220 protein-coding genes, 1 tRNA gene, 6 pseudogenes and 1 riboswitch (2 of these 228 cut by a window edge) are annotated in these 226731 nt (G+C 71.3%); of the genes and pseudogenes, 69 read left to right on the top strand and 158 right to left on the bottom strand.

All coding sequences use genetic code 11. The features are described from left to right. Window positions 1-549 carry the 3' portion of an SDR family NAD(P)-dependent oxidoreductase gene (locus FIV44_RS25815; RefSeq protein ID WP_141006953.1) on the top strand. It extends 213 nt beyond the left edge of the window, so only the last 549 of its 762 coding nucleotides appear in the window; its start codon lies beyond the left edge, outside the window; the stop codon is at window positions 547-549. A 6-nt stretch (window positions 550-555) separates the two neighbouring features. Beyond that, window positions 556-1689 (top strand): chromate efflux transporter, encoded by a 1134-nt coding sequence (gene chrA / locus FIV44_RS25810; RefSeq protein ID WP_141006952.1) that lies wholly within the window; start codon window positions 556-558, stop codon window positions 1687-1689. A gap of 3 nt (window positions 1690-1692) precedes the next feature. Here the strand turns inward: chrA and FIV44_RS25805 are convergent, their stop codons facing one another. The 3 genes from FIV44_RS25805 to FIV44_RS25795 all read right to left on the bottom strand — a co-directional run bounded on the left by FIV44_RS25805 (window position 1693) and on the right by FIV44_RS25795 (window position 4742). Next, complete coding sequence (locus FIV44_RS25805; protein ID WP_141006951.1) at window positions 1693-2001, bottom strand: GNAT family N-acetyltransferase; 309 nt, start codon at window positions 1999-2001, stop codon at window positions 1693-1695. 86 nt (window positions 2002-2087) lie between these two features. Next, complete coding sequence (gene katG / locus FIV44_RS25800; RefSeq protein ID WP_141006950.1) at window positions 2088-4295, bottom strand: catalase/peroxidase HPI; 2208 nt, start codon at window positions 4293-4295, stop codon at window positions 2088-2090. 21 nt (window positions 4296-4316) lie between these two features. Beyond that, entirely contained in the window at window positions 4317-4742 is a 426-nt protein-coding gene (locus tag FIV44_RS25795) for a Fur family transcriptional regulator (RefSeq protein WP_141006949.1), read from the bottom strand. Between the two features lie 134 nt (window positions 4743-4876). On the opposite strand from FIV44_RS25795, the gene FIV44_RS25790 reads away from it, so the two are divergent. Together FIV44_RS25790 and FIV44_RS25785 are read left to right on the top strand one after the other, a co-directional pair. Then, a complete protein-coding gene (locus FIV44_RS25790) occupies window positions 4877-5068 on the top strand; it encodes a hypothetical protein (RefSeq protein ID WP_141006948.1) in 192 nt (63 codons plus the stop codon). Between the two features lie 28 nt (window positions 5069-5096). Continuing rightward, complete coding sequence (locus tag FIV44_RS25785) at window positions 5097-5690, top strand: type 1 glutamine amidotransferase domain-containing protein (RefSeq protein WP_141006947.1); 594 nt, start codon at window positions 5097-5099, stop codon at window positions 5688-5690. A 15-nt stretch (window positions 5691-5705) separates the two neighbouring features. Here FIV44_RS25785 and FIV44_RS30870 read toward each other — a convergent pair whose 3' ends face one another. Then, entirely contained in the window at window positions 5706-5861 is a 156-nt protein-coding gene (locus FIV44_RS30870; RefSeq protein WP_181410836.1) for a hypothetical protein, read from the bottom strand. Window positions 5862-6016: 155 nt separating this feature from the next. On the opposite strand from FIV44_RS30870, the gene FIV44_RS25780 reads away from it, so the two are divergent. From FIV44_RS25780 to FIV44_RS25770, 3 genes are read left to right on the top strand one after another with little or no spacing between them, the layout of a single operon-like run. Next, complete coding sequence (locus tag FIV44_RS25780) at window positions 6017-6943, top strand: ABC transporter substrate-binding protein (protein ID WP_141006946.1); 927 nt, start codon at window positions 6017-6019, stop codon at window positions 6941-6943. A 40-nt stretch (window positions 6944-6983) separates the two neighbouring features. Continuing rightward, window positions 6984-7937: a GGDEF domain-containing protein gene (locus FIV44_RS25775; protein WP_181410835.1), complete on the top strand. Its 954-nt coding sequence runs from the start codon at window positions 6984-6986 to the stop codon at window positions 7935-7937. A gap of 43 nt (window positions 7938-7980) precedes the next feature. Further along, window positions 7981-8769, top strand: a complete 789-nt coding sequence (locus FIV44_RS25770) for a sulfite exporter TauE/SafE family protein (protein WP_141006944.1) — start codon at window positions 7981-7983, stop codon at window positions 8767-8769. 23 nt (window positions 8770-8792) lie between these two features. On the opposite strand, the gene FIV44_RS25765 is transcribed toward FIV44_RS25770, so the two are convergent. The 18 genes and pseudogenes from FIV44_RS25765 to FIV44_RS25680 form a co-directional block, all read right to left on the bottom strand. Then, window positions 8793-9584: a ZIP family metal transporter gene (locus FIV44_RS25765; protein WP_141006943.1), complete on the bottom strand. Its 792-nt coding sequence runs from the start codon at window positions 9582-9584 to the stop codon at window positions 8793-8795. Window positions 9585-9633: 49 nt separating this feature from the next. Further along, complete coding sequence (locus tag FIV44_RS25760; RefSeq protein ID WP_141006942.1) at window positions 9634-9897, bottom strand: superoxide dismutase; 264 nt, start codon at window positions 9895-9897, stop codon at window positions 9634-9636. Further along, complete coding sequence (locus FIV44_RS25755) at window positions 9897-10514, bottom strand: superoxide dismutase (protein WP_141006941.1); 618 nt, start codon at window positions 10512-10514, stop codon at window positions 9897-9899. The genes FIV44_RS25760 and FIV44_RS25755 overlap by 1 nt, the downstream gene beginning before the upstream one ends. A gap of 41 nt (window positions 10515-10555) precedes the next feature. Continuing rightward, window positions 10556-11014: a variant leucine-rich repeat-containing protein gene (locus tag FIV44_RS25750; RefSeq protein ID WP_141006940.1), complete on the bottom strand. Its 459-nt coding sequence runs from the start codon at window positions 11012-11014 to the stop codon at window positions 10556-10558. Window positions 11015-11033: 19 nt separating this feature from the next. After that, the gene (locus FIV44_RS25745; RefSeq protein WP_219996565.1) at window positions 11034-12008 is read right to left on the bottom strand and encodes a ribonucleotide-diphosphate reductase subunit beta; all 975 of its coding nucleotides are present in this window, start codon (window positions 12006-12008) and stop codon (window positions 11034-11036) included. A 23-nt stretch (window positions 12009-12031) separates the two neighbouring features. Continuing rightward, window positions 12032-14593 carry a ribonucleoside-diphosphate reductase subunit alpha gene (locus FIV44_RS25740; RefSeq protein WP_141006938.1) on the bottom strand — a complete coding sequence of 854 codons (2562 nt, stop codon included), beginning with the start codon at window positions 14591-14593 and terminating at the stop codon, window positions 12032-12034. A gap of 130 nt (window positions 14594-14723) precedes the next feature. After that, window positions 14724-14962: riboswitch (cobalamin riboswitch) on the bottom strand. Window positions 14963-14995: 33 nt separating this feature from the next. Further along, on the bottom strand, window positions 14996-15322 hold the full coding sequence (locus FIV44_RS25735; protein ID WP_219996176.1) for a HepT-like ribonuclease domain-containing protein: 327 nt from the start codon (window positions 15320-15322) through the stop codon (window positions 14996-14998). Then, window positions 15319-15639 carry a nucleotidyltransferase family protein gene (locus FIV44_RS25730; RefSeq protein ID WP_141006937.1) on the bottom strand — a complete coding sequence of 107 codons (321 nt, stop codon included), beginning with the start codon at window positions 15637-15639 and terminating at the stop codon, window positions 15319-15321. Before FIV44_RS25730 ends, FIV44_RS25735 begins: the two co-directional genes overlap by 4 nt. 26 nt (window positions 15640-15665) lie before the next feature. Further along, the gene (locus tag FIV44_RS25725) at window positions 15666-16475 is read right to left on the bottom strand and encodes a bifunctional allantoicase/(S)-ureidoglycine aminohydrolase (RefSeq protein WP_141006936.1); all 810 of its coding nucleotides are present in this window, start codon (window positions 16473-16475) and stop codon (window positions 15666-15668) included. After that, the gene (allB, locus tag FIV44_RS25720; protein WP_141006935.1) at window positions 16472-17809 is read right to left on the bottom strand and encodes an allantoinase AllB; all 1338 of its coding nucleotides are present in this window, start codon (window positions 17807-17809) and stop codon (window positions 16472-16474) included. The genes FIV44_RS25725 and allB overlap by 4 nt, the downstream gene beginning before the upstream one ends. Beyond that, complete coding sequence (gene uraH, locus FIV44_RS25715; protein WP_141006934.1) at window positions 17799-18107, bottom strand: hydroxyisourate hydrolase; 309 nt, start codon at window positions 18105-18107, stop codon at window positions 17799-17801. Before uraH ends, allB begins: the two co-directional genes overlap by 11 nt. 63 nt (window positions 18108-18170) lie before the next feature. Continuing rightward, a pseudogene (locus FIV44_RS25710) lies at window positions 18171-18544 on the bottom strand (2-oxo-4-hydroxy-4-carboxy-5-ureidoimidazoline decarboxylase). Between the two features lie 80 nt (window positions 18545-18624). Next, entirely contained in the window at window positions 18625-19509 is an 885-nt protein-coding gene (gene pucL / locus FIV44_RS25705; protein ID WP_141006933.1) for a factor-independent urate hydroxylase, read from the bottom strand. Next, the gene (locus FIV44_RS25700) at window positions 19506-20759 is read right to left on the bottom strand and encodes a DUF6986 family protein (protein WP_141006932.1); all 1254 of its coding nucleotides are present in this window, start codon (window positions 20757-20759) and stop codon (window positions 19506-19508) included. Before FIV44_RS25700 ends, pucL begins: the two co-directional genes overlap by 4 nt. Then, window positions 20759-22912, bottom strand: a complete 2154-nt coding sequence (locus tag FIV44_RS25695) for a malate synthase G (RefSeq protein ID WP_141006931.1) — start codon at window positions 22910-22912, stop codon at window positions 20759-20761. Before FIV44_RS25695 ends, FIV44_RS25700 begins: the two co-directional genes overlap by 1 nt. A 2-nt stretch (window positions 22913-22914) precedes the next feature. Beyond that, window positions 22915-23760 carry a xanthine dehydrogenase accessory protein XdhC gene (xdhC, locus tag FIV44_RS25690; RefSeq protein WP_141006930.1) on the bottom strand — a complete coding sequence of 282 codons (846 nt, stop codon included), beginning with the start codon at window positions 23758-23760 and terminating at the stop codon, window positions 22915-22917. Next, on the bottom strand, window positions 23757-26066 hold the full coding sequence (gene xdhB, locus FIV44_RS25685) for a xanthine dehydrogenase molybdopterin binding subunit (protein ID WP_141006929.1): 2310 nt from the start codon (window positions 26064-26066) through the stop codon (window positions 23757-23759). Before xdhB ends, xdhC begins: the two co-directional genes overlap by 4 nt. Beyond that, window positions 26063-27487: a xanthine dehydrogenase small subunit gene (locus tag FIV44_RS25680; RefSeq protein ID WP_141006928.1), complete on the bottom strand. Its 1425-nt coding sequence runs from the start codon at window positions 27485-27487 to the stop codon at window positions 26063-26065. The genes xdhB and FIV44_RS25680 overlap by 4 nt, the downstream gene beginning before the upstream one ends. A gap of 311 nt (window positions 27488-27798) precedes the next feature. Here FIV44_RS25680 and FIV44_RS25675 point away from each other — a divergent pair, with 311 nt between their 5' ends. Then, window positions 27799-28695 carry a ribokinase gene (locus FIV44_RS25675; protein WP_141006927.1) on the top strand — a complete coding sequence of 299 codons (897 nt, stop codon included), beginning with the start codon at window positions 27799-27801 and terminating at the stop codon, window positions 28693-28695. 196 nt (window positions 28696-28891) lie between these two features. Here FIV44_RS25675 and FIV44_RS25670 read toward each other — a convergent pair whose 3' ends face one another. Continuing rightward, on the bottom strand, window positions 28892-29707 hold the full coding sequence (locus FIV44_RS25670) for an IclR family transcriptional regulator (RefSeq protein WP_246086619.1): 816 nt from the start codon (window positions 29705-29707) through the stop codon (window positions 28892-28894). Between the two features lie 69 nt (window positions 29708-29776). Between FIV44_RS25670 and FIV44_RS25665 the strand changes: the two genes are divergently transcribed. Both FIV44_RS25665 and FIV44_RS25660 read left to right on the top strand, forming a co-directional pair. Next, complete coding sequence (locus FIV44_RS25665) at window positions 29777-31948, top strand: malate synthase G (protein ID WP_141006925.1); 2172 nt, start codon at window positions 29777-29779, stop codon at window positions 31946-31948. Beyond that, window positions 31945-32373 (top strand): GlcG/HbpS family heme-binding protein, encoded by a 429-nt coding sequence (locus tag FIV44_RS25660; protein ID WP_141006924.1) that lies wholly within the window; start codon window positions 31945-31947, stop codon window positions 32371-32373. The genes FIV44_RS25665 and FIV44_RS25660 overlap by 4 nt, the downstream gene beginning before the upstream one ends. A 506-nt stretch (window positions 32374-32879) precedes the next feature. On the opposite strand, the gene FIV44_RS25655 is transcribed toward FIV44_RS25660, so the two are convergent. Continuing rightward, window positions 32880-33947: a zinc-dependent alcohol dehydrogenase gene (locus FIV44_RS25655; RefSeq protein ID WP_219996174.1), complete on the bottom strand. Its 1068-nt coding sequence runs from the start codon at window positions 33945-33947 to the stop codon at window positions 32880-32882. Window positions 33948-34156: 209 nt separating this feature from the next. Between FIV44_RS25655 and FIV44_RS25650 the strand changes: the two genes are divergently transcribed. The 4 genes from FIV44_RS25650 to FIV44_RS25635 all read left to right on the top strand — a co-directional run bounded on the left by FIV44_RS25650 (window position 34157) and on the right by FIV44_RS25635 (window position 37203). Next, window positions 34157-34651 carry a TetR/AcrR family transcriptional regulator gene (locus FIV44_RS25650; RefSeq protein ID WP_141006922.1) on the top strand — a complete coding sequence of 165 codons (495 nt, stop codon included), beginning with the start codon at window positions 34157-34159 and terminating at the stop codon, window positions 34649-34651. Between the two features lie 175 nt (window positions 34652-34826). After that, on the top strand, window positions 34827-35099 hold the full coding sequence (locus FIV44_RS25645) for a hypothetical protein (RefSeq protein ID WP_246086618.1): 273 nt from the start codon (window positions 34827-34829) through the stop codon (window positions 35097-35099). Beyond that, on the top strand, window positions 35096-36268 hold the full coding sequence (locus FIV44_RS25640; RefSeq protein WP_141006920.1) for an acyl-CoA dehydrogenase family protein: 1173 nt from the start codon (window positions 35096-35098) through the stop codon (window positions 36266-36268). Before FIV44_RS25645 ends, FIV44_RS25640 begins: the two co-directional genes overlap by 4 nt. Next, entirely contained in the window at window positions 36265-37203 is a 939-nt protein-coding gene (locus FIV44_RS25635; protein ID WP_219996173.1) for an ornithine cyclodeaminase family protein, read from the top strand. The genes FIV44_RS25640 and FIV44_RS25635 overlap by 4 nt, the downstream gene beginning before the upstream one ends. On the opposite strand, the gene FIV44_RS25630 is transcribed toward FIV44_RS25635, so the two are convergent. Continuing rightward, window positions 37133-38092, bottom strand: coding sequence for a LysR family transcriptional regulator (locus tag FIV44_RS25630; RefSeq protein WP_141006919.1), 960 nt, complete (start codon window positions 38090-38092; stop codon window positions 37133-37135). The two genes, FIV44_RS25635 and FIV44_RS25630, sit on opposite strands and share 71 nt — an antisense overlap. 176 nt (window positions 38093-38268) lie before the next feature. Between FIV44_RS25630 and FIV44_RS25625 the strand changes: the two genes are divergently transcribed. The 4 genes from FIV44_RS25625 (at window position 38269) to FIV44_RS25610 (ending at window position 44392) form a co-directional block, all read left to right on the top strand. After that, window positions 38269-39429, top strand: a complete 1161-nt coding sequence (locus tag FIV44_RS25625) for an NAD(P)/FAD-dependent oxidoreductase (RefSeq protein WP_246086617.1) — start codon at window positions 38269-38271, stop codon at window positions 39427-39429. A 12-nt stretch (window positions 39430-39441) separates the two neighbouring features. Next, entirely contained in the window at window positions 39442-40980 is a 1539-nt protein-coding gene (gene amaB / locus FIV44_RS25620) for an L-piperidine-6-carboxylate dehydrogenase (protein ID WP_141006918.1), read from the top strand. 61 nt (window positions 40981-41041) lie between these two features. Continuing rightward, on the top strand, window positions 41042-42175 hold the full coding sequence (locus tag FIV44_RS25615; protein ID WP_219996171.1) for a Glu/Leu/Phe/Val family dehydrogenase: 1134 nt from the start codon (window positions 41042-41044) through the stop codon (window positions 42173-42175). 33 nt (window positions 42176-42208) lie between these two features. Further along, complete coding sequence (locus tag FIV44_RS25610) at window positions 42209-44392, top strand: thiamine pyrophosphate-dependent enzyme (protein ID WP_246086616.1); 2184 nt, start codon at window positions 42209-42211, stop codon at window positions 44390-44392. Here FIV44_RS25610 and FIV44_RS25605 read toward each other — a convergent pair. Then, window positions 44361-45323 carry an alpha/beta hydrolase gene (locus FIV44_RS25605; protein ID WP_181410834.1) on the bottom strand — a complete coding sequence of 321 codons (963 nt, stop codon included), beginning with the start codon at window positions 45321-45323 and terminating at the stop codon, window positions 44361-44363. The two genes, FIV44_RS25610 and FIV44_RS25605, sit on opposite strands and share 32 nt — an antisense overlap. Before the next feature lie 144 nt (window positions 45324-45467). On the opposite strand from FIV44_RS25605, the gene FIV44_RS25600 reads away from it, so the two are divergent. Next, entirely contained in the window at window positions 45468-46400 is a 933-nt protein-coding gene (locus FIV44_RS25600; protein WP_141006916.1) for an ABC transporter permease, read from the top strand. A 5-nt stretch (window positions 46401-46405) separates the two neighbouring features. Then, entirely contained in the window at window positions 46406-47770 is a 1365-nt protein-coding gene (locus tag FIV44_RS25595; RefSeq protein ID WP_141006915.1) for an MmgE/PrpD family protein, read from the top strand. 207 nt (window positions 47771-47977) lie between these two features. On the opposite strand, the gene FIV44_RS25590 is transcribed toward FIV44_RS25595, so the two are convergent. The 16 genes from FIV44_RS25590 to FIV44_RS25520 all read right to left on the bottom strand — a co-directional run bounded on the left by FIV44_RS25590 (window position 47978) and on the right by FIV44_RS25520 (window position 66511). Then, complete coding sequence (locus FIV44_RS25590) at window positions 47978-49534, bottom strand: ABC transporter substrate-binding protein (RefSeq protein WP_181410833.1); 1557 nt, start codon at window positions 49532-49534, stop codon at window positions 47978-47980. A gap of 371 nt (window positions 49535-49905) precedes the next feature. After that, a complete protein-coding gene (locus FIV44_RS25585) occupies window positions 49906-50931 on the bottom strand; it encodes an ABC transporter ATP-binding protein (RefSeq protein ID WP_281285768.1) in 1026 nt (341 codons plus the stop codon). Continuing rightward, window positions 50928-51983, bottom strand: coding sequence for an ABC transporter ATP-binding protein (locus FIV44_RS25580; RefSeq protein ID WP_141006912.1), 1056 nt, complete (start codon window positions 51981-51983; stop codon window positions 50928-50930). The genes FIV44_RS25585 and FIV44_RS25580 overlap by 4 nt, the downstream gene beginning before the upstream one ends. An 86-nt stretch (window positions 51984-52069) precedes the next feature. After that, complete coding sequence (locus FIV44_RS25575) at window positions 52070-53641, bottom strand: ABC transporter substrate-binding protein (RefSeq protein WP_181410832.1); 1572 nt, start codon at window positions 53639-53641, stop codon at window positions 52070-52072. A gap of 128 nt (window positions 53642-53769) precedes the next feature. Further along, window positions 53770-55038 (bottom strand): amidase, encoded by a 1269-nt coding sequence (locus FIV44_RS25570; protein ID WP_219996170.1) that lies wholly within the window; start codon window positions 55036-55038, stop codon window positions 53770-53772. After that, window positions 55014-55268, bottom strand: a complete 255-nt coding sequence (locus FIV44_RS31580) for a hypothetical protein (RefSeq protein WP_219996169.1) — start codon at window positions 55266-55268, stop codon at window positions 55014-55016. The genes FIV44_RS25570 and FIV44_RS31580 overlap by 25 nt, the downstream gene beginning before the upstream one ends. 18 nt (window positions 55269-55286) lie before the next feature. Then, window positions 55287-55661 carry a RidA family protein gene (locus FIV44_RS25565; RefSeq protein ID WP_141006910.1) on the bottom strand — a complete coding sequence of 125 codons (375 nt, stop codon included), beginning with the start codon at window positions 55659-55661 and terminating at the stop codon, window positions 55287-55289. Window positions 55662-55675: 14 nt separating this feature from the next. After that, complete coding sequence (locus FIV44_RS25560) at window positions 55676-56917, bottom strand: MFS transporter (protein WP_141006909.1); 1242 nt, start codon at window positions 56915-56917, stop codon at window positions 55676-55678. Beyond that, window positions 56917-57603 (bottom strand): RraA family protein, encoded by a 687-nt coding sequence (locus FIV44_RS25555; protein ID WP_141006908.1) that lies wholly within the window; start codon window positions 57601-57603, stop codon window positions 56917-56919. The genes FIV44_RS25560 and FIV44_RS25555 overlap by 1 nt, the downstream gene beginning before the upstream one ends. A 12-nt stretch (window positions 57604-57615) precedes the next feature. Then, window positions 57616-58509 (bottom strand): carbon-nitrogen hydrolase family protein, encoded by an 894-nt coding sequence (locus tag FIV44_RS25550; protein WP_181410830.1) that lies wholly within the window; start codon window positions 58507-58509, stop codon window positions 57616-57618. 13 nt (window positions 58510-58522) lie between these two features. After that, complete coding sequence (locus tag FIV44_RS25545; RefSeq protein WP_281285767.1) at window positions 58523-58939, bottom strand: VOC family protein; 417 nt, start codon at window positions 58937-58939, stop codon at window positions 58523-58525. 95 nt (window positions 58940-59034) lie between these two features. Beyond that, complete coding sequence (locus FIV44_RS25540; protein ID WP_181410828.1) at window positions 59035-59970, bottom strand: LysR family transcriptional regulator; 936 nt, start codon at window positions 59968-59970, stop codon at window positions 59035-59037. 63 nt (window positions 59971-60033) lie between these two features. Further along, window positions 60034-61455, bottom strand: coding sequence for an amidohydrolase family protein (locus FIV44_RS25535; RefSeq protein WP_181410827.1), 1422 nt, complete (start codon window positions 61453-61455; stop codon window positions 60034-60036). Between the two features lie 114 nt (window positions 61456-61569). Next, entirely contained in the window at window positions 61570-62511 is a 942-nt protein-coding gene (locus tag FIV44_RS25530; RefSeq protein WP_141006903.1) for an ABC transporter permease, read from the bottom strand. Window positions 62512-62519: 8 nt separating this feature from the next. Then, window positions 62520-62954 carry a VOC family protein gene (locus FIV44_RS25525; RefSeq protein WP_281285766.1) on the bottom strand — a complete coding sequence of 145 codons (435 nt, stop codon included), beginning with the start codon at window positions 62952-62954 and terminating at the stop codon, window positions 62520-62522. Window positions 62955-63760: 806 nt separating this feature from the next. Further along, window positions 63761-66511, bottom strand: a complete 2751-nt coding sequence (locus tag FIV44_RS25520; RefSeq protein WP_141006901.1) for a DUF4365 domain-containing protein — start codon at window positions 66509-66511, stop codon at window positions 63761-63763. 604 nt (window positions 66512-67115) lie between these two features. On the opposite strand from FIV44_RS25520, the gene FIV44_RS25515 reads away from it, so the two are divergent. Continuing rightward, window positions 67116-68321 carry a HEPN domain-containing protein gene (locus FIV44_RS25515; RefSeq protein ID WP_141006900.1) on the top strand — a complete coding sequence of 402 codons (1206 nt, stop codon included), beginning with the start codon at window positions 67116-67118 and terminating at the stop codon, window positions 68319-68321. An 11-nt stretch (window positions 68322-68332) separates the two neighbouring features. On the opposite strand, the gene FIV44_RS25510 is transcribed toward FIV44_RS25515, so the two are convergent. From FIV44_RS25510 to FIV44_RS25490, 6 genes and pseudogenes are all read right to left on the bottom strand, one after another. Continuing rightward, window positions 68333-69664: an ISL3 family transposase gene (locus FIV44_RS25510; protein WP_141002875.1), complete on the bottom strand. Its 1332-nt coding sequence runs from the start codon at window positions 69662-69664 to the stop codon at window positions 68333-68335. A gap of 305 nt (window positions 69665-69969) precedes the next feature. Next, window positions 69970-70227 (bottom strand): hypothetical protein, encoded by a 258-nt coding sequence (locus tag FIV44_RS32700; RefSeq protein WP_246086615.1) that lies wholly within the window; start codon window positions 70225-70227, stop codon window positions 69970-69972. A 44-nt stretch (window positions 70228-70271) separates the two neighbouring features. Continuing rightward, a pseudogene (locus tag FIV44_RS34220) lies at window positions 70272-70664 on the bottom strand (nucleotidyl transferase AbiEii/AbiGii toxin family protein); the annotation flags it as partial. Window positions 70665-70675: 11 nt separating this feature from the next. Next, window positions 70676-71191 (bottom strand): helix-turn-helix domain-containing protein, encoded by a 516-nt coding sequence (locus tag FIV44_RS25500; protein WP_141006898.1) that lies wholly within the window; start codon window positions 71189-71191, stop codon window positions 70676-70678. After that, window positions 71136-72206 (bottom strand): integrase, encoded by a 1071-nt coding sequence (locus FIV44_RS25495; RefSeq protein WP_141006897.1) that lies wholly within the window; start codon window positions 72204-72206, stop codon window positions 71136-71138. The genes FIV44_RS25500 and FIV44_RS25495 overlap by 56 nt, the downstream gene beginning before the upstream one ends. A gap of 475 nt (window positions 72207-72681) precedes the next feature. Continuing rightward, window positions 72682-74019 (bottom strand): phospholipase D-like domain-containing protein, encoded by a 1338-nt coding sequence (locus FIV44_RS25490; protein ID WP_181410825.1) that lies wholly within the window; start codon window positions 74017-74019, stop codon window positions 72682-72684. A 367-nt stretch (window positions 74020-74386) separates the two neighbouring features. On the opposite strand from FIV44_RS25490, the gene FIV44_RS25485 reads away from it, so the two are divergent. Genes FIV44_RS25485 through FIV44_RS25475 form a run of 3 tightly spaced genes read left to right on the top strand, consistent with a single transcriptional unit; the run spans window position 74387 to window position 77138 of the window. Next, complete coding sequence (locus tag FIV44_RS25485) at window positions 74387-75094, top strand: response regulator transcription factor (RefSeq protein ID WP_141006895.1); 708 nt, start codon at window positions 74387-74389, stop codon at window positions 75092-75094. A gap of 35 nt (window positions 75095-75129) precedes the next feature. Next, window positions 75130-76470, top strand: coding sequence for a HAMP domain-containing sensor histidine kinase (locus tag FIV44_RS25480; RefSeq protein ID WP_181410824.1), 1341 nt, complete (start codon window positions 75130-75132; stop codon window positions 76468-76470). After that, entirely contained in the window at window positions 76467-77138 is a 672-nt protein-coding gene (locus FIV44_RS25475) for a GerMN domain-containing protein (protein WP_181410823.1), read from the top strand. Before FIV44_RS25480 ends, FIV44_RS25475 begins: the two co-directional genes overlap by 4 nt. Here the strand turns inward: FIV44_RS25475 and FIV44_RS25470 are convergent. Further along, window positions 77129-77512 carry an STAS domain-containing protein gene (locus FIV44_RS25470; RefSeq protein ID WP_181410822.1) on the bottom strand — a complete coding sequence of 128 codons (384 nt, stop codon included), beginning with the start codon at window positions 77510-77512 and terminating at the stop codon, window positions 77129-77131. The two genes, FIV44_RS25475 and FIV44_RS25470, sit on opposite strands and share 10 nt — an antisense overlap. A 230-nt stretch (window positions 77513-77742) precedes the next feature. Here FIV44_RS25470 and FIV44_RS25465 point away from each other — a divergent pair, with 230 nt between their 5' ends. Beyond that, window positions 77743-78027: a Fe-S cluster assembly protein HesB gene (locus FIV44_RS25465; RefSeq protein WP_141006891.1), complete on the top strand. Its 285-nt coding sequence runs from the start codon at window positions 77743-77745 to the stop codon at window positions 78025-78027. A gap of 198 nt (window positions 78028-78225) precedes the next feature. On the opposite strand, the gene FIV44_RS25460 is transcribed toward FIV44_RS25465, so the two are convergent. The 7 genes from FIV44_RS25460 to FIV44_RS25430 are packed head-to-tail and all read right to left on the bottom strand — an operon-like array spanning window position 78226 to window position 83537. Beyond that, window positions 78226-79320 carry a sensor histidine kinase gene (locus FIV44_RS25460; protein WP_246086614.1) on the bottom strand — a complete coding sequence of 365 codons (1095 nt, stop codon included), beginning with the start codon at window positions 79318-79320 and terminating at the stop codon, window positions 78226-78228. A gap of 29 nt (window positions 79321-79349) precedes the next feature. Continuing rightward, window positions 79350-80030 carry a response regulator transcription factor gene (locus FIV44_RS25455; protein ID WP_141006889.1) on the bottom strand — a complete coding sequence of 227 codons (681 nt, stop codon included), beginning with the start codon at window positions 80028-80030 and terminating at the stop codon, window positions 79350-79352. Next, a complete protein-coding gene (locus FIV44_RS25450) occupies window positions 80005-80448 on the bottom strand; it encodes a hypothetical protein (RefSeq protein ID WP_141006888.1) in 444 nt (147 codons plus the stop codon). Before FIV44_RS25450 ends, FIV44_RS25455 begins: the two co-directional genes overlap by 26 nt. Continuing rightward, window positions 80445-81599, bottom strand: coding sequence for a molybdopterin-dependent oxidoreductase (locus tag FIV44_RS25445; RefSeq protein WP_141006887.1), 1155 nt, complete (start codon window positions 81597-81599; stop codon window positions 80445-80447). Before FIV44_RS25445 ends, FIV44_RS25450 begins: the two co-directional genes overlap by 4 nt. After that, the gene (locus FIV44_RS25440; protein ID WP_219996168.1) at window positions 81596-82234 is read right to left on the bottom strand and encodes a class I SAM-dependent methyltransferase; all 639 of its coding nucleotides are present in this window, start codon (window positions 82232-82234) and stop codon (window positions 81596-81598) included. The genes FIV44_RS25445 and FIV44_RS25440 overlap by 4 nt, the downstream gene beginning before the upstream one ends. Next, the gene (locus tag FIV44_RS25435; RefSeq protein ID WP_141006886.1) at window positions 82231-82872 is read right to left on the bottom strand and encodes a TIGR04282 family arsenosugar biosynthesis glycosyltransferase; all 642 of its coding nucleotides are present in this window, start codon (window positions 82870-82872) and stop codon (window positions 82231-82233) included. The genes FIV44_RS25440 and FIV44_RS25435 overlap by 4 nt, the downstream gene beginning before the upstream one ends. Beyond that, window positions 82869-83537, bottom strand: coding sequence for a glycosyltransferase family 2 protein (locus FIV44_RS25430; RefSeq protein WP_141006885.1), 669 nt, complete (start codon window positions 83535-83537; stop codon window positions 82869-82871). Before FIV44_RS25430 ends, FIV44_RS25435 begins: the two co-directional genes overlap by 4 nt. A 111-nt stretch (window positions 83538-83648) precedes the next feature. On the opposite strand from FIV44_RS25430, the gene FIV44_RS25425 reads away from it, so the two are divergent. Further along, a complete protein-coding gene (locus FIV44_RS25425) occupies window positions 83649-84980 on the top strand; it encodes a hypothetical protein (protein WP_246086613.1) in 1332 nt (443 codons plus the stop codon). 5 nt (window positions 84981-84985) lie between these two features. Here FIV44_RS25425 and FIV44_RS25420 read toward each other — a convergent pair whose 3' ends face one another. Both FIV44_RS25420 and FIV44_RS25415 read right to left on the bottom strand, forming a co-directional pair. Next, a complete protein-coding gene (locus FIV44_RS25420) occupies window positions 84986-86023 on the bottom strand; it encodes an NAD-dependent epimerase/dehydratase family protein (RefSeq protein WP_141006884.1) in 1038 nt (345 codons plus the stop codon). Then, window positions 86023-86811: an S-methyl-5'-thioadenosine phosphorylase gene (locus FIV44_RS25415; protein ID WP_246086612.1), complete on the bottom strand. Its 789-nt coding sequence runs from the start codon at window positions 86809-86811 to the stop codon at window positions 86023-86025. Before FIV44_RS25415 ends, FIV44_RS25420 begins: the two co-directional genes overlap by 1 nt. On the opposite strand from FIV44_RS25415, the gene FIV44_RS33390 reads away from it, so the two are divergent. Continuing rightward, window positions 86743-89532 carry a helix-turn-helix transcriptional regulator gene (locus FIV44_RS33390; RefSeq protein ID WP_141006882.1) on the top strand — a complete coding sequence of 930 codons (2790 nt, stop codon included), beginning with the start codon at window positions 86743-86745 and terminating at the stop codon, window positions 89530-89532. The genes FIV44_RS25415 and FIV44_RS33390 overlap by 69 nt on opposite strands. A 7-nt stretch (window positions 89533-89539) precedes the next feature. Here the strand turns inward: FIV44_RS33390 and FIV44_RS25405 are convergent, their stop codons facing one another. After that, entirely contained in the window at window positions 89540-90064 is a 525-nt protein-coding gene (locus FIV44_RS25405) for a hypothetical protein (protein WP_141006881.1), read from the bottom strand. Beyond that, the gene (locus FIV44_RS30865; protein WP_181410821.1) at window positions 90064-90240 is read right to left on the bottom strand and encodes a hypothetical protein; all 177 of its coding nucleotides are present in this window, start codon (window positions 90238-90240) and stop codon (window positions 90064-90066) included. The genes FIV44_RS25405 and FIV44_RS30865 overlap by 1 nt, the downstream gene beginning before the upstream one ends. Window positions 90241-90322: 82 nt before the next feature. Here FIV44_RS30865 and FIV44_RS25400 point away from each other — a divergent pair, with 82 nt between their 5' ends. Continuing rightward, complete coding sequence (locus FIV44_RS25400; protein ID WP_141006880.1) at window positions 90323-93133, top strand: LuxR C-terminal-related transcriptional regulator; 2811 nt, start codon at window positions 90323-90325, stop codon at window positions 93131-93133. On the opposite strand, the gene FIV44_RS25395 is transcribed toward FIV44_RS25400, so the two are convergent. Together FIV44_RS25395 and FIV44_RS25390 are read right to left on the bottom strand one after the other, a co-directional pair. After that, entirely contained in the window at window positions 93120-94325 is a 1206-nt protein-coding gene (locus FIV44_RS25395) for an IPT/TIG domain-containing protein (RefSeq protein ID WP_141006879.1), read from the bottom strand. The genes FIV44_RS25400 and FIV44_RS25395 overlap by 14 nt on opposite strands. Window positions 94326-94427: 102 nt before the next feature. Then, entirely contained in the window at window positions 94428-95003 is a 576-nt protein-coding gene (locus tag FIV44_RS25390) for a hypothetical protein (RefSeq protein ID WP_141006878.1), read from the bottom strand. Window positions 95004-95194: 191 nt separating this feature from the next. On the opposite strand from FIV44_RS25390, the gene FIV44_RS25385 reads away from it, so the two are divergent. From FIV44_RS25385 to FIV44_RS25375, 3 genes are all read left to right on the top strand, one after another. Continuing rightward, a complete protein-coding gene (locus FIV44_RS25385) occupies window positions 95195-95890 on the top strand; it encodes a response regulator transcription factor (RefSeq protein ID WP_141006877.1) in 696 nt (231 codons plus the stop codon). Between the two features lie 130 nt (window positions 95891-96020). Then, window positions 96021-97121 carry a sensor histidine kinase gene (locus tag FIV44_RS25380; protein ID WP_181410820.1) on the top strand — a complete coding sequence of 367 codons (1101 nt, stop codon included), beginning with the start codon at window positions 96021-96023 and terminating at the stop codon, window positions 97119-97121. 353 nt (window positions 97122-97474) lie between these two features. Then, window positions 97475-98305, top strand: a complete 831-nt coding sequence (locus FIV44_RS25375; RefSeq protein ID WP_141006875.1) for a hypothetical protein — start codon at window positions 97475-97477, stop codon at window positions 98303-98305. 40 nt (window positions 98306-98345) lie between these two features. On the opposite strand, the gene FIV44_RS25370 is transcribed toward FIV44_RS25375, so the two are convergent. Together FIV44_RS25370 and FIV44_RS25365 are read right to left on the bottom strand one after the other, a co-directional pair. Next, window positions 98346-99290: a hypothetical protein gene (locus FIV44_RS25370; RefSeq protein ID WP_141006874.1), complete on the bottom strand. Its 945-nt coding sequence runs from the start codon at window positions 99288-99290 to the stop codon at window positions 98346-98348. A 177-nt stretch (window positions 99291-99467) separates the two neighbouring features. Continuing rightward, the gene (locus FIV44_RS25365; protein ID WP_219996167.1) at window positions 99468-101129 is read right to left on the bottom strand and encodes a BCCT family transporter; all 1662 of its coding nucleotides are present in this window, start codon (window positions 101127-101129) and stop codon (window positions 99468-99470) included. Window positions 101130-101474: 345 nt separating this feature from the next. Between FIV44_RS25365 and FIV44_RS25360 the strand changes: the two genes are divergently transcribed. Next, window positions 101475-102860, top strand: a complete 1386-nt coding sequence (locus tag FIV44_RS25360; protein WP_141006873.1) for a hypothetical protein — start codon at window positions 101475-101477, stop codon at window positions 102858-102860. Window positions 102861-102897: 37 nt separating this feature from the next. On the opposite strand, the gene FIV44_RS25355 is transcribed toward FIV44_RS25360, so the two are convergent. After that, entirely contained in the window at window positions 102898-105591 is a 2694-nt protein-coding gene (locus tag FIV44_RS25355) for a helix-turn-helix transcriptional regulator (protein ID WP_181410819.1), read from the bottom strand. 287 nt (window positions 105592-105878) lie between these two features. Here FIV44_RS25355 and FIV44_RS25350 point away from each other — a divergent pair, with 287 nt between their 5' ends. The 3 genes from FIV44_RS25350 (at window position 105879) to FIV44_RS25340 (ending at window position 108526) form a co-directional block, all read left to right on the top strand. Further along, a complete protein-coding gene (locus FIV44_RS25350) occupies window positions 105879-107231 on the top strand; it encodes an RCC1 domain-containing protein (RefSeq protein ID WP_141006871.1) in 1353 nt (450 codons plus the stop codon). A gap of 128 nt (window positions 107232-107359) precedes the next feature. Continuing rightward, entirely contained in the window at window positions 107360-107929 is a 570-nt protein-coding gene (locus tag FIV44_RS25345) for a hypothetical protein (protein WP_141006870.1), read from the top strand. 36 nt (window positions 107930-107965) lie between these two features. Next, window positions 107966-108526 carry a TetR/AcrR family transcriptional regulator gene (locus tag FIV44_RS25340; protein WP_141006869.1) on the top strand — a complete coding sequence of 187 codons (561 nt, stop codon included), beginning with the start codon at window positions 107966-107968 and terminating at the stop codon, window positions 108524-108526. Between the two features lie 788 nt (window positions 108527-109314). Here the strand turns inward: FIV44_RS25340 and FIV44_RS25335 are convergent. The 3 genes from FIV44_RS25335 to nhaA all read right to left on the bottom strand — a co-directional run bounded on the left by FIV44_RS25335 (window position 109315) and on the right by nhaA (window position 113885). Continuing rightward, window positions 109315-109707: a hypothetical protein gene (locus tag FIV44_RS25335; RefSeq protein ID WP_141006868.1), complete on the bottom strand. Its 393-nt coding sequence runs from the start codon at window positions 109705-109707 to the stop codon at window positions 109315-109317. A gap of 829 nt (window positions 109708-110536) precedes the next feature. Beyond that, the gene (locus tag FIV44_RS25330; protein ID WP_141006867.1) at window positions 110537-112339 is read right to left on the bottom strand and encodes a hypothetical protein; all 1803 of its coding nucleotides are present in this window, start codon (window positions 112337-112339) and stop codon (window positions 110537-110539) included. Between the two features lie 253 nt (window positions 112340-112592). After that, window positions 112593-113885 (bottom strand): Na+/H+ antiporter NhaA, encoded by a 1293-nt coding sequence (gene nhaA / locus FIV44_RS25325; protein ID WP_141006866.1) that lies wholly within the window; start codon window positions 113883-113885, stop codon window positions 112593-112595. A gap of 474 nt (window positions 113886-114359) precedes the next feature. On the opposite strand from nhaA, the gene FIV44_RS25320 reads away from it, so the two are divergent. Continuing rightward, complete coding sequence (locus FIV44_RS25320; RefSeq protein WP_246086611.1) at window positions 114360-115556, top strand: TrkH family potassium uptake protein; 1197 nt, start codon at window positions 114360-114362, stop codon at window positions 115554-115556. Between the two features lie 404 nt (window positions 115557-115960). Here FIV44_RS25320 and FIV44_RS32685 read toward each other — a convergent pair. The 17 genes and pseudogenes from FIV44_RS32685 to FIV44_RS25235 all read right to left on the bottom strand — a co-directional run. Then, a pseudogene (locus FIV44_RS32685) lies at window positions 115961-116335 on the bottom strand (tyrosine-type recombinase/integrase); the annotation flags it as partial. Further along, window positions 116332-116751: a helix-turn-helix transcriptional regulator gene (locus FIV44_RS25310; RefSeq protein WP_141006863.1), complete on the bottom strand. Its 420-nt coding sequence runs from the start codon at window positions 116749-116751 to the stop codon at window positions 116332-116334. The gene FIV44_RS25310 and the pseudogene FIV44_RS32685, both read right to left, overlap by 4 nt. A gap of 52 nt (window positions 116752-116803) precedes the next feature. After that, a tRNA-Ala gene (locus FIV44_RS25305) sits at window positions 116804-116876 on the bottom strand. 80 nt (window positions 116877-116956) lie between these two features. Further along, entirely contained in the window at window positions 116957-117427 is a 471-nt protein-coding gene (locus FIV44_RS34215) for a histidine phosphatase family protein (RefSeq protein WP_425465181.1), read from the bottom strand. After that, a complete protein-coding gene (locus tag FIV44_RS33385; protein ID WP_141006862.1) occupies window positions 117427-117561 on the bottom strand; it encodes a histidine phosphatase family protein in 135 nt (44 codons plus the stop codon). The genes FIV44_RS34215 and FIV44_RS33385 overlap by 1 nt, the downstream gene beginning before the upstream one ends. After that, complete coding sequence (rsfS, locus tag FIV44_RS25290) at window positions 117558-117935, bottom strand: ribosome silencing factor (protein ID WP_141006861.1); 378 nt, start codon at window positions 117933-117935, stop codon at window positions 117558-117560. Before rsfS ends, FIV44_RS33385 begins: the two co-directional genes overlap by 4 nt. Next, the gene (gene nadD / locus FIV44_RS25285; RefSeq protein WP_281285765.1) at window positions 117932-118561 is read right to left on the bottom strand and encodes a nicotinate-nucleotide adenylyltransferase; all 630 of its coding nucleotides are present in this window, start codon (window positions 118559-118561) and stop codon (window positions 117932-117934) included. Before nadD ends, rsfS begins: the two co-directional genes overlap by 4 nt. A 20-nt stretch (window positions 118562-118581) precedes the next feature. Continuing rightward, window positions 118582-118746 carry a hypothetical protein gene (locus tag FIV44_RS31570; protein WP_219996166.1) on the bottom strand — a complete coding sequence of 55 codons (165 nt, stop codon included), beginning with the start codon at window positions 118744-118746 and terminating at the stop codon, window positions 118582-118584. A gap of 43 nt (window positions 118747-118789) precedes the next feature. Next, on the bottom strand, window positions 118790-119251 hold the full coding sequence (locus tag FIV44_RS25280) for a YqaA family protein (RefSeq protein ID WP_141006859.1): 462 nt from the start codon (window positions 119249-119251) through the stop codon (window positions 118790-118792). Beyond that, the gene (locus tag FIV44_RS25275) at window positions 119248-119895 is read right to left on the bottom strand and encodes a CDP-alcohol phosphatidyltransferase family protein (RefSeq protein ID WP_141006858.1); all 648 of its coding nucleotides are present in this window, start codon (window positions 119893-119895) and stop codon (window positions 119248-119250) included. Before FIV44_RS25275 ends, FIV44_RS25280 begins: the two co-directional genes overlap by 4 nt. 949 nt (window positions 119896-120844) lie before the next feature. Further along, complete coding sequence (locus FIV44_RS25270) at window positions 120845-122095, bottom strand: glutamate-5-semialdehyde dehydrogenase (protein WP_141006857.1); 1251 nt, start codon at window positions 122093-122095, stop codon at window positions 120845-120847. Between the two features lie 28 nt (window positions 122096-122123). Then, window positions 122124-123464: a phospholipase D-like domain-containing protein gene (locus FIV44_RS25265; protein WP_181410818.1), complete on the bottom strand. Its 1341-nt coding sequence runs from the start codon at window positions 123462-123464 to the stop codon at window positions 122124-122126. A gap of 203 nt (window positions 123465-123667) precedes the next feature. After that, window positions 123668-124306 (bottom strand): hypothetical protein, encoded by a 639-nt coding sequence (locus tag FIV44_RS25255; RefSeq protein ID WP_141006854.1) that lies wholly within the window; start codon window positions 124304-124306, stop codon window positions 123668-123670. Window positions 124307-124516: 210 nt separating this feature from the next. Continuing rightward, complete coding sequence (locus FIV44_RS25250; protein ID WP_141006853.1) at window positions 124517-125479, bottom strand: electron transfer flavoprotein subunit alpha/FixB family protein; 963 nt, start codon at window positions 125477-125479, stop codon at window positions 124517-124519. Window positions 125480-125491: 12 nt separating this feature from the next. Beyond that, window positions 125492-126292: an electron transfer flavoprotein subunit beta/FixA family protein gene (locus FIV44_RS25245; protein WP_141006852.1), complete on the bottom strand. Its 801-nt coding sequence runs from the start codon at window positions 126290-126292 to the stop codon at window positions 125492-125494. A gap of 143 nt (window positions 126293-126435) precedes the next feature. Further along, a complete protein-coding gene (locus FIV44_RS25240; RefSeq protein WP_246086610.1) occupies window positions 126436-126813 on the bottom strand; it encodes a hypothetical protein in 378 nt (125 codons plus the stop codon). Between the two features lie 2 nt (window positions 126814-126815). After that, a complete protein-coding gene (locus FIV44_RS25235; protein ID WP_141006851.1) occupies window positions 126816-127601 on the bottom strand; it encodes an enoyl-CoA hydratase/isomerase family protein in 786 nt (261 codons plus the stop codon). Window positions 127602-127714: 113 nt separating this feature from the next. On the opposite strand from FIV44_RS25235, the gene glgX reads away from it, so the two are divergent. Next, entirely contained in the window at window positions 127715-129814 is a 2100-nt protein-coding gene (gene glgX, locus FIV44_RS25230) for a glycogen debranching protein GlgX (protein ID WP_141006850.1), read from the top strand. Window positions 129815-129931: 117 nt separating this feature from the next. On the opposite strand, the gene glgP is transcribed toward glgX, so the two are convergent. Both glgP and FIV44_RS25220 read right to left on the bottom strand, forming a co-directional pair. Beyond that, a complete protein-coding gene (gene glgP, locus FIV44_RS25225) occupies window positions 129932-132517 on the bottom strand; it encodes an alpha-glucan family phosphorylase (protein ID WP_141006849.1) in 2586 nt (861 codons plus the stop codon). 239 nt (window positions 132518-132756) lie between these two features. Next, entirely contained in the window at window positions 132757-133470 is a 714-nt protein-coding gene (locus FIV44_RS25220; RefSeq protein WP_141006848.1) for a putative 2OG-Fe(II) oxygenase, read from the bottom strand. A 71-nt stretch (window positions 133471-133541) separates the two neighbouring features. Between FIV44_RS25220 and FIV44_RS30860 the strand changes: the two genes are divergently transcribed. From FIV44_RS30860 to FIV44_RS25190, 7 genes are all read left to right on the top strand, one after another. Continuing rightward, window positions 133542-134018: a hypothetical protein gene (locus FIV44_RS30860; RefSeq protein WP_181410817.1), complete on the top strand. Its 477-nt coding sequence runs from the start codon at window positions 133542-133544 to the stop codon at window positions 134016-134018. Next, window positions 134015-134479, top strand: coding sequence for an XdhC family protein (locus tag FIV44_RS30855; protein WP_181410816.1), 465 nt, complete (start codon window positions 134015-134017; stop codon window positions 134477-134479). Before FIV44_RS30860 ends, FIV44_RS30855 begins: the two co-directional genes overlap by 4 nt. Window positions 134480-134541: 62 nt before the next feature. Continuing rightward, window positions 134542-134802, top strand: a complete 261-nt coding sequence (locus FIV44_RS25210; RefSeq protein WP_141006846.1) for a hypothetical protein — start codon at window positions 134542-134544, stop codon at window positions 134800-134802. Beyond that, window positions 134799-135665 carry an AAA family ATPase gene (locus tag FIV44_RS25205; RefSeq protein ID WP_141006845.1) on the top strand — a complete coding sequence of 289 codons (867 nt, stop codon included), beginning with the start codon at window positions 134799-134801 and terminating at the stop codon, window positions 135663-135665. The genes FIV44_RS25210 and FIV44_RS25205 overlap by 4 nt, the downstream gene beginning before the upstream one ends. Beyond that, the gene (locus FIV44_RS25200; RefSeq protein WP_141006844.1) at window positions 135658-136812 is read left to right on the top strand and encodes a vWA domain-containing protein; all 1155 of its coding nucleotides are present in this window, start codon (window positions 135658-135660) and stop codon (window positions 136810-136812) included. The genes FIV44_RS25205 and FIV44_RS25200 overlap by 8 nt, the downstream gene beginning before the upstream one ends. A gap of 21 nt (window positions 136813-136833) precedes the next feature. After that, window positions 136834-137157 carry a hypothetical protein gene (locus tag FIV44_RS25195; protein ID WP_141006843.1) on the top strand — a complete coding sequence of 108 codons (324 nt, stop codon included), beginning with the start codon at window positions 136834-136836 and terminating at the stop codon, window positions 137155-137157. A gap of 3 nt (window positions 137158-137160) precedes the next feature. Continuing rightward, window positions 137161-137643, top strand: coding sequence for a hypothetical protein (locus FIV44_RS25190; protein ID WP_141006842.1), 483 nt, complete (start codon window positions 137161-137163; stop codon window positions 137641-137643). Here the strand turns inward: FIV44_RS25190 and FIV44_RS25185 are convergent. The 12 genes from FIV44_RS25185 to FIV44_RS25140 form a co-directional block, all read right to left on the bottom strand. Next, on the bottom strand, window positions 137632-138030 hold the full coding sequence (locus FIV44_RS25185) for a hypothetical protein (RefSeq protein WP_141006841.1): 399 nt from the start codon (window positions 138028-138030) through the stop codon (window positions 137632-137634). The genes FIV44_RS25190 and FIV44_RS25185 overlap by 12 nt on opposite strands. A 3-nt stretch (window positions 138031-138033) precedes the next feature. Continuing rightward, a complete protein-coding gene (locus tag FIV44_RS25180; protein ID WP_141006840.1) occupies window positions 138034-138336 on the bottom strand; it encodes a hypothetical protein in 303 nt (100 codons plus the stop codon). Between the two features lies 1 nt (window position 138337). Then, window positions 138338-138586, bottom strand: coding sequence for a hypothetical protein (locus tag FIV44_RS25175; protein WP_141006839.1), 249 nt, complete (start codon window positions 138584-138586; stop codon window positions 138338-138340). Window positions 138587-138605: 19 nt separating this feature from the next. Continuing rightward, window positions 138606-138833 (bottom strand): hypothetical protein, encoded by a 228-nt coding sequence (locus tag FIV44_RS25170; RefSeq protein WP_141006838.1) that lies wholly within the window; start codon window positions 138831-138833, stop codon window positions 138606-138608. Between the two features lie 13 nt (window positions 138834-138846). After that, window positions 138847-139098 (bottom strand): hypothetical protein, encoded by a 252-nt coding sequence (locus FIV44_RS25165; RefSeq protein ID WP_141006837.1) that lies wholly within the window; start codon window positions 139096-139098, stop codon window positions 138847-138849. Window positions 139099-139136: 38 nt separating this feature from the next. Further along, the gene (locus FIV44_RS25160; RefSeq protein ID WP_141006836.1) at window positions 139137-139718 is read right to left on the bottom strand and encodes an SRPBCC family protein; all 582 of its coding nucleotides are present in this window, start codon (window positions 139716-139718) and stop codon (window positions 139137-139139) included. A gap of 27 nt (window positions 139719-139745) precedes the next feature. Then, entirely contained in the window at window positions 139746-139961 is a 216-nt protein-coding gene (locus FIV44_RS32680; protein WP_246086609.1) for a hypothetical protein, read from the bottom strand. Then, complete coding sequence (locus FIV44_RS33380) at window positions 139955-140995, bottom strand: molybdopterin cofactor-binding domain-containing protein (protein ID WP_281285764.1); 1041 nt, start codon at window positions 140993-140995, stop codon at window positions 139955-139957. The genes FIV44_RS32680 and FIV44_RS33380 overlap by 7 nt, the downstream gene beginning before the upstream one ends. Further along, on the bottom strand, window positions 140974-142158 hold the full coding sequence (locus FIV44_RS33375; RefSeq protein WP_281285763.1) for a molybdopterin cofactor-binding domain-containing protein: 1185 nt from the start codon (window positions 142156-142158) through the stop codon (window positions 140974-140976). The genes FIV44_RS33380 and FIV44_RS33375 overlap by 22 nt, the downstream gene beginning before the upstream one ends. Further along, window positions 142155-142748: a (2Fe-2S)-binding protein gene (locus FIV44_RS25150; protein WP_141006835.1), complete on the bottom strand. Its 594-nt coding sequence runs from the start codon at window positions 142746-142748 to the stop codon at window positions 142155-142157. The genes FIV44_RS33375 and FIV44_RS25150 overlap by 4 nt, the downstream gene beginning before the upstream one ends. Then, complete coding sequence (locus tag FIV44_RS25145; protein WP_141006834.1) at window positions 142748-143623, bottom strand: FAD binding domain-containing protein; 876 nt, start codon at window positions 143621-143623, stop codon at window positions 142748-142750. The genes FIV44_RS25150 and FIV44_RS25145 overlap by 1 nt, the downstream gene beginning before the upstream one ends. A 369-nt stretch (window positions 143624-143992) precedes the next feature. Continuing rightward, window positions 143993-144946, bottom strand: a complete 954-nt coding sequence (locus FIV44_RS25140) for a LysR family transcriptional regulator (RefSeq protein ID WP_141006833.1) — start codon at window positions 144944-144946, stop codon at window positions 143993-143995. Between the two features lie 44 nt (window positions 144947-144990). On the opposite strand from FIV44_RS25140, the gene FIV44_RS25135 reads away from it, so the two are divergent. Next, window positions 144991-145944 (top strand): LysR family transcriptional regulator, encoded by a 954-nt coding sequence (locus FIV44_RS25135; protein ID WP_141006832.1) that lies wholly within the window; start codon window positions 144991-144993, stop codon window positions 145942-145944. Here the strand turns inward: FIV44_RS25135 and FIV44_RS25130 are convergent. The 9 genes and pseudogenes from FIV44_RS25130 to FIV44_RS32670 form a co-directional block, all read right to left on the bottom strand. Beyond that, window positions 145901-147136 carry a VWA domain-containing protein gene (locus tag FIV44_RS25130; protein WP_141006831.1) on the bottom strand — a complete coding sequence of 412 codons (1236 nt, stop codon included), beginning with the start codon at window positions 147134-147136 and terminating at the stop codon, window positions 145901-145903. The two genes, FIV44_RS25135 and FIV44_RS25130, sit on opposite strands and share 44 nt — an antisense overlap. Beyond that, window positions 147133-148017: an AAA family ATPase gene (locus FIV44_RS25125; protein ID WP_141006830.1), complete on the bottom strand. Its 885-nt coding sequence runs from the start codon at window positions 148015-148017 to the stop codon at window positions 147133-147135. The genes FIV44_RS25130 and FIV44_RS25125 overlap by 4 nt, the downstream gene beginning before the upstream one ends. Next, window positions 148014-148625: a nucleotidyltransferase family protein gene (locus FIV44_RS25120; protein ID WP_181410815.1), complete on the bottom strand. Its 612-nt coding sequence runs from the start codon at window positions 148623-148625 to the stop codon at window positions 148014-148016. The genes FIV44_RS25125 and FIV44_RS25120 overlap by 4 nt, the downstream gene beginning before the upstream one ends. After that, window positions 148622-149584, bottom strand: a complete 963-nt coding sequence (locus FIV44_RS25115) for an XdhC family protein (protein WP_141006829.1) — start codon at window positions 149582-149584, stop codon at window positions 148622-148624. Before FIV44_RS25115 ends, FIV44_RS25120 begins: the two co-directional genes overlap by 4 nt. 22 nt (window positions 149585-149606) lie before the next feature. Next, window positions 149607-151991: an aerobic carbon-monoxide dehydrogenase large subunit gene (locus FIV44_RS25110; RefSeq protein ID WP_141006828.1), complete on the bottom strand. Its 2385-nt coding sequence runs from the start codon at window positions 151989-151991 to the stop codon at window positions 149607-149609. Next, window positions 151988-152503 (bottom strand): (2Fe-2S)-binding protein, encoded by a 516-nt coding sequence (locus FIV44_RS25105; RefSeq protein WP_141006827.1) that lies wholly within the window; start codon window positions 152501-152503, stop codon window positions 151988-151990. Before FIV44_RS25105 ends, FIV44_RS25110 begins: the two co-directional genes overlap by 4 nt. Then, window positions 152503-153396, bottom strand: a complete 894-nt coding sequence (locus tag FIV44_RS25100; RefSeq protein ID WP_141006826.1) for an FAD binding domain-containing protein — start codon at window positions 153394-153396, stop codon at window positions 152503-152505. The genes FIV44_RS25105 and FIV44_RS25100 overlap by 1 nt, the downstream gene beginning before the upstream one ends. 15 nt (window positions 153397-153411) lie before the next feature. After that, the gene (locus FIV44_RS32675) at window positions 153412-153966 is read right to left on the bottom strand and encodes an XdhC family protein (RefSeq protein WP_246086608.1); all 555 of its coding nucleotides are present in this window, start codon (window positions 153964-153966) and stop codon (window positions 153412-153414) included. 125 nt (window positions 153967-154091) lie between these two features. Further along, window positions 154092-154574 (bottom strand): annotated as a pseudogene (locus tag FIV44_RS32670) (XdhC family protein); the annotation flags it as partial. A 109-nt stretch (window positions 154575-154683) separates the two neighbouring features. Between FIV44_RS32670 and FIV44_RS25090 the strand changes: the two are divergent. Continuing rightward, a complete protein-coding gene (locus FIV44_RS25090) occupies window positions 154684-155898 on the top strand; it encodes a molybdopterin molybdotransferase MoeA (protein ID WP_219996165.1) in 1215 nt (404 codons plus the stop codon). 281 nt (window positions 155899-156179) lie between these two features. Here the strand turns inward: FIV44_RS25090 and FIV44_RS25085 are convergent, their stop codons facing one another. Further along, window positions 156180-156710, bottom strand: coding sequence for a DUF5134 domain-containing protein (locus FIV44_RS25085; RefSeq protein ID WP_141006825.1), 531 nt, complete (start codon window positions 156708-156710; stop codon window positions 156180-156182). Between the two features lie 119 nt (window positions 156711-156829). Here FIV44_RS25085 and FIV44_RS25080 point away from each other — a divergent pair, with 119 nt between their 5' ends. From FIV44_RS25080 to FIV44_RS25070, 3 genes are read left to right on the top strand one after another with little or no spacing between them, the layout of a single operon-like run. Further along, window positions 156830-158836, top strand: coding sequence for an alpha-1,4-glucan--maltose-1-phosphate maltosyltransferase (locus FIV44_RS25080; RefSeq protein ID WP_141006824.1), 2007 nt, complete (start codon window positions 156830-156832; stop codon window positions 158834-158836). Next, the gene (gene treS, locus FIV44_RS25075; protein ID WP_141006823.1) at window positions 158833-160545 is read left to right on the top strand and encodes a maltose alpha-D-glucosyltransferase; all 1713 of its coding nucleotides are present in this window, start codon (window positions 158833-158835) and stop codon (window positions 160543-160545) included. Before FIV44_RS25080 ends, treS begins: the two co-directional genes overlap by 4 nt. After that, window positions 160542-161867 (top strand): maltokinase N-terminal cap-like domain-containing protein, encoded by a 1326-nt coding sequence (locus FIV44_RS25070; RefSeq protein ID WP_141006822.1) that lies wholly within the window; start codon window positions 160542-160544, stop codon window positions 161865-161867. The genes treS and FIV44_RS25070 overlap by 4 nt, the downstream gene beginning before the upstream one ends. 8 nt (window positions 161868-161875) lie before the next feature. On the opposite strand, the gene FIV44_RS25065 is transcribed toward FIV44_RS25070, so the two are convergent. The 3 genes from FIV44_RS25065 to FIV44_RS25050 all read right to left on the bottom strand — a co-directional run bounded on the left by FIV44_RS25065 (window position 161876) and on the right by FIV44_RS25050 (window position 165212). After that, window positions 161876-162925, bottom strand: coding sequence for a hypothetical protein (locus tag FIV44_RS25065; RefSeq protein WP_141006821.1), 1050 nt, complete (start codon window positions 162923-162925; stop codon window positions 161876-161878). Between the two features lie 28 nt (window positions 162926-162953). Further along, window positions 162954-163775 carry an N-acetylmuramoyl-L-alanine amidase family protein gene (locus tag FIV44_RS25060; RefSeq protein ID WP_219996164.1) on the bottom strand — a complete coding sequence of 274 codons (822 nt, stop codon included), beginning with the start codon at window positions 163773-163775 and terminating at the stop codon, window positions 162954-162956. A gap of 183 nt (window positions 163776-163958) precedes the next feature. Beyond that, a complete protein-coding gene (locus FIV44_RS25050) occupies window positions 163959-165212 on the bottom strand; it encodes a multidrug effflux MFS transporter (protein ID WP_219996163.1) in 1254 nt (417 codons plus the stop codon). 35 nt (window positions 165213-165247) lie between these two features. On the opposite strand from FIV44_RS25050, the gene glgB reads away from it, so the two are divergent. Both glgB and FIV44_RS25040 read left to right on the top strand, forming a co-directional pair. Beyond that, complete coding sequence (glgB, locus tag FIV44_RS25045) at window positions 165248-167176, top strand: 1,4-alpha-glucan branching protein GlgB (protein WP_141006819.1); 1929 nt, start codon at window positions 165248-165250, stop codon at window positions 167174-167176. Between the two features lie 4 nt (window positions 167177-167180). After that, window positions 167181-167972, top strand: coding sequence for an NUDIX domain-containing protein (locus FIV44_RS25040; RefSeq protein WP_141006818.1), 792 nt, complete (start codon window positions 167181-167183; stop codon window positions 167970-167972). Here the strand turns inward: FIV44_RS25040 and FIV44_RS25035 are convergent. Then, on the bottom strand, window positions 167896-168900 hold the full coding sequence (locus FIV44_RS25035; protein ID WP_246086607.1) for an EamA family transporter: 1005 nt from the start codon (window positions 168898-168900) through the stop codon (window positions 167896-167898). The genes FIV44_RS25040 and FIV44_RS25035 overlap by 77 nt on opposite strands. Here FIV44_RS25035 and FIV44_RS25030 point away from each other — a divergent pair. Continuing rightward, window positions 168899-169798, top strand: coding sequence for a LysR family transcriptional regulator (locus tag FIV44_RS25030; RefSeq protein WP_141006817.1), 900 nt, complete (start codon window positions 168899-168901; stop codon window positions 169796-169798). The two genes, FIV44_RS25035 and FIV44_RS25030, sit on opposite strands and share 2 nt — an antisense overlap. Window positions 169799-169840: 42 nt before the next feature. On the opposite strand, the gene FIV44_RS25025 is transcribed toward FIV44_RS25030, so the two are convergent. The 5 genes from FIV44_RS25025 to FIV44_RS25010 form a co-directional block, all read right to left on the bottom strand. Beyond that, the gene (locus FIV44_RS25025; RefSeq protein WP_141006816.1) at window positions 169841-170584 is read right to left on the bottom strand and encodes an EI24 domain-containing protein; all 744 of its coding nucleotides are present in this window, start codon (window positions 170582-170584) and stop codon (window positions 169841-169843) included. A gap of 134 nt (window positions 170585-170718) precedes the next feature. Then, window positions 170719-171687 (bottom strand): co-chaperone YbbN, encoded by a 969-nt coding sequence (locus FIV44_RS25020; RefSeq protein WP_141006815.1) that lies wholly within the window; start codon window positions 171685-171687, stop codon window positions 170719-170721. 22 nt (window positions 171688-171709) lie between these two features. Then, on the bottom strand, window positions 171710-172258 hold the full coding sequence (locus FIV44_RS25015; protein ID WP_141006814.1) for a PH domain-containing protein: 549 nt from the start codon (window positions 172256-172258) through the stop codon (window positions 171710-171712). A 10-nt stretch (window positions 172259-172268) separates the two neighbouring features. Then, window positions 172269-172439 (bottom strand): hypothetical protein, encoded by a 171-nt coding sequence (locus FIV44_RS30850; RefSeq protein WP_181410814.1) that lies wholly within the window; start codon window positions 172437-172439, stop codon window positions 172269-172271. 127 nt (window positions 172440-172566) lie between these two features. Then, window positions 172567-174006, bottom strand: a complete 1440-nt coding sequence (locus FIV44_RS25010) for a M1 family metallopeptidase (protein WP_141006813.1) — start codon at window positions 174004-174006, stop codon at window positions 172567-172569. A 168-nt stretch (window positions 174007-174174) separates the two neighbouring features. Between FIV44_RS25010 and FIV44_RS25005 the strand changes: the two genes are divergently transcribed. Next, the gene (locus FIV44_RS25005; protein ID WP_141006812.1) at window positions 174175-175023 is read left to right on the top strand and encodes a serine protein kinase RIO; all 849 of its coding nucleotides are present in this window, start codon (window positions 174175-174177) and stop codon (window positions 175021-175023) included. Window positions 175024-175182: 159 nt separating this feature from the next. Here the strand turns inward: FIV44_RS25005 and FIV44_RS25000 are convergent, their stop codons facing one another. The 7 genes from FIV44_RS25000 to FIV44_RS24970 form a co-directional block, all read right to left on the bottom strand. Beyond that, window positions 175183-176238 (bottom strand): maleylacetate reductase, encoded by a 1056-nt coding sequence (locus FIV44_RS25000; RefSeq protein ID WP_219996162.1) that lies wholly within the window; start codon window positions 176236-176238, stop codon window positions 175183-175185. Further along, window positions 176235-177101, bottom strand: a complete 867-nt coding sequence (locus FIV44_RS24995) for a dioxygenase family protein (RefSeq protein WP_141006811.1) — start codon at window positions 177099-177101, stop codon at window positions 176235-176237. The genes FIV44_RS25000 and FIV44_RS24995 overlap by 4 nt, the downstream gene beginning before the upstream one ends. A gap of 2 nt (window positions 177102-177103) precedes the next feature. Further along, on the bottom strand, window positions 177104-178171 hold the full coding sequence (locus FIV44_RS24990) for an alpha/beta hydrolase (protein WP_219996161.1): 1068 nt from the start codon (window positions 178169-178171) through the stop codon (window positions 177104-177106). Then, window positions 178168-179724, bottom strand: coding sequence for a bifunctional 3-(3-hydroxy-phenyl)propionate/3-hydroxycinnamic acid hydroxylase MhpA (gene mhpA, locus FIV44_RS24985; RefSeq protein WP_141006810.1), 1557 nt, complete (start codon window positions 179722-179724; stop codon window positions 178168-178170). The genes FIV44_RS24990 and mhpA overlap by 4 nt, the downstream gene beginning before the upstream one ends. Window positions 179725-179810: 86 nt before the next feature. Continuing rightward, window positions 179811-180806: an AraC family transcriptional regulator gene (locus FIV44_RS24980; RefSeq protein ID WP_141006809.1), complete on the bottom strand. Its 996-nt coding sequence runs from the start codon at window positions 180804-180806 to the stop codon at window positions 179811-179813. Between the two features lie 29 nt (window positions 180807-180835). Continuing rightward, entirely contained in the window at window positions 180836-181933 is a 1098-nt protein-coding gene (gene metX, locus FIV44_RS24975) for a homoserine O-acetyltransferase MetX (protein WP_141006808.1), read from the bottom strand. Beyond that, window positions 181930-183216 carry an O-acetylhomoserine aminocarboxypropyltransferase/cysteine synthase family protein gene (locus tag FIV44_RS24970; protein WP_141006807.1) on the bottom strand — a complete coding sequence of 429 codons (1287 nt, stop codon included), beginning with the start codon at window positions 183214-183216 and terminating at the stop codon, window positions 181930-181932. The genes metX and FIV44_RS24970 overlap by 4 nt, the downstream gene beginning before the upstream one ends. Window positions 183217-183367: 151 nt before the next feature. Between FIV44_RS24970 and FIV44_RS24965 the strand changes: the two genes are divergently transcribed. After that, on the top strand, window positions 183368-184324 hold the full coding sequence (locus FIV44_RS24965) for an LOG family protein (RefSeq protein ID WP_181410813.1): 957 nt from the start codon (window positions 183368-183370) through the stop codon (window positions 184322-184324). Here the strand turns inward: FIV44_RS24965 and FIV44_RS24960 are convergent. After that, entirely contained in the window at window positions 184305-185459 is a 1155-nt protein-coding gene (locus FIV44_RS24960) for a glycosyltransferase family 4 protein (protein ID WP_141006806.1), read from the bottom strand. The two genes, FIV44_RS24965 and FIV44_RS24960, sit on opposite strands and share 20 nt — an antisense overlap. 524 nt (window positions 185460-185983) lie before the next feature. Between FIV44_RS24960 and FIV44_RS34210 the strand changes: the two genes are divergently transcribed. Then, entirely contained in the window at window positions 185984-187834 is a 1851-nt protein-coding gene (locus FIV44_RS34210; RefSeq protein ID WP_141006805.1) for a TIGR03767 family metallophosphoesterase, read from the top strand. Between the two features lie 20 nt (window positions 187835-187854). Here FIV44_RS34210 and rlmN read toward each other — a convergent pair whose 3' ends face one another. Both rlmN and FIV44_RS24945 read right to left on the bottom strand, forming a co-directional pair. Next, window positions 187855-188988: a dual-specificity RNA methyltransferase RlmN gene (gene rlmN, locus FIV44_RS24950; protein WP_141006804.1), complete on the bottom strand. Its 1134-nt coding sequence runs from the start codon at window positions 188986-188988 to the stop codon at window positions 187855-187857. Between the two features lie 52 nt (window positions 188989-189040). After that, the gene (locus FIV44_RS24945; protein WP_141006803.1) at window positions 189041-189412 is read right to left on the bottom strand and encodes a hypothetical protein; all 372 of its coding nucleotides are present in this window, start codon (window positions 189410-189412) and stop codon (window positions 189041-189043) included. Between the two features lie 100 nt (window positions 189413-189512). Between FIV44_RS24945 and FIV44_RS24940 the strand changes: the two genes are divergently transcribed. From FIV44_RS24940 to FIV44_RS24910, 7 genes are all read left to right on the top strand, one after another. Continuing rightward, the gene (locus FIV44_RS24940; RefSeq protein ID WP_141006802.1) at window positions 189513-190091 is read left to right on the top strand and encodes an RNA polymerase sigma factor; all 579 of its coding nucleotides are present in this window, start codon (window positions 189513-189515) and stop codon (window positions 190089-190091) included. Then, a complete protein-coding gene (locus FIV44_RS24935; RefSeq protein WP_141006801.1) occupies window positions 190088-190927 on the top strand; it encodes a hypothetical protein in 840 nt (279 codons plus the stop codon). The genes FIV44_RS24940 and FIV44_RS24935 overlap by 4 nt, the downstream gene beginning before the upstream one ends. A 104-nt stretch (window positions 190928-191031) precedes the next feature. Next, window positions 191032-191457: a YciI family protein gene (locus FIV44_RS24930; RefSeq protein ID WP_141006800.1), complete on the top strand. Its 426-nt coding sequence runs from the start codon at window positions 191032-191034 to the stop codon at window positions 191455-191457. After that, the gene (locus tag FIV44_RS24925; RefSeq protein ID WP_219996160.1) at window positions 191454-192728 is read left to right on the top strand and encodes an RNA polymerase sigma factor; all 1275 of its coding nucleotides are present in this window, start codon (window positions 191454-191456) and stop codon (window positions 192726-192728) included. Before FIV44_RS24930 ends, FIV44_RS24925 begins: the two co-directional genes overlap by 4 nt. A 10-nt stretch (window positions 192729-192738) precedes the next feature. Beyond that, window positions 192739-193542 carry a tryptophan 2,3-dioxygenase gene (locus FIV44_RS24920; RefSeq protein WP_219996159.1) on the top strand — a complete coding sequence of 268 codons (804 nt, stop codon included), beginning with the start codon at window positions 192739-192741 and terminating at the stop codon, window positions 193540-193542. Window positions 193543-193589: 47 nt separating this feature from the next. Next, window positions 193590-194072: a GNAT family N-acetyltransferase gene (locus FIV44_RS24915; RefSeq protein ID WP_246086606.1), complete on the top strand. Its 483-nt coding sequence runs from the start codon at window positions 193590-193592 to the stop codon at window positions 194070-194072. Between the two features lie 5 nt (window positions 194073-194077). Further along, window positions 194078-194653, top strand: a complete 576-nt coding sequence (locus FIV44_RS24910) for a TetR/AcrR family transcriptional regulator (RefSeq protein ID WP_141006799.1) — start codon at window positions 194078-194080, stop codon at window positions 194651-194653. Here FIV44_RS24910 and FIV44_RS24905 read toward each other — a convergent pair. From FIV44_RS24905 to rpsB, 8 genes and pseudogenes are all read right to left on the bottom strand, one after another. Beyond that, complete coding sequence (locus FIV44_RS24905; protein WP_141006798.1) at window positions 194650-195531, bottom strand: phosphatidate cytidylyltransferase; 882 nt, start codon at window positions 195529-195531, stop codon at window positions 194650-194652. The two genes, FIV44_RS24910 and FIV44_RS24905, sit on opposite strands and share 4 nt — an antisense overlap. Before the next feature lie 14 nt (window positions 195532-195545). After that, window positions 195546-196100 carry a ribosome recycling factor gene (frr, locus tag FIV44_RS24900; RefSeq protein ID WP_219996558.1) on the bottom strand — a complete coding sequence of 185 codons (555 nt, stop codon included), beginning with the start codon at window positions 196098-196100 and terminating at the stop codon, window positions 195546-195548. A 54-nt stretch (window positions 196101-196154) separates the two neighbouring features. Then, window positions 196155-196868 (bottom strand): UMP kinase, encoded by a 714-nt coding sequence (gene pyrH / locus FIV44_RS24895; RefSeq protein ID WP_141006796.1) that lies wholly within the window; start codon window positions 196866-196868, stop codon window positions 196155-196157. A gap of 59 nt (window positions 196869-196927) precedes the next feature. Then, complete coding sequence (locus FIV44_RS24890) at window positions 196928-197242, bottom strand: hypothetical protein (RefSeq protein ID WP_141006795.1); 315 nt, start codon at window positions 197240-197242, stop codon at window positions 196928-196930. Then, window positions 197239-198495 carry a TFIIB-type zinc ribbon-containing protein gene (locus tag FIV44_RS24885; RefSeq protein ID WP_141006794.1) on the bottom strand — a complete coding sequence of 419 codons (1257 nt, stop codon included), beginning with the start codon at window positions 198493-198495 and terminating at the stop codon, window positions 197239-197241. The genes FIV44_RS24890 and FIV44_RS24885 overlap by 4 nt, the downstream gene beginning before the upstream one ends. Window positions 198496-198509: 14 nt before the next feature. Beyond that, a complete protein-coding gene (locus tag FIV44_RS24880; RefSeq protein ID WP_141006793.1) occupies window positions 198510-199733 on the bottom strand; it encodes an SHOCT domain-containing protein in 1224 nt (407 codons plus the stop codon). A gap of 180 nt (window positions 199734-199913) precedes the next feature. Further along, a pseudogene (tsf, locus tag FIV44_RS24875) lies at window positions 199914-200722 on the bottom strand (translation elongation factor Ts). A 41-nt stretch (window positions 200723-200763) separates the two neighbouring features. Beyond that, window positions 200764-201711 (bottom strand): 30S ribosomal protein S2, encoded by a 948-nt coding sequence (gene rpsB, locus FIV44_RS24870; RefSeq protein WP_141006792.1) that lies wholly within the window; start codon window positions 201709-201711, stop codon window positions 200764-200766. A 309-nt stretch (window positions 201712-202020) separates the two neighbouring features. Between rpsB and FIV44_RS24865 the strand changes: the two genes are divergently transcribed. From FIV44_RS24865 to FIV44_RS24855, 3 genes are read left to right on the top strand one after another with little or no spacing between them, the layout of a single operon-like run. Next, window positions 202021-202578 (top strand): M23 family metallopeptidase, encoded by a 558-nt coding sequence (locus FIV44_RS24865; RefSeq protein ID WP_141006791.1) that lies wholly within the window; start codon window positions 202021-202023, stop codon window positions 202576-202578. Window positions 202579-202595: 17 nt separating this feature from the next. Then, window positions 202596-202856: a type II toxin-antitoxin system Phd/YefM family antitoxin gene (locus FIV44_RS24860; RefSeq protein ID WP_181410812.1), complete on the top strand. Its 261-nt coding sequence runs from the start codon at window positions 202596-202598 to the stop codon at window positions 202854-202856. Beyond that, window positions 202853-203242, top strand: a complete 390-nt coding sequence (locus tag FIV44_RS24855; RefSeq protein WP_141006789.1) for a type II toxin-antitoxin system VapC family toxin — start codon at window positions 202853-202855, stop codon at window positions 203240-203242. The genes FIV44_RS24860 and FIV44_RS24855 overlap by 4 nt, the downstream gene beginning before the upstream one ends. Before the next feature lie 11 nt (window positions 203243-203253). On the opposite strand, the gene FIV44_RS24850 is transcribed toward FIV44_RS24855, so the two are convergent. The 12 genes from FIV44_RS24850 to rplS form a co-directional block, all read right to left on the bottom strand. Further along, the gene (locus FIV44_RS24850) at window positions 203254-204183 is read right to left on the bottom strand and encodes a tyrosine recombinase XerC (RefSeq protein WP_141008053.1); all 930 of its coding nucleotides are present in this window, start codon (window positions 204181-204183) and stop codon (window positions 203254-203256) included. A gap of 50 nt (window positions 204184-204233) precedes the next feature. Continuing rightward, window positions 204234-205382, bottom strand: coding sequence for a DNA-processing protein DprA (dprA, locus tag FIV44_RS24845; protein ID WP_141006788.1), 1149 nt, complete (start codon window positions 205380-205382; stop codon window positions 204234-204236). Continuing rightward, complete coding sequence (locus tag FIV44_RS24840; protein WP_141006787.1) at window positions 205379-207019, bottom strand: YifB family Mg chelatase-like AAA ATPase; 1641 nt, start codon at window positions 207017-207019, stop codon at window positions 205379-205381. The genes dprA and FIV44_RS24840 overlap by 4 nt, the downstream gene beginning before the upstream one ends. Continuing rightward, window positions 207019-207387, bottom strand: a complete 369-nt coding sequence (locus FIV44_RS24835; RefSeq protein WP_141006786.1) for a YraN family protein — start codon at window positions 207385-207387, stop codon at window positions 207019-207021. Before FIV44_RS24835 ends, FIV44_RS24840 begins: the two co-directional genes overlap by 1 nt. A 128-nt stretch (window positions 207388-207515) precedes the next feature. Next, entirely contained in the window at window positions 207516-209162 is a 1647-nt protein-coding gene (locus FIV44_RS24830; RefSeq protein WP_141006785.1) for a Tad domain-containing protein, read from the bottom strand. Window position 209163: 1 nt separating this feature from the next. Further along, a complete protein-coding gene (locus FIV44_RS24825) occupies window positions 209164-209613 on the bottom strand; it encodes a TadE family protein (protein ID WP_181410811.1) in 450 nt (149 codons plus the stop codon). A 148-nt stretch (window positions 209614-209761) separates the two neighbouring features. Next, window positions 209762-211132, bottom strand: a complete 1371-nt coding sequence (locus tag FIV44_RS24820) for a Tad domain-containing protein (RefSeq protein WP_141006783.1) — start codon at window positions 211130-211132, stop codon at window positions 209762-209764. Further along, window positions 211129-211464 carry a hypothetical protein gene (locus FIV44_RS24815; RefSeq protein WP_141006782.1) on the bottom strand — a complete coding sequence of 112 codons (336 nt, stop codon included), beginning with the start codon at window positions 211462-211464 and terminating at the stop codon, window positions 211129-211131. Before FIV44_RS24815 ends, FIV44_RS24820 begins: the two co-directional genes overlap by 4 nt. A 188-nt stretch (window positions 211465-211652) precedes the next feature. Further along, window positions 211653-211961, bottom strand: a complete 309-nt coding sequence (locus FIV44_RS24810) for a DUF2469 domain-containing protein (RefSeq protein WP_141006781.1) — start codon at window positions 211959-211961, stop codon at window positions 211653-211655. A 122-nt stretch (window positions 211962-212083) separates the two neighbouring features. Further along, the gene (locus FIV44_RS24805) at window positions 212084-212761 is read right to left on the bottom strand and encodes a ribonuclease HII (RefSeq protein WP_141006780.1); all 678 of its coding nucleotides are present in this window, start codon (window positions 212759-212761) and stop codon (window positions 212084-212086) included. Window positions 212762-212770: 9 nt separating this feature from the next. Next, window positions 212771-213667: a signal peptidase I gene (gene lepB / locus FIV44_RS24800; protein WP_246086605.1), complete on the bottom strand. Its 897-nt coding sequence runs from the start codon at window positions 213665-213667 to the stop codon at window positions 212771-212773. A gap of 160 nt (window positions 213668-213827) precedes the next feature. Continuing rightward, the gene (gene rplS, locus FIV44_RS24795) at window positions 213828-214190 is read right to left on the bottom strand and encodes a 50S ribosomal protein L19 (RefSeq protein WP_141006779.1); all 363 of its coding nucleotides are present in this window, start codon (window positions 214188-214190) and stop codon (window positions 213828-213830) included. 179 nt (window positions 214191-214369) lie between these two features. On the opposite strand from rplS, the gene FIV44_RS24790 reads away from it, so the two are divergent. Beyond that, window positions 214370-215572, top strand: a complete 1203-nt coding sequence (locus FIV44_RS24790; RefSeq protein ID WP_141006778.1) for a Fic family protein — start codon at window positions 214370-214372, stop codon at window positions 215570-215572. 63 nt (window positions 215573-215635) lie between these two features. On the opposite strand, the gene FIV44_RS24785 is transcribed toward FIV44_RS24790, so the two are convergent. The 9 genes and pseudogenes from FIV44_RS24785 to ffh form a co-directional block, all read right to left on the bottom strand. After that, window positions 215636-216838, bottom strand: coding sequence for an ammonium transporter (locus tag FIV44_RS24785; RefSeq protein WP_246086604.1), 1203 nt, complete (start codon window positions 216836-216838; stop codon window positions 215636-215638). A 733-nt stretch (window positions 216839-217571) separates the two neighbouring features. After that, window positions 217572-218189, bottom strand: a pseudogene (gene trmD, locus FIV44_RS32655) (tRNA (guanosine(37)-N1)-methyltransferase TrmD); the annotation flags it as partial. Next, window positions 218186-218578 carry a ribosome maturation factor RimM gene (gene rimM / locus FIV44_RS24775; RefSeq protein WP_342778854.1) on the bottom strand — a complete coding sequence of 131 codons (393 nt, stop codon included), beginning with the start codon at window positions 218576-218578 and terminating at the stop codon, window positions 218186-218188. The pseudogene trmD and the gene rimM, both read right to left, overlap by 4 nt. Next, the gene (locus tag FIV44_RS33730) at window positions 218575-218745 is read right to left on the bottom strand and encodes a ribosome maturation factor RimM (protein WP_342778853.1); all 171 of its coding nucleotides are present in this window, start codon (window positions 218743-218745) and stop codon (window positions 218575-218577) included. The genes rimM and FIV44_RS33730 overlap by 4 nt, the downstream gene beginning before the upstream one ends. 86 nt (window positions 218746-218831) lie before the next feature. After that, window positions 218832-219071, bottom strand: coding sequence for an RNA-binding protein (locus FIV44_RS24770; RefSeq protein WP_141006776.1), 240 nt, complete (start codon window positions 219069-219071; stop codon window positions 218832-218834). 4 nt (window positions 219072-219075) lie between these two features. Then, a complete protein-coding gene (gene rpsP / locus FIV44_RS24765; protein ID WP_141006775.1) occupies window positions 219076-219606 on the bottom strand; it encodes a 30S ribosomal protein S16 in 531 nt (176 codons plus the stop codon). Window positions 219607-219771: 165 nt separating this feature from the next. Beyond that, window positions 219772-220845 (bottom strand): amidohydrolase family protein, encoded by a 1074-nt coding sequence (locus FIV44_RS24760; protein WP_141006774.1) that lies wholly within the window; start codon window positions 220843-220845, stop codon window positions 219772-219774. Window positions 220846-220864: 19 nt separating this feature from the next. Then, the gene (locus tag FIV44_RS24755) at window positions 220865-221230 is read right to left on the bottom strand and encodes an NYN domain-containing protein (protein ID WP_141006773.1); all 366 of its coding nucleotides are present in this window, start codon (window positions 221228-221230) and stop codon (window positions 220865-220867) included. Then, entirely contained in the window at window positions 221227-222804 is a 1578-nt protein-coding gene (gene ffh / locus FIV44_RS24750; RefSeq protein ID WP_141006772.1) for a signal recognition particle protein, read from the bottom strand. Before ffh ends, FIV44_RS24755 begins: the two co-directional genes overlap by 4 nt. A 184-nt stretch (window positions 222805-222988) precedes the next feature. On the opposite strand from ffh, the gene FIV44_RS24745 reads away from it, so the two are divergent. The 3 genes from FIV44_RS24745 to FIV44_RS24735 all read left to right on the top strand — a co-directional run bounded on the left by FIV44_RS24745 (window position 222989) and on the right by FIV44_RS24735 (window position 226038). After that, the gene (locus FIV44_RS24745) at window positions 222989-225172 is read left to right on the top strand and encodes a carbon starvation CstA family protein (protein WP_141006771.1); all 2184 of its coding nucleotides are present in this window, start codon (window positions 222989-222991) and stop codon (window positions 225170-225172) included. After that, the gene (locus FIV44_RS24740) at window positions 225169-225354 is read left to right on the top strand and encodes a YbdD/YjiX family protein (protein ID WP_141006770.1); all 186 of its coding nucleotides are present in this window, start codon (window positions 225169-225171) and stop codon (window positions 225352-225354) included. The genes FIV44_RS24745 and FIV44_RS24740 overlap by 4 nt, the downstream gene beginning before the upstream one ends. Window positions 225355-225447: 93 nt before the next feature. Continuing rightward, a complete protein-coding gene (locus FIV44_RS24735) occupies window positions 225448-226038 on the top strand; it encodes a class I SAM-dependent methyltransferase (protein ID WP_181410810.1) in 591 nt (196 codons plus the stop codon). Window positions 226039-226089: 51 nt separating this feature from the next. Here FIV44_RS24735 and FIV44_RS24730 read toward each other — a convergent pair whose 3' ends face one another. Further along, window positions 226090-226731: the 3' portion of a class I SAM-dependent methyltransferase gene (locus tag FIV44_RS24730; protein ID WP_141006768.1), read on the bottom strand. 102 nt of this gene lie beyond the right edge of the window; only the last 642 of its 744 coding nucleotides appear in the window; its start codon lies off the right edge, out of view; it ends in the stop codon at window positions 226090-226092.

Genomic DNA, 226731 nt, shown 5'->3' with positions numbered 1-226731 from the left:
CCCGCGTCCTGCCAGGCGCTCGTCGACGCGGCCGTGGCCGAGCTGGGGAGGGTCGACATCCTGGTCAACAACGCCGGCGTCGGCACCGCCGTGCCCGCCACCCGCGAGACTCCGGAGGAGTTCCGCCAGGTGATCGACGTCAACCTCAACGGCAGCTACTGGATGGCCCAGGCCTGCGGCCGGGTGATGGCGCCGGGCTCGAGCATCATCAACATCTCCTCGGTGCTCGGCATCACCACCGCCGGTCTCCCCCAGGCGGCGTACGCCGCGTCCAAGGCCGGGATCATCGGCCTGACCCGCGACCTCGCCCAGCAGTGGACCGGGCGCAAGGGCATCCGGGTCAACGCCATCGCGCCCGGCTTCTTCGACTCGGAGATGACCGACACCTATCCCCCGGGCTACCTCGACGCACAGCAGGCGCGGATCCCCGCCGGCCGCAAGGGCGACGCCCGCGAGCTCGCCGCGACCCTGGTCTTCCTCGCCTCCGACGCCGCGGGCTACGTCACCGGCCAGACGCTGGCGGTCGACGGCGGCATGACCGTCACCTGACGTCCCGTGTCCCCGGCGCCCGCGGGCTCGACGCGGGAGGTGGCCTCGGTCTTCCTCCGACTGGGGCTGATCGCGTTCGGCGGCCCGGTCGCCCACATCGCGCTGATGCGCGAGGAGCTGGTCCGCCGCCGCGGGTGGGTCACCGACCGGCGGTTCGCGGACCTGATGGGCGCGACCAACCTGATCCCCGGCCCCAACTCGACCGAGCTCGCGATCCACCTCGGGCACGACCGGGCACGCGGGCGCGGCCTGGTGCTCGCCGGCGTCTGCTTCATCCTGCCGGCGGCGCTGATGGTGGCCGCGCTGGCCTGGGCCTATGTCGAGTACGGCGACACGCCTGCCGTCGAGTCGCTCCTGTACGGCGTCGTGCCGGTCGTGGTGGCGATCATCGTGTGGGCGCTGGTCGGCCTGGGCCGGACGGTCCTCGCGTCGCGCTGGCTGGCGCTGCTCGCGGCGGCCGCGCTCGCGGCGTACCTGATGGGGGCGCCGGAGCTCGCCGTGCTCTTCGCCGGGGCGGGGGTGGCCGCGGTGGTGCGCGGCGCGCGCTCGCTGGCCCGCCGCGGCGGGCACGCCCTGCTCGGCCTGCCGCTGCTGGTGGCGGCGGGGCCGGCCGAGGGGCGGCTGCCCGAGCTGTTCTGGACGATGCTCAAGATCGGCTCGGTGCTCTACGGCAGCGGATACGTCCTGGTCGCGTTCCTCCAGGGCGACCTGGTCGACCGGCTCGGCTGGGTCACCCGCGAGCAGCTGCTCGACGCGGTGTCGATCGGGCAGGTCACCCCGGGGCCGGTGTTCACGACCGCGACCTTCCTCGGGTACGTCGTCGCGGGGTTCCCCGGCGCGGCCGTGGCGACGGTCGCGATCTTCCTGCCGTCGTTCGTCTTCGTCGGACTGCTGACCCGGCTGACCGACCGGCTGCGCTCGCGGGACTGGACCTCCGCGCTGCTGGACGGGCTCAACGCCACCGCGCTCGCGCTGATGGCGGGCGTCGCGCTGCAGCTGGGCCGCACCGGGCTGGTCGATCCCCCGACCACGGGGCTCGCCGCCCTCACGCTCCTCCTGCTGTGGCGCACCCGCCTCAACAGCGCCTGGCTGATCGGCGGCGGCGCGCTGGCCGGGCTGGCCCACGCGCTGCTCGCGTGAGCGTCAGGGACGGTCGGTGATGTCCTCGTACTCGGGGTGCTGGGTGATCCACTTCGCGACATAGGGGCAGTGCGGGACGATCCGCCTGCCCTGCGCCCGCACGTCGGCCAGCGCGAACTCCACGACGCCGCCGGCGAGTCCGCGGCCGCCGTACGCGTCGTCGACCTCGGTGTGGACGAAGTCGACGTGGACGTCGTCGGGCAGGCGGTACTCCGTGAAGCCCACGAGCGCCTCGCCGTCGCGGATCTCGTAGCGGTGCTCGTCGGGAGCGTGGACGTACCTGATGGTGCTGTTGTCGGGTGCGTCGCTCATGCGCCCATCCTGCCGGGCGCTCGCGGGAAAAGCACGGAGGCCGCCCCCGCAGTGGGGGCGGCCTCCGGTCGGTCAGCGGGCCGCGGTCAGCGCAGGTCCCAGCGGTCGGCGTCCATGACCTTGGTCCAGGCGGCGACGAAGTCGTGGACGAACTTCTCCCGCGCGTCGTCGCTGGCGTAGACCTCGGCGAGCGCGCGGAGCTCGGAGTTGGAGCCGAACACCAGGTCGTTGCGGGTGCCGGTCCAGGTGCGGCCGTCCTCGGTGGTGCCGGAGAAGACCTCCTCGGAGGCGTCGGTGGCGGTCCAGGTCGTGCCGAGCTCGAGCAGGTTGACGAAGAAGTCGTTCGTCAGCACGCCCGGGGTGTCGGTGAAGACGCCCAGGTCCGAGCCGTCCCAGTTGGTGCCGAGCACGCGGAGGCCGCCGATGAGGACGGTGAGCTCCGGCGCGCTGACGCCGAGCAGGTTGGCGCGGTCGACCAGGGTGAACTCCGCGGGGAACCTGCTGGACTTGGCCAGGTAGTTGCGGAACCCGTCGGCCTTCGGCTCCAGGTAGTTGGCCAGCTCGATGTCGGTCTGCTCCTGGGTGGCGTCGCCGCGACCCGTGGTGGTGGTGACCGTGACGTCGACGCCGGCGGCCTTGGCCGCCTGCTCGACGCCCACCGAGCCGGCGATCACGATCGTGTCGGCCAGCGAGGCGCCCTGCGCGGTGGCGATCTCCTGGAGCTTGGCCAGGACGACCGACAGCTCGGCCGGGCGGTTGATCGCCCACGAGCGCTGCGGCTCCAGGGCGATGCGGGCGCCGTTGGCGCCGCCCCGCTTGTCGGAGGAGCGGTACGTCGACGCGGAGGCCCACGCCGTCGAGACCAGCTGGGACACGGTGAGACCGGAGTCGGCGATCGCCTGCTTCAGGGCGGTCACCTGCGCGTCGCCGAGCGGCGTACCGGCGGGGATCGGGTCCTGCCAGATGAACTCCTCCGCCGGGACGTCGGCGCCGAGGTAGCGGGACTTCGGGCCCATGTCGCGGTGGGTCAGCTTGAACCAGGCGCGGGCGTAGGCGTCGGTGAAGGCCGCCTGGTCGTCCTTGAACCGCAGCGAGATCTCGCGGAACTCCGGGTCCTCGCGCAGCGCGATGTCGGAGGTGAGCATCCGCGGCTCGCGCTTGCCGTCGCCGAAGGACTCGGGGACCAGGTCGGCGCCGCCGTTGTCCTTGGGCCGCCACTGGTGGGCGCCGGCCGGGGACTTGAAGAGCTCCCACTCGTAGGAGAACAGGATGTGGAAGAACTCGTTGTCCCAGCGGGTCGGGTGGTAGGTCCAGGTGACCTCGAGCCCGGAGGTGATGGCGTCGATGCCCTTGCCCGAGGCGTGCGAGGACCGCCAGCCCAGGCCCTGCTCCTCGATCGGGGCGGCCTCCGGCTCGGGGCCGACGGCCTCGGCCGGGCCGTTGCCGTGGGTCTTGCCGAAGGTGTGGCCGCCGGCGATGAGCGCGACCGTCTCCGCGTTGGTCATGCCCATCCGGTTGAAGGTGTCCTTGATGTCGACCGCGGACGCCAGCGGGTCGGGGTTGCCGTTGGGGCCCTCCGGGTTGACGTAGATCAGGCCCATCTGGACCGCGGCGAGCGGGTCCTCCAGGTCGCGCTCACCGGAGTAGCGCTCGTCCTCGAGCCACTCCGCCTCCGGACCCCAGTAGATGTCGTCGTCGGCCTCCCAGACGTCGGGACGGCCGCCGGCGAAGCCGAAGATCGGCAGGCCCATGTCCTCCTGCGCGACATTGCCGGCGAGGATGATCAGGTCGCCCCACGACAGCGACTTGCCGTACTTCTTCTTGACCGGCCACAGCAGGCGGCGGGCCTTGTCGAGGTTGCCGTTGTCGGGCCAGGAGTTGGTCGGCGCGAAGCGCTGCTGGCCGTGGCCGCCACCGCCACGGCCGTCCTGGGCGCGGTAGGTGCCCGCGGCGTGCCAGGCCATCCGGACGTACAGCGGGCCGTAGTGGCCGAAGTCGGCCGGCCAGAAGTCCTTGGAGTCGGTCAGCGTCGCCTTGATGTCGGCCTTGACCTCCTCCAGGTCGAGGGCGAGGAAGGCGGCCTTGTAGTCGAACTCCCCGCCGAACGGGTCGGCGACGGCCGGGTTCTTCGCGAGGATCTTGAGGTTGAGCTTGTTCGGCCACCACTGCTGGTTGGCCGAGCCCTGCGTCGGGTGGGTCAGGCCGTGCATGACCGGGCACTTCGCCTGCGGCTGCTCGGCGTCCTGCGGGTCCTCCGTGATGAGAGGCTCCGTGTGCTGGCTGTTCTCGGGCATCGGTGTTCCTTCCGGGAACTACTACAAGGGGCGGGATGTGCAGTCGGGGCAGAGACCCCAATAGATGACCTCGGCCTCGTCGATCACGAAGCCGTGGGAGTCGGAGGCGGTCAGGCACGGCACGTGGCCGACCGCGCAGTCCACGTCGGCGATCTCGCCGCAGGAGCGGCACACGACGTGGTGGTGGTTGTCGCCGGTGCGCGTCTCGTACCGCGCCACCGACCCGGCGGGCTTGATGCTGCGCACCAGCCCCGCCTCGGTCAGCGTGTGCAGCGAGTCGTACACCGCCTGGTGGGACACCTCGGGCAGCAGCGCACGCGCCGCCGCGATCACCGACTCGGTGTCCGCGTGCGGGCGCGCGTGCACCGCCTCGAGGACCGCGAGCCGGGGCCGGGTGACCCGGAGCGCGACGTCCCGCAGCTGCTGCTGGAAGTCGGGCGCCGTCATGTCCCCCAGCATGCCACTTTTCTTGAATCAGTCAAGACTTCGCGTGCGGTGTGTCGGCGACCGCGTGCGGTGTGGCGGCGACTGGCTGCGGTGTGTCGGCGACTGCCGCCGGCCCGGCCGGGTACCGGGGCGGCATGGACATGTCACCCGCTTGGCTGATCCTCGGCGTCGTGGTCGCCGCCTTCATCGTGCTCGGCCTGGTCTGGGCCTTCGTCGCCGACCGGCGGCGCAACGAGGAGGTCGCCCACGACACCGAGCGCTTCGAGCCCGACCCGATGGAGCCGACGGACCCGCTCGACCCGCGCCACCGTCGCGACAACCCCTGACCGCCCCCGCGACTCGCAGGAGGAGCCGATGACCGAGACCGTCACCCCCGACACCGACCCCACCACCCCGCGCAAGGTCGCCTTCCTCGTCGCCCCCGAGGGCATCGAGCGCGTCGAGCTCGACGACCCGTGGCAGGCCGTCGCCGACGCCGGCCACGAGCCCGTGCTGATCAGCACCCAGCCGGGTGAGGCGCAGACCTTCGAGCACCTCGACAAGTCCGAGACGCGGCCGATCGACGTCACCGTCGCCGACGCCGACCCGTCGTCGTACGCCGCCCTGGTGCTGCCCGGCGGCGTCGCCAACCCCGACGCCCTGCGCACCGACGCCGGCGCCGTGGCCTTCGTCCGCGCCTTCATGGAGTCCGCGAAGCCCGTCGCCGCGATCTGCCACGCCCCCTGGACCCTCGCGGAGGCGGACGTCGTCCGCGACCGCACGCTCACGTCGTGGCCGAGCCTGCAGACGGACCTGCGCAATGCCGGCGCCACCTGGGTCGACGAGCGCGTCGTCACCGACGGCAACCTGATCACCAGCCGCAAGCCCGACGACCTGCCGGCCTTCATCGGCGCCCTGCTCGAGGCCGTCGACCACGGCGCCGACTCGGTCCCCGCCTCGCAGGCCTGACGCCGCCCTTCGCGCCTACCGGCCGCTGATCCGGTTCGCCGCCGTGGCGATCCGGGACGTGCGGCGGGTGCCACGCGCCTCGACCCGGTCGGCGAGGGCGTGGGCCCCCGATCTCGGCCCAGAGCGCGGGGGCAGCGGGTCGGTGACGATCATCGAGGAGTTCATCGGCACCCAGGTACGATGCTCGCCCGCGAGGCGTCAGCGCCGGCTTCCGACCGGCTTCCCCTGCGCTGGGCAGCTATGGAGTTGTCGGACGACAGGGTAGCCGCACGACTCCCGGGACGGCGCGGAGCGGCCGGTCCCCCGCGGTTGCCTACCATCGCATCATGCGCGTGGTCTCACTGCTTCCCTCGACGACCGAGATCCTGTTCGGGCTCGGTGCGGGCGAGGACGTCGTCGGGGTGACCTTCGAGTGCGACTTCCCCGCCGAGGCGCGGGAGCGCCGGGTGGTGTCGACCTCGGCGATGCCGGAGGGCCTGTCCCCGCGGGAGATCGACGCGTTCGTCGCCGCGGCGCTGCGTCGCGGGGAGGACCTCTACCACCTGCGGGCCGACGCGCTGGCCGAGCTCGACCCGCACCTCGTGGTCACCCAGGACCTCTGTGCGGTGTGCGCCGTGGACGTCGCCGTGGTCGACGACGCGCTGGCCTACCTGGGCTGCCGCGCCGACGTCCTCACCGTCGACCCGCACACGATCGAGGACGTGCTCGCGTCCGTCGTGCTCCTGGGCGAGCGCACCGGGAGGGCCGCGGCCGCCCACGCCTGGGTCGCGGGTCTGCGCGAGCGCCTGGCCATCGTGGCCGAGGCCGTTGCCGGCGCTCCGCGCCCGCGGGTGCTCGTGCTGGAGTGGACCGATCCGCCGTTCGCGCCCGGGCACTGGATCCCGGAGATGGTGGAGCTCGCCGGCGGCGACCCCGTGCTGGGTACGACGGGCGCGAAGTCGGTCCGCACGACCTGGCCGGCCGCCGTCGCCACCCGCCCCGACGTCGTCGTGTGCGCGCCCTGCGGGTACGACCTCGACGCGAGCGCCGAGCTGGCGGCGGGCGTCGCACACCACTTCCCCGGCGTTCCCGTCTGGGCGGTCGACGCCAACGCCTCCTTCGCCCGGCCCGGCCCCCGCATCGTCGACGGCGTCGAGGCGCTGGCCTCGATCCTCCACCCCGGCCTCGCCGGGATCCCGGCTCCGGATCCCGCCCGAGTCCTGGCGATCCCGCCCACCGCCAGGGCGGTGTCCCTACGCTCGACGGTGCGCTAGTCCGAGAATGGACTCAGGCGGGGTCGGGAGGGACGGGTCGATGAACACGCGCCGCGGTCGCGGGCCGGCGTATCTGCGGGACCTGCCGACCCTCGTCGTCGCCACGACGGCGATGTACCTCGGCGGCGCGCTGATGCTGGGTGTCGCCCTGCTGGCGTGGTCGCCGGGCAACAACCCCCGCTGGCTCCTCGGCACCCTCGCCGTCGCCGCGGCGGCGTGCGCGGTGTTCGCGCTGGTCCGCCGCACGCGGTTCACCCGCAGCCAGGCGCTGGTCATGGTGACCCTCCAAGTCGGGGTGGTGGCGGGTCTGAGCTGGCGGACCGACGTCGACGTGGCCGCGCTGACCAACGGTGCCGTGCTGCCGATCATCGGCGCCTATGCGAGCTGGCTGCTGCACCCCGTCGCGGGCCGCGCGGTGGTCTACACCGGGGCGCTGTGCTGGGCCGCCGTCGTGCTCGGCCGCGGCGAGCAGGCCCTGACCAGCGGCGTGCTGTCCACCCTGCTGCAGACGGTCCTCGCCGCCGAGGCCTTCGGCCTCCTGCACCGGCGCGTCGACCGGCTCACGCACACCGACCCCCTGACCGGCCTGCTCAACCGCCGCGGGATCGTCGAGTCCGCCGAGCAGGAGCTGTCCCGCGCGCGGCGCCGGGGCAGGCCGCTGTGCGTCGCGATGATCGACATCGACGGCCTGCGCGAGGTGAACAACCGGTCGGGTCACGGCGCCGGCGACGACCTCATCCGCGCCGTCACGGCGTCGTGGGCGGAGCTCGCGGACCGGGGCTGGCGGATCGGGCGGGTCGGCGGTGACGAGTTCGTCATGGTGCTGCCCGGCCTCGTGGAGGACCTGGCGCGGGAGCTGCTGGCCGAGGCGGCCGCGCGCTCGCCGTACGACTGGACGGCGGGCGTCGCCCAGGCCGGTCCGGGCGAGACCTTCGAGGAGGTCCTGGACCGCGCCGACCAGGCGATGTACGCCGCCAAGCCGCCGTCGGACTGAGCGGCCGCGAGCCTGACGATCCTGCTCATGCGAGGATCGCTGTGTGGATGGGGCGACGCTCGCGGTCGGACTGGTCGCGGGAGCGCTCATCGCCGCCGTCACGGCGCCGGTGGGCGTGTCCGGCGCCGTGTTCCTGCTCCCGGTGCAGCTCGACGTGCTGCGGGTCCCCAACCCCGCCGTCACGCCGACGAACCTCCTGTTCAACGTCGTCTCCGCGCCGGGCGCGCTGTGGCGCTACCACCGCGCCGGTCAGCATCCCGGGGCGCTCACGACGCCGATGCTGGTGGGCACCGTGCCCGGTGTCGTCCTCGGCGCGGTACTGCGCGTCCAGGTCGTGCCCGACGCACGCTCGTTCCGACTGGTCGCCGCAGCCGTGCTGTTGCCGATCGGAGGCTGGCTCGTCCGCCGCTCGCTGCGGCGCACGACACCGGCGGATCCCGCGCCACGGCCCGTCACGGGCGCGTCGATCGCCGTCGCCGGAGCCGTGGTCGGCGTGGTGGGAGGCGTATACGGCATCGGGGGCGGATCGATCCTGGCGCCGCTCCTCGTCGCCCGCGGGCTGCCGGTCGCCAAGGTCGCGCCGGCGGCGCTCGCATCCACCCTGGTCACCTCGCTCGTCGGCGCCCTCACCTTCGCCGTCCTCGCAACCGGCGGCGACCGCGCCGCCGCACCCGACTGGACGCTCGGCATCGCGTGCGGCCTCGGCGGCCTGGTCGGAGGGTACGTCGGAGCCGGCTGGCACCGACGTCTGGACGAGGCGCGGCTGACCGGTCTGCTGGGCCTCGTCGCGCTGGCTCTCGCCGCGGTCTACCTCGTCCGGGGACTCGGCTGAGTGGACCGGTCGGCTCGGCCCGCTCAGGCGATGCGGAGCAGCGCGAGGCTCAGCGCCATGGTGCCGGCGCCGGCGGCGAACGACGTCGCGACCGCGCGGAGGGTGGCGAGGCGGCGGGCGCTCGGGAGCAGCTCGGTGACGGCGATGTGCAGCATCACGCCGGCGACGAGGCCGAAGATGACGGCGTAGGCGGACGGCGGGAGCAGCGCGATCAGGACGAGATAGCCGAGCACCGCGCCCACGGGCTCGGCGAGCCCCGAGAGCGTCGCCGCCGCGAGTGCCCTGCCCCGGCCGACGCCGGCGCCGTAGAACGGCGCGGCCACCGCGACTCCCTCAGGCACGTTGTGGATCGCGATCGCGATCGCCACCGCGGCGCCGGCGCTGGGATCGTCGACGGTCGCGACGAAGGTCGCGAGGCCCTCCGGCAGGTTGTGGGCGCTCACCGCGACCGCCACGACGAGGCCGCTGCGCAGCAGCCGCCGGCGGTCGGGGTCGGCATCGCTCCGGTCGCCGCGCCGGCGCCTCCGCTCGGCGCCGGCGGCCGCGCGCCACTGGAGCAGCGCGGTGCCGACCGAGCCGAGCGCGACCAGCGCCAGGGTCGCCCCCCACGCCTCGCGCACCCCGAGCGACGGCGCGAGATCGTGCGCCCCCTTCGGGACGATCTCGGCGACCGACACCAGCAGCATGGCCCCCGCCGCGAAGCCGAGCGCCGCCGCCAGGCCGGTGTCACTGCGGACCCAGCGGTGCACCGCGGCCAGTCCGCCCAGCGCCGTCGCCGCGCCCGCCAGCGCGGTGAAGACGAATGCGACCGTCATCCCGTCCTCTCCTCTCGTCCATCGCCGCCCTCCGCCCGAGGCCGGGCCCTCAGCGCAGGGCGGTCTCCATCTCGACGCACAGGTCCCGCACACACGCGTCGAGCGACTCGCCGGTCTCGCGCCGCAGCAGGCCCAGGCTCAGCTCGGCGACGAGCAGCGCACCGCCCGCGAGCTCGCGGTCGTCGTCGAAGCTGAGCAGCAGCTCGCGCGCGCCCTCGGCGTCGCCGCGCCCGCGCGCCGCGACGATGCCGGCGACCCGCTGCGCGGCGGCGACCACGGGCGCCAACTGGGTGCGCCGCTCGTCGCCGCTCATCAGACCAGTCCCGGCGTCTGCGCCCGGGCCTGCTCGAAGCGCTGCTGCACGTCGGCCCAGTTGGCGATGTTCCACCACTGCGCAACGAACGCCGCCTTGTCGTTCCGGTAGTCCAGGTAGTAGGCGTGCTCCCACATGTCGAGCATCAGCAGCGGGACCAGGCAGGCCGGCAGGTTGGCCTGCTGGTCGTAGAGCTGCACGATGTGCAGCCGCTGGCCGAGCGTGTCCCACGCGAGGATCGACCAGCCCGAGCCCTGGATCCCCAGCGCGTTGGCCTGGAACTGCGCGCGGAACCTGTCGAAGCTGCCGAAGTACTCCTCGATCGCCTGCGCCAGCTCGCCGGTGGGCTTGTCGCCGCCGTCGGGCGACATGTTCGGCCAGAAGATCGAGTGGTTGATGTGCCCGCCCAGGTGGAAGGACAGGGTCTTCTCCAGGCCCGTGAGGTGGGTGAAGGAGTCCTGCTCCCGCGCCTCGGCGAGCTGCTCGATCGTGCTGTTGACCCCCTTGACGTACGTCGCGTGGTGCTTGTCGTGGTGCAGCTCCATGATCGCGCCGGAGATGTAGGGCTCCAGGGCGGCGAAGTCGTAGGGCAGGTCGGGCAGCGTGTAGTCGGCCATCGGGTCCTCCAGGGACGTCGGAGACAATTGCGTTCTCCACGCTACTGCAATTGATTTGCAACTAGATCACCCCCTCGCTCCCAGCCCTCCGCCCATGCCACGACCGCCCGGACCGTCGGGTCGGGGTCACTGGCGAGCACCGTCAGCAGCCCGTCCGGCACCGCGGGATGCGCGGCCACCCAGCCGCGGACCGTCGCGTCGGCGTCGGCGGCCAGGCGGACCAGCAGGCCCGCCGGCGTGTGCTCGTTGCGGGCGACGCAGCGTCGTACGCCGACCTGCTGGTCGGCCGCGAGGGCGACCAGCACATCCGGCGGCGCGTGGTAGGACAGCGCGGCGCTCTCCCGGATCACCGGGTCGGCCGAGCCCGCCAGGAGGCGCACCCGCTGCACCTTGCCCTCGCTCGCCGGCGGCGACGCGAACGACGAGAGCGGCGCCCCGCCGGCGTCCTCGCGCGAGGACGCCGCCAGGGCTGCCCGCTGCTGCGGCGACAGGAATCCCATGCAGGACATCGCGCCCGCCTCAGCCCTGCTTCGCGTTCACCTCGTACGAGGTGTTGATCGACTCGAAGAAGTTGACCAGCTGCAGGGTGTCGTTGGCCGTCGCCATCCACTTGGCGGGGTTCGCGACGCCGTAGTGCGCCCCGAACCCGAGCTCGTCGAGGCGCCGGTCGGCGAGGTACTTGACGTACTGGTTGATGTAGTCGGCGTTGAGCCCCAGGATGCCGTTGGGCAGCAGGTCCCGGTTGTAGGCCTCCTCCATCTCCACCGCGTCGAGGATCATCTGCTTGATCTCGGCGGCGAACTCCTCGGTCGCGACCTCGGGGTTCTCCTCCAGCACGGTCAGCACCAGGTTGATGCCGAACTTCAGGTGCAGCGACTCGTCGCGGACGATCCAGTCGACGAGCGAGGAGAAGTTCCGCAGCAGGTTCCGCTGCCGGAAGCTCAGCGCCACCATGAACCCGGAGTAGAACCAGATCCCCTCGAGGATCACGTTGTAGGCGATCAGGTTCCGCACGAAGTCCTGCTTGCCCTCGGTCGTGGTGATGTCGAGGGTCTGCTCGGTCATCCGCTTGATGAACCGGATCTCGAAGGCCTCCTTGGCGGCCATCGACGGGACCGTGACATGGGAGTCGTACGCCGCCGCGCGGTCGATCGGGAAGGTCTCCAGGACGTACTCGAAGGACATGCAGTGGTTGGCCTCCTCCCACATCTGCTTGGCGAGGTAGAGGTGGCACTCCGCCGCGTTGACGTAGGGGTAGACGCCGAACGCCAGCGCCTTGTTGACGAGCAGCTCGTTGGGGTTGAAGTAGCTCATCAGGAAGGTGAGGGCGCGCCGCTCGTCCTCGCTCATCCGCTCGAAGTCGCCGAGGTCCTCCCCCAGCTGGATCTCGTTGGGGAACCAGGTGTTGGCGACCGCCTGGTCGTAGAGCTCCATCGCCCACGGGTAGGTCACCGGCTTGAGGAGGAGGCCCTCCTCGATGCCGGTGCCGAGGATGCCCCGGGTCGTCGTCTGCGCGCTCACTGGCACGACTCGCACTGCAGTCGCTCCATCGGGTCGACGGGGCATTGCACGTCCTCGACCACCTCGGCCTGCGGCAGCTCCTCGACGTCCGGCGGTACGACGGGCGCCGGTGCCGCGGCGACCGCCCCGAAGCCACGCTTCGCCGGAGCCGCCGCACCGAACCCGCGGCGCGGCGCACCGCCACCGCCGGCGGGCGCGACCTGCTCGGCCTTGTTGACCTTCACCGTCGACTGCTCGGCGGTGTGCCGCGGCATCATGTGCAGGTAGTACGTCGTCTTGACGCCCAGCCGCCACGCCTCGGTGTAGAGGTCGACCATGGTGGTCACCGACCGGTCGGCGAGGTAGATGTTGCGGCTGATCGCCTGGTCGATCCACTTCTGCGCCCGCGCGGCCACCTCGAGGTAGGCACGGCCCGGGAGCTGGAAGGAGGTCTGGTAGATCTCGACCAGCTCGGCCGGCACGCCCTCCACCTTGGACAGGTCGCCCTGGTGGCGCAGCAGGTCCTCGCGGACGTCCTCCCAGATGCCCGCCGCGCGCAGGTCCTCGACCAGGTTGCGGTTGACCTCGAGGAACTTGCCCGAGCTGGTGGCCCGGCTGAAGATCTGGCTGAACTGCGGGTCCAGCCCGGGCGTCGTGCCGGCGACCAGGCCGATGGACGCGGTGGGCGCGATGGCGAGCAGGGTGGAGTTGCGGATGCCGCCGGCGACCTTGGCGCGCAGGGCGTCCCAGTCGAGCCGGGTACGACGGTCGACGGTCACCTCGGTGCCGCGGTCGGCGGCGAGCCGGTCGAGGGTGTCGACCGGCACCATCCCGCGCGACCAGCCGGAGCCCTCGCAGTTCGGGTACGCGCCGCGCTCGCGGGCCAGGTCGGCCGAGGCGTCGATGGCGTGCCAGGAGACGAACTCCATGATCTCGTCGATCAGGTCGTAGGACTCCGGCGAGGCGTAGCTCCAGCCGAAGCGCTCGACGATGTCGGTGAAGCCCATGACGCCCAGGCCCAGCGCGCGGTTCTCGGAGTTGGAGTGCTCGGACTCCGGCACCGAGCTGATCGTGATGTCGATCAGGTTGTCGAGCTGGCGCACGGCCGAGCGGGTCGACGCCGCGAGCCGGTCCCAGTCGACCTTCGCCCCCTCTCCACCAGCACTGCGGCGGCGGCCGGTGACGTGGCGGGAGAGGTTGATCGACGCCAGGTTGCAGACGGCCACGTTGTCGCGGTCCTGCGGGAGCGTGATCTCGGTGCACAGGTTCGACAGGTGGATGGTGCCGGTGTTGTCGTTGAGGGCACGGGTGTTGATCGTGTCCTTCCACGTCAGCCACGGGTGCGAGGTCGACTGCAGGGTCGTGAGGATCGCCTTGAACTGCTCGCGCGCGCCGATCCTCTTGTGCCGGAGCTTCCCCGCCTCGGCCATCGCGACGTACTCGGCGTACCGCTCGCTGAACGCGCGCCCGGTGAGCTCGACCAGGTCGGGGACCTCGGCCGGGTCGAAGAGGTACCACTGGTCGTCGCGCTCGACGCGCTTCATGAACTCGTCGCTGATCCAGACCGCCGTGTTGGCGGTGCGGGTACGACGGTAGGGGTCGCCGGAGTTCTGGCGCAGGTCGAGGAACGCCGGGAAGTCGAGGTGCCAGTTCTCCATGTAGAAGCACAGCGCGCCGAACTTCTTGCCGCCGCGGCTGACCGCGCGCAGCGTGGAGTCGATGGTGTGCATGAACGGGATCGGCCCGGTGGAGCTGGTGTTGTTGGACCGGATCGGCGAGCCCTCGGAGCGTAGCTTGGTGACCGACAGGCCGATGCCGCCGGTGCCCTTGGTCAGCCACATGACGTCGCGCACCGACTTGGCGATGTGCTCGATGTCGTCCTCCATCTGCATCACGAAGCAGTTGGAGAGCTGGGCGTACGACGTGCCGGCGTTGACCAGCGTCGAGCCGGCCGCGAGGTACTCCAGGCGCGACATCCGGTCGTAGAAGCCGAGCGCCGCCGAGGTCGGGTCCTCCTCGTTGAGCGAGAGGCCCATCGCCACGCGCATCCAGAAGAACTGCGGCATCTCCATCGGCCGGCCCTCGGGCGCGGCGATCATGTAGCGGGTGCGCATGGTCTGCACGCCGACGTAGCGCAGCAGGTCGTCGCGGTCGGGGTCGAGCGCCGCACCCAGCCGCTGCAGGTCGAACTGCTCGGTCAGGCGGGTGTCCAGCAGCCCGAGCTCGACGCCGCGCACGACGTACGCGACGAAGGCCTCGGCATGGAACGCGTAGACCTCGTCGCGGGTGACGCCCTCGCCGAAGATCGCCTTGTAGAAGCTCTTGACGAGCAGCCGCGCCGCGATCGTGTCGTACGCCGGGTCGTCCTTGACGTTCTGCAGCGCGACCTGCACGACGGCCTCGTCGAGCTGCTCGCTGGTGATGCCGTCGAACAGCGTGATCTCCAGCTCGGACCGCAGCTGGGTCGCCCGCGCGACCTCGTCGTCCAGGCCGGCGGCGGCCTCCTCGATCGACCGGGCGATCTCGTAGCCGTCGTACGGCGCCCTGGTGCCGTCCCGCTTGATGACGGTGATGCTCATGCTGGTCCACCCCTCGTGAATCGCTTCGGCTGTCCGCTTCCGCGGTCTCGAGGAGGGTGAGGGGAGGGCGCGACGCCACGTCGCCTGCCGGTGATCCCCTGACCTTCCCACGAGGTCGCGGACCTCCACCGATGTCGGCGGAGCACTGGCAGGTCTTCAGACTCGTGGGCGGGTGCCCGAGGATCAGGCACGGTCCTACTGTCCGTCGCTTCCCAGGTCCCTGATCGGGGGTCCCAGTGCTTCCTGTCGTTCCAGGAGACGGAGGTCGTTCCCACTCACCGCTGCGGGGCAGTCCCGGACTCTCACCGGGTTCCCTCTTGCGACGACCCGCCTGGATGACGGGCCGAACCAGCTGCGTCGACCACTATATACGGGGAATCACAACGATGTAAGACCCCAGATCTAGTGGCGTGTCTCCGCGACGGCGAGGGCCAGCCGTGCCAGCGGATCCGACAGGATGTCGCGGATCAGGTCGGGATCGACCCGGAAGTACTCATGGACGACCACGTTCCGCAGACCCGCGATCGACGGCCACGGAACGGACGGGTGGGCATCCTTGAATTCGTGCGGCAGCGCCTTGACCGCCTCGCCGATCACTGCCAGGTTCCTGAGCACGGCGTCGTACGCCATCGATCCGAGCTCCGGCGAGTCGAGGTGCTCGCGGTAGGCCAGGCAGCGCTCGATCGCCACCCGGATGTCGTCGAGACGCTCGTCGTCAGAGCGGCTCACACCGCCACCGCGTCGGCCAGCGCCGTCGCCGACACCTCGCGTCGAAGCAGGTCCGCAGCGACGACGTCCACCCGCACGCCGAGAAGCTCCGACAGCTCCTCACCCAGACCGGCCACCCGCAGGAGCTCGTTGCCTCCTGCGGGCAGGAGGTCGACGAGCAGGTCGAGGTCGCTGTCCTCGCGGGCCTCGCCGCGCGCGACGGACCCGAACAGGCGAGCGTTGGTGGCGCCGTACCTGTCGAGGATCTCCGCGACCTGACCACTCCGCTCCGCCAGCGCGGCACGCAGCCGCAGCGTGGCGGGAGTCGGCGTGCTCATGGCTCAAGCCTAACGAGTCGGGCCGTCTACAGGCCCGCGTGCCGGTTGACGTCCTTGTAGAGCAGGTAGCGGAACACCCCGGGCCCGCCGGCATAGCAGGCCTGCGGGCAGAAGGCACGCAGCCACATGAAGTCGCCGGCCTCGACCTCCACCCAGTCCTGGTTGAGCAGGTAGACGGCCTTGCCCTCGAGCACGTAGAGGCCGTGCTCCATGACGTGCGTCTCGGGGAAGGGGATGGCGCCGCCGGGACGGAAGGTCACGATGTTGACGTGCATGTCGTGGCGCAGGTCCGCGATGTCGACGAAGCGGGTCGTGGACCAGGACCCGTCGGTGTCGGGCATCGCGACCGGGTCGACGTCCTGCTCGCGCGTGACGAACGCAGGAGGCACGTCGAGTCCGGGCGCGGGCGCGTAGGCCTTGCGGATCCAGTGGAAGGTGGCGTTCGCGCCCGAGGCGTTGTGCAGGGTCCAGGACGCGCCGGGCGGGAGGAAGGCGTACGACCCGGGCGCGAGCTCGTGGGTCGTGCCGTCGAGGGTCAGTCGCGGCGCGCCGTCGACGACGAACAGCACCGCCTCCGCGGCCGGGTCGGACTCGGGTGCGTCCGACCCGCCGCCGGGCGCGACCTCGACGACGTACTGGCTGAAGGTCTCGGCGAAGCCGGACAGCGGCCGGGCGAGCACCCACATCCGCATCCCCGACCAGCCGGGGAGGTAGGACGCGGTGATGTCGCTCAGCGTCCGCCGCGGGATCACGGCGTAGGCGTCGGTGAACCGCGCGCGGTCGGTGGTCAGCGCCGTCTGGGGCGGCAGGCCGCCCCGGGGCACGTAGTAGGTCATCGCCTTCCCCTCTCCAGCAGTCGTCCCCGTGGGGCGTCGTCGTCGACGGTCGCGCCGCGCAGCCAGGTCTCGCGGACGACGCCGAGCAGGCGGCGGCCGGCGTAGGCCGAGACCGGGTTGCGGTGCCGCAGCCGGGCGACGTCGACGGTGAACGAATCGTCCGGCGCGAACCGGACCAGGTCGGCGTCCGCGCCGACGGCGATCCGGCCCTTGTGGGCGAGCCCGCACCGCTCGGCGGGCGCGCTCGCCATCCAGCCGACGACCTCGGCCAGCGTCCGGCCGCGCCCGCGGGCGCCGGTCCACACCGCGGGCAGGCCCAGCTGGACGGACGCGATCCCGCCCCACGCCGCGCCGAAGTCGCCGGCGCCGCGCTGCTTGAGCTCGGCCGTGCACGGCGAGTGGTCGGAGACGACGAAGTCGATGTCGCCGGCGTCCAGTGCCGCCCAGAGCGCCTCCCGGTTGTCGGCCTCGCGGATCGGCGGGCAGCACTTGAGCTCGGTCGCGCCGTCGCCGATGTGCTCGGCGTCGAAGGTCAGGTAGTGGGGGCAGGTCTCGACGCTCACGTCCACGCCCTCGGCGCGGGCGGCGCGCAGCAGGGGGACGGCGCCCGCGCTGCTCAGGTGGACGATGTGCGCCCGGCCGCCGCTGGTCCGCGCCCGGTCGACGACCAGCCCGATCGCGGTCTCCTCGGCCGCGCGCGGGCGCGACGCCAGGAAGCCGGCGTACCGGACGCCGTCGAGCGCGCCGTCGTCGATCAGCGAGCCGTCCTCGGCGTGCACGATCATCAGCGCCCCGAGCCGCGCCGTCTCCTCCAGGGCGAGGGCGAACGCGCCGGGGTCGAGATGACCGAACTCCTCGACCCCCGAGTCGAGCAGGAAGCACTTGAACCCGAACACACCCGCCCGGTGCAGGGACTCGAGATCGCCGAGGTTGCCGGGCACCGCGCCGCCCCAGAAGCCGACGTCGACCCGCACCTGGCCGCGTGCCGCCTCCTGCTTGACCCGCAGGTGCTCGACGGTCGTGGTGGGCGGGACGGAGTTGAGCGGCATGTCGAGGATCGTGGTGACGCCCCCGGCCGCGGCGGCCGCGGTGGCGCTGGCGAAGCCCTCCCACTCCGTGCGGCCGGGCTCGTTGACGTGCACATGGGTGTCGACCAGGCCGGGCAGCAGCACCTCGTCGTCCTCCAGCGTGACGATGCGGGCAGCGGCGGGCGGCTCCGAGAGGCCCGCCACCACGGCGATCCGCCCGTCCGCGACGCCCACCGACACCGCACGCTCCTCGCCGTCCACGATCGCCCGCCGCGCCCGGACGACCAGGTCGAGCTCAGCTGCCACGGTAGGTCGAGTAGCCGTAGGGACTGAGCAGCAGCGGCACGTGGTGGTGCTGGCCGGCGTCGGCGATCGTGAACACCACGACCACCTCGGGATAGAAGCCGGTGGCGTACGACGCCGTGTCGAACCGCAGCACGTAGTCCCCCTCCCCCAGCTCCGGACCGAGGGCCGCCACCCGGCCGTCGGCGTCGGTGACGCCCTCGCCGAGCGGCTCGCCGGCGCGGGTCTCCAGCCGGACCGGTACGCCGGCGGCCGGGCGGCCGGCCGCGGTGTCGAGGACGTGGGTGGACAGGGTGCTCATCTCGGGGTCCCTGCGGAGTTGTTCGGAGGAGCGAAGCGGGGAGAAGAACTTCGTGGGGTGAGTTCACGAGATGAGCTCCTCGAGCCGGAGCAGGGCGATCTGGCGCAGGTTGTCGACGGTCTCGGCGCGCTCGGCCTCGTCGTCGTTGCGCATCCGGCGCTCGAGCTCGCCGAGGATCGCCTCGGCGTCCCGGCCGGCCGCGCGGATCAGGAAGACCCGGCCGAAGCGCTCCTCGTAGGCGGCGTTCCCGGCCGCCAGCCGGGACGCCGTGTCGCCGGCAGCGGGGTCGACGCCGGACTGCTCCCGTCGCGACTGCGCTCCCCCACGCTCGCCGATCCGGGGTGGCTCGCGAGCGCCTGGTCCAGCTCGGTGCCGCTGAGCGAGCGGGCGGCGGCGGCCGCGGCGGACAGCAGCGCCGGGGCGTCGTCGTACGGCATCCCGGCGAGGACGTCGTCGGCCCACCGCGGGACGGCGAGGCAGGCCAGCAGGCCGGCGCGCGTGACCCTCACGCCGGCCATCAGCAGAACCCCGCGACCGCGAGCCAGGCGTCGCCGGCGGGCGGCGCGTCGTCGCGGAGGACCTGGGCCTCGATCAGGCCGTAGGGCCGGTCCGCGGCGACGAAGACCTCGCCCTCGTTGGTCAGCCCGTCGACGCGGAAGCCGCTGAAGTCGACCAGGAAGTGGTGCTTGTTGGGCGCGGAGAAGCGCACCTCGGCCAGGCCGGGCTGGGCGTCGAGGAGCGCCCCGCCCATCGCGTGGAGGGTCTCCTGCAGGGCGCGCGAGTAGGTGCCGGCGAAGGTCCGCAGGAGCGTGGCGAGCGCGGCGTCGTACGACGCGTTCCAGTCGACGTCGGTCGAGCCGTGCCGCCAGCGGGCGACCAGCGAGGTCGCGAGGATCCGGTCGTCGGCCTCGGGCAGCGTCGTGAGCTCGTCGACGAGGAAGCCCTTGAACTCCGAGTCGGTGGTGTTGAGCAGGACCAGCTCCTGGATCCCGGACAGCACGTGCGCCTCGTCGCGCCCGACGGTCGCCACGGCGGTCCGCACGCCGCCGCCGCGCCGCGCGAACGAGTGGTCGCCGATCCGGTCCCAGGCGTACCGCTCGACCTTGATCTGCGCCTGCTCCGCCGCCGGGCAGGCCTCCAGCAGCCGCCGGCCGAGCGCGAGCGCATAGTCCTCGATCGAGGACACGCCGTGGAGCTTGGCGTAGGCGAACGCGGTGTTCTTCTGGGTGTCGGTCGGCAGCACTCGCGACTGGTCGCCCGTGGTGTGCGCGGCGGCGAAGTCGCCGCGCAGCGCGGTGGAGACGTTGAGATCGTGGATCTCGTGCACCGGTGTGTCGCGGACGATGCGCACCACGCGCGTCTCCGCCTTGCCGTACTGGTTGGCGCCCAGGCGATGGGTCATCCGTCACTCCTCAGCTGCTGGCCGGCGGCCAGCTGTCGCAGGTTGTCCGGGGTGAGCGGCAGCGCCGTTGCCACCTCGGCCGGGTCGACGGCGCCGCAGTCCAGCCCCCGCAGGACGTACGACGCGAGCGCGCGCGCCGTCGCCGGCTCGTCGGCGATCCCGCCCTCGGTCCGCCGGGCGTAGTCGTCGAGGCGGGCCAGCGCCCGCGGCAGCCCGGAGCGGTAGAAGGCGTAGGTGGCGGCGTACCGGGTGGGCAGCTGGCCCGGGTGCAGGTCCCAGCCCTGGTAGAAGCCGTGCTCCAGGGAGCGACGGACCAGCCGGTGGTGGCCGGCCCAGGCGGCGCGCACCTCGGCGGGGCTCCCGACCGGCAGGATGTTGGTCGAGCCGTCGGAGAGCCGGACGCCGGTGCCGGCCGCGGCGGCCTGCATCACGAGCTTGGCGTGGTCGGCCACCGGGTGCGCCAGGGACTGCTGCTCGGCGGCGATGCCGCAGAACGCCGAGTAGTCGTAGGTCCCGTAGTGCAGGCCGGTCAGCCGCGCGCCGGCGGCGTGCACCATCCGCGCGACCAGCGCTGTGCCGTCGGAGCCGAGGATCGACTGCGGTGTCTCGACCTGGATCTCGAAGCGCAGCGCCCCCTCGCCCAGGCCGAGCCGCTGCTCCAGGGTCGCGCAGGCGTGGACCATCGCCTCGACCTGGTCGACGCTGGTCACCTTGGGCAGCGTCGCGACCCAGCCGGCGAGGTCGCCGCCGGCCTCGGCGAAGGCGGCGAGGTACGCCGTGAGGGTGCGCACCGACCGCGTCCGGGTGGCGGGGTCCAGGCTCTTGACCCGGATGCCGCCGAACGGCGCTGCCGCACCGTCGCTCCGGCTGGCCGCGAGCGCGGCCGCGGCCCGGGTCGCGTCGGCGTCCTCGTCCGCGTCGCTCCTCCCGAGATAGCCGTCCTCGAAGTCGACCCGCAGGTCCTCGACCGGCTCGCTCGCGAGCTTGGCCCGCACCCGGGCGACGACGTCGTCGTCGCCGACCAGCTCGGCGAAGGCGTCCGCATGCTCGTCGAGAGCGGCCAGCGCAGCGGCGCCGTGGCGCGGCACCAGGCCGGCGTCGTACCGGTCGGCGGGGACGTAGACGGTGTGCACGGGCTGCCGGCCGGGCCGCTCCCCCGGATAGTCGCGGGCCAGCGCCGCGTCGGCCTCCGCCAGCCGCGCGTCGAGCTCCGCCGTCAGGGCGACGGCGAGCGTGTCGGCGCGGACCACTACGCCTTCACCTCACGGCGGTGCCGGTGCAGGATCGGCTCGGTGTAGCCGGAGGGCTGGGCCAGTCCGTCCAGCACCAGCGCGCGGGCGGCGGCGAACGCGTGGCCGTCGAAGCCCGGTCCCATCGGCCGGTAGCCGTCGGCGGCCTGCTGCTCGTCGACCACGGCCGCCATCCGCCGCAGCGCGGCCTCGACCTCGTCGAGGGTGACCACGCCGTGGCGCAGCCAGTTGGCGACGTGCTGGCTGGAGATCCGGCAGGTGGCGCGGTCCTCCATCAGCGCGACGCCGTGGATGTCGGGGACCTTCGAGCAGCCGATCCCGTCGTCGATCCAGCGTTTGACGTAGCCCAGGACGCCCTGGAGGTTGTTGTCGATCTCCGCGGCCCGCTCCTCCGCCGTCCACGCCGCCACCTCGTCCTCGCCGGCGAGCGGGACGGTGAGGAGCTGCTCGACCGTCGTACGCCGGGTGCCCGCGAGCTCGCGCTGCCGGGCGGCGACATCCACCTCGTGGTAGTGCAGGGCGTGCAGCGTGGCCGCGGTCGGCGAGGGCACCCAGGCGCAGCTCGCGCCGGCCCGCGGGTGGGCGACCTTCTGCTCGACCATCGCGGCCATCGCGTCGGGCATCGCCCACATGCCCTTGCCGATCTGGGCGCGGCCGGCGAGCCCGCAGGCGAGGCCGATGTCGACGTTCTGATCCTCGTAGGCGGCGATCCAGGTGGTCCCCTTCATGTCGGCCTTGCGGATCATCGGCCCGCCGAGCATCGAGGTGTGCAGCTCGTCGCCGGTGCGGTCCAGGAAGCCGGTGTTGATGAACGCCACCCGGCCGCGAGCGGCGTGGATGCAGGCCTTGAGGTTGGCTGACGTGCGCCGCTCCTCGTCCATGATCCCGAGCTTGACGGTGTTGCGTGGCAGCGCGAGCAGGTCCTCGACGGCGGCGAAGAGGTCGTCGGTGAACGCGACCTCCTCGGGGCCGTGCATCTTCGGCTTCACGGCGTACATCGCGCCGGCGCGGGAGTTGGCGAGCTCCGCGCGGCCCTGGAGGTCGGGCAGGCTGCACAGCGCGGTGAGGATCGCGTCCAGGACGCCCTCGGGCACCTCCGCGCCGTCGAGGAGGATCGCGTCGGTGGTCATCAGGTGGCCGACCTGCCGGACGAAGAGCAGCGACCGGCCCGGCAGGGTGACCGGGCCGTCCGCGCCGTCGTAGGCCCGGTCGCGCGCGAGGCCGCGCACGAAGGTGCGCCCGCCCTTGGTCACCTCGGCGGCCAGGGTGCCCTGGTTGAGCAGCAGCCAGTTGCGGTAGCCCGCGACCTTGTCGTCGGCGTCGACCGCGGCGACGGAGTCCTCGAGGTCCATGATCGTGGAGATCGCGGCCTCCAGCAGCAGGTCCTTGACGCCGGCCGGGTCGTCGCGGCCGATCGGGTCCTCACGGTCGAGCTGGATCTCGACGTGCAGCCCGTGGTGCACCAGCAGCACGCCCTCGGGCGCCTCCGGGTCCCCGCGCCACCCGACCAGCTGGGCCGGGTCGGCCAGCGCGGGGACCAGCGTGCCGTCGTCGACGGTGTACCCCGTCGCGTCGGCGTGCGAGCCGCTCTCGAGGGGGAAGTGCGCGTCGAGGAAGGCCTTGGCGCGGCGGATCACCTCGGCGCCGCGCACCGGGTTGTACGACGTCCCGCGCTCGCGGCCGTCGTCCTCGGGGATCACGTCGGTGCCGTAGAGCGCGTCGTACAGCGAGCCCCAGCGGGCGTTGGCGGCGTTGGCGGCGAACCGCGCGTTGAGCACGGGGACGACGAGCTGGGGGCCGGCCTGGAGCGCGACCTCCGCGTCGACCTCCCCGGGGTCGATCCGGAAGTCGGCGGGCTCGTCGACGAGGTAGCCGATCTCGCGCAGCATCGCGACATAGGCGGCCTGGTCCCGCACCGGACCGGGGTGGGCCGTGTGCCAGGCGTCGAGCCGGCGCTGCAGCTCGGCGCGGCGCTCCAGCAGCGCCCGGTTGCGGGGTGCGAAGGCCGCCAGGATCGACTCCACGCCCTCCCAGAAGACGGCCTCGTCCACGCCGCTGCCGGGCAGCGCCTCGTCGCGCACGAAGGCGTGCAGGACGGGGGCCACCCGGAGCGCCCCGAGGGCGATCCGGTCGTCTGCCTGCTGTACTGCCATGCTCAGAGCCTCTCTGCCAGGTGGGCGGGACCGGATGTGCCGCTCGTGGGCTGCGCGGCCGTGAGCAGCGCGGCCGCGACGGAGACCGCGATCGCCGCGGGATCCTTGCTGGCGGTGACGCCGGGCAGGCCGATCGGCGTCTCGACCCGGTCGACGACGTCGTCCGGCAGGCCGGCGGCGGCGAGCTGGACGCGGAACCGCGCCCACTTGGCGCTCGACCCGATCAGCCCGATCGAGCCGAGGTGGTCGGTGCGCAGCGCGGCGTCGATGATGGCGAGGTCCTCGGCGTGGTCGTGGGTCAGCACGAGGACCCGGGTGCCGGGCGGCAGCCCCGCGAGCGCCAGCTCGGGCAGCACCGGCATGTGGTGGGTGTGGACGGCGGCGACCGCGTCGGCGAGGGGCGCGAGCCGGTCCGGGGCGAGCTGGTCCGCGCGCGAGTCGACGAGGTGGAGGTCGAGGTCGTGGCGGGCCAGGATCCGGGCGATCTCGAGGCCGACGTGGCCGAGCCCGAAGACCGCGACCGAGGGTACGACGGGCAGCGGCTCGAGCAGGACGGTGACCTCGCCGCCGCAGCACTGCACGCCGTGCTCGGAGGGTGCCCTGTCGGAGAGGCTGGCGGTGAAGGACTCGGGTGCGACGGCGGGATCGGCCAACAGCTCTCGCGCGCGGCGTACCGCACGCTCCTCGAGGGGACCGCCGCCGATCGAGCCCCAGGTGTCCGCGGCGGCGACGACCATCTTGGCGCCGGCCTCGCGCGGCGCGTGGCCGCGGACCCCGGCGACCGTCACCAGCACGCCCGCCCGGCGGGTCGCGCGCAGCTCGGCCACGGCCTGGAACCACGTGGTCATGACGCCTCCCGTGCGGCCGAGAGGGCCCAGTAGACCGCCTCCGGGGTGGCCGGCGAGGCCAGCTCGACCGGCCGTCCAGGCGGGCCGAACGCCGCGCACGCGTCTCGCAGGGCCTCACGGACGCTGAACGCGAGCATGAGCGGCGGCTCCCCCACGGCCTTGGATCCGTAGACGACGCCGTCCTCGTGGGCCCGCTCGAGCAGGGTGACGTTGAAGACCTCGGGCATCTCCGAGAGGGACGGGATCTTGTACGTCGACGCGGCGTTCGTGGTGAGCCGGCCCCGGCCCGGCCCGGTGGACTCGTCCCAGCGCAGGTCCTCGAGCGTCAGCCAGCCGGCGCCCTGCACGAAGCCGCCCTCGATCTGGCCGACGTCGACGAGCGGCGAGAGGCTGTCGCCGACGTCGTGCACGATGTCGACCCGCCGGGTCGTGGACGCGCCGGTGAAGCCGTCGACCTCGACCTCGGCGACCGCGGCGCCGTACGCGAAGTACTTGAACGGCGACCCGGTCATGGTCGCGGCGTCCCAGGAGAGGCCCTCGGTCTTGTAGAAGCCGGCCGCCCACAGCTGGACCCGCTGGTGGTAGGCCGCGGCGACGAGCTCCTCCCACGACGCGTCCGGCGCTCCGCCGTCGCGCAGGGAGGCGCGGACCGGCGCCAGCCGGCCGAGGATCTGCTCGCAGGCGTCCTTGATGGCCCCGCCGTTGAGGTCGGCGCCCGCGCTCGCCGCGGTCGCGGAGGTGTTGGGCACCTTGTCGGTGCGGGTCGGCGCGAGCCGCACTCGCGCGAGCGGTACGCCGAGGGCGGTCGCGGCGACCTGGAGCATCTTGGTGTGCAGCCCCTGGCCCATCTCGGTGCCGCCGTGGTTGATCAGCACCGAGCCGTCCTTGTAGACGTGCACGAGGGCGCCGGCCTGGTTGAAGGTGGTGAAGTTGAAGGAGATGCCGAACTTCACCGGGGTGATCGCGATCCCGCGCTTGGCCCGGGGATGGGCGGCGTTCCACCGGTCGATCTCGGCGCGCCGCGCGATCAGGCCGGCGGACGCGGAGACCTGGTCCCACACCGCCGCCAGCCGCTCGGCGTGCCGCACCGGCTGGCCGTACGGCGTGGTCTGGCCCTCCCGGTAGAGGTTGCGGCGGCGCAGCTCGGCCGGGTCGAGGCCGAGCAGCGGCGCGCAGCGGCCGAGGATGTCCTCGATGACCAGCATGCCCTGGGGGCCGCCGAAGCCGCGGAAGGCGGTCTGGGAGGTCTTGTTGGTCCTCGCGATCCGGCCGTGGACGGTGAGCGCGGGGATCCAGTAGGCGTTGTCGATGTGGCACAGCGCGCGGGACAGCACCGGCTCGGAGAGGTCGAGGCTCCAGCCTCCGTCGGAGGTCAGCGTCGCCTCGAGGCCGGCGAGCAGGCCGTCGCGGTCGAAGCCGACCCGCCAGGTGGCGTGGAAGCCGTGCCGCTTGCCGGTCATCGACATGTCCTGCGCGCGGGTCAGCCGCACCCGGACCGGGCGCCCGGTCAACGTGGCGCCCAGCGCCGCGACGGCGGCGAGGCCGTGCGGCTGCATCTCCTTGCCCCCGAAGCCGCCTCCCATCCGCAGGCACTGGACGGTCACGGCGTGGCTCGGCACGCCGAGCACGTGGGCGACGATCTCCTGGGTCTCGGTCGGGTGCTGGGTGCTGGCCTGCACGAAGACCTGGCCGCTCTCGTCGACCTGGGCCAGCGAGCAGTGGGTCTCGAGGTAGAAGTGCTCCTGCCCGGCGAACGCCGTGGTGCCGGTGAGGACGTGCTCGGCGTCGGCCAGCGCGTTCGCGGCGTCCCCGCGGCGCAGCGTCGGCCGTGCGCCCTGGAAGGACTCCGCCGCGATCGCCTCCTCGACGGTGACGACGGCCGGCAGCTCGTCGTACTCGACGACGACGGCGGCGGCACCGCGGCGGGCCGCCTCGAGGGTCTCGCCGAGGACCCAGCACACGGCGTGGCCGTGGTACATGATCTCGTCGGGGAACAGCGGCTCGTCGTGCTTGACGCCCGCGTCGTTGACGCCGGGCACGTCGGCCGCGGTGAGCACCCGCACCACGCCGGGCACGTCGTGGGCCGGGCTCACGTCGAGCCGGGCGATCCGCGCGTGCGCGACCTGGGCCTGGACCGGATGGGCGTGCAGGACGGCGGGCAGCCGGCCGACCAGGTCGTCGGTGTAGAGCGCCTGTCCAGTTACGTGCAGGGCGGCCGCCTCGTGATGGAGCGCCGCGCCGACGACCGCGTCGTCGGGCCGCCGCGACAGCGGGGTCGTGGTGGGTGCGGACTCGGTCGTGGTCATGCCGGCACCGCCTCGACGTACAGCTTGCGGAGTGCCTGGCCGAGCATGGCGACGCGGTAGTCGGCGCTGGAGCGCTGGTCGGAGATCGGGGTGCCCTCGCCGGCCATCGCCGCGGCGGCCTCGTCGACCGTGTCCGCGGTCCACGGCCTGCCCTCGAGCGCCGCCTCCGTGGCCAGCGCCCGGATCGGGGTGGCGGCCACCCCGCCCAGGCCGATCCGCGCCCTGCGCACCACGCCGTCGGCGACGTCGATCGCGAAGCCCGCTGCCACCGAGGAGATGTCGTCGAAGGGCCGCTTGGCGATCTTGTGGAAGGCCGTGAGCGGGCTGGCCGGCAGCGGGACGACGACCTCCCGGATCAGCTCGTCGGGACGACGGACCGACGCGCGGTAGCCGGTGAAGTAGCCGGCCAGCGGCACCGTCCGCTCCCCTGCCGCCGAGACCAGGACCAGCGAGGCCTCCAGGGCCAGCAGCACCGGCGCGCTGTCGCCGATCGGCGAGCCGGTGCCGAGGTTGCCGCCGAGGGTCGCGCTGTTGCGGATCAGCCGCGAGGCGAACTGCGGCATCAGCGCCGCCAGCAGCGGCACCCGGCCGGCCAGCCGGCGCTCGATCTCGGTGAGCGTCAGGGCGGCGCCGATCCGCAGCTCGGTCGCCGTGAGGTCGAAGCCGCGCAGCTCGGGCAGCCGGTCCACGGCGACCATCGTCGTCGCCCGGCGGCCGCGGAGGTTGACCTCCACCCCCCAGTCCGTGCTGCCGGCGACGACCACGGCCCCGGGCTCGTCGAGCAGCGCGAGCGCCTCCGCCAGCGTGCCCGGGCGGAGGTACGCCGCCTCGTGGTCGCGCAGCTCGGCGGCCGCGGCCGCGGGCGGCGGAGCGGTGCGTCGCGCGGCCAGCGCGTCGCCCGCGGCGGGCTGGTCCAGCGCGTAGGCGGCGTCGCGGATCGGCCGGTAGCCGGTGCAGCGGCACAGGTTGCCGCCGATGGCGTGCAGGTCGAAGCCGTTCGCGCCGCGGTGCCCGCCCGGCGTACCGGCATCGTCGGCGCGGCCGGCCCGGTAGTACTCCGCGGCCATCGAGCACACGAAGCCCGGTGTGCAGTAGCCGCACTGGGAGCCGCCGCGCACCGCCAGCTCCCGCTGCACGGGGTGCAGCGCGTCGGGCGTGCCGAGACCCTCGGCGGTCACCACCTCCTGGCCGCCGAGGGCCGCCGCGGGAGCCAGGCAGGCGTTGACCGCGGTCCACTCGGTCGTGTCCGAGCCGTCGGGCGCGGGCCGAGCGACGAGCACCGAGCACGCGCCGCACTCGCCCTCGGCACACCCCTCCTTGGCGCCGGTCAGGCCACCGGCGCGCAGGAAGTCGAGCGCGTTCGTGTGGGGCGGCACTCCGGCGAGGGACCGGGCGACGCCGTTGACGACCACACTGTTCATCGGCTCTCCTGGCAGGGATCGGGGTGGGCGACGATGCCGTCGGCCCGGGCCTTCGGTCGGCAGGGTTGATCGCGACGGCCGCCGGCCTCGCTGCCGGCCGCCGTCGGGGCGTGCGCCTAGACGCCGTGCGCCACGCGCCCCCGAGTCCACGCGACCACGTGCACGTGCCGACGCAGGTCGGCCGACGTGCACAGGGGCGTTCTCACGGGGTGGTCCCTTCAGGAGAAGCGGAGACATCGAATGTAGCCGTCGCGCCGAGACAGGGTCAACGGCCGCGACGCGCTCGCGCCGAGCGCCTGGGATCCTGAGACGTGCCTCTTTCCACGGTGACGGTGCTCGGCAGCGCCAACCTCGACCAGATCGTCCACACCACGCGCCTGCCCGCCCCCGGTGAGACCGTCAGCACGACCGCGACCCGCCAGGGCCCCGGCGGCAAGGGCCTCAACCAGGCCGTCGCCGCGGCCCGCGCCGGCGGCACCGTCGCCTTCGTCGGCGCCGTGGGCCGCGACCCCGCCGGCGACGCGCTCCTCGCCCACCTGCGCGGGAACGACGTCCGCACGCAGCACGTCGCGCTCGTGGACGAGCCCACCGGCAGCGCCATCGTCATGGTCGACGACACCGGCGAGAACGCCATCCTCGTCACCGGCGGAGCCAACGGCAGCGTCGCTCCCCTCCCCCACGGCTCGGACGAGTGGCTCGACTGCGCGGTGCTCCTGATGCAGCTCGAGCTGCCCCCGGCGACCGTGCTCCGCTGCGCCCGGGCGGCCCGCGCTCGGGGCGTCCTCGTCGTCCTCAACGCCGCGCCCGCCGGCCCCCTCCCCGACGGCCTGCTCGACGCCGTCGACGTCCTGGTCGTCAACGAGCACGAGTGCCGCGCCCTGGCGGGGAGCGCCTCCCTGGACGACGCCGCCTCCCGGCTGGCCTCCCCCGTCCCCACCCTCGTGGTCACCCAGGGCGCCCGCGGCGCCCGGTGGTACGACCGGGGCCACCTCGCCGGCACCATCCCACCGCCCTCCGTGTCCGCCGTCGACACCACCGGCGCCGGCGACACCTTCTGCGGCGCCCTGGCCGCCTGCCTGGCCGCGGGCTCGCCGCTCGACGAGGTGCTGCGGTTCGCGGTGGTGGCCGGCGCGCTGAGCACGCAGGTGCACGGCGCCGACAGCGCTCCTCGGCTCGATGTCGTCCAGGAGGCGCTGGCTCGTCCGTAGTCACCCGCCGGCCGACCTCACGCGGCGTCCCGCGGGCCGCGGGCCGGCCCGCTCACGACAGCACGACCTGAGGCCGGTCACGGTCTCGAGATCGGTCGGCCTGGATCCGGTCGCACTCGCGCTCGAAGCCGCGGCAGAGTTGCTCGCGGTACCAGGCGTCCTGGTCGGGCGCGAAGAAGACTGGCCCTGCCCGAGTTCAGCCGGGGTGGCGACCGGCCGTGATCGGGCGCCTGTCGACCTCGCCGCGCAGGATCGCGGCGAGCTCCCGGGCCGCCGCCTGGAGCAGCGGGACCGCCCGGCCGACGAGATCGTCGGTCATCCGGGTGACGGGACCGGAGACGGACAGGGCCATCCAGGCGGGCGACGCGCTGTCGAGCGCGACGGCGACGCATCGGACCCCGATCTCCTGCTCCTGCTCGTCGAGGGCGAAGCCCCGCTCGCGGATCTGCCGCAGGTCGGCCATCAGGGCGTCGGGACTCTCGAGGGTGTGGGGCGTGGGCGTCGCCATGCCGGTCCGGTCCACGATCGCGCGAGCCTCGGAGTCGTCGAGCCGGGCCAGGAGCGCCTTGCCGACGCCGGTGCTGTGCAGGTCGACCCGACGGCCCACCTCGGTGAACATCCGCATCGCGAACCGCGACGGAGCCTGGGCGACGTACTCTGCCTGGAGGCCGCTCAGCACCGCGAGATTGGCGGTCTCGCCCAGCTCGGCGACCAGGTCGAGCAGCAGCGGCTCGGCGTCCGCGCCGATCAGGTCGTGCGCCGACTTGCCGAGCGCGACCAGCCGGGTGCCGAGGGCGTAGGTGCGGTCGGGCAGCTGCCGCACGTAGCCGCGCTCGACCAGGGCGCGGCAGAGCCGGTGCGCGGTGGGCGCGGCGAGACCCACCGCGGCCGCGATCTCCGCGAGCGGCATGCCCGCGCTCCGCGCGGCGATGATCTCGAGGATGTCCAGGGCGCGGTGCACGGTCTGGGCGCCCGTGGCCGCCCCGCGCTGCTCGGCCTGCGTTGACACCACCACGGCACCTCCCTAGAGTTTCATAGTCTGGAGCAACTATTCCATATAATGGAGTTTTGAGGAAGTGTCATGCAGCGAGCATCCGTCCACGGCCTGAGCGTCGCCCCCGAGCTCTTCGCCTTCGTGACCGAGGAGGCGCTCCCCGGCACCGGCCTGGACGCCGACCGGTTCTGGCGCGAGGCGGCCTCCCTCGTCGAGGAGCTCGCGCCCAGGATCCGCGCGGCGCTGGCTCGGCGGGAGGAGCTGCAGGCGGACCTCGATCGCTACCACGCCGAGGGCGACGGCGACGCGCCCGAGGCGTACGTCGAGCATCTCCGTGCCATCGGCTACCTCGTGGACGAGCCCGCCGACTTCACGATCTCCACCTCCCAGGTCGACGACGAGATCGCCTCCATCGCCGGCCCCCAGCTCATCGTCCCCGTGCTCAACGCGCGCTACGCGCTCAACGCGGCCAACGCCAGGTGGGGCTCGCTGTACGACGCGCTGTACGGCACCGACGCCATCGATGCCGGGGACCGCGACCACCCCGGGGGCTACGACCCGGTGCGCGGTGCCGCGGTCATCGCGCGCGCCCGGCAGTTCCTCGACGAGGCCGTGCCCCTCGCGTCGGGCAGCCACGCCGAGGCAACGGCGTACACCGTGGTGGACGGCCACCTCGCGGTCGAGACCGCTGCCGGCAGCGCGGCACTGAGCGACCCCGCCGCGTTCGCCGGCTACCAGGGATCCGCCGACTCCCCGACCGCGATCCTGCTCCGCCACCACGGCCTGCACCTCGAGCTGCGCATCGACCGGGAGCACCCCGTCGGCGCCACGGACGGCGCCGGGGTCTGCGACGTGGTGCTGGAGTCGGCGGTGACCACGATCGTCGACCTCGAGGACTCCGTCGCCGCGGTGGACGCGGCGGACAAGGTGTCCGCCTACCGCAACTGGCTCGGCCTGATGCGGGGCACGCTCCGGGAGAGCGTGACCAAGGACGGTCGCACCTTCGTGCGTGCGATGAACGGACCGCGGACCTACACCTCCCCCGACGGGGGCTCCCCCGTGGTCCTGCCCGGCCGCGCCCTCCTGCTGGTGCGCCAGGTGGGTCACCTGATGACGACCGACGCGATCCTCGACGCCCAGGGGCGCCAGGTCCCCGAGGGCATCGTCGATGCGTTGATGACCGGGCTCGGCAGCCTGCACGACCTGCGCGGCGACCGGGCCGGCGGCAACTCGCGCGCCGGCTCGGCGTACGTCGTGAAGCCCAAGCTGCACGGCCCCGACGAGGTGGCCCTCGCGTGCGAGATCCTGGCGCGGACGGAGCAGGCCCTGGACCTCCCGGACCTCACCTTCAAGCTCGGGATCATGGACGAGGAGCGGCGCACGTCGGCCAACCTCGCGGCCTGCATCCACGCGGCCAGGGACCGGGTCGCCTTCATCAACACCGGCTTCCTGGACCGCACCGGCGACGAGATGCACACGTCGATGCTGGCCGGGCCGATGCCCCGCAAGGGCGCGATGAAAGACCAGACCTGGATCAGGGCCTACGAGCAGCGCAACGTCGAGATCGGACTCGCCTGCGGATTCCGGGGCAGGGCCCAGATCGGCAAGGGGATGTGGGCCGCGCCCGACTCCATGGCCGCCATGCTCGAGCAGAAGATCGGTCACCCGCTCGCCGGCGCCAGCTGCGCCTGGGTGCCCTCCCCCACCGCCGCCACGCTCCACGCCCTGCACTACCACGCGGTCGACGTGCACGCCCGCCAGGACGAGCTCGCCGGGCAGCGGACCGCGACCCTGGAGCAGCTCCTCACCATCCCGCTCGGCGACCCCGCCGAGTGGGACGACGCCGCGCGGCGCGCCGAGCTCGACAACAACGTCCAGGGCATCCTGGGCTACGTCGTGCGCTGGGTGGACCAGGGCATCGGCTGCTCCAAGGTGCCGGACCTCTCCGGCACGCCCCTCATGGAGGACCGTGCCACCTGCCGGATCAGCGCCCAGCACGTGGCCAACTGGGTCCACCACAGGGTCGTCACGGTGGCCGAGGTGGACGAGTCGCTGCGACGCATGGCCCGCGTCGTGGACGAGCAGAACGCCGGCGACCCGGCGTACCGGCCGATGGCTCCCACCTACGACGGTGAGGCCTTCAGCGCCGCACGCGAGCTGATCATCGACGGTCGCGGACAGCCGTCCGGCTACACCGAGCCGATCCTGCACCGTCGTCGCCTCGCCCAGAAGACCGACGAGAAGGGAGCCAGTCGATGAGCATCGACCTGGAGACATGCCGCGCGATCATCGCCGCGGTCCGCGCCGAGGGCGAGGCGCGCCGGCTGAAGCCGCTGACGGTGGCCGTGCTCGACGCCGGCGGGCACGTCGTCGCCGTCGAGCGCGAGGACGGCGCCTCGATGAGCCGCTTCGAGATCGCCTTCGGCAAGGCGTACGGCGCCCTCGCCCTCGGCATGGGATCCCGATCGCTGATGGCCCGGGCGGAGCAGCAGGCGTACTTCGTCAGCGCCGTCGGTGCCGCCATCGGCGGTGCCCTGGTGCCCGTGCCGGGCGGAGTGCTCGTGCGGACCGCCGACGGCGAGCTCCTGGGAGCCGTCGGGGTCACCGGCGACAGCTCGGACAACGACGAGGCCGCAGCCGTCGCCGGCGTCGCCGCCGTCGGACTCGTGGCGCAGGCGGAGTGACCCGGGCATGAGCGCCGACCACGACGACGCGGGGCGCGTGCTGCCGCTCGGAGAGCATCGGCCACGCATCGACGAAGAGGCGTTCGTCGCTCCCGGGGCCGTTCGTCGGCCTGCTCGTGGATCAGCACCCACACGCGCAACGCCTGATCGGCGCCCAGGACAGTGAGCGGAAGAACTCATCGTCGGGCGCGCCCTCCCACTTCAACGACGTGGCCGCGAGCTGGGACTGGATCGACGCAGCTCCCTCCTCGGTGAGCGCTCCCGGCTAGTGTCCTGTCAGGTTGAAGCGCTGACATAGTCGGTGGTCATGGTGCGTGCATCGCAAGGCGGCCGTGCGAGGGCATACCGGGTCGTCTGTCGAGCGCGGCCAACGCCGCGAGGTGCGTGCCAGGGCTGCCGGATATGGCGGCGAATCAGCCTGACGGGACACTAGGACGGTGAGCTGGAGCTGAGGCACGAAGGCCGTCCTTCAATGGTGGGAACCGGTCGGTCGAAAGGATGGATGGTCAGAGGGTGAGTGGCTCGCGGTGGAGGACGACCTTGGTGGTGTGCGCCGCGTAGGCCTCGACCGCGTCCTCCCAGTCGGCGAGCAGGCTCGTGACACGTTCGGCCTCGAACCCGGTCTCGGCGATGAAGTCGAGCATCGCCGGCAGGTGAGGGCGGATGTGGGATACACCGACCTGGAGGGTGGCGCTGGTGGCGTACATGTCCATCACCGGAAGAAGGGTTCCGGTCCCGAGGTAGTAACCATTGCCCGTACAGATTCCCCCCGGGCGCAGCGCACGCAGGGCGTCACGCAGGCCCTGTCCGGTCGAGGACGCCTCCACCGCGACGTCGTACCGGTCGGTGATCACAGGCAACAGCGACTTGCTGCGCTTCTTCGACACCTTGTGCACCGTGGCACCGAAGCTCGCAGCGAGGTCCAGGCGGGCGTCGCGGTCATCGAAGTAATCGACCCGCTCCGCGCCGAGGAGTACGGCGAACCCCGCGGCGTACAGACCGATGCTCTGCGCCCCGCCGCCGATGACCAGTACCCGCCCGCCGGGTCGCTGCTCCAGCGCTGGCGCTACACCGCGCCAGGCGTCGGTGAGGTTGTCTCCCGCCGACGCGACCCGGAGCGGGTCCACAGCATCGGGGATGGTGACGAGCATGTGGTCGGCGAACGGGATCCGCAACGTGTCGGCGATGACCCCACCCCACGAGCCCGACATCGGGCCGAACCCGTAACAGGACAGCGTCTGACCGGGACTGGTGGGAACGAACGTCGAGCACTTCGCGGTCAGGCCGAGCTTGCACTCATAGCAGGCTCCACAGGAGACAGCCCACGGCACCACCACGACATCACCCACCCTCAGGTTCGCGACCGCATCTCCGACCGCAGTCACCTGGGCGATGGCCTCGTGACCGATCCCGAACGGACCCTCGAACGGGTTCGTGCCGATGATGTTCGCGACGACCGGGTCGACGACCCCGGACTTCATCGCCGCGTGCATCGCCTTGTGCTTCACACCATGCAGATGCAACGGCAACACGTCCCCGTCGCAACGACTCGCCACGAAGGGCCGCACCAGCACGTCGGTCTCCTCGACCAACACCGGGGCGGGCCGCTCGACCCAGTCGATCCGACCGGGCTTGATCACGTTCAGTTCTCGCATGACCCCTCCTTGATATGCTATTCAGCAGAGCATAATCATTGACCAGAAGGGACGCGAAGGTGGGAGCGACAACCGACACCAGGCAACGTATGGTGACCAGTGCGGCACTTCTGCTACGCGAACGAGGCGTGGCCGGCACCTCGGTGACCGGAGTCCTCCAACACAGCCACGGCCCGCGCGGCTCCGTGGGTCATCACTTCCCTGGCGGACGAAACGAACTGCTCACCGATGCTCTGCGGTGGGTCGGCGATCAGGTCAGCACCCAACTCCGGCAGGGCATCGACGCCGGACTCACCTCCGCGGAGCTGTTCCAGCAGATCTGCTTGCACTACCAACGACAACTCGCCTCGACCGGATACACCGCCGGATGCCCCATCGGCGCCGCCGCACAAGAGGCCTACGCCGACGACGACCTCGGCCCCGTGGTCGCCGACATCATCGACACCTGGACCGCGCTACTCGCCGAGTCGCTCGTCGCACACGGACACGAACCGAGCGAGGCAACCGATCTCGCGCTGCTCTGCGTCAGCACCCTGGAAGGCGCCATCACCATCTCACGAGTCCAACGCTCGGCACGTCCGATCGAACTGGCGCTGAACGCGATGCACCCGCTACTCAGGTGAGGTCACGACCGGGACGCTCACGTCCGGCGGCGGTTGCCGCCCGCCCCGCTGGATCGCACGAAACCCAACAGTCCCGCTGATGCTGAAGGTCGCCGACTTGCGGTCTCCCGCCCTTCTCCCGGACACCTGCAGACTGGAAGCATCTCGCTCACCACGTTCTTGAGAGGTGACCTCTGTGCCCATCGAGCTGACCGGACCGGCCGTCCCCGGAGGGGACGGGATCCTCACGTCGGGAGCCCTCGCCTCCGTCGCCGAGCTCCAGCGGCACTTCGGCCCGACACGCGACGAGCTGCGCGCCTACGCGCAGCTGCTGGTCAGGACCCGTCACCGCCGCGGCGCCATGGCTGTCGGCGGGATGGCGGCGTTCGCCCCGTTGTGCCGGGACAGGTCCCTCGCCGACGACTTCGCGGAGTTCCTGACCGTGCCGGCCTACGCGGTGGTCGCATGAGTGCCGTCGACCGGCGGGACCCCGCCGACCTGACCTCCCTGCTGGACCACGAGGAGCGGGCCGTCGCCGACTCGGTGCGCAAGTTCTGCGCGGACGCGGTCGACCCCTATGTGGCCGACTGGTTCGAGCGCGGCGAGATCCCCGGCGTCCGGGACCTGGCCCGCGAGCTCGGCTCCCTGGGCGTGCTCGGCATGCACCTGGAGGGCTACGGCTGCGCCGGCATGTCGGCCGTGCAGTACGGACTCGCCTGCCTCGAGCTCGAGGCGTCGGACTCCGGGATCCGGTCGCTGGTGTCGGTGCAGGGATCGCTGGCGATGTACGCGATCCACCGCTGGGGCAGCGAGGAGCACCGGCAGGAGTGGCTGCCGCGGATGGCCGCGGGCGAGGCGATCGGCTGCTTCGGGCTGACCGAGCCCGACGCCGGCTCCGACCCGGCCAGCATGCGCACCCGGGCCTGCCGCGACGGAGACGACTGGGTGCTCGATGGCCGCAAGATGTGGATCACCAACGGCTCGGTCGCCGACGTGGCCGTGGTGTGGGCGCAGACCGACGACGGCGTCCGCGGCTTCGTCGTCCCGACCGACACCGCCGGCTTCTCGGCGCCGCTGATCAAGCACAAGATGTCGCTGCGGGCCTCGGTCACCAGCGAGCTCGTGCTCGACGGGGTGCGTCTCCCCGGGGCGGCCGCCTTCCCGGAGGTCCGCGGGCTCAAGGGGCCGCTGTCGTGTCTCAACGAGGCCCGCTACGGCATCGTGTGGGGCGCGATGGGCGCCGCCCGCTCGGCGCTGCAGACGGCCCAGACCTACGCCGGCGAGCGCACCCAGTTCGGCAGGCCGATCGCCGGATTCCAGCTGACCCAGCAGAAGCTGGCCGACATGTACCTGGAGTACGCCAAGGGATTCCTCCTGGCGCTGCACCTGGGCCGGCTCAAGGACGCCGGTGAGCTGCGGTCCGAGCAGGTCAGCCTCGGCAAGCTCAACAACGTGCGCGAGGCCATCGAGATCTGCCGCACCGCCCGCACCATCCTCGGCGCCAACGGCATCTCCCTGGAGTTCCCGGTGATCCGGCACGCCAACAACCTGGAGTCGGTGCTGACCTACGAGGGCACCGTCGAGATGCACACCCTGGTCGTCGGCCAGGCGCTCACCGGCATCGCCGCGTTCCGGTGAGCGGGCCGATGGACGTCGCCTTCCTCTCCGCCGCCGCGCTGGCGGAGCGGACGTCCGTCGACGACGCGATCGAGGCGCTGGAGGGCTTCCTGCTCGGCGGCTTCGACCCGGACGACGACCCGGCCCGCACCGGCGCCGACGTCCCCGCGGGCCAGATCCTGCTGATGCCCGCCGCCTTCGGCGATCTCGCCGGGGTCAAGCTGGTGTCGATCGCGCCGGCCAACCCCGAGTGCGACCTGCCGCTCGTGCAGGCCGTGTACGTCCTGCTGGACGGCGGCACCCTCACACCGCTGGCGACCCTCGACGGGACCTACCTGACCACCTTCCGCACCTCGGCGGTGTCCGCCCTCGCTGCGCGCCGGCTGGCCCGGCCCGACAGCGGCCGGCTGGCGCTCTTCGGCGCCGGCGTGCAGGCCTGGGCGCACGCCCGGAGCCTGAGCGAGGTGCTGCCCCTGCGGCACGTCGACGTGGTGGGCCGCCGACGCGACCGGGTCGACGCGCTGGTGGCGAGGATCCGCGACGAGCTCGGCATCGAGGCGGCGTCCGCCGACGCAGGCGCGGTGGCGCGAGCCGACGTCGTGGCCTGCTGCACGACGGCGCGCGAGCCGCTGTTCGACGGCCGGCTGCTCCGCCCCGGTACGGCGGTCGTCGCCATCGGCGCCTACCAGCCGGACGCGCGGGAGCTGGACGACGCGACGCTCGCCGGCGCGAGCGTCGTGGTCGAGTCGCGGGGCTCGGCGCTGCGGGAGGCGGGCGACGTCATCCAGGCCATCAGGTCCGGCGCGATCACCACCGACGACCTGATCTGCCTGCGCGAGCTGGTGCTGGGCGAAGCCGGTCCGGCCGAGGACGCCGTCCGGGTCTTCAAGGGCACCGGGATGTCGTGGCAGGACCTGGCCGTGGCCGGTCTGCTGCACCGCCGCGCGAGCGGCTGACCACCCCCCGCACCACGCCGACGAGGGCGAGCAGCGTCGCGTCGTGGACGCCGTCGGGCAGCACCAGCACGATGTCGCGGGTGACGGACTCCCGCAACGGCACCCGGCGGATGCCGACGGTCGGGTTCAACCGCAGCATCAGGTCGGTCACCGGCGCGATGCCGACCCCCTCGGCGGCCAGCACCAGCGTCGCGGCGGTGTCGGTCACCTCGTGCACCACCGTCGGCTCGAACCCGTGCCGGCGGCACACCGTCCGCAGCGCCATGCCGTACGCGCTGTGCGCCGTGGGCATCACCCAGTCGGCCGAGTCCAGCTCGTAGAGGCTCGCCTCGCTCCGCGCGGCCAGCGAGTCACGCGGGCTCATCGCCAGCGCGAACGACTCCCGCCGCAGCCGCAGCAGCCGGATCCGCGGGTCGCGCGGCATCGGGGCGTCCGGGTAGTCGAGCCCGAAGGCGACGTCGACGTCGCCGAGTCGGACCGCCCTCGCGGCCTCGTCGACGTCGATCTCGCGGCTGCGTACCCCCAGCCGCGGGTAACGTGCCGCCGCCTCGCCGAGAACCGGCGCGAGAAGCGCGGCGGTGGTGCTCCCCCAGGTGCCCACGACGAGCGTGCCCGCCACCTCGCCGGCCCCGTCGGTGACCGCCCGGACGGCCCGGGACTCGGCGAGCAGCAGCCCCTCCGCGTGCTCGGCGAGCACCCGGCCGGCGTCGGTGAGGACCAGGTGCCGCCCCGCCTTGCGCAGCAGCGGCTTGCCGACCGAGCGCTCGAGCGCACTGATCTGCTGGGACGCCGCCCCCGCGGTATAGCCCAGCGCCTCCGCCGCCGCGGTCAGGCTGCCCCGCCGGACGAACTCGTTCAGCGTGGCGAGCTGGGTCAGGTTGAGCGGCACCCGTCGACTGTAGGCAGCGCGGGCCGCTCCTGTCGCCGGTGCGAGCACGCAGGTCGCCGACCCCGAGGTTCAGCAACGCTAAACCTTGGCCTTCACGATCTGTCGCTGGTCCTGCAGGGTCGGCGGGGCCGAGCATGGCGGAGACCACTCGATCCACCACGGGCAGGAGATCCACCGTGAGCGCCAAGGAGCTGCCGCGCCGGGCCGGCGTGCTGATCATCGGCGGCGGCGTGATGGGGGTCGCCACGGCCTACGAGCTGGCCGCCGCCGGCGTCGAGGACGTCGTCCTCGTCGAGCGCGACCAGCTCGGCGAGGGCTCGACCTGCAAGGCCGCCGGCGGCGTGCGTGCCCAGTTCTCCGACGAGGTCAACATCGCGCTGGGCGCACGCAGCCTGGAGACCTTCGAGCGGTTCGGCGAGCGGTTCGGCCAGGAGATCGACCTGCACCAGGTCGGCTACCTGTTCCTGCTGGACTCCGCCGAGGATGTCGCCGCGTTCGAGCGCAATGTCGCCCTGCAGAACGACCTCGGGGTCCCCAGCAGGATGATCAGCGTCGCCGAGGCCGAGCGGCTCTCGCCGCTGATCAGCACCGAGGGCCTGCTGGCCGCGGCGTACTCCCCCACCGACGGCCACTGCACCCCCGAGTCCGTCGTCCAGGGGTACGCCGTGGCGGCCCGGCGGGCGGGCGCCCGGCTGGTGACCGGCTGCGCCGCCCAGGGGCTCGAGGTCGTCGACGACCGGATCGTCGCGGTCGAGACCAGCCGCGGCCGGATCGAGACCGACACGGTGATCTGCGCCGCCGGCGCCTGGTCGCAGGAGGTCGGTGCCTGGGCGGGCGTGGACCTGCCCGTCGTCCCCCTGCGCCGCCAGATCCTGGTCACCGACCCGACGCCGCAGGTCGCCGACGACACCCCGTTCACCATCGACTTCGGCACCACCTACTACTTCCACCGCGAGGGACGAGGGCTGCTGGTCGGGATGTCGGACCCGGACGAGACGCCCGGCTTCAAGCTCTCCCGGTCCGAGGACTGGCTGCCCCGGCTGGCCGCGTCGCTGGAGCGTCGTACGCCGTCGCTGGTCGACGTCGGGATGGCCGCGGGCTGGGCCGGCCTCTACGAGATGACGCCGGACCACAACGCCCTCATCGGCGAGGCGAAGGATGTCTCGCGCTTCCTGTACGCCACCGGCTTCTCGGGTCACGGCTTCCTCATGGGGCCGGCGGTCGGAGAGGTGATGCGCGACCTCTACCTCGAGCGCGCGCCGTTCGTGGACGTGACCGGCCTGGCCGCGGAGCGGTTCGCGGACAGCACGATCCGACCCGAGCTGAACATCGTCTGAAGGAGCACCGTCATGAGCCCGATCTCGCAGCTGCCCACGTCCGAGGAGCTGGTCCGCCGGGCCGACCAGGCGGCCGGCGCCTGCGGCGTGGATCTCGCCTCCTGGCGCGGCGAGCACGCCGTCGGATCCCCGATCAACGGGGCGACGCTGCACTCCCTGCCCTGGGCCACGGCCGCCGACGTCGACGACGTCGTGGAGCGCGCCCGGACGGCGTTCCGGGTCTGGCGCACGGTGCCGGCGCCCGCGCGAGGAGCCCTCGTCCAGCGGTTCGGCCGGCTGCTCGAGGAGCACGAGGACGACCTGGCCGCCCTGATCAGCCTGGAGGTCGGGAAGATCACCTCGGAGGCGCGGGGCGAGGTCCAGGAGATGATCGACATCTGCGACTTCGCGGTCGGTCTGTCCCGCCAGCTCTACGGCCGCACCATGCCCTCCGAGCGGCCCGGCCACCGGCTGATGGAGACCTGGCACCCGCTCGGCGTGGTCGGCGTGATCAGCGCCTTCAACTTCCCGTCCGCGGTCTGGTCCTGGAACACCGCGATCGCCCTCGTCTGCGGCGACACCGTGGTGTGGAAGCCGTCGGAGCTGGCGCCGCTCACCGCCGCCGCGAGCGCGGCGCTGCTGCAGCGGGCGATCGGAGAGGTCGGCGCGCCGGCCGACGTCAGCCAGCTGCTGATCGGCGCCCCGGACGTCGGCGAGGCACTCGTCGACCACACCGGGGTCGCTCTGGTCAGCGCCACCGGCTCGACCCGGATGGGGCGTGCGGTCGGGCCACGGGTCGCGAACCGCTTCGGCCGCTCGATCCTCGAGCTGGGCGGCAACAACGCGGCCGTGGTGGCGCCGTCCGCCGACCTCGGGCTGGTGGCTCGCGGCGTCGTCTTCGCGGCCGCGGGCACGGCCGGCCAGCGCTGTACGACGCTGCGCCGGGTGATCGCCCACCGCAGCGTCGTCGACGAGGTCGTGGAGAGCCTGAGCGACGCCTACGGGCGGCTCCCGATCGGCGACCCGATGGCGGAGGGCACCCTGGTGGGCCCGCTCATCCACGGCCGGGCGCTCGGGGCGATGACCGCCGCGCTCGACGCCGCGACCGACCAGGGCGGCACGGTCGTCGCGGGCGGAGCGCGCGTGCTCGAGGAGCAGGCGGCCGACGCCTACTACGTCCAGCCGGCCGTCGTCCGCATGGAGCAGCAGACCGAGATCGTCACCCAGGAGACGTTCGCGCCGATCCTCTACGTGCTGCCCTACGACACGCTCGAGGAGGCCATCGCGATCAACAACGCCGTCCCGCAGGGCCTGTCCTCCAGCATCTTCACCGGCGACCAGGCCGAGGCCGAGGTCTTCCTCGGTCCCGAGGGCTCCGACTGCGGCATCGTCAACGTCAACATCGGCACCTCGGGCGCCGAGATCGGCGGGGCCTTCGGCGGCGAGAAGGAGACCGGCGGCGGGCGCGAGTCGGGCTCCGACTCCTGGCACGCCTACATGCGCCGGGCGACCAACACCGTCAACTACTCCGGCGAGCTCCCCCTCGCCCAGGGCGTCGACTTCTCCGTGTGAGCGCGGCCGAGCGAGGAACGAGGAAGACCATGAGCGAGGACCTGCTGAGCCGGATCGACCGGTGGGGCCCGAGAAGGTCGTCTGCGTCTCGGACCGCCGTACCGGCATGCGGGGCGTGCTGGTGCTCGACAACACCGCGCGCGGGATGGGCAAGGGCGGGACCCGGATGAGCCCCACGCTCACCGTCGCCGAGGTCTCCCGGCTGGCCCGGACGATGACCTGGAAGTGGGCGGCCGTCGACCTCTTCCACGGCGGGGCGAAGGCCGGCATCCGGTTCGACCCGGGCTCCCCCGACAAGGAGGCCGCACTGCGGGCCTTCGCCCGCGCGCTGCGCAACGAGGTGCCGGCCGAGTACGTCTTCGGTCTCGACATGGGCCTGGTGGAGGACGACGCGGCGATCATCCTCGACGAGCTGGGCCGCGGCACCGCGGTCGGCCTGCCGCGGGCGCTCGGCGGCCTGCCGTACGACGAGCTCGGCATCACCGGCTTCGGGGTGGCCGAGGCGACCGACGCCGCCGCGTCCGCGCAGGGGCTCTCGCTCGGCTCCGCGCGGGTGGCGATCCAGGGGTACGGCGCCGTGGGCTGGGCCGCCGCCCGGCGGCTCGCCGAGCTCGGCGCCACCGTCGTCGCCGTCTCCAACGCCGAGGGCTGCCTGCACGACCCCGACGGGATCGACGTCGGCCGGCTGGCCGCCCTGCGCGAGCAGTACGGCGACGGCTGCCTGCGCGAGCACGGCGGAGCCGTCCTCGACGCCGAGGCGATCCTCCGGCTCGACGCCGACATCCTGCTGCCGTGCGCCCGCGAGGACCTCGTCGACGAGGACGCGGCCCGGGCGACCACGGTCCGTCTGGTCGTCGAGGGCGCGAACCTCCCCACCACGCCGGCGGCCAAGGAGGTCCTGCACGCGCGGGGCATCCCGTTGGTCCCGGACTTCATCGCCAACGCCGGCGGCATCGTCGCGGCCGCGCACTCGATGGACGCCCGGCTCTCCCCCTTCACCGTCGACCCGGCCGACGTCCTCGCGATGGTGACGGCCAAGCTGCGGGAGAACGCCGTCGCCGTGCTGCACGCGAGCGCGCAGCACGGCGTGACGCCGCACGTCGCCGCCCAGCAGATGGCGGAGGAGAGGGTCGCGGAGGCGATGCGGCTGCGCGGCCAGGTCGCCGTCGATAGGGTCAGTGTCGATGTGGGCTAGGGCGCGTCTCCCTGGCACGCCCGGGAGGCCGTGGTGATCGAGTCCGTCGATGAGCACGTCGTACGCCGGCTCGGGCAGTGGGAGGATCCGGACGACCGGATCCCGGACGAGCGGGTGTCGACCGAGGACCTGCTGGCGCTCTTCGACGCGCAGGCGCAGAGCCGGCACCTCGACCTGGCGGCGCGCTGGCTGCAGTCGCAGGGGCAGGGGTTCTACACGATCGGGTCGGCCGGGCACGAGAGCAATGCCGCCGTGGCGATGGCGCTGCGGCCGACGGACCCGGCACTGCTGCACTACCGCTCCGGCGGCTTCTTCGCCGCCCGGGCCGCGCAGGTGCCCGGGTCGGCGCCGGTCGCCGACGTGCTGGCGAGCCTCGTCGCCGCCGTCCGCGACCCGATCTCGGGCGGACGCCACAAGGTCTTCGGCAGCCACGACCTGTCGATCATCCCGCAGACGTCGACCATCGGCTCCCACCTGCCGCGTGCGGTCGGCCTGGCCTTCTCCCTCGACCGCACGCACGCGCTCGGGCTGCCGTGCCCCTGGCCGGAGGACGCCGTCGTCGTGTGCAGCTTCGGGGACGCGTCGGCGAACCACTCGACGTCCGTGGGCGCGCTCAACTCGGCCGGCTGGTGCGCCCACCAGGGGGTTCCGCTGCCCCTGCTGATGGTCTGCGAGGACAACGGGATCGGCATCTCCACCCGGACGCCCGGCGGCTGGACGGCGCGCGCCCTCTCGAGCCTGCCCGGGCTCGACTATGCGCAGGTCGACGGCGACGACCCCGAAGCCGCCCTGCTCGCGACCCGCGAGCTCGCCGGCCGGGTGCGCGCGTCACGGCGGCCCGCGGTGCTTCACCTGCGCACCGTGCGGTTCATGGGCCACGCCGGATCCGACGCCGAGCTCGCCTACCGGACCCGCACCGAGATCCTGGCGGAGTACGACCGCGACCCCCTGCTCGCCACCGCGCGGGCGCTGGTCGCTCGCGGCGCCCTCACCCCGGCGGCCGCCCTCGACCGCTACGAGTCGGCCCGCGGCCGGGTGATGGCGCTGGCCGAGACGATGATCGGCGCCGAGCGCCTGGACTCACCCGAGCGGGTGATGGCGCCGATCGCCTATCCCCTCGTCGCGACGCGGACTCCGATCCCTCGCGACCTGGCTCTGGAGGAGTCGACGGGCCGGCCGCTGACCCTCGCCCAGACGATCAACGCCACCCTGGCCGAGGTGATGACTGAGCGACCCGCGACCACCGTCTTCGGGGAGGACGTCGCGGTCAAGGGCGGCGTGTACGGCGTGACCCGCGGCCTGCGCAAGGCCTTCGGGTCGGCCCGGGTCTTCGACACCCTGCTCGACGAGCAGACCATCCTCGGCACCGCGCTCGGCGCCGCCCTCGCCGGCCTCCTGCCGATCCCCGAGATCCAGTACCTGGCCTACCTGCACAACGCCGAGGACCAGCTGCGCGGCGAGGCCGCCACCCTGGCCTTCTTCTCCGACGGCCAGTACCGCAACGGCATGGTCGTCCGGATCGCCGGGCTCGCCTACCAGCGCGGCTTCGGGGGGCACTTCCACAACGACAACTCGATCGCCGTGCTGCGCGACATCCCCGGGCTGGTGCTCGCCGTCCCGAGTCATCCCGCCGACGTCCCCGAGCTGCTCGGCACCTGCGTCGCGCTGGCTCACGACGAGGGCCGGGTCTGCGTCCTCCTCGAGCCGATCGCGCTGTACCACACGCGCGACCTCCACGAGGACGGCGACCAGGGCTGGCTGGCCGGGGCCGACGCGATCGGCGCGGCCACGAGCGCGGGCCACGCGTTCGGCCGCGCCCGGCTCCACGGCGACGGTCGCGACCTGCTGATCGTCACCTTCGGCAACGGCCTGCCGATGAGCCTGCGGGTGGCCCGCCGGCTGGCCGGTGAGGGCATCGGGGCCACCGTGCTCGACCTGCGCTGGCTCGCGCCCCTCCCCGTCCACGACCTCACCCGCACTGCCGCGGAGTTCGAGCGGGTCCTCGTCGTCGACGAGACCCGTCACTCCGGCGGCGTCTCCGAGGCCGTGCTCGGCGTCCTGCACGACGCCGGCCACCCGGGCTCGATCGCCCGGGTCAACAGCCACGACTCCTTCATCCCGCTCGGTCCCGCCGCCGGCGCGGTGCTCCTCGACGAGGACAGCATCGCCGACGCCGCGCGGCAGACTATGCGAAGGTCTCGGACCGCGCCGCGTTGAGGGCGGGGTGCGCGAAGGCAGCGCGTAGGGCATGCCCCATCTCGTCGAGGGCGACCCACGAGTCCTTGATGACGGCCGTCGCGCGGACGAAGCCGTGGATCTGCCCCAGGTAGCGACGCGAGGTCACCGGAACGCCCGCCTCGACCAGACGGGCGGCATAGCCCTCGATCTCCGGGCGCAGCGGGTCCAGCTCGCAGCTCACGACGTACGCCGGCGCGGAGCCCGTGAGGTCGGGAGCCCGGAACGGCGACACCTCGGGGTTGAGGACATCGGCCGGATCGGTCAGGTAGTGCCCGTAGTAGAACCGCAGACCATCCAGTGTCAGCCCGTACTCGCTGGCGGTCTGCTCATCCGGAGGGGTGTCGAGCCGGTAGTCGGTGGAGGGATAGATCAGGAGCTGCAGGGCGAGTCGCAGTCCGGCGTCGCGGGCACGCAGAGCCACCACGGCGGCGAGGTTGCCCCCGGCACTGTCGCCTCCGACGGCGATCCGACGGGAGTCGGCGCCGAGCTCACTCGCGTTCTCGGAGAGCCAGGTGACGACCGACCAGCACGCCTCCAGGCCCGCCGGGAAAGGGTGCTCGGGCGCCAAGGGGTAGTCGACCGAGACGACCACGCAGTCGCCGCGGTTCGCCAGAGCCCGGCACAGCACCTCATGCGAGTCCAGATCGCAGGTGACCCAGCCGCCTCCGTGGAAGAAGGCGAGCACCGGGAGGGCGTCGTCGGTCGCCCGTGGCCGGTAGACCCGGATGCCGATCGGGCCGTCGGAGCCCGGCACCGTCCGGTCGCCGACCTCTGTGATGCGCTCGGGCGTGCCGTTGGCCCAGCTCGTCCGCAGCCGCTGCTGCTCGCGTGCGGCCGACGGCGTCAGCTCGTGCACCGGTGCGCCTCGCTCGGCCATCATGGTGAGCAGGGCCTGAGCGTCTGGGTCCATCGGCATTCTCCGACAATAGGTGCGCGACGACTCGGTGGGCATCCGTGACCGCGAACCCAGCAACAGGATTGCTCGCGTAGCCGAACAGCAAGGCGATGGCTCAGGCCGTCCCTCGGACGGGTCTGCTGACGGTAGCGTCGGGCCATGGCGCGATACCTGCTCAGCCGAGTGATCCAAGCCACGATCACCGTGCTCGTGCTGACCTTCGTGATCTTCCTGATCGGTCGCGTCACCGGCAATCCCGCGGACACGCTGCTGCCCCCGGATGCCTCCGACGCTCAGCGTCAGGCCCTGATCGAGCGCCTCGGCCTCGACCAGCCGATCCTCGAGCAGTACTGGCTCTACATCTCGGACTTCGTCCGCGGCGACTTCGGGACCTCCGTCCGGACCGGCGGTCCGGTGGTGGACGTCGTCATCCCCCGCCTGGTGAACTCCCTGGCGCTCGTCTCGGTCGGCTTCGTGATGGCGTTGCTGGTGGGCATCCCGCTGGGCATCGCCGCCGCCGTCCGCCCCAACCACCTGGTCGACCGGATCGCGATGGGCGTCGCCCTCATCGGTCAATCCGTCCCGTCCTTCCTCAGCGGCCTGCTCCTCATCCTGGTCTTCGGCGTCACGCTCCGTTGGCTCCCGACCAGCGGCATCGGCGACTGGCGTCACTACGTGCTTCCCGGGCTGACGATGGCGTGGTTCCTCGTGGCCGCCATCGTGCGGCTGATGCGGTCGAGCATGCTGGAGGTCCTCGGCGAGGACTACGTCCGCACGGCACGTGCCAAGGGCCTGGCCAACAACGTGGTGATCCGGCGGCACGCCGCCCGCAACGCGCTGCTGCCCGTGGTGACCTATATCGGCATGATGTTCGGCATCGCGATCGCCTCGGCCATCACCACCGAGGTGATCTTCAACTGGCCGGGGCTCGGCCGACTCGCCTACGAGGCCGTCATCTGGCGCGACTTCCCGCTGCTGCAGTTCACCGTGGTCATGTGGGCCCTGGTGATCGTCGCCATCAACCTGATCGTCGACATCACCTACGTCTACCTGGACCCGCGCATCAGCATCGCCCAGCACAGCAAAGCCTGAGGACCATGGACCGAGTGACCGCCGCCCTGTGCGACTACGCCGGCGCGATCGCCTACGAGCTCCTCGACGAACGCACACAGCATCAGGCCAAGGTCATCCTGGTCGACTCGATCGCCAGCGCGCTGGCGGCCACCCGGCATCCCTCCGTGGACATCGCGCGCACGCTCGCCCTCCAGGCGCGGGGACACGACGGCTGGAGCAGCACCGTGCTGGGCACCCGGCACCGATCGACGCCGGAGCTCGCGGTCTTCGCGAACTGCACCATGATGCGCTGCCTCGACCACAACGACACCTACCACTCGCACGACACCGGGCACCCGAGTGACCAGATCCCCGGCATCCTGGCGGCTGCCGAGCTGGCCGGCGCCAGCGGTCGAGAGGTGCTCTCGGCGACGGTCCTCGCCTACGAGATCTTCTGTCGGCTGTGCGACGTCGCCACGATCCGAGGCTGGCAGAGCGCCACCTTCACCGCGATCTCGTCGGCGGCCGCGACCTCTCAGGTCCTCGGCCTGTCCCGGCGACAGACCGCCAACGCCATCGCGCTGGCCGTGGTGTCGCATGCGGCCCTGAAGGTCTTCACGCACGGCTCCGACGGACTCATGTGGCTCACCTATGCCGATGCCAACGCCGTACGCCAGGGCCTGTTCGCCGCACTGCTGGCTCGGCAGGGCGTGGAGGGGCCCTCCCGTCCGTTCGAGGACGAGAACGGCTTCTTCGAACGGGTTTCCGCCGGCCCCTTCCGGCTGCCTGCGCTCGGCGGCAACGACCACGGGTACCGGATCCACGACGTCCTGGTGAAGAAGTACGGCACCTGCTCGCACCTGCAGACCGCTGCCGAGGCGGCGCTGGAGCTGCACGCCCGGCTCACTCCCGGGGTGCCGATCCGATCGATCCGTGTCGTCACCAACGCACGCACCATCTTCAACTGCGCACGGCCCGACCGCTGGAGGCCCGACGGCCAGAAGGCCGCTCACGTGAGCCTGCCGTACTGCGTGGCGGTGGTCCTGCTCGACGGTGCGATCGGGGAGGACCAGTACACCGACGAGCGGATCCACGATCCCGAGGTCGCCCGACTGATGCAACGCGTGGAGGTCGTGGAAAGCCCGGCCTACAGCGACCGCTACCCGGAGTCGTCCGTCACGGCCATCGAGGTCGTCGACGAGCACGGTGCCGCCTTCGTCGCCGAGTGCTCCGCGACGGAGGGCTTTCCCCAGATCCCCATGACAGCCGAGCAGGTGAGCGAGAAGTTCGACCGACTCGCGGCGCCCGCGCTCTCACCGCGTCTGCGACAGGCCGCGCTCGACGTGCTGTGGAACGTGGAGTGCCTCGAGGACGTCGGCCTGCTCTTCGGACTTCTCGCTGCGGACTAGCCTCGGCGTTTCATGACGGTGGCCGGACAGTCGGCGCGGCAGCGTGATGGAGCCCTGAGGGACGGCGGTGCTGGTCTCCGGGTACGGCGTGTGCGTCGGCTGGGGCTGCGCACGCGGCGGGCACGACGCCGAGCGGTGGGCGATCACGTCGACCGCCCACCGCTCGTGACTCAGTACCTCATCGGGAGGAGTCGCGCCGAAGCCGTGTCATTTCGCCGGCTCCAACGTCTCGTAGGAGATCACCTTGGACACGCCCGAGATCGGATCCCAACCGGAGATGCGCTTGCCGGCGGCATACGTGGTGTTCTTCATCGCGACGGGAATCGACCAGTACTCGTTGTAGAGCTCGTTGTTGATCTCGCGCAGTCGAGCGTCGCGCTCCGCCTCGTCGACGATCTGAGACAGCTCGGCATACCACTTGTCCGCCTTCTCCGGATCCCAGTAGGTGCGGAAGCGACCGCCGGCGTCCTGGGTGAGCATCATCGGCTCCATGTTGGCCAAGACGGAAGGGCGGTTCGAGGTCGGGAAGCCGGTGGCCGCGGGACCTGCGTCGAAGTCGCCGGTGCCCATCGTCTCCAGGAGCGTCGCGAACTCGGCCTGCACTATCTCCACCTTCACCCCGGCCTTGTCCCAGTAGCCCGCGATCGCCTCGTTGACGTCACCCTGTTCCGGTCCATCAGGGAAGGTGACCGTCCACAGCTTGACCTTCGAGCCGTCGTATCCGACCTCGTCGAGCAGCCTCTTGGCCTCCTCAGGGTCGTACGGGTAGGGCTCGAGATCCGGATCGTGACCGAGCGTCGAGGGGCTGAACGGCACCGCGTCGCCGGAAGCGCGCGTCCCGGCCTCCGTCGGGTAGAACGCCTTGACGACCTCGTCCATGTCAACAGCCAACGCGAGTGCCTTGCGGAACTCCACCTGGTGCGCGAACTCCTTCGGGTCGTAGCTCTTGAAGAAGAGCATCTCGGAGACGATGGTGTTCTCGATGCTGAGGATCTGGAAGCCGTCGTCCTGCGCCCTCGGAACCTCATCGGGCGAGATCGCGACCATGTCGGCCTCACCGCTCTTGAGCATCGCCATCCGAGTGTTCTGATCAGGCGCCAAGACCACGTCGAGCTTGCCGAACCTCGGGCGGCGGTCGGCGTCCCAGTAGTCGGTGTTGGCCTCGTACTCGATCGACTGGCCGACCTGCCTTCTCACGAACTTCCAGGGGCCAGAGCCCATCGGGTCCTTCTCGAAGCCCTCCCAGCCGGTCTTCTCGACGTGGTGCTTGGGCAAGATCATGATGCTGCTCTCGATCGGCCCGAGTTTCGCCGGGATGTTCACGTCGGGAGTGCTGAGCTTGAGGACGACTGTGCGATCGTCGACGACGTCGACGCCCGCCAGATTGTTCTGCAGCGTCGCGCAGATCGCGGCGCACGTGGCCTCGGGACTGCCGAACTCCTGCAAGGTGAACTCGAGATCCTCGGAGGTCACGTCCTTGCCGTCATGCCACTTCATACCCTCGCGCAGGGCGAGCGTCCACTCGGTCGCGTTCTCGTTGGGCTCCCACGACTCCAATGCGCCCGTGTCCGTCGACAGCGAGCCATCGGGGTTCGCGCCGATCAGGAAGTCGAACATCGGCCCGAAGTAGACCAGGCCACCAGGATCGAACGCGGGTGGGTAGAGCTTCTCGCGGCTGAACGAAGCCAGGGCCACGGTGACCGTGTCGTCGTTGCTCTCCGTATCGGTGTCACTCGTCGCGCAAGAGGTGGCCACGAGCGCCACCGCTATCGCGATTACAAGGGCCAGACGTCGCATCAGGTGATCTCGCTTTCATCGAGTCTCCGAGCCCGAGGCTGAATTTTCGAGAAGGGTACGAGTCACGAAGGTTGGCCGACAATAACCTGAGCACCAGGCCCTGTGATCATTGGAACCACCATTGCTAACACTGATCCAAGACCGGCGTAAATATGACCGAAGTGCTTTGAAATGAGCCGACGATGATTTACTGGTGCGAAATGATATGGAAATAAAACATGGGTCTCGCGCTGTACGAAAAGGAACAGTGAGATCGAGATCTTCTCGCTGGGCGCTTGGGGTGCCTCGTGTGACCGCAGCGTCGCTGGTTCAAGGACGACGCCGACCCGCGGATCCGCTCACTCAGGAAAGTGGCAGGCGCTCCAGTGCCGTGGCTTCACCTCGACCAGCAGCGGTTGAGTCTCGACACAGACTTCCTGAGCCTTCCAACAGCGGGTACGGAAGGTGCAGCCCGACGGCGGATCGGCCGGGCTGGCGATCTCTCCTCCGAGGATGATCTGTTCCCGAGTCGCTTCCGCTACGGGGTCGGGCATCGGAACTGCCGAAAGGAGCGCCTGACTGTAGGGATGTGTCGGATCGCGGTAGAAGTCGTCGCGGTCAGCCATCTCCACGATCCGTCCCAGGTACATGACGGCGACGCGGTCGCTCAGATGGCGCACCACGGAGAGATCGTGGGCGACGAAGAGATAGGCGAGGTTGAACCGTCGCTGAAGGTCCTCCAGCAGGTTGACCACCTGCGCCTGAACCGACACGTCCAGCGCCGAGATCGGCTCGTCGGCGACGATGAATTGAGGCTCGACCGCGAGGGCTCGCGCGATGCCGATGCGCTGACGCTGTCCACCGGAGAACTCGTGGGGATAGCGCGAGGCGACCAACCGGCTGAGCCCCACAGTCTCGAGCAGCTCGTGGATGCGGTCCACCTTGGCCTGCCCGCTGGCGAGGCCGTGGACGTGGAGCGGCTCGCCGAGGATCTCAGCCACCGTCATCCGCGGGTTCAGGGATGCGGAGGGATCCTGGAAGATCATCTGGCTACGTCGGCGCATCCTGCGCAGCTCCTTGCCCTTCAGCCGCGCCAGGTCCTCGCCTTCGAAGAGCACCCTGCCAGCGGTGGGTCGATAGAGCTGGAGAACCGCGCGCCCCGTCGTCGACTTGCCGCTGCCCGACTCACCGACCAGACCGAGCGTCTCTCCTCGGTCGATCTTGAAGCTCACGCCGTCCACGGCCTTGACGGCGCCGATCTGCCGGCGCAGGAGGCCGCCCGATGTGATCGGGAAGTGAACCTTGAGATCCTCCAACTCGACCAGCGCCGGGGCCACTACTTCCGGGGCACTCACCTGGTTCTCCTCCTCCCGGGTGGCGGTCACGGGCCGGCCTCCACGTGCACCGCCTCGTCGAGCGACTCGTTCCTCCAGTCGAAGTCCACCAGCCACCCGCCCTCCTGAGTACCCCAGCATCGCGCCTCGTGGTCCGGCTTCGCCTGCGGCAGGCCGGACAGCTCGGGGTCCTGCTGCAGGCAGATGTCCCGCTGGTACTGACAGCGACTCGCAAAACGACAGCCCGTCTTGGTGCCCGTCAGGTCGGGAGGAGCGCCCTGGATGGTCCGCAGTCGCCGACGCTCTCCCTCGAGCCGTGGGATCGACCGCAGCAGACCCCACGTGTAGGGCATCTTCGGGTTCGCGAACAGCTCCGCGGTGTCCGCCTTCTCGACGATCTGGCCGGCGTACATGACATGGATCCGCTGCGTCATCCCGGCCACGACGCCGAGGTCGTGGGTGATCAGGATGCAGGCCGTGTTGAGCTCGTGGGACAGGCGCTTCAGCAGCCTGAGGATCTGGGCCTGGATGGTCACGTCGAGCCCGGTGGTGGGCTCGTCCGCCAAGATCAGCTTCGGATTGCAGGAGAGCGCGAGCGCGATCATCACACGTTGCCGCATTCCGCCGGAGAACCGGTGCGGATACTCGTCGACGCGCAGCTCCGGGCTGGGAATGCCGACCATGTCCAGCAGCTCGATCGCGCGCGCTCGCGCCGCCTTCCTGCTCATGTTCAGGTGCAGCCGCAGCGCCTCGACGATCTGCTGCCCGACGGTGAGGACCGGATTCAGCGAGGTCATCGGATCCTGGAAGATCATCGCGATCTGGCTGCCGCGGATCCGGCGGACATCTCGCTCGTCCATCTGCAGGATGTCCACGCCGTCGAACCTGACGACCCCACCGGTGATCTCCCCCGCCGACTCCGGGATGAGACGCATCAGGGACAAGGTGGTCACGCTCTTGCCGCACCCGGACTCTCCGACGATGCCCAGGGTCTCGCCCTGGGCGACCGTGAACGAGACCCGATCGACCGCCTGCACGACGCCGTGGCTGGTGTAGAACCGGGTCTCGAGATCCTCCACCGAAAGCAGGTCTGACTCGGGCATCGGCTCTCCTCACTCACTCGATGGGGTCACGCTCCGCCTTGCCGACTCGCCGGGCGGCTCCGATGCAGCCGCCCGGCGAGTCCCTGTCACTCCGTCGGGCGCAGCGTCTCGTACGAGAGCACCTTGGAGATGCCCGAGATGGGCTCCCAGCCGTCGATCCGGTCGCCGGCGGCGTAGAGCGTGTTCTTCATCGCGATCGGGATCGACCAGTACTGCTCGTACAGCTCCCGGTTGATCTCGCGCAGCCGCTCGTCTCGGGTCGCGTCGTCGACGATCTTCGCCAGCTCCGCATGGAGCGTGTCCGCCGTCTTCGGGTCCCAGTAGGTGCGGTAGGAGCCGCCGGCGTCCGGGCTCATCATCAACGACTGCATGTTGGTGAGCACCGAGGGCCGGTTGGAGGTCGGGAAGCCGGTCACCGCCACGCCGGGCGCTGGATCGAAGCCGTCCTTGTCGATCTGCTCCTTGAGCGTCGCGAACTCCGACTGCACGATCTCCACCTTGAGTCCGACCTTGCTCCAGAAGCCGGCGATCGCCTCGTTGACGTCCTTCTGCTCGGGGCCGTCGGGGAAGGTCACGGTCCAGATCTTGATCGTCGAGCCGTCGTAGCCAGCCTCCTTCAGGAGAGCCTTCGCCTCTTCCGGGTCGTAGGGGTACGGCTCAAGGTCGGGGTCGTGGCCCAGCGTGGTCTCGCTGAACGGCACCGCGTCGCCCGATGTGCGCTTGCCGGCCTCCTCCGGATAGAACGCCTCGATGACCTCGTCCATGTCGATGGCGAGCGCCAGCGCCTTGCGGAACTCCAGCTTGTGGGTGAGCTCCTCGGGGTCGCTGCTCTTGAAGAACAGGATCTCCGAGAAGACCGTGTTCTCGACCGTCAGGATGTCGAAGCCGTCCGACTGGGACACCGGCACCTGGTCCGGCGAGATCGCGATCAGGTCGGCCTCCCCGCTCTTCAGCATCGCGACCCGGGTGTTCTGGTCAGGGGCGAGCACGACGTCGAGCTTCTTGAACTTCGGCTGGTGGCCCTCGTTCCAGTAGTCGTCGTTGGCCTCGTAGGAGATGGACTGTCCCAGCTCGCGCGACACGAACTTCCACGGTCCGGAGCCGAGCGGATCGGACTCGAAGCCGTCCCAGCCGACCTTCTCGACGTGGTGCTGGGGCAGAAGCATGATGCTGCCCTCGATCGGCCCGAACTGTGCCGGGATGTTCACGTCGGGAGCCTTGAGCGTCATCTTCACGGTGTGCTCGTCGACGGCCTCGACGGACGCGAGGTTCGCAGCCAGCGCACCACAGACGCCGCCACAGGTCGCGTCGGGGCTGGCGAACTCGTTGATGGTGAAGACCAGGTCGTCAGCCGTCACGTCCTCGCCGTCGTGCCACTTCATGCCGCTTCGAAGCGTGAAGGTCCATTCACTGGCGTCGTCGTTGGGCTCCCACGCCTCGAGCGCGCCCGTCTCGTTCGACAGCGAGCCATCAGGCGCCGCGCCGATCACGAAGTCGAACATCGGGCCGAAATACACCAGGCCGCCCGGGTCGAACGCCGGCGGATACAGCTTCTCCTTACTGAAGGAAGCGAGCGCGACCGTCACGGATCCATCGCTTTTCTTCGCACCAGGCTCTTCCGCGGCGCAACCGACCACTGCCAAGAGGAGTGCGGACACGACCAGAATTCTTGGAATCCGATTGAACATGGGCCCTCTTTCCCTCACCCTGCATTATATTTGCGCCGAGGAAATCAGAATTTCGACAAGCGTATGACTGTGATATGCCGCCTACAACGGGCCGAGCATCAAGAGTGGTCATGGAGATCACCACGACCGCTAACGCTGGCGGTCGCACCCGCAGCCGAGGCCGCCGGCGGGCGGGCGTCGGCCCAGGGCCGCGCCCGCTCGAACGCCCGAGATACCTGGAGCACGAGCCGGTCGTCGAGATGGTTGCCGACGATCTGGAGCCCCACCGGAAGGCCCTCCTCGCTCCATCCGCACGGAATGCTCGCGCAAGGATTGCCGGCCAGGCTGATCGGAGCGGTGAACCGGGCGAGCGGCATCGGATCGGTCACCGGCAACCCGCCGATCTCGGTCGGTCCCGGCAGGTCGACGGGGAAGGCCGTCACCGGTGTGGACGGGGTCAGCAGCACGTCATAGTGCTCGAAGAACCGCCAGAGGCTGTTGTAGAGGGACTTGCGCGCGGCCACCGCCGACGACGCGTCGACGAAGGAGCGCTCCTGCTCGAGCAGGGTGACGAGACGAGGCGGCGCCTCGCCCGGCGGATAGCGGTCCACCAGTTCCCGCATGGTCCGCAGGTCGGCATCCAGCGCCATGATCGTGCCGAACGTGGCCGCCGGGTCGGGGAATCCCGGACAGGCGGTCTCGACCTCGGCACCGAGGTCGGCGAGCACCTGGGCGGCACGCTCCACCAGCGTCGCCACAGCAGCGTCGACCCGCGCATACCCACCCCAGTCCAGGGTCCATCCGATACGGAGTCCGGTCAGATCGCGGTCCAGGTCGTCGAGGTACCGTTCCCCGGCGTCCGGAAGCGAGTGCCGATCTCGCGGATCCGGTCCCTTGAGCACGTCGAGGACGAGCGCGGCGTCGGTCACCGTGCGAGTCAGCGGGCCGATCCGCTCCAGCGACTCCCAGCCGCTGAAGCCGGGAAACCGGGTGTCCCTCGTCCCCGGATAGAGAGGTACCCGGCCGAACGACGGATTCAGACCGTAGATCCCGCAGAAGCTCGCCGGGACCCTGATCGAGCCGCCGCCGTCGCTCCCGAGCGAGACCGGGCCGAGGCCGGCCGCGACCGCCGCGGCCGAGCCGCCGCTCGAGCCCGCCGGACTGCGGGTCAGGTCCCAGGGGTTGCGCGTGGTGCCGAAGACCGGGTCGAAGGTGGGGCCGTACCCGAAGTCCGGCACGTTCGTCTTGCCGAGCACGATGCCGCCGGCCCGGCGTACGCGCTCGACGACGATGTCGTCCTCGTCGGGCACGAACCCGACGTACGCCTTGGAGCCGCCCACCGTCGGCAGGTCCGTCGTGAAGATCAGGTCCTTGACGCTGATCGGCACGCCGTGGAGGGGCCGAGCGGCTCGTTCCGCATCACCGCCTGCTCCGCCTCCTCAGCCGCGGCACGTACCTGGTCGGCCTCGAACGCGCAGAAGGCGACGAGATGCGGATCGAGCCGCTCGATGCGCTCGATGACTGCGTCGGCCACCTCCACCGGGGAGAGGTCGCGCGCTCGGATGCGCGCCGCCAGCTCGTGCGCGCTGGCGAAGCAGAGCTCGTCGTCGGCCGTCACGTCATCCTCCGGGCTCGCCTAGCTGCGGGCCCGAGCCACGGCCTCGATCTCGACCTTGAACTCGGGCGCGGGAAGTCCCGCGACACCGATCGTGGACCGGCACGGCAGCGGCTCGGGGAACGCCGCGCGGTAGACCGCGTTCATCTCGTCGATGGTAGTGACATCGGTGAGGAAGACGGTCGTCTTCACGACGTCGCCGAGGTCGAGACCGGCGTCGGCGAGCACCGCCTTCAGGTTCTCGAGAGCCGCCGCGGTCTGGTCGGCCACCGACTCGGCCGTCTCCCCCGATTCCGGGTCCTTGCCCACCTGGCCCGAGACGAACACCAGGTCACCCGAGATCACGCCGCCCGAATACGGGGCCGGTGACGCCGGTCCGAATGCCTTCTTCTCCATGCTTCCTCCGCTGTTCACTGTGCACTGTTCATTGTCTTGATTGCGTTGTCGTCATCAGGTCGTTTCATGCGCGTGCCGGGGAGGCTCAGCGCCAGGCCGAGCGCCGCCAGCAGGGCGGCGGCGCCGATCCAGAGCGCGACGTCGAGGCCGCGCGCGTCGGCCACCGAGCCGAGGATCGGCGTGAAGAGGCCGGCCGCGGTGATGCTGAATCCCAGGGTGACCCCACTCGCGGTCCCCTGCCGGCTCGGCAGGTAGTCCTGGCCCAGCACGAGCTGCACCGCGAAGGGCATGTACCAGGCGAAGCCCACCAGAGCGGCCGCCGCGAGTCCGAGTGGGTACGACGGCAGCAGGATCACGCCGGCCATCGCGACCGGGGCCACGACATACGCCGTGCGCAGGGCGGCCACGCGTCCGATCCGATCGGCCAGCCACCCCCCGAAGAGGGTGCCCAGCACCCCGAAGCCGCTGAAGACGCCGAGTGCGAGCGAACCCTCCGACGCGGACCGGTCGAACTCGGCGACGAGGTAGAGCGCGATGAACGAGCCGGTGCCGACCGAGCCGATCGCCCGAGCCACGATCACCGCGACCAGGATCCTGAAGCTGCGCCAGTCGTCCGTCCCGGCGTCGGCTCGCGCCCGGCCGCCGCCCGCCCCGGGCGAGGATCCGCCCGCCGCGGGACGGACCGGTGTCTCGGCTGCAGGTCGCCGGCGCGGTCGTGCCGCGACGTACACCACGGCCATCACCACCGCCGGAGCGGCGAGGAGGATCGTCCCCCTCATCCCGGTCAGGCTGATGACGCCTGCCACCACGAACGGGCCGAGCGCCAGACCGACATTGCCGCCCACCGAGAAGACGCTCATGCCGCCGGTGGACTCCCGCGCCACTGCACGGGCGGTCTTGGCGGCCTCGGGGTGGTAGGCCGAGACCCCCACGCCGGACAGCGCCACGGACACGCACACCAGGAGATAGCTGTCGAACACTCCGGCGAGCCCCACCCCGAGGCCGGCCAGGGCCATCCCCCCGGGGACCATCCACCAGAGCCGGTAGCGGTCGCTGAGCACCCCGAAGGCCGGCTGCACGACGCAGGAGAGGAGTGTGCCCGCAAGCAGCACTCCTCCCACTGCGGTGTAGTCGTATCCCCTCTCCGCCGCGAAGTACGGCAGCAGAGCCGGGAAGGCCCCCACGTAGAAGTCGTTGACAGCGTGGGTGGCCGTCAGGAATCCCAGGGGGCCCGACAGGGGGCCGCGGATCCTCATCAGCTCGGGAAGTCGATCCCCGCTTGGCGGAGGGTCTCCTCGATCTTGGCGATATTCGCCTGAGTGCCCTGGCGCAGCGACTCCTGCGCCGCGTCGTGCTTCGCCTCGAGTGCGTGCGCCCGCTCCAGCACCTCCTCCGCGAAGGCCACGGGAACCACGGCGATGCCCTCCTCGTCGACGACCACGATGTCGCCGGGCGCGACGACCGTCCCGCCGCAGGCGATCGGCACGTTGATCTCGCCCTGGTCCGGACCGCACGGGCCTTCGGCGCAGGCCACGCCCCGGGCGAAGACCGGCAGCCCGTCCTCGGCGATCTCGTCGACGTCGCGGACGATGCCGTCGAAGACGGCGGCGACGGCGCCCCGGTTGAGCAGGCCGCGCATCATGTTCGAACCGGCCAGGACCGAGGTCATGTTCCCGAGCGCGTTCACGACGACGACGTCCCCGGCACGCGCGGTGTTGAGCGCGTACTTGATGAGGAACTCCGAGTTCGTGGGGACCGAGACCGTCAGCGCAGGCCCGGCGACCCGGACGACGGGGCGGTGGACCGGTGCGATCTGCCCGGTCATGGTGTACGAGCCGCCCATCACATCCGACAGGTCGGTGGTCCTGACCTGGGCGAGCCGCTTGACCAGCTCGGGGTCCGGCGCCGGAGGCGGTGGCAGGATGCGTGCTCCCAGAGGCATGGCGCAGATCTCCTAACGCCAGCCGGTGGCGGGATCGTAGTGGCCGGTCTCGTCGGGGCTCATGCCGAAGTCCTCGTACCGGGTGTCACGGATGCTGCCGTAGTGCTCTCGGGACTTGCGGATCATGTCGAGGTCGATGTTGTGAGCAGCGATGCCCTCCTCCGCATCGAGCTGGACCAGGAGGTCGGCCTTCGGGCCCATGATCGTCGTGCCACCGAACCAGTTGAAGTGCTCCTCCTTGCCACACACGTTGTTCTGGATGATGTAGATCGAGTTGGCCACGGCATTGACGTGGATCTCGGGGATCCAGTTCCTGTTGCCGAACGCCGTGGGCGTGTTGTTGACGCAGAAGACCATCTCGGCGCCCTTGAGCGTCAGGATGCGGAACACCTCGGGGAAGTGCCGGTCGAAGCAGATCACCACGCCGATCTTCCCGTAGGGGGTGTCGAAGACCGGGTAGGGGATGTTGCCCGGCGTGAAGTAGTGGCGCTCCTCCATCCCGGGGATCGAGGGGATGTGGCGCTTGCGGTAGCGGCCCATCAGGCCGTGCGGGCCGATGACGGCCGCGGTGTTGTAGTAGGTGTGGAAGTCGGCGTCGATCTCCCAGATCGGCGAGATCAGGTAGATGTCGAGCTCCTTGGCCAACGCGATCATCCGCTGTGTCGTCGGCCCGTCGGGAATCTGCTCGGCGAGGTCCCACAGGCTCTTGATGCTGGTGTCGTCGACGTCGATGTCCTCGATGTAGCCCGGCAGGTAGCCGGTGGAATACAGCTCCGGAAGCGAGACGATCTTGGCGCCATCGCCGGCCGCCTTGCGAACAAACTCCTCCGCGCGGTTGACGTTGTACTCGACATCGCGGAACTTGCGGGTGAACTGGATACCCGCAACCCGAACTTCACGACTCATTTTCTGATTTCCTCTACTTCTCGAAATTCTTCTGGATGAACTGGAAGCGCACGCCCATGGTGGAGGCGGGCACGGAGAACGACATCCTGTCGCCGTCGTGGAGCAGCGGCGGCGCATCCATCTCTCCGCCTTGTCCGGCGAGGTGAGTCAGGACGTCGTCGAGGTTCTCCACCCGCACGGCGATGTGCTCGATGCGCGCTGCGTTGTCGCCCAGTCGGCGCTGGCGCACGTCCTCGGGAAGCACCTCGATGACCTCGATCTCGCAGCCCCCGCATCGGAAGAAGGCAGCGCGCGTCTTCTCCGGAATATGCGTTTCCTTGACGAGCGGGAGCCCCAGAGTCTCACCGAGAAACCTCTTGGCGTCATCGATGCTGCGCACGATCACGCCGATATGATCAATATCTTGGGGAATAGGTGTTGTCGCTGTCACACGACAAATGCTCGCAGTTTCCCGATTTCATTGAAAGACGCTGAGCAACCAAGCCTCCGAGCGTCAGCACCAGCCTCGCTGATGCCTTCGGGGAATCAGCCCTCGGGATCCTGGGGGTGGGGCCAGGGCGTCAAAGCACCGTCGCCCACCAGGGACGACGAGACCTCCCGCAGGGCGTCGACGAGGGCCTCGATCAGGGGGCTGGCGTCGTCGGGCAGGTAGGCGGCGTACACGATGCGCATCGCGTTGGAGTCGGCCAGCTCGACCGTCGTGACGCCGGGCATCGGCACGAAGCCCATGGCCGGGATGAGGGCTACGCCCACCTTCTCGCGGACCAGTCGCTCCATCACGTCGGGGTCGTTGGAGCGGAATCCGATGTTGGGAGTCATCCCGGCAGCGGCGCACAGCTCCTCGAGTCCCTCCGCGCCGGGCGTGCCCTCGTGGCTGGCGATCCACTTCTCGTCACGCAGGTCGGCGAGGGAGACATGCCTGTGGCCAGCGAAGGGGTGGTCCTCGGGCAGCACGAGCAGCATCTTCTCGCTGAGCAGCTCGACGAACTTGATCTCCTTCATCCACTTCCGCTGCGACGGGCCGTGGGAGTAGACGAGGGCGACGTCCAGGTCACGAGCGACGAGGGCGCGCAGCAGCTCGGTCGGGAACCCCTCCTCGAGCATCACCTCGCTGCCGGGATACCGGTCGACGAAGTGTCGCACGGCGGTCGGGAGCAGGTGCTGACTGGCGGTTCCGAAGGCGCCGACGCGGATGCTGCCGTGCCACCCCTGGGAGATCGCACGGATCTGGTCGCGCAGGCGGTCCAATGCCATCAGGACCTCGTTGGAGCGCTCGGCGATCTGCCGGGCGATCGGCGTGGGGTGCACGCTGTGCGCCCGCCGTTCGAAGAGCTCGACCTTGCAGGTGCGCTCGAGCGCCGCGATCTGCTGGGAGACTGCGGACGGCGAATACCCGAGATCCCTCGCCGCTCCCGAGAAGGAGCCCTGACGCACGACCGCGACGAGTGTACGCAACTGCACGACGTTCGTAACGCTGAAGACCTGTGCCAATTGCCCTCCAACCCCTCGCCCCTGGTCGTCGTTTCACTCTACAGAAGACTCCTCCCCGAGGCCTGGAGAAGCTGACACAGATGGCACGGGCAACGCCGTTCGCGGCGCTCGGACGCCGGTCGGCGAGTCGACGAGAAGCTTGCCGTCGGACACCACGACCTTCCCGCGAAGCATGGTGATGATCGGCCAGAGCCGAACCTCGTGTCCCTCCCACGGGCTGTAGTCGGTCTGATGAAGATCTTCCGTCCGCAGCGGTGCAGGCGCACGGGACTCGAGAACCACGAGGTCGGCATCACTGCCGGGCAGGATCACACCCTTCTTCGGGTACATGCCGAGAAGCTTGGCGGCATTGGTAGACGTGGCCTCAGCCAACTGGGTGAGCGACATGCCGCGGTTGAGCCCACCGGAGTAGGTCACGGCCATGCGTTCCTCGATGCCTGCGCTGCCGCCAGTGACGTCGTCGATGCGATCGCCCATCATCTTCTGGTCGAAGGTGGTGACGACGCCGTCGGTCGCGACCGTCTCGATGGTGCCGTCGGACAGCCCCTGCCACAGCGAGGCGCAGTCGTGGCCCTCCTTCAGCGACGGATAGGTGTGGTAGATCTGCCCGTTCGGCCGGTGGTAGTGCTCCCGGGAGAAGAGGGCGTACTGGTGCAGGGTCTCGCCGTGCACGTCCTGGCCGGCCGCGCGCGCCTCCCGGATGGCGTCGACGCCCAGCTCGCAGCTGACATGCATGATGTAGAGCCGGCAGCCGGCGGCCGCGCCGAGTCGCAGCACCTGACGGATCGCCAGCTCCTCCGACAGGTCGGTGTGAACCTCCGGCATCTTGGTGAAGTGCACGTCCCCGGCGGCGAGATGCCGGTCGTAGGCGTGCACAACCAGGTCGTCGTCCTCGCAGTGCAGCGCCGCCATGCCGCCGACCGGAGCCAGTGCCTTGAAGACATCGAGCATGTAGCCGTAGTGGACGCGTCGTCCCGTGCGCCCGGAGAACACATTGGTGGTGAACATCTTGAAGCTCGGATTGCCCGACCGCACGATCACCGGGATCTCCTCGAGGATCGCGTCGGGGATGTCGCCCAGGAGCATCACGTGCTCGGAGTAGTCCGTGTAGGTGAGGCTCGCCCACTTCTTCTCGTTGACCGCGAGGACATCGGCGAGCGTGCCCTCCTGCTGCCAGATCGCGAAGTCGACCAGAGTCGTCGTACCGCCGAAGAGCGCAGCGCGACTGACCTCCGTAGGCGAACTGCTGTAGAGACCATGCGTGCAGTTGTGCGCCGAGCCGGCGGCGGGCTTCAACCCCGGCGGCGTGATCGGCTGGCTGGTGTGGACATGCGGGTCGATGCCGCCAGGGACGACGATCTTGTCTCCGAGATCGAGGACCTGTGTCGCTCCCAGCGTCCCGTGAGAGGCCAGACAGAGAATGACCTCCCCCTGGATGCCGATGTCGAGGGCCACGACTCCGTCCGGCGTGACTACCCGAGTGCTGCGAACTACGGTGTCCAGCATCTGTCCAACCTTCCTTCTTCTGGTCGCGTCTGACGTCGTGCGTAGGGCTGTGCTGCGGCGTGCTCAGACTTGGCGGAGCCGCGGATCGAACTCGTCCCGGAGCCAGTCACCGAGAAGGTTCGCCGACACGATCACCCCTGCGATGGCGATGCCCGGGAATACCCACATCCACCACAGCGTGTCGATGTAGTTGTGACCGTCGGCGATCATGCCGCCCCAGGTCGGGGTGGGCGGCGGCACTCCGGCGCCCAGGAAGCTGAGTGCGGCCTCCGAGAGGATCACGTAGCCGACCTGGAGAGTGGAGAAGACGATCACCGTGCTGACGAGATTCGGCAGTACGTGGCGCAGCACGACACGTACCGGCCGACAACCCGTGACGATCGCGGCAAGGACGAACTCTCGTTCCTTCCATGACAACGTCTCGGCGCGCACCAGCCGCGCGTACCTGGACCACAACACCAGGCTCAGCACACCGACGACCACCCAGAGACTGCTCCCGACTGTGACCGCGACGGCGAGCGCGACCAGCACAGGCGGGAATGCCGACATGCCGTCGATCACCCGGGTGATGACCGCATCGACCCAGCCGCCCTTGTATCCGGCGATCAGCCCGAGCGCGGTGCCCACGATGCCGCTGATCAAGATGACCAGAACCGCGATCGTGAGCGACACACGGGCCCCGACCATGACGCGGACCAAGATGTCGCGTCCTTGACGATCCGTGCCGAACCAGTGCCCGGGGTCGCCGCCGTCCATCCACGCCGGAGGAAGCTGGCGAGCGACGAGGTCGGTCTCAGTGGCGTTCCACGAGGAGATCATCGGGCCGAAGACGGCCACCAGCACGGCGAGCACCACGATGCCGGTAGCGAGCTTGGGCGCGCGTGCCAGCCGGGTCTTGCCCTTGCGGCGAGTGCGACGCTTCGCACGCGTGCGCGGCATCTTGATGCCCTTCTTGTCGTAGGCGACCGTCTTGGGTGCTGAGGCTACGACTCCGCGGGACATCATGAGCGCTCCTAGGAGCCGTGAGCGCCGCGTCCGGCGCCCTTCTGCATGAATTGGAAGCGCACGCCCATCGTGGTGGCCGGCAGGGAGAAGGACATCAGGTCACCGTCGTAGACGATGGGCTCCGCGTCCATCTGCGCGCCGACAGCGCCGAGATGCTCCAGCATGGCGTTCAGCTGGGGGACCTGGACCGCGATGTGCTCGATCCGCGCCTCGTTGTCTCCCAGTCGTACCCGTCGCGCCTCCTCGTGCAGACATTCGATCACCTCGATCTCGGACCCGCCGAGCTGGAAGAACGCAGCCTTGGTCCCCCGCTCGGGGAAGTCTGTCTCTTTCAGGAGCGGCAGCCCGAGGGTCTCGCCGAGGAACTTCTTGGCGACATCGATGCTGCGCACGATCACGCCGATGTGGTCAACGTCAGTAGGTGAGGGTGCCGTAGTCGTCACATTCGGATGCTTGCAGTTCACCTATCGGCAGGGAAGGGTCGGAGCCACCAACCCGTTGCGCGTCAGCACCAGAACGTCTGATGCCTGTCGTCGTCCGGGGAATCGTGAGACCGCCACATGCCCACGGATCGACACCTCTCTCTGAGCACGACCAGCGCATCACGAGGCGAACCCGGATGGACAGCGACACGCTCTGGAGTCACGTCGACGGCAGTCCTCGCTGTGCTCCGGCCGGCCAGCGCCGACATCACCGGCCGACCACCACACGGGATCGCGGAAACTGAGGCCCATCTCCCGATCCGCGGTTTCGGTGGAGCTGAGGGGACTCGAACCCCTGACCCTCTGGACCGGGAGGTGTCACTCCCCCAGTTCGACGGATCTTGGTTCAACTCGCCGAGACCGGCTCTGATCTGCAGCAACAGCCCGAACAAACGGACTGAACGCCATCCACATTACCTGGTCGGCTCGGAGCTTCTCGGCCGAGGTCGGCCAGTTCTTGGAAGGAATCTGGTGCGTTTATGGTGCGCCAGTAGACCTCCGCAGTGCGTCGCGAACCACTTGGGCTCGGCGAGTCTCGAGTACGACTGCGGTTCGACGCAAGCTGGGCGACGACTTCGCCCAGACGTTCTCGCCCGCCAAAGTTGAAAGGGGGCGCGTGTGCCTTCGCTGCGCGTGCCAAGCGCTGTCGGACGCTAGTGAGCCCGTCACGAGATCATGCAACTGCCCCGGCTAGGCGTGCCACCGGGCGGCGTCGGCCAGCTCGGAATGCCGGCTTTGCGCCTGATCACTGTGCATAGCGCTTCGTCCTAAACCAGTCGACTGAAGGCGGACTCCATGCTGCTCTTGACCTGACTTGAGGGATGGGACCTCAGCGACGACAACATTTCTGTGAGCGATCGCGACGAATGTTTTGCGGCCTCGCGCGCCAGGATCTTGGCTACTGCGATACCGGGGTCTTGCACAAGTTGTGGTAACAAGGCCTCACCGATCAGATCCCCGTCGATGACACGATGCGCGACCACGCTTGCCGCTGTCGCCCGAACGTGGGGATCTGGATCGCAGGCCAAGCTTGTCAGGAGGCCGTCGCCAATGCGATCGGGTTTGCCACACAGTAGGGCGGCGAACTGGCGGTGGATGCGGTCGCCTGAGAGGAGAGGGTTCAACGATGCCGGGTCGAGCTTGTGCTGGTCGAGCTGGTCGAGGGCCGCGAGGAGGAAACTGGCTTGTGCCGAGAATGGCGGCCATATGCGGCCACTCTGAGGGTCTTCAGGCGGGAGAGCGAGGATCCGTTGGACCGCTGGTCTGAGTCTGGCGGTGACCTCGGAAGGGATACCTGCGGCACCCCGTGCGAGGCGTTCCAGAACGTAGGCGAGGTCAGCCCTTTGGTCTACTTGGTCCAACCACGCGCACAGGTCATCCCAGCGCGCATGGTCGGGATGACGAAGACTGAGCAGCGTCAGGAGTCCCGCGGCATCGGCCTGGTCGCGCTGACCGCCTGAATGCTCCGACAGATCGGCCTGTGCCTTCTGGATCAGATCCTCGACGAGCTGGTCGTCGAACCGATCGACGCTGCCAAGCGCGTAAAGGGCCTCCTTCTCGCCTGCGCGTGCTTGTGCCTCGAGTTCCGTTCGAACCTCGGGCAGGTTGCCAGCGGCCGCACCCAGCAGCGCGTACCGCAAGGGCCAGGGCGCTTCCTCCGCGAGCTGAGCGGCGCGTGTCGCGAGTTCATGAGTCCATACCTCAGGCGGGATTCGATTGACCAGGTTACGCATGCCGGCGGCCGTCAGTCCCGGATACTCAGGTACGGCGTTCAGGGCCCAGGTTAGGACGGCTGTAAGGCCGTCTGGGGGAACTACAGATACGAGATCTGCGATGAGTTCGACCAATGACTTCTGCACGTCGAACTGTGGGTGAAGCGACTCTTCGAGCGCGGTTGGCTCGTCGAACCTCGCGATAGCCCAGTTCACCACTGTCGCGGCATGATCTGGTTCGAGCAGGTCGCGCGCGGCGGCGAGTAGCTCGAGGTCTGCATGGAAGGTGGTGACGGTTGATCTGCTGGGAAGGCACGCATCGGCGATGTTCTTCACGGCTAGGACCGGACCGTTGTTGGCTATCCAGCGCGCAGCCTTCTTCAGGCTCTGATGAGCCCCTGCCGTGCGGAGTATGTCAAGCGCGTTCTCGATGTCGGTCTGCTTAACAGTGAGGCTGCCGCTGGTCAGAACGTACTTCGCCAGGTCTTCCATGGCGCCTCGCCAACTGCCGTGGTCACCGAGGAAGCCGGCCATCAATGTCGCTGCCCGAAGATGGTCCCATGCGTCCTCGAAGCCTGGAGCTCCACTGGTGTCGTGTGCCCAGGCATTGAATGCCTCGTCTCTCTGCCGGCGAAGACCCCAGCCGACGACCTGCTGACGCCACCAAGCCGCTGCTGTGTCAGTCGCCGCGACCGTTTGCGCGAAGTCGATACCCTCCCAATCAGCGGTGGCGAAGAGCAGGTTCGCCGCAGCGCCACTGATTGCGCTAGCGGTGACATCCCGCGGGGCGCGCGCACTGAGTGCGATCAACTCGACAGCGGTCTCCCGCACCGGCGCCCAGTCACCCAGCTCATAGAGTGCTCGTGCGTGCTGCAGGCGTAGCCACGCGTGATCGATAGGCCCCAGACGGTCGCTGCCTATCGTCACGTGCGCGATATCGGCCGCCTCACCCGGCTGGTCGTTCTCCATCAGCGCAGCACACAGCGCCACCGTCGACGCCGCCTGCTGATGCGGCTGGGATGCGGCCGTCAGTGCGTCCCGCAGCCCACCGATGTCAGAGGACTCGATCCAGCGTTTGACGCCGGCTGCGAGCTGCCAGTCCCAGTCCCAAGACGAGTCGATCTCGGCAAGGTCTGGCATCTCGCTCTTGCTTGGTTGGCCATACCTCCACTCGCGCCGGAGGATGACCAACGATGTTGCCTGCGCGGCGATGACGTCCCTGACGGAGCGGTTCGGATGAGGGGCGATCAGGCGCGGCACGAGGAGCGCGTGGCGATAGAGATGGGTCGGTGAGATGTTAGCCGCACCGGCCCACGATGATCCTTCCCAGCTCCGTCTGCGCGAGCGGCTGCTCGCGACCGCCAAGAGCGCCTCCGCGTGCTCCAAGTCCACGGTCTGGTCGGCTGGGACAAGGACCTTCGCTCCCTCCTTAAGGAAGACCACGTTCTCCTCGGTCAGATGCACCCAGAACGAGGTGCTCGTGTCGAGATCGTGCAGGACAAGCAGGTGTGGCGCGTGATGATTCAGCCAGTAGTCGAAGTGGTCACGCCTGGATTCCCTGTACCACCATCCGACAACCTCCCCCGCCGACTTCTTCGGCTCCTTGAAGTAGTCGGCTCCCGCCTTCACTTGGGCGCCCGCAAGCAGGCCGAGTTCCCAGAGCCTGGCATCCCGCGGAGCTAGGTACAGGTCCGTGCCGAGATCGTGATGGTGATTCGGCGATGGTCCCCAACCGATCCGTTCGAACTTCGCAGCAACCTCGTTGGCGCCCGCGCCACCTTTCTGTTCTTGGATCGTTGCACGCATGGCAGCCACTATCGCGCGCCGCGAACCACGTTCGCCGGAAAACGCACGATCAGCGCCGTGGCGTCTGCATCGACACGCGCCCTCTCGGTAGAGGCCGCGCCGAATCTGCGGCGTTGACGGTGAGGAGTCATGTCGACAGCTGCGGACTGACCTCGCCTCCTACGCCCGCGCGAGGGTTGCACGTGCCGATATCCACACACCCCTCGGCCGACACTCGGGCAAGCTGTCCTCGTGGACAGACTCACGGCGGAGCAGACTTCGGAACTCTGGCACCGGGCGGTCGCCTTCCTCGGCGAGCCCACCTTGGCGTTCGTGCTCGACCTGGAACCTCACACCCGCCCGTCGGTCGACGATCGACCTCGCTGGGACGCAGTCGCGCAGATCGGTCCTCGGCCGGTCGACGAAAGCGGCCTCAAACCGGAGCAAAAAAGGTCCCTGAGAGCCCAGTGGCTAACCCGCATCGTTCCCGGTACCGAGCGGACACCCCGTCGAACTGCTACGTCAGCACGTCGGAGGCCGCGCTCCCTCCGCTACCGGTGACACTCTCGTCGATGCATTCGTTCGGCTGGCCTTCAACGGTCTTGCCTGCGAGCACCTCGAGGGCATGAGCAGCGACCGTTTCGCGCTCAGCAGCTCCTTTCAGGACGCGATCCTCTACCAGCCGGCTGCCGAGGCGTTTCTCCACGACCCGGACCTGACAAGGTTCTTCCCGCAACAAGACGGAGACGTCGACTCGCATGGCAACATCGTCGCGATGGGTCTCCTCACTTGGCTGCCGGCGGGAGGCGGCACTACGGACATCCGCATCGTCGTCGGAACAGTCGTCGAGCAGACGCTGGCGCGCATGCGATTCGAGCATGCGCTCCACGAAGACAACCTGGTCGACTACGTTCGCGAGTCACTCGGCATGCTGCGCCGAAGCGCACGCGGCGAAGAGGTCCCGATCGTCCTGTCGGGACTCGTTGGTGTCGAGGTCGCCGAAGCCATCGATTGCGGCACATGGGGACTGATTCCGACCGAAGGTCTCGCAATCTCCAACGGGGATGTCCTTGGCCACCAAACTCCAAAAAGCGCGTTCTGGCTGAAGGCGTCACAGCAGCTCGTCGGGTGCATCCGCAACGACGCGCCGCGTGAGGACATCGATGCAGCCTTCTCCCGCATGGGCGAGCGCGACCGCACCCATTCGACAGCTCTGCGTCGTCAGATCCGCCGGCTTCAGTTCTGCATTGCAGCTTGGGCCACCGAACGCGCAAAGACTGTGGATGTCACGGCGACCCTGCACTGGTCGTTGTTTCCGCTGTACAGCTCGCAGACCCCTTATGTGGTTACCACGCGCGGTGGCCACGCCGACGTGCACCTCACCCAAAGCGACCTGGCCAATATCGCCATCATCATGAACGAGCTTGACGAGATAACTGACCGGCTGGACATTGCACTCACGCGGATCATCAGGGCGTCCTCCGAGCGACGGGACCCGGTCGACGTCCTGATTGACGCGGTCGTCGCATGGGAGAACATGTTCGGGTCCAAGACGGAGACAACTTTCAAGGTCTGCGCGGCCATCTCTTGGCTGTTGGAGCCAGACGACCGGACGAAGCGACTTGCGATGTTCAACAAGGCGAAGACGATCTACGACGCTCGCAGCGACGTCGTCCACGGCGCCGCCATTGCGCAGCCGGACAAGCAGCGGGAGTTGGCGCAAGAAGCTCTCGAGATCGCGACCGGGGCATACCGGGCGATCCATGCTCGCGCGGACCTGAAGGACCTGAAGCCGAGCACTCGATCGGAACGCCTGTTGCTTCAGTTGTGAACTTTGAGGGCTCATCGCAATCGAGGGTGTAGTTGGGGTCTGAAGCCGCCGGTCTCTAGCAGGGATCGGGCGATGTAGTTGGTCAGGTTGCGGAACCCGAGCGCTGAGCCGCGGAGGTGTTCGAGGCGGCCGTTGAGTGCCTCGGTCGGCCCGTTGGACGTGCCGGGCCGGTCGAAGTAGGCCAGCACGTCAGCGGCGCGCTTCTTCAACGTCCGCCCCAGCCTGGTGACCTCGACCAGCGTCTTCGGCACACCGGTGCTGACCGACTCGATCAGCTTCACCATCAGGTCCCGGCCACGGCGGGGGTCCTCGTGCCGGTAGGCCGCGATCATCCGCTGGTAGATCCCCCACGTCGCCTCGACCTCGACATGGGCATCCTCGGCGAACAGCGCGTTGAGCCTGGCGATCTGCTTGTCGGTGAGCAGGTCGGCACCGGTGGACAGGGTCCGTCGCGCAGCGTACAGCGGGTCGCCCTTCCTACCGCGGTGACCGTGGATCGCTTGCTGGATCCGGCGCCGGCACTCATCGAGAGCATCACCGGCCAGACGGACCACGTGGAACGGGTCCATCACCGCGACCGCGGCAGGGACCTCCTCCGCGGCGGCGGTCTTGAAGCCGGTGAACCCGTCCATCGCGACCACCTCGACACCGGCACGGAACGCCTCGGTCTGCTCAGCGAGCCAGGTCTTGAACACCGACTTCGAGCGGCCCTCGACCATGTCCAACAGCCGTGCCGGGCCGGTGCCGTCGCGCACCGGGGTGAGATCGATGATCACGGTCACGTACTTGTCGCCGCGATCACCTGGCCGGGTGTGTCTCCACACGTGCTCGTCGATGCCGAGCACACGGACGCCGTCGAGGCGGTGCTCGTCGTTGATCAGCACCCGTCTGCCTTCGGCCAGGACCGCATCGTTCGCGGTGTTCCACGCGACCCCGAGACCCTCGGCGACACGTGCGACGGTCAGGTGCTGCACCACGATCCCTTCCAGCGCCCACCGCAGCCCCCGACGCGACAGCTTCGCCCGCGGCTCGGCCGCCAAGCTGGTGTCCTGGCGCCACACCTGGCCGCACTCGCGGCACCGGTAGCGACGGACCGCGACTTCGAGGGTGGTCGGGCGCCAACCGAGCGGCTCGTGCGCGAGTCGACGGACCACGGTGTCGCGTGCCAGTCCCTCCCCACCGCAACCGCGGCACCACCGGTCGTCATCGACGACCCGGCAGGCGAGGACAGCACGATCAGGTTCGAGCCGCTGCCCGATCACAGCCAGGCCGAGGCCGTCGAGCCGGGCGAAGGTAGTCAGATCGGGGTGGCCGAACCCGGCCGGCGGGGTAGCGTCAGGCATGTCGAGGTCTTCTGGATGGGCGGCGTAGGAACCTCCATCCTCGGGAGACCTCGACACCTATCCCAGGACCGACGCGCCGACCCGACCTACACCCTCATCTGCGAAGAGCCACTTTGAGCTGTGAGCCCGCTTGCGACGCTGATTCGCTCGGTTCTCCGTGAAGAAGGGTATTGCGATCGGCCGTGCCCACGCCGCAGGGCAGGAACGAGCGAGCCTCAATGACGCGACGCCTTTGTAGTGCACTCAGCGAGCTGTTTCTCACTCGCCACTAACGGTAAATGCCACACCTTCCGGCCTGGTCCTTATCAGCACGACAGTTCACCGGCCCAGTCGTCGAAGTAGGCGCGAAGGTCGTCGATGGCGATGCCCGTCTCCGGGAAGTCTTGGTCGCGTAGGCGGTGGTGGGAGCGCACCATCTGGGCGAAGACCTGGAGGTCGAACCCCTCGTCAGCTTCGGCGGCTTCGACGAGTAGCTCGGCGCGGTCGAACCCCTGGTGGAGTGCGTAGACGTCGGTGAAGTCGCGTGGCTCGGCCCGGCCGAACAGCGCCAGCGTCTTGCGCACAGCGAGTTTTCTCGGGGATCGAGGGCGGGTCCCGCCACGGTGATGGTGGCCGGACCGTGGGGTGGGCTGTCGATGGCGAGATCGACATACACCTCCGTGCTCTCCTCCTGAGCCTCTTGGTCCGTCTGCCGGTGGGATGCGTCCGCTACGGTCCTGGTGATCTTGAGGCGACGGAACTCCGGGCCGGAGCGGACGGTCTCGAGCGTCCAGCCCCGGTTCCGTACCGCTGCGGTCAATGCGTCGGCGGCTCGGGCAACGTCGCCGTCAGGGCGGTGGCCGAAGAAGTCCAGGTCGTCGGTGGGTCGGTCGATGAGACCGTGAGTGATCAAGGCACCCCCGCCGGCGAGCAGGAACCCATCCGACTCCGGCAGGGCGAAGAACAGTCCTGCGATGTCTATCTGCAGGCCGGTGAGGCGTCCGCTGTACTCGCGGTTCATGTGCTCGGGTCTCACGCGTCGTGTCTCCGGTACCGCACGATGACCGGCTCCCACGCAGCCCGCAGCTCTCGTGGAAGAACCAAGTCGGACCACAGGTCGACGAGAAGCGCCCCATCGACGTAGGTGGCCAGGTCTGTCGGCTCACCCTCGCGGAGCACGATCTCGTAGACCCGTCCACGGTCGCCTCGATCGCCCAGGTCGAACTCGCGGGAGGGACCCGACCAGTGGAGATGACCCGGCAGGACGACGCGAGCGAAGGCGTCGGCCAGGTCGAGGCGCCAGAGCCGATCCGGAACCGCATAGGGCTCCCCCCGCGCCCCGGGCGTCCGGGTGAAGCCCACCCGCGGTGTGAGCTCGAGGTCGTAGCCACTGGTGTTGACGATCCGTTCGGCCACCGCCAGCGTGGGCGACTTCCCACCGGTCTCGTAGGTCGACAGCGTCGGCTGCGAGGTCCCTGCACGACGCGCCAGCTCACGCTGCGACAGGCCACTGTCGCGGCGCGCTCGCGCGATGATCGTCCCAGCCATGAGACCAATGATATCCAAAAAGATATCGAATAGCCAAGCCGCCCTTCCCAGCGTCTGCGTTCGTCCACCCAGTCTGCGCTCGGCGACACCTCAGTGGCGAGACAGTGACGGGGAGCGGGGCGTGGCGTTGCAGCATCTCGCTGACTCCGGTCCCGGACAGAGGCTGGTCGATGAGGACGCGGGTACGGTGCAGCCGCGGGAAGAGGTGGACCCAGGGGCGCGCGCCGCGATCGTCCCCATCGACCATCGTGTTGAGCTGGCTCGGGTCGCTGGGGTGTTCGGGATCGTGCCGGTCGCGAACCTTGCGCCAGTGCCCGAGGGCAGCGACGGGGTCAGTGTCGGGGTAGCGGCCGCGGGCGACGGGGACGATCTGCTGGTGGCCCTCGGGGTCGCTCTTGGACCGTGGGATGGCCAGCAGCAGGCCGTCGGAGCCGGTGGTGGCCTGGGTCTCGCGCAGGGCGCCGAGCTCGCTGGGCCGCAGCGCGGAGGCGAACCCGACCAGGAGCAGGGCGCGGTCCCTCGCCCCGGCCAGGTCGGCCGGGTCCATGACGTCGAGCAGGCGGCGGACATCGGGGAGGCTCAGCGGGTGGGCGCGGCGCCGTGGGGCGGTGCCGACGGTCCGGCGCAGGCCACGGCGAACCCGCCGCAGGGTGGGATCATCGAGCGGGTTGGGGAGCTCGGCGGCGCGGTGCTGGTAGGCGATGGCGCTGCAGGCCATTTCCAGGGTGCCGAAGCAGAAGCCGGCCTCGGCGCGCTCGGCGAGGTAGGCCGCGACCGCCTCCGGCGCGGCCGGCAGCGGGCACAGGCCCCGGCCCTGGCACCAGGTGGCCCACAGGCCCCAGGCGTAGGCGTACACGCGGCGGGTGCCTGGCGCGATCTCGGCGTCGAGGGCGGCCGCGATGCGTTCCACGTCCCGCAGCGTCGGCCCCACCGCGGCCGCGCTGGCCGTGTCGGGGGTTTGGGCCGATCTGGCGGGGATTCCGGTGGCGCGGATCAGCTCGGCCAGGGCGATCAACTCCCGGATGGTGTCGGGCGGCGCTGGAGCCAGCTCCTGCGCCGCGGCCCACTCCCCCGCTGATGCGGGCTCCTCGGGCGGCTCCCCTGCCGACGAGGGCGTTGTCGCCGCTGCCGGTTGATGAGTGGCGACCGGACGCGGTCGGGGGTACGGGCGGGGCTCAGGGCAGTCATCCGACAGAAACACCCGCGAACCCGGTGCCGGAAATGGCGCAGTTGCTCCTCGATGGCGTCCCCGAGCGAGCCCTCAGTCTACGGAGACGTTGGTGACTGCCAGGCCCATCAGCGCACCCGGATCTTGTAGTTCTGCTGGTGGATGCCGCGGGCGGGGTTGCGCTTGAGGGTGAGGGTCACCGCGAGTTGCTTGGTCTTCCCGACCTTCGAGCGCGTGAGCTTGATCTTCTTCTTAACTCTTGACTCCTGCGCGTTCTGCCCCGGACCGGCCTCGCGGGGACCGGCCTCGCGAGCTGTCGCGGTCAGTCAAACTCGGCCTCGAGGTCGTGGAACGGGTAGTCCTTCGGGCCGAGGAACTCGGTGCCGGGCACGATACGGCCGTTCGGGTCGGCGGAGTTCACGTAGTTGTTGATGCTCCGCGGCGCCTGCCGGAAGATCAGGTCGACCCGGTCGGCGTACTTCGCCGCCAGCGGCGCGTCGTCCCAGAAGATCACGTTCTGCTCGTCGGAGTGCCAGCCGAGCTGGGTCCAGTTCTCGCTGCTGGACAGCACCGCATTGCCGTTCCTGCGACCATCGATGTTGCCCTGGACCGACAGGCCCTTGAGGTGGACGTAGCGGTCCTTGAACTTGTTGGCCGTCGCGCCGGTGATGTAGACCATCTGCTTCGCCGGGAGGCCCTTGAGGATGTTGCGGATCTTCAGCGGCATCATCATGAACACGATCCGCACGTCGCAGCCCTGATCACGCAACTGGCGGACCTTGCGGGCGACCCGTACGCCGCGATCGTCGCCCCAAACCGCGTTGGCAATCCGCACCTTCGTACGTCCCGACGCGGTATTGGTGGCGCCAGTGCACTGCACCTTGTTGAGCACCTTCAGTGCTGGGTCGATCTCGCCCCGGTGTGGCGCGAACATCGAGGTGATGGTGGCGCCCGGCGTGGTGGTGCTGGGGACCGTGAACCGCAGCGGCTTGACGTTCTTGTCCTTCTTCGCCTGCTTCCACATCAGCATCCAGCCGTCGTAGAGCGGCTGGTTCTCCGTGATGGTCGTCCAGTCGTTGAACTGCTGGACGGCCGCGGCGCCGGTGAAGTTGCCCGATCCCTGCATCGCGATGTGGCTCGTCGCGCCCGAGCGGCTGATCAGCATCAGCTTGGAGTGCATCGCACCGCCCTTGCCGCGACAGGTCGCGGAGCACGTGCGGATCCAGCTCCGCAGCGCCTTGGGCCGGTCGGCGTTGCCCTTCTTCAGCGCGTTGCGCAGGGTCGGGTACGAGCGACCCGGGCCCTGTCCACGGGCGAGTCCACGGGCCATGATGATCTGCACCGAGACGCCACGCTTGTGAGCGGCGATGAACTTGCGTGTGAACAGCGGAGAGTCGAAGTTCCACGTCATCAGCCGAACCGTCTCGCCAGCAGGAACGTTCTTCAGCGTCTTGATGATCTTGCGCTGGACCTTGCCCCGCTTCTTCTTGCGGAACGGGTGGTTGAAGACGATGCCGGGCGTGACCACGTAGGTCGGGTTCGGTGCACGCTTGACGGCCGTTCCGACTGTGGCGGTCGGCGCGATCCTGGTCCCCGGTGATGACACGACGAGCGCGAGCCCGGGGGCGACGCTGACGGCCGCCGTTCCCGCCTGTCCCACTGACACGAGCATCGTCACAGCGACGAGCCCGACGAGCGCTCTCACGCGAGACCCGGCGACGCGGAACAGTGCTCGAGCCACCATCCCTCCTCGGCGTCGCTCTTCCACGGACGAAGTCGCACGGTTCGTCGCCGCGACTCGCAACTCGCTCACCTCAACTCAGATCCGGGGACGTGCCCATGCAGCCGATCGGCAGATGACCTTGCCACATCCCGCTGGGACGCTTGGGATCGGGCGCGATGATCGTGGTCCTTTCTCCCGTATGAAGACTGCGATCTCCCGTCAGGTTCATTGCAGTTGTGTGACATTCGGGACTGCGCCAGACTGCAAAGTCCGCCAACCGAGCCTCGATGCGATCATGGTGACCATGACCACCAGGCTCCTGCTACTGGAGGACGACAGCGGTCTGCGCGCGTCGCTGCGGATGGTTCTGGAGGACGAGGGCTACGACGTCGTGGAGGCGGAAGATGCCGAACGTGCTCTCGAGGTGATCGCCGGCTCCGCCGTGGATCTCATGCTGGTCGACCTGATGCTTGGCGGCATGGACGGCTTCTCGTTCATCCAGCGAGCGCGTCCGCATTCCGAGGCTCCGATCGTCGTCGTCAGTGCGCGCGATGGTGTCGAGGACATCGTGACCGCCTTGGAGGTTGGCGCCGACGACTACGTCACCAAGCCGTTCCTCGTCGACGAGGTCAAGGCGAGGCTGAAGGCCTTGCTGCGTCGGCCGGTCCTGGGCCCGACCGACGTGCGCAAGCCTGCGGACGTGTTCCTCCTCGACCGCCGCGCGGGACCCCTGGTCTTCGACCGGGGTGCTGCAGTCCTGAGCCGAGCCGGCCAGGAGATCCATCTGACCAACACTGAGTTCAAGCTGCTGAGCGTATTGGCCACGAATGCCGGACGGGTGCTCAGTCGCGGCTCGCTCTTGGAGCATGTGTGGGACCGCGGGTTCTTCGGTGACGAGAGGATCGTCGATGTTCACGTGCGCCGCCTGCGCAAGAAGCTCGAAGGAGACCCGAGTGCTCCTGAGATCTTGGTCACCGTTCGCGGGCTTGGGTACCGCCTCGACGTGCGATGAACAGACCTCTGCCGAGGCGTGGCCTTCGGTCCTCGGTGACGCACGCCTTCGCGCTCGGGGCCTTCGGGCTGTCGACGATCCTGGCGTCGGGCACCTTCCTCTCCGCCCGCCACCTCCTGCTGGAGCAGCGCGAGCGGACAGCGATTCGGCAGGCGTTCACCGACGGCGCACTCGTGCGGGACAGCCTGCTCACCTCGGGGACCGAGGTCAGCGACGTTCTCGGGTCCCTGTCCCCGCCTGCAGGTGCAGTCATCTACGTGCGCCGAGGTGGCGAGTGGTATTCGTCGACGCTGGACAGCGCCGGTCCGGAGATGACGGCCGACGTCCAGCCGATCGTGGAGGACGGTTCCGTGGCGCTGGCTTGGACCGGTCTCACCGATCCCCACGCGGTCGTCGTGGGCATTCCACTGCCGGCCGTGGATGCCGAGTACTACGAGGTCTCTGTCGCAGAAGAGTTGGATCGGACACTGTCGACGTTGGGACTCGCGCTGGGGGTCGGCGCGGCCGTGACCACAGCCGCCGGAGCTCTCCTCGGACGGGCGGCGAGTCGTCGGGTCCTGGCGCCGCTGTCCGACGTGGCAGGAGCAGCCCTGCGTGTGTCTGCCGGCGACCTCACGGCACGTCTCGCCTCCACCGAGGACCCTGACCTCGCCGCTCTGGTCGGATCCTTCAACCACATGGTCGACGCCCTGCATGAGCGCATCGAGCAGGATGCCCGCTTTGCGGCGGACGTGAGTCACGAGCTCCGTACGCCGGTGACGACCCTGACTACCAGTCTGAGCCTGCTTCAGCAGTCGCCGGATCTTCCGGTGCGGTCGCAGCGCGCCATCCGTCTGATGGCCGATGAACTCGACCGGTTCCGCCACGCCCTCGAGGATCTCCTGGCCCTCGGTCGACTCGAGGCCGGCGCTCATGAGGCGGAACCGTCGGTGACCGGCGCTCGCGAACTTGTCCGTCAGGCGCTCCTGGCGGCGGGGCGTCCCCCCGGCCTCCTGGCGGTACGGTCCGGTGATGGACCGGATCCGACACTTCGGGTGGATCGGGTGCAGATGCTGCGGGTGCTCACGAACCTCTTCCAGAACGCCGAGCTTCACGGAGGAGGCCTGACCGGCGTCGTCGTCCTCGATCACGGCGAGATCGTCGACCTGGAGATACAGGACCGTGGGCCGGGCGTGCCCGACGACGATCGGGTGAGGATCTTCGACAGGTTCGCGCGCGCGGGCGGTCAGAAGGTCGGAACGGGTAGCGGGCTGGGCCTCAGCATCGTCCAGCGGACCGTCCGCAACCACGGCGGCGATGTGTGGTGCGCGAATCGGCCCGATGGAGGGGCTGTGTTCGTCGTGAGGCTGCCGGCCACAACGGGGGATGCACGGTGAGCAAGAGCCGGACGCGAGGTGCATCGGGCCGGCGGCCGGCCGGCGCCGTGGTCGCGGCGCTGGTCATAGGGTCTCTGTGCGCGTGCGGCCTTCCAGGAGAGGGAACGGCGAGGCGGATCGACGATGACACCGTGCCGTACCGCTTGCTCGAGCCGGGAACACCCGCGGCCGGGTCGTCGTCGCCGGCCGCCGAACCCGGTCACGTTCCGCTGGTGTTCTGGCTGGACGCTGAGCGGCTTCGGCCGGAGGCCGCGCGCGCCTCCTGCGCTGACCCGCCCGAGGAGGTGGTCGAGCGACTGCTGAGTGAGTTGAGCACCGGCCCGTCTGAAGAGGCGCGGGCGGCTGGAGCGTCCTCCGCCATACCGCCGGACTCGGCGCTCGACCTGGTCGGCGTCGCCGGTGGACTCGTGACGGTGGACATCGAGACCGACACCTCCCTGAGCGCGGAGCGACTCCCGGTCGCCATCGGGCAGGTTGTCTTGACGGTCGCCTCCGCACCGACGGTACGGTCGGTCGCTTTGGTCAGTGGTGGTGAGCCGATTCAGGTCCCCCTGCCCGGCGGAGCACTCACGGACGGGCCGGTCATAGCAAGGGACTACGAGGACCTGCTGCCGGTCCGATACAGGGAGTCGTGGATCGGTAGAGGCCTGGGCTGCCGTCAGCCGTGAGTGCCCTGAGTGCCCGTCGTGGATTCGACTCTGAGCACGCCGAGCACGCCGAGCAGGCCGAGCCGCTCGAGCGCTTCGATGCCGCGTTGCGTTGGGCGTCGCAGCACAAGCTCGATGCCACGCGCAGTGCATCGGCGTCTGATCCACAACAGCGCCGCGATCGTGGTCGAGGACACGTCCTCGACCGCGGACAGATCGACCGCGATGACCCGTGGCGCTTCCCGGAGTGCTGCGTCGAGCTGCCGTTGGATGTCCTCCAGCACGGGAACGAGTCCGGTGTCGACGAGACGAACAACCGCAATGCGGCCAACCGCGGTCCTGCCAGCGACCTGAGGCTCGCGCGGTCGCCCGTCGGCGTTTGCGACGTCCAGCACGGCTGAAGACAGCGTGGGGCGCCTTCTGCGTCGTGAGTGCATACCGCGACCATCCCGGCACCACATGACAGCTTGCCGACCAGCAGTGTTGCAGCCTCATGACAAACCTCGGACAACTCTCGACCAGCCTCTCTACGGGCCTTGCTCCGGCGCGGCTCGGCGGTATGGATGGAGGGGTGGGTCAAGCAATCCCGCTGGCCCGCGACAGAACGAGGGAGGCGACGTCGACGGTGGTCACGATCACTCCGCGCGCTCTGGCGATCATCGAGCGAGTCACAGCTCATCCGGCCCTGAAGCCGACCTCTGGACTGCGCATTGCACGCCGCGAGGATCCATCTGCACCCTGGGAGGTACGGGCCGTCGACAGGCCCTCTCCCGGAGACGACGTCATCGAGCGTCAGGGTGCCCGTCTCATCCTCGGCCCGGACACCGCCCAAGGCATGGAGAACCAGGTGCTGGACGCCACGACGGATCCCGACGGTCGAGTTCAGTTCGTGCTGAGGAGGGCGGCATGAAACCGGCGACGCTCGACCCTGGGCGTGCTGCGCGCCGACAGGTCGTCATCGCTCGCCGCCGCGCCGCCGCCCTGCGCGCCGAACGCCGGCGCCGGCTCGTTCAGCAGGTTCGTCGCACGTGCTGAACACGGTCCGTCCGGTCCTGTCGATCTCGCTCCGCGGATCACGGCTCGCCAGCATCCGGTCTGGACCAGATAGCTACACCGGGAGCTCGACGAGGAAACGACACCCGACGTCGTGCGGCTGGTTCTCCACTGCAATGCGGCCGTCGTGAGCCTCGACGATCCCCTGCACGATGGCTAGCCCGAGACCGCCACCTCGGGCCTGCCCCTCGGGTGTGCGTGCCGGCGTTGCCTGCCATGCGACGTCGAAGACCCTCGCGAGGTCGTCGACCGGGAGTCCGCCACAACCGTCACTCACCGCGATCTCCACGTGAGACTCACCCAGACGTCCGCGCACCTCCACGACCCCGCCAGGATGGGTGTGCCGTACCGCGTTGGCGAGGAGGTTGTCGAGCACGCGAGCGATGCCGGCGGGGTCGACGGAGACCTCCAGTCCGTCCTCGACGGCCCCTTCCAAACGCACCTCGCGCGTTTGGGCGACGGGCGCGATGGCCGTCATCGCCTCGCTGATCAGGTCGGCGAGGAGGATCGGCTCCGGAGCGATAGTGAGGACGCCGGCCTGGATGCGTGCGAGCTCGAAGAGATCGTCGACCATTCCCGCCATCCGGTCGACCTCCGCACGGATCTGACGGTGGTAGCGCCCCGGCTCCGTGGCCATCCCGTCCTCGAGTGCCTCGACCATGGCACGGATGCCGGCGAGCGGGGTGCGCAGGTCGTGGGAGACCCAGGAGACCAGCTCCCGGCGAGCATCCTCCAGCCGTCGCTCGCGATCAGTCGCTTGGCGCAGCCGCTCACGGGTGCGGTCCAGCTCCTCGGACAGCGACCTCAGCTCGGCGGTGCCGGGCGGGCCACCGCTCTCCGACTCCGCCGTCGTGTCTTCAAACCTGCGTACCTGTACCCGCACCTCCTCGGACCAGCGGGCGATGGCGGCGGCAACGACGAGCGCCGTGGCCACGGCGATGATGGCCGCCACGGAAGTCACTACCGACATGACGAGGAGGTCGTGGGCGGAGATGAACATCAGGCGCGCGACGGCGGTGGCGCCGAGGTAGACCCCCGCCACCGGGATGACGGCCACCAGCGCGAGTTGCCAGCGGATCGAGCGGTGGCGCGCCAGCCGCCCGAGTATCAGACCCGTCGCACCGGTGAGAACAGAGCAGGCGGCGGCCACGGCGACGATGGACAGAGCATCCGCGAACCTCATGCCGCGGCCTCCCACCGGTATCCGATACCCCACACCGTGACCAGTCGGACCGGACGACGTGGATCGGGCTCGACCTTCTCACGCAGACGGCGGACGTGGACGGTGACAGTGGACTGGTCGCCGACCGACCAGCCCCATACCTGCTGGAGCAACTGCTCACGCGAGAAGGCGGTGCCGGCGTGGGAGACGAAGAACCGCAGGAGCTCGAACTCGCGAAGGGTGAGCGAGAGCTCGGTGTCGTCACGACGCACGACGTGCCGTGCGATGTCGACCAACAGGTCGCCGTCACGGATCACCTGCGGCTCCTCTCCGCGCCCGGCGGTACGCCGCAGCAGCGAGTCGACCCGTAGCACCAGCTCCCGAGGGCTGAACGGCTTGCCGAGATAGTCGTCGGCTCCGAGCTCGAGGCCATGGACCCGGTCGGCCTCACGCCCGAGCGCCGTGAGCATGATGATGGGGATGTCGCCGATCGCACGTAGGCGTCGACACACCTCTCGCCCGTCGAGACTGGGAAGCATGACGTCGAGGACGACCGCGTCGATGTCGCCCCCGCGCACCCTGCGAAGAGCGTCCGCTCCGTCCCCGGATTCGACGACGTCGTGCCCCCGCGCACGCAGGTAGGACGTCACCACCTCGCGTACCGGGAGGTGGTCATCCACGACGAGGATCCGCGCCATGGGTGCTCCTTCCTCGCTTCCTCGTGGAGACTAGCCGGAGCGCCGACAGCCCCGTGCTCAAGGCGATGACGACGAGCGCCAGGGCGATCCATCCCCGCCGGTAGTCGCGCCCGAGCAGCGTCGGCATGTCGGGATCTGCGCCGAGGCCCAGGAACACCGGGACCGCGGCGAGCGACACCGGGCCCATCAGGATGAGGACTGCGATCGCCGCCGACCTCGTCCGGTCGCCGACGCCGCATCGTGCGGCCAGCCAACCGAGGGCCAGGACGAGGGGGACCAGGACCAGATCGTGGACCACGATCGCCACCACCGACCAGGCCACGATCGCCCCTGCTTGCGCCAGATCCTGCGTGGATAGCATCAACCAGCCGCCGTACCCGATGACGACGGCCCCGACGACCACCAGGACGCTCCTCATCCGAGCACCTCGATCCGCTCGAGCCACTTGGTCTGGCTCACGCCGGGGCGGTTCGGGGCGATGAGCCGGGCGGGGAAGCCGTGGTCCAGGGAGAGCGGGGCGCCGTTCAGACCGAGTGCCACCAAAGTGAGTCGGTCGGAGGCGAAGGCCGCCGGGAGCACGCTGAACCGGCCGCCGTGTCGACGCTGCAGGGAGTGGAACGCGACCTCGGCGCCGGCGGGGGCGTCGACCAGGTGCAGCAGATCGCGCAGCGGCACACCGCTCCAGGCGCCGGTGGCGCTCCAGCCCTCGACGCAGGCGATGGGCAGCTCGACCGTGTGCTGCGGAAGGGTGAGGAGGTCTCGCCGATCCAAGCGGACGGCACGGTCGCCGTACCGCACCTCGCAGGTCCAGCCGGGATCGCTTGCCGCGGCGACGACGCCCGCGGCGCGGGCGGTCCGGTTGACCGGCACGCCCTCCGGACCGCCAGCGCGACGTGCAGACAGCACTGCCAGGCGGTCGAGCCCGGGCATGGTGCCTCCCGCAGCGGCCACGGCGGAGAGCGCGGAAGCGAGCCAGGTGAGCCGCAACAGTCCTCGCCGGTCTACGGCAGCGGGAGAGCCGTGACCCACCCGCGTTCCCGGGCCGTCGAGGTCCCGACCGAGCGCAGCGCGGATGAGCGGCAGCTTGATCCCGACGTGGACGGCGAGCGCACCGATCGCCACCCAGCCCGCGGCGTAGTGAGCACGGCGGAAGCTGAAGTCCCAGGGATACCACTGGGTGACATTCACCAGCCCGGTGGTGATCTCGAAGAGCGCGGCACCGACGAGCAGCGCGACCGACGCACGCTCCAGACCAGACATGACCAGCGCGCGCAGGCTCGCCGCCGACCGGTGGAACAAACGTGGGTAGACGGTCCAGAGCTTGACCAAGAGCAGCGGGACGGCGGCCGTGCCGGAGAGGACGTGCACGGCCTGGGTGAGTCGATAGCCCCACACGGGCCGGGTGGGCAGCGGGATCGGCTGGTACGTCGCCTGGGCGTAGTGGCTGAGCAGCCCCGTGACGAAGGCCAGCGCGAAACAGAGACCGAGCCAGCGGCCCACCCGAGCAGTGACGGCGATGTCGTGCAGGCGGGAGGTGAAGTCCGCCTCGCGCGGGAAGCGGAGAGTCATCGGTCCACTCCGAGCACGGCGCACCAGCGCTCGTCATACCTGTCGATGGCCCGCAGCACCAGCCCCACTCGGGCCGCGAGCGCCGGCAGGCCGTCCACACCGACGCGGCCCCAGCGGAAGAACGTCGTGACGGCGCATCGACAGGCCAGCTGGACGTCGGCCGAGCCGGTCGGCCTGCCCGGGGGCTCCACCTCCACCACGATCCGACCGCCTGCGCGCAGCAGCGTGCGCAGCCGTGTCAGCAGCGCCGGCGGGTCGCCGCCGATGCCGACGTTCCCGTCGGCCAGGAGCACGGTGTCCCATCGTCCCTCGCCGGGGAGCCGATCGAAGACGTCGCGGTGCAGCGCCGCGCCGCCGCGCCGCCGCGTCTGATCCACGGCCTCGTGGACGATGTCGATCCCCAGGGCGACGTGGCCGGCGACAGCAAGCTCCGCGGTGAGCCGTCCAGGTCCGCACCCGACGTCGATCGTGGCCCCTGCGCAGTGGCGCAGGAAGAGACGGTCGACCGGGCCGGCGCTTCGGGTCCAGTCCTCGATCGGGAGCGGAACCGGGGCGCTGTCGGGGGTGCGGATCGTGCAGGCCTCTCCCTGCAGCGCGTGGGCGAAGACGAGCTCGAAGGCCGCGGATGAGCTCACCGCAGCACCTCAGCCGCCGTCGCGGCGAAATGACCGACGCCGCCTGCAGCGACGGCCCTGAGGTCGGAGAGGTCGTCGACATCGCGCAGCACCGGCGCGGTCGCGACGCTGAGCCCGGCGTCCTCCAGCGCGCGGCGGGTCAGCTCTCCGGTCCGGGGAGTGGACATCGGCACCGCCGCGACGGCGGTCGCGGCCGCCGGGTCGCGCAGGCCGAGGAGCCACCAGCCACCGTCCTCCGCGGGGCCGAGAACGGCGTCGTACCCGTCGAGACGCGCCGCGGCGTCGAGCAGCAGACCGGAGGTGAGCTGGGGAGTGTCCATGCCGATCTGGACGACGGGCCCCGCCAGACCGGCGAACGCCCCGGCGATCCGGTCACCGAGCCCGTCACCGGACTGGCCCACCACCGACCACCCCTCCACCGCGCGGCACAGCCGCAGGCCAGCCACCGCCTCGGCCAGGTCGCCCTCGAGGGCCAGGCGGCACCGCCCCGGCCCGACGGCGCTCGTGCACACGGCGAGCGTGTCGAGCAGCGACGCTGCCGCCACCCGGGCCGCCGCAGCGACGCCGATGTCGGCGGCCAGCCGCGTCTTCACCCGGCCCGCGACGGGAGCCTTCGCCAGCACGAGGACGGTGGTCATCGGGTGGCGCCCCGGGTGGTGGCGAGGACCCGCAGGAAGTCACGGCCGGCGCGAAGCGTGCCGACGACCGAGCCCGAGACCTTCGAGTGGGTGCCGGGCGTGCGGGGGTGGTAGGCGACGTCGCGTTCGACGATCCGCCAACCCGCGCGCGCGGCGCGGTCGAGGAGCTCGACCGGATACCCGAAGCCGCGATCCCTGATCCCCAGGGCGAGCAGGTCGTCACGGCGCGTGACCCGCAGGGGGCCGAGGTCGGCCAGGGCCACGCCGGTGCGCCGACGCAGCGTCACGAGGACCAGCGCGTTGCCCAGCCGCGCCGGCCAGGGCGGTCGGACGCCGCGCCGCCGGCCCATCGCGAGGTCCGCCTCGCCGTCGCGGACCAAGGCGAGCAACCGGAGCACGTCCCCGGGGTCGAAGGAGCCGTCGCCGTCCATGACAGCGACATGGGTCGCGGTCGCCGCCTCCACGCCCGCTTGCACCGCCGCGCCGTACCCGGGCCGGGGTTCGTGGATCACCCGCGCGCCCGCTCCCGCCGCGACTACCGCGGTCGCATCGGTCGACCCGTTGTCGACGACGATCACCTCGAGTCCCGCCGGCACTCGGGGAAGCAGTGATCGCAGCGCGGCCTCCTCGTCGCGGCACGGAAGCACCAGTTGGCAGTCGAGCACCCCTCCAACGTAGGGATCACGAACCGCCGCCGGCGGCTTCAATCCTTACGGTCCCGTGACACCATCCCTGCCCGCACGTACGGGCCGACGACGCGACCTACGGTCGGTGACATGGCGCAGACGGGCACGACCGACGTCCGTCGTGCCGCACTGTGCGGCTCGGCGATCGCCGGGCTCCTCGTGCTGGCGGCCGTCCTCGTGCCCGTCCTCACCGGCTGGGACGTCCGGGAGCGGGCCGACGACATCGCCGGCCTTCCCCCGCTGCACGGGTTCCGCGAAGTCAAGGTGGGGCCTGGGACTCCGCTGGCGGTGCTGGTCGGCCTCGCCGTGGTGCTTCGGGGACACCGGGTCGCCGGGTGGCTCGGCTGGCGCCGGCTGCTTGCGGTGAGCTGGATGGCGTCTTCGGCCTGGCTGCTCGGGCTCGCGCTCGTCGACGGGCCGGCCGGGCTCTCGCGCGTGCTGGGCAACCGGCACGAGTACCTCGGCACCGCCCGCGCAGTCGGCTCGGTGCCCGCGCTGCTGGCGTCCTACATCGACCACATCCCGTACGACTCCCCCGGTCACTGGCCGACCCATGTCGCCGGCCACCCGCCCGGGATGCTCCTGCTCTTCGTCCTGCTCGTCCGGCTCGGGCTCGGCGGCGACCTGATGGCCGGCATCGTGGTGGCATTCCTTGCGGCGTCGCTGCCCGCTGCGGTGCTGGTGACCGTGCGTGCGCTCGGGAATGAGGATCTCGCCCGCCAGGCAGCGCCCTATCTGGTGGTCACCCCCGCCGGGGTCTTCCTCGCCGTGTCCGCAGACGCCGTGATCGCGACGGTGGTCGCATGGGGGCTGGCGGCGCTGGCGCTGGCGTCTCGCACCACTCTCCGCCAGGGGTGGGGGTGGGCGGTGGTGGCGGGAGTCCTGCTCGGGTACGCCGTGCAGATGTCGTACGGGATGCCGCTCGCCGGTCTGCCGGCCCTAGCAGTGCTGGTGGCCGCCCGGCGCTGGTGGCCGCTGCCGGTCGCGGCTGCGGTGGCACTGGGGATGGCGCTCGGGTTCGCGGCCCTCGGCTTCGCATGGTGGGAGGCACTCCCGGTACTGCGGCAGAGGTACTGGGACGGCATCGCGGCGCAGCGTCCGGCGTCGTACTGGCTGTGGGGCAATCTCGCAGCCCTGCTTCTCAGCGGTGGCGTGCTTATCGGCGCCTCCGTCGGCGCCGCTTGGGCGGCGCGCCGCGACGAACGGGTGGCGACGTCGCTGGTGGGCGGGGCGCTGGTGGCGGTGCTCGTCGCCGATGCGACCTTGATGAGCAAGGCCGAGGTGGAGCGGATCTGGCTGCCGTTCGTGCCCTGGCTCACGGTCGGGCTGGCGCTGTTGCCGGCGTCCTGGCGACGCGGCGCGCTCGCTCTGCAGGTGGTCGCCGCACTGGGAGTGCAGCATCTGCTCTACACGACCTGGTGAGGCGATCAACCGCGTAGCGGCGCGGTGGCGAACGCGGGCAGCCCCTGCTCGGGGGAGACCGCAGCGCGAAAGCCCAGCTCCACCGCCGCCCGCGCCGGGGAGGCGACGATGTGGCGGACGTCGCCGAGGCGATGCTCCCCGGTCACCGACGGCGCGAGCGAGGAGTTCTGCGCGAGGAGTATCGCGACCTCCGCGATGGTGATAGGTCGTCCGGACGCGACGTTGAAGGGGCGGAAGGTGCCGGGTTCCGATGCGGCGACCGCCTCCACCGCCAGGACGTTGGCGCGTGCCACGTCGTCGACGTGCACGAAGTCCCGCCGCTGCCTGCCGTCCTCGAAGACCTGCGGTGATTCGCCGCGTTCGAGCGAGGAGCGAAACATCGCCGCGACGCCGGAGTACGGCGTATCTCGGGGCATCCCGGGACCGTAGACGTTGTGGTAGCGCAGCGCCGTGACAGCGACGCCGGCTTGGCGCGCCCAGGCGAGTGCGTAGTGCTCCTGTGCGACCTTGCTGGCGGCGTACGCACTGCGTGGCGCCAGCGGCGCATCCTCCCGGACCTCCAGCGAGGCCAGCAGGCCGTCACAACAAGGACAGCGTGCCTCGAAGTCTCCCGCGGCGAGCGCCTGGGGAGAGCGCGCCGACGGCACGACCGGGCCGTGGGCCACGCACTCGTAGGCGCCCTCGCCGTAGACCACCATCGAGGATGCGAGCACCAGACGGTCGACGCCCGCGGCAGTCGCCGCGGCGAGTACGGCTGCAGTCCCGAGGTCGTTGTGGGCGGCGTAGAGCGGCAGGTCCGCCACCGTCGTACCCGCGCCGACGAGGGCGGCCTGATGGCACAAGACGTCGACGCCCTCCATCAGCCGGCACCACGATCCGGCCTCACGGACGTCGAGCACGTGCGTGCCCGCGTCGGGAACAGGATCCGCATGGGCCGTGGAAAGCATCACGTCGACACGCACCACCTCATGGCCGGCCGCGACGAGCGCGCGGTCGATGGCGCAGCCGATGAATCCGGCCGAGCCGGTGAGCAGGACCCGCACTAGCCCGGCACGTCGTAGGTGAGTGCGAGGTCGTCCGCCCAGGTCGAGCAGGAGCAGCCGGCAGGGTCTCCCAGCGACGAGACGGCCGCCCTGAGCAGCGCGCCGAGCCGGGCGAGGTTCGCCTCGAAGCGTGCGAAGACCTCTACCTGATCGACCCCTTCGCCGGTCTCGACACCGGCGTCCATGTCGGTGACCAGCGCCAGCGCGGCGTAGCACGTGCGCATCTCCCGGGCGAGTACGGCCTCGGGATGACCGGTCATGTTCACCAGCGTGCCACCCGCGGCGGCGTACTGACGTGACTCCGCCCTGGTCGAGAACCGCGGCCCCTCGACGACGACCATCGTGCCGCCGTCGCGCACATCGGGATCGGCCCGGACCAGCGCGCGGCGCACGCGCGGACAGTACGGGTCGGCGAACGGCACGTGGACGGCTCCGGACTCCACATAGGTCTGCACACGATCCTGGGTGCGATCGACGAGCTGGTCGGGGACCACGAGGTCGCCCGGCGCGAGCCCCGGATCCAGGCCACCGACCGCACACGGGGCGAGCACCTGACGGACCCCCAGGGAGCGCAGGGCCCACAGGTTGGCCCGGTAGTTGATCGCGTGCGGAGGGAAGCGGTGCCCCGCGCCGTGCCGCGGGAGGAACGCCACCCGACGACCTCCGATCACCCCCACAGTGATCGGGGCCGAGGGCTCGCCGAAAGGCGTCCACACGTCATGCTCAAGGCCGTCCTCGATGAACGAATAGAAGCCAGTGCCCCCGATCACCGCGATCTCGGCAGCCACCGCCGACCGAGCACCGCCCACCGAACTCGTCACCATAGGCCCCACACTCGCAGCCCTCCACCCCATGGGGACAGCCTCACGAGCATCTGTCACAGATCGGTAAGACACGGCCCATGCCGCGGCTGTTCCCCTATTCTGCGGCCCATGCCCTGGCCCATCCTCGACCGCCCCGACATCGAGGGAGCCGTCGAGCGCGAGCTCACATCCCGGCGCCCGCGTGCGGTCCTGCTCCGAGGACCGTCCGGCATCGGGAAGACCACGGCCGCGCAGCGTGTGGCGGAAAGGGCGACTGCGCGCGATCTGACACCGCTGGCGATCGTGGGACTGACAGAGCTGCGCGAGGCTCCGCTCGCTCCCTTTCTGCCGGTCCTGCCGGCCATCGGGGTCCGCTACCGCGCCCCGACAGGCCTCACCACGCGCGACCTGATCGCCGCCCTCGGGGCCCGCGCCGACAGCCTCCTCCTGCTCGTCGACGACGCCCCGCTCCTGGATGACGCGTCGGCGGCCGTGATCCACCAGCTTGTCCGCGCCTTCGCGGTGCCTACGATCATGACGGCACGCACCGAACACGGCCTGGCCGGTCCGCTGGAACGGCTGGCGGTGGAGGGCGCCCTGCAGCTGCTCGACGTCGCGGGCCTCACCCGCACCCAGACCGACGATCTGCTGCGCCGTCGCTTCGGCACGACGGCGCGACCTGACGACGTCAGCCGGCTGCACCATCAGACAGCCGGAAATCCGCTGCACCTGCGCGAGATCATCGCCCTCGCCGAGCGCCATGGCCTGATACGTCAGGTCGACGCGGGAGTCGAGATCGACCCTGTCGATCTTCCCCGCGGCGTACGCTCCTCCATCACCGACCGGCTGGCCGAACTGGACGGCGACGCCCTTGCCGTGCTGAGGCTCGTCGCGTTCGGCGCCTCCGCGCCACGGTCGGTCCTCCTGCTCCCTCAGGAGGAACGGCTGGTCGGCGAGCTTCTCGACCGCGGGCTAGTGGACCTGCGACCAGGAGACGTCCTGCGGGTCTCCCATCCGTCCGTCGGCGAGGTCGCGACCGACACCCTCGGCACCGCCGAGAGAGAACAGGTGCTGGCGACGGTCGCCGCTCGCCTGGAGTCCAACGGCAACGACGACCTGCGCTTCACCGCTGTCCGGCTGCGCTGCGACACCGAGGCCGGGGCCGGACAGGCCGAGCTGGCGTGGGCAGTCCGCCGGGCGTTCGCGATGGGCGAGCACGCGATCGCCCATGACTTGGCCGAGCGCCTGCATCTGTGCCATCCCGGACGACCGCGCTCGTTCGGTGTCCTCGTCGACCACGCCAGTGCGCTGTCGGCACTCGGTCGGCTCGACGAGGCCGACACCGCGTTCCGTACAGCGAGCGCGACCGCGACAGCCTCGGCCGACCACGCTCTCCTGGTCTCGCGCTGGGGAACGCACCTCGCCTACCGTCGGTTCGACGTGGCGGCCGCGCTCAGCCTCGCCGAGCGCACCGTCTCCGAGCTCACCGACCAGGACCGTCGGCTGCTGGATCCCGAGATCCGGACCTGGCGGATGCTCACGGGCGAGATCGCAGCCGTGCCCACCGGACGACTGGACCAGCAGGCGGCCGACGCGGACCCGGAGGTGACCGTGCGGGGTGCCATCTCCGCAGTCATGCTCGACTCGATGGGTGGCCGGGTCACCGGCGAAGCCGCGCAGGTGCTGACCCGGATCGAGGACGAGCACGGCATCCTCGACCCGTTCGCGGCGGCGATGGTGCACCTCCAGCAGTACTTCCTGCTCCTCTCCTCTGGAGAGGGCGACGCCGCCGCGAGGATCTGCGAGGAGCAACGAGTCGTCTGCACGCCGGACGCGGCCGGCATGTGGTCGCTGACCCTCGGCCTCCACCGGATGTACGGTGGCCGGCTGGTCGAGGCCCGCTCGCTGACCGACCTCGCCGTGGAGCAGCTCCGCTGGCGCGATCCCTTGGGCTTCCTGGGCTTCGCGCTCGCACTCCGGGCGAACGTGGAGGCCCAACACGGCGACGTCACCACGGCCAACGGCCTGCTGGACGATCTCCTGCCTGCCCAGCTGCGGGATCCCAAGACTGCGATGCAGGTCACCGAGGCACACGCCTACCTGACTGCTCGGGGCGGCGACCCGTCCGCAGCCGCGCAGCTGGTCATCGACGCGTGCCGGGGCGCGATCGAGGCCGGGCACGACCTCGTCGCCGCGATCACGCTGGCGGTGTGCCTACGGATCGGTCGGCCCGGCGACGCGGCGCCCCTGCTCCAAGAGATCCTGGACCGCGTCGGTCACGGTCTCGCTCTCTACGTCGCGCTACGTGACGCGGCGGTCGCACTCGTCCGTCGCGAGCCCAAGCAGGTGCGCGACGCAGCCGGCCGACTCGCAGCGGCGGGCATGCAGGCGGCCGCGGTCGACGCTCTCCGGTACGCCGAACGATGGCCCGCCGTCCGTCAGGCGACGGTGGAGCTGCTGGCAGTGCGGGACCAGCGGCGACGGCTGGAACAGAGCAGCGATCCGTCCGGGCGAGACGACGTGCTGACCGGCCGCGAGCGAGAGGTGGTCGAGCTGGTCCGTCAACGCCTGAGCAGCCGCGAGATCGCCGACCGGCTCGTCCTGTCCGTCCGGACGGTCGACAACCACCTCACCAGGATCTACCGGAAGTTGGGGGTATCCGGTCGGAGCGAACTGCGCGCTCTGCTCGACAGCTCCACCGCCTGAGCGCACCTCACCTCGCCGAGTCGCCCACGGTGTAGCCGACGGTCGCCGTCTGCGCCGACGGGTCGGCGTACACCGCCAGCACGACGCTCCAGGTCCGATTGACCAGCTGGGCGCTCAGCACACCCGCGGGCAGCCCTGCTTGTTCCTTGAACCCAGCCTCCACCAACAGGAGAACGGCCGCGTCGAACGCCGCCTGGGCATCGTCGTCGACCTCGACGTTCACGCTCCACCCTCGCGCTTCCCGGTCGTCCACGGCGACACCGCTCAGCACACGGCCGTCCACCAGGGGGATGTCGTCGGGGAAGTCGACGGGCAAGCCGGTCCCCGAGACATAGGAGTTGCCCTCCCCGTCCTCGATCCGGACGCCGTCGGCGTCGATGTCGACCTGGGCGCCCTCGCCGAACTGCTCCTCGACAGCACGCTCGGCCAGCCGCTCGCCGAGATCCTCCGAGCAGCCGGTGAGCAGGGTGGCCCCGAGCAGGGCGGCGATCCCGACAGTGCTCCGCAGCCCGGTCCTCAGCCCGGTCCGCATCAGTGCGCACACTCCTGCTCGCCGTCGGGATAGGCCATCACCAGGCGGTAGTCCTCCGGCAGGCCGAGTCCGCCTGCGGCACTGCGGCTGATCAAGCAGTGCGCCGTGACGTCGGCTTTGCTCCCACTGTCGAAGTGGATGGTCAGGGTGCGGTCGACCACCGAGTAGGACGTCACGTCGGGCAGTGAGATCTCCAGGACCGTGCCGAGGCCCTCGAGCTCGTTCGCGACCCCTGCCTTGTTGGGTGCAGGGTCGCCGGTGCCGATCTCCGAGGACGGCGTGGAGCCGGTTGTCGATGCCGCGGTGTCGGAGCCGGGGTGGGCGTCGCCGCACCCCGACGAGGCAGTCACGGCGAGCAGAACGAGGGCGGATAGGCGCAGCGAGGCGGAGGCGCGCATGCAAGGGAGCACATTCATGCGCCGAGGATCACCGGATTCAGAGATCCATGACGTGAGTAGGTCCTACTCAACCTGTCCGCAGTCGGGGACGGACGAGCCGCCGCCCTCCAAGAATCAGCCCGTGACTCTGCATCCGTACGCCGCCGACGTGGTCGACCTCCTACGCGCCGACCGGTCGGTCGTCCTCACCGGACAGCCGGGATCCGGACGCACCTGGCTGAGCCGGCGAATCGCCGAGGCGCTGCGCGCGGAGGGAAGAGCGGTGGCGGAGGTCGCCGGAACCGATCGGACGGATGTTCCCCTGGTCCCCTTCGCTCCGCTACTCATGGAGGCTGGCGTCTCCGCCGCCGACGACCCCGGGCTGGTTGCGTACATCCGGCTGCCGGCGTACCTCACCGCCGGGCCGACGTCCGTCGTCATCATCGACGACGCCCACCTCCTCGACCCCGGCTCGGCGGTCCTCACGAGTCACCTGGACCGCCTGGCGGTATCGCTGGCTCTGGTCACCGGCGACATCTCCGAACTGCATCCGACCCTCAGGAACCGGATCGATTCAGGACGGTGGGAGGAGAGGCCCATCCCAGCGGCAACACCAGACGAGATCCTGGCCATGGCCGCGACCCATCTGGAGGGCGAGCTCACCGCATCCTCTGGGGCAGCACTGCTGGCGCACGCCGACGGACGCCCCGCGGTAGCTGCGACCCTGATCAGCGCCGGAGTGAAAGCAGCCCGGTCGACGGCGGGCGGCATCGAGATCGCTTGGCGCACCCCGGCACCCGTGGATGTTCTCCGGTGGAGCGTCAGCCCACGCACGTGGTCCGCCGAGGAACGTCGGGCCGCCGAGCTCGTCGCCGTCGCAGGCTCACTGCCATCCGCCTCGGCCACGCAGCTTCCCGGCTTGGATGCTCACCTCACCAACGGTGTTCTCGTCGAGAACGCTGACGAGATCGCGTTCGGCCGAACGCTCGATCGACACGTGACCCTCGGCTCGTTGCCGCACGTGGTCCTACGAGACCGCGCGGCCGCGGCCCGTCGCTTGCTCACGAGCGACGACGACCATCGCTGGACCGCACGGGCCGTCCTCCTGTCCGTCCGCGCCGGTAGCACGGTGCCGACCGACGTACTCCTGGCGACTGCTCAGGATCATCGGCTCACCACCGACGAGCAGGCCGAGGTACTGCGCGCGGCCCCGACCCAGGACCCTCGGGTACGGGTGCTCCTGGCCGCCGCCGCTTCCGCAGCGGGACACGTCGACAAGGCGCAGCACCACCTCTCCGCTGCCCGCGCGGAGTTGCGACAGGGATCGCAAACCCGGGACACGGGCAGGTGGATGCTGCGGATCGGTCAGGAGCTCGGCCTGCTTCATGCCGTCCGGCGAGGCGATGCGCCGCGGGCCGTGGCGGAGGTCCAGACCATTGTCGAGTCGCTCGCCGACGGCGAGGCGAGAGAGCTTCTCACGACCGAGCTGGTGAAGTGGCGACTCATGGCAGGCGAGACGGGTGTGGATGCGCCCCGCACCACCCGAGCCGACGTCGATGCCGGAAGCGTGGTGGGGACCGCGGTGATCGGCGCCATGATCGCCAGTCTCGACGGCAGTCGGAGCGCGGCGCTGGCCGAAGTGGAGAGAGGACTCGCCGCCCTCCCGGACACGGGACTGGCGCCACCGCACGCGGAGAGCCTGCTCGAGCTCTCCCGGTTCCTGGCACTGGTGTTCGACGGCGACCTGGCCGTCGCGACCCGACTGGCGATGCGCCGCAGGGACGCCGCTGCTCACAAGGCCGCACCCGAGCTCGGCATGTGGGAGTACGCCGCCGCCGAGCTCGCCCTCCACTGCGGACGGCTCGACGATGCGGCCGTCCTGGCCCGTCGCGCGGTACGCCATCTCGCGTGGCGTGACTTCACCGGGCTCCGTGCGACCGCCGATGCCCTCCAGACGGCCGTCGCGGCCCGCCTGGGCCGGTCGCTGCCGAGCGAGAGCCTCGACCGGCCCGCGGCGAGCGACGTCAAGGTCGCCCTCCACCTGGCCCGGGCGCGCGCCGACCGGGACCGCGACGTGAGTGTTCTGGTGGACACCGCGCGGCGCGCTCTCTCCGAGATGCACGGCCACCTCGGGGTACTCGCCCTGGACGAGGCCTGGATGTCGACGCGATCGCCTCGGCTCGCCGACGAGTTGCGCAGTCACGCCGGCCGCAGCGGTGTCGCCATCGCGCTGGCAGAGCGGATCGACGCCTACGACGCCGGGTCCGCACAGGCGATGGGCCGCTGCGCAGAGCGTCTGGGCGACATGGGGCTGGTCGGCCGGGCAGCGGACTGCTGGGAGCAGACTGGGCGGATGCACCGGGAGGCGGGCCGCCACGAGTCGGCCGATCGCGCCACCCGCCACGGGATCCTCCTGCGCTCGACCCATGGGCTCGGGGCATGGCCGACTTCCTCGGTCGTACTCAGCTCACGGGAGACGGAGATCGCCCGGCTCGCCGCACAGCGGGTGCGTAGTCGCGAGATCGGCGAGCGTCTCGGGCTGTCGGTGCGCACCGTCGACAACCATCTTGCCCGGGTCTACCGCAAGCTCGGCGTCGGCGGCCGGGACGAGTTGGCCGGCCTGCTCGGCCCCGAGACGAGCGGGGACGAGCAGGCCGGGCGCGCCCTGGCCATCCCTGCTAGCGCACCTTGAACTTCGTGGCGCCGCCGCGGCCGCTGGCGACACCGATCGCGGTGAGCCGCCACGTGCCCTTGGCCGCGCCCCTGAGCTTCAGGTTGGCTTTGATGGCGCCGGCGGCGTTGGCGTTGACGACCTTCGTGACCAGCTTCTTGCCCTTCCCCTTCCTGCCTTTGGCCCTGATGACGACGGCCTCTCCCGGCGCGAAGCCGGAACCGCCCAGCTTGAGCTTCTTGCCCGTGCGTACCTTCTTGGCCGCCACCCTCACCTTGGCCTGGTGGTCGACGAGGCCGCCCTGAGCGTGGGGGTGCCACGTGGCGGGGTTGTTCACGTCCACGCCCCCGACTCCACCGCCCGGCAGTGCGGAGATCGCGAGCGGAGCGGTGGCCGACCGCATGCCGTTGGACACCCGTACCTCGACGGTGCCGCTGAGCCCAGCAGGCACCGTGAAGCCTCCACGAACCGCTCCAGAGTCATCGACCTCCACGGCCCCGGCAGGGACACCGCCCACCGTCACATTCGCCTGGGCACGGGGCATGGTCGGCGCTGCCGCCAGTAGATGCTTGCCGGTGAAGGCGACCGTGTGACCGGGCTGTGCCTGGTAGCGGTCGAGTACCAGGGATGGCGTCGCCGACAGGTCGTAGACGGCCGTGGTCAGGATCGGCTGCGGATTGACGACCTGGTCACACGCGAAGGAGTACTCGATGAACTCGCCTCCTGCGTCCTTTCCGGTGAAGAGCAGGTAGATCTTCTTGGGGCGGTGATCCCAGAGACCGGCAACGGCATAGCTGTCCTCCTGCTCGATCTCCGGGAGAGCCAGTGGGGTGTTCCGGTCCCAGTCGCCGATCCAGTTGTCGCTGTAGAGCTTCAGTGGTCCACTGACGCTGTTCACGAACTCCAAGTGGTAGACCTGCACCCGCAGATCGTCCATGCTCTCCGGCATCGTGCCCGGCGGCAACGGGCCGAGCTCGGCCTCGACCGTGACCTCGTCCCCGACCGGGATCGGGCTCGGGTGGTCGAGCCGCAGCGTGGTGGTCCAGTCCGTCTCGCCACCGATCTGCTGGTTCGTCGTGTAGGGCGACTTGTGGACCTCGCAGTCGGTGAAGTTCACCGTGACGGAGCTCTCGACGCCATGTGCGACGGGTGCCATGACCAAGGAGGTGAGGGGAGGGCAAGGACGAGCGTGACCGCAGCGCCGGCGCGGCACGTGCGACGGGGAGAATGAGCTGACATGTCACGCAGCGTCGCGAGAAGACGGCGTTGCTCACAATGAGTAGGACCTACTCCGGTCCCACGCCTGCCCGAGCGGTCAGCACATGACCTGCACGGTGAAGCCACGAGCGGCTCCTACGCCGTCGTGGTCGCGGGTCACGACCAGTACTGCGTTGGGGTCACCGGAGAACGGCGCAACGGACACCATGCCGATCTGCTCGGGGTTGCCTGCGTTGGCCGCGGTCATGGAGGCGGTTGTCGAGCAGGCGGACACATCACGATCGAACACGAGTCGGAACTGCCAACTGACGCCCTCGGTCGCCACCGAGACCGCGCCGTACCCCCGGGTGATGGCCGGGCCGCTCCAGACGACCGCCCACAGCGGCCGCGCGGAGGACGCGAGTTTGTCGGGAGTCACGGCGCCCGCCGCTAGCTTGCTCGTCTGCACCGCACCGTCGCTGAGCTTGCCGGGCTTGACGGCACCCTTGGCGATCTTGCCGCTCTTGACCGCCTTCTTCGCGATCTTCGGCGACGTCACCGCCCCTTTGGCGAGGTCGGATGCGTGAACGGTCTGCTTCGCGGAGCCCGGTGTCGCGGCAAGCACCACCACGAGCAGGGCGGCAACGGTGCCTGTCACGGCCAGCCGTCGGTGCGGAGAGCGCTGCGTCGTCATGAGTCGTTCCTCTCGATCTCGTCTTCGTTCGTCGGAGGCTCCGACCCTGCCTCGGCGTCCGCGGGGATGGAACCAAGCTGCCTCCCCCGTGGAGGGTCGGGTCACCCCCACTGTCGAGGGGAGGTTCCTCTACCCTGGCAACGCAGACAGCTGGCGTGACCGGACGTCGAACCGCTGCTAGCGTCGATGAGGTGGCGAAGCTCAGCCTCGTGATCGCGGAGGACAACCTCCTCGTGCGCGAGGGGGTGCTCCGACTCGTCGCGGAGATCGACGGTCTGCGGGTCTGCGCGACCTGCAGCGACTACGACGAACTCGTCGCCGCCGTCGACCAGCACGAGCCGGATGTCGTGGTGACCGACATCCGGATGCCACCACACCATCGGGACGAGGGAATCCAGGCCGCGACGCGCTTCCGTACCACGCATCCGGAGCTCGGTGTCCTGGTGCTGTCCCAGTTCCTCGACCCGGCCTACGTGCTGCACCTGTTGGAGGGCGGTAGCCGCGGCCGCGGCTACCTCCTCAAGGACCGGGTCGACGAGATCGACCGACTGGCGCACGCCATCCGCGCGGTCGGGTCCGGAGGGTCGTACGTCGATGACGACGTGGTCGAGGTGTTGGTTCGATCGCGTACCAGGAGCGTCGACTCACCGTTGGAACTGCTCTCGCCCCGCGAGCAGGATGTGCTCGCGGAGATGGCGACCGGATCGACGAACTCGCGTATCGCCGGCGTCCTGGGGGTGTCCGAGCACGCCGTTGAGAAGCACGCCAGCGCGATCTTCGCCAAGCTCGGACTCAACGAGGACGTGGACAGCAACCGGCGTGTCAAGGCCGTACTGATGTTCCTGGCCGGCCGCGACGCCGTGTGGTCGGCGCCCGACTCTGTATGAGGGTGGACGAACCGTGTCGCTGACGCCCCAGGCAGTCCGGATCCGGCGCCTCCTACTGGCCGACATCGCCGTCGCCCTCGCTGCCACTTTGATGATGGCAGCGATCCGGGTCCTGTGGATCGACTCGACGGTGCTGGTGGCACTCACAGCGATGGTCGCACTGTGCGGCGTGACGATGGTCATCGGTCTGGCCCCCCTGCGCCGCGGCGATCTCCAACGGGCTGTGCTGTGGTGGGCAGGCGCCAACTGGGGCATCGCCGTCGTCGCCGCCGCGACCGCTACCTTCTCGTGGCCGCTGATGATGTTGGCCGCACTGCTGCCCGCCGTGCTGGCGACAGGCACCGAGCAGGGACGAAGGCTCGTGGCGTACGTTGCCGTGTCGGTCGTCGTCTGCACCACGGTCGTTCTGGCCGGCGAGCTCCAGGATGTCACCGGCCTCAGCGAAGCCACACCGGCCTGGATCCGCCGTACTCTTCTGGCGCTCTTCACACCGGCGTTGGCTGCGATGGTGGGGCTCGTCGTCCTCCAGAACAGCCTCCGGCTCCAGGCCGCCCTCTCCGGCGCGCTGGACGCGCAGCGCGAGCTGGGCGAACAGGCCGACGAGTTGCGGCGATCGCGCGCCCGGGTGGTAGCGGCCGCGGATCGGGAACGGCGCACAATCGAGCGCGACCTGCACGACGGAGCGCAGCAGCGGCTGATCTCGATCGGGATCGCGCTGTCGGCCGTGCGGTCGCGGTGCCACACAGATCCAGATGCGGCGATGCGCGAACTGGAGGACCTCCGGGACCAGGTCCACATCGCCCACAACGAGGTCCGCGACCTCGCGCAGGGGCTCTACCCGCCGGTTCTCTCCGAGCACGGCCTCGCCGAGGCGCTGCGCTCCGCAGTCGACCGCTACCCACTCCGAATCACCCTCGACCTGAGAGATCCCGGGCGCCATCTCCCCGAGTTGGAGGCAGCTGTCTACTTCTGCTGTCTCGAGGCGCTCCAGAACGCCGCCAAGCACTCGAGCGCCGAGCACGTCCTGGTCTCCCTGGGAGCCGGCGACGGTACGGTGTGGTTCCAGGTTCTGGACGACGGCCAGGGCTTCGTCGCGGACCAGACCTCCGGCACGGGCGGCATGCTCAGCATGCGCGACCGGCTGGGCGCGAGCGGCGGCGGCCTCGACATCTCCTCGGCGCCGGGCCGCGGAACACTGGTCCGAGGTCACGTCCCCGTCGACGTCGGCTGACCTCCGCCTCGGGCCGTACCTGTCTGACGCCGAAGAATCGCCGCAACCTCCATCGCCCGCCGGCTGGCGAAGCTAGGTTGGTGCGCTGAAGGCTCCTCTGGGCCGAATCCGCGAGCTCTCAACTGCTCGACAGGCGACCGAACTGGATGAGAGAGATGCAGGATCTGACCAAGAAGCTCCACGAGAGGATCGACGGTCGCCCCAGGAGGCCGGGAGCGAGGCGTGGCAGAGGCCGAGCCACGGGTACTGCGACAGCTCGCCGACGGACGCCACCCCTTCTCGCCGGGCTTGTGCTCATCCTGTCCGGCTGCGGTGGCGGACAAGCGTCATCCGCCGGCGGGGCCGATCACCCTGTGTCCGAGCCGGTCGCCGAGTCCGACGCGGCCGACTCCTCGGCCCGGACCATCCGGGATTTCGACTTCACTGGTGTCGAGTGGCGGGAGCAGGTGAGCCAGCGGTACCTGACACCCGTCGCGGAACCGACGACGACGAACCCCGTCACCGGCCCGGTGGTCACGGTCGGCAAGGCGGCGTACGTGGATGTGGACGCCGACGGCGACGAGGACGCGCTCGTCCCGCTGGTCGTCCAGGACGACAACAGCCTCTCGACGATCTACTACATCTGGACCTGGGACCCGGCCGCAGTGACAGCAGCGCAGGTCGAGAACCCGATCGCCCGCACCCACCGCTGCGGTCCGTTGGTCGACGAGGTGGTCCCCGCGCCGGACGAGAACGCCTTCCTCATCACGGAGCGCCTGCGTCGGCCTGGATCCGAGGGCGCCTGCGCGGACGAGCCCACGCTGGAAGTCGAGCGGGCTGTCACGCTCTCCGACGGGTGGCCGGTCCTGGCCACGGCACTCGGTGGACACGGAGGCATCTGCCCTCAGCCCCGTGGCCACGACGACACGTGGCCGGTCGAAGGGATCACCCTGCTCGCCGGCCCCCGGCCGAGCATCGGGGCGATCGAGGACGCCCAACTGAGCTGGTTCGCCGAGGCCGATCTCTCCGGCCACCCATGGCTCTACCGCGAGGGTTGGCTCCTCGTGAACTTCGGCCCCTTCGTCGGCAGCGGCCAGGGTTCCCACTTCCAGGACTACGGCGACTACACACCGTGCGCCTGGATCGAGATCGATCCCTCACGGCAGTCCGAGTTCGGCGTGCTGCCACCCGCAGAGGGTGAGTGACCGGTAGCCGAGGAGCCTCGGCTCAGTTTCTCCTCGGTCGCTATTCCACCTTCACGGTGTAGGCGCCCTTGGAACGCCCCACCGAACCGTTTCCCGTGAAGGTCGCAAGCAGTTTCAGCCGCTTGGCGGAGCCGACCTGCGAACTCTTGATCTTGATCTTCTTCTTGTAGACACAGGTCTTCTTGACCTTGGCCTTGGCCTTGGCCACGACTCGATTGCTTCTCTTGACCTTGAGCTTGACGATCCCGTGGCAGCCCTGGGCCTGGGTGACGCCGGCTGGTAGGAGGAGGTGGTCACGGACTTTGATGACGACCCCGGCTCCCTTCTTCTTGGCACTGCCACCGACGACGGGTGGCTGGTCCGAGGGCGGCAGGGCCGACAGCGGGGCCGCAGCGACGTCCGCCGAGATGGGTGAGGACCAGTCGAAATTCCATCCCTCCAACGGCGGGGCACCGGGAGCGGAGTCTCGACTATGGTCGTCGCCGGTCATCGCCGCCACGACGTAGACCCTGATGCTGGCGGGCCGGCCCAGACAAGCCCGAGCAGCCGCCAGCGACAGCACCCGTCTCCCTGCCTGCGCGGCATTGCTCACGCCGGCCGAGCACACCACCGAGCCGCCCTGCCAACTGAACTCGTCGGTGTGGTTGTAGACCGCCGCCCCCGACGGCGATGCATAAAGGTTGAACTCCGGCAGTTGGTCGCCATCGGTGTCGACATAGACCGAGAGATTCGCGGGCAGGACACCGGTGTCGACCAACGTCACCGCCACCGTCAGGCTTTCCGAGCCATGGCTCACCTCGACCTGTGTGATGTCGACAGCGGCGTTGCTGCCCAGCGCCAGGTCACCCACAGGGTCGGAGATACTCAAAGTCGCCGCATCGGCCGGAGACGCGACCACAATGGCGCCCAGCGGCAGGACCACGCCGGTGATCAGCGCCGCGATTCGTCCTCGGTGGCGCCGACTCTCCGTCATCATGCGTCTCATGTCTCCCCGGGTTTACGCCTCGGCCTCGGTTGCCAGATCGTCGATGTGACGCTACCGCTCGCTGCCCTTCGGCACAGGAGAATCAGGAATCGCGCTGCAAGCGAGTTGTCCTCGTCGGACGGATAGCCGGGTGGGGCGGCGCCAGCGCCGCCCCACCCCGCGAGGAACATGCGGTGCTCAGCGGTCCCGGTCGAGCTCTTTCGTGAGCTGCTCGGTGAGCCACTCGCGTTGGTGACGCCGTCGCCGACGTTCCTCGCGCATCAATGCCTTGGCGGTGGCGACGGCCAGGAGAACCATGACGATGCTGAACGGCAGTGCCAGCAGGATCGCCATCGTCTGGAGGGCCCCGAGGGGATTAACACTCGGATCGGTCTCTTGCGCATTCAGCCCGACATACAGCAGGACTGCGGCGATCAGGCCCTCGAGCGCGGCCCAGAGCGCACGACTCCACCGAGGCGGGTTGGGGTCGCCTCCGGACGCGATCATGTCGACGACGAAGGATCCGGAGTCGGAGCTGGTGACGAAGAAGACGACGATCAACGCCAGTGCGATCACGCTCAGGACTGCCGCACCGGGCAGTAGATCCAGCATCTGGAACAGTGCAGTGTTGGTCGACACCCCGGTCTCGGGATCGACGATTGTCTGGTCGCCGAAGAGCTCTTCGTGCAGGGCGGTACCGCCCATCACCGCGAACCAGAGGAAGGTGACCAGCGTCGGGACTAGCAGAACGCCGATCACGAACTCACGAACGGTCCGGCCTCTCGAGATCCGCGCGATGAACACGCCCACGAACGGCGCCCAGCTCATCCACCAACCCCAGTAGAACGTTGTCCAGCCCCCGAGCCAGGCCTTGCCGTCGTCCTGGAAGGGCCGGGCGTTGAAGGAGAGTTGGAAGAAGTTCTCGATGTACGACCCGATCTGGGTGACGAAGTCGCTGAGAATGAACACCGTCGGCCCCAGCACCAAGACCGCTGCCACCAGTCCGACGGCGACGACCATATTGAGGTTGGAGAGCCACTTGATCCCCTTGTCCACGCCGGTGACCACCGAGGTCAGGGCGATCGACGTGATCACGATGACCAACGCGATCAGCAGCCACGTGGTCGGCTCGTCGATGACGTCGAGGTACGCGAGCCCGGCACCGATCTGACTCACGCCGAGCCCGAGCGATGTCGCAACGCCGAAGAGTGTGCCGAGGATGGCGATGACATCGATGACGTCGCCCCAGAAGCCCTTGATGCGCTCCCCCAGCAGCGGTTCGAGAGCCCACCGGAGAGAGATCGGATTCCCCCGTCGATGCACCGAGTAGGCGATGGCGAGGCCGACCACGACGTAGATCGCCCACGCATGCAGGCCCCAATGCAGGAAGGTGGTGTCCATGGCCGAGCGAGCCGCCTGGGATGCCGTGTCCGCTGCCGCACCGGGCGGCGGAGAGCTGTAGTGGTTCAGCGGCTCCGCGACGCCCCAGAACACCAGCCCGATCCCCATCCCGGCCGCGAAGAGCATCGCGAACCATGACCCGAGGCTGAACTCGGGTTCGTCGCCGTCCTTGCCCAGGACGACGTTGCCCATGTGCGAGGCCGCAATCCAGAGCGCGAAGAACACGAAGCCGGAGACGACGGCGATGTACCACCAACCGAGATCTTGAACGACGCCGGTGTTCAGGTCGCCGATGACCTCGCCGACCTTCTTGGGGAACACGGCGGTCATCACGACGAAAAGGACCAGCAGGCCCGCCGCAGGATAGAAGACGCGCGGTGCGGTCACTAGCCGCCGACCACTTGGTGGCATGCGCTCCTCGGGCTCGCGCGTCGAACTGGACGTGAAAGTCGCAGGCATGGTGACTCCTGGGTTGTGGACAGTTCGGCCCAGCACGTTACCCGGCAGGAACTGCGGGCCGTGGGCTGCCCGAGCCGTACCACCTCAGAATGACAAGCCTGGGCAGCCGGGGCACGATGAGACTCATGTTGCTCGATGCGTTGTTCGTGCTGCTCCTCTTCGCCGCGGTCGCTTGGCTCGCCGCGTGTGAGCCCCGCACCCGCCGTCGACCATTCGCCGAGACGTCTCACGCAAGCGCACGCACTCGAAGCGACGACCGCCGGGATCGTCGAGAGTAAACCCCACAGCGACGCCCGAAACCTCGAACTACCTGACACGCGGCGACGGCACTTCTAGGGTGGAATCGTGGCCCAGCACATCACCGAGCTCTCACGTTCCGAAAACTCGACAAGACTGATGACTCGCCTTCTGCGCTCAGGGACCGGCTCGTGCCGCAGGACGGCGATCCGGGCTCTCACCGTGGCAGTCGCCGTCGCGGGGCTGAGCCCGGTAGCGGCCGCTTGGGCGAAGGACCCGGCCGGAACCGTGTCGACGCCGGTCACGACGGCGCACGGCGCAGGGACAACGTCGCTCGGCAGTGGCCCGGTGATCGCGGTGGACCACCGCCAGCGACCGGTCGTCGCCACCACCTCTGGACCCAGGCTCGCGCTGCTCAGGTACACGAAGAAGGGCAGGCTCGACAAGACGTTCTCCGGCGACGGCATCGCGCGGCTGAAGGTGAAGAAGAACCTGGCTGTCTCCGACATCGCCTTCGACTACCGTGGCCGCATCGTCGTGGTGGGCGCCTCGAACGCAAGTAGTGGGGAGCGTGCCCGCCTGATCGTGCTGCGCCTGACGAAGAAGGGGAAGCCGGACAAGGGCTTCGGCCGTCGCGGTGTCGTGACGGTCGACCACGCATCGGGGACGGCGGTCACGATCGAACCGTCGGGCCGCCTGGTCGTGTCGGGCCGGAGCACCATGCCGTCGGCGGCGCTCGTGGCTCGCCTTGACGGAGCTGGGCGCCTGGATCCTGGATTCGGCGACCACGGCGTTGCGCGGCTCTCGGTCTACGGCGCGCAGGAAGGCCCCTACGTCGGGACCGGGGCGGGCGAGACGGTCATCGACGCCGCCGGCAGGGTCGTCGTGGAGCTTCGTGTGTTCCGCGGGATCGGCCAACCGTCCGAGACCGGGGTCGCCAGGTTCACCTCCGGCGGCGCGCTCGACACCTCGTTCGGTGACGTGGGCGGCTACACCTCCGACACCCTCGGTCTCCCGGTCACGGGCGCCCTCAGCCGCGGGCTGGCGGCACGACCGCATGGCGGATACACGGTGTCGGGTGCGACGCACGGTCAGTTCTTCCTTCAGCGCTACGACGCCGATGGGCTCCCCGACGGCGCTCCGTTGCTGACCGACGTGACCTCCGGCTTCCTGGAGGGCGGCGACGCCATGGCGGTCGATGCCGCCGGCAGGGTCGTGAGTGTCGGGCAGAGCTATCCGAGACTCACCGTGTTGCGCTACGCCAGCGAGGACGGTCTGGACGCCGGCTTCGCGAGCAACGGCGTGTACCGCGCCAAGAAGTTGAAGGGCACCCGATCGGCCGGTGCGACCGATGTCGCGATCGACGCGCGCGGCCGCATCTGGGTGGCCGGAGTGGCCACCGCGAAGGGCTCACGCAGCGACCGCGTCGTCATCACGCGTCTGAAACAGAACGGCAGGCCCGACCGCAAATGGCGCACCCGGGGCCGACACTGAGCGAGATCCCGCCGACCGCCTCAGGCCCACGCCCCGGTCATCCGGTGCCGGAGGCGCGCGCATCGTGCCCGGCCGGGGAGGACCGACGGATCTCGGCCACCACGACCGCAAGGTCGTCACGACGACGACCGGTCTTGGCGAGCAGCCTGGTCATGTGCGACTCGACGGTCTTCACCGAGACGACCAGGACTTCGCTGATGTCGCGGTTGCTGCGGCCGTCGGCAGCGAGTACGGCGACCCGCTGCTCGGCCGGGGTGAGGCCGTAGGGGCGTGCCTGGCTCCCCGCGCGTCCCCCGGCGAGGTGCAGCTCGGCCCGTGCCGCCGCGGCCATCCGGTGGTGTCCGGCGGCGAGGGCGGTGGCCAGGGACCGGTGGAGCACCGGCCGGGCGGCGCCGTGGCGACCGGCACGGCGCAGGGTGCGTCCCTGAAGCAGGAGGAGCTCGATACCCAGGGGGAAGGAAGTGCCGGCGGGGTCCGGGGACGGCGGCTCCACGCCTGTCCACGGAGTCGGCCACGACGTGGCGAGGCCTCCCGTGACGGGCCGTGCCAGCGACGTCCACCGGCGGACGACCGGGGCAGCCCTCCGGGTGAGGGCCGGCCCGCCGTCCACGTGGAGCGCGACCAGCGGCCACGGCGCCAGCCAGTCGCCGACGGGATAGGCCACGGCCGCGCGCGCCACGAGCTCGGCTGCCGCAGCGGGGCGACCGAGTGCGTGCTCGGCCCGCGCGCAGCCCAGAAGAAGATCGGCCATTCCCGGCCCGTGCGGCACCGCCGATACGGCGAGCTCCGACCGGGCGGCGGCGAGCGCCTCCTCGAGCTCGGCGTCCGTGCCATCGAGCAGCGCCGCATCGAGCACCGCGGCCGCGGCGACCGGCCGCAGCACGGGCCACACGCGGCCGGCGTCGAGCTCGTCGGCAGCCGTCCGGGCTGCCCCGGCATCGCCACGCCAGCCGGCGATCCGGGCGGCCCAGGTGCGGGCGTTGGCGGCGACATCGTCGATCCGATGCAGCGTAGCGGCGCCGCCGACCGCGGCGAAGACCTCCGCCGCGTCGTCGAGCCGCTCCAACTGGACCAGGGCCACACCGGCGAGGCCGAGCTCGACCAACATCCGTGGATGCTGCTCGAACCGCACTCCACGCAGCCTCTCCACTGCTCCCGTAGCCTCGGCGTCCAGGCCGGCGGTCGCGAAAGTCACGGCAGCGTGGGCGAGAACGGGCAGGGCGTCGACCCGCTCCGACGCCAGCAGACGATCCGCACCACGGAGAACCGAGAGCCGCTCGGGCTCGGCGCCCGGCGCGAGGAAGCTCGCACCGAGGAATGCCCGCAGACCGCGCGCGTGCCGCCCCAGGTCGTCGCAGCCGTCGTCGGCCACAACAAGAGCGCGCGCCTGGGCGCGCGCGAGGTCGAGGTCGCCGGCCAACATGGCGAACTCCACCAGCTCGGAGCGGGTCCGGTCGGCCCAGTCGCGAGCGCCCGACCGCTCCTGGGCGGCGATGATCTCCTCGACCCGGACGAGCGCTGCTGGAGCCGGCTCCAGCTGCAGCGCCGTCCAGGCCTCGATGGTCCCGAGCTCACTACGGGTGTCCGTGTCGTCGGCGCGCTCGGCCCGAGCCCGCTCCACCAGGGTTCGGGCGAGCCGAGCGTCGGCGGTACTCCGCGCGGCGCGCGCTGAGTCGAGGAGGGCCTCGGTCGCCCACCTCTCGCCGAGTGGCCAGGAGCACATCAGGAAGCCCGTGAGCCGGTCGGCGTCGCCGCCGGTGGCGTGAGCGCGCCGGGCGGCGCGCGCGTAGGCGGAGCGGGCCGCTCCCGGTCCCCCGTGCGCGGCGACGAGCTCCTCGAGCAGCGGATGCCGGATCCGTGGCGTCGGACCGCTGCCGAGCAGTCCCGCCGCGGCGATGGCGTCGAGCAGGTCCGCGACGTCGGCCGGGTCCGTGTCGCTGACCGCCGCCACGTCCGCGAGGCTGCCGGTCCCTCCGAGCACGGCCACCGCACGGGCTACCCGGACAGCGTCCTGGCCGAGGCCGGCGAGCTCATGGGCGACGTACGCCGCCAGGTCGGCCTTGCCGTCAGGCACCGTCCCCGAGCCGACGACGGCCTCGACGAGGAGGGGCAGCCCTCCGGTGCGGCGATGGAACTCGGCGACGTCCTCGTCGGACCACGACCGCCCGGGATCCAGCCGACCGAGCATGCGACGCACGCCGGTCGGCGTCAGCGGCGGCACCGTCACGGTCACCGGGCCGACGGGACCGACCGGACCGGCCACACGGACCAGGTCGGCGACACCCGGGTGATGCTCGGCGTTCCACGGCCGCGTGCCGACCGCGAGGACAGGGCGGTCTGCTCCGCGCACGGCGCGACCGAGCACCCGGAGACTGGCGGCGTCCGCCCAGTGAGCGTCGTCCAGCACGACGAGATGAGGGGCCAAGGCGGCTCGGAGAGAAGCACCGGCGTCGGCGAAGCGTCGTTCCACGTCAGGCCCGCACGGTCGGGCGGTCAGGTCCCGGAGCTCGGCAGGCTGCGCGATACCGAGGGTCGCCAGTACGGTGCGCACCGATCCGAGCGGGACCCCCTTATCGGCGTACCTCGCGCAGCATCGGACGGAGGTCGACGGCATCGTCGCCTCGAGGACGGCCGTCTTGCCGGCGCCGGGCTCGCCCACCACCATCAGCAGGCCACGGCCACGGGCCAACCACGCGGCCACCGCTCGTACCTGCTCGGCGCGCTCCTCCACCCGCGACAGCGTAGTGGGCACCGAGGCCGTGTCGGCGCGACGAAGAAAGTCGCGGCGTACGAAGCCGAGAAGGGCCTCGCCCTGCGCCCATTGCTGTGGCATGCTCGACTCCGAGAGCCCCAGGTGACCCGAGACGCCTGGGGCTCTCGCCTATCCAGCTGGCATGGAACAGCGAGGCGGCCCGTCATTTGAGCGCGGCCTAATGTCAGGGTCGCGACCCTGATGACTCCGCGGCAGTCTCGGTGACAGTCTCCAGGCAGCCCTGCCGTCGCGGAGTCGGAGGATCCATGCCTGACGCGCCTGTCCGGACCGGATCGCCGGTCATCCTCGGGATCGTCCTGATCCTGTCACTCGGCCTCCTCGCCGCGCCGCCGGCGAACGCGGAGCCACCGGGGGTCCCCGTGACGCCGGGCGGCACCCTGCTGCGGGCCGCCGGCGATCCCAGCCAGGACCGGCTGGTGTTCCCCGCGCTCCCGGCGGGTGTCACCTACACGGCCGTGGAGGCCGGCGCCGCCCACTCGCTCGCTCTGCGCTCGGACGGAAGGGTGGACACCGCCGGCTACGACTTCTGGGGCCAGCGCGACCTGCCCGCCCCGTTCGGAGACCGCTACACCGCGATCTCGGCCGGCGGCGAGCACACCCTCGCACTGGTGTCGGACGGCTCCGTCGTCGCTGTCGGCCGCAACGTCGAGGGGCAGGCGAGCATCCCCGCTCCGGGCGGCGGGACCGTCTACACCGCCGTGGCCGCGGGCGGCTTCCACTCCCTGGTGCTGCGCTCGGACGGCACCGCCCAGGGCTACGGGCTGAATGCCGACGGGCAGGCCGCGCCGCCCTCACTCGCGCTGATGCCCGGCGTGACCTACACCGCGATCGCCGCGGGCGACCACCACTCTCTCGGGCTGCGCTCCGACGGCGAGATCGTGACGTTCGGCGCGAACGGGAGCGGCCAGCTCGACGTACCGCCCCTGCCGACAGGACTCACCTACCGCGCGATCTCGGCCGGAGACGCATGGTCCCTCGCCCTGCGCTCGGACGGGCGCCTGGTCGCCTGGGGCGCCGACGTCTTCGGCGTCGTGTCCGGCGTCCCCCTTCCTGTGCCGGGGACGCAGTTCACGGCGATCAGCGCGGGCGGGCAGTTCGGGATCGCGCTGCGCAGTGACGGCGTCGTCGTGAGCTGGGGGAAGAACGACATCGGTCAGGGCGCGCTCCCGGCGCTTCCGCCGAACGCTCGGTACGTCGCCATCGGCGCCGGCGGCGCGCACAGCCTGGCCATCGCCCGGGTCGACCCGCCGGTGGCGGTGACCCCGGCGCTCGCGGTCAAGGCGAAGCCGAAGCGCGACCGGGCCGCGCCCTACGTCTACCGGTTCAAGGGACGGGTGACCGGCGCCTTCGCGGCAGGTCCTGGGATCTGCGGCGGGACCGTGGCCCTCACTCTGAAGCAGGGCAAGCGAGTCATCGCGCGGAAGTCGGCCCCCGTTGACGCACAGTGCGGCCTCGCCGCGAAGGTGAGGGTCAAAGGAAAGAGGGTGCACGGTCGAGGACCCGTCGCGGTGAAGGTCAAGGCCGACTACGGCGGCCACACTTCGCCGACCACGATCCTCCGACCAGCGCGCGCCAAGGCCAAGGTCCACGCTGGGTGATCCCTCAGCGCCGAGGACAGAGCCGAGTCGGCTCGGCTCTCACCGGGTGGCAGCCACGACGTGATCCCGAGACCGACCCAGGGTTGGAAGCATAGGCACCGGGCGATACATACGCTATATTTCGTTACGTGCGTAACATAACCCTGAACGTCCTCGCCAGCACCGCCCTGGCACTTGTCCTGACCGCCTGCGGAGATGATGAAGGATCCCCCGACGCGGCTGAGGCGTCTGCTGGCGCCTCACTCGGCGATGCGCAGGTCAAGGCGATCACAGCAGCCGAGATCTGCGACAACCTCACGCCGGACGAGGTGAGTGACGCGATCGGGCTCGAGGCAACGAGCGCACGCGCCGACGACGATGCCACCCCCCAGTGCCTCTACGACCTGACCGGATCGGATGGCGCACTCGTCGGGTTGGTCGTCGCCGGCATGCGACCCGAGTCCGAGGTCGGCGGCAAGACCGGTGACGCTGCCTTCGACTACGTGCTCGACCTCAATCGGAGCTACGCAGGCGAGAGCGGCCTGGAGGAGAGCACGGTGGCCGCAGGGGACCGCGCAACTCACCTCAAGGGCGCCTCCCTCCACTTCGGCCTGGTGGCGACCGGCGGTCATCTGATCACCGTCGCACTCCCGGTCGCCGACGCAGACGATGCGGCCTTCGAAGCCCTGCTCGCGGCTGTGGGCTCAGAACTGGGCTGACTCCGCGTCAACGAAGGACTACGGCACACTGGCAGCGTGGCACGCCCCCGCGATACCCGGATCGACGACCGCGTGGTCGCAGCTTGGCGCGCGCTTGCCGATGAGTTGCCGTACGACGACATCACAATGGAGGCGGTCGCGGAACGCGCCAGGGTCGGCAAACCATCTCTCTACCGCCGCTACCCGAACAAGGCCCGACTCGCCTTCGCTGCCAGCATCCAGCAGTCAGTGCCCGTGACGGCAGTCGACACCGGCTCCTTGCGGAATGACCTTCTGGAGCACGTCGCAGCCCTCGCCCGCTCGCTCGACCTCACCCCTCGATCCGCATGGGCAGACCAGCTCGCCACTGCCATCGCCGACCACGACTTCGCAGGCGTGCTGTCCCGCTTCGACGAACAGCCCTTGCAGACCGTCCTCGGATCGTGGGACCGGGCCCTCGCGCGCGGCGAGGTGAAAGCGACCGTCGACGCACGCACAGCACTCAACGACCTCGCCGGCACCCTGATCTTCCACGTGCTCGTGCGCCACCTGGACGCCGACACGACCTACCGAACGCTGCTCGTGGACCGGTTCCTCCACGGCGTGTGCGCCGAGTGAGACCGTTCCCCGCCGACGGCCTTGCCAGGGGGCGACACCTCCACTAGTTTCGTTACGATCGTTTCATAATGATCGTAAGCCCACGTGCTCCCGAGGAGGAAAGTCGACCGATGAATCGTCTGAAGACCGTGATCGTGGTCTGCGCCGTCGCACTCGGCCTGGTCGCAGGCATCGACTACACCGCAGCCGCAGCCACCGGCAAGAGCATCATCGCCGGCAAGCTCACCAAGACGAAGAAGCAGACCACTCTGGCCTCCCCCAAGGCCAAGTCCGAGACCCTGTTCCTCAAGTCCCGCCCGGGCTTCGCACCACTCAAGGTGAACTCTTCGACCAGGGTGACGAACCTCAACTCCGACCAGGTCGACGGACTGCACGCGACCGATCTGCAGACGACGGCCTACCAGCGGACCAACACCACGGCGAGTAGCTCCGGTGGGGCCAACATGCTCTCCTACACCCTGCCCGCAGCACCCGCCGGCAACTACCTCGTCACCGTCGATGCCAGCCCTACCGCACCACACCCATCGCCGGAGGCGACCACGACTTCGCCTGCGGCTACCACGCAATTGGCAACAGCTCCCCTCAGGTCTGCGTGGCCTCACCACCACCCGGGTGATCGATCCCTCGCTCACGGGACTCACCATGTCCTTCACGCTGCAGGGCGCTCCCGCCGGTTGGCGCGTTCTCTGCCAGTTCACCGATTCCGGAGCCTGGTCCAACACCCCGTCGCGACCCACGGTGATCACTCTCATCCCCTTGGACCGCGTCGTCCGCAACTGACGGGCTGCCTACCTGGGCGCTGCCTCCACGATGGTCAGGATCAGGTCATCGTCGACCGAGAAGCGCCCGGTCACGCTCGGCTCGATGTCCTCTTCTCCCGCACGCTCTGCCGTCTGGACGGTCATCATGTTCACGCCGTTCACTCGCTCCACAGTCACGACCTGCCCGCCGGCGGTGAAGTGCTCGGAGGCGCTTCTGGTGATGACGTGGGTGACCCACTCATAGGTCGAGCTCGTGCCCACGACCGGCCACGAGCAGAGAGTCCTGGAGTCGTCGCCGAGGAGATGGACCACGCCGGGTCGGCGATAGTCCGGGATGGGCGCCTGTCCGCCGGAAGCGCAGCGCTCCATCGTCAGCACCACAGACACCACATGCCCGTCCGTGTGCGTACGCATCGCCACGATCGTCCTTTCGGCAAGCCAACAGAGCCGCCGACCAGACTTCCCGGCACACCGCACCCGAGCCTACCGCACCGTGCGACGCCGCTTGGCCCGGCCAGCGACCAATCGCTCGTCGTCCGGTGCCCCGCCGATGACCTCGGCCAGATCAGACAGAGCTCCTCAACCCCGGGCTCGCAGATGTACTGCTTGAGTTGCATCTAGCGGGACATCTACTGGTGCAATGCGCTCCGACGAGGATCAAGACGTCATCCTCCGCCTCGACCATCGGCTCCTGGGACGAAGAGGTTTCGCAGCTCGTTCAGGGAAGCGACCGCTTCCCGAGAGAAGGGCCCAGGCTGTCACCGGCAGCAAGCTTGGCGACCCGCCCTCGTGGTCGTTCGAACTCGCGGAGGTGGGTGCGCAGGCGGCGGTCGATGTCCGGGGTCGCGGCGGCGAAGTCCTCGTTGCTGGTTCCAGCAGTTCTTGGACTCCGTAAAGGTACGCCTGCGTCGGCCAGGGTCGGGCACCTGATGGGTTCCGCGACGGCGGCGGGTAGCGCCGATGGCTCCCAGGGAGCGCAGGCCCACAGCGGTTGGCCCGGTAGTTGATCGCGTGCGGAGCGAACCGGTGCCCCGCGCCGTGCCGCGAGAGGAACGCCACCCGACGACCTCCGATCACCCCCCACGGTGATCGGGGCCGAGGGCTGGCCGAAAGGCGTCCACACGTCATGCTCAAGGCCGTCCTCGATGAACGAGTAGAAGCCAGTGCCCCCGATCACCTCGATCTCGGCAGCCACCGCCGACCCAGCATCGCACGAGATCATCGCCCTCGGCCGACACCGGCCCCACGCCTAACCCCGTCGCAGCACCACCTTGAACGTGTCCTGGCTCGTGTTCCCGGCTTGGTCCACCGCGGTGATGCTGAGTACGAGCTTGATCTTGCCGCGCTTGCTGCCGAGCACCCGTCGCACCAGCTTCTTGGTCTTGGACCCCTTGAACTTGAGCGCAAGCGGCTGGCTTCGGCCCGCGGCCAAGGTCGTCGCGGTCTCCTTCAACGTCAGCTTGACGTTCTTTTTCGTGCCCGGCGGACCCTTCTTGATCCTCGCCTTGCCCTTCAGGCCCGCTGTCACCGTGCAGATCTCATCGCACGAGGCGTTGATCACGACACGCTTCTTGTTCGTCTGCTTCTTGGCCCCGTCGACCCTCAGCCGGGGAGCGGTGTGGTCTCCGTCCCCGGGGTTACCCGGCCCTCCCGGGCCCGCGGGGTTGCTCGGTGCGAAGGAGGACAGGTAGACCTGATCGCCGCTGTTCGCGATCCACGCCGCGAAGGCATGACCGTCGGCGGCTGCCACGACCATCGGTGAGGCGACGATCCCCTGATCGGTCGAGAGCACCACCGGCGTGGTCCAGACCCCGGCGGCACCGGGTGAGCGCTCGGCGGCGACCACCTGCTGATTGACGCCGTCGGTTCTCTCATAGACGAGGTAGCCGTTGCCGGCAGCATCGAGGTCGAAGCTGAAGTCGCCCTGGTAGGTCTCTCCGCTGCTGATCACCTCGACGGGGCCCCAGGTGGTCTGGCCGGCGGGGCGGAACCGGGCCAGCATCGAGTCGGTGCCCGTGGTGTCGTGCCAGACCACAACCGCGTTGCCGGCGGCGTCGGTGCGCACCCGCGGCCATACGCCGTCCTCGGAGCCGTCGGGATCATCGAGCCGGACCTCCTGACTGCTCAGGTCCGTGCTGCCGCTCAGCGCGCGCCCCTTGGAGATGTCGAGGGCGTAGACCCCACCGCCGGTGTGATGGTGGTAGGTCATCAGCACGTCGCCATTGGGGAGCCGGTCGTTACTCGGCAAGATGCCGTTGAGCTGCCCACCACAGGTGTAGCGGATCGGTCCTCCCCCGCTGCCGGTGCCGTCGTTCTCCATCACCATGGCGTGGATGTAGTAGCAGGGGCCCAACTCGAAGCCGTTCGATCCCAGAAACACCGAGCCATCCGCGGCGACCGACACCTCAGTGTTTCGGGGCTCACGCGGGTTGGCGTGCAGATCGGCGCCCGCGCTCCACGTGTTCGCCGCTGGATCCACCAGGACCCGGCCCTCGATCGCCTCGGCCAAGGTGCTGTAGCTGGGCGGCGTGTAATAGTCGCGCTCGAAGAGGAGCATCCCCGTGCCCTGCTCGTTGACCGCCACAATCGGGTCCTGAGCGGACGGCGGGGCGGACGGGCTGGTGTGACCGTCACCCTCGAACTCGGCAGGCGACGAGAACGCGCTCGCGGAACCGGCCTTGCTGGCGGCGTACACCGTCTCGTCGCTGGTGTTGGACTCCCAGGCGAGGACACCGACCGAGTTCCCACCGATGGCGACGTCGGGGTCGTCGTAGTCACCGGCGAAGATCTGCGGAGCGCCGGGCGAGCTTCCGGCCGTCTTGATCACGGCGACGATGTCGTCTTCGGCGTCGACAACCCAGGCGGCGGTGAAGTCGCCGAGGGCGTTGGCATCGATCTCGAGGCCACGGGCACCGCCCGTCGCGGGAGTGGAGAGCTCTACGGGCGCCGACCAATCGCCCGAGGAGGAGACGAACGCGAACTCCGCTGCACCCCGCGGTGGATCTCCGGCACTCACAGACAGGGCGGCTGTGGTGGCGAGTGCCAGCGCCATGCCTCCGCTGGCCGGCCTCGGAGCAACGAATCTCATCAGTGTGGACCTCTCCGGTCCTGCGATGCCCGCACCGGGCCCGCGCAGAACCACTTCGACAGTGTTTCTGGCCGCGTTCCCAGCCCGGGCCCGCCGCGGCGAAATGTGGGGCATGACAGTACGGCCCATCCCTAACGCCTCGCTAACACGCACCGGCAACGACTCTCTCACCAGCACCGACCGCGACGTCTTGGTCGCCTGTGCCCGGTCCCCAGCCCTACCGGTGGCGGTAGACGTCGGGCACGCCGTCCTGGTCGTCGTCGCGCTCCTCCAGCTCGTGGACGCGGCGGTACACGCGGTTGCGGAGCCGGAGCACGGCGGCCGCGAGAACGACCGCGGTCAGGGAGCCCAGGAGGACGCCGACCTTCACGTGCTCGTCGCGCTCGCTGCCTTGGCCGAACGCCAGCTCACCGATGAGGAGGGACACGGTGAACCCGATGCCGGCGAGGAGTGACACGCCGATCACGTCGGTCCAGGCCAGGTCGTCGTCGAGTTCTGCGTGGGTGAACCGCGCCAGGAGGAAGGTCGAGCAGGCGATTCCCACGGTCTTGCCGACGACGAGGCCGGTGACGATGCCCAGGGCCACAGGGTCGCGCAGCGACTCCAGGAGCCCGCTCAGCCCGCCGACGGTCACACCGGCGGCGAGGAAGGCGAAGATCGGGACCGCGAAGCCTGCCGACAGCGGCCTGACGATGTGCTCCAGGTGCTCGGCGAGCCCCGGGCCGTCGTTCCCGTCGCGCCGCAGCACGGGCACCGTGAAGCCCAGCAGGACCCCGGCGACGGTGGCGTGCACGCCCGACTCGTGCATCAGCACCCACGCCACCACGGCGAGCGGGATCAAGAGCCACGGGGAGCGGATCCGGCGCTGGACCAGGACGGCGAAGGCCGCGACGGGGAGGATGGCGAGCAGCAGGTACGCCGGCCGGAGCTGGTCGGTGTAGAAGAGGGCGATCACCGTGATCGCGAGGAGGTCGTCGACGACGGCGAGGGTGAGCAGGAAGGTGCGCAGACCGGAGGGCAGGTGGGTGCTGATGACGGCCAGGATGGCGACCGCGAACGCGATGTCGGTGGCGGTGGGGATCGCCCACCCGCGCAGATCGCCGTTGGGCCCAAGGTTCCACAGCACGAAGATGAGCGCGGGCGCCGCCATGCCTCCTACTGCGGCCACGATGGGCAGTGCGGCTCGCCGGGGGTCGCGCAGGTCACCAGCCACGAACTCGCGCTTGAGCTCCAGACCGACCACGAAGAAGAAGATCGCGAGCAGGCCATCGGCGGCCCAGGTGCCGAGGGTGAGGTCGAGATGGAGGGAGGATGGACCGACAACGGTGTCGCGCAGGCGCTCGTAGGCGCCCGCCCAGGGCGTGTTCGCCCAGGTGATGGCCACGACGGCGCCGATGATCAGCAGGATCCCGCCGGTGGTCTCCGCGCGGAGCACGTCCGCTATCCGCGATGCCTCCGGCCACGAGCCTCGGGAGAACAGACGATTCTGGCGGTCCTGCGGCATGGTCATGGCACTCCTGGGGTCGACTCGACGAGAGCCGACCAGACTTCCCGGCACACCCAGACCGTCAGGCTATCGCGACCTCCCTGCCGCCACGCGGCAGGGAGGAGGGCTCGATCCGTCAGCGCGACGGCGGCCTGCTCGGTCGCTGTCCGGGGTCGTCGCGCCGCAACCGGAGGCGGACGTCGTCCGAGCGCCGACGCGCCTTGCGATCCAGGATCGCCGAGGGACTCAGGAAGCCACTCATCCATCCGGCGCAGGCACCGATGAGGGGTTCGACACGTCTTGGCAGCACCCTGAGCTCCGATCGTCGGTGATCCTCGAACCGAACGCCGACCAGACTTCCCGGCACACCACTGTCAGCATATCCGTGAGGTGATGGCCGGCCCGGACGCACACGGCCCACGAGGGCGGACCGGCGCAGGGCGAGACCGCCGGAGCGTCGGTTCGGCGGTCGCCGGCTCATCTCCTACTCTTGGGCGAGTGTGGCGGCGTCGAGGAGCGGGGGGACCGCGGGCCACCGAGCAGGCGCGCTACCGCGCGTTGCGGCCCGCTCGTACCATCTTCGTCGCCTTCGCCGGTTCCGCGACGCTCGGCACGGCCCTGTTGATGCTGCCCGTCTCCCACACCGGCGCCACCGAGGCGGCCTCGTTCATGGAGGCGCTGTTCACCGCGACGTCGGCCCTGTGCGTCACCGGGCTGGTGACCGTCGACACCCCCCAGCACTGGACGGGCTTCGGTCAGGCCGTGATCCTCGGTCTGATCCAGATCGGCGGGTTCGGCGTGATGACGTTCGCCTCGGTCGTGGGCCTCGCGGTCGTACGTCGGCTGTCCTTCCGGTCCCGGCTGAGCGCGGCCGCCGAGACCAAGAGTCTCGGCCTCGACGACGTCCGTTCGCTGGTCGTCGGCGTCGTACGCATATCGCTCACGGTCGAGGCGGTCGTCGCCGTGATCCTGACCGCGCAGTTCTGGCTACGGTACGACGAGTCGTTCGGCCGCGCCCTGTGGCTGGGGGTCTTCCATGCGGTCTCGGCGTTCAACAACGCCGGCTTCGCGCTGTTCAGTGACAGCATGATCGGCTACGCGACGGACCCCTTGATCTGCCTGCCGCTGTGCGCGGCCATCATCCTCGGCGGCCTCGGCTTCCCGGTCATCATGCAGCTGCGGCGACACCTCCGCCGGACGCGGCTGTGGACGATGAACACCCGACTCGTGGTGGCGGGCACGGTGGCCCTGCTCGCCGGCGGCACGGTCTTCATCACCGCCCTGGAGTGGGGGAACCCCTCCACGCTGGGTGGAATGGCGCCGCACGACAAGCTCTTGGTCGGCTTCTTCCACTCCGTTCAGACCCGGACAGCGGGGTTCAACAGCGTCGACATCTCCGGGATGGACTCGGCCACGTGGCTGGGCATGGACATCCTGATGTTCATCGGCGGCGGCCCCGCGGGAACCGCCGGCGGCATCAAGATCACCACCTTCGCGGTCCTCCTGTTCATCATCGTGACCGAGATCCGCGGCGAGGGCGCGGTCAACGTCTTCGGCAAGCGGTTATGGAAGATCGTCCACTCGGCCTGCTCGGGCTTCATGTTCTTCAGCCGGTCACGGATGACCTCGGCAGCGAACTCAGGTACGGCGATGCTCCGGATCGAGGCGTCGGTCTTCGGGTGTGGCTGGCGATAGGTGCCCCTGCCCTTGCGGTAGACCACGGTCCCTCGTACATGGGCCGCCATCCCGCGCGGGCGGTCTTCGATGTCGATCGGGCGCAGGGCAAGGATCTCGCCGGGGCGGACTCCGGTGCCGAGCAGGACCTCGAGCGCGTCACGGACCTGACCGTCGGGCTTCGGGCCGGGGGTGCCCGGCGCCATCCGCCACGTCCCGGCCGCATGCCTGATCGCGGCCACCTGATCCAGGGTGAGTGCCTGGGGTGAGCCCTTGGGCTTCTTGAGCGGCGACGTGCCCTCGACCGGGTTGCGGGTCATGGCGTCGTGGCGCATGGCGAACCCGAACAGCTGGTTGAGCAGCGTCCGGGAGTGCTTCGCGCGGGAGTAGGACACCGCGTACTCGGCCTTCAAGAACACCTCGCACCGGCCAGTGGTGATCTCGCCGATGGTGTAGTTCTCGAAGAACGGCCGGATGTGAACGCGCAGATCGTCGCTGTAGTTGTCCTTCGTCCCGTCCGAGATGTCGCGCCCCTCGAGCTCAGCCAGCCACAGCTCAGCCAGATCCGGGAACGGGCTGGCCACGCTCAACACAGCGCCGCTGCCGTAGCCGGTACGACGCTTCAGACGCTCCTGGAGCTCATTGCGAGCAGCACTGTCCGACGCGCTGGTGGCCTTGACCTCACGCAGCTGGCCATCGAGGTCACGCACCCGCGTGCGCGCCCGGTAGTGGCGCCGGGCAACCCGCCTGACCTGGATGACGCCGTGCGCCCCGATCGGGGTCCGGGGACGCCCGCTCATCGTCCCGGCCCCGCGTGACGTTCGGCGTCCTCCTCCTCGAGCCGGGCCAGCCAGGCCTCGATCTCTGAACGCCGGAACCGCAACTGCCGCCCAACCCGGAACCCGGTCGGGCCCCGGCCCTGGCTGCGCAGGTCGTACAACGCCTGCACCTTCACCCCGAGCTGGGCAGCCAACTCCTGCAGCGAGAGCGCTGGCTCGATGGCCTCAGCGCCGGCCTTGCCGACGAGGGACGTGCCCTGAACCGTGCCGATGCCAGGGGCGATGACGGCGTCGATGGACGTGTCGGTCGTGGTGCCGCTGGAACGCATACCCGGAAGGTGTGCGAAGACCACCGAGGCCCACCGAGCGGACCCCAGCCCGGACGATGCCGTATCGACATCCGAGAGGATTGTGGTGCTTTTCTGGTGCCAGACCATCGTCTGAACCCTTCGATTGGGTTCGGACCATCGCCCTGACCTGCGGTTTCGGTGGAGCTGAGGGGACTCGAACCCCTGACCCTCTGCATGCCATGCAGATGCGCTACCAGCTGCGCCACAGCCCCGAACTCGCTGCTCCACCCGGGGGCGAGGCAACGACGGGAATACTAGCCAAAGCATCCCAGCGAGGTGAAATCGGGGTGCGTCACAGGTTGTAGGCGGCCAGCGCCCACTCGCCGGTCGATCGCTCCTCGAGCAGGGCCCGGCCGCAGTTGTCGAGTCCACGGAGGTCGCGGGCGACGGCCGGCGGCCAGCCGAGGAAGCGGGTCAGGCCGGTCCTGGTGGCGGCGCCGTGGGAGACCGCGACGGCCGTCTCCCCCGGAGCGAGTACGGCGACCAGGTCGGTCAGCGCGGCGGCGTACCGTTCGGCGACCTGGTGGGCGGTCTCGGCGCCGGGGACGCCGTCCCAGTCGCCGCGGCGGAACCGGGCGAGGGCGTCGGGGTCGCGGGCGCCGATCTCGGCGTGGGTGAGGCCCTGGTAGGTGCCGAGGTGGAACTCGCGCAGCCGCTCGTCGTACGTCGGGACCAGGCCGGCCTCCTTGGCGACCTCGTCGGCGGTGTGGCGTGCGCGGGCGAGGTCGCTGGACCAGACCTGGGCGGGGTGGAGCGCGGCGATCAGGGGGCGACGGCGCGGGCCTGGGCGAGGCCGGTGTCGTCGAGCTGGACGTCGGTCTGGCCCTGCACGCGCTGCTCGGCGTTCCAGGCGGTGCGGCCGTGGCGCAGCAGCACCAGCCGGCGGGGGGCGCTCATGCCGTGGGGCCGTGGACCTCGGCGGGCAGCTCGATGGCCGGGCAGTCGCGCCAGAGCCGCTCGAGGGCGTAGAACTCGCGCTCCTCGGCGTGCTGGACGTGGATCACGACGTCGCCGTAGTCGAGCAGCACCCAGCGGCCGTCGCGGTGGCCCTCGCGGCGGATCGGCTTGGCGTCGAGCTCGCGGAGCTTGTCCTCGATCTCCTCGACGATGGCGCGGACCTGGCGGTCGTTCGCGCCGGTGGCGAGCAGGAAGGCGTCGGTGATGGCGAGCTGCTCGCTGACGTCGAAGGCGAGCTGGTCGGTCGCGAGCTTGTCCGCGGCGGCGAGGGCGGCGGCGTGGACGAGCCGGACGGCGTGGTCGGTGGCGGTCATGGGGTCTCCGTTCCGGAGGCGGCCGGGTAGAGGCCGTGCTTGGTGATGTACTGGACGACGCCGTCGGGGACGAGGTACCAGACCGGCTGGCCGGCACGCTGTCTCTCGCGGCAGTCGGTGGACGAGATCGCCAGCGCCGGGATCTCGACCATGGTGACCCGGTCGTGCGGGATCCGGGCGAGGGTGGCCGGGTCCATCTCCGACCCGGGCCGGGTGCAGCCGACGAAGTGCGCCAGCTCGAAGAGCTCGTCGACGTCGCGCCAGCTGAAGATGTCGGTCAGCGCGTCGGCGCCGGTGATGAAGTACAGGTCGGCGTCGGGACGCTGGGCGTGCAGGTCCCGCAGCGTGTCGGTCGTGTACGTCGGCCCGTCGCGGTCGATGTCGACCCGGCTGACCGTGAACCGCGGGTTGGCGGCGGTGGCGATCACCGTCATCAGGTAGCGGTGCTCGGCGGGCGAGACCTGCCGGTCGGCCTTCTGCCACGGCTGCCCGGTGGGCACGAAGACGACCTCGTCGAGGTCGAACCAGCCCTGGACCTCCGACGCGGCGACGAGGTGGCCGTGGTGGATGGGGTCGAAGGTTCCGCCCATCACCCCGAGCCGGGTCCGGCGGGGCGCGTCCGTCACCGGCTCACCAACGTTCGAACTCAGCTGTGGTCGCGGCCGCCGCCGAACCACACCAGGCCGAGCAGCAGCAGGAGGAGGAAGGCCAGCACGATGCCGCCGATGAACCACGGGCTCACGGCGGCCTCGCCACCCTCCTCCGCGGCGCGGACGACGGCGAGGGCGGGCTGGCTGATCTGGCTGAGCATGGCGGCATCGTATCCAACCGACGGCCCGATCCCCGCCCCGGCGTCAGTGCACGGCGAAGTCCACTCCGAGGAAGAGCAGCGTGAACCGGACCGAGCGGCCGAGGAAGACCGTCGGGATGAACACCCACAGCGGCATCTTGAGCAGGCCGCCGACCGCGGCCATCGCGAGGAGGGGCGGGATGCCGGCCGAGGCGGCGACGAACATGATGCCGGCGGCGTACCAGGGACGGCCGTGCATCCGCGCCACCCACTTCTCGTACGACGCCCGCACCTTCGGCTTCGAGAGCTTCTTCTGGGCCCACGCCGACTCGGCTCCGCGGCGGGCGGCCTCGTACCAGATGATCTTGCCGATGGTGGCGCCCGCGCCGGCGGCGACGCCGAGGGAGATCGCGGCCGCCGCGCCGGGCTCGGCGGTGCCGGCGCCGAGGATGTAGACCTCGATGGGCAGGAAGGGGATCAGGGCGGACGCGATGCTGAAGGCGAACGTCGTCAGCCACAGGATCATGCCGCGGCGGCCTCACGCGGGGGCACCGGCACGCCCAGCTGGAGCAGCCAGCGCAGCGACACGCACTTGAGGACCAGCAGCCCGACCGCGATCAGGGTCCCGAGCCACACCCAGCCGCTGACGAGCAGGATCACGGCGAAGGCCCCGGAGTTGGCGGCCTTGCCGATGCGCGACCAGTTCCACAGGTAGATCCGGCGGTCGATGACGTGGAAGTAGTTGGGGCTGCGGATCGGCCAGGCGAGGAAGGCGAGCGAGAGATACAGGTCGATGACCATGAACTCGAAGAGGTAGATCGCGATCGGGATCCCGATCCACCTCATCGGCTCGTCGCTGATCCAGCCGCCGGGCTGCAGCCAGATCAGGCCGACGTACAGGACCCCGCAGCTGAGCCGGTCGCACATCATGTCGACGACCGCGCCCATCCGGGTCTCGCAGTCGCGCCAGCGCGCCCACTCGCCGTCGATGCTGTCGCCGACCCAGTAGCTGATCAGGCCGATGACGATCCAGGTCAGGCTCTCGTCGTACGCCGCCCACACCGCGATCGCGATCGTGATGACCGTGCGGACGAACGTGATGATGGTCGCCCCGGTGAAGAGCCGTTCGACCGAGGGATCGGCGTAGATCCGGTCCGGGGAGCCTGCCATGTCGCGAAACCTACCGCGCCTCGGGAACTGTCCGGACGCCAGACCCCTGAGAGGCGTGGCCAGAGGATGGCGCCTGCTGCGCGCCACGATGCACGCGCGCTGGCGGCGTTGGCGACGTCGCCATCCCCTGGCCACGCCTCTGCGTACCGGGGATTCACCGGCCGTCCACCTCCCCCACCTAGTGTCGCCACCGTGCTCCTCCTCGCCGTGGCGTTCGCGCTCGCGAGCGCCGCGACGTCCGCGGTGTCGACCTCGACCCAGCACCTCGCCGCCCGCCGCGCCCCTGCCGTCGCCTGGCTGCTCGCGGCGACGCTCGGCCCGATCGGGTTCGCCTTCCACGTGCTCGCGCTCGACCACGGTCCGATCGGGCTCGTGCAGCCGATCGCGATCCTGGGCATCGTGCTCGCGGTCCCTCTCCGGGCGGCGCTGGCCCGGAGCCGCCCGACCCGGGCCGAGCTGGTCGCCGTGGCGGTCACCGCGCTCGCGATCGCCGCGCTGCTGCTGGCGACCGGCGCCCGCGAGGGCCCGCGCTCCCCCGCCCGGGCGCGCTGCTCGGGCCCGTGGGCGCCGGCGCGCTGGCGGCGGTCGTGCTGCTGGCGGTCGCGGGCGGCGTACCGAGCCCGGTCCGGCGGGCTTCCTGCTGGGCTGCTCCTCCGGCGTCCTGTTCGGCCTGATGTCGGTGCTCATCGAGGCCGGCCAGCTCCGCTGGGCGCTCGTCGCCTGCGGCGTCGGCGGGGTGGCGGTCAACCAGCTGGCCTACCGCGCGGCGCGCCTGTCCGCGTCGATGCCGGCGCTCAACGTGGTCAACTGCCTGCTCACGCTCGGCTTCGCGTACCTCGTCCTCGGCGAGGTGCCCCATCCCAGCATCGGCTCCGTGACCGTGTCGCTCGTCGCCGTCGTCGCGATGGCGTGGGGCCTGTGGCGGCTGGCGCGCCTCGGCCCGGAGCCGTCAGCGGACGTGGCCGTCGCCGATGACGACGTACTTGGTGGACGTCATCTCGGGCAGCCCCATCGGGCCGCGGGCGTGCAGCTTCTGGGTGCTGATGCCGATCTCGGCACCGAAGCCGAACTCGCCCCCGTCGGTGAACCGCGTGGAGGCGTTGACCAGCACCGCGGCTGAGTCGACCTCCGCCACGAATCGGCGCGCGGCGCCCTGGTCCTCGGTGACGATCGCGTCGGTGTGCCCGCTGGACCAGGTGCGGATGTGCTCCAGCGCCGCGTCGAGATCGGGTACGACGCGGGCGGCGATGTCGAGGGAGAGGTACTCCTGGGCCCAGTCCTCGTCGGTGGCCGCCAGCACGCCGTCGTACCCGGCGAAGGCGTCGTCGCCGTGGATGGTCACGCCGGCCTCCTGCAGCGCGGCGACGACCCGCGGCAGGAGCTCCTCCGCGACGTCGGCGTGCACGAGCAGCGACTCCGCGGCGTTGCACACGCTGCTGCGGTGGGTCTTGGCGTTGAGGACGATCGCGACCGCCTTGTCGAGGTCGGCGGCCCGGTCGACGTACACGTGGCAGTTGCCGACGCCGGTCTCGATCACGGGGACGGTCGAGTCGTTGACGACCGACTGGATCAGGCCGGCACCGCCGCGCGGGATCAGCACGTCGACCAGGCCCCGGGCGCGCATCAGCGCCTTGACGCTGTCGTGCGAGTCGCCGGGGACGAGCTGCACCACGTCGGGGTCGAGGCCGGACGCCGCGACGGCGTCGCGCAGCACGGCGACGATGGCGGCGTTGCTCGAGCGCGCGGAGGAGCTGCCGCGCAGGAGGACGGCGTTGCCGGATTTCAGGCAGATGCCGGCGGCGTCGGCGGTCACATTGGGCCGGGCCTCGTAGATCATCCCGACGACGCCGAACGGGACCCGCACCTGGCGCAGCTCCAGGCCGTTGGCGAGGATGCTGCCGCGCACCACCTCGCCGACCGGATCGGCCAGCCCGGCGACGTCGCGCAGTCCCTGGGCCATGCCCTCGAGCCGGTCGGCGGTGAGCCGGAGCCGATCGATGATGTTGGGCGGGGTGCCGTCGGCCTCGGCGCGGGCGACGTCCTCGGCGTTGCCGGCGAGGATCTCGTCGGCGCGCGCCAGCAGGGCGTCGGCCATGGCGTGCAGGGTGGCGTCCTTCTCGGCGCGCGTCGCCAGCGCCAGCGAGCGGCTGGCGACCCGGGCGCGCTGGGCGACCTCGCGGACCTCGACCTCGGCAGTCATGGGTCAAGGATAGGAGCGTGCCGCCCGGTCACGCACAGGGGCGGCTCCTCGGCTGCGGACCCGGCTTGTGGGTGATCCGCTTGCTGCCGTACATCCGCTGCCACTGCGCGTCGTACGCCGCGACCGCGACGGGATCGCGGATCTCGAAGGTCACCTCGTCGCTGCTGAGGCCGGGCGGCGACCAGTTCTCCGAGCCGGTCCACACGACCTGGCCGGGGATGCCGCGGAAGGTGCCGTTGACGGTGACGTACTTCAGGTGGGAGTAGCAGCGCGACCCGTGGACCATCTCCTTCCCGCTCGTCGACAGCTTCTGCCCCCAGTCCCAGTCGGCGATCCGGATCGGGATGCCCGCCTTCTGCAGGATGCGTACGACGGGGCCGCTGACGACCGAGCCCACCACGGCGATGTCGCAACCCTCCCGGCGCATCGACGCCAGCTCGCGGGCGAGCGCCTCGCCGCGACCCGCGTACCAGGCGTACATGTTGACCCGCACCACCGTGTGCCCCTTGCCGTCGCCGGTGCCGGCGGGAGCCACGCAGTCGACCTTCCGCAGCCGCTTGAGCTGCGGGTCGTTGGTGTCCTTGCCCGCCTTGCCCGCCCTGTGGAGCAGCACCTGGCTGCGGCCCTGGCCGAAGAGCCGCTGGAAGTCGATGCCGACGACATCGCTGCGGTACTCCAGGTGCCGCGGCTTGACCGCCTTGTCGCGCTTGAGCTGGTTGAAGACCGTCGACCAGGCGTCGTAGAGCGCGTCGTCGTCGTACACCGTGAAGGAGTCGTTCCACTGGCCGGCGGCGGCGCCGTACCCGATATTGCTGGAGCTGCTGATGACGACCGATCGGGCCGCGCCGGCCTGGCTGAAGGAGTGGACCTTCATGTGCAGGTTGCCGACCCGCGAGCCGTTGCGGCAGGCGGCCTTGCAGATGACCAGGAAGCTGCCGGCCTTGCGGTTCCGGCCGAGCTTGGCCTGCAGCCCGCGGATCACCTTGCCGACCAGGTTGTCGTTGACGACGATCTGCACGTTGACCCCGCGCTTGTGCGCCTTGACCAGCAGCCGGGCGGTGTCGCGGCGGTCGATGTTGTACGTCGCGATCCGGATCGTGGCGCCCGGCGGGGTGTGCTTGATCGCCTTGTTGACCTGCCGGATCACCTTGGTCCGCTTCTTCACCCCGCCCATCGGGTTGTTGAAGACCGGTCCCGCCCTCGGCAGCCAGGGGTCCTCGGGGATGCGGGCGGGTGCCGGTGCCAGCGCCGGGGTGTCGGCCGGGGTGTCGGCCGGGCCGGTCGGGGCGGCGGGGGTGGCCGGGGCCGCGGGGACCGGTCCGCCGACGAGGGCGGCCAGCAGGAGGACGACGATGGCGACGGTCTTCACTCGAAGAACACTAAACCAATGGACTTAGAGGTTCCGCCAGTAGGTGGCGTCGTCGCGAGCGTCGCGAGGCGCGTGCGATGGCAAAGGCCACTTCGTTCAGACCTGGACGCGAAGGCAGGCTGGATCGCCTTCCGAGCGGCCGCAACGCCGCCAGCGTGCGTGCATCGCGGCGCGCAGCAGGCGTCACCTACGGGCGGAACCTCTCAGTGTCTCCGATTCGGCGGGTGTCCGCCCCGGTCATTCCTCGTCGAGCTCGCGCAGCGCCTGCGCGGCAAGCGTGTCCCCGCCGGCGGCGGCGAGGCGGAAGTGCTCGACGGCGGCGTCGGTGTCCCCCGCTCGTCGAGCAGCACGGCCAGGTTGTGGTGGGCGTGGGCGTCGCCCAGCTCGGCGCCTGCGCGGTAGGCGGCCTCGGCGGCGGCCTCGTCGCCGAGGACGTCGGCGTACAGGTTCCCGAGCGGGAGCATGCTCTCGACCTCACCCAGCAGCATGCCCCGCTCCAGCACCGCGCGCCCCTCGTCGACCCGATCGGTCCGGATCAGCAGCTCGGCGAGGTCCCCGCGGGCCGAGGGGAAGTGCTCGGCACCGGCGCGGAGGTCGGGCTCGAGCGCCGGGTCCCACGACGTGCACCAGCGCCAGCAGGCGACGACCGCGGCCGCGGTCCGGTCGCCGGTGGCCGCGGACCGCTCGGCGGCGGCGAGCGCCGCGTCGCGGTCGCCCAGCTCCCGGAGGGCGAAGGCGAGCGCGAGCGGGTCCTCGAGGTCGAACGCCCCAGCCGCGGCGCCGAGCTCGTCCGCATCGTCGCCGGCGTCGGCCGCGCGGGGCGGTCGCTCCTCCTCACTCATCCGCAGATGATCTCGCAGTGGGCGCCTCGCGGCGACCCCGCACGCGGCGCGAGAACGTGTTGCAATTGGGCAGAGACTGCACGTCTCGGGCCGGAATTGTTGCGGTTTGGGACCAAACCGCAGTGTTTTCGGCCGACCGGGCGTCGCGAAAAAAGGCTGCGGGACGCCGCACCGGAGTACGACGTCCCGCAGGCGGGTGAGCAGACGGACTCAGCCCTTGCGCTTCTCGATCTCGGCGGTCACGGCCGGGAGGACGCTGTGGAGGTCGCCCACGACGCCGAAGTCGACGAGCTCGAAGATCGGGGCCTCCTCGTCCTTGTTGACGGCCACGATGGTCTTCGAGGTCTGCATGCCGGCGCGGTGCTGGATGGCGCCGGAGATGCCGTTGGCGACGTACAGCTGCGGGGAGACGACCTTGCCGGTCTGGCCGACCTGGAAGGTGTGCGGCTTCCAGCCGGAGTCGACGGCGGCACGCGAGGCGCCGACGGCGGCACCGAGCGCGTCGGCGAGGCCCTCGACCGCGGTGAAGTCGCCGCCGGTGCCACGGCCGCCGGAGACCACGATCGCGGCCTCGGTCAGCTCGGGGCGCCCGGTGGCCTGGCGCGGCTGCGCGGCGACGATCTGGGCGGTCTTGGCGGCGTCGGAGATGGTCGCGGCGAACTGCTCGACGGCGCCGGCCCCGGCGCCCTCCTCCGGCGCGGCGGCGTTGGGCTTGACCGCGATGATCGGCGTGCCCTGGGTGACCTTGGCGTCGACGGTGAAGTTGCCGGCGAAGACCGACTGGGTGGTGACGATGTCGCTGCCGCTCACCTGGACGTCGACGGCGTCGGTGATCAGGCCCGAGGAGAGCTTGATCGCGAGGCGGCCGGCGATCTCCTTGCCCTCGGCGGAGGCGGGGATCAGGATCGCGGCGGGCGAGGCCTGCTCGGCGATCTGCTGCAGCACCTCGGCCTTGGGGGCCACGAGGTAGCCCTTGATCTCGGCGTCGTCGACGACGTACACCTTGTCGGCGCCGTAGCCCTTGACGGCCTCGGCCACGGCGTCGGCCTTGTCGGCGCCGCCGATGAAGACGGCCGACGGGGAGCCGATGCGCTTGGCGATCGCGAGCAGCTCGTAGGTGGGCTTGCGGACCGCGCCGTCGACGTGGTCGACCAGAACGAGAACTTCAGACATGGATCAGGCTCCTCAGATGAACTTCTTCGACGCGAGGAACTCGACCAGCGCAGTGGCGCCCGAGCCGTCCTCGTCCTTGACGATCTCGCCGGCGGTCCGCGGCGGCCGGGCGGTCACGCTCTCGACCGTGGTCCACGCGGCGTCGAGGCCGACCTCGGAGGCGTCCACGCCGATGTCGGCGAGGGTCAGCGCCTCGAGCGGCTTCTTCTTCGCGGCCATGATGCCCTTGAACGACGGGTAGCGCGCCTCGCCCGACTGGTCGGTGACCGACAGCACCAGCGGCAGGGTGCCGCCGATGACCTCGGTGGCGGTGTCGCCGTCCCGCTTGATCCGGACCTGGTCGCCCTGCGTCTCGACCACGGACGCCAGGGTGACCTGGGGCAGGCCGAGGCGCTCGGCCAGCATCGCCGGTACGACGCTCAGGCCGCCGTCGGTCGACGCGAGGCCGCCGACGATCAGCTCCGGGACGCCGATCTTCTCGATCGCCTTGGCGAGCACCAGCGACGTCGCCACGGCGTCCGAGCCGGCGATCGCGTCGTCCTGCACGTGGACGGCCTTGTCGGCACCCATCTGCAGCGCCTTGCGGACGGCGGCCTCGGCCTCGGCCGGGCCCACGGTCAGCGCGGTGACGGTGATCTCCTCGTCCGCGCGCTTCTCCTTGATCTGCAGGGCCTGCTCGACGGCGTACTCGTCGAGCTCCGAGAGGAGCCCGTCGACGCCGACGCGGTCGACGGTGTTGTCCGCCTCGAACTTCCGGTCACCCGTGGCATCGGGGACGTACTTCACAAGGACGACGATATTGGAGAGAGTCATGGTTGTGGCCGGACCGGCCCCTTCCTGTGCAACGTGAGCCCTGCCGCGTCTCGGGCAGGGAGCAACTCTGGTCCACTGAGGACAGCGTCTCGCAGGCTACCGCCCGGTCACGAACGGCGGCACCCTGGTCCACGTGGCGTCGGTCACGGGCGGATGATCCGCTCCAGCACTCGACCGACCACGAGGTAGACCACCGAGGCGAGACCGTAGTTGAACAGCGCGGTCTTCACCACGGCGTTCTTGCCCTCGAACGCCTTGACCGGGTTGTCGAGGTCGAAGAAGCCGAGGTCGAAGACGTCGGCGAGGTCGCGCGCCAGCTTGACCAGGCCGTTGTCCGGGTTGGCCTCGAGCGCGTAGGTGAACGCCGCGACGGCGAGGATCAGCGCGAAGGCCATGCACAGGATCCACACGACGCGGGCGATGTTGTCGCGCACCCGCGCGGTGACCAGCGCCCGGCTCGGCCGGGCCGGCGCGTCCGCCGCCGGGTCCGCGCCCTTCTCGGCCCTCTTGTCGTCGCTCACCGCTACCGCCCCTCGAAGGTGGCCTTGCCCGGCCCGTTCTCGATGAAGGACTGCATGCCGGTGCGGCTGTCCTCGGTGGCGAAGATCGCGGTGAAGCTGTGCCGCTCGATCTGCAGGCCGGTCTCGAGGTCGACCTCGAGACCGCGGTCCACGGACTCCTTGATCGCCCGCAGGGCGTACGGCGCGGCGGTGGCGAACGTCGACGCCCACGCCACCGCCTCGGCGTACACGTCGGCGGCCGGGACCACCCGGTCGACGAGGCCGATCGCGAGCGCCTCGTCGGCCTTCACGAAGCGACCGGTGTAGAGGAGGTCCTTGGCCTTGCTGGGCCCGACCAGGCGGGGCAGCCGCTGGGTGCCGCCGGCTCCCGGGATGATGCCGAGGAGGATCTCCGGCTGGCCGAGCACGGCGCTGTCGGCGGCGAAGCGCACGTCGGCGGCGAGGGTGAGCTCGCAGCCGCCGCCGAGGGCGTAGCCGTTGATGGCGGCGACGACCGGCTTGGGGATCCGGGCGATCGCGTTCACGGCGTGCTGCAGCTTCTCGACCCGGTCGACCATGTCGGTGTAGGACATGGACGCCATCTCCTTGACGTCGTTGCCGGCGGCGAACACCTTCTCGCCGCCCCAGAGGACGACGGCGCGGATGTCGCCGCGGTCCGTGGCCTCGGCCGCGGCGAGCGCCAGCTCGTCCTGGACCTGGATGCTGATCGCGTTCATCGCCTTGGGTCGGTCGAGCCGGATGGTCCCGACCCCGTCGGCTACCTCCAGGCGCACGAACTCCGCGGTCATCTGCTCCCTCTCGTCTCGGCTCCGGCCCCATGGCCCTGGACCCCCGTCCCGCATTCTGCCGCGCCCGCACCCGTGCGGTCACCTGAACCCGCCCATTGGGCACAATGGGGCGGGTGACCCCCGGCCTCTGGCGCACCCTCGGCGAGCGCGCACCCGTGTGGCCGGGACGCAACTGGCCGCTCGGGGCGACGTGGTCCCCCGAGTCGACGAACTTCGCGGTGTACGCGCCCGCTGCCACCGGCGTCTGGCTGTGCCTGTACGACGACGAGGCGGGCGAGCGGCGGCTGCCGCTGACCGAGCAGTCCCTCGGCATCTGGCACGGCGCCGTCCCCGACGTCTCCCCCGGCACCCGCTACGGCTTCCGGGTCGACGGACCGTGGGAGCCCGAGGACGGGCTGCGGTTCGACCCCGACACCCTGCTGCTCGACCCGTACGGCCTCGCCGTCGCCGGCACGGCCGGGGCCGCGCAGAGCGTGGTCGTCGACCCGGCGTTCGACTGGGGCGACGACGCGCCGATGCGGCGGCGCTGGCGCGACACGGTGATCTACGAGCTGCACGTCAAGGGGTTCACGAAGCTGCACGACCGGATCCCCGAGGAGCTCCGGGGCACGTACGCCGGGCTGGGGCACCCGGTCGTGACGGAGTACCTCCAGGACCTCGGCGTCACCGCCGTCGAGCTGCTGCCCGTCCAGCAGTTCTTCTCCGAGCCCGCGCTGGTGGAGCGCGGGACCGTGAACTACTGGGGCTACAACCCGATCAGCTACTTCGCCCCCGACGCGTCGTACTCCTCCTCGGGCGACCGGGGCGGCCAGGTCGCGGAGTTCAAGCAGCTGGTGCGCTCGCTGCACGCCGCCGGGCTCGAGGTGATCCTCGACGTCGTCTACAACCACACGGCCGAGGCGGGGCCCGAGGGCCCGACGTACTCCTTCCGGGGGCTGGACGACCGCGGGTTCTACCGCCGGGTCCCGTCGGAGGAGGGGTACGACGACGCGTACTGGGACGTCACCGGCTGCGGCAACACGGTGAACTCCGAGGACCCGCTGGCGCTGCGGCTGATCCTGGACTCGCTGCGGTACTGGGTGACCGAGATGCACGTCGACGGGTTCCGGTTCGACCTGATGTCGGCGCTGACCCGGACCGCGGGCGACGACGGCATCCCGGTCGACATGGCCTGCAGGCTGCTCATCGCGATCGGGCAGGACCCCGTGCTGCGGCACGTGAAGCTGATCGCCGAGCCGTGGGACACCTCGATGGACGGCTATCTCGTCGGCAAGATGCCGCCGCCGTGGGTGGAGTGGAACGACCAGTACCGCGACACGATCCGCGACTTCTGGCGCGGCCACTCCGACGGCACCCACGCCGTCGCCACCCGGCTCGCCGGGTCCTCGGACCTGTACGCCGACGACGGCCGCTCGGCGTACAACTCGGTCAACTTCGTCACCGCCCACGACGGCTTCACCGTCCGCGACCTGGTGTCGTACGACCACAAGCACAACGAGGACAACGGCGAGGACAACCGCGACGGCACCGACAACAACCGTTCGTGGAACCACGGCGTGGAGGGCGAGGCCTCCGACGCGTCGATCGTGGCGCTGCGCCGGCGGCAGGCGGCGAACCTGATGGCCACCCTGTGCCTCTCCAACGGCGTGCCCATGCTCACCGCCGGCGACGAGCGCGGGCGGACCCAGCGCGGCAACAACAACGCCTACTGCCAGGACAACGAGATCTCCTGGGTCGACTGGCGCGCCGACGGCGAGCCTGGGGCCTGGTTGGACGTCTACGAGGTGACCCGCGCGGCGCTCCGGCTCCGGCGCGAGCACCACGCGCTGCGCCAGCGGCACTGGTTCGAGGGCCGGCCCGCCATCGTCGGCGGCCCCAAGGACCTCGCCTGGCTGCACCCCTCCGGCCGCGAGATGACCGACGACGACTGGTACGACCCCGCGCTGCGGACGATCGGGATGTTCGTCTCCGGCAAGCCCCTGCGCGAGCCGGGTCCGCGCGGGGAGCAGCAGATCGACGCGTCCTTCCTGATCTGGTTCCACGCCGGCGCCGACCCGATCGACGTACACCTGCCCGACAACGACTGGGTCCGCTCCGGCACGGTCGTGCTGTCCACGGACCCCGGGCTGCCCGACGGCACCCGGGTCGAGGTCGGCGGGGTCGTGGCGATCGGCGCCCGCAGCGTGGTGGTCATGCAGGAGGCCCCCGTCTGACGCCGACCCGGCTCATCCTTACCTCAGAGTTGCGCCGACCCGGCGCGTCCTTACCTGCCTACAGGTAAGGACGCGCCGGGTCGGCGTCATTCGCGGGTAAGGATGAGCCGGGTCGGGCTAGGCCAGGGCGACCACGCCGAGCTCGGCGGGAGCGACGAGCAGCGGGTTGGCGGGGAGGACCCGGACGGTGTAGCCGAAGGGGCCGGAGCGGCCGAGGGCGACCTCGCCGTCGAAGCGGTGGCGGCCGCCGTCGTACGACTCGACCAGCGACAGCGGTACGACGGACGCGGCGACGATCTCGTCCTCGGCGTCGACCCGGCCGTGGACGAGCTGGACCTCGACGTCGTGCGGGGACAGCTCGCCGAGGGCGACATAGGAGCGGACGCGGAGGACGGCACCGACCTCGGCGACGTCGCCGATGCCCTCGGCCTCGACGTGCTCGACCCGGACGCCCTCCCAGGCGGAGCGGACGCGGGCCTTCCAGGAGGCGAGATCGCGGGCGCCGTTCTCGACGGCGGCCAGCGCCCGGGCGTTGCGGGCGGCGGGGGCGTAGAGCTGCTCGACGTAGTCGCGGACCATCCGGGTGGCGAGCACCTTGGGCCCGAGGTTCGCCCAGGTGGCGCGAAGCATCTCGACCCAGCCGGCGGGGACGCCCTCGTGGTCGTGGTCGTAGAACCGCGGCGCGACCTCGTTCTCGATCAGGTCGTAGAGGGCGGCGGCCTCGAGGTCGTCGCGCTTGTCGGAGTAGTCCTCCAGACCGTCGGCGGACGGGATCGGCCAGCCGAACTCCGGCTCGTACCACTCGTCCCACCAGCCGTCGAGGATGGACAGGTTGAGGCCGCCGTTGAGCGCGGCCTTCATGCCCGACGTACCGCAGGCCTCGTAGGGCCGCAGCGGGTTGTTGAGCCACACGTCGCAGCCGGGGTACAGCGGCTGCGCGAGCGCGATGTCGTAGTTGGGCAGGAACACGATCCGGTGCCGCACGTCCTCGGCGTCGGCGAAGCGGACCAGCTCCTGGATCAGCCGCTTGCCGCCGTCGTCGGCCGGGTGCGCCTTGCCGGCGACGACGAGCTGCACCGGGCGCTCGGGGTGCAGCAGCAGCGCCTTGAGCCGCTCCGGATCGCGCAGCATCAGCGTGAGTCGCTTGTACGACGGCACCCGGCGCGCGAAGCCGATCGTCAGCACGTCGGGGTCGAGGGCGTCGTCGATCCAGCCGAGCTCGGCGGGCGAGGCGCCGCGCTTCTCCCAGGACTTGCGCAGCCGGCGGCGGGCGTCGTCGACCAGCCGCTCGCGCAGCAGCCGCTTGGTGCGCCACACGTCGGAACCGGGCACCTTGTCGAAGGCGGCCCAGAACGCGGCGGCGTCGTCGCCGTCGTAGTCCGCGCCCTGTGCCTGCGCGAGGGCGGCGACCTCGGGCGCGACCCACGTGGGCGCGTGCACGCCGTTGGTGATCGAGGTGATCGGCACCTCCGCCTCGTCGAAGGCCGGCCACAGCCCGTTGAACATGCCGCGGCTGACGTGGCCGTGGAGCTGGGACACGCCGTTGGCGCGCTGGGCCAGGCGGAAGCCCATGACCGCCATGTTGAAGACGCCCGGGTCGCCGCCGTCGTAGTCCTCGGCGCCGAGCGCGAGCACCTGGTCGACGGGTACGCCGGGCGTGGCGCCGTGCTCGCCGAGGTACTGCTCGACCAGCGTCCGCGGGAACCGGTCGATACCCGCCGGCACCGGCGTGTGGGTGGTGAAGACGGTCGACGCGCGACCGGCCTCCAGGGCGGTGGCGAAGTCCACGTCGCCGTCGGCGGTGAGCTCGCGGATCCGCTCCACGCCGAGGAAGCCGGCGTGGCCCTCGTTGGTGTGGAAGACCTCGGGTGCGGGCGCGCCGGCGATCCGGGAGTACGCGCGCAGGGCCCGCACGCCGCCGACGCCGAGGAGCAGCTCCTGGCGCAGCCGGTGCTCGGTGTTGCCGCCGTAGAGCCGGTCGGTGATCAGCCGGTAGGCCTCGGGGTTCTCCTCGAGGTCGGTGTCGAGCAGCAGCAGCGGCACCCGGCCGACGCCGGCCACGAAGACCCGGGCCAGCAGGTCCGGGCCGTCGGGCATCCGGATCGCGATCGTCGTACGGCTGCCGTCGGGCTCGTGGAGCAGCGACAGCGGCAGCCCGTCGGGGTCGAGGACCGGGTAGCTCTCCTGCTGCCAGCCGTCGCGCGAGAGCGCCTGCTTGAAGTAGCCGTGCCGGTAGAGCAGCCCCACGCCCACGATCGGCACGCCCAGGTCGCTGGCGGCCTTGAGGTGGTCGCCGGCGAGGATGCCGAGGCCGCCGGAATACTGCGGCAGCACGGCGGTGATGCCGTACTCCGGAGAGAAGTACGCGATCGACGCCGGCCAGATGCGGTCCGGCTCGGCGGCCTGGGCGCGCTGGTACCACCGGTCCTCGGCGAGGTACGACGCCAGGTCGGCGCGCACGTCCGCGACGCGTCGTACGTAGTCCTCGTCGGCGACCAGCTCGGCCCAGCGCTCGGCGCTCACCTCGCCGAGCAGGCGCACCGGGTCGTGGCCGACCTCCCGCCACCGGGCGGGGTCGACCGCCTCGAAGAGCGCCTGGGTCGGCGGGTGCCACGACCAGCGCAGGTTGGCGGCGAGCTCACCCAGCGAGGCGAGCGCGTCGGGCAGGACGGGGCGGACCGTGAACCTCCGGATCGCACGCATGGACCGACGGTAGCCAATCGGACTTGAACGATCCAATAGCGGGTCCGTCCGACCTCGCGGGAGGCGGGGTAGATGTGACGCAAGGTTCCGCGTAACGCGACCGTGCTCCGCTCCGTTGTCCCGGTACAGACGGGCGGGGTGGAGTCATGGGGGCCGCCTCGCCCGTCGTCTGTCTGGGCCGAGCGTGTCGCTCGTCCCTCGCTCCCTGCGCCTCCTCGCCCGGCGTTCCCGCCGCAGCCTCAGCGGGGGGCGTAGTCGAACATCTGATCGCCCTCCGAGCCGTGGATGCTCGCGTTGAACGACAGGATCACCCGCTCGCGGGCGCCGCCGTAGGCCATCGCCTGGTGCATCAGCCAGGACGGGAAGACCAGCAGCTGGCCGGCGACCTGGTCGACGTCGAGGTGGGACTGCTGCAGGTAGGCGTTCCCGACGTCGACGAAGGCGCCGCCCATGGTGGTGAAGTGCGGGCCGTACAGGCGGGTGACGCCGTTCGCGGCGCCGTACACGGGGTGGTCGGTGCGCTCGGAGGGCGGGTCGATCTGGACGATGTAGACGCCGGACCACGAGCAGTTCCCGTGGGTGTGGACGTCGTGGGCGGCGCCGTCGCGGGCGGCCTGGAACCACAGGCCCTCGAGGCTGACGGTCAGCTCGCGGACCCGCCCGGCCCAGTGGTCGAGGTTGACCTGCTCGACGGTCTGGGCGATGCCGTTGACGACGAACTGGACCAGCCGGCTCCAGCCGTCGAGCTTCACCCGCTGGAGGAGGTCGTCGTCGCTGGCGAAGAACGGCCCGCCGGGCTCGACGCCGCGCTGGCGCTCCTGGTCCTCGCGGATCGAGGACAGCTCCTCGACGAGCAGTGGGTTGAAGGCGGCGGCGGCGTCGTACCGATGGATCCCGATCGGCGTGGGCCAGAGCAGGTGCAGGCCGGTGGACAGCCCGGGCAGTTCGGTCATGAGCAAGACGTTAAGACGCCCTCCCCCACCGTCAAGTGCTGCCTTAGGTTCGGCTTGTGTACGAGATCTCCGTGAGTGTGGACGCCTGCGTACGCGCGGGCACGCGAGCCGACGTGCTGTGGGTCGTCAGCGGCGCCGAGGAGGTGGGTGGCGACCCCAACGGCGCGCTCGTCCTGACCGCGGGCGGCGGCCGGATGGGCAGCCTGCTGTCCGGCGCGCTCGACGACCAGGCGGCAGGGCTGACGGCGGGCGGCGTCAGCAGCCGCCTGGTCGAGCTCGAGGTGGACACGCTCGGCGCACTGGTGTCCGGCGTGCCCGAGGGCGCTCGGGTCCGCGCGCTGCTCGCCCCGGCGGCCGACTTCCCCGCAGGCTTCTGGGGGAGGCTGTGGGCAGGAGCGCCGCTGTGCCTGGTCACCCACCTCGACGGCGACCGGATCACCGGCATCGAGTTCCACGAGGAGGCGGAGGTCGCCGACCTCGGGAGGACGTCGCCCGGTTCTTCTCCCGGGGTACGACGGGCTCGCGGGTCGAGGCCGACCGGGTCGTGACCGCGCTGTGGCCGGTGCCCCGACTGGCCCTGGTCGGTGGCGGGCCGATCCTCGAGGCCGTGGAGCAGTCTGCGGGCCTGCTGGGCTGGCAGGTGCTCCGCTTCGGCAGTCCGGGCGAGGCCGCGCCCCTGTTGCTCGGTCTCGGCGCCCTCGATGCCGTCCTGGTGGCCAGCCACGACCTCACCGCGGCCGGGAACGCACTCAGCGCCGCGCTCTCCGGCAGCGCGGGATATGTCGGTGCGCTGGGAACCCCAGCCATGAACCGGGCCCGGCTGGAGTGGCTCTCCTCGCGCGGCGTCGAGGGCCTCGACCGGATCCACGGTCCTGCCGGCCTGGACCTCGGCGCCCGCAAGCCGGCCGAGGTGGCGCTGGCGGTGCTCGCCGAGGCGCTCGCCGTACGGTCCGGGCACACCGGGCGCTCTCTCCGCGACCTGGCGGAGGCCGACTCAGGCCTTCCTTAACTGCCCATGGAGCCCCGGTCCCGGGCGACCTAGTCTGGAGGGACCGACCGAGAGGAGCTGTGATGACCGGCGAGACGAGTCGCGAGGAGAGCGCCGCAAGCGTGCTCCGCTCCATCTGGCAGGTCGACGAGTCCGCCGCCACCGACGTGGACGAGCTGTGCGGCAACTCCGGGATCTGTCGCAACATGAAGGACGTGAGCTTCGAGGACATGGTCGGGCAGGGCACCGACCTGCGTACGGCGTGGCGTGAGCAGCTCGCCCGCGACGGCAAGCTGGACACCTCGGCCGGCACCATCGGCGATCTGGTCGCGGGCCGGCGGTGAGCGGGCCGGTCGCCGAGCTCACCGACAGGCTGCAGGGGGTCGGCTATCTCGCCGACCGCGGACTCGCGACCGCCGCGCATGTGGCGTTGAGCCTGGGCCGTCCGCTGCTCCTCGAGGGCGAGGTCGGGGTCGGGAAGACCGAGATCGCCAAGGCGCTGGCGACGGTGCTGGACCGTCGGCTGATCCGGCTGCAGTGCTACGAGGGGATCGACGTCCACCAGGCGCTCTACGACTGGGACTACGCCCGGCAGCTGCTGCAGATCAGGGCGCTGGGCGCCGACGAGCTGCGCGGCGAGGAGACGGTCGCCTCGCTGTACTCCACCGACTTCCTCCTCGAGCGCCCGCTGCTCTCCGCGGTCCGCGCGGGTGACGCCGCCGTCCTGCTGATCGACGAGATCGACCGCGCCGACGACGAGTTCGAGGCCTTCCTGCTGGAGCTGCTCTCCGACCTGCAGGTGACCATTCCCGAGATCGGGACGGTGCGGGCCCCCTCGCCGCCGCTGGTGGTGCTGACGTCGAACCGCACCCGCGAGCTCCACGACGCGCTGAAGCGGCGCTGTCTCTATCACTGGGTCGGCTACCCGGACGCCGCCCGCGAGCTGGAGATCGTGCTGACCCGGGCTCCCGAGGTCGCCGAGGCGCTCGCGGCCAAGGTGGTCGCCGCGGTCGGCCGGCTGCGCGGGCTCGACCTCGCCAAGCCGCCGGGCGTCGCCGAGACCATCGACTGGGCACGCACGGTCGATGTCGTCGGCGGCACCGACCTCGACGTCGAGATCGCCGGCGACACCCTGGGCGCCGTCGTGAAGGACCGCGACGACCTCGACCTGGTCCAGCCCCAGCTCGCCCGGATCGTCGGTGGCTGAGCCGGACCCGGAGGTCCTCGGCCGGGACTTCGTGCAGGTACTCGTCGGCTTCGGACGGGCGCTGCGCGACGCCGGCCTGACCCTCGGCAGCGGCGACCTGCTGACCTACGGCTCGGCCTGCGCGCTGCTCGATCCCGCCGACCTCGTCGACGTCTACTGGTCGGGCCGCACCACGCTGGTGACGCGGCGCGACCAGCTGCCGGCGTACGACGCGGTGTTCCGCCGCTACTTCCTCGACGAGCCCGACGACGACGGCGAGGACCCGGCCTACTCCGTCCAGCAGCGGGCCGAGGCCAGCGCCACCCTCCAGCTCCCGGACCCCGAGGCCACCGAGTCGAGCGAGCCCGGCGACGAGCGCGAGGCCCGGATGGGACTGATGGCCTCGGACGCCGCGACGGTGCGGCACCGCTCCTTCTCCGAGTGCACGCCCGAGGAGCTGCTCGCCCTGCGCCGGCTGATGCGCCGGATCCGCCTGGTCCCGCCGCGGCGCCGGTCCCGACGTACCCGGCCCGCGGGCTCCGGTCCCCGCCCGGACCTGCGCCGGGTCGTGCGCACGGCGGTACGACACCACGGTGAGCTCGACGAGCTCGCCTGGCGGCGCCGCCGGCTGCGCAACCGGCCGCTCGTGCTGGTCCTCGACGTCTCCGGCTCGATGGCCGACTACTCCCGCGCCCTGCTGCAGTTCGCCCACGGCACCAGCCACGCCTCCCGCAAGGTCGAGGTGTTCTGCTTCGGCACCCGGCTCACCCGGATCACCCGCCAGCTGGAGCACCGACGCCCGGACGACGCGCTGCGCGCTGCCGCCGCACAGGTGGTCGACTGGGAGGGCGGGACCCGGATCGGCGACTCCCTGGCCGCCTTCGTCCGCGACTACGGCCGCCGCGGGATGAGCCGCGGCGCGGTCGTCGTGATCTGCTCCGACGGCCTCGACCGCGGCGACCCGGCCGTCCTGGACGGTGCGCTGCAGCGGCTGTCGCGACTGTGCCACCGGATCGTCTGGCTCAACCCCCACAAGGGCGACCAACGGGACTTCGTGCCGAGCACGCTGGGCATGATGGTCGCGGCGCCGTACGTCGACGAACTGCTGTCCGGGCACGACCTGGCCAGCCTGGAGGAGCTCGCCGCGGTGCTGCCGCGGCTGCGGTGAGCACGGAACGAGAGGATGACCATGACCGAGGTGAGCTGGAGCGTCGCGATCGAGGCGACGGGCGACCGCGCGCTGAGCCGTGAGGAGATCGTCGAGCTCGCCGATGCCGTCGCCCGGTACGACGGCGTCGCCTCGGGCATCGGGAGCACGACGTACGGCGTGCAGATCGTCGTCCAGGCCGCCACCCGCGACGACGCGGCCGAGCGGGCGCGGGAGGTGTTCGCGGAGGCGGTCGGCCGGTCCGGGCTGCCGCCGTGGCCGATCTCGCGGATCGCGACGCCGCTGAGCGAGGCCGACGAGCTCGAGGAGCTGGTCCAGGTCGACGAGCAGCCAGGACGGGCCTGAGGCATGATCCGGCTGGGCTCGCTCGCGGGCTACTCCTTCGAGGGGCCTCGGGTGCTCGCGGGCTGGACGCCGCCGGCCGTGCCCGCGGTCTACGCGGTGTTCTACCCCACCGATCCCGGAACCGAGCGACTCGCCGTCTGCTACGTCGGGCACAGCGCCGACCTGAGCACCGAGGGGTTCCCGTTCCGGCACCCTGCCGCCGCCTGCTGGATCTCCCGCACCAGCAGCAGGTTCGACCTGCGGATCGCGACCTTCGAGGTCCCGGGCGGCACGGCGGCGCACCGCGAGCAGATCGTGCAGGAGCTGGTCGCGGTCTACCACCCGAGCTGCAACGAGCAGCAGTACGACCAGGCGTGGGAGCCCCACTGGATCGGCGAGTATCAAGCCCCGAACACGACCGGGCCGCTCACCACGGGTCTCACGCCGGGACAGGGTCGGCGTGAGACCGGTGACGGCAGCTCCGGGACGGGAGGCTCAGGCGCCTGAGCGGTGCGCTCCGTGGCTGGCCCCGACGGGCACGCCCGCGGGCCGGTACCCGACGCCGTCGTGCAGCCGCGAGCGGCGGGTGCCCGACGCCGGCCGGGCGGGCAGACGGTCGTCCGGGTCCGGGTCCCGACGCGGCGAGACCCCGGTCACGATGCCCTCGGCGAAGCCGTAGAGCAGCGGCAGTGCGCCGGCGACGACGCCGCCGGTGCGGTTGATGTGCTCGAGGCCGGGGCGGATCGGCTCGGCGTTGGCCTTGATCCGGCGGACCAGCTCGGCGCACTCCTCCAGCAGGTCCGCGATGCGGGTCAGCTGGCTGCCGACGACGAAGAGGTAGCCCGCCAGCACAGCGATCAGGGCGACGATGACGATGACGCTCCACAGGACCATGGCTCAGGCCCTCACCTTCTCGTAGACGCGGCCGAGGAACAGGTGGTGCTTGAGTCCCTCGCCGAGGACGGCCTCGACGCCGTCGGCGGTCTCGGCGATCAGCGCGGTGTCCTCGGTGTTCTCGGCGGCGGCGCGCAGCTTGTCGCGCACCGTCGTGACCCGTTGCTCGATGGTGCGGACCAGCAGCACCAGGATCGTGAGCAGGGCGGCGACGGCCAGCACGACCACGAACCCGCCCACGATGGCGCCGGTCCACAGGTTCCTCTCGGTGTCGGTCAGCAGCACGCTGACCTCGGGTACGGCCATGTCAGCCTCCCAGCCTCTCTCGTCCGCGGCGCAGCCCGGCGACGATGACGCCGGCGTGCTCGATGGTGACCCGCAGGCCCGCCAGCCCTGCGGTGTTGGTGACGGACTCGGCCAGCGAGTCGTCGATGTCGCCCGCCTGTGTCCCGATCCGCCGCGCGAGCAGCAGGATCGGCACGACCAGCGCGACGACGACGAGCACGACGACGATCGCGATGACGTAGCCGAGCGTCCAGCCTGCGGTGGAGCTCATCGGTCGGTCCTCCTCGACATCAGATGGCCTCGGTGAAGTCGCGGACCGGCTTGAGGCTGGCGTTGACCGACGGGACGACGGTCGGGACGGTCCGGGTGCGCTCGGCGATCACGCGGACGCCGCCGATGACGCCGTCGAGAGTGGCCGCGGTGGCGCGCAGGTGGAAGATCACCCGGATCAGGCCGAGGGCGGCGGCCGCGATGATCAGGGTGGCGAGGATCAGGGTGACCCAGGCGACGAGTGGCATGTCCGGTCCCTCCTCAGCCCAGCAGCTTCGCGACGGACGAGCCGTAGCGGGCAGCGCCCACCGCGACCTCGTGCACCGTGCGGTCGGTCGTGGCGAGCTGCTCGGGTACGCCGTCGAGCTCGCCGGCCAGTGCTCCCCCGCCCGCGAGGATGTCGTCGGAGGCGCCACGGATCCGCTCGAGGGCGGCGAGCACCCGGTTGAGCAGGGCCACCAGGATGGGCACCACGGCCACCAGCAGCAGGATGTTGCCGATCCACCACAGCATCAGGATCTCCTTCGGTCGGGCATGCTGATCACTCCTCGTCAGCGCGGCTGGGGCTGGTAGGGCAGGAAGAAGCGCCGGAACACACGCATCAACGCGAGCTTGGCGGCGGCCACGCCGATGGCGAGGCCGCTCGCCGGCCTGGCCGTCATGTTCGACACGTCCTCGCCGCGGTCGATGGCCTCGATGCGCCGCTGGGCGTTGTCCGCGAACTGGCCGATCAACACCGAGGTCACGTCGGCGACCATGCCGCGGCCGTACTGGGCCGCGGCGCCGGAGAGAGTCAGGTCCATGGCCATGCTCACCTTGGTGCCCTTGGGCGCGGCCGCGAGCCTGGCCGTCAGGTCCATCGACGCGTTGCCCCGGCCCTTCTCGTCGGCGCCGGCGCCGTGGATGACCAGCCGCTTGGCGGCGTCGTCGCGCTCGGTCACCTGAGCGTCGCCGTTGAAGGCCAGCTTGACCGGCCCCATGCTGATGGCGACCCTGCCCTTGTACTCGTCGTTGCCGAGATCGTCGGTCAGCTCCGTGCCGGGCAGGCTCGCCGCGACCTGGGGGATGTCGTTGAAGAACGACCACACCCTGTCGAGCTGCTGCGGGACGACGAACTCGTTCTCGATCAGCATCGCTGCACCCTCCTCGGTCCGCCCATCTCAATCCGTCCGTACCGGCGGCGCGCCGGAGACGTCGTGCCCGGTCGTGAGCGCCTCGTAGACCCGGTCCGGCAGCATCGGCATGTCGACGTTGCGGACGCCGAGGTGGGACAGCGCGTTGACGACCGCGTTGACGAAGGCCGCCGGCCCGCCCACGGTGGCGCACTCCCCGACGCCCTTGGCGCCGATCGGGTGGTGCGGGCACGGAGTCACCACCTCGTGCAGCTCCCAGCCGGGGTCTCCCAGGCGGTCGGCAGCAGGTAGTCCATGAAGTTGGAGCCGACGCAGTTGCCGTCGGCGTCGAAGGTGATGAACTGCATGCTCGCCATGGCGTAGGCCTCGGTGAGGCCGCCCTGGATCTGGCCCTCGACGATCAGCGGATTGATCCGGACCCCGCAGTCGTCGACGGCGACGAAGCGGAGCACGTCCCAGACGCCGGTCTCCGGATCGATCTCGACCGTGCAGACGTACGCCGCGAACGGCCAGGTCAGGTTCGGCGGGTCGTAGTAGGCGTTGGCCTCGAGACCGGGCTCCAGGCCGTCCGGCATGTTGGAGTACGCCGCGAGGGCGGTCTCCTGGATGGTGACGCCGCGCGCGGGCTGGCTGCGGACGTAGAACCGCCCGAGCTCCCACTCGACGTCCTCCTCGGACACCTCCAGCAGGTGGGCGGCGATCTTGCGGGCCTTGGCCTTGACCTTGCGGGCGGCCATCGCGACCGCGGCACCGGCCACCGGCGTGCTGCGCGAGGCGTAGGTGCCCATGCCGAAGGGCGCGGTGTCGGTGTCCCCCTCCTCGACCACGATGTCGTCGGCGGGCAGCCCCAGCTCGTGCGCGACGATCTGCGCCCAGGTGGTCTCGTGCCCCTGCCCCTGGGTCTTGGCACCCGTGCGCAGGATCGCCTTGCCGGTCATGTGCACCCGCAGCTCGGCGGAGTCGAACATCTTGATGCCGAGGATGTCGTACTCCCGGCTGTTGCCCGCGCCCAGCGGCTCGGTCATCGTCGAGATGCCGATGCCGAGCAGCCGGCCCTGCTTGCGGGCCTCGGCCTGCTCCTCGAGGAAGCCCTCGTAGTCGATCTCCTTCAGCGCCAGGTCGAGGCACTTGGTGTACTGACCGGAGTCGGTGAGGAAGCCGTACGGCGTCCGGTGCGGGAAGTCGTCGTCGCGGACGAAGTTGAGCTTGCGGAACTGTGCCTGGTCGATGCCGACGTCGTCGGCCGCCGCCTGCATCATCCGCTCCTGGAAGAACATCGCCTCGGTGACCCGGAAGGAGCATCGGTAGGCGACACCGCCGGGGCCTTGGTGGTGTAGACGCCGCGTGCGGCCAGGTGGGCGTACGGGATGTCGTAGGCGGCGAACGCCGAGTGCATCAGACCGATCTTGAACTTGCTGGGCTGGGCGTCCCCGAAGAAGGCGCCGTGGTCGGACAGCGTGTTCATCTTGACCGCCAGGATCCTGCCGTCCTTGCGCATCGCCACCTGGCCGTCGAGGTAGACGTCGCGGCCGAAGCCTGTCGAGATCAGGTTGCCGGTGCGGTCCTCCACCCACTTGACGGGGCGCTCGGTCAGGATCGAGGCGACGATCGCCACGACGTACGACGGGTAGACCGGGACCTTGTTGCCGAAGCCGCCGCCGAGGTCGGGGGAGATGATCCGGATCTGGTGCTCGGGCAGCTCCGCGATCAGGGCGACCGCGGCCCGGACGATGTGGGGCGCCTGGGTGGTGAGGTAGACGGTGAGCTTGCCGGTGGCCCGGTCGTAGTCGGCGATCGCGCCGCACGCCTCCAGCGGCGAGGGATGCGAGCGCGGGTAGTGCAGCTTGACCCGGGAGACCACGTCGGCCTCGGAGAAGGCCTCCTCGGTGCCGGTCTTGTCGCCGACCTCCCAGTCGAAGACCACGTTGTCGCTCTGGCCCAGCTTGTCGTCGCGGATGATCGGCGCGTCCGGTGCCATCGCCTGCTCGGGGTTGACGATCGGCGGCAGCGGCTCGTATTCGACCTGGATGGCGGTGACCGCGTCCTTGGCGATATAGGGGTCGTCGGCGATGACCGCGGCGACCTCCTGGCCCTGGAACCGGACCTTGTCGGTGGCGAGCACCGCCTGGGTGTCGTAGCTCAGGGTCGGCATCCAGCCCAGGTTGCGGGTGGCCAGCGCCTCCCCGGTCAGCACCAGCCGCACGCCCGGGATCTCCCACGCCTTGGAGGCGTCGATGGACTTGATCCGGGCATGGGCCATCGGACTGCGCAGCACCTCCATGTGCAGCATCCCCGGCAGTACGACGTCGTCGAAGTAGTTGCCCTTGCCCCGGATGAAACGGTTGTCCTCGACCCGGCGCCGGCTGGCGCCCATGCCGCCGATCTTGATCTCGTCGAGCGGCGCCGGTACCCGCGGCTGGGGATCTGCGGTCTGGGTCACTGGTGTGCTCCGTTCTGCTGGGCCCGGCCCTGCTGGGCCGCCTCGTAGCGGGCCACCGCCTGGCGCGGGTCCTGCCCGTTCTCCTTCGCGGCCGCCCAGAGGACGGCCTTGACGATGTTCTGGTAGCCGGTGCAGCGGCACAGATTGCCGGAGAGGGCGAACCGGATCTCGTCCTCGGTCGGCTCGGGGTTCTCGTTGAGGAGGGCTCGCGCGGACAGCATCATCCCGGGCGTGCAGAACCCGCACTGGAGGGCGTGCTCGTCCTTGAAGCCCTCCTGGACGGGGTCGAGCTCGCTCCCGGTGGCCATGCCCTCGACGGTCGTCACATCCCGGCCGTCGGCCTGGACCGCGAGGACGGTGCAGCTCTTGACGGCCTTGCCGTCGAGCAGCACCGTGCAGGCGCCGCAGTTGGTGGTGTCGCAGCCGGTGTGGGTGCCGGTGAGCTTGAGTCCCTGGCGCAGGAAGTGGGCCAGCAGGAGCCGGGGCTCGATGTCGGCGGTACGACGCTTTCCGTTCACCGTCACGCTGACCCGGTTGACCGGGACGTCGTCGGGCGCCGGCTCGGCGATCTCCTCGAACAGGCTGGTCATCAGGCGGCCCTCTCGGTCTGCTCGGTGAGGCCGGCGAGGATCCGCCGGACGAAGGTGTGGACGACATGGCGCTTGTAGTCGGCGCTGCCTCGATGGTCGGACTTGGGGTTGGCGATCTCGGCCGCCAGGGTCGCGGCCCGGTCGATGGTCTCGGCGCCGAGCGGACGGTTGAGCAGCGCGTTGGCGGCGTCCTCGGCATCGATGGTCGCGGCGCCGACGCCGGTGAGCGCGATGCCCGCACGGCTGACCTTCCCGCCGCTGAGCTCGAGCGTGACCGCGGCGCCCGCGGTGGCGAAGTCCCCGACCCGCCGCTCGAGCTTGAGGAAGCCTCCGACGACGGTGCCCTTCGGCGCCGGGATGACCGCCTCGACCGCGACCTCGTCGTAGGCGAGGACGTTCTGGAAGGGTCCGGTCACGAAGTCCCTCACGGGGATCGTGCGTCGTCCCTCCGGGCCCTGGGCGACCACCGAGCCGCCGGCCGCGATCATCACCGCCGCCCAGTCGCCCTGCGGGTCAGCGTGGCAGACCGAGCCCACGAGGGTGCCCCGGTTGCGCACGATCGGGTCCGCGACGAGCGGCGCCGCCGCGGCGGCGGTCGGCTGGTGCCGGGCGATCGAGGCCGAGCGCTCCATCGTCGCGTGCCGGGTGAGGGCGCCGATCCGGAACGAGCCGTCGTCCTCGCGCCGGATGTAGTCCAGGTCGGGCAGATTGTTGATGTCGACGAGGACGCCGGGGCTCGCGAAGCGCAGCTTGAGCAGCGGGATCAGGCTCTGGCCGCCGGCCAGCACCTTGCCCTCGCCCTCGGCCTCGGTCAGCACCGCGATGGCCTCGTCGATGCTCCGGGGGGAGACGTAGCGGAAGCGTCCGGGATACATGCGTTCTCCTACTGGGAGCCGTCGGGCTCGTCGATGGACAGGCGCTTGCGGGGAGGTACTCCGTCTGGGGGTCCGGTACCGCGATCGGGCCCGCCTCCACCTCGGTCGGATCGGGCCGCGGCTGCTGGTGCGGGGGCCACGGTCCCTGGACCGGCTGGCCGGCGATCTTGAGGAAGTCGACGAACTGGGAGAACGCCCAGATCGTCGGCGAGACGCCGGTGCCCTCACGCGGCGTGTTCTCGATCAGCTCGTAGATGCGCGGGTTGTCCCGGCTGTGTCCGTCGGACTCGATTGCGGGCATGACCTCAACGTCGCAGTGACGCGGGTCACCCGTCCATCGCGGCTAAGCGAACACTGATCGTGCCGCGGTCACGACCAGAGCGTGACGTGCACTGCAGGGCGGAACCGGCCGACGCCCGCACCACGGCGGCGGAGCATCGCCTGGGTCGCGCGGGGCGTCACCACGAACCTCCGCAGCTCGTCGGCGGCGGTCGAGGCCCGCTCGCCGCCCAGGGTCGCCAGGCTCCACTCCCCGCGGCCGCGCAGCAGCGGGCCGGGGACGACGACGAGCGAGTCGTCGGCGTCGGCGGACACCGCGAAGTCGACGGTCAGGGCGATCCCGCGACCACGCTTGGCCTCCTCCAGGGCGGCGGCGTGACTCTGGAAGATCCGCTGCCGCTGCTCAGGCACGGCGAGCCGCGCCAGCATCTCGGTGACGATCCCGCCGCGCTCACTGGCGGACGGGCCGAGCAGCCAGCTCTGCTCGCGCAGCATCGCGAGCGCCGGCTGCCCGGAGGCGGCGGGGTGGCCGGGCGCGGCCACGGCGACCACCTCGTAGTTGAGGAAGTGGCTGGTGGACAGCTCGGGCGCGGCGAGCTGGACCCGCGGCCCGACGGCGGCGTCGATGGTCCGGGTCACCAGCAGCGAGCCGAACCGGCTGGCGCGGTCGGTCCGGAGCTCGACCTCGAGGTCGTCGGCGCGCTGGGTGAACGCCTCGATCAGCCCCGGCGCGGCGTACTCCGCGAAGAGCCCCGACACCCCGACCCGCAGCAGGCGCCGCGCTCCCCCGGCCTGCTGGACCTCCTGCACGGTCCGGTCCTGCAGGCCCAGCAGCTGGACAGCGCGGCTGGCCAGCCGCAGTCCGCCCGGGGTGAACGCGATGCCCGAGCCGGTGCGCACGAACAGCTGGTCCCCGAGCTCCTTGCGCAGCTGGCCGACGTGGAGGGAGACCGCCGCCTCGGAGACGCCGAGCTCCGCGGCCGCCGCCTTCACCGAGCCGAGCCGGGCAACCGCCGCATAGGCCCGTAGCCGTGTCGGAGTCACGGGTTCATCCTCCTGTCGACAGGGAGACCACTAGTGTTCGCAAGGTGACGATCGCACAGTTGCGCGCCTTCGCGGCGGTGGTCCGTCACGGCTCCGTGCGAGCCGCGGCCGCCGCGCTCGGGCTGACCGAGTCCGCGGTGTCGATGCACGTCGCACAGCTGCGCAAGGAGCTCGGCAACGACCTGTTCGTGCGCACCGGGTCCGGCCTGGCGTTCACGCCGGGCGGCCTGCGGCTGGCCAGCCGGGCGGTGGAGCTGCTCGGCCTGCAGGACCGCACGGTGCAGGAGGTGAGCCGGGCGTCGCAGGGCATGCGGCTGCTGCGGGTGGGCTCGACCAGTCTGTTCGCGGAGTACGCCGCGCCGGGGCTGATCGAGGCGTTCACCCAGCGCGCCGACGACCTCGAGGTCGAGCTCAGCGTGCACCGCGCCGACGAGTTCGAGGGGCTGCTGCGCTCGCGGGCGATCGACATCGCGATCGGCCCGCCGTGGCCGACCGCGGTGCCCGGCGTGGTCCACCGTGCGTTCCTGGCCTACGACGTCGAGGTGGTCGCCGCCCCGTCCCACCCGCTCGCCGCGAAGCCGGTCACCGCCCAGGCCCTCGCCGGCGCCACCTGGCTGCTGGGGCCCTCGGCGATCGGCGGCGGCGGGCCCATCCCGGCGCTGCTGCGCCGGCTCCGGGTGCCGGAGGAGAACCAGCGCATCTTCCAGAGCGAGGCGGCCGCGCTCGAGGAGCTGACCCACACCGAGGCAGTCGCGCCCGCCGTGGTGTTCGCGGCCGCCGGCGACGTCGCCGAGGGACGGCTGGTGCGGCTGAGCGGGCAGGGCACCAAGGAGCGCGGCATCTGGGTGGCCGCGGCGCTGGAGGACGATCACGGCTCGACCACCGCCGAGCTGATGCGCTTCCTGCACACGCCGCGGGCGACCCAGGCCATGCTGCGCGGGGCGGGTGTGCCCATCAAGAGGTTCCGTCCCGCCGTCTACGTGACCCTGTGGAACTGAGCCCGCTCCTCCCCACCAGCCGGACGGCGTCCCGCAGCTCCTCGACCGTGCCGGCCGGCAGCAGCAGGTCGCAGAACGGCAGCGCGGCCGCCATCCCGCCCGCGAGCGGGGCGAACCCCGGCTCGCCGGCGCGCGGGTTGAGCCAGACCAGGCGGTGAGTCCGGCGGGCCAGTCGCGCCACCTGACGGCCGGTCTCCTCGGGCGGGTCGGCGTCCCAGCCGTCGGAGGCGACCACGCAGACGGCGCCGCGCAGCAGCTCGCCCTGATGAGAGCCCAGCAGCTCGCGGACGCTCCCGGCGATCCGGGTGCCGCCGTTGCGGTCGGTGACCGAGGCGCTCACGGCCGCCACCGCCTCGTCGGGGTCCCGGTGCGCGAGCAGGGGGGTCAGCCGGGTCACCCGGGTGCCGAACACGAACGTCTCGCCGCCGCCGTCGACCGCCGCCGCGCGGAGCAGGTGCAGCAGGCAGGTGACGTGTGGCCGCATCGACTCGCTCACGTCGCAGAGCACGACCAGGCGCCGGCGCCGGCGCCGCGGCCGCTCGCGCACCAGCTGCACCGGCTCGCCGCCCGTCCGGCCCCAGGCGCCGGCGCTGCGCCGGGGCGACACCCGGCCGCGGCGCCCCGCGACCCGGCGACGGGTACGCCGCCGTGGCCAGTCACCCAGCGCGGCACGCAGCTCGTGGCCGATCCGCTCCGCCTCGGCGGGGTCCAGCGGGCCGAGCCGCTCGTCGGCGGCGCCCACCCGGGCGCTGGCCACGGTCAACGGGACCTGGCGGGAGTCGGGGGCCGCCGGTGTCGCGGCGGCCTGCATCTCGGGCCGGCGCAGCGTCGCCCACGGCAGCTCCTCGTCGGAGACGGCCACCGGCCGCTCGCCGTACGGGCGGCGTCGCGGGGTGCCGTTGGGGACGACCCTGGGGAGCTCGTGCGGCGCGCCGGCGGCCCGCCCGGCGGCCAGGTCGGCGAGCACCCGGTCGATGACGGCGAGGTCCTCGCGGCGGTGGGCGAGCGTCGTGCGCACGATCAGGTCGAGGTGGCGGCGGCCGGGCGGCGTGCCTCCCGCGGTCGCACGGACCAGCGCCGCGGTCAGCCGCTGGACGGAGCGCAGGTCGACGGGCACCCCCTCCTCCCGGAGCCGCGCGGCGACGGCGACGGCGAGCGCGGCGAGATCGGGACCGCCGGCGGGCGCCGTCATCCGAGCCGTCCGTCGAGCACGACCCGGCGCAGCGTGTCCCGGTCGTCGACGGTCTTGGCGACCGCGCCGAGCGTCGACTCCAGCCGTGCAGGCTCGACGGTGGCGTCGACGAGGCTGTCGGTCAGGCCCAGCGAGACCAGCACCCGGGTCCAGTCGATGGCCTCGGCCAATCCGGGCTGCTTGTCGAGGTCCAGGCCACGGAACCCGGCCACGTTCGCAGCGACCAGGTCGGCGAGGGCGGTGCTGGCGCCGGGCACCTTGCGGCGCACGATCCGGGCGACCTGCTCGGGGTCCGGATAGTCGATCCAGTGGTAGAGGCAGCGCCGGCGGAGCGCGTCGTGCAGGTCCCGGCTCCGGTTGGAGGTGAGGACGACGACGAACGGCCCGGCCGCGCGGACCGTCCCCAGCTCCGGGATGGAGATCGAGCGCTCGCCGAGGAACTCCAGCAGCAGCGCCTCGAACTCGTCGTCGGCCCGGTCGACCTCGTCGATGAGGAGCACCGGCGGCGGGTCGCCGCTGCTCCGCATCGCCGCGAGCAGCGGCCGCTCCTCCAAGTACTCCTCGGTGAACAGCCCGGCGTCGGTGAGACGCTCCCCGCGCGACTCCGCCAGCCGGATCGCGAGCAGCTGGCGCTGGTAGTTCCACTCGTACAGCGCCTGCTCGGGCCCCAGGCCCTCGTAGCACTGCAGCCGCAGCAGCTCGGCCCCCTGGGCGCGCGCGAGCGCCAGCACCGCGCCGGTCTTGCCGACGCCCGGCTCGCCCTCCAGCAGCAGCGGCAGCCCCAGGTCGAGGGCGAGGTGCAGCGCGGTGGCGAGGCCGTCGTCGACCAGGTGGTCCTCGGCGTCCAGGCGCTGCCGCAGGTCGTCGGGACCGCTGATCATCGCGCTTCCCCGTGCTCGGCCAGCAGCAGCTGGTAGTCCTCCCAGGTGTCGACGTCGCGCGGAACCGGCACGTCGGCGTGGTGCTCGACCAGTCGGCGCCCCGCCCGGTCGACGAGGCGCCAGACCCCCTTGTCGCCGTGCAGGGTGGCGAGAGTCTCGAACAGGGGACGCCCGAGCCAGAACGGGTGGCCGACGCCGTCGCGGTACCGGGTCACCGCGATCGACGCGCCGCGGGCGGCCGCGACGAGGCCGTGGACGTGGTCCGGGTCGACCATCGGCTGGTCGCCGAGCAGGAGCACGAAGCCGTCGATCCCGGTGGGGAGGGCGGGCAGGGCGGCGGCGATCGAGGAGGAGCAGCCCTCGCCGTAGACCTCGTTGACGACGACCCGGGCGCCGGAGAGGTCGACGGTGGCGCGGACCTCGTCGGCCGCTCCGCCGAGGGCCACCACGACGTCCGGGAACCCGCACCGGCGCACCATGGCGAGGGTGGCGTCGAGCAGGGTGGCCCCCACGAAGGGCAGCAGTTGCTTGGGCCGGCCCAGGCGGCGCGACCCGCCGGCCGCCAGCACCAGGGCCGCGGTCCGGGCGAGCGGGTCGCCGTCGGTCACGGCCCCACCGTCAGGCCGTGCTGCTCGGCGTAGGCGTCCCGGCAGCCGGTGCGGCAGAAGTAGCGCACCTGGTCCCCGTCCTGGAGGCGGATGGCACCGGGCTCGACCAGGACGCTCATCCCGCAGATCGGGTCGACGGCGACCTCGGGCGCCGGGAGCGGGCCGCGGCCGATGGTCAGCAGCTCGGGCTCCGGCCGCGGCTGTGCGGCGGGAGCCGGCACAGCGGGCGTCCCGCCGGTGATGCCCTGCGCGTGCAGCACCTCGATGACCTGGGCGAGCACCGACACCGCGACCTCGCTCGGGGTCACGGCGCCGATCCGGTGGCCGGCCGGGCTGAACACCCGCGCCCGCTGGTCCTCGTCGAGCCCGGCCTCGTCGAGGACCGCCCCTCCCCGCACGTGGCTGGCGACCAGACCGACGTACGCCGCCCCGGCGTCGAGCGCCGCACGGATCTCGTCGACCTCGGCGCCTCCGTGGCGGGCGATCACGACCGCGTCGGCGCCCGCGAGGTCGGCGCCCGCGGTGTCGCGCAGGACCCGGTAGCCGACCTCGTCGCCGAGCCCGGCGACGGCGTGGGCGATCGGGGACTCACCGAGGACGTGCAGGACGGGTGCGGGCAGCACCGGCTCCAGGAAGATCTCCACGGCACCTCCGGACAGGCAGGGGTTGACGACGACCGAGGCGCCGGTCGACTCGGGGAACTCGGCCGCCCCGTCGGGCAGGACGCGCAGGAGGAGGGGCTCGCGCTCCTGCAGCACCTGGATGGCGGCGACCTTGACCGAGGTCTCGGTGCACTGGCCGCCCACGAAGCCCTCCATCCGGCCGTCGGCGTGGATGATCGCCTGGTCGCCCGAGCGGGCCGACGTCGGGGGCTCGGAACGGACGACGATCGCGTGCACGAACGGCTGCCGCTGGGCGACGAGCTCGTCGCGGCGGTGCTGGATGCTGGTCGGGATCATCGTTGCTGTCTCCTCGTCTGGCTCATCCGGGCGGCTCGGCGCGCCCCTGCATGGCCTCCCACACCCGGGAGGGGGTGAGCGGCATGTCGGCATGGCGCACCCCGTAGGGGGCGAGCGCGTCGACCACGGCGTTGACCACGGCGGCGGGCGAGCCCACGGTCGCCGACTCCCCGATCCCCTTGGCCCCGATCGGGTGGTGCGGCGACGGGGTCACCATCATCGACGTCTCCCACTCGGGCACCTCCAGCGCCGTCGGGATGAGATAGTCCATGAGGGAGCCGTTGAGGCAGTTGCCGTACTCGTCGAAGCTGATCTGCTCCATCAGCGCCAGCCCGATGCCGTCGGTCAGGCCGCGATGGATCTGGCCCTCGACGACGTCGTCGTTGATCCGCGTGCCGCAGTCGTCGACCGTCACGAACCGGCGAACGCTGACCTTGCCCGTGCCCGGGTCCACGTCCACGACGCACAGGTAGGCGCCGTAGGGGAAGGTGAGGCTTGCCGGGTCGTAGCAGACGTTCGCCTCCAGCGCGCCCTGGCCGTCGGGGGACGGCGGTGCGTCCGGACCGTAGGCGCGGACGGCGACCTCGGCGAGGGTGACCGCGCGGCCGGGGTCGCCCTTGACCCGGAAGGCTCCGCGCTCCCACTCCACGTCGGCGGGCGCCGCCTCGAGAAGGGAGGAGGCGACCAGCCGCCCCTTCTCCCGGACCTGGCGCGCCGCGAGCGCGGCCGCGGCGCCGGAGACCGGCGTGGAGCGGCTGCCGTAGGTGCCGAGGCCGAACGGCGTGAGGTCGGTGTCGCCGTGGACGACGTCGACGTCGTCGGTGGCCATGCCCAGCTCCTCGGCGACGATCTGGGCGAAGGTCGTCTCGTGGCCCTGCCCCTGGGTCTGCACCGACACCCGGACGACGGCCTTGCCGGTGGGGTGCACGCGCACCTCGCAGGTGTCGGCCATCCCCAGCCCGGCCATGTCCATGTCCTTGCGCGGGCCGGCGCCGACGGCCTCGGTGAAGAAGGAGAGTCCGATGCCCATCGGCTCCCCGCGAGCGCGGCGCTCGGCCTGCTCGGCGCGGAGGTCGTCGTACCCGGCCGTCTCGAGGAGCCGCGCCAGCGCGGTCGGGTAGTCGCCGGAGTCGTAGACCCAACCGGTCGGGGTGGCGTAGGGGAAGGCGTCGGGCGGGATCAGGTTGCGGCGGCGCAGCTCGGCGGGGTCGAGGCCGAGCTCCGCGGCGAGCAGGTCGACGAGGCGCTCGACGAGATAGGCGGCCTCCGCGATCCGGAAGGAGCAGGCGTAGGCGACGCCGCCCGGCGCCTTGTTGGTGTGGACCGCGGTGACGTGGCAGTAGGCCGCCTCGATGGCGTAGGAGCCGGTGAACACGCCGAAGAAGCCGGCCGGGTACTTCGTCGGCGTCGCTGCCGCGTTGAAGGCGCCGTGGTCGGCGAGCACGTGGCTGCGTACGGCGAGGATCCGCCCGTCGCGGGTCGCCGCGATCTCGCCGTGCATGACGTAGTCGCGGGCGAAGGTCGTGCTGACCAGGTTCTCGGTGCGGTCCTCGACCCACTTCACCGGGTGCCCGGTCAGAATCGACCCGACGATCGCGCACAGGTAGCCGGGGTAGATCGGGACCTTGTTGCCGAAGCCGCCGCCGACGTCGGGCGAGACCACCCGGATCCGGTGTTCGGGCAGCCCCGAGATGGTGGCCAACAGCATCCGGTGGGCGTGCGGCGCCTGGCTGGTGCACCACAGGGTGAGCCGGCCCTCCACCCGGTCGTAGTCGGCGACGGCACCGCAGGTCTCCAGCGGCGCCGGGTGGACGCGCGGGACGACCATGTCCTGCACGACGCGGACGTCGGCGCGCGCGAAGGCGGCGCGGGTGGCCTCGGCGTCGCCGCTCTCCCACTCGAACGCGAGGTTGTCGGTCTTGCCGGGGAGGTCGTCGCGGATCAGCACGGCGTCCTCGGCGAGCGCCCGGCGCGCGTCGACGACGACCGGCAGCTCGTCGTACTCGACCTCGATCAGCTCGAGGGCGTCGCGGGCGGAGTAGCGGTCCTCGGCGACGACGAAGGCGACCTCCTGGCCCTGGAAGCGGACCTTGTCGGTGGCGAGGACGGCCTGCCGGTCCTCCGACAGCGTGGGCATCCAGGCCAGGCCGCGCTCGGCGAGGTCGGCCCCGGTCACGACGGCCTTGACCTTCGGGTGCGCCCGGGCGGCGGTGGTGTCGAGGGAGACGATCCGCGCGTGGGCGACCGGCGAGCGGAGGATCGCGAGGTGGAGCATGCCGGGCAGGGTGATGTCGTCGACGTAGCGGCCGCGCCCGCGCACGAACCGCGGCGCCTCACGGCGCGGTCGCCGACCGTGGCCGTGGGTGCCCGTGGGTACAGCGTCCTGGGCCGTCTCCTGGATCGTCATGACAGGCCCCCCACCGTGCCGGCCGGCCACGCCGGCTCCGGTGCGGGCACCGGATCGGGGTGCTCCGCGGCCCACTGCACCGACCGCACGATGCTGCGGTAGCCGGTGCACCGGCAGATCTGGCCGGAGATCGCCTCGCGGACGTCGTCGTCGGTGGGCTTCGGGTTCGCGTCGAGCAGGGCGCGGGCGGACATGAGCATGCCCGGGGTGCAGAACCCGCACTGCAGGCCGTGGCACTCGATGAAGCCCTGCTGGACCGGGTCGAGGTAGCCGTCCTGCTCCAGGCTCTCCACGGTTCGCACCTCGTGGCCGCCCGCCATGGGCGTCAGCACGGTGCAGGACTTCACCGGCTCGCCGTCGAGCAGGACGACGCAGGCGCCGCAGTTGCTGGTGTCGCAGCCCCAGTGCGTGCCGGTCAGGCCGAGGACGTCGCGCAGGTAGTGGACGAGGAGCAGTCGCGGCTCGACATCGCTGACCACCGGCTCGCCGTTGACGGTCATGCTGACCTGCATCAGCCCAGCACCTCGCGCTCCTGGATCCGCTGGTACGCCGTCGCGAGAGTGCGGCGGGTGAGCTCCCCGGCCAAGTGGCGCTTGTAGGCCTCGGTGCCGCGGCCGTCGGTGGTCGGCGAGCACGACTCGGCGGCTATCCGGCCCGCCTCGGCGAACGCCTCCGCGCTGGGCGGACGGCCCTGCAGGGCGGCGGAGATGGCCGGGATGCCTGTCGTGCTGGGGCCGACCGCCGCGAGGCCGACCCGGGCGTCGGCGATCACGCCGTCGGCTCCCCCGTCGAGCCACAGCGCCGCCCCGGCGGCGGTGACCGCCCAGTCGCCGGCGCGCCGGTCGACCTTCGCGTAGGCGTTGCTGCCGCCGCGGCGGATCGGGATGCGGACCTCGGTGAGCATCTCCGCGGGGCCGACGGCGGTCTCGTAGGGCCCGCGGTAGAACTCCTCCATCGTGACGACACGCTCCCCCGCGCTGCCGCGGATGACGCAGCTGGCGTTGAGCGTCGTACAGACCGACGAGAGGTCCTCGGAGGGATCCGCCTGGCACAAGGCGCCGCCGAGCGTGCCGCGGTTGCGGACCGGCGGGTCGGCGATGACCCGCTCGGCGTCGCGGAAGATCGGGAAGTGCTCGACGAGCTCCTCGGACTCCAGCAGCTCGCGGTGCCGGGTGAGGGCGCCGACCCTCAGCTGGGAACCCGTGCGGCGGATGTAGCTCAGCTCGTCGTGCAGGTCGTTGACGTCGATGAGGTACTCCGGCGTCGCCAGGCGCAGCTTCATCATCGGCAGCAGGCTGTGGCCGCCGGCGATGATCCGCGCCTCCTCGCCGAGGCGCTCGAGCAGCCCGATGGCATCCGACACGCTGGTCGCGCGTACGTACTCCAGCGGCGCGGGAACCTGCATGTCGTCGGCCCTCCGTCACGCACTCGTGATCGGTGACATGCTACGCGCCGGACCACCCCTGCGGGCGTGGATCCTTCCGGTCGTCGCGGCGAGGGCCGCCCCGCCGCCTCCCCACTGGGTCCGGATCACCTCGGCCGCGATCGAGACCGCGGTCTCCTCCGGGGTCCGGGCGCCGAGGTCGAGTCCGATCGGGCTGTGCAGCCGGGCCAGGTCCTCCTCGGTCGCGCCCGCCGCGCGCAGCCGCTCCAGCCGGTCGTTGTGGGTACGCCGGGACCCCATCGCGCCGATGAAGCACCCGGCCGGCAGCCGGAAGGACTCCAGCAGCACCGGCACGTCGAACTTCGGGTCGTGGGTGAGGACGCAGACGACGCTTCGGTCATCGAACCTCCCCGCGTCGATCTCGGCCGCGAGATAGCGGCTCGGCCACTCGACGACCACCTCGTCGACGTCGGGGAACCGGGCCCGGGTCGCGAACAGGCCGCGGGCGTCGCACACCGTGACGCGGTAGCCGAGCAGCTTGCCCTGACGCGCGGCCGCCGCCGCGAAGTCGATGGCGCCGACGACCAGCATCCGGGGCGCGGGGCCATCGAGGAGACGAAGACCTCGACACCCTCGCCCTGGCGGACACCACCGGCGCCGTACTCCATGATGGTGCTCAGGCCCGCGGACAGCAGGCCGCGGGCGTCCTCGGTGAGCACGTCGTCCAGTCGCGCGTCGCCGAGGGCTCCCTCGGACGGCGTGTCCGGGCGGACCACGAGGTGCCGGCCGAGGTGCTCGGGGTCGGGGTGGGCGACCACGGTGACCACCGCGACCGGTCGACCGGCCTCGAGGTCCTCGAGGACGCCCCCGAGCTCGGGGAAGGTCTCGGGCGAGACCGGCTCGACGAAGACGTCGAGGATGCCGCCGCAGGTCAGGCCCACGGCGAAGGCGTCGTCGTCGCTGACGCCGTAGCGCTGCAGCGCCGGCGTACCGGAGGCGAGCACCTCGCCGGCCAGGTCGTAGACGGCGCCCTCGACGCAGCCGCCCGAGACCGACCCGACGACGGAGTCGTCCGCGCGGCGCAGCATGGTGGCGCCCGCGGGACGGGGCGCGGAGCGCTGGGTGCGGACCACGGTGGCGAGGCCCGACCGGGCGCCGGCCCGCCAGTCGGCGGACAGCGCGGCAACGACATCCTGCATGCATCCAGAGTGGCGGACGTCACGGAGCGTCCCCAAGATGACCTCAGTGTTCACTGAACTCGTGCCGGGGAGCGCTCGGCCCGCCGCCGGGCGCGAGTAGCGTGGCGGCGTGACCGCTGCGCTGCTGCCCGTCGCCGACCACCAGGCACGGGTCCTCTCGCTCCTCGCCGACGGCTCCGCACGCGCCCCGGAGTCCGTGCCGGCCGCCGGGGCGGCCGGTCGGGTGCTCGCCGCCGCCGTGGCCTCCCCCGAGCCGCTCCCGGCCTTCGACAACTCCGCGATGGACGGGTACGCCGTCCGCGCGGCGGACGTCGCCGGCGCCGGCGCCGACAGCCCGGTGCGGCTGACCGTCGCCGGCGAGATCCCGGCCGGGGCCGCCGCCGGCACGCTGGCCCCCGGCACCGCCCACCGGATCATGACCGGCGCCCCCGTGCCCGCCGGCGCCGACGCGATCGTCGAGGTCGAGCAGACCGACGGCGGCACCGACGTGGTGACCGTCCGCGCGGCCCGCGAGGCCGGCTCCTTCGTCCGCGCCCGCGGCGGCGACGTCGCGGTCGGCGATCCCGTCCTGGCCGCCGGCACCCTGGTCGGCCCGGCCCAGCTCGGCCTGCTGGCCGCGCTCGGCGTACCCGAGATCGAGGTGCGGGCGCGCCCGCGGGTCCTGGTCGTGTCGACCGGCTCGGAGCTCGCCGCGGACCCGCGCCCGGAGCTCGGCCAGATCCGGGACGCCAACGGCGCAATGCTCGCCGCCGCCGTCGAGGACGCCGGCGCGGTCGCCGTCCGCCGGCTGTGGGTCGCCGACGACGTCCCGGCCTTCCTCGCCCTCCTCGACGCCGAGCTCGACGGGATCGACCTCGTGCTCACCTCCGGCGGCGTGAGCGCGGGCGCCTACGAGGTCGTCAAGGACGGGCTCGGCCCGCGCGGCATCGAGTTCGTCAAGGTCGCCATGCAGCCCGGGATGCCGCAGGGCGCCGGGCGCTACGACGGCGTCCCGGTCGTGTGCCTGCCGGGCAACCCGGTCAGCTCCCTGGTCTCGTTCGAGGTCTTCGTGCGGCCCGCGCTGCGAGCCGTGGCCGGCCTCCCCCGGACCACCCGGCCGGTCGTGCACGCCGCGCTCACCGAGGCGATCGAGTCCGTCCCCGGCAAGCGCCAGCTCCGCCGCGGCCGGCTGGACCGGGCGGCCGGCACCGTCCGGCCCTGGGGACCGCCCGGCTCCGGCTTCCTCGGCTGGCTCGCCGGCGCCGACTGCCTGCTCGACATCCCGGCCGACGTCACCGCGGTCGGTGCGGGCGAGCCGGTCGCCGTGTGGGACCTCACCGGCTGAGGCTGCTCGTCGGATCCCACGTCACCGGCGTCCCACACGTCACACGACGGCGCGGTCCTGGTCCACCTGCCCGCCCTGACGGGCGCTCGTCCGCAGGAGCGGCCACCGCACTGCTCACCGTCCCGGAGAAGCGCGGCATCGAGGTTCCGGCCGAGGCCCACGAGCGGATCCTCTCCACCACCGACACCGGCCTGCTCGACACCTGGGGAATCGCTGATCAATGCTGCGCCGCGCCGTCACCGAGTCCGCGGACCTCTTCGACTGAGTCTGCCGCGTCCCGCTCAGTGGGCGACGGCCATCGCCGCGGCGCCCAGCGCCATGCCGAGGCCCGCAGCGCCCTCGAGCCAGCGGTCGCGGTGCCGGGACTCCAGCCAGACCACGCCCGCAGGGGCGAGCAGCAGGGCTCCCACCAGCAGGCTGCTCGCCGCCAGGCCGAGCGCCGGACCACCGGTGCCCTGGTGGTGACCGCCGGCGGCTTCTCCGGCCGGCGCGACCATCGCGGCGTACATGACGGCCATGACGGCGGCCATCACCGCGTGGTGGAGCGAGGCGAGCCGGGCGACGGCCCGGTCCTCGCGAACGCCCTCCCAGACGAACCAGGCGGCGAGCGTGACGAAGGCGCACCCCGCGGCGTACGCGACGGGGGTCGGGGGCGTCGCCCACGCCATCACCACCATCGCGACCGCCATGGCCAGGTGCGCGGCGTACCGACGGCGGGTGCAAGGGCCGCCCGCGGAGCGCAGCCGGCTCGCCGCGTAGCCGCCGCACCCCGCGAAGCACAGGGTGAGCACGACGGCCACAGGGACGGGCATGCCCCCATCGTCCTCACTCGCGGTCGCCGGCGGCGTGACGCGCTAAGCGAAACCTGAGATTCTACGTCGCGGGGAGCGCCCGGCTTGCCTGACCGGGGCGCGGCCGGTTGGCTGGGGGCATGGTCGGACGCATCCCCGTGATCGACGTCGAGCCGGTCCTCGAGGCCGGCGCCAGCCAGGGCCGCCTGCCGGCGAAGGCCAGTCTGGGCGAGCCCTTCCCGGTCCGCGCGACCGTGTTCCGCGAGGGGCACGACCGCCTCGGGGCCGAGGTGGTGCTGACCGGCCCCGACGGCGTACGACGACCACCGGTGCGGATGCACGCGCTGCCCGCCGCCGACCGCTTCACGGTCGACCGGTACGAGGCCTGGGTGAGCGCGGACGCGGAGGGCGCGTGGTCGTTCGAGGTGCAGGCGTGGTCCAGCCCCCTCGGCACCTGGTACCACGCCGCCGGCATCAAGATCCGCGCCGGCGTGGACGTCGAGCTGATGTTCGCCGAGGGCCGGCTCCTGGTCGAGCGGGTCCTCGCGGCCGGCGGGCTCACGAGGGCCGAGCAGAGGACGCTCCGGGCCGCCAGCGCGGCGTGCGCCGACGCGGCCCGCCCGGTCGAGGCCCGGCTCGCGCAGCTCGAGTCGCCCGAGGTGGTCACCACGCTCGAGGCGCACCCACTGCGGGACCTGCGCTCCGTCGAGGGGCCGTTCCCGGTGTTCGTCGACCGCTCTCGGGCGCTGTTCGGGAGCTGGTACGAGCTCTTCCCGCGCTCGGAGGGCGCAACGTACGACCCGGCGACCGGCGAGGTGGTCAGCGGCACCTTCCGTACGGCGGCCGAGCGGCTGCCCGCCGTGGCCGCGATGGGCTTCGACGTGGTCTACCTCCCCCCGATCCACCCGATCGGCGAGGTCAACCGCAAGGGCCCCAACAACACCGTGCTGCCCGAGGGCGAGCCGACGCCGCCGGACTGGACGGGCTCGCCCTGGGCGATCGGGAGCAGGCACGGCGGCCACGACGCCGTGCACCCCGACCTCGGCACGATCGAGGACTTCGACGCCTTCGTCGCGGCCGCCCGCGCGCTCGACCTGGAGGTCGCGCTCGACCTCGCGCTGCAGTGCGCGCCCGACCACCCCTGGGTCGCGGCGCACCCGGAGTGGTTCACCACCCGCGCCGACGGGTCGATCGCCTACGCCGAGAACCCGCCGAAGAAGTACCAGGACATCTACCCGGTCAACTTCGACAACGACCCCGCCGGCATCTCGGCCGAGGTGCTGCGCGTCGTCCGCCACTGGATGGACCACGGCGTGCGGATCTTCCGCGTCGACAACCCCCACACCAAGCCGGTCGCGTTCTGGCAGTGGCTGCTCGCCGAGGTCCGCGCCACCGACCCGGACGTGATCTTCCTGGCGGAGGCGTTCACGAAGCCGCCGATGCTGCAGACGCTGGGCGCGATCGGCTTCCACCAGTCCTACACCTACTTCACCTGGCGCACCGAGAAGGTCGACGTCGAGGACTACCTGCGCGAGGTCGCCACCGAGTCCGCGCACCGGATCCGGCCGAACTTCTTCGTCAACACCCCCGACATCCTCCACGAGTTCCTGCAGTACGGCGGCCCGGCCGCCTTCCGGATCCGCGCCGTGCTCGCGTCGATGTCCTCGCCCACGTGGGGCATGTACGCCGGGTACGAGCTCGGCGAGCACGTGGCCGTGCGCCCGGGCAGCGAGGAGTACCTCGACTCGGAGAAGTACCAGATCCGGGTCCGCGACTGGGAGGCCGGCGCCGCGAACGGCGACGGCCTGCCGGCGTACATCACCCGGCTCAACGCGATCCGCCGCGGCCACCCCGCGCTCCAGCTGCTGCGCAACCTGCACCTGCACGCCGCCGAGGACGACCACGTCGTGTGCTGGTCGAAGCGCGCGGGCGGCGACACCGTGATCGTGGTCCTCAGCCTCGATCCCCACCAGGTGCGCGAGTCGATGGTCCATCTCGACCTGGCCGCGCTCGGCCTCGAGCCCGGCACCTCGTTCACCGTCCACGACGAGCTGACCGGAGCTGCGTGGACCTGGGGCGAGCACGACTACGTCCGGCTCGATCCGGCCCAGCCGGCGCACATCCTGACCGTGAAGGGGCACGCATGACCACCGCCGAGACGATCGTCCTCAACGAGGAGCCGGAGTGGTTCCGGACGGCCGTCTTCTACGAGGTGCTGGTGCGGTCCTTCCGCGACTCCAACGCCGACGGCACGGGCGACTTCCGCGGCCTGACCGAGAAGCTCGACTACCTGCAGTGGCTGGGCGTCGACTGCCTGTGGGTGCCGCCGTTCTTCACCTCGCCGCTGCGCGACGGCGGCTACGACGTCGCCGACTACACCGACATCCTCCCGGAGTGCGGCACCACCGACGACTTCCACGCCTTCCTCGACGCGGCCCACGAGCGCGGGATCCGGGTGATCATCGACTTCGTCATGAACCACACGAGCGACGCGCACCCGTGGTTCCAGGCCTCGCGCAGCGACCCCGACGGGCCGTACGGCGACTTCTACGTGTGGTCCGACACCGACGAGCTCTACCAGGACGCGCGGATCATCTTCGTCGACACCGAGCCGTCGAACTGGACGTGGGACCAGACCCGCAACCAGTACTACTGGCACCGCTTCTTCCACCACCAGCCGGACCTCAACTTCGACAACCCCAAGGTCCACGACGCGATGCTGGAGGCGATGGCGTTCTGGCTCGACATGGGTCTCGACGGCTTCCGGCTGGACGCGGTGCCCTATCTCTACGAGCGGCCGGGCACCAACGGCGAGAACCTCCCCGAGACGCACGAGTTCCTCAGGAAGGTGCGGAGGTTCGTCGACGACAACTACCCCGGCCGGGTGCTGCTCTGCGAGGCCAACCAGTGGCCGACCGACGTCGTCGAGTACTTCGGCGACCCGGAGGTCGGCGGCGACGAGTGCCACATGGCCTTCCACTTCCCCGTCATGCCGCGCATCTTCATGGCGGTACGCCGCGAGTCGCGCTTCCCGATCTCGGAGATCATGGACCAGACCCCGGACATCCCGGCCGGCTGCCAGTGGGGCATCTTCCTGCGCAACCACGACGAGCTGACCCTGGAGATGGTCACCGACGAGGACCGCGACTACATGTGGGGCGAGTACGCCAAGGACCCCCGCATGAAGGCCAATATCGGCATCCGCCGCCGGCTGGCGCCGCTGCTCGACAACGACACCAACCAGATCGAGCTGTTCACCGCGCTGCTGCTGTCGCTGCCCGGCTCCCCCGTCCTCTACTACGGCGACGAGATCGGGATGGGCGACAACATCTGGCTCGGCGACCGCGACGGCGTCCGTACGCCGATGCAGTGGACGCCCGACCGCAACGCCGGCTTCTCCTCGGCGACCCCCGGCAAGCTGCACCTGCCGGCGATCCAGGACCCGGTCTACGGCTACCAGAGCGTCAACGTCGAGGCACAGCTGGAGAACCCGTCCTCGCTGCTGCACTGGACCCGCCGGATGATCCACATCCGCCGCCAGCACGACGCGTTCGGGCTGGGCACGTTCGCCGACCTCGGCGGCTCCAACCCGACCGTGCTGTCGTACGTCCGGGAGCTGCCGGGCGTCGCCTCCGACACCGACGACGTCATTCTCTGCGTCAACAACCTCTCCCGCTTCCCGCAGCCGGTGGAGCTGGACCTGCGCCGGTTCGAGGGGCGGGTCCCGGTCGAGCTGCTGGGCGGCGTACCGTTCCCGCGGATCGGCGAGCTCCCGTATCTGCTGACGCTCAGCGGGCACGGGTTCTACTGGTTCCGGTTGACGGATCCGGAGACGACAGGGAGGCCCGTGCTGTGATCGCGTCCTTCCTCGCCCAGGCCCGCTGGTTCGGCGGCAAGGGCCGCGCGTTCACCGTCACGGGGACCCGCGAGCTCGGCCGGCTGGAGCCGGCACCGCCGGGCCCGGAGGTCGTGCTCCTCCTGGTCGAGGTGAGCTACGACGGCACCGCCGACCGGGAGCTCTACCAGCTCCCCCTCGCCCTGTACGACGAGCCGCAGGAGCGACTCGAGCACGCGCTGGTCGGGCGCTGGCCGACGGCCGAGGACGGTGCGTTCGCGTACGACGCGGCCCACGACCGCGCGGCCATGGCCCAGCTGCTGCGCTCCTTCGGCGAGCGGCCCGGCTTCGTGCGGCTGCCGGGCCACGACCTCGACCTCGACGCCCCTGGCAGCCTGTTCAGCGGCGAGCAGTCGAACTCCTCGGTCCTCTTCGGCGAGGACTCCGTGCTCAAGCTGTTCCGCAAGGTCACCCCGGGCGAGAACCCCGACATCACCACCCACCGGGTGCTCACCGAGGCCGGGTCGCCGTACGTCGCCCAGCTCTACGGGTGGATCGAGGTCGAGGACCTCCAGCTCGGGATGCTCCAGCAGTTCCTGCGCACCGCCAGCGACGGCTGGGACCTGGCGCTGGCCAGCGTCCGCGACCTGTTCGCCGAGGCCGACCTGCACGCCGAGGAGGTCGGCGGCGACTTCGCCGGCGAGGCCACCCGCTTGGGCACCGCCCTCGCCGACGTCCACGCCCAGCTGCGCTCCTCCTTCCCCACCGCCGTCGCCCCCGCCGAGTCCGTGGCGGCGCTGATGTCCGAGCGGCTGGACGCGGCGACGCTCGTCGTACCGGAGCTGGCCGAGCACGCCGACGCCGCACGCGCCGTCTTCGCCGCCATGGCCGGCCTCGGCGAGATCCCGGTACAGCGGGTCCACGGCGACCTCCACCTGGGCCAGACCCTCCGCACGGTCAACGGGTGGAAGATCGTCGACTTCGAGGGCGAGCCGGCCAAGCCCCTGGCCGAGCGGCTGCTGCCCGACTCCCCGTGGCGGGACGTCGCGGGCATGACCCGGTCCTTCGACTATGCCCCCCACGCCGTCGCCGAGTCGCTCCCCGACGTGGATCCCGACGTCCTGCACCAGCGCTCGGTCCGCGCCGCCGAGTGGGCCCGGCGCAACCGCCGGGCGTTCCTGTCCGCCTACTGCGACGACGGCGCCCTGGGCGCCACCGACCGGGTGCTGCTCACGGCGTACGTCGTCGACAAGGCCGTCTACGAATGCGTCTACGAGGCCCGCAACCGCCCCACCTGGCTGCCCATCCCGCTCGCAGGGGTGGCTCGGCTGACCGCCGGCTGAGGTCTCGCTCAGGCGCCGCGGAGCGCGGCGTCACAGGACGGCGCGCTGCCCGGCTCGCGGGCGGCCGGGTCCTCGATTCCGGCGAGGAGGTCGCTCCAGCTGCCGAAGTCGGCCACCTCCGCGCGCGGCGGCGCCGCGACCTCGACCGGGCTGCCGTAGTCGTGATACCTGATCTCCACCTGCAGGTCCTGCATGATCGGCTCGGCCACGAGCCCGCGCAGCTCTTCCGGAACGCCGCCGCGGGATGCCGCGAGCGCGTCGAACAGGTCGGCGACGTCGTACTCGATGCTCGAGTAGCGCCCGCCCACCCCGACGTTCGCCACCGCGCGCACCCGTGCCCGGGGATCGAGCGGCTTCGCCGCCAGGCCGCCCGGCTGCGGGAACACCGCCGGGAGCGCCTCGTCCAGCCGGAGCTCGACGACCACCCGGTCGCCGATGCGGTCGTAGCCGTTCTCCAGGGACCAGCGGTCGCCGTCGGTGAGCACCTTGCGGCCGAGAGCGACCGGCTCGAAGAGCAGCAACGCCTGGTAGGGCACCCCTGCCGGACCGCCGTCCACGGCGCCACCGGTCAGGTGCATCCAGCAGTCCATCGACCTGCCGTCCACCGTCGCGCGGAGCCAGGTGTCCTCACCGCGCAGGCGCATCACGTACTGGTTGTCCTCGTCCATCCCGAGGGTGACCTCCGTCGCCGGCTGCGCGGCATCGAAGGCGCCCTCGATGGGAGTCTCGACCTCTCCGCCGCCGATCCACCACACCTCGAACTCGGCGCTCGGCTCCTCGAGGAACTTCCGCTCGGCCGCGTCGACCAGCTCCTGAGCCTCGCGCTCGGTCCCCGGGACGACCTGCAGGCCGGCCCCGTCGTCCTGCGGGACATCCTCTCCGTCGTGCTCGTCCTCCCCCTCGTCCTCCTCGTCCGCGGTCCGATCTCCCGGGCCGTCCGCCTTCTCGGCCCCCACGCGGTCGAGGCGCGGCTCCGTCGTACTGCAGGCGGAGAGCGCGGAAGCGACGGCCAGGGCGCCGACGAGCAGGACGATGCGCCGGAGGGAGCGGTGGAGCATGGGCGCATCCTCGCAGCCGTCGCCGGACTCAGCCGAGGTAACGGCGGACGGCGGCGGCCAGCGCCGCGGCGTACCTCTTCTGTCCCTTCGACGAGCGCATCACCCGGGCGTCGGCGGCGTTGCGCATGTTGCCGAGCTCGACCATGGCGGTGGGGACCTCCGACAGGTTGAGGGTGGCGAGGTCGGAGCGGTACACGAAGCCGCGGCCGCCGGCGGTGTAGGTGGCGTTGCGGAAGCCGCGGTCGTGCAGGGCCGCGCGGGTGGTCCGGCCGAACGCGGTCGACGCGGCGCGACCCTGCGGCTTTCCCGCGACGATGACGTGGAACCCGCGCCCGCCGCTGAGGGAGCCGTCGCCGTGGATGCTCAGCTTGAGGTCGGCCGGCCGCTCCCAGCCGCGATAGCCGCCGTTGCCGAGCCGCCCGCGTACGTCGACGCAGGGCCCCCAGTCCCGGCGGCTGTTGGTGGTGCGGGTCAGCACGACCTCGGCGCCGAGCGCCCGCAGCCGCTTGCGGAGCTTGCGCGCGACCTTCCAGGTGAACGTCGCCTCCGGGAACCCGCTGTTGGTCGCCGTACCGGTCGTGTTGCAGGGCTTGCGCTGGCCGTTGCCGGCGTCGACGGGCTGGTTAATCTCGCGGCGGTGGCGGGCGTTGCCGAGCTGGTGGCCGGGGTCGATGACCACGACCTTGCCGGCGAGCGGGAGGTCCGCGCCGGAGTGGACGGTGGCACGAGCCGGGGCGGTCGGGGCGGTCGGGGCGGTCGGGGCGGTCGGGGCGGTCGGGGTGGCAGCCCGGACCGGTCCGGCCGGGGCGAGCAGCGCGACGAGGACGGCGAGCACGACGAGACGACCCATGCGCCCGATCATCCCGCATCCGCCTGCACTGCGCGGGGCACCCTCACCCCCACCCGGCCGTCCCGGTCGAGCACCACGCGTCCCATCCGTCACAGCGGACAGGCAGTGCATGCGCTTGTCAGGTGTTGCAACCCCTGACAAGCGCATGGATCCCCGGATGTCCGGGGATCCATGCAGGCCCCTTCAGAGCAGCTCCACCGGCTCCAGCTCGCCGACCTCACCGGACACCGCACAGTCCCGGTCCTCGACGGCGCAGTGCCAGGCCCAGAGCAGCTGGCCGGCGCCGACGCCGATCAGGGCGGCGACGGCGAAGCCGAGGGCCGAGCCGCCGATGACGGGTACGACGGCGACGGCCGTGACCGCGTTGAGGACGAGCGCCACGAAGGTGGCCAGCGACACCACGGCGCCGCGGCGGGCGGGGAAGCGGTCGAGGAGCATGAGCTGGATGGTCGGGTAGGTGATGCCGTTGCCGAGCGCGATGAGCGAGACGCCGAGCACCGCCCACGGCATCCGGTCGCCGGCCGGGGTCGCGGCGACGATCACGCCCACGACCCCGCCGGCGAACGAGGTCGTGCAGCCGAGCGAGACGAGGCGGCGGGCGGTGATCCGGCCGGCGGCGCGGCCGCACAGCCAGGAGCCGAGCATCATCGCGCCGATCATCGGCACGAAGAGCTTCCAGAAGTCGAGCTCGCCCTGCCCGAGCACGTCGACGACGAAGACGGCGGCGCCGCCGATGTAGAGGAACTGGGCGCCGAAGATGAGGGCGGTGGCCCAGCCGAGGCGGTGGAAGGCGCCCTCGCGCGCGACCTCGACCAACCCGCCCAGGACGGCGCCCACCCGCAGCGGGACCCGCCGCTCGCGCGGGTGCGTCTCGGGCAGCAGCAGGAGGACCGCGGCGATCAGCACCACGCCGAGCCCGGCCTGGAAGGCGAAGATCAGCGGCCACGGCCCGAGCTGGAGCAGCACGCCGCCGAGGATCGGGCCGATCGCGGGGGCCAGGCCGAAGATGATCGCGACCCGGCTCATCAGGCGCTGCGCCTGCGCGCCGTCGAAGAGGTCGCGGACGACGGTGCGGCTGACGATCGTGGCGCCGCCGGCGCTCAGGCCCTGCAGCGCCCGGAAGGCCAGGAGCACGGCGAGGTCGCCGGCCAGGGCGCACCCGACCGACGCGGCGACGTACACCACGATCGAGCAGGCCATCACCGGCCGGCGGCCGACGGCGTCGGAGAGCGGGCCGTGGAAGACGCTCATCAGCGCGAAGGAGCCGAGGTAGACGGTGACGATGAGCTGCAGCGCCTCGCTGCCGACCCCGAGCTCGCGCCCCAGCTCCGGGAACGCCGGGAACGGCGTGTCGATGCTGAACGGGCCGATCATCGACAGCGCGGCGAGGACCGCCGGGATCAGGACCGCATATCTCCACCCCAGCCGTTCGCCCACGCCCTCATCATTCACCACGCGTTAGACTCGCCAAGATGCCGCCCACAGAGCGCAGCACCTCCGGTTCCACCCTCGGGGAGATCGACCTCCACCTCGTCGCGGAGGGACGGCACGAGCTGCTGTGGCACGTCCTCGGCGCCCACGTCCGCACCGGGCCCGGGGCCGAGGGCACCAGCTTCGTCGTCTGGGCCCCCAACGCCCGCAACGTGAGCGTCGTCGGCGACTTCAACGGCTGGGACGGCAACGCCCACCGGATGACCCGGATCGGGAGCGGCCTGTGGGAGGCCTTCGCCGCCGGGGTCGGCTCGGGAGCCGCCTACAAGTACGTCGTCGAGGGCGCCGACGGCATCTGGCGGCACAAGGCCGACCCGATGGCCTTCCACGCCGAGGTGCCGCCCGCGACCGCCTCCCGGGTCTTCACGAGCAGTCACGTGTGGCAGGACGACGCGTGGCTCGCCGCCCGCGCGGGCCGCCGACCGGTCCAGGAGCCGATGGCGACGTACGAGCTCCACCTCGGCTCGTGGAAGCGCCACCCCGACGGCTCCTTCTGGTCGTACGACGAGCTGGCCGCGCACCTCCCGCAGTACCTCGCCGACCTCGGGTTCACCCACGTCGAGCTGATGCCGGTCATGCAGCACCCGTTCGGCGGCTCCTGGGGCTATCACGTCACCGGCTACTTCGCCCCGGACGCGCGCTTCGGCGACCCCGACGGCTTCCGGCGGCTCGTCGACGCGCTCCACCGGGCGGGCATCGCGGTGATCCTCGACTGGGTGCCGGGTCACTTCGCGACCGACGAGTGGGCGCTGGTGCGCTTCGACGGCACGCCGCTCTACGAGCACCCCGACCCCCGGCGCGGCTGGCACCCCGAATGGGGCTCCCACATCTTCGACTTCGGCCGCCCCGAGGTCCGCAACTTCCTGGTCGCCAACGCGCTCTACTGGCTCGAGGAGTTCCATGCCGACGGCCTGCGCGTCGACGGCGTCGCCTCGATGCTCTACCTCGACTACGGCCGCAAGGACGGCGAGTGGACCCCCAACCGGCACGGCGGCCACGAGCATCTGGAGGCCGTGCAGTTCCTGCAGGAGCTCAACGCCACGGCCTACAAGCGGGTGCCGGGCATCGTCACCATCGCCGAGGAGTCGACCGCCTGGCCGGGGGTCACCGGGGCGACCTCGGGCGGCGGGCTCGGCTTCGGCTTCAAGTGGAACATGGGGTGGATGCACGACAGCCTGCGCTACCTCGCGCACGACCCCGTGCACCGCTCCTACCACCACGGCGAGCTGGCGTTCTCGCTCGTCTACGCCTTCTCCGAGAACTACGTGCTCCCGCTCAGCCACGACGAGGTCGTGCACGGCAAGGGCTCGCTGGTGCGGAAGATGCCGGGCGACCGCTGGCAGCAGCTCGCGACCCTGCGCGCCTATCTCGCCTTCATGTGGGCCCACCCCGGAAAGCAGCTGGTCATGATGGGCACCGAGCTCGCCCAGGAGTCGGAGTGGGCCGAGGCCCGCGAGCTGGACTGGTGGCTGCTGCAGAAGCCCGACCACGCCGGCGTCCGCGACTTCGTGCGCGACCTCAACGCCCGCTATCGCGAGGAGCCCGCGCTGTGGCGCCTCGACAACGACCCGGCCGGCTTCGCGTGGATCGACGCCCAGGACGCCGGCCACAACGTCTTCTCGTTCGTCCGCCGCTCCGGCGACGAGGGCGCGCCCGACCTGGTCTGCGTCACCAACTTCGCCGCCGTCCCCCACGACTACCGCCTCGGCCTCCCGATCGCCGGCGACTGGGTGGAGCTGCTCAACACCGACGCGGCGGCGTACGGCGGCAGCGGGGTCGGCAACCTCGGCACCGTCCACGCCCACGCCGCCAGGCCCCTGGAGTCCGGCGCTCCCGGCGGCAGCGCGGCGTACGCCGACCTCGTGGTGCCCCCTCTCGCCACGCTGTGGTTGCGCTCCCCCCTAGGGTGAGGGCGTGCCCGAGCCCGAGCAGCCCGAGATCAGTCACTGGACGGTCGACGACGGCACCGCCCGGCTGACCTGGACCTCGGACCTCACCGAGCGCGGCTGGCAGGCGGCGGTGGACGTCGTACGACGCCAGGTCGCCGCCGCCCTCACCGACCACGAGCGCGTGGAGGTCAAGGTCGCCATCGACGACCCCGACGCCCAGCGCATCGCGACCTGGTCGGGCCTGCGCCGCGAGGGCGTGCAGCGGGGGCGGGCCGGCGACGTGGTGGTCTACGCCCGGCTGGTCGACGACACCCCGGTGCACGAGCCCGGCGGGTTCCGCGCGCTGCTCAACTCGTTCCTGCCGCGCAAGCGCGGGATCGGGCAGATGCTGGTGCGCGACGGCGACGGGTCGGACGGCGCCGAGCCGCGGGTGCTCATGTGCAACCTGACCTACAAGACCGACTGGGACCTGCCCGGCGGTGTGGTCGAGGTCGGCGAGTCCCCGCGCATCGCGGTCAGCCGGGAGGTCGAGGAGGAGCTCGACCTCACCATCGAGGCCGGAGCGCTGCTGCTCACCGACTGGCTGCCGCCGTGGGGCGGCTGGGACGACGCGCTGTGCCTGGTCTTCGACGGCGGCGTGCACCCGCCCTCGATCGTCCAGCAGGTCGTCCCCCAGGCCCGCGAGATCAAGACGGCGGAGTTCCTCACCCTCGCCGAGGTCGACGACCGGGCGGCCGACTTCACCGCCCGGCGGGTGCGGGCCGCGCTGGCGAGCCTGGCGGGCGGGGGTCCGGCGTACACCGAGTCGGGGCGCTGACCGGCACCCGGCGCTGCGCCACGAGCACGCCCAGCACCAGGACCGCGCCACCCACCAGCTCCCCGACCGACGGCACCTCGCCGAGCAGCGCCCAGGCGGAGCCGATCGCGACGGGCGGCACCAGCAGGATCCAGGGCACCACGGCGGCCGACGGGTTGCGGGACAGCAGCCCGTTGAAGGCGCCGTACCCGACCAGCGAGGCGAGCCCCGCGGTGTAGAGCGTCGAGACCGCGGCCCGCCAGCCGAAGGCGCCCACCCCGTCGACGACCGCGGCCGGGCCGTCCACGACGAGGGAGAGCAGCACCAGCGGGACGGGGACGACGAGCGCCGACCACACGGTCAGCGACAGCCCGCCCGTGGCACCCGAGGCCCGCGAGACGACATTGCCGATCGCCCACATCAGCGCGGCCGTCAGGCACAGCGCGAGCGCGATCGCCGGCACGTGGCCGCCGCGCCCGAGGCCGACGACGACCAGCCCGACGGCGCCGAGCACCACCCCGGCGACCTGCGGCCGGGTCGGCCGCTCCCGCAGTACCCCGGCGGCCAGCAGGATCGTCAGCACGACCTGCGCCTGGAGGACCAGGCCGGCCAGGCCGGGCGGCATCCCGGCGTCCATCGCGACGTAGAGGAAGCCGAACTGGCCAAGCGACATGAACACCCCGACGGCGGCCACGGTCCGCCACGGCACCGGCGGCGGCGCGAGCAGGAAGACCGCCGGGACGACGACCGCGAGGAAGCGGGCGGCGAGGAACAGCAGCGGCGGGACGTCGCCCATGCCCCAGTCGATGACGACGAAGTTGAAGCCCCAGATCACGGCCACGAGGGCGGCGAGGGACTGGTCACGGCGGCTCACGTCGTCCAGCATCCCGGCCGCGATGTTGAAGCACCAGCGAATAGAAATGCACCGAAGGATGTAGCGTTGCTGCATGATCGATCTCGACGCACTGGCCGGCCTGCGGGCGGTCGCCACCCACGGCTCGGTGGTCGGCGCGGCCACGGCGACCGGGTACACGCCGAGCGCCGTCTCCCAGCAGGTCAAGCGGCTCGAGCGGCAGACCGGCGTCCCGCTGCTCGAGCGGGTCGGGCGCGGCGTGATGCTGACGAGCCACGGGCAGCACCTCGTCGACGCGGGCGATCAGGTCCTCGCCGATCTCGAGCAGCTCGAGGCGTCCCTCCAGCAGCGCGCCGGGGTGGTCGCGGGCCGGCTCCGCCTCGCCGTCTTCTCCACCGCCATGCGCGGGCTGGTCGCCCCGATCGCGCGCAGCCTGCGCGACGCCCACCCCGGCCTCGCCCTCACCCTGCGCGAGGCCGAGCCCTGGGACGTCGTCGACCTCGTCGCGAGCGGGCAGATCGAGCTCGGCATCGTGCACCGCTGGGGCGGAGTGCCGCTCGCCGTACCGGACCACGTCGCCGCCACTCCCCTGCCCGGCGACGTCGCCGACCTCGTCGTCCACCGCGACGACCCCCTCGCCCGCCGCGACCGGGTCACCCCGCACGACCTGCTCGACGTCGACTGGATCGCCACCCCCGAGGGCACGATCTGCCGCCAGTGGCTCTCCCGGATGTACGACGGCACCGGCCGTCCGCCCCGGATCGCCCACGTCTCGGCGGAGTTCGAGTCCCACCTGGCCCTGGTCCGCGCCGGCCTCGGCGTCGCGCTGGTCCCCCGGATGGGGCGCGCTCCGCTCGGCGCCGACCTGGTCGCCGTACCGGTCCGCGATCCGGAGCCGGTCCGGCTCATCGACGCCCTGCACCGGCGGACCATGGCCGACTCGCCGGCCGTGCAGGCGGTGCTGGCCGCCTTCGCCGACACCAGGGCGGCCTGATCTTCGCGCGCCCCATGCGAATTCGTCGCGAATCGGCCCTAACTACGACGAATTCGCATGGGGCGCCGTACCCAGCGCCTCCCGCGCGAGGTACGTCGCGCCGGCGACCGCCGCGGGCATGACCAGGATCCCGCCGAACGGGACGAGGAAGCAGGCCTGGACGCACACGCCGAAGCCGAGCATCGCGCCCCGGTGGCGCCGCATCAGGGCGGCTCGGGCGGCCCGGTCCATGCCGCGCGCCTCCAGCGGGCGGGAGACGAGCTCGCCGGCGAGCAGCCGCCCGGACACGGCCAGCCCGAGGACCGCGCCGACCACGGAGCCGATCACCGGCAGCAGGCCGATCACGAACACCCCGACGGCGGTCAGCACGCCGAACACCACGAGCACCAGCCCGTCGACCGCGCCGCGGAGCCAGCCGACGCCGCTGTCGGGGACGTCGCCGCCGAGCGAGAGCTCGACCTCCTTCCAGATCCGCTCGTAGAAGGGATCGCCGACCGCGAGGGTCAGCCCGGTGAAGGTGATGATCGCGAGCATGCCGGCGCCCGCGAGGACGAGCAGGTAGAGCGCCGCCCGGAACAGGCCGCGCACCGCCTCGTCCCAGTCGTCGGCGAAGGGCGTGGCCCAGCCGACCAGGTCGTCGACGACGAAGACCAGCGTCACCAGCAGCGCGAGGACCAGGATCGCGACCAGCGCCGCCGGGAGGATCCCCAGCAGCATCAGCCGCGGCCGCTCCCGCCACAGCCGGAGCCCGCGGAGCAGGAAGCCCGCCCCTCGCCCGAACCCCATGTCAGCGCCCCATCAGATCAGGCCGGCCGGCAGCGTGGCGCATGGCCGCGGAGCGGCACGGCGCGCTGCCCGCGGGCCGAGCGGAGCGAGGTCCGTGCGGCAAGCGGCGTCTGCGACACGCTCGGCCCATCGGATCAGAACAACGCGGACGCCAGCGCCTGGCGGCCCTTGAGCACGCGCGGGTCGTCGTTGCCGACGGCGCCGAACAGGCCGACGAGGTGCTCGCGGGCGCGGTCCCGCTCCTTGCCGGAGGTACGGCGGACGAGCTCGACCAGCCGCGCGAAGGCGTCCTCGACGTGTCCGCCGAGCATGTCGAGGTCGGCGACCATGGTCTGCGCGTCGACGTCGTCGGGGTTCGCGGCGGCCGCGGCCCGGGCCGCGTTGAGGTCGACGCCCTGGGTGCGCTGCAGCACCTTGGCCATCGCCAGCCCGGCGGCGGCCTCGTGGTCGGCGGGGTTGGCGTCGACGAGCTTCTGGTACTCCGCCACCGCGGCGTCGATGTCGCCGGAGGCGAGGGCGTCCTGGGCCGGCGCGTAGCGCGGGTCGATCTCGGGCTCCTGCCCCTCGTCGTCCTCGCCGGCGGCGCCCGCCGCGCCACCGAACGCGTTGGGCTGGTGCCGGCCGGTGATGCCCTGGCTGGTGAGCTGCTGGGCGAGCTGGTTGAACAGCGCCCGGATGTCGTCGATCGGCGCAGCGCCGGGGATCGGCTGCGTCGCCGGGCGACCGTCGAGGAGCACCAGCATCAGCGGCACCTGCGGGATCTGCATCGCCTGCGCGATCTGCGGCACCGCGTCCACGTCGATGGTCGCGGCGAGGAACCGCCCGTCGTACTCGTCGGCGACGGTGGCGACGTCGCGGGCGAGCTGGGCGCTCTCCGGCGACTGCGACGGCGAGGCGAAGACCAGCACCACGGGCGCGGTCATCGACGCCTCGAGCACGGACTGGAAGTTGGCCTCGTCCACCGCGACGGAGTACGCCGAGGTCGACCCGCCGCCGCCACCGGAGCCGGGCGCCCCCGGGGCGCCACCGCCGGCGGGCGGCGAGGTGCGCTTGAGCGCGGACAGGTCGATCGCGCCGGGACGGGAGAACGGCTGCTGCGTCATGGCCGCAATCCTACGGAGCGGCTCAGTTCGGGACCCTGGGACCCCGGAGGCCGGCGCGCTGGACCACCCGCTGGATGGAGAGGTCGCGCTCGTCGGGCCGGCCGACGTACCGGATGTCGCGCAGGCCCTGCTCCTGGGCGGCGGACTCGAAGCAGAAGTGGCCGAAGCCGAGCAGCCGGCCGTGCAGCGGCTTCTTGACGGAGATGTCGAGGATCCGGCTCAGCGGCATGGTCGCCAGGCTCTGGGAGAGCACGCCGTGCACGCGGAAGACCCGCATGTTGGTGATCACGAAGCGGTCGCGGAGCACGCCGAGCGCACCCCAGCCGGCGTGGAGCAGCAACGCCGCGGCGACGATGATGAGGAACCAGGCGACCTGGACCGGCACGAACCAGCTGCCGACGAGCAGCACCAGCGCGAGGCCGGACTCCAGGGCCGGCCGGGTGTAGGCGAACCAGTGGTGGGTCACCTCGTCGACGACGACCTCGCCCTCCTCGCGGAGCAGGTGCTTGCCGATCTTCGGGTCGCCGAGGCGGGCGACGGCACCGGCGACGGCTCCGGGGAGGAAGGACATGGCGGCGGGGTCAGTCCATGGCGCCGACGAAGTCGATGACCCCGTTGAACGCCTTGGTCGTCAGGTCCCACCCGCTGCTCGCGGCGGCCTTCGACGTGTCCGCGAGGCCGGACGGGTCGGTGAACATCCAGAAGCCGAGGAACACGACCACCACGAGCGCGACGAGCTTCTTGGTGTCCATGTGCGGGCGTCTCCATCCAGGTGCGGGCGTGCCCCGAGGGCACAGATCCCCACATTGGTACCAAAAGCACCACTGGCCACACGGGAGGCGCGCCCGAGCCGGGCTCCGGCGGGCCGCTCCGCGGCGGTCAGGCGCAGGCGGTGGTCAGCCCGTTGGCCGGCGTCGCCGCCGGCGCCCGGCCGGACCGCAGCCACGCGTCGAAGAACCCCTGGAGGCTCTCCCCGGAGACGGTCGCGGCCAGCGCCTCGAACTGCTCGACCGTCGCGTTGCCGTCGTGGTGGTCGGCGACCCAGCGGCGCAGCACGGTGTCGAGGTGGGCGGCCCCGATCCGGTTGCGCAGCGCGGCGAGGACCATCGCGCCGCGGTCGTAGACCGGCGCGTCGAAGATGTGGTCCCGGCCGGGGTCGGCGAGGTTCAGCCGCCAGAACGCGGACGTCGGCGTGCCGCACGAGGCGGCCCACATCCGCTCCAGATAGGCCTCGACGCTCTCGCCGCCGTGAGCGGCGATGTACTCCGCCTCCAGGTAGGTCGCGAAACCCTCGTTGAGCCAGATGTCGCGCCAGCGCTGCACCGCGACGCTGTCGCCGAACCACTGGTGGGCCAGCTCGTGGACGACGACGCCCGGGTAGATCCAGCGGCCGTACGTCGGCCGCGACTGGTTCTCGAGCGCGAACCCGACGTCCAGACCGGTCACCAGGCCGCCCGTGGTCGCGAACGGGTAGGTGCCGAGGCGCGCCTGGAGCCAGTCGGTGATGGCGGCGGTGCGGGCCAGGATGCGTCGTACCTGCCGCCGCTCGCGGGGCGCGATCTCCCGCGACACCGCGTTGTAGAACGGGATCCCCGCCGCGGTGGTGCCGCGGTCGACGACGAAGCGCCCGGCCGCGAAGAAGGCGAGATAGGTCGCCATCGGGTCGGTCATCCGCCAGTGCGTGGTCGCGAGGCGGCCCTTGACCTTGCGTCCCATCCGCACGCCGTTGCCGACGACCTTCTTGCCCTTGGGCACGGTCACCCGGACGTCGAAGGTCGCCTTGTCGCTGGGGTGGTCGTTGGACGGGAACCACCACGGCGCCATGTGGGGCTGGTTCATCGCGACGACCTCGTTGCGGCTCGCCAGCCAGTTGCGCTCGCCGGCGTAGCCGTAGGCGCCCGGCCGGCCGGCGTACTTCACGACGACCCGGAACTGCGCGCCGGCGGCGATCGGCTGCTTCGGCGTCACCCGCAGCTCGTGCTTCCCGGCCTTGCGGAAGCGCGCCCGCCGGCCGTCGACCTTGACCTTGGTGGCGGGGAGCAGCAGGTCGAGGGAGAAGCTGCGCAGGTCCGCGGTCGCGGTCGCGGTCATGGTGATGGCGGTGCGGCCCTTCAGCCGGCCGCTCGCGAAGTCGTAGCGCACCCGGACGTCGTAGTGCTGGGCGTCGGTGCCGCCGTTGCCGTCCTTGGGCCAGTACGGGTCGGTGCCGTGCACGGAGCCGTTGCCGGCGTCCTCCGCCTCGGCGACCGGCACGCCGGACACCGTCGAGAGCCCCGGGAGGCAGAGCAGGAGGACCAGGAGGAGGGCGAGGCGGCGCACCGGATCAATGTACGCCGCGGAAAACCGGTTGCGCGCCCGGCGTCGCCGCCGTCACGCTGGCCCGGTCCGTCCGCGACGCCCCGCGGACCTGTCGAGAGGAGCGTGACATGTCGATCGCTGTCGTCGGCCTGCCCTCAGTCCGCACCCTCTCGACCCCGAGGAACCACCGTGTCCCAGGAGCACCTCCCCACCTCTGACATCGACCCGCGCTTCGTCGTCGCGTTCGAGGCGTACGACGACCTCGCCGACGGCCAGCGCTGGTCCACCTGGCTCGACGTCGAGCCGCTCTCCCGCGGCCCCGAGCCCCGCCCCGACTGGGTCGTCACGTCCCAGGGCGCGATCGACACCGAGCTCGGCGTCCTCAAGACCGGCAAGGAGGCCGACGTCTTCCTCCTCGACCGGACCGACCCCCACGACCCGGCGCAGAGCGTCGTGATGGCGGCCAAGCGGTACCGTTCCCCCGAGCACCGCACCTTCCACCGCTCCGCGGCCTACACCGAGGGCCGCAGCATGAAGCGCTCGCGCGACGAGCGGGCGATCAAGCGCAAGAGCACCTTCGGCCGCGAGGTCGCCGCCGGCGAGTGGGCGGTCTCGGAGTGGTCCGCGCTCAACCGGTGCTGGTCGCTCGGGCTGCCCGTGCCGTACCCGGTCCAGGTCGACGGCACCGAGATCCTCATGGAGTGGATCCAGGTCGACGGCGACACCGCACCCCGGCTGGCCCAGACCCGGCCGGAGCCGGCGCTGCTGGCGGCGTACTTCGACCAGCTGCGGGAGGCGATGCTCACCCTCGTCCGGGCCGGGCTCGTGCACGGCGACCTGTCGCCGTACAACATCCTGGCCGCGGGCGAGCGGCTCGTCGTCATCGACCTGCCCCAGCTGGTCGACCTGGTCGGCAACGTGCAGGGCTTCGACTTCCTGCTGCGCGACTGCACGAACGTGGCGTCGTGGTTCGTACGGCGTGGGCTGGACGTGGACGCGCAGGAGCTCTTCGGCGACCTGATGGCGCAGGCGTTCTAGTAGTGTGCCGCGGCTACAACGTGGAGTTGGGAGATGTCCAGGTGCGTGCATCGCAAGGCGGCGTAGCGACGGCATACCGGGTTGTCTTCCGAGCTTCGCCAACGCGGCGAGGTGCGTGCCTGGGTGGCTGCCAGCCCGCGTTGTAGCCGCGACGCGCTACTAGTGTCCGCGGGACCGCCAGGCGGCCTCCAGGATCGCCTCGAGGTAGGCCCGGACGGGCGGGCGGGGGTTCGCGTACGGCGCCGCGAGCACCTCGTCGGCCACCCGGGCGAGGTCGGCGCGGTCGACGCCGAGCGCCTGGAGGCCGTCCGGGACGCCGACCTGCGCGGCCAGCCCGGCCAGGGCCGCAGGGACGTCGGCGGTGTCGAGCGCGCGGCGCAGCGCGGCGTCGGCCCGGGGCGCCGCGGGGAGGTTGTAGGCGGCGACGTGCGGCAGCACGATCGCGTGGGTCTCGGCGTGCGGGAGGTCGAGCATGCCGCCGAGGACGTGGCACAGCTTGTGGTGCAGGCCCATCGTGGTCGCACCGAGGCAGGCGCCGCACAGCCAGGCGCCCTCCAGGGCGAGGCTGCGTGCCTCCGGGTCGGTCCCGTCGGCCACCACGAGCGGCAGCGCGCTCGCCAGGTCGCGGACGCCGCGCTCGGCCATCGCGCCGACGACCGGCGTGCCGTCGGGCGCGTAGAGCGCCTCGACGGCGTGGGCCAGCGCGTTGAGCCCGCTGGGCCCGGACACCGCCGCCGGGAGGGCGTAGGTGAGCGTGGGGTCGTACAGCACCGAGCGGGGCAGCACGACCGGGTCGCGGCCGGTGGTCTTGCGCCCGTCCTCGGTGAGTCCCCAGACGGGCGTCATCTCCGAGCCGGCGTAGGTCGTCGGGACGGCCACCGACGGCAGGCCGAGCCGCAGCGACAGCGCCTTCGCCAGCCCGATCGTCGAGCCGCCGCCGATCGCCAGGCACCCGTCGGCCCCGACCTCCGCGGCCACCGACTCGGCAGCCGCGACCGTCGCCACCGGGACGTGCATCCGGGCGCCGTCGAAGGTCCCGGCGGCGCGCTCCCCCAGCAGCGCGACGACGCGCTCGGCGAGCGCGCCCTGCCGGGGCGTGGACAGCACGAGGACCCGGCGCAGCCCGAGTCGCTCGACCTCCTCGGCGACCCGGTCGACCGCGCCGGCGCCGAACACCACCCGCATCGGCGGGCCGTCGTGCACGAGCACGGTCACGATGTCTCCTCCCGTGGGACCAACTGCACGTCGAAGTGTGCCCGACGGAACGGGACGGTCACGCCGTGGGCCGCCGCGGCGGAGGCGTCCTCGGAGACCGCGAAGTCGCGGACCAGGCTCTGCTTGACCGCGAAGACCGCGTCGCTGTCGAGATAGGGGCTGTCGGCGACGAACAGGTGGGTGGTGACCGGCTCGTAGCCGTCCGCGTCGACGATCAGGTGCACGTGCGCGGGCCGGAACGGATGCCGCCGGCTGGCGTCGAGCAGGCGGCCGACCGGCCCATCGGTCGGGATCGGGTAGTGCGACGGCACCACCGTCCGGAACCAGAACTCCCCCGCGTCGTCGGCGGTGAACAGCCCGCGCCCGTTGCCGGGCGGCTGCACGTCGGGGCGCTGGACGTCGTAGAAGCCGTCCTCGTCGCACTGCCACACGTCGACGGTCGCGCCGGCGACCGGGCGGCCGGCCAGGTCGGTGACCGTCCCGGTCACGACGCAGGGCCGCTCCAGGCCGACCTCGCTGATCGAGTCGCCGAGCTCACGGCGCGGCGACTCGGTCATGTGGAAGGGGCCCAGCACGGTGCCCTCGGTGCCGTGCTCGTCGTCGTTGATCGCCTCGACCAGCATGGAGACGCCGAGCACGTCGGAGAGCAGCACGAACTCCTGCCGGGTGTCGTCGCACTTCCGGCCCACGGCGGTGAGATAGCCGACCGCCTGCTCCCACTCCGCGAGGGTCGGCCGGACGTCGCGCACCAGGGCGTGGAGGTGCCGGGTGACGCCGGCGAGGATCTCCCGAAGGCGCGGGTCGGGGGTGTCCGCGAAGCTCGCCAGCACGGCGTCGAGCGCCGTCTCCTCGTTGAAGTCCATGGTCAGGCCCTCCCGGTCGGATCGGCGGCGAGGCGGTCGGTGAGCCAGTCGGCGACGTACGCCGTCCGCTCCTCGCCGTGGTTGTAGATCGTGTGGTCGCCGTCCTCCCACTCTCGCAGGGTGGCCTCCCCGAGCGCAGCGTCCAGGAAGGGCTGCTGCTCCTCCCGCGAGACGATCGGGTCCTCGCCGCCGTGCACGACCAGGACCGCGCCGGCGATCCGGTCGTCGCCGCGCAGCGCGATCCGGTCGAAGTTCGCCTGCACGGCGGTCTCGTCGGCCGTGCCGAGCATCGCGCAGGCCTGCTCGTCGAAGGTCCGGAGGCCCAGCAGCCGCGGCCGGGCCGGCGCGCCGTTGACGCAGACCGCGGCGATCCGCGGGTCGCTCGCGGCCGTCGTCCCCGCGAACAGCCCGCCCATGCTGTTGCCCCAGATCCCCACCCGGCCGCCGAGGACCGGGTCGGCGAGGACGTGGTCGACGAAGGTGGAGTACGCCGCCCGGACGTCGACGTCCAGCAGCACACCGCCGCTCATCCGGCTCTCCCCCTGCCCGGGTCCCTCGACGAGGAAGGCGGCCAGCCCGCGGGCGAGCAGCGCGTCGGCGGCACGCAGGTAGGTCGCGCCCCAGCCGCTCTGCCCGCCGAGCACGATCACGGTCCCCCGCGCCGGCCCGGCCGGCCGCAGCAGCCAGCCGGAGAGCCGCCCCGGCCCGAACGGCAGCCGCACGTGCTCCCACGCCGGGTCGGCGAGGGCGCCCGCGCGGGCGACGGTGGCGGTGAACCGCTCGTAGAGGGCGGCCCGGTGCGGACTGTCGTCGTTCCACGCCATCTGCGCGAACAGCAGCGCGGCCGCCGACCAGCGGAAGGCCTGCCGCGCCGTCACGACGTGCCCGGCGGCGAGCGACCTCTCCGCGTCCGCGGCACGGTCGTCGGCGATCGCGACGAGCGCCTCGTCCCACGGCGTCCCCGCGTCGGTGGCGGCCCGGAGTCGTCGTACGTCGGCGGGGGCCAGGCCTCCGTCGAGCATCCGCTCCGGCGACATGGAGCGCCAGAGCACGTCCGCCGGGGGCGTCACGCGACGGTCCAGGCGAGCCGGTCGCGGAGCTGGGCGAGGGCGGCCGGCAGGTCGGCGAGGGCCCCGGCCCAGTACAGGTGGTGGTCGGGCCGGCCGAGGAACGCCTCGACCCCGTTCTCGGCGAGCCACGCGGCGTAGGTGCCGTCGACGTCCTCGACCTCGTCCAGGGACGCCGTCACGACGTCGAGCTTGTCGAGGAAGGCGGCGTCGGCCGGGCCGAGCGCCGGCCGGGTCGCGGCGACCAGGTTGAACCCGCGGCCGAGGATGTCGTCGAACAGTCCCTCCCGGTCGCCGTGGCGGACCACGCCGTGCGGCGTGAGCGTGCCCGCCAGGGGGCTGACCTCGCCCGCGGCGTCGTGGTGGACGACGCCGGCGACGAGCGTCGGGAACGGCGGCGGGGGCGGCACGTTGCCGGTCCGGAACGCCTCGTCCCGGGCGGCTGCCTCGGCGGGGTCGTGGGTGTTGGCGACCTTGCCGAGCGCGGTGGAGATCTCGGTGATCGCGGTGGCGTGCGGCCGCCGCTCGGCCTCGTAGGTGTCGAGCAGCGCGCCGCCGGCCAGGCCGCGCAGCACCAGGTCGAGCTTCCAGGCGAGGGTGATGCCGTCGCGCATGCCGGAGCACGCTCCCTGCCCCATGTACGGCGGCGTCGTGTGCGCCGCGTCCCCGGCGAGCAGCACTCGTCCCTCCCGCCAGCGCTCGGCGATCCGGCCCTGGAAGGTGTAGACGACCTGGCGCAGGATCCGCACGTCCTCGGGGCCCAGGCCGTGGGTCTCGTCGAGCCATCGCCAGGCGAAGGCCGGGTCCTCGAACGCCGCGTGGTCCTCCCCGGGCAGGACGGCGAGCTCGAAGCGCTGCCGGCTGCGGCCGATCGGCATGAACATGTGTCCACGCTCGGGGATGCAGAACTGGGTGGTTCGGCTGAAGTGCTCGGGAAGGTCCCGCAGTCGCTCGGTGTCGATGTTGAGCCAGCGGTCGTCGACGCCGTTGTCGCTGCGCTCGATGCCGAGCGTGGCCCGCACGAAGCTGTTCGCGCCGTCGGCACCGACCAGGTACGACGCGGTGATCGTCCGCTCCTCGTCGGCGTGCGACCACTGCCCGGTCCGCGACTGGCTCCACGGCCGGGCGGTCACGTCCACGCCTCCGTCGTGCGGACGGATGTCGACGACCGACCAGCCCTGGTCGACCTCCACGTTGCCGCTGGCGCGGGCGCCGGCGTCGACGGCGTCCTCGATGTCGGGCTGGTACATCGAGATGTGTGCCGGGAAGCCCGCAGAGGTCCCCCGCCAGTCCAGCTCGACGAGCTGTTCCCCCTCGCCGTTGAAGAAGCGGAAGTGGTCGACCGGGAGCGCGTCGCGCAGCGCGTGGTCGATGTCCCCGACCGAGGCGATGATCCGCGCGGTCTCGCCGTCGATGTGGGTCAGGCGCGGCAGGCCGTAGAGGCCGGGCCAGCGCTCGAAGACGACCACCTGGTGGCCGGCCTTCCCCAGGGCAGAGGCCAGCACCAGGCCGGCCGGTCCGTATCCGACGATCGCGACGTCGTACTCGTTGCTCATGGCAACGGACGCTAGGTAAGCCGGGCGCCCGCGACGATCCGCTTCGCGTCAGCCTGATCCGCTGAGCGACACGAGTGTGCCGGCCGTCACTCCGGAAGGGCGCGCAGCGTCGTGGAGGGCGACTCGCCGTACCGGTCGAGGTAGGCGCCGGCGAACCGCGGGACGTGCGTGAAGCCCCAGCGCAGGGCGACGTCGGCCACCGTCAGGCCGCTGCCGGGACGGGCCGCGCGGAGGTCGTCGTGGACCCGGGCGAGCCGGACCTGCTGGAGGTACTGCCGCGGCGTCACGCCGACGTGGTCGCGGAAGTGCCGCTGCAGCGAGCGGGCGCTGACCCCGCCCTCGCCGGCCAGCCGCTCGACGGACAGCTCCTCCTCGGGGTGGGCCTCGATCAGGTCGATCGCGCGCTTGACCGGCGCGGGCCGGTGCGCGCCGTGGCGACGCTCGGCGAGCTGGTCGCTGTAGTTGTGCGGCTGGGCGAGCAGGAGGCCGGTCATCAGGAAGCCGGCCCACGGGTTGCCCTCGTCGACGGCGTCGGCGAGGCCGAGGGGCTCCTCAAGGTCGTCGACGAGCAGCCGCACGGCGCGGGCCCAGGACGCGGCCGCCGGGCCGCGCAGGTCCATGTCCATCCGGAACCGGATCGGCGCGACCACGGTCCGGCCGAGCATCTGCTCGAGGTGACGCTCCAGGGCGTACCGCTCGAAGCGGACGTGGAGCTGACGGTAGTCGCTGCTCAGCCGCATCAGCGCCTGCATCCGGGGCGAGATGATCCCGGCCGTGTGGCTTTCGACGACGACCTCGTCGTCCCCGCAGCTGATCAGGTTGCGCCCGCCCCAGGAGAGGTTCACGTCGTAGTAGTCGACCTGCTCGGTGAGGGTCGCGCCCAGCTCGGCGCCGCGGTGCTCGCCGTACACGAGGGAGAGCGCGCCGAGCGGTGCGACCGCGACGGCGACCCGCTCGACCCGGCCGGACCGCTCCAGCGGGACGAGGCGGTGCGGCGTGAGCGCTCGCGACACCGACGCGCGGAACTCGTCGAGGTCGTCGGCGTCGACCACCGAGAACCGCTCGAGCACCGGTCGGGTCATCCGGTCATGGTAGCCGCGGGCCCGCTCGGTCAGGCGAGGAACGAGCGCACCAGGTCGTGGTAGCCGGGCGGCTCCAGCAGGAACGAGTCGTGCCCCCACGGCGAGGCGAGCTCGGTGTGGTCGACGGTGACGCCGCGGGCGCCCAGCTGGTCGCGGATGCGCAGCGAGTGGGCGGTCGGGAAGCGCCAGTCGGAGTCGAAGGAGACCAGCCGGAACCGGGTCGACGGTACGGCGTCCGGGTGGGCGCCGAACGGGTCGAAGTAGTCCATCGGGCGGGTCAGGTGGAGGTACGACAGCGCGTCGAAGCGGCCCAGGAAGCTCTCGCCCTGGTGCTGCAGGTAGTGCTCGACCTCGAAGTCGGCGGCCAGTCGCTTGTCGGTGCCGGTCGTGTCCCGGGCGTGCCCGAACTTCTCGGCCAGGGAGATCCCGGAGACGTAGGTGATGTGGGCCATCATCCGCGCGATCTTGAGCCCGTGGCGCGGGGTGACGCCGTGCTCGGCGTACCGGCCGCCGTGGAAGTCGGGGTCCTCCAGGATCGCGGCGCGCGCGACCGCGGAGAACGCGATGTTCTCCGTCGTCAGCCGCGAGCTCGCGGCGACGAGGACCGCACGGTCGATCCGGTCGGGCTCCTGCAGGGCCCACTCGAGGACCTGCATCCCGCCCAGCGAGCCGCCGACGGCGGCATGGAGGCGGGTGATGCCGAGGTGGTCGAGCAGCCGGCGGTGGACCGTGACGAAGTCGGCCATGTCGAGCGCCGGGAAGTCGGGGCCGTAGCGGCGCCCGGTGGCCGGGTCCACCGACTGCGGCCCGGTCGTGCCCGAGCAGCCGCCGAGCATGTTGGCGCTCACGACGAAGAGCCGGTCGGTGTCGACGGCCTTGCCGGGACCGATCAGGTTGTCCCACCAGCCCGGGCGGCGGGCATCCTCGTGCCAGCCGGCGGCGTGCGCGTCGCCGGTGAGGGCGTGGCAGACGAACACCGCGTTGTCGCGCGCGGCCGACAGCTCGCCGTACGTCTCGTAGGCGACCTCGACGTGCGGCAGCCGCGCGCCGGACACCAGGACCAGCGGGTCGCCCTCGTGGGCGAGGACGACCCGCTCGGTCGTGACGGTGCCGAGGGAGTCGTTCACTTCGACGCGGCGAGGGCCTGCTCGAGGTCGGCGATGATGTCGTCCACGTTCTCGATGCCGATCGACAGGCGGACCATGTCCTCGGGCACCCCGGCGGCCTCGAGCTCGTCCGGGGTGAGCTGGGAGTGCGTGGTGGTCGCGTTGTGGATCGCCAGCGACTTGGTGTCGCCGATGTTGGCGAGGTGGCTGAACAGCTCGAGCGCCTCGACGAGCCGCTTGCCGCCGTCGCGGCCGGACTTCACGCCGAAGCTGACCAGGCCGCCGTATCCCTTGCCGGTGAAGGTGCGGTCGGCGACGGCCTTGTAGGGGCTGTCGGCCAGGCCGGGGTAGCTCACCCAGGAGACCGCGTCGTGGCCCTGGAGGAACTCCGCGACCGCGAGGGCGTTGGCGGAGTGCCGCTCCATGCGCAGGTGGAGGGTCTCCAGGCCCTGCAGGAAGAGCCAGGAGTTGAGCGGCGCGACGGCCGCGCCGGTGTTGCGCAGCAGCACGGTCCGGGCCCGGATGATGTAGGCGAGATTGCCGACCGCCTCGGTCCAGACCACGCCGTGGTAGGCGGCGTCGGGCTGGGTGAGGCCCGGGAACCGCTCGGCGTGGGCGGCCCAGTCGAAGTTGCCGGAGTCGACGATGATGCCGCCGATGGACGTGCCGTGGCCGCCGATGTACTTCGTCGCGGCGTGCACGGCCACGTCGGCGCCCTGGTCGAAGACCCGGGCGAGGTACGGCGTGGGCGCGGTGTTGTCGACGATCAGCGGCAGGCCCTGCGCGTGGGCGGCGTCGGCCCAGGCCCGGACGTCGACCACGTTGATCTTCGGGTTGCCCACGGTCTCGGCGAAGACCAGCTTGGTCTTCTCGTCGACGTGCTTCGCGAGGTCCTCCGGCTTCTCCGGGTCGACGAAGCGGACCTCGATGCCGAACTGGGGCAGCGTGTGCGCGAAGAGGGCGTAGGTGCCGCCGTAGAGCGTCGAGAGGGCGACGATGTTGTCGCCGGCGTAGGTCAGGTTGAGCACGGCGTAGGTCGTCGCGGCGGAGCCGGAGGCGGTGGCGAGCGCGCCGACGCCGCCCTCGAGCTGGGTCAGCCGCTCCTCGAAGACCGACTGGGTCGGGTTCATGATCCGCGTGTAGATGTTGCCCGGCTCGGCGAGCGCGAACAGGTTCGCGGCGTGCTCGGTGTCGTTGAAGACGTACGACGTCGTCTGGTAGATCGGCACCGCCCGCGCGTTGGTGGCGGGGTCGGCCTGCTCCTGGCCGGCGTGGACGGCGAGGGTCTCGGGACGGTAGGTCATCGGTGGCTCCTGTCGGTGGCCCCTCGATCACTCGGGGCGATGTCTCACCAAGATTAAAGTCAAGTTAGTCTATAGACAAACCTCATCCCACAAAGCAGACAGCGCGAGGCCGACAGGTGGGATCGGGACCGGCACGGTAGCGTCACGCGGCGTGAGGAGCACCCGCGCCCGGAGCGTCGTCGTCGAGTGCCGCACCGACGACGACCACGCCCTCGAGGCCGGGGCCGGCGCCGCGGGCAGCAGCCACGTCGCCGGCCTCGACATCGTCCGCAGCCGGCTCTACACCCCCGACGAGCTCTACGACGCACCCGCCTACGCCGACACCCTCGACGGCCGCGCCTACCACTGGGCGCTGGCCACGTCGGGACCGGCCGAGGCGCTCGCCGAGGTGCTGCACGACCAGGCGATCGACACCGCGCTCGGCACCTGGGTCGCCGAGGTCGCCGCGGACCGGCTGGTCGGCGTGATGGGCGGGCACGCCGCGGACCGCGGCACCCCGGCCTACGCCGAGGCGGCCCGGCTCGGCGCCCTGCTCGGCCGGGACCACGTCGTCGCCACCGGCGGCCCCGGCGCGATGGAGGCGGCCAATCTCGGCGGCCGGATGGCGGCGGCTCCCCCGGACGCGCTCGCCGAGGCGGTGCGCCGACTGGCCGCCGTACCGTCCTTCCACCCGTCGGTCGACGCCTGGGTCGCCGCCGCCCGCTCGGCGTCCGCGCTGTGCCCCGAGCCGAGCCCGTCGCTCGGCGTCCCGACCTGGCACTACGGACACGAGCCGCCGAACCTGTTCGCGACCGCGATCGCGAAGTACTTCCGCAACGCGCTGCGCGAGGCGATCCTGCTGATGGTCTGCGACGCCGGGATCGTGTTCCTCCCCGGCGCCGGCGGCACCGTGCAGGAGATCTTCCAGGACGCCTGCGAGAACTACTACGCCACCGACGACGCCGTCGCGCCGATGGTGCTCGTCGGGCGCCGCTACTGGACCGAGGAGCTGCCCGCCTGGCCGCTGCTCCGGGCGCTCGCCCGCGGCCGGGCGATGGAGGCGCACGTGCACCTCGTCGACACGGTCGAGGAGGCCGCGGCCGTGATCTCTATGCAGCCCGCGCGCTGACCCGTCCGCCGGCGACGGCGCGGTAGTGGGCGACCAGCTGCTCGTTGATGGCGTACCACGACCGCTCCTGCACCGCCCGGAGCGCGGTGGCGCCCATCCTGCGCCGCAGGGCGGGGTCGCCGGCCAGCCGGCCCACCGCCGCAGCCAGATCGGCGCCGTCGCCGGGGCGGTAGAGCAGGCCGGAGGCGCCGTGCGCGACGACGTCGACCGGTCCGCCGGCGGCGGGGGCGACCACGGGGACGCCGGAGGCGAGCGCCTCCTGGGCGGACTGGCAGTAGGTCTCGTAGCGGCCGGTGTGGACGAAGACGTCGAGCGAGGCGTAGGCCCGGCTCAGGTCGTCGCCGTGCAGCAGGCCGAGGAAGGTCGCGCGCCGGCCGAGCAGGCCGCGCAGCCGCTGCTCCTCCGGGCCGCCGCCGACCAGGACCAGCGCGTACCGCGGGTCGTCGGCCAGATGGGTGAGCAGGTCCAGCTCCTTCTCGGCGGCCAGCCGGCCGACGTACCCGACGAGGAGGCGGCCGTCCGGCGCGATCCGCCGCCGCAGCGCCTCGTCGCGGTGCCGCGGGTGGAAGGCGACCAGGTCCACGCCGCGGCCCCAGCGGTGCACCTCCGGTACGCCGAGCGCGCGGAGCTGGTCGATGCTCGCCGTCGACGGGGCCAGGGTGCGGTCGACGTGCTGGTGGATGCGCCGGGTCAGGCCGGCGGCGGCGCGGACGCCGCCCGGGACGTCGTACCGCTCGGCGAAGCCGACGAGGTCGGTCTGGTAGATCGCCACGGTGGGGATGCCGAGCTCCTCGGCGGCGCGGGCGGCCTGGTAGCCGAGGGTCGCGGGCGAGGCGATGTGGACGACGTCGGGCCGGAACCGGAGCATCCGCTGGCGCAGCCGCCGGCGGGTCTCCAGGCCGAGCCGGAAGTCCGGGTAGAACGGCAGGTTGGCGCCGCGGGCGCGGTGGACCCGGAACCCGGCGTAGGTGTCCGGGCCGGTCGGCGCCACGAGCTCGGCGTGGTGCCCCTCGGCCGCGAGGTGCTCGAGCACCCGGCGCACGGAGTTGGTGACGCCGTTGATCTGCGGGAGGAACGACTCGGCCACCACGAGCACCCGGAGCTTCGGTGCTGAATCGATCGAGCGCGTCTCCATCGACAGGGGGCAGCAAGCTGCCGGCGGTCGACTCCCGCCGCGCTGCCGATCTGATTGCTCATGTCTCGGAAGGTAGGGACGGAGCGTCAACGATCCGTCACGGTTGCGGGAGTGTCGGGCGTCCCGTTCGTGAACGACAGGAGTACGGACGCCGGGGCACGTGACCCCGGTCACCCCCGGCTCGTTGCGTCCGACGTGGAGATCTCTCGCCGAAACCTGATCCGCAACGCCATCGCCGCCGGCGGGCTCGCCGCCGCCGCGACCACGCTCCCCGGCGTCCTGCGCTCCCCCGCCTCCGCGGCGCCCGACGCTCCCGCCACGCTCGGCCGGACGTTCGTGCCCGGTCCCGCGGGCGCCGGCGGCTACCGACCCGTCATCGCCGCCGCGGGCGAGCCGCACCGGGCGCGGACCGGGCTCGGCGTGCTCAGCGACGCCGGGCGGGCCACCCGCCGCCAGGGGCTGATCTCGTTCGTCCAGCTCAGCGACGTCCACATCGTCGACGCCCAGTCGCCGCTGCGCCTGGAGTGGACCGACCGGCTCGACGACCCGAGCCCCTGCCCGCGACGGGGCTGTTCACGTCGTCGTACCGGCCGCACGAGATGCTCACCGGCCAGGTCGCCGACTCGATGGTGCGCGCCATCAACCGGATCGGCAGCGGCCCGGTCACCGGCAAGCCGTTCGCGCTCGCCATCCAGACCGGCGACAACTCCGACAACTCCCAGCTCAACGAGGTCCGCTGGAACATCAGCGTGCTGAACGGCGGCCAGGTGCGCTTCGACTCCGGCAACCTCGGCACCTGGGAGGGCGTGGCCGACAGCAGCTCGGCGACCTACGACCCGGCGTACTGGCACCCCCACGGCAACCCCGCCGGCAAGCCGGTCGACCGCCCGCGCTCGGAGTACGGCCTGCCGGTCGTCCCCGGGCTGCTCGACGCGGCGCGCCGCCCGTTCGCCGCGGAGGGCCTCGCCGTCCCGTGGTACTCCGTGTTCGGCAACCACGACGGCCTCGCCCAGGGCAACTTCCCCGCCTCGACCCTGCAGCTCAACCTGATCGCGCTCGGCGCGCTCAAGATCATCTCGCCACCGCTCGGGCTCGACCCGGGCCAGCTGCTCCAGGACCTGACGACCAACCCCGGCGCGCTGCTCACCAACCTCCTCGGCGGCGTCTCCAACGCCGCCGTCCGCGTGGTCACCCCCGACCTCAACCGCCGGCTCCTCACCCGCAAGCAGATCGTCGAGCAGCACTTCCTGCTCGGCGGCGCCCCCTTCGGCCACGGCTTCACCACCGCCAACCGGCAGCAGGGCACGGCGTACTACTCCTTCGACCAGGGCCGGTTCCGGTTCGTCGTCCTCGACACCGTCAACCCCAACGGGTACGCCGACGGCTCGCTCGACAAGACCCAGTTCGCGTGGCTCACCGCGCTGCTCGCGCAGTCGGCCGACAAGGTCGTGATGGTCTTCAGCCACCACACCTCCGACACCATGGGCAACCCGCTCGTCGCCACCGGAGGCTCCCTCGAGACCCGGGTCACCGGCGCCAAGGTCCTCGACGCCCTCCTCGCCGCACCGTCGGTGGTCGCCTGGATCAACGGCCACACCCACCGCAACAAGGTCACCCCGCGCCCCCGACCGGACGGCGGCGGCCTGTGGGAGATCACCACCGCCTCCCACATCGACTGGCCCAGCAGGCCCGGATCATCGAGATCGCCGACAACCGCGACGGCACCCTGTCCCTCTTCACCACGATGGTCGACCACGCCGGCCCGGCCTCCGCCGGCGCCGGCACCGCGAACACCGAGCAGCTCGCCGGGCTCGCCCGCGAGATCGCGGCCAACGACTGGCATGACCACGAGGGTGGACTCGGCACGCTCGACGACCGCAACGTCGAGCTGCTGGTGGCCAACCCGCTGGCCTGACCGGAAGGAGCACGCAGGTGGCGAATCAGGAGCAGAAGACGTCACGGATCAGCCCGAGGGCCGTCGCCGGCGCGGTCCTGGCCGTCCTGGCCCTGGTGTTCGTCTTCCAGAACACCGGCGAGGGCCGGATCGAGTTCCTGTTCTGGGAGCTGACGATGCCGGCCTGGATCTGGCTGCTGGTGGTCTTCGCCGCCGGACTCGCCGTGGGCTCGCTGTTCCCGTGGCTGCACCGCCGCAAGGGCGACTGACACCGGGACTTGATCGTCGCCCCTGCCCCGGAGCTCCTGCGCCGGTGGACGCGGTGCGTGTGAGCATGCCCCACTACCCCGATGTCGTCGTGGAGCACCTCCCCACCGTCGGCGGAGCAGACCGCATCGAGCGGCCACGCGATGAGGCCGTGCGTCTCTTCTGGCAGTTCGTCAAGGAGAAGTACGGCATCGACGGTCGGAGGGAGGCCTGAGGTCGTCGACCTCGGTCTGTCTACTCCGAAGCGGCGAGCTGCCCGCACGCAGCGTCGATCTCGTCGCCACGCGTGTCGCGGATCGTCGTACTGATGCCCTGGGCCTCGAGCCGGCGTACGAACTCGTCGGTGTCCTCGTCGCGCGAGCGGGTGAAGCGCGATCCGCGGACCTCGTTGAGCGGGATCAGGTTGACGTGCACCCACCCGCGCCCACGCTCGTTCAGTACGTCGGCGAGCAGGTCCGCACGCCACGCCTGGTCGTTGATGCCGCGCATCATGGCGTACTCGATGGACACCCGCCGACCGGTCCTCGCGAAGTACTCGTGCGCCGCGTCGACCGTCTCCGCCACCGAGAACCGCGTGTTGATCGGGACCAGCTCGTTGCGCAGCTCGTCGTCGGGAGCGTGCAGGGACAGCGCCAGCGTGACCGGGATGCCCTCGTCAGCCAGCTGCTTGATCCGGGGCACGAGGCCGACGGTCGAGACGGTGATGCCGCGCGCGGACATGCCGTAGCCGTCGGGGGCCGGGTCGGTGAGGCGTCGTACGGCGCCCACGACGGCCCGGTAGTTGGCCAGCGGCTCGCCCATGCCCATGAACACGATGTTGTTGACGCGCCCCCGTCCGCCGGGCACCTCGTCGCGGTCGAGGGCACGGGCGCCGGCGAGGACCTGCTCGACGATCTCGGCGGTGGACATGTTGCGCTGGAGGCCGCCCTGGCCGGTGGCGCAGAACGGGCAGGCCATGCCGCAGCCGGCCTGGCTGGACACGCACATGGTCACCCGTCCCGGGTAGCGCATCAGGACCGACTCGACGAGCGCGCCGTCGAAGAGCCGCCACAGGGTCTTGCGGGTGGTGCCCTTGTCGGCCTCGAGGGTACGCAGCGGCGTCATCAGGTCCGGCAGCAGCGCGTCGACCAGGTCGGCGCGCTGGGCGGCGGGCAGGTCCGTCATCTGCGCCGGGTCGTCCACCAGCCGGGAGAAGTAGTGGGTCGCGACCTGCTTGGCCCGGAAGCCCGGCAGGCCCATCTCGACCAGCAGGTCCTTGCGCTCGGCCGGCGTCAGGTCGGCGAGGTGCCGGGGAGGCTTCTTGCGCCCCCGCGGCTCCGCGAGGACGAGAGGAAGCGCGCGCGGCGGCGCGGCGGGCTGGTCGGACATCGCGACGATTCTCCCACCCCGGCGCGCGCCGGCCCAATCGCGCGCGGCGGCGTCAGGCGTCCTTGTTGAGGAGGAACCACGCCACGGCGATGCCCACGCCGACCACGACGAGGACGGTGGCGACCATCCCGAGCAGCATGTACCGACCGAACCGCCGGGTGTGCTGCGGCACCAGCAGCCCGATCGGCACGACGAACATCAGCAGCACGAACGGGAACAGCTCCTCGACCCGCTCGTAGCCCGCGATCCACTTGACGATGGCGGCGTACAGGCCCGGGACGACGATGACCGACACCATGCCGGTGAAGAACCCCGCGAGCGGGAAGAACACCGGGTGCCCGCGGTGGAACCAGTCGGGACGCCGGGACCGGTCGTCCGGTGCGTCCACCTCGCCGCCCGCGCGGCCCTCGCCTGCCTCACTCATGTCCGGGCGATCGTAGCGGCCGGACGCCAGGGACGAGTGATCAGCGGGCATCCCACCCGGCCGCACGTGACCTCGCGCCGCGAGCCGGACAATGAGGGACATGACCGGCGGCGATGACGAGGCGGAGCGGTGGCGGCGTGCCCGGGAGGGCGACGCCGACGCCTTCGTGACCGTGTACGACGCCCACCGGGAGCGCGTCCACGGCCACGCGCTGCGCCTGCTCGGGGACGTCCACGACGCCGAGGACGTCACCGCCGTGGCCTTCCTCCACCTCTGGCGCCGCCGGTCCGACGTCCGGCTGGTCGGCGGCTCGGTCCTGCCCTGGCTGCTGGTCACCGCCGGCCACGCGGCGCGCAATGTCGGACGAGCGCGGCGCCGTCACCGCCGCCTCCTGGCGCGGCTGCCGCGCAGCGAGCCGGTGGTGTCGCCGGCGGACCTGGCCGAGGCGGCCGGCTTCTCCCCCGGGCTGGCCGCCGCCGTGAGCCGGCTCTCCGCGGTCGACCGGTCTCTGGTCGGACTCGTCGTCCTCGCCGGGCTGCCCCTGGAGGAGGCCGCCGAGGCGGTCGGCGTGACGACCGGCGCCGCCAAGACGCGGATGTACCGGATCCGGATCCGGCTGCGCGCCGAGCTGGCGCCCGACCAGCCGATCCCCGCACGCGAGAAGGGAGCGGAGCGATGAACGACCTGAGGATGGACCCCGGCTTGGCCGACGCGCTGCGCGAGGAGCTGCGCCGCGAGGTGCGCGAGAGCGCGGTCCGGCGACCGACGCGGTCCCGGCGACCTCTCCTGGTCATCGTCGGCGTCGCCGCCCTGGTCCTCCTGGTCGGCGCCGCGCTGATCGCGGGCGGGCAGGGAGATCGCCGCGGCGAGCACGTCACCGACGACACCACCGCCTCCCCGACCATCGCTCCCACGCCGTCCCGTGGCCAGGCAGGCGTCCTTCCCCGACCGGAGCCTCCCCTCCCCGGCGGCATCGAGGTCACCTGGCTGTCCGAGGTGGTCTCCGCGGAGGGCACCGGGGTCCGCACCATCGATCTCGGACCTCCGCCGACCGGCACGACCGACGTCGACTTCGCGCTGACCTGCCTCGGCGCGGGCACCTTCACGCTCCCCGACGGCAGCGGCATCGGCTGCGACGCCGAGGACGCCGGCCAGTCCGCGAGCGGCTCGTTTCCCGTGGACGCGACCACGACGTCGTACCGGATCTCGGCCGGGCCTCAGGCCACCTGGGCCGTCGAGGCCGTCTACACGCGCCACGAGATCACCGACTGGGCCGTCAACGCACGCGGGGAGACCTACGGCGTGGAGAACGAGCGGGGCAGCCCCGAACTCGTCGGCGTGGTGGCGACCAACGGGCGGGAGGGCTACGCCCGTCGTACCGACCTCGACGGACCCGAGCCGCGCACGCCCGAGGAGGCGCTGGAGTACCAGCGCACCCGGGCACCGCAGCGGTCGATCCCCGTGTTCGCCTCCGACGGCGTGACCCGGATCGGCACCTTCGTGATCGGCGGCTGAGCCTCGGCCGGAACTTTCTTCGCACCGATGTCGATCCCGCGGTTCCCCGGTCGACCCAGGGGTGGAAGGGTCGAGAGGCGACCCCCGACACCCAGGAGAGCACCATGAAGTACATGCTGATCATGCGGTCCACCGACGAGGCCGAGGCGGCCTTCGGCGAGGACTTCGACTTCGAGGAGATCATGGAGTCGATGGGCCGGTTCAACGACGAGATGGTCCAGGCGGGCGTCCTGGTCGCCGCCGAGGGCCTCGACCCCGACCCGGCGACCGGCGTGGTCGTCGACTACTCCAGCCAGCCGCCGGTCGTCACCGACGGCCCGTACGGCGAGACCAAGGAGCTCTTCGGCGGCTACTGGATCGTCGACGTCGCCTCCCTCGAGGAGGCCACCGCGTGGGCCAAGCGGGCCCCGCTCGCCGGGCCCGGCATGAAGGCCGAGATCCGGCGGGTGACCTCGATCGACGAGTTCCCCCAGGACAACGAGTGGATCCGCAAGGAGCGCGCCTGGCGCGAGTCGACCGGCCAGCTGTGACCGAGCCGGGCGCGGGTGCCGAGGGCCGGCGCGCCGTCGAGGCCGTGTGGCGGATCGAGTCCGCCCGGATCGTCGGGGCGCTGGCCCGGTACGCCGGCGACTTCTCCCTCGCCGAGGACCTCGCCCAGGAGGCGTTCGCCGAGGCGCTCGTCGCGTGGCCGCGCGACGGCGTCCCGGCGAACCCGGCTGGCTGGCTGCTGACCGTGGGTCGGCGCCGCGCCATCGACGGCTTCCGGCGCCGGGCCGCGCTCGACGAGCGGTACGCCGTGCTCGCCCGCGACCTCGAGGAGCGCACCACCGCGGACGACGACGGCGACCTCGACCTGCTGGCCGACCCCGGCCACATCGACGACGACCTGCTCGCCCTGGTCTTCATCGCCTGCCACCCGACCCTGTCCGCCGAGTCCCAGGTCGCGCTGACCCTGCGCACCGTGGGCGGCCTGACCAGCGACGAGATCGCGCGGGCGTTCCTCGTGCCGACCGCGACCGTGCAGGCGCGGATCACCCGGGCGAAGAAGACGCTGGCGGCGGCGCGGGTCCCCTTCGCCGTACCTCCTCCCGAGGAGTGGCGCGACCGGCTCCGCGCAGTGCTCGGCGTCGTCTACGTGATCTTCACGGAGGGCTCGTCGGCGACCTCGGGCGACGCCTGGATCCGCGCCGACCTGGCCCGCGAGGCGATCCGGATGGCCCGGGTGCTGGCCCGGCTGGTGCCCGACGAGCCCGAGGTCCACGGCCTGCTCGCCCTGCTCGAGCTGACCGCCGCCCGCTTCCCCGCCCGGACCACGCCCACCGGCGAGCCGGTGCTGCTCGAGGACCAGGACCGCCGGCGCTGGGACCGTACGGCGATCCGCCGCGGGCTGGCCGCCCTCGACCGTGCCGAGCGGGTGGGCCGGGGCCTGGGCGGCTACGGCCTGCAGGCCGCGATCGCCGCCTGCCACGCCCGGGCGACGTCGGTGGCGGCCACCGACTGGGACCGGATCGTGCTGCTCTACGAGGCGCTCGGCCGGGTCGCGCCGTCCCCGGTCGTCGAGCTCAACCGCGCCGTCGCGGTCTCCATGGCCTCCGGACCGGCCGCCGCACTGCCCGTCGTGGACGAGCTCTCCGCTCAGGGCGCCTTCGCCGGCTCCCACCTGCTGCCCGGTGTGCGCGGAGAGCTGCTGCGCCGGCTGGGCCGCGCCGAGGACGCCCGCGCCGAGCTCGAGCTGGCCCTGGGCCTGTGCGGCAACGAGCCCGAGCGCGCCGTACTGGCACGCAAGCTGGCGGACCTGTGACAGTAGGCCGGTGACCGAGCAGACCCCGGGGCAGCACCCCTCCCTGACCTACAGCAGCTATCTCGCCCTCGACGACGTCCTCGCCGCGCAGCACCCCCGCTCGGACGAGCACGACGAGCTGCTGTTCATCGTGATCCACCAGGTCTACGAGCTGTGGTTCAAGCAGATGCTGCACGAGCTGGCCGGGCTCCAGCAGCGGCTCGAGGCCGGCGACACCCCGCGCGCGCTGCACACCCTCGGCCGCGTGCTCACGATCCTCAAGGTCAACGTCGCGCAGGTCGACGTCCTCGAGACGATGACGCCGCGCCAGTTCACCAGCTTCCGCGGCCGCCTCGACGCCTCCAGCGGCTTCCAGTCCGCGCAGTTCCGCGAGCTCGAGGCCACCCTGGGCCGCCGCGACCCCCGCGTCTTCGAGCACTACCCCGAGGGCAGCACCGGCCGCGAGCGGATCGCCGCGGCCATGTCCCGCCCGTCGATCTTCGACTCCTTCCTGCGCTATCTCCTCACCCAGGGGTACGACGTCCCGCCGGCCGCGCTCGACCGCGACCTGACCGCACCCTGGGAGCCCTCCCCCGACGTCCAGCGCCTGCTGCTGGCGGCGTACGCCGACGACGGCGGCGCCGCCCAGGTCGCCGAGCGCCTGGTCGACCTCGACGAGGGCCTGCAGGAGTGGCGCTACCGGCACGTGAAGATGGTCGAGCGCACCATCGGCGCCAAGCCCGGCACCGGCGGCTCCTCCGGCGCCACCTACCTGTGGAGCACCGTCACCCGCTCTCTGTTCCCGGACCTGTGGGCGATCCGCAGCGAGATGTGACCTGCTAGCCTCACTGAAACACTCGTTTCAGTGAGGAAGTGATCCCCGTGCCCGATGCGATCGTCCGGCCCCTGGGCCGGCCCGGCGACCTCGGTTGGATGGCGCTGGCCCACGGCGAGGTGTACGCCGCCGAGTACGGCTGGGACGACAGCTTCGAAGCCCTGGTCGCCACCATCGTCGGCGAGCTCGGCACTCGCCGCGACCCGCGGGAGGCCGGGTGGATCGCCGAGCTGGACGGGCAGCGCGTCGGCTGCGTCCTGTGCGTGCGCGACGACGACCGCACCGCCCGGCTGCGCATCCTGCTCGTCAACCCCGTCGCCCGCGGTCACGCGCTCGGCACCCGCCTGGTCGACGCCTGCGTGGCTTTCGCCCGCGAGGCCGGCTACGAGCGGATGGTGCTGTGGACCAACGATGTGCTGGCCGCCGCCCGGCGCATCTACCAGGCGGCGGGCTTCACGCTGGTCGAGGAACAGCCGCACCACAGCTTCGGCCACGACCTGGTCGGCCAGACCTGGGCGCTGGAGCTCTGAGCCCGATGGGATCCGACGCCACTCCCTCGGCCCGGCAGCGGGAGCTGCTGGACGCCGCCTACGCGTACGTCCTCGTCCACGGCCTGTCCGACCTCTCCCTGCGGCCGCTGGCGGCGGCGATCGGGTCCAGTCCGCGGGTGCTGATCTTCCTGTACGGCAGCAAGGACGGGCTGGTCCGGGCGCTGCTGGAGCGCGCCCGCGCCGACGAGCTGACGCTGCTCGACGCCCTCGGCGAGCCGGGTGGATCGGCCGCGCCGATCGGGCTCGGCCCCGCCGTCGAGCGCACCTGGACCTGGCTGGCCGCCGCCGAGCACCGCGGACTGCTCCGGCTCTGGGCCGAGGCGTACGCGCGCTCGCTGACCGAGACCGACGGGCCCTGGGCGGGCTTCGCGCGCGGCACGGTCGCCGACTGGCTCGCCGTGCTCGCCGGCTGCCAGTCCCCCGCCGAGCGCGACACCGACGCCGGGCTCGTACGTCGCACGCTCGCGCTGGCCGTGCTCCGCGGCGCGCTGCTCGACCTGCTGGCCACCGGCGACGAGGACCGAGCGGGTGGCGCGGTGGCGGCGTACCTGGCGGGCTAGAACACTCCGTAGTGCAGCAGCAGCCAGATCGGCGCGATCGTGGCGAGCAGCGAGTCGAGGCGGTCCATCAGGCCGCCGTGACCGGGGATGACCTGGCTCATGTCCTTGATGCCGAGGTCGCGCTTCATGACCGACTCGCACAGGTCGCCCAGGGTGGCCATGACGACCGCGATCAGGCCGAGCGCGACGCCGATCCACCAGTCGCCGTCGAGCAGCCAGACGACCAGGGCCACGCCGGCGCCGACGGTGGCCAGGGTCGAGCCGGCGAAGCCCTCCCAGGACTTCTTGGGCGAGATGACCGGCGCCATCGGGTGCTTGCCGAAGAGCACCCCGGCGACGTATCCGCCGATGTCGGAGGCGATCGTCACCAGGATGAAGGTGATGATGCCCTTCACACCGGGGTCGTCGAGGCCGCCGCCGCCGCGGCCGCCCTCGGCGAGCATGAGCGCGACGAACGAGCCCAGGAAGGGGACGTAGACGAGCGCGAAGACCGACGCGGTGGCGTTCTTGACGTAGCCGTCCACGCCTCGGCGCAGCAGCCAGAGCATGATCACCAGCGCGCTCACGGCGGTCGCGGTCACCAGGGCGGCCGAGCCCCAGAGGTAGGCGACGACGACCATCACGACGCCGCCGATCATCAGCGGCTGCTCCGGCAGGTCGATGTCCTTGGCGAGCAGGCCCTTGCGCAGCTCCCAGACCGCGACGACCACCGCGGCCGCGACGATCAGCATGAACGCCGGCTTCCAGAACAGCAGCGACGCCGCGATCGCGCTCAGCAGCACGACCGCGGACCCCACCGCCGCCTTCAGGTCCCGGCCGGCGCGGCCGTGGTCCTTGGGCGGGGCAGGGCCGTTCGACGCCGATGTCGAGCTCATCATGGATGCGTCGAGGGTCAGACCTCGAGCAGCTCCGCTTCCTTGTTCTTGAGCAGCTCGTCGATCGACTCGGTGTGCTTCTTGGTCAGGCCGTCGAGACGCTTCTCGGCGCCGGTGACGTCGTCCTTGCCGACCTCGCCGTCCTTCTCGAGCCGCTCCAGGCCCTGCTTGGCCTTCTGGCGCACCTGGCGCACGGCGACCTTGCCGCCCTCGGCCTTCTCCTTGGCGAGCTTGATGAACTCCTTGCGCCGCTCCTCGGTGAGCTCCGGGAACACGCAGCGCAGCTGCTTGCCGTCGCTGGAGGGGTTCACGCCCAGGTCGGAGTCGCGGATCGCCTTCTCGACGTTGCTGAGCGCGCCGACGTCGTACGGCGACACGATGATGATCCGCGCCTCGGGAGCCGTGAACGACGCGAGCTGCTGGAGCGGCGTGGGCGTGCCGTAGTAGTCGACGAGGATCTTGCTGAACATGCTGGGGTGCGCCCGCCCGGCTCGGATCGCCGCGAACTCCTCGCGGGTCGCGTCGACCGACTTGCCCATCTTCTGGTCGGCCTCGTCGAGGATGTCGTTGATCACCGGTTCTCCTTCGTCTGGTGCTGGTCGGGCCTGCGCTGACCGGGCGAGACCTCAGCCCGCGCTGACCCGCGTGCCGATCTTCTCACCCTGCACGACACGCAGGATGTTGCCCTCGGGCTCCATGCCGAAGACGATCATCGGCAGCTTGTTCTCACCGCACAGGGCGAACGCCGTCTGGTCCATGATCCGCAGGCCCTGGGCGATGGCGTCGTCGTAGGTGAGCTCGTCGTACTTGATGGCGTCGGGGTCGACATTGGGATCGGCGCTGTAGACGCCGTCGACGCCGTTCTTGGCGACCAGGACGACGTCGCACTTGCTCTCCAGCGCCCGCTGGACCGCGACCGTGTCGGTCGAGAAGTACGGCAGGCCCATGCCGGCGCCGAAGATGACCACACGGCCCTTCTCCATGTGCCGGATCGCGCGCCGCGGGATGTAGGGCTCGGCGACCTGGCCCATCGTGATCGCGGTCTGCACCCGGGTCTCCACGCCCTGCTTCTCCAGGAAGTCCTGCAGCGCGAGGCAGTTCATGACGATGCCGAGCATGCCCATGTAGTCGGCCCGGACCCGGTCCATGCCGCGCTGCTGGAGCTCGGCGCCGCGGAAGAAGTTGCCGCCTCCGGTGACCACCGCGATCTGGACGCCGGCGTCGGCGACGGCCTTGACCTCCCGGGCGAGCGCCTGCACGACGTCGGGGTCGACCCCGACCTTGCCACCGCCGAACACCTCACCCGAGAGCTTCAGGAGGACTCGCTTGTAGCCGGCCACCAGGGTCCTTCCAGTCGTTCGTAAGGGGCGGACCCGAGGTTACCGTGTCGGCGACCCGCTCAACGAACCCGCTGCACGCGCTTGCGGTAGTCCCCGCCGTTGTCGCCCTTGATGCCCGAGTCGCGGGTCCGGGAGATGTGGTCGACGCGGTCCTCGCCGCCCTGCACCGGCTGTGCCTCGATGATCGTGTCGCGCTCGAACTCGTGGGACTTGTCGGTGTTGCGGTAGTAGCGGTAGATCGCCCAGTACGTCGCCGCGCCGCCCGCCGGGCCGATGGCGAGCAGCCACAGCACGCCGCCGCCGTCGTCGTCGCTCGCGGCCCGCACGACGCCGGACGCGACGTGGACCAGGGCCTGGATGATCTCGATCGTCATGCGCTCGCCACCAGGATCGCGCCGGCGATGCCCTCGAGGAAGGTGCCGACCGTGAAGGCCGCGAGCAGGAGCTTCGGCTGCGACACGGGGATGCTGCCCATCGTCTCTCCCGTCCGGGCGTTGACCGCGATGTAGTGGAGGAGCCCGTTGCTCTCCTGGCGGTAGGAGTAGAGCCACACCGGGAGGTACATCGACACCCAGCGGGAGCCGCCGATCTCGATCTTCTCCTGCTCCCAGCGCACGCCCCGGTCGAACCGGCCCAGGGACCCGCGCACCTGCGACCTGCCGATCGAGAGCCCCTGGTCCTCCAGCACCGGCGTGAGCGCCTCCACGTTGAGGTCGCGCTTCTCGCTGGTGAAGCCCACGAGGTAGCTCGCGTTCCACTTGACGGCGTTCTTCGTGTCGAACGGCAGGATCGTGTTGATGATGTTGTTGGTGTTCTTGGTCCCGAAGTCGGCCCGCTCGGACGAGGCCTCGACGGTGAGGTCGTCGACCGTGAACGCGACCTGCCGCTGCACCTGGTAGACGTCGGCGGCGTAGTAGGTGACCTGCTTGTCGCCCTGCTTCTCGGTCCAGCGCCGGGTCTGGACCTCGCCCTTCCCCCAGTACTGGGTCTCGGCGCGCGCGTCGATGACCAGGTAGGGCAGGTAGACGCCGAGGACGTTCTCCGGCACGAACTCCCTCTTGAACCGCTTGTGGGCGAAGAGGCGCCGCTTGGAGGCGAACGCGCGGATCTTCTCGACCGCCTCCTCCTTGGTCAGCCGGAAGGGCAGCACCGCGTCGGGCACCGCGCCGTTGGGGATCTGCTGGTTGACGTTGAGGGTGTGCCGGCACCAGTGACACCGCGCGTTGAGCGCGTGCGCCGTGTCGACCACGACCTCGGCACCGCACGCCTCGCACTTGAAGGTGACCTGGTCGGCCGCATCGGCCGCGATGTCCTCGGCGCCGCTGGCGATGACGGTGCCCTCGAGCTGGTCGATGCCCTCACCGAGGCCGAACTCCTCCTCGACCCGCGCCTCCTGCCACTCGTTGCGGCAGAAGAGGCAGACCAGCATGCCGGTGGAGCCGCGCAGCCGTACGTCGGTCGAGCCGCACTTCGGGCACCGGTTGAGACCGTCCTTCAGCGACTCGTTGACCGTCTCGATGCTCGGCCCCGGCTCGGGCTCCGCCCGAGCCGCCGCGAGCTCCTCCTCCAGCGACAGCGGCGGCCCGTCGAAGGTGGGCTGCTGGGGCTCGACGGGATCCTGCGTCATGTCGGCCTCCAGGCTCAGAGCCCGAGGGCCTTCGCCTTGGCGGCGTCGTAGTCGTCCTGGGTGATCAGGCCGGCGTCGAGCATCTCCTTCGCGCGCTTGAGGACCGCCATCGGGTCGTCCGCGGCCGGGGCGGCCGGGGCAGCAGCGGCGGGAGCCTCGGGCGCGGGCGCGGGAGGAGCGGCCTGGGCCGGGGCTGCGGGGGCCTGGGCCGGGGGCACCGGCTGCTGCAGGCCGCCGAGGCCCATGCCGCCGGTGGCCATGCCCATCCCGATCACGCCGCCCGGGCCGGCGTTCTCGCCGGCGGCCTCGATGCCGGCCGCGACCGACGCCTGCAGGTTGGAGTTGCCGCGGGCGCCCGACAGCGCGTCGGCGCGCTGGACGTTCTTGAGCAGCTCGCGGGTGTTGGCGTCGTACTCGATCGAGATGATCGCCGTCTTGACGATCTCGAGGCCGCGGTCGGTCTTCCACTGGTAGTTCTGCTCGACCGCCGCCGACAGCGACTGGGCGAAGCCGATCGAGTCCTGCTGCAGGCGGGCGATCCGGTTCCCCTTGGCGGGGTCGTTGGTGTACATCGAGAACGCCGGCGCCAGCGAGCCGACCACCTCGTTGAAGAGCTGCTCGCCCGCGGGGTTGTCGATGTCGGTGAAGTCGAAGCTCGCGCGGCCGCTGATGATCTGGGCCGGCACGAAGTTGCGGACGAAGGTCAGCGGGTCGGTGATCTTCAGCGTGTAGGTGCCGCGGGTGATCGCGCCGACCTGGGTGTTGAGGAAGGCGTCGTCCCAGTAGATCTCCGACTGGGTGCCGAACTTGTTGTTGGGCAGCTCCTTGAGCGTCACGAAGATCGCGTTCTGCTGCGCGGAGGGGCGCCCGCCGAACTTGAACCGCTCCCAGCTCTGCTTGATCACGGAGTCGACGAGGCCGCCGCCGGAGAACACCGACTGCGAGGCCGGCTCGTCGGAGTTCCAGATGTAGGCGCCGGGCTCGGCGGCGAAGCCGGTGAACGCGCCGTCCTCGAGCAGGATCAGCCCGTAGCCCTCGGGTACGACGATCTTCGAGCCGTTGGTGATCACGCCCTCGGAGCCGCGGGTGTTGCTGCCGCGGCCGGCGTTCTGCCCCTTGGGCACGGCGGGGAAGACCGCCACGGTCGAGGTGATCCCGTCCGGGACGCCGTAGAAGTCGAGCCACTGGTCACCGAGGGTGCCGCCGATCGCGCCGATCGCAGCCTGAATGAGTCCCACCTGACGATCTCCTTCACCGAAATGTTGCGCGCCGCGCGAGCGCGTGGCACCACCGACACATGTCCGAGGGCCGGGGTCCTCAAACTACACCGTGGGCCCGCACCGGATCGATGAAAGAAAAAGGCCGACGACCGGCCCGACTCGTCGTCGGACCGGCCGTCGGCACGGGGCCGTGGAGCCTCAGGCGCCGACCTCGAAGCGGGCGAACCGCTTGACGGTCGTGTTGGCGGCGTCGAGGACGGCCTTGACCGTCTTCTTCGACTCCGACACCGACTCCTGCTCGAGCAGCACGAGCTCCTTGAAGAAGCCGCCCAGGCGACCCTCGACGATCTTGGCGATGGCAGCCTCGGGCTTGCCCTCCTCGATCGTCTTCTTGGTCAGGACGTCCTTCTCCGCGGCGACGATGTCCGCGGGACCTCGTCCCGGGTGAGGTACTGCGCCTTGAGGGCGGCCACCTGCATGGCGGCGCCCCGCGCGGCGGTCTCGTCGCCGTCGTACTCGACGATGACGCCGACGGCCGGCGGGAGGTCGGCCGCACGCTTGTGCAGGTAGACCGCGACCGGGCCGTCGAAGTAGGCGACATTGCCGAGCTCGATCTTCTCGCCGATGGTGATGGCGAGGCTCTCGACGACCTGGCCGACGGTGCTGTCGCCCAGCGGCAGCGCCTTGGCGGACTCGGTGTCGGTCGCCTTGCCCGCGTCGACCGCCTCGGCGATCTGCTGGGCGGCCTTGATGAAGTCGTCGTTCTTCGCGACGAAGTCGGTCTCGGACTTCAGCTCGACGAGCGCGCCGCCGGCGTTGGCCACCAGGCCGGCCGAGGTCTCGCGCTCGGCGCCGCGGGCGGCCGCCTTGGCGGCACCCTTCACGCGGAGCAGCTCGACGGCCTTGTCGAAGTCGCCGTCGGTCTCGTCGAGCGCCTTCTTGCAGTCCATCATGCCGGCGCTGGTCAGCTCGCGGAGCTTCTTGACGTCAGCAGCAGTGAATGCCATGGATCCTCGTTCGCTATCTCGCAGGGGTGGAGGTGGAGTGCTCAGGCCTCGGCCGGAGCGTCGGCCGCGGGGGCCTCCTCGGCCGGGGTCGCCTCAGCCTCGGCGGGGGTCTCCGCGGCCGGGGTCTCCTCGACGGCGGGGGCCTCGGCCTCCGGAGCGGCCTCGGCGGCCGGAGCGGCCTCGGCGGCCGGGGTCTCCTCGGCGGCCGGAGCGACAGCGGCGGCGTCACCCTCGAGGAGCTCGCGCTCCCACTCGGCGAGCGGCTCCTCGGCGGCCGGGCTCGACGACGTACCGGCGCCCGAGCGGGCCATGAGGCCGTCGGCCGCGGCGTCCGCGATGACGCGGGTCAGCAGGCCCACGGCGCGGATGGCGTCGTCGTTGCCCGGGATCGGGAAGTCGACGTCGTCGGGGTCGCAGTTGGAGTCGAGGATGGCGATGATCGGGATGCGCAGCTTGCGCGCCTCCTCGACCGCCAGGTGCTCCTTGTTGGTGTCGACGATCCAGACCGCCGACGGGACCCGGGACATCTCGCGGATGCCGCCGAGGGTCTTGTCGAGCTTGTCGCGCTCCCGCTTCATCTGCAGGAGCTCCTTCTTCGTGCGACCGGAGCCCGCCACGTCCTCGAAGTCGATCTCGTCGAGCTCCTTGAGGCGGTTGATCCGCTGGTGCACGGTCGAGAAGTTGGTGAGCATGCCGCCCAGCCAGCGCTGGTTGACGTAGGGCATGCCGACGCGGGTCGCCTGCTCGGCGATCGCCTCCTGGGCCTGCTTCTTGGTGCCGACGAACATGATCGTCCCGCCCTTGGCCACGGTCTCCTTGACGAAGGCGTAGCTGCGGTCGATGTAGGCCAGCGACTGCTGCAGGTCGATGATGTAGATGCCGTTGCGGTCGGTGAGGATGAACCGCTTCATCTTCGGGTTCCAGCGACGGGTCTGGTGTCCGAAGTGGACGCCGCTCTCGAGGAGCTGGCGCATGGTCACGACAGCCATGATTTCTCCTGTTTTCGTTTGTCTCGGTTGGGGCCTGTCGTCTGCACGCGATCCGACCGCCCGACGCGAGGTCGTGCGGACCGAGGATCGACGCCCACGGGCGATCGGGGCCGGAGAGGCTCCGTCGTGGTCTGCGGACGAGCGAATTCCGGTCCAGGGCGGACCGGTGCCTCCCAGGGTACGGCGTCCGGCGCTCGTCGTACCAATCCGTGACGTCGGCTCTCCACAGGCCGCCTTCTCCCCAGGTCTCCTCCCCAGCCCGGACCGGACCCGGGGCCCTCCCGCGCAGCCCCGGTGGATGCTGCCCGGATGGTCCACCTCGCCGCCCTCCTCGCCCTCGTCGCCGTCCTCCTCCCCGCCCCCGCGGGAGCCGAGGACCCCGTGGGCGTGTGGCCGCTCCAGCCCACGCCCGCGGTGGTGCGCCACTTCGACCCACCGGACTCCCCCTACGGCGCCGGGCACCGCGGCGTCGACCTCGCGGGCCGCCCGGGTCAGCCGGTGCGGACCGCGCTCCCGGGCCAGGTCGTGTTCGTCGGCCGGATCGCCGGACGGGGCGTCGTGGTCGTCGGTCACGGCGCCACCCGCACCACCTACGAGCCCGTCGCCGCCTCGGTGTCCCCCGGAGCCGAGCTGGCCGGCGGTGCGGTCGTCGGAGCGCTCGAGCTGGCCGGGTCGCACTGCTTCCCCCGCGCCTGCCTGCACTGGGGATGGATCGCCGGCGAGACCTACCTCGACCCGCTGCGCCTGGTCGGCGCCGGCCCGGTGCGGCTGCTGCCTCTGTGGCGCGAGCAGCCCGTGTCGCGGCCGGTGAGCGCCGAGCTGCGGATTGCTACGATTGCTACGCTGGTGGGACGGTGGTTCCGATGAGCGTGAGGAGCAGGCTGGTGGAACGGATCCCGCACCGCGAGCTGCGCAACAACAGCGCCGAGATCCTGCGCCGGGTCGCGGCGGGCGAGTCGTTCGAGATCACCAACCACGGCGAGGTGGTGGCAGTGCTCAATCCTGCAGCGAGACAGAAGTTCCGGCTCAAGGTGGCGAAGCCGGCCACCCGACCTCCACGCTTCTCTCTCGACGAGTTGAAGCCCGCGCCCGGGGGCCGACCGATGCAGGAGATCCTCGATGAACTGCGGGAGGATCGCCTGTGAAGGCGTATGTCGACTCCTCCGCCTTCGTGAAGCTACTGGTCGGCGAGCCGGAGAGTCCTGCGCTCATTCGCTACTTGGACCAGCAGCCCGACGACTTCCAGCTGGTCTCCTCGCTGCTGTTGGAGACGGAGGTCAGGCGCGCCGCACGCGCCAATCTCCTCGATCAGGCGGCTGTCACCGCGAAACTCACTTCGGTCACGCTCCTGGACGCCGAGCACCCGATCTTCACATCGGCGGGGCTGCTGTCCCCAGCAGAACTGCGCAGTCTCGATGCACTCCACCTGGCAACCGCGCTCGACGAGGGTGTGGATGTCCTCATCGCCTACGATCGCCGGCTGCTCGACGCCGCCACTGTGCACGGCATCACGACGACTTCACCCGTCTGACCCGCCGGCGGTCACGCCCGCGGATGGGCCTGCTGGTAGGCCCGCCGCAGCCGGTCGGTGGTGACGTGGGTGTAGCGCTGGGTGGTCGCGAGCGACGCGTGGCCGAGCAGCTCCTGGACGGACCTCAGATCGGCCCCGCCCTCGAGCAGATGGGTCGCGGCCGTGTGCCGGAGTCCGTGGGGGCCGAGGTCGGGTGCGCCGGGTACGTCGGCGAGCCGGCGGTGCACGAGGCTACGAACCGCCCGCTGGTCGATCCGCCCGCCCCGGGCGCCGAGGAACAGGGCGGGGCCCGAGCCCGCGCGGGCCAGATCCGGTCGCCCTCCGGCCAGCCAGCGGTCGAGCGCGGCGGCGGCCGGCTGCCCGAACGGGACGGTGCGCTCCTTGCGCCCCTTGCCGAACACCCGCACGACGTTGCGGTCGCGGTCGAGGTCGTCGACGTCGAGACCGCACAGCTCCCCGACCCGCATGCCGGTCGCGTACAACAGCTCGAGCATGGCGGCGTCCCGCAGCCCGAGGGCGCTGCCGTCGTCGGCGAGCGCGGCCGCGGCGTCGACCAGTCGGGCGGCCTCGTCGACCCGGAGCACGTCGGGCAGCGTGCGGTGGGGGCGCGGGGAGCCGAGGGCCGAGCCGACGTCGTTCGGGGTCCGGCCGGTGCGGGCCAGCCACGCGGTGAACACCCGCGCCGCGGTGGCGCGCCGGGCGAGCGTCGTCCGGGACAGGCCCAGGGTCTGCTGCTTCGCCAGCCAGCTGCGCAGGCTGCGCAGGTCCAGCTCGGTGATCTCCGCGAGTCCCAGGCGGCCGGCGTGCTCGAGGAGGCCGGTGATGTCGCCGAGATAGGCCCGCACGCTGTGGGGGGCGAGGTCCCGCTCCGCCACGAGGTGGCGTTCGTACTCGCCGAGCAGGCGCGCGAACGCCTCCGGCAGCAGGTCCTCGCGCTCCACGGTGCCGGCGGTCCCGGCAACCTCCTCGGCGCTCTCCTCGGCATCGGCGCTCACCGATCGATCGTAGAACGCATCGCCGCGGGCAGCCGCCAACCCGCCGGGAGCCGCTCGACGTGACCGTCGACGGCCAGGCCGCCGAGGAGCCGCTCGACCTCCTCCGCGCCGAGACCGGCCACCACGGCGACCGACTCCGTCGGCGCGGGCGAGGACACCGGCACGGCGTCCAGCACCTGGCGGGCACGGACACTCAGCCGGTCCCGCGAGTCGTCCGGCGCCCGGCGGACGTCGAGGAGGTTCTCCCCCGGCGCTCCGAGGAGCTCGAGGACGTCGGCACCGCTGGTCACCAGGGCCGCCCCACCGGCGCGGATGAGCTCGTGCACACCCTCCGAGGCGGCGCTGACCACCGGGCCGGGGACGCCCATCACCGTGCGGTGCAACCGGTCGGCCCAGGACGCGGTGTTCAGCGCCCCGCTGCGCAACGCGGCCTCGACCACCACGGTGCCGCGGGTGAGCGCCGCGATGATGCGGTTGCGGGCGAGGAACCGGATCCGGAACGGCGCGGCGCCGGGCGGCGCCTCGGACACGACGGCCTGGTGCTCGCCCAGGTGGTCGAGCATCTGCCGGTGGGCGAGCGGGTAGGCGCGATCCACCCCGCAGGCGAGCACCGCGACGGTGTGCGCGTCGGCGCTGACGGCGCCCCGATGCGCGGCGTAGTCGACGCCGTACGCCGCGCCGGAGACCACGGTGCGTCCCGCCGCGCCCAGCGCCGCCGCCAGGTCGCCGGCCATCTGGTCGCCGTAGGCCGTCGAGGATCTCGAGCCCACCACCGCCACCGCGGGGCCGAGGCGATCGATCCGCAGCGGCCCGCGCACCCACAGCCCGACCGGGACCTCGCCGCGGGCGTGCAGCACACCGGCACCGGCCAGGTCGTCGAGCGCCGACGGCCACTCGTCGTCGCCGGGGACCACGAAGCGGATGCCTCGCCGGGCCGAGGTCTCCAGGACCCGCTCGGGCTGCACGGTCGCCAGGCGGCCCGCCGCCGCCGCGAACTCCGGCCGGAGGTCGGGCTGCTCGCGCAGCACCTCGAGGAACCGGACGCCGCCCAGCTCGCGCGTCAGGCCCAGGCACCGCACGTCGCCGGGCTCGGTGACGATGCTGATCGTGGCGCGGGCCAGCCGCTCCTCCTCTGCCGCGGTCATGCGACCCCCTCCGCGCCGGAGTCGGCACCGGAGTCGGAGTCGGCGTCGGACCGGAACATGGCGATGTCGAGGGACTGGCCCGTCCGCAGCCGCAGCGCCGTGCGCACCTCGTCGACGTCAGGAGTGATGTCGCGGCCCGCGCGCGCCGACCGCACGTCGGCCACCGTCCACGCCAGCCGGTGGACCCGTACGGCGCCCCGCGCGCTGAGGCGACCCGTCAGCATCTCGGCGTCGATCACCCTCTGGGCACCCGGCGGCAGCGGCCAGGTGTCCCGGAGGCGGGGACTCGGGATGTGGGCGTTGAGCCGCCAGCTCCGGCCCTCGAACCGCTCGCGCTGCCGTTGCCGGGCCGCAACGACCCGCGCCCGGACCTCCGCCGACGTCGGGGCGGTCCGGAACGGGTCGTGGCTCGCGGGCGAGGCCGGCTGGACGTGGCGCACGATGTCGATCCGGTCGAGGATCGGCCCCGACATCCGAGCGCGGTACGCACGCCGTACCGTCTCGGCGCAGGTGCACCGGTTGGAGCTCATCGTCCGCGTCCAGTTCCCGCACGGGCAGGGATTGCTGGCCAGCACCAGGATCCCACCCGCGGGCAGGGTGACCGACTCGTCGCGCCGGGCGATGGTGATGTCGCCGTTCTCGAGCGGCTGGCGCAGCGCCTCGATCACGTCGGAGCGGAACAGCGGGAACTCGTCCATGAAGAGGACCCCGCAGTGGGCACGGCTGATCTCGCCCGGCTGCACCCGTCCCGACCCGCCGCCGATCACGCTGACCTTGCTCGCGTCGTGGTGGGGAGCGGCGAACGGCGGGCGGACCACCATGCCGTGGTCCGGGTCGAGGACTCCCGCCAGCGAGTGGAGCGCCGTCAGCTCCAGTGACTCCTCGAGCGTCAGGTCGGGGAGGATGGTCGGGACCCGCTCGGCCAGGCTGGTCTTGCCGCACCCCTTCGGCCCGGACAGCTGCACCGGGTGGCCGCCGGCGGCGGCGACCTCGACGGCGTACTTCTCCTCCTCCATGCCGCGCAGGTCGGCGAGGTCCAGCTCGTCGAGACGCTCCTCGCCGCGCCACGAGATCAGCTGGAGGCCCCGCGCCCCGGCGACCGGAGGGGCCGTCGGGAGCGGCTCGCCGCGCAGCGAGGCGACGGCCTGGCCCAGCGACCGGACGCCGATGACCTCGATCTCGGGCACCATCGTCGCCTCAGCGACCTGCGGCTCCGGGACGTAGACCCGGCGGATGCCGGCGGCCGCCGCCGCCAGCGTCATCGGCAGCACGCCCAGCGTGGGACGCAGCCCGCCCGCCAGGGTGAGCTCGCCGACGAACGCGGTCCGCTCCAGCCAGACGGGCTCCAGCTGGTCGTCCGCGGCCAGCAGGCTGACGGCCATGGCCAGGTCGAAGTGCGTGCCGGACTTCCGCAGATCGGCCGGCGAGAACAGGAAGGTGCAGCGCTTCGTCGCCGGCCAGCGCAGGTTGGTGTTGATCAGCGCCATCCGGACCCGGTCGACGCCCTCGCGCAGGAGCGTGTCGGCGCGGCCGACCACGACCGTGGTCGGCTGGCCGACCGACACGTCGGTCTGTACGTCGATGAGGTGGCCGACGGCGCCGTCGAGGGCCACGCAGCAGGCGGTCGCGAAGGGCATCAGCACAGCCCCCGCACGTGATCGACGACGGCCGCGCCACGACGCGGCCGCAGCACCGCGACCAGGTCCACCCGGATGCCGTCGGGCCGGATCCCGTGCTCGATCGCCCAGCGCTCCCCCAGCCGCCGGAGCCGGTCGAGCTTCGCGTCGGTGATCGCCTCGTGCGGCGTGCCGGCCTCGAGCGAGGTCCTGGTCTTCACCTCGCACACGACCAGGGTCGCGCCGTCGCGCAGCAGGATGTCGACCTCGCCCTCGGAGCAGCGCCAGTTGCGCTCGAGGAGGGTCATCCCGAGCCCGCTCAGGTGACGGGCGGCCACGTCCTCGCCGTACGCGCCGATCGCCTGCCGGGCCTGTGCTGTCGTCGTCATGCGGACAGGGTGCGCGCAACGGCCGGCGCCGGCGACGTGCGTGGGCGGCTCCTGTGGACGACCCTGTGCGCGAGTCCGCCTGTGGACGGCGAGTGGCTCGGCTCGCTACGGAAGTGACGGGTGGGATCTCACCCGACCAGCTGCGGCAGCCCGCAGTCGGCCTTCTTCTTCGCGTAGACGTCCGCGCCTGCCACGTTGATCCCCAGCGCCCTGAGCAGCGGCGTCAGCAGCACGCTGTCCAGCGTCGCGACGAGCGGGTTGACGACGATGCTCAGCAGCGGGTTGATCACGGCACCGAGCAACCCACCGGCGGGCAGGATGCCGAGCACGTTGAGATGGGTGTCCTGGTGCAGATACGGGACGCCGAGGGAGTCGGTGCCGAACTCCACCGGCGCCGATCCGTCGTAGTCCTCCGAATCGACCGTCGCCGACTTGGTCTCGGTCGCCGCGGGCGCGGGCGTGGTGTACAGCCGGATGTAGCCGTCGACGAGCTTGACGAGTCCCAGCAGGGCCTTGACCGACAGGTTGTTCTTGTTCGCCGGGTCCCCGATGGTGATCTCGAGGCTGGTCAGGCCGCTGGTCGTCACGAAGTCCAGGAGCTTCTTGTCCGTGAGGCAGCGCACGTCGTCGAGCTGGACGTCCGCGGGAGTCAGCTTGAGCGTGAGCGTGATGGGCGCCGAGATGGAGACGAGCCCGAGGTTGAGGTTGGCCAGGTTGCCCCGGAGGTTGACCTCGACCTGGTTGGACTCGCCCTTCGTCTCCTCCGACTTCGCGCGGCCGCAGTACTGGATCGGCTTCTGACCGATCTTCACGCTGGCGGTCAGGGTGGACAGTCCCAACACGTTGACGTTCAGGTCCGGCACCGAGATCGAGTTCTCGCCGTTGGCCACGAACGCCGCCGTGGAGACGAGGTCGAAGAGGTTCACGGCGGCGTCGAGAGCCGACGAACTGGTGGTGTCCAGCCCGAGGATGTCCGCGACGTTGACCACGACGTCCTTGACGGCGACGGTCGCCAGCTTCTGGAGGAGCGCTACCTGCGCCGCGTGTCCCCCTTGGTTCTGCAGCACTTGGGCCATCGCGAGGTAGAGCGAGCCGAGCTTGACGTTCGCGTCCACGAAGTCGTCGAAGCCACCGGCGATCAGCCCCGTGTTCACCAGGTCGAGGAGCTTGATGTCCGTGGCAGCGAGCCCCTGCGCGTCGAGGACGGTCAGACCGACGTCGGTTCCCAGCGCCTTCATCAGCGGCCCGAGGATCGTTCCGTCTCCCAGCCTGATCCTCGCCGCGTAGGTGCCGACCGTGAAGCAAGCGCCCTTCTCCACGCGGGAGACGGCGGACCGGGTGGCTGCCCCACGGTCGCGCCCGGTCACGCCGCCGAAGGCGAAGTCGGTGGACCCCTCGGCGCTGACCCGCACGGCCGTGGGTCGTTTGTCATCGTCATCGTCGTCGAAGGCGACGAAGTCGCCGTCGTCGTCGATCTTCCCCAGGGTCCACGAGATCTCCGGGGCGCCACCGAGGCCGTGATCGTTGCGGCCGGCCGACGCGGCCGCCGCCGCGGCCACGTCGCCCGAGGCGAGCAGCTCCGCACGAGTGCGGCCGTTGAGTTCGCGGGCGATGTCGAGGGCGACCACGTCGGCGACCGCCTGCATGTCCCGTCGTACGACGCGCTGCTGGCCCAGGTCCACCGCGAAGGCGGCGCTGACCAGCAGCACCGCCGACATCAGTACGGCGACCAGGACCGCGGTCGCGCCGCGCTCGTCGCGGTGCCGTGCCGGCACCTCAGCTCACCCTCGCGACCGCGGTGTAGGTGAGGGTGTCCGGGAGGACGAGCCCGAAGCCGGGGATCAGGCCGTCGTAGGCGATCTCGACCTTCACGGTCGCGCACTGCTTCGTGGCCTCGCCGGCGCACGGTGCGATGGTGACCGTGCAGCCGGACGCGGTGCACTCCTGCTGCTGCGCGGCGAGGGCGTCGTCCACGGCCTTGCGGGCGGTCGTCATCCTCTCGGTGTCGCTGCCCGTGGTGACGGCGGCGGCACGGGCCCCCTCGGACGCCGCCTGGCTCACCGACTGGCGCACGCTGAGCATGTCGCCGTAGTTGATGATCCCGACCACGATGAGCATCAGCACCGGCAGGATCAGGGCGAACTCGACGGCCGCCGCTCCGCGGTCACGTGCTCCGCGGTCCCGGCGCGCCGACGACGCGCCCGTCCCCAGCACCCAACGCCTCATCGGCCGGCCTCCCCGACTCGCCTCCCATGACGCCCCCGAGCGGCGTTGGGCCACACAGTAGTGGTGATCCCTCCCACGAGTGAACCGATCCCGGGTCATTCGACCCGTCCGGAGGGCGCTGCCTAGTTCGTTCGGACTAGGGCGCTGGTCAGCCCCGCAGCGCGGGGACGCCGCCGTCGGGCCCCGAGCCGCAACCCCGCTCGTCGTCGCCGTCGAGGATGATCGTCGGACCGTTCACGCTCGTGCCAGCCAGCGCCAGGATCGGGTTCATGATCTGGTTGCTGATGCTGTTCGGGTTGCTGGTGTCCAGCCAGGCGCGGACGATCGCGTCACGCACCTCGCTCTTGATCTGGTTCTCCTCGGCGGCGCTCAGCGTGAGACTCGCATCCGGCTTGATCTCGATGTAGCCGTAGGACGTGCTGGATGCGTCGAAGCGCGGAACGGTGCTGTCGCCGAACGGCAGTGCCGCCACGCCGTACGGCGGCGCGGTCATCGTGTAGCGGACGCTGCCGCCGTCGACGTTCACGAAGAACCTCATGTTGCCGCCGAACCGGATCTGCGCCGGCTTGCCCTTGATCGTGGTCCCGGCCTTCGAGAGCTGGTAGTCCACATAGGTTCCGGTCATCTCGACCGTCGAGCCGGCGGAGGAGACGTCGAAGCTCATCGTCTCGACCCCCTTCTCGCAGGTCGCGTCCACGACCTTCACGTCGGTCGGCCTGATGGTGAAGGTCATCGGGAAGTTGCTGGGGGCCTCGATGTCGAAGCTGCCGTCCAGGAGGCCGGAGATCCGCGCCTTGGCGGTGAACCGGAAGTCCGAGCTCTTCAGGTTGCCGTTGGTGGACACGGTCAGCTGGCTCGCCTCTCCGGTGACCGTGCGGAACGAGTCGCCGGCGTTCGCGCAGAACTGCCGGGCTCCCGGCGCGAGGGTGAACCCTCCCCCGAGGTTGGTCATCAGCGGCAGCGAGATCCAGTTGCTGTCGACGTAGCGCTGGGTGGACCCGTTGACGTCCTTCAGCGCGTTGGCGACCATGTCGAGGACATTGACGGTCACGCCCGCCCCGCTGCCGTCGGAGGTGACCGCGATGACGTTGCCCATCCGGATCGTCTTCGGCCGTGCGTAGGTGAAGAAGCCCTGCAGCGCGTTGGCCACGCTCGTGGGAGTCCCGGCGGGGAGCACCGCGTGCAGCGCCCGGAAGAACGAGCCGGCGTCGACGGTCGACTCGCTCAGGGTGCGGACCGTGTGACCCAGCTGGCGCGCCAGATCGACCAGGTCGACGTTGACGTTCGCCATGGCGGCGTAGTCGACGTAGGACACCGTCGAGTTCGTGAACATCGAGTTGAACTCGCCCCAGCGCCCGAAGATCCCGTTGACCAGGGTGGCGAAGAGCGCCCCCTGCACGCCGGTGTAGGACCCGACCTTGAAGCAGTAGCCGGAAACGCCTCCGTCGAGGACGGCGACGGCCCGGCGCTCGGCACGGCCCGAGTCGACGCCGGTGACGCCGCCGAAGGCGAAGCTCACCCTGGTCCCGGCGACGACGCGCACCGCCGTGGGTGCGCCGCTGAGCAGCTCGGTGAACTGGCCGGTCTCGGAGAGGACCCCATGGTGACGGCGAGGTCGGGCTTCGCACTGCCGACCATGTCGTGGTTGCGTGCCAGGGAGCGCTCCTTCTTCTCCTCGAGGACGTCCACGAGGGCGTTGACGGTGCGCCCGTCGAGCTCGCGTGCGAGGTCCAGCGCGACGACATCGGCGAGCGCCTGCATGTCCGCGCGGGCCACCCGCTGCATCCCGAGGTCGACGGCGAAGGCTCCGCTGACCAGGAGTACGGCGAGCAGGGGGACCGTCATCAACATGACGACTCCCCGCTCGTCCGACCCTTGTCGTCTCCTGTGCCATGCTCGCGGCCACACGGCATCCTCCTGCGCGCGCTCGATGAGAGGGCTGTTGCCCAGTCCTCTCGTGGCGCTCTACGGCCGCTGAGGTCCCGAACGGAGGGGAATCGGGACTTTTTGGGGACGAAGGTCCCAAGCCCGGATCCAGGCTAGGTCTTGGGCAGCTCGAGGTCGGAGGTCGCGAGCTCCTCGACGTTGACGTCCTTGAAGGTCAGCACCTTGACGTTCTTCGCGAACCGGGCGGGACGGTACATGTCCCACACCCAGGCGTCGGCGATGGTGACCTCGAAGAACACGTCGCCGCCCTCGGAGCGGGCCTTCACGTCGACCGAGTTGCAGAGGTAGAAGCGCCGGTCGGTCTCGACGACGTACTTGAAGATGCCGACGACGTCGCGGTACTCCCGGTAGAGGTTCAGCTCCTGCTCGGTCTCGTACTTCTCGAGCTCCTCGGCACTCACCCGGCCACCCTAGCGCGGTAGCGCGGCGCACGGCGGCGAAGCCGCACCGAGGGAAGACCGTGGCCCGAGCGCAGCGAGGACCGCGCGTCGAGCTCGGTATGCGACGCGCTCGCGCCGTCCGGCTAGCCCTCGCCGCCAGGAAGCGGCTCCAGCCCGGCCGCGCGTCGTACGTTCACGAACCGCATCCGGTGGATCGGCGACGGGCCGTGCTCGTCGAGGGCGGCGGTGTGGGTGGCGGTGATGTAGCCCTTGTGGGTCTTGAAGTCGTACGCCGGCCACTGCTCGTCGAGGTCGAGCATGATCCGGTCGCGGGTGACCTTGGCGAGCACCGAGGCGGCGGCGACGCAGGCCGCGACCCGGTCGCCCTTCCACACGGCCAGGCCGGGCACGCCGAGGCCGTCGACGGGGAACCCGTCGGTCAGGACGTACGACGGCGGGAGGGCCAGCTTGGCCACGGCCCGCCGCAGCGCCTCGACATTGGCGACGTGCATGCCGAGGCGGTCGCACTCGTCGTGCGGGATGACCACGACGGACCAGGCGAGGGCCCGCCTCACGACCTGGTCGTAGCAGCGCTCGCGGGCGGCGGGGGTGAGCAGCTTGGAGTCGGCGAGGCCGGGGACGATCCCGGCCTTGCCGGCCGGCAGGATGGCCGCCCCGGCGACCAGCGGACCCGCGCACGCGCCGCGGCCGGCCTCGTCGACGCCGGCGACCGGCTCGAACCCGTGCCGCCGCAGGGCGCGCTCGTAGCCGTAGATCCCGGCGTCGCGCCGGACCGTCGCTCCCCTGGGCAGCGTCGACATGCCCTCCCCCTAAGCCTGGATCCGTGGACCCAGGCTAAGTGCCGGGAACGGCGTCGGCCTTCTTCGCCTTCTCCAGCAGGTCGGCCGGCGGGTTGTCGGGAACGGCCTCGAAGACCTCGGGCGGCTGATCCAGCGCCACCGGTCGCGGGGCCAGATGAGGGTGAAGACCTTGCCGACGACGAGGTCGGTGTCGACCCACGGGCTCTCGGTGCAGGGGTCGTCCTCGGGGCTGCACAGGTGGGCGCGGGAGTCGGCGGAGTGTCCGCGGTTGTCGCCGAGGACGAGGAGCTTGCCCTTGGGGATCGGCCCGATCGTCCAGCTGCAGGGCCTCGAGAGCGCGGTGTCGCGCTCGCTGATCCAGTCGCTGATCTCGGCGTTGCACTTGCCGGGATCGGGCCCGAGGTACGCCGACTCGTCGATCGCCCTGCCGTTGACCTTGATCCGGCCCTGCTCGTCGCAGCACTCGACGACGTCGCCCTCGGTGCCGATGACGCGCTTCACGAGGTGGCCGCCGGTGGGGTACAGGCCGACCTTGGAGAGCAGGCTGGCGAAGCCGGTCGGGCCCTCGCTGTCGGCGGGGCCCAGCCACTGGCCGGGGTCCTCGAAGACGACCACGTCGCCGCGCTGCGGCGTACGACCGAACCAGTAGGAGACCTTCTGGACCAGGATCCGGTCGTTCTTGACCAGGCCCGGCTCCATGGACTCCGACGGGATGTAGAACGCCTGCACGAACAGCGCCTTGATGACGATCGCCAGGCCCAGCGCCACCGCGAGCAGCAGGATGCTCTCCTGCCAGACCGGCAGGTGCTTCCGCTTCGCGGAGGAGGACCGGGAGTCCGCTCCCTCGCTCGCCTCGGGGTCGGGGACCTCGGCGGCGGAGTCCGGGGCGGTGTCGTCGGTCGTCACGAGGAAGGAGTCTAGGAGGGCCGCCCAGCCGAGACGCACGAAGGCCCGACCGGAACGGTCGGGCCTTCGTGGAAGCGTGGGTGCGGAGGTCGGACCTCGCGACTGGGCGGCATCGGGCGTCGCTTCGCTCCGCCGATCGAGTCGCGCCCAGTCCCCAGGCTCACGCCTCGCGGCGCTCCTTGATCTTGGCGGCCTTGCCGCGCAGGTTGCGCAGGTAGTAGAGCTTCGCCCGGCGGACGTCGCCGCGGGTCACGACCTCGATCTTCTCGAAGATCGGCGAGTGGAGCGGGAAGGTCCGCTCGACACCGACGCCGAAGGACACCTTGCGGACGGTGAAGGTCCGGCCGACGCCGGAGCCGTGGACGCGGATCACGACGCCCTGGAAGACCTGGACGCGGGAGCGGCTGCCCTCGATGACCTTGACGTGGACCTTGACGGTGTCGCCGGCGCGGAAGTCGGGGACGTCGTCGCGCTTGGCGGCGTTGCCGAGGTCGGTGACCAGGGCGGGGCTCGGGTTGCTCATGATGGTTCTCCTCGCGAGTGCGCACAGGTCAGCCGCGGAACAGTGGGTGGAATCGGATCGGTGTCACGGTCGGCGGTTCCCCTGTGGCAGAAGCGTCCGCGACACCGACCAGTGATCTTCCCACACGACACCGGGCTGCACGAAATCTCCCGGTAGCCTCCGGCTGCGAGGATGGCGCCATGGACTGGGCACCGCACACCCGCGAGGCGCGGGCCTGGCAGCAGCGGGTGCCCCGCGGGCCGCGGGAGGACCGCCGGCTGCGCGAGATCGAGATCGCCCTGCCGCCGTACGTCCGCGATCTCGACCTGCCCATGGACCGGTCGCTGAGCGCCATGACGTCCGCCTCGGCCGGCGACCTGAGCCACCTCGACCTCGTGCACGGCCGGACCCTGCGCGCGCTCAACCACCTCCAGCTGCGCACCGAGGCCATCGACTCCTCGAAGATCGAGAACGTCGACGCCAGCCTCGCCGACTACGGCCGCGCCCTGCTCGGGGTCGGCGCGAACGCCTCGGCCACCTCCATGGCGTCGGCCACCGCCGCGCTCACCCGGATGATCCGCGACGCGGACACCAGCCGGGCGATCCGCCCGGAGGCGATCCTGCGGGCCCACCACGACCTCTTCCACCGGGTCCCGTCCGAGGCGCATCGCGCCGGCCGGTTCCGTACGACGCAGAACTGGGTCGGCGGCAGCGACTGGTCGCCGCTCGGGGCGCTCCACGTCCCGCCGCCGCCGGAGACCGTGCCCGGCTACCTCGACGACCTGTTCGCCTATGCGAACCGCGACGACGTGCCGCCCGTGGTCCAGGCGGCGGTCGTGCACGCGCAGTTCGAGTCGATCCATCCGTTCATCGACGGCAACGGCCGGATCGGGCGCACCCTGATCCACGCGGTGCTGCGTCGCCGGCGGGCCGCCCGGCACCTGACCGTGCCCATCGCGTCCGCGCTGGTGGCGCACCGGGAGCGGTACTTCGCGGCGCTCGTCGACTATCGCGACGGCACGGCCCGCACCATGGTCGCGATGCTCGCCTCCGCGGTGCGGATCGCGACGGCCGAGTCCTGGGTGACGGCGACCCGGCTGCACGAGATCCGTGAGGGATGGGGCTCGGCGGTGGGAGGCTCCCGGCCCGGCACCGCGCTCCACCGCACGCTCGACCTGCTGACCGAGGAGCCGATCGTCAACGCCGCGCTGGTGGCCGAGCGGATCGGCGTACCGCAGGACGAGGCGGCGGCGGCGATCGAGCAGCTGATGGCCGCCGGCGTGCTGCGCCGGGCCCCGCGCTCCCGCCGGGCGCCCGTGTGGCTGGCCGGCGCCGTCCTCGACGAGGTGGCCGACCTGAGCACGCGGATCCAGGAGTCGTCCCGCCGGATGCGGGACACCTAGTGGACGGCGGCAGGCCCGCCCCGGCCGAGTCCGGGGCGGGCCTGCCGCGTCGTACGACGGACCTCAGTCGAGCGCGTAGCCCTCGCCGTGCAGGACCAGGTCGATGCCGGCGATCTCGTCCTCCTCCTTGGCGCGGAAGCCGATCGTCTTCTCGATCGCCGTGGCGAACACGAAGGTGACGATGAACGAGAACGCGATCACGGTGATCGAGGAGAGCAGCTGGGCCAGGAACAGCTTGATCTCCCCACCGAAGACCAGGCTGCCGCCGGTGAGCGCCTCGGCGCCGAAGATGCCGACCCACAGGCAGCCGACGAAGCCGGCGACGAGGTGGATGCCCACCACGTCGAGGGTGTCGTCGAAGCCGAGCTTGAACTTCAGGTCGACCGCGAAGGCGCAGATCGCGCCGGACACCAGGCCGAGGACCATGGCCCACACCGGCGTCAGGAAGGCACAGGCCGGGGTGATCGCGACCAGGCCGGTGACGATGCCCGAGGCGGCGCCGACCGCGGTGGCCTTGCCGTCCTTGAGCGCCTCCACGGCGATCCAGCCGAGCAGCGCGGCGGCCGGGGCGACCAGGGTGTTGAGGAAGATGAGCGAGGTCTGGCCCTCGTCGGCACCGAACACGCCGGTGTTGAAGCCGTACCAGCCGAACCACAGGATCGCCGCACCGATGAGCACCAGCGGGACGTTGTGGGCCACGGTCTCCTCCTTGGAGAAGCCGACCTTGCGCTTGCCGAGGACCAGCGCGAGGGCGAGAGCGGCCGCACCGGCCGACTGGTGGATCACGGTGCCGCCGGCCCAGTCGAGCGCGCCCTGGCCGAGGCCCCAGACGTCGGTGGCGAGCCAGCCGTACGCGCCGTCGGCGTCGAAGCCCCAGATCCAGCGGAACGACGGGAACACGACGAAGGTGGTGAAGAGCGCGGCGAAGAGCATCCAGGGCCAGAACCGGGCCCGGTCGGCGACCGCACCGGACACCAGCGCGACGGTGATGATGCAGAACGCGACGAGGAAGGCGTGGCCGCCGAAGACGTTCTCCGCGTCACCGCCGCCGACGCCCGACATCAGGTCGGACATGCCGAAGTCCTCGAACGGGTTGCCGAACAGCTTGCTGCCGCCGCTCGTGCCGTTGCCCGCGATGCCCGTGCCGCCGATGAGGACGTACAGCAGCGTGACGACGGCGATCGAGCCGAAGCTCAGCATCATCATGGACACGACGGACTTCTGCTTGACCAGGCCGCCGTAGAAGAACGCCAGACCGGGCGTCATGAACAGAACGAAGGCAGCACAGATGAGCTGCCACGCGAGTACGTCGGACATAAACGAACCTCTTGCCTTCTCGGGAGTCGTGCGTGGCGCAGCGGCGCTGCTGTCCACGTCCGACGAGAGCCTCTCGACGGGTCGTTTCACCGGCGTCCGAGGAAGGTTGCAGGCTTGTTACAGACGAGCCTTCTCTGTGTCGTTCATGTGACGCGACGCTTGGTGAGCACCACCGCGCCCGGGGGCGACGGGAGGTCGGGGCGCAGCCGGAAGCCCGCCTTCCGGTACATCCGCTGGTTGCGCGCGCTGGCCGCCCCGGTGAACAGGACGTACGACGTCGCCTGGGGCGGCGCGACGGCCTGGATGTGCTCCAGCAGGACCCGGCCGAGCCCGCTGCCCTGCAGGTCGGGGCGACCATGACCCGGCCGATGTCCCAGCTGTGGTCGCCCTCCAGCCGGCCGCGGACCGCGCCGACCAGGCGACCCGCCCGGCGGACCACCCAGGTGTCCCACTCCCGCAGCCAGGCGCGGACGTCGTCGAGGGACTCGTGCAGCGCGGGGATGTCGAGCATGTCGTTGGCCAGCGCCTCCTGCACCCAGCAGGCCCGCTGCAGCGTCAGCAGCTCGCCGGCGTCGCCGGGGGTGGCGCGGACGATGGGCGTGCCGTCGTCCAGCACGGACGGGGTGAGCAGGTCGGGACGGCGCTCCGCGGTCCGTCGTACCGCCTGCTCGTGGCGCCAGGCCGCGACCCGGGCGTGGTCGCCGGAGCGGAGCACGGCGGGGACCTCGTGGCCGCGCCACTCGGGGGGCTTGGTGTAGACGGGGTACTCGAGCAGGCCGCCGTCGGCGTGCGACTCCTCGGCCAGCGACTCCGCATTGCCCATGAAGCCGGGGAGCAGCCGGACGACCGCCTCGGTGATCGCCAGCGCGGCGACCTCTCCCCCGTTGAGGACGTAGTCGCCGAGGCTGATCTCGCGGACCTCGGCCCGCTCGCGGGCGTGGTCGACGACCCGCTGGTCGATGCCCTCGTAGCGGCCGCAGGCGAAGACGAGGTGCTCACGGGTCGCGAGCTCCGCCGCGAGGCGCTGGTCGAAGGGCTCGCCGGAGGGCGTGGTGAAGACGACGGTCGTCGTGGGCGCGAGGAGGTCGTCGAAGGCCTCGCCCCACGGCTCCGGCTTCATCACCATGCCCGCGCCACCGCCGTACGGGGTGTCGTCGACGGTGCGGTGCCGGTCGTGGGTGTAGCCGCGCAGGTCGTGGACGTGGACGTCGACGAGCCCCTTGGCGGCGGCCTTCCCGGGCAGGGAGAGCTCGAGGGGCGAGAAGAAGTCCGGGAAGATCGAGACGTAGTCGAGCCTCACGCCTGCTCCCGGTCCTCGTCGTCGGGGAACGGGGTGACCAGGCCGGGGCGGTCGGCGATGACGACCCGGCCGCCGGCCAGGTCGACCTCGGGGACGAGCGCGGCGACGAACGGGACCAGCGCCTCGCGGCGGTCCGGGGTCGTGATGCGCAGCAGGTCCTGGGCTCCGTGGACGAGGCCGGCGACCTCGCCGAGGGGGGTTCCGTCGACGTCGTACGCCGCCAGGCCGACCAGCTGGTGGTCGTAGAACTCCTCGGGGTCCTCCGGCGTCTCGTCGGCGGGGACGACGGCCCGCAGCACCACGCCCCGCGCCGACTCCGCCGCGGTGCGGTCGGGCAGCTCGGCGAAGCTCGCCAGGAGCACCCCCTGGTGCCAGCGGGTGCGGGTCACGGTGAGCGTCCGGGGGGAGAACGCCGAGCCGCGGGGGCCTCGACGTGGAGGACCGCTCCGTCGGCGTACCGGCGCTCGGGCTCGTCCGTGCGGACGTCGACCGTCACCTCGCCCCGGATGCCGTGCGGCTTCCCGATCCGGCCGACGACGACCTCGATGCTCTCCACGGGTCAGAGGTTAGGGGGTCCGGGCGGCAACGACGAACGGGCGCCTCCCCGGCGGGAGGCGCCCGTTCGTGTCGTCGTCTGCTGCGTCAGCGGCGGTCGGTGTCGACGAAGTCGACCCGGGTGCCGCCGTTGCCGGCGATCGCGGAGATGACGGTGCGGAACGCCGTCGCCGTACGACCGCTCCGGCCGATCACCTTGCCGAGGTCGTCGGGGTGCACCCGGACCTCGAGCACGGAGCCGCGGCGCAGCTGCTTGTCGCGCACGACCACGTCGTCGGGGTGGTCGACCACCCCACGGACGAGGTGCTCCAGCGCGTCGGCGAGCACGGCGTCAGGCCTCCTCGGCCGGGGCCTCGGGCGCGTCGGCGAGGGCCGCGACGTCGGCGGCCTGCTCCTCGGCGGCGAGGTTCTCGACCATCTCCTCGACCTCGGCCTTCGCGTTGTCCGCGTCGACCTTGTCGGCCTTCTTCTCGGTCTTCTTGTCGGCCTTCTTGGTCACCGCGGCGCCCTTGGGCTCGTTGGCGGACTCCTTGAGGGCCTCGTTGAAGATCTCGAGCTTGTCGCGCTTGGGCTCCTTGACCTTGAGGGTGCCCTCGGCGCCGTCGATGCCCTTGAACTTCTGCCAGTCACCCGTGATCTTGAGGATCGTCTCGACGGCCTCGGTCGGCTGCGCGCCGACACCCAGCCAGTACTGCGCCCGCTCGGAGACGACGTCGATGTACGACGGGTCCTCCTTGGGGTGGTACTTGCCGATCTCCTCGATCACCGCGCCGTCGCGCTTCTTGCGCGAGTCGACGATGACGATGCGGTACTGCGGGACCCGGACCTTGCCCAGGCGCTTCAGACGGATCTTGACGGCCACGTTCGTGGTGTCTCGCTTTCGGAATCTATGGTGGGTGAGCCTGGACGGCCAGGTGGGGAACACCGGGGCCCGGGCTCGATGGGCGCCGCGCCCACCGGTTGAGAGGGTCCGGAGGGCACAGAACTCAGCCGCCAAGTCTGCCACGAGGGCCCGGCCGGGAAGAAATCAGGCCACCACCCTGCCCCGCAGCACCACCCGCGACGGCTCGACGAGCACCGACAGGTCCTCGACGGGGTTGCGGGGGTAGACCACGAAGTCGGCCGGGTCGCCCTCGTCGAGGCCGGGGTTCCAGCCCAGCCAGGCCCGGCCCCGCCACGACGCCGCACCGAGCACGTACTCGGCCGGCAGCCCCATCTCCACCATGGCGTGGATCTCCTCGTGCAGGACGCCGTGGCGGGTCGAGCCGCCGCCGTCGCTGCCGACGAACAGGGCCACGCCGGCGTCGTACGCGCTCATCAGGACCTCGCGGCGGGTGGCGTACAGCGTCTCCATGGTCGCGCTGTACGCCGGGAACTTGTCGCGGGCGGCGTCGACGAACCCGGGGAACTTGCCGGTCTGCAGCACCGTCGGCACCAGCGCGACCCCGTTCGCGACCATCTGCGCCAGGTGGTCGGCGGTGAGCCCGGTGCCGTGCTCGATGCAGTCGATCCCGGCGTCCAGGAGCGGCCCGAGGGAGGCCTCGCCGAAGCAGTGGGCGGTCACCTTGGCGCCGTTGGCGTGCGCGACGTCGATGGCGGCGGTGACGGCGTCGGCGGGGAAGGACGGCGCGAGGTCGCCCTCCTCGCGGGAGATCCAGTCGCCGACGAGCTTGACCCAGCCGTCGCCGTCCTGCGCCTGCTCGGCGACCGTGTCGACCAGGTCGTCGGGCTCGACCTCGACGCCGTAGCCGCGCAGGTAGCGGCGGGTGCGGGCGACGTGGCGGCCGCAGCGGATCAGCCGCGGCAGGTCCTCGCGGTCCTGCACCCAGCGGGTGTCGGCGGGCGAGCCGCAGTCGCGGGTGAGGAGCACGCCGTTGTCGCGGTCGGCGATCGCCGTCCGCTCGATCTCGGCGTCGTCGACCGCTCCCCCGTCCTCGAGCCCGAGGTGGTTGTGGGCGTCGACCAGCCCGGGGACGATCCAGCCCTCGCCGGCGGTCTCGGCGCCGGCCGGGCGCTCGTAGGTGATCCGCCCGTCGATGACGTACACCTCCCGGATCTCGCCGTCGGGCAGGACCGGACCGGAGAACCGCAGCGCACTCACCCGGCCGACGCTACCGGTGTCACAGCCGCGACAGCAGCCAGGTCGGCGACAGCGTGGTCGCGCCGACGCCGTGCACGCGGGCGTCGAGCGCCCGGTCCGCCGTCACGACGACGACCCGGTCGCCCTTCTCGGCCGCCTTGCGGGCCTCGGCGACGATCGTCGCGTCGCCGTCCTTCGGGGCGTGCACGGTGCGCACGTGCGCGTCCTTGCCGGCACGCACGCCGCCCTTGGCCTGCCCCTCCAGCACGAGTACGACGACGTCGTACTCGATGTCGGCGACGAGGAGCCGCTCGTGCAGGCGGGCCGCGGCCCCGGCGCGGTCCTTCCACCAGCCGTCGGGGCGCGCGCCGACGACGTTCGCGCCGTCGACGATGAGCGTGCTCACTTCAGGAACTTGGAGAAGTCCTTCGGCAGCTGCAGGTTCTCGGCGGCCGCCTCGTAGTCGATGTCCTGGCCGATGCCGAACGGGTTCGGCTTCGCCTCCGCGGCCTTCTTCTTCGCGGCGGCGGCCTCCTGGGCCGCCTTGGCCGGGTTGCCGGAGCGGCGGGCGCCCTTGCCCTTGGCCTGCTTGGCCTTCTGCTTGGCGCTGACCCGCTTGCCGCCGCCCGGACCGCCCATGCCGGGCATCCCCGGCATCCCCGGCATGCCGGGCACCCCGCCGCCGCGCGCCATCTGCATCATCATCTTGCGCGCCTCGAAGAAGCGGTCGACGAGGTTGTTGACGTCCGCGACGGTGCGGCCGGAGCCCTTGGCGATGCGGGCGCGGCGCGAGCCGTCGATGAGCTTGGGGTCGGCCCGCTCGGCGGGGGTCATCGAGCGGATGAGGGCCTCGACCCGGTCGATCTCGCGCTCGTCGAAGTTCTCCAACTGCTCGCGGATCTGGCCCATGCCGGGCAGCATCCCGAGGATCTTCTGCATCGAGCCGAGCTTCTTCAGCTGCTGCATCTGCGACAGGAAGTCGTCGAGGGTGAAGTCGCCCTGGGTGAGCTTCTCCGCGGCCTTGAGCGCCTCCTCCTGGTCGAAGGCCTTCTCGGCCTGCTCGATCAGGGTGAGCACGTCGCCCATGTCCAGGATGCGCGAGGCCATCCGGTCGGGGTGGAAGACGTCGAAGTCGGTCATCTTCTCGCCCGAGGAGGCGAACATGACCGGCTTGCCGGTGACCTGGCGGATCGACAGGGCGGCACCGCCGCGGGCGTCGCCGTCGAGCTTGGTGAGGACCACGCCGTCGTACCCGACGCCGTCGAGGAAGGCCTGCGCGGTGGTCAGCGCGTCCTGGCCGATCATCGCGTCGACGACGAAGAGCACCTCGTCGGGCTGGACGGCGTCGCGGATCCCCGCGGCCTGGGCCATCATCTCCGCGTCCACGCCGAGGCGGCCCGCGGTGTCGACGATGACGACGTCGTGGAGCTTCCGCCTGGCCTCCTCGAGGGACTCCTTGGCGACCGAGACCGGGTCGCCGACGCCGTTGCCGGGCTCGGGCGCGTAGACCGGGACGCCGACCTTCTCGCCGTTGACCTGCAGCTGCTGGACGGCGTTCGGGCGCTGCAGGTCGCAGGCCACCAGCATCGGGGTCTTGCCCTGCTCCTTGAGCCAGAGCGCGAGCTTGGCCGCGAGCGTGGTCTTGCCGGCACCCTGGAGGCCGGCGAGCATGATCACGGTCGGGCCGGACTTGGCGTAGCGCAGCCGCCGGGTCTCGCCACCGAGGATCGCGACGAGCTCGTCGTTGACGATCTTGACGACCTGCTGGGCGGGGTTCAGCGCCTGGCTGACCTCCTCGCCGCGGGCGCGCTCCTTGACCGCCGCGACGAACTCCTTGACGACCGGCAGAGCGACGTCGGCCTCGAGCAGGGCGATCCGGATCTCGCGGGCGGTCGCGTCGATGTCGGCCTCGGAGAGCCGTCCCTTGCCGCGCAGGTTCTTGAAGGTCGCGGTGAGGCGGTCGGAAAGTGTGGCGAACAAGAGCGTTGCGTCCTCGTGGGAGTCGTCGGTAGAAGTGGAGTCTTCGGACCGATCGTAACCGTCGACCCCGCGGGGCCCGACGTCTGCGGTGGGCGTTCGAGGGTACTGCGCGGGGCGCCAGCCGTCCGGCGCGGTGGTCGGGAGTGCCATCGGGGGCACCCCGCCGGGTCGAGGAGGATCCACGATGGCAACCACGACACCTGTACGACGCCCCGGTGGCCCCGGCCGCCGGATGACACCGGCCGGCATCGCGATCTGGGGCGGGATCGCCGTCGTCGGAGCGGTCTGCTGGACGGTGCTCGCGCTCTCCCGCGGCGAGGAGGTGTCGGCGCTGTGGATCCTGTTCGCGGCGCTGGCGTCGTACGCGATCGCGTACCGGTTCTACGCCCGGTTCATCGCCCACCGGGTGCTGCAGGTCGACGACGCCCGCGCTACGCCGGCCGAGCGGCTGGAGAACGGGCAGGACTTCGATGTCACCGACCGGAGAGTGCTGTTCGGTCACCACTTCGCGGCGATCGCGGGCGCGGGACCGCTCGTGGGGCCGGTGCTGGCGGCGCAGATGGGCTACCTGCCGGGCACGATCTGGATCATCGTCGGCGTGATCCTGGCCGGTGCCGTGCAGGACATGATGGTGCTGTTCTTCTCGATGCGCCGCGACGGCAAGAGCCTGGGCCAGATGGTGCGCGAGGAGATCGGCACGGTCGGCGGCACCGCCGCGCTGATCGCGGTGTTCGCGATCATGATCATCATCCTGGCGGTGCTCGCGCTGGTGGTGGTCAACGCGCTCGCCGAGTCGCCGTGGGGCGTGTTCTCGATCGGCCTGACCATCCCGATCGCGCTGTTCATGGGCTTCTACCTGCGCTATCTCCGTCCCGGCCGGGTCGCGGAGACCACCGCGATCGGCGTCGCGCTGCTGCTGGCCGCCATCGTGGTCGGCGGCTGGGTCGACGACACCGGCCTCGGCGACACCCTCACCCTGTCCCACGAGACGCTGACGATCTGCCTGATCGTCTACGGCTTCGTCGCCTCGGTGCTGCCGGTCTGGATGCTGCTGACGCCCCGCGACTACCTGTCGACGTTCATGAAGGTCGGCGTGATCCTCCTGCTGGCCGTGGGTCTCGTCCTGGCCCGCCCGGTCCTGGCCAACGACGACGTCACCAGCTTCGCGATGGACGGCGACGGGCCGGTGTTCGCCGGCAAGCTGTTCCCGTTCGTGTTCATCACGATCGCGTGCGGTGCGCTGTCGGGCTTCCATGCGCTCATCTCGTCGGGCACGACCCCGAAGATGATCGCCAAGGAGAGCCACGTCCGGATGATCGGGTACGGCGGCATGCTGATGGAGTCCTTCGTCGCCATCAGCGCGCTGATCGCCGCCTGCGTGATCGACCAGGGCCTCTACTTCGCGATGAACAGCCCCGCGGGCGCCACCGGCGGCACCGCGTCGAGCGCGGCCGAGTTCGTCGGCACGCTCGGCTTCACCCTCTCCCCCGACACGCTCACCCAGGCGGCGGCCGCCGTCCAGGAGCCCACCCTGGTCTCCCGGACCGGTGGCGCCCCCACGCTGGCCGTCGGCATCTCCCAGATCTTCACCGACGCGTTCGGCGGCGGGCTGGCGGCCTTCTGGTACCACTTCGCGATCATGTTCGAGGCGCTGTTCATCCTCACCGCCGTCGACGCCGGCACCCGGGTCGGCCGGTTCATGCTGCAGGACACGATCGGCAACCTCTGGCCCCGGTACGCCGACACGTCGTGGCGCCCCGCCGCCTGGTCGGCCAGCGCGTTGGTCGTCGCCGCCTGGGGCTACATGCTCTACGTCGGCGTGACCGATCCCCTGGGCGGGATCAACCAGCTGTTCCCGCTGTTCGGCATCTCCAACCAGCTGCTCGCCGCGATCGCGCTCTGCCTCTGCGTGACGCTGATGCTCAAGCACGGCAAGGCCCGCTGGGTGTGGGTGCCGCTGGTCCCCCTCGTGTGGGACCTGGTCACCACGATGACCGCGAGCTGGCAGAAGGTCTTCTCCGACAACCCCGCGATCGGCTACTTCGCCCAGGCCGACCGCTACCGCGACGCCCGCGACGCCGGCGAGATCCTCGCCCCCGCGAAGGACGCCGGCCAGATGGACCAGGTGATCACGAACTCGACGGTCAACGGCATCCTCCAGCTGACCTTCGCGGTCCTGGTGATCGTGGTGGTCGCCAACGCCGTCGTCGTCTGGGTCCGCGCCCTGCGGGCCGGCGGCCTCCCGACCACCGAGGTGCCGGCCGTGCCGTCGGAGATCGTCGCGCCCTCCGACTTCTTCGCGACGGCGGAGGAGAAGGCCGCCGTACGCGAGTGGGAGGAGTCGCGGATGGCCGGGAGTTCCCGATGAGCACGCTGGTACGGGTCTGGCGCGGGCTGCGCTGGTACGTCCGGGAGGCGACCGGCGAGGCCCGCTGGGACGAGTACGTCGAGCGCTGCGCCCGCGACGGCACCGCGCCGATGACGCGGCGGGCCTGGGAGCGGCACCGCGCCGACCGGCGCGAGCACAGCCCGCAGTCGCGCTGCTGCTGACCGGCCGCGCGGGGCCCCGCCGAGGCCGATGGATCCCCGCCGTCCCCCATCGTGATTGACTCGGACGCCATCGCACCCTGCTCCGGAGGACCCGTGAAGAAGCTGCTGTCCAACGTCAACGCCTACATCGGCCTGCAGAAGGCCCTGGGCGCCGACCGGCTCCGCTACGCGGCTCTCGAGGCGGCCGGCATCCAGCCCGGCGAGACGGTCCTCGACATCGGCTGCGGCCCCGCCTACTACCTCGACCGGCTGCCGAGCGACATCACGTACCACGGCTTCGACACCTCCCAGCCCTATCTCGAATGGGCCGGCAGGAGGTTCCCGAGCGCGTCCTTCCACCACGGGATCTTCGACGCCGACGCTGCCGCCGGCCTGCCTGAGTTCGACGTCGTCCTGATGCTCGGCCTCCTTCACCACGTCGACGACGCTCACGCCCAGGAGCTGATGCGCCTGTGCGCCGAGAAGCTCAACCCGGGTGGCCGGCTGGTGACGGTCGACACCTGCTACAGCCCCGGCCAGGGCAGGATCTCGAAGTGGATCTCGGACAACGACCGCGGCGAGTTCGTGCGCGACGCCGACGGCTTCATGGCGCTCGCGCGCGGCTCGTTCGACAAGGTCGACGGTCGCCACCTGGACTCCATGCGGGTCCCGGCCGCGATGTGGCTGATGACCTCGACCGTCTGAGCAGGGGCCGGCGCGGGATGCCGGCGGGGGACGCCCCCGTCGCACCCGCTCTCAGCGCTTGACGGCGGCGACCACCACCGACGAGCCGAACGGCAGGTCGCGCCTGCCGAGGGTCCGCTCGTCCCAGGCGGAGGCCTTCATCAGCACCTTCTCGATGCCGGGCGAGACCTCCGGGAGCGGCGGCACGGCACCCTCCTCGAGCGGCTCGATCGGCCTGCCGCGCTCCTTGAGGCGCTGCACGACCCGCGACGCGGCGAACATCGGGAAGGTGCCGGTGAACGCGTAGGTGGCGCGCTCGATCGCGAACCCGGCCGCCTCGAGCGCTGCGGTCGCCCGCTTGCGCGTGTAGCGGCGGTGGTGGTGGTTCCACACGTCGTGACTGGTCCAGGCCCACTGGTAGGCCGGCACCGACATCAGGAAGCGCCCGCCCACGGTGAGCACCCGCTCGATCTCGGCGAGCGCCGTCGCCTCGGGCTCGCAGTGCTCGATGACGTCGAACGCGGCGACGAGGTCGAACGCCCGGTCGGCGAACGGCAGCTGCAATGCGGACCCGCAGACGCCGCCCGGCGCGAGACCACGGGGGTCGAGGTCGAGCGACACGTGGTGACCGGCGCGACCGCGCAGCCAGCCGACGCTGGGACCGTCCGCGCTGCCGACGTCGAGCAGCCGGCGCGGGCTCCCGACGTACCGCTC

The organism is Nocardioides humi (assembly GCF_006494775.1).
Taxonomy (GTDB): Bacteria; Actinomycetota; Actinomycetes; order Propionibacteriales; family Nocardioidaceae; genus Nocardioides; species Nocardioides humi.
Note: the sequence above shows the minus strand (reverse complement) of the source record. Positions and strands in the feature narration are given on the sequence as shown.

What these genes read in the sequence shown, in the direction of transcription:
- FIV44_RS25780 (WP_141006946.1), top strand. Translation starts at nt 6,017, where the DNA reads ATGCGCGTGGTCTCACTGCTTCCCTCGACGACCGAGATCCTGTTCGGG.
- FIV44_RS25370 (WP_141006874.1), bottom strand. Translation starts at nt 99,290, where the DNA reads ATGAGACGCATGATGACGGAGAGTCGGCGCCACCGAGGACGAATCGCG.
- FIV44_RS25365 (WP_219996167.1), bottom strand. Translation starts at nt 101,129, where the DNA reads ATGCCTGCGACTTTCACGTCCAGTTCGACGCGCGAGCCCGAGGAGCGC.
- amaB (WP_141006918.1), top strand. Translation starts at nt 39,442, where the DNA reads ATGAGCCCGATCTCGCAGCTGCCCACGTCCGAGGAGCTGGTCCGCCGG.
- FIV44_RS25500 (WP_141006898.1), bottom strand. Translation starts at nt 71,191, where the DNA reads ATGGCTGGGACGATCATCGCGCGAGCGCGCCGCGACAGTGGCCTGTCG.
- FIV44_RS24815 (WP_141006782.1), bottom strand. Translation starts at nt 211,464, where the DNA reads ATGTTGATGACGGTCCCCCTGCTCGCCGTACTCCTGGTCAGCGGAGCC.
- FIV44_RS25765 (WP_141006943.1), bottom strand. Translation starts at nt 9,584, where the DNA reads ATGACGGTCGCATTCGTCTTCACCGCGCTGGCGGGCGCGGCGACGGCG.
- FIV44_RS25595 (WP_141006915.1), top strand. Translation starts at nt 46,406, where the DNA reads ATGGACCGAGTGACCGCCGCCCTGTGCGACTACGCCGGCGCGATCGCC.
- FIV44_RS25795 (WP_141006949.1), bottom strand. Translation starts at nt 4,742, where the DNA reads ATGACGGCGCCCGACTTCCAGCAGCAGCTGCGGGACGTCGCGCTCCGG.
- FIV44_RS25270 (WP_141006857.1), bottom strand. Translation starts at nt 122,095, where the DNA reads ATGACTGCCGAGGTCGAGGTCCGCGAGGTCGCCCAGCGCGCCCGGGTC.
- FIV44_RS25435 (WP_141006886.1), bottom strand. Translation starts at nt 82,872, where the DNA reads ATGACCACCGTCCTCGTGCTGGCGAAGGCTCCCGTCGCGGGCCGGGTG.
- FIV44_RS24930 (WP_141006800.1), top strand. Translation starts at nt 191,032, where the DNA reads ATGAAGTACATGCTGATCATGCGGTCCACCGACGAGGCCGAGGCGGCC.
- FIV44_RS25195 (WP_141006843.1), top strand. Translation starts at nt 136,834, where the DNA reads ATGACCGAGGTGAGCTGGAGCGTCGCGATCGAGGCGACGGGCGACCGC.
- FIV44_RS24960 (WP_141006806.1), bottom strand. Translation starts at nt 185,459, where the DNA reads ATGGAGACGCGCTCGATCGATTCAGCACCGAAGCTCCGGGTGCTCGTG.
- FIV44_RS25580 (WP_141006912.1), bottom strand. Translation starts at nt 51,983, where the DNA reads ATGCCCGAGTCAGACCTGCTTTCGGTGGAGGATCTCGAGACCCGGTTC.
- mhpA (WP_141006810.1), bottom strand. Translation starts at nt 179,724, where the DNA reads ATGAGCAACGAGTACGACGTCGCGATCGTCGGATACGGACCGGCCGGC.
- FIV44_RS25520 (WP_141006901.1), bottom strand. Translation starts at nt 66,511, where the DNA reads ATGCGTGCAACGATCCAAGAACAGAAAGGTGGCGCGGGCGCCAACGAG.
- dprA (WP_141006788.1), bottom strand. Translation starts at nt 205,382, where the DNA reads ATGACCGCGGCAGAGGAGGAGCGGCTGGCCCGCGCCACGATCAGCATC.
- FIV44_RS24885 (WP_141006794.1), bottom strand. Translation starts at nt 198,495, where the DNA reads ATGACGCAGGATCCCGTCGAGCCCCAGCAGCCCACCTTCGACGGGCCG.
- FIV44_RS25105 (WP_141006827.1), bottom strand. Translation starts at nt 152,503, where the DNA reads ATGCAGGTCAGCATGACCGTCAACGGCGAGCCGGTGGTCAGCGATGTC.
- xdhB (WP_141006929.1), bottom strand. Translation starts at nt 26,066, where the DNA reads ATGACCACGACCGAGTCCGCACCCACCACGACCCCGCTGTCGCGGCGG.
- nhaA (WP_141006866.1), bottom strand. Translation starts at nt 113,885, where the DNA reads ATGACCATGCCGCAGGACCGCCAGAATCGTCTGTTCTCCCGAGGCTCG.
- FIV44_RS33385 (WP_141006862.1), bottom strand. Translation starts at nt 117,561, where the DNA reads ATGAGCGCCCCCCGCCGGCTGGTGCTGCTGCGCCACGGCCGCACCGCC.
- FIV44_RS25280 (WP_141006859.1), bottom strand. Translation starts at nt 119,251, where the DNA reads ATGATCCTGTGGCTGACGACGTTCGCCTTCAGCATCGCGTCCGCCCTG.
- FIV44_RS24905 (WP_141006798.1), bottom strand. Translation starts at nt 195,531, where the DNA reads ATGATGAGCTCGACATCGGCGTCGAACGGCCCTGCCCCGCCCAAGGAC.
- FIV44_RS25560 (WP_141006909.1), bottom strand. Translation starts at nt 56,917, where the DNA reads ATGAGGATCCGCGGCCCCCTGTCGGGCCCCCTGGGATTCCTGACGGCC.
- rplS (WP_141006779.1), bottom strand. Translation starts at nt 214,190, where the DNA reads ATGAGCAACCCGAGCCCCGCCCTGGTCACCGACCTCGGCAACGCCGCC.
- FIV44_RS24910 (WP_141006799.1), top strand. Translation starts at nt 194,078, where the DNA reads ATGGGATCCGACGCCACTCCCTCGGCCCGGCAGCGGGAGCTGCTGGAC.
- FIV44_RS25220 (WP_141006848.1), bottom strand. Translation starts at nt 133,470, where the DNA reads ATGACCGAACTGCCCGGGCTGTCCACCGGCCTGCACCTGCTCTGGCCC.
- FIV44_RS24995 (WP_141006811.1), bottom strand. Translation starts at nt 177,101, where the DNA reads ATGGACTTCAACGAGGAGACGGCGCTCGACGCCGTGCTGGCGAGCTTC.
- FIV44_RS25680 (WP_141006928.1), bottom strand. Translation starts at nt 27,487, where the DNA reads ATGAACAGTGTGGTCGTCAACGGCGTCGCCCGGTCCCTCGCCGGAGTG.
- FIV44_RS25030 (WP_141006817.1), top strand. Translation starts at nt 168,899, where the DNA reads ATGATCGATCTCGACGCACTGGCCGGCCTGCGGGCGGTCGCCACCCAC.
- FIV44_RS25600 (WP_141006916.1), top strand. Translation starts at nt 45,468, where the DNA reads ATGGCGCGATACCTGCTCAGCCGAGTGATCCAAGCCACGATCACCGTG.
- FIV44_RS25450 (WP_141006888.1), bottom strand. Translation starts at nt 80,448, where the DNA reads ATGAGGAGCGTCCTGGTGGTCGTCGGGGCCGTCGTCATCGGGTACGGC.
- FIV44_RS25150 (WP_141006835.1), bottom strand. Translation starts at nt 142,748, where the DNA reads ATGACCAGCCTGTTCGAGGAGATCGCCGAGCCGGCGCCCGACGACGTC.
- FIV44_RS25080 (WP_141006824.1), top strand. Translation starts at nt 156,830, where the DNA reads ATGGTCGGACGCATCCCCGTGATCGACGTCGAGCCGGTCCTCGAGGCC.
- FIV44_RS25165 (WP_141006837.1), bottom strand. Translation starts at nt 139,098, where the DNA reads ATGCTGTGGTGGATCGGCAACATCCTGCTGCTGGTGGCCGTGGTGCCC.
- FIV44_RS25235 (WP_141006851.1), bottom strand. Translation starts at nt 127,601, where the DNA reads ATGACCGCGGAGTTCGTGCGCCTGGAGGTAGCCGACGGGGTCGGGACC.
- FIV44_RS24840 (WP_141006787.1), bottom strand. Translation starts at nt 207,019, where the DNA reads ATGCCCTTCGCGACCGCCTGCTGCGTGGCCCTCGACGGCGCCGTCGGC.
- FIV44_RS25210 (WP_141006846.1), top strand. Translation starts at nt 134,542, where the DNA reads ATGACCGGCGAGACGAGTCGCGAGGAGAGCGCCGCAAGCGTGCTCCGC.
- FIV44_RS25275 (WP_141006858.1), bottom strand. Translation starts at nt 119,895, where the DNA reads ATGGCAGGCTCCCCGGACCGGATCTACGCCGATCCCTCGGTCGAACGG.
- FIV44_RS24970 (WP_141006807.1), bottom strand. Translation starts at nt 183,216, where the DNA reads ATGACCTACCGTCCCGAGACCCTCGCCGTCCACGCCGGCCAGGAGCAG.
- rpsB (WP_141006792.1), bottom strand. Translation starts at nt 201,711, where the DNA reads ATGGCTGTCGTGACCATGCGCCAGCTCCTCGAGAGCGGCGTCCACTTC.
- FIV44_RS25015 (WP_141006814.1), bottom strand. Translation starts at nt 172,258, where the DNA reads ATGTCCTTCCTCCCCGGAGCCGTCGCCGGTGCCGTCGCCCGCCTCGGC.
- FIV44_RS24785 (WP_246086604.1), bottom strand. Translation starts at nt 216,838, where the DNA reads ATGACGCCCGGTCTGGCGTTCTTCTACGGCGGCCTGGTCAAGCAGAAG.
- FIV44_RS25100 (WP_141006826.1), bottom strand. Translation starts at nt 153,396, where the DNA reads ATGCAGGTTCCCGCGCCGCTGGAGTACGTACGCGCGACCAGCGTGTCG.
- FIV44_RS33380 (WP_281285764.1), bottom strand. Translation starts at nt 140,995, where the DNA reads ATGTTCTTCCAGGAGCGGATGATGCAGGCGGCGGCCGACGACGTCGGC.
- FIV44_RS25530 (WP_141006903.1), bottom strand. Translation starts at nt 62,511, where the DNA reads ATGATGTCCCGCGGAGTCGTAGCCTCAGCACCCAAGACGGTCGCCTAC.
- FIV44_RS25160 (WP_141006836.1), bottom strand. Translation starts at nt 139,718, where the DNA reads ATGCTGATCGAGAACGAGTTCGTCGTCCCGCAGCAGCTCGACAGGGTG.
- FIV44_RS24805 (WP_141006780.1), bottom strand. Translation starts at nt 212,761, where the DNA reads ATGTCGACGCTGCCCAGGGGAGCGACGGTCCGGCGCGACGCCGGGATC.
- FIV44_RS25555 (WP_141006908.1), bottom strand. Translation starts at nt 57,603, where the DNA reads ATGCCTCTGGGAGCACGCATCCTGCCACCGCCTCCGGCGCCGGACCCC.
- FIV44_RS25455 (WP_141006889.1), bottom strand. Translation starts at nt 80,030, where the DNA reads ATGGCGCGGATCCTCGTCGTGGATGACCACCTCCCGGTACGCGAGGTG.
- FIV44_RS25175 (WP_141006839.1), bottom strand. Translation starts at nt 138,586, where the DNA reads ATGAGCTCCACCGCAGGCTGGACGCTCGGCTACGTCATCGCGATCGTC.
- FIV44_RS25695 (WP_141006931.1), bottom strand. Translation starts at nt 22,912, where the DNA reads ATGGCAGTACAGCAGGCAGACGACCGGATCGCCCTCGGGGCGCTCCGG.
- FIV44_RS25025 (WP_141006816.1), bottom strand. Translation starts at nt 170,584, where the DNA reads ATGGGGTTCGGGCGAGGGGCGGGCTTCCTGCTCCGCGGGCTCCGGCTG.
- FIV44_RS25445 (WP_141006887.1), bottom strand. Translation starts at nt 81,599, where the DNA reads ATGACTCTCCGCTTCCCGCGCGAGGCGGACTTCACCTCCCGCCTGCAC.
- FIV44_RS25755 (WP_141006941.1), bottom strand. Translation starts at nt 10,514, where the DNA reads ATGGCCGACTACACGCTGCCCGACCTGCCCTACGACTTCGCCGCCCTG.
- FIV44_RS24865 (WP_141006791.1), top strand. Translation starts at nt 202,021, where the DNA reads ATGGTCCACCTCGCCGCCCTCCTCGCCCTCGTCGCCGTCCTCCTCCCC.
- FIV44_RS25115 (WP_141006829.1), bottom strand. Translation starts at nt 149,584, where the DNA reads ATGATCCCGACCAGCATCCAGCACCGCCGCGACGAGCTCGTCGCCCAG.
- FIV44_RS33390 (WP_141006882.1), top strand. Translation starts at nt 86,743, where the DNA reads ATGCTCAAGGCCGTCCTCGATGAACGAATAGAAGCCAGTGCCCCCGAT.
- FIV44_RS30850 (WP_181410814.1), bottom strand. Translation starts at nt 172,439, where the DNA reads ATGGACACCAAGAAGCTCGTCGCGCTCGTGGTGGTCGTGTTCCTCGGC.
- rlmN (WP_141006804.1), bottom strand. Translation starts at nt 188,988, where the DNA reads ATGTCCGACCAGCCCGCCGCGCCGCCGCGCGCGCTTCCTCTCGTCCTC.
- FIV44_RS24935 (WP_141006801.1), top strand. Translation starts at nt 190,088, where the DNA reads ATGAACGACCTGAGGATGGACCCCGGCTTGGCCGACGCGCTGCGCGAG.
- FIV44_RS25760 (WP_141006942.1), bottom strand. Translation starts at nt 9,897, where the DNA reads ATGAGCGGCGACGAGCGGCGCACCCAGTTGGCGCCCGTGGTCGCCGCC.
- FIV44_RS25245 (WP_141006852.1), bottom strand. Translation starts at nt 126,292, where the DNA reads ATGACTCTCTCCAATATCGTCGTCCTTGTGAAGTACGTCCCCGATGCC.
- glgB (WP_141006819.1), top strand. Translation starts at nt 165,248, where the DNA reads ATGCCGCCCACAGAGCGCAGCACCTCCGGTTCCACCCTCGGGGAGATC.
- glgP (WP_141006849.1), bottom strand. Translation starts at nt 132,517, where the DNA reads ATGCGTGCGATCCGGAGGTTCACGGTCCGCCCCGTCCTGCCCGACGCG.
- FIV44_RS25405 (WP_141006881.1), bottom strand. Translation starts at nt 90,064, where the DNA reads ATGCGGACCGGGCTGAGGACCGGGCTGCGGAGCACTGTCGGGATCGCC.
- FIV44_RS24890 (WP_141006795.1), bottom strand. Translation starts at nt 197,242, where the DNA reads ATGACGATCGAGATCATCCAGGCCCTGGTCCACGTCGCGTCCGGCGTC.
- FIV44_RS25740 (WP_141006938.1), bottom strand. Translation starts at nt 14,593, where the DNA reads ATGAGCATCACCGTCATCAAGCGGGACGGCACCAGGGCGCCGTACGAC.
- FIV44_RS25350 (WP_141006871.1), top strand. Translation starts at nt 105,879, where the DNA reads ATGCCTGACGCGCCTGTCCGGACCGGATCGCCGGTCATCCTCGGGATC.
- FIV44_RS25550 (WP_181410830.1), bottom strand. Translation starts at nt 58,509, where the DNA reads ATGAGTCGTGAAGTTCGGGTTGCGGGTATCCAGTTCACCCGCAAGTTC.
- FIV44_RS25020 (WP_141006815.1), bottom strand. Translation starts at nt 171,687, where the DNA reads ATGACGCAGCAGCCGTTCTCCCGTCCCGGCGCGATCGACCTGTCCGCG.
- FIV44_RS25665 (WP_141006925.1), top strand. Translation starts at nt 29,777, where the DNA reads ATGCAGCGAGCATCCGTCCACGGCCTGAGCGTCGCCCCCGAGCTCTTC.
- FIV44_RS31570 (WP_219996166.1), bottom strand. Translation starts at nt 118,746, where the DNA reads ATGCTCAGCCAGATCAGCCAGCCCGCCCTCGCCGTCGTCCGCGCCGCG.
- FIV44_RS25060 (WP_219996164.1), bottom strand. Translation starts at nt 163,775, where the DNA reads ATGGGTCGTCTCGTCGTGCTCGCCGTCCTCGTCGCGCTGCTCGCCCCG.
- FIV44_RS25255 (WP_141006854.1), bottom strand. Translation starts at nt 124,306, where the DNA reads ATGAGTGAGGAGGAGCGACCGCCCCGCGCGGCCGACGCCGGCGACGAT.
- uraH (WP_141006934.1), bottom strand. Translation starts at nt 18,107, where the DNA reads ATGAGCACCCTGTCCACCCACGTCCTCGACACCGCGGCCGGCCGCCCG.
- xdhC (WP_141006930.1), bottom strand. Translation starts at nt 23,760, where the DNA reads ATGACCACGTGGTTCCAGGCCGTGGCCGAGCTGCGCGCGACCCGCCGG.
- katG (WP_141006950.1), bottom strand. Translation starts at nt 4,295, where the DNA reads ATGCCCGAGAACAGCCAGCACACGGAGCCTCTCATCACGGAGGACCCG.
- FIV44_RS25750 (WP_141006940.1), bottom strand. Translation starts at nt 11,014, where the DNA reads ATGGGATTCCTGTCGCCGCAGCAGCGGGCAGCCCTGGCGGCGTCCTCG.
- FIV44_RS32675 (WP_246086608.1), bottom strand. Translation starts at nt 153,966, where the DNA reads ATGCTGGTCGTCGGCGCCATCGACTTCGCGGCGGCGGCCGCGCGTCAG.
- FIV44_RS24825 (WP_181410811.1), bottom strand. Translation starts at nt 209,613, where the DNA reads ATGAGGCGTTGGGTGCTGGGGACGGGCGCGTCGTCGGCGCGCCGGGAC.
- FIV44_RS25640 (WP_141006920.1), top strand. Translation starts at nt 35,096, where the DNA reads ATGAGTGCCGTCGACCGGCGGGACCCCGCCGACCTGACCTCCCTGCTG.
- FIV44_RS25390 (WP_141006878.1), bottom strand. Translation starts at nt 95,003, where the DNA reads ATGACGACGCAGCGCTCTCCGCACCGACGGCTGGCCGTGACAGGCACC.
- FIV44_RS25660 (WP_141006924.1), top strand. Translation starts at nt 31,945, where the DNA reads ATGAGCATCGACCTGGAGACATGCCGCGCGATCATCGCCGCGGTCCGC.
- FIV44_RS25330 (WP_141006867.1), bottom strand. Translation starts at nt 112,339, where the DNA reads ATGGCGCTGGCACTCGCCACCACAGCCGCCCTGTCTGTGAGTGCCGGA.
- FIV44_RS25510 (WP_141002875.1), bottom strand. Translation starts at nt 69,664, where the DNA reads ATGCCTGACGCTACCCCGCCGGCCGGGTTCGGCCACCCCGATCTGACT.
- FIV44_RS25125 (WP_141006830.1), bottom strand. Translation starts at nt 148,017, where the DNA reads ATGATCAGCGGTCCCGACGACCTGCGGCAGCGCCTGGACGCCGAGGAC.
- FIV44_RS24790 (WP_141006778.1), top strand. Translation starts at nt 214,370, where the DNA reads ATGGACTGGGCACCGCACACCCGCGAGGCGCGGGCCTGGCAGCAGCGG.
- FIV44_RS25065 (WP_141006821.1), bottom strand. Translation starts at nt 162,925, where the DNA reads ATGCTCCACCGCTCCCTCCGGCGCATCGTCCTGCTCGTCGGCGCCCTG.
- FIV44_RS25035 (WP_246086607.1), bottom strand. Translation starts at nt 168,900, where the DNA reads ATGCAGCAACGCTACATCCTTCGGTGCATTTCTATTCGCTGGTGCTTC.
- FIV44_RS25110 (WP_141006828.1), bottom strand. Translation starts at nt 151,991, where the DNA reads ATGACGATCCAGGAGACGGCCCAGGACGCTGTACCCACGGGCACCCAC.
- FIV44_RS24940 (WP_141006802.1), top strand. Translation starts at nt 189,513, where the DNA reads ATGACCGGCGGCGATGACGAGGCGGAGCGGTGGCGGCGTGCCCGGGAG.
- FIV44_RS25085 (WP_141006825.1), bottom strand. Translation starts at nt 156,710, where the DNA reads ATGCCCGTCCCTGTGGCCGTCGTGCTCACCCTGTGCTTCGCGGGGTGC.
- FIV44_RS25310 (WP_141006863.1), bottom strand. Translation starts at nt 116,751, where the DNA reads ATGGTCTGGCACCAGAAAAGCACCACAATCCTCTCGGATGTCGATACG.
- FIV44_RS24740 (WP_141006770.1), top strand. Translation starts at nt 225,169, where the DNA reads ATGAGCACGCTGGTACGGGTCTGGCGCGGGCTGCGCTGGTACGTCCGG.
- FIV44_RS24945 (WP_141006803.1), bottom strand. Translation starts at nt 189,412, where the DNA reads ATGAGTGAGGCAGGCGAGGGCCGCGCGGGCGGCGAGGTGGACGCACCG.
- FIV44_RS25730 (WP_141006937.1), bottom strand. Translation starts at nt 15,639, where the DNA reads ATGAGCACGCCGACTCCCGCCACGCTGCGGCTGCGTGCCGCGCTGGCG.
- pucL (WP_141006933.1), bottom strand. Translation starts at nt 19,509, where the DNA reads ATGACCCATCGCCTGGGCGCCAACCAGTACGGCAAGGCGGAGACGCGC.
- FIV44_RS24980 (WP_141006809.1), bottom strand. Translation starts at nt 180,806, where the DNA reads ATGACCCGACCGGTGCTCGAGCGGTTCTCGGTGGTCGACGCCGACGAC.
- rsfS (WP_141006861.1), bottom strand. Translation starts at nt 117,935, where the DNA reads ATGACCGCCACCGACCACGCCGTCCGGCTCGTCCACGCCGCCGCCCTC.
- FIV44_RS25515 (WP_141006900.1), top strand. Translation starts at nt 67,116, where the DNA reads ATGAGCAGCGACCGTTTCGCGCTCAGCAGCTCCTTTCAGGACGCGATC.
- FIV44_RS25605 (WP_181410834.1), bottom strand. Translation starts at nt 45,323, where the DNA reads ATGGACCCAGACGCTCAGGCCCTGCTCACCATGATGGCCGAGCGAGGC.
- FIV44_RS25145 (WP_141006834.1), bottom strand. Translation starts at nt 143,623, where the DNA reads ATGTATCCCGGACGCTTCCGCTACGTCTCCCCCCGGAGCATCGACGAG.
- FIV44_RS25190 (WP_141006842.1), top strand. Translation starts at nt 137,161, where the DNA reads ATGATCCGGCTGGGCTCGCTCGCGGGCTACTCCTTCGAGGGGCCTCGG.
- FIV44_RS25565 (WP_141006910.1), bottom strand. Translation starts at nt 55,661, where the DNA reads ATGGAGAAGAAGGCATTCGGACCGGCGTCACCGGCCCCGTATTCGGGC.
- treS (WP_141006823.1), top strand. Translation starts at nt 158,833, where the DNA reads ATGACCACCGCCGAGACGATCGTCCTCAACGAGGAGCCGGAGTGGTTC.
- FIV44_RS25180 (WP_141006840.1), bottom strand. Translation starts at nt 138,336, where the DNA reads ATGGCCGTACCCGAGGTCAGCGTGCTGCTGACCGACACCGAGAGGAAC.
- FIV44_RS25785 (WP_141006947.1), top strand. Translation starts at nt 5,097, where the DNA reads ATGACCGAGACCGTCACCCCCGACACCGACCCCACCACCCCGCGCAAG.
- FIV44_RS25725 (WP_141006936.1), bottom strand. Translation starts at nt 16,475, where the DNA reads ATGACCTACTACGTGCCCCGGGGCGGCCTGCCGCCCCAGACGGCGCTG.
- FIV44_RS25775 (WP_181410835.1), top strand. Translation starts at nt 6,984, where the DNA reads ATGAACACGCGCCGCGGTCGCGGGCCGGCGTATCTGCGGGACCTGCCG.
- FIV44_RS25185 (WP_141006841.1), bottom strand. Translation starts at nt 138,030, where the DNA reads ATGGTCCTGTGGAGCGTCATCGTCATCGTCGCCCTGATCGCTGTGCTG.
- FIV44_RS25805 (WP_141006951.1), bottom strand. Translation starts at nt 2,001, where the DNA reads ATGAGCGACGCACCCGACAACAGCACCATCAGGTACGTCCACGCTCCC.
- FIV44_RS25425 (WP_246086613.1), top strand. Translation starts at nt 83,649, where the DNA reads ATGGCGCAGACGGGCACGACCGACGTCCGTCGTGCCGCACTGTGCGGC.
- FIV44_RS25130 (WP_141006831.1), bottom strand. Translation starts at nt 147,136, where the DNA reads ATGACGGCGCCCGCCGGCGGTCCCGATCTCGCCGCGCTCGCCGTCGCC.
- FIV44_RS24745 (WP_141006771.1), top strand. Translation starts at nt 222,989, where the DNA reads ATGGCAACCACGACACCTGTACGACGCCCCGGTGGCCCCGGCCGCCGG.
- FIV44_RS25170 (WP_141006838.1), bottom strand. Translation starts at nt 138,833, where the DNA reads ATGCCACTCGTCGCCTGGGTCACCCTGATCCTCGCCACCCTGATCATC.
- FIV44_RS25790 (WP_141006948.1), top strand. Translation starts at nt 4,877, where the DNA reads ATGGACATGTCACCCGCTTGGCTGATCCTCGGCGTCGTGGTCGCCGCC.
- FIV44_RS25485 (WP_141006895.1), top strand. Translation starts at nt 74,387, where the DNA reads ATGACCACCAGGCTCCTGCTACTGGAGGACGACAGCGGTCTGCGCGCG.
- FIV44_RS25250 (WP_141006853.1), bottom strand. Translation starts at nt 125,479, where the DNA reads ATGTCTGAAGTTCTCGTTCTGGTCGACCACGTCGACGGCGCGGTCCGC.
- FIV44_RS24835 (WP_141006786.1), bottom strand. Translation starts at nt 207,387, where the DNA reads ATGACGACGACAGCACAGGCCCGGCAGGCGATCGGCGCGTACGGCGAG.